Here is a 230,686-nt window from a genome sequence, read left to right as displayed (position 1 = left end):
ATCCAGCCAGCGCAGGCAGGCGGAGCCCGCCTCTGGCATCGAACGGATGTGGTACCGGAGCCGGGCTTCCATCTCCACGAAACCGTCAGCCCGCCCCAGGCTCACCAGCTTGATTCCGGCTTCGTAACGATCGATCGGAATTTGCCGGAGGTGTCCCTGGGAGGCGGCCGTATCCAGCGACGGGTACTCGAAATTGCGCAGTGTGACGACGCTCAGATCCTGCAGGTCGCTCACGTCCAGAATGTGCTCGGGAATATTCTGGCGGCAGGTCAACATCACGTGATGGGTACGGAGGATCGGTTCCTCCACAAACAGCCCCCGATTGCCAAACGTCTTCCAGGGTACCGCGTCGTAGGCAATCCAGTTATGCACCTCATCATCCGCTACGACCTGGCGCAGGCGGTTTACCGGATAGACCATGGGATTGACGGTATAGTCCGAGCCGGCAAAGATCGCATCGACAATATCCGAGACAATGCCACCGTCACTCTCGCCATTCTCGACAATCTGGAATGGACGGGTCTTGTCCTCGACAACGAGGTAGTTGACGAGGGTTTGTGCCTGAATCTGCCCCGCGAGCAGCAAGCCTGAAGCAACCCAACCAGCGAGCCCTGCCCACCGACGTGCCCGGCAATCGGACATACCTATCACCTTGACCGTTACGGACTGAAGTGACGACCGGCCGGTGAGGGGGTGCCCTTCCTGCGCATCCGCGCCGACCTTATTCCTGTCAGTCTTGCACCGATTCCGGCGAATCGCTACTGAGCCCCGGGCATTTCCTGTCAGCCGTAATGCGGCTCGCAAAAAGGATTGTCCGACATTCCAATAGAAATTCTTGATTTGGTTTGCAAAGCGTAGCTTCACGTTAACTTTTGTATCGTGAAATGAGGGGTGCTGCACAAAACTCGATCGAGGAGTTTTCTAACCTTTCCACAGCAACAACAAAACAGATTCACCGCTCGCCCCGACATGTGAACAACAAGAGCCACCTGATTGGCCGGGACGACGGTTTCCCTCTGACTTGGACAGGCAGTGACGACAATGCGCGACAAGTATAAATACATCGGTCCCGTCTACGACTTCCTCAGTAACCTGTACAGCGGCAAAAGCATCCACCGTTGCAAGACCGCCATGCTCGACGTTGAAACCATCCAGCCGGGCACTCGCGTGCTTTTCGCCGGCGTTGGCCACGGCCGGGATGCGATTCGCGCCGCCGAGCTGGGCGCCGAGGTCACGGTGGTCGATCTGTCGGCCACCATGCTGCGCAAGTTTGCCGAAGCCCAGCAGAAAGAAGCACCGGGACTGAACATCAAAACCATACACAGTGACATCATGAAGATTGACGAGACCGGGCAGTACGACATGGTCGTCGCCAACTTCTTCCTCAACGTGTTCGACGAGGACATGATGGTGACGGTCCTCGAACACCTGATCAGCCTCGCCCGGGACGATGGCCGCGTCGTGGTCGGTGACTTCAGCTACCCCACCGGCAATCCCCTCGCCCGACTGTTCAAGAAGCTCTACTGGTATGGCGCGGTCTTTACCTTCTGGCTGCTGGCCAACAACGCGTTCCACAAGATCTACAACTATCCGGAACACATGCAGCGGCTGGGTCTGAAGATCACCGACAAGAAGCACTTCAAGCTGCTGAACATGAACTGCTACTGGTCGATCCTGGGCCAGAAGCAGGCCTGATAACAACAACACGGACACGCCGGCCCCCAACAACACAACAATCGGGCCGGTGAGAACAGTGGTTTTTCGGGAGACACTCAACATGACTGACCAGATCCTTTCCCTGGACCGGTTGGCCGGGCTGCAGGAAGACGGCCGCCTGACCTTCTCCCAGCGCGTGGATTACCTCAAGCAGCATGGCGCCCATTCCCAGTCGTTCTCCACGCTGCAACCCAACATGGATTACTTTGACCTGCCGGGCGTCGGCTACATCGCCTACATGCGCAAATGGGGCATGACGTTCGTGCTGTCGGATCCGGTGGCGGCGCCGGAGCACTTCGAGCTGATCATCGAGCAGTTCCACGCCCGGCACCCCAACGCCAGCTACATCCAGGTGTCCAAACCGGTGGTCGACATCCTGCACCGGCGCTATGGCCTCTACGGCACCCAGTTTGGCAGCGAGTCCCGAATTGACCTGCAGAAATGGTCGCTCTCGGGCAAGAAGAAGCAGATCATCCGGACCGCCGTGAACCAGGCCCAACGCAACGGCGTGACCGTCATGGAGCGTTTCAGCGATGATCACACGCGTGAGATTTCCGAGGCCTGGATTCGCACCCGCAAGGTGAGAAGCAACGAGATCCGGTTCCTGATCCGGCCGATGGAAATGGACTACCGGGAAAACGAGCGCCATTTCTACGCCTACGAGGACGGCAAGGCGGTGGGATTCATCTACTTCGACCCGATCTACCAGAACAACCGGATCATCAGCTACGTGCCGAATATTTCCCGGGCAAACGCCGAATTCCGCCAGGGGCTGTTCTACACCCTGATGGCCCATGCCATGGAGGTGTTCCAGAGCGAGGGCGTGCCCTATCTGGATCTCGGCCTGATTCCGCTGTCGCTGGACAAGACCGCCGAGCCCCAGGAAGCCAAACTGCTGAAGAAGATCCTCCACGGCCTCTACGCCAAAGGGAACTTCCTCTACAACTTCAAGGGACTGGAGTTCACCAAGTCGCGTTTCCGCGGGGAATCGTTCAAGACCTACTGCTGCCATCAGCGGGTCCTGCCCACGCTGGAATTCCTGGCAATGCTCAAGCTGACCCGGGTGGTGTAACCCGGCCTGTCAGGATGTTTCTGAATGGCCCGGCCACTGGTCCCAGACCGGGCCGGGCTGTAATCCAAGCCGGGGCAGGAAGGCATCGAGCGCCGCCGGCGCAGGCCCGGAAAACCGGGCAGCCAGCCCTACTTCGCCCTCATCAAGAACGCCGTCCGTATCCATGCTGGCTTCCTCCAGGAGGAACGCCACGCGCCGGGCAATAGCCTCTCCCGAATCCACCCAGTGATGCACGTTCGGCAGCACCTGTGCCAGCTCCTCGCGGATCAGCGGATAGTGCGTGCAGCCCAGCACCACCGTATCGACACCGGCATCGCCCAGCGGTTTGACCGCCTCGTGCAACGATTCCAGAGGCACCGGCTCTCCCGTCACCTTGTTTTCTGCCCAGCGCACCAGACCGGGATGCCCGACCCGGGTCACCTCGCAATGTGCGGCAAAGCGCAGGATCAGGTCGTCGGTGTAAGGCCGGCGCACCGTTGCCGGCGTCGCCAGCACGCCAAGACGCCCATTCTGCGTCAGCGCGGCCGCCGGCTTGATGGCCGGTACCACACCGACAACCGGTATCCCCAGGCGCCCCCGAAGGGCCGGTAGCACCACGGTACTGGCCGTGTTGCAGGCTACGACGATCAGGTCAACGGGCACATCGGTCATCAGTCGCTCGACCAGCTCGACACACCGACGAATGACGGTGGCTTCCGGCTGGTCGCCGTAAGGGAACCCGGCCGTATCGGCCAGATAGGACAGGCGTACACCGGGCAGGCGGGCGCGGAGGCAGGCAGCAATGCTCAGGCCGCCAACGCCCGAGTCGAACACCAGCACGTGGGGCGCACTCACGACGGGCGGCACCCCTCCGCGAGGGCCCGTTCGATCAGTCGACCGGCGATGGTATAGCCCGGCGGAACCGGTGGCAGTTGATCCGGTGCAAACCAGTCGGCGGTGGCCAGCTCATCGGCCTGCAACTGCAGATCGCCGCCGTCGTAATCGGCGAAGTAACCCAACATCAATTGATGCGGAAACGGCCAGGGTTGGGACGCCTGGTATCGAATGTTGGTCACCTTGAGGCCGGTTTCCTCCATCACTTCCCGCTGCACCGCTTCCTCGGCGCTCTCTCCGGGCTCGATGAAGCCGGCAATCAGGCTGTAGAAGCCATGGGTGTGCCGACTCGAACGCGCCAGGAACAGACGCTCACCGTCACGAATGAGCACGATCACGCAAGGAGCCAGGCGGGGATAGAAGGGAATGGCGCAGTGATCACACCATTTGGCCCGCTCCCGGTCGTGCATGCGGGTCGGATTGCCGCAACGACCGCAGAACCGGTGATCCCGCTGCCACTGCAAGACCTGGCTGGCGGTACTGAGCAGGGACGCCAGGTCCTCGTCGACGCTGAACAAAGCCTCACGCAAGCCACAGGTGCGGTCGTCGTCGGTTTTCTCCGCCAGCGCCACAAACACGCGCCGGCCATCCAGGTGGCCGAGGAACACCGGCGCTTCACCCGCCAGGGGCGCTTCCGGTGCGGTCGCCTCATGAAGCCAGCCATTCGCGGCACGGATCACGGACTGCCCGCGAGCCAGAACCAAGCCATCGCCCGCCCGGGGCGGTGTTTCCGACCAGCCGGGAATCCAGCCTGCCATACGCCACTCTCTCTCGCTGCACGATGAAACAATCCCGCAAAGGTACCACAGAGTCGGTCATGCCGGGACATTTTGCCGCCGTTTGAGGTCGGTGCTTTGCGCTGCAGGAACGAGCAAGTAAACTTAGCCCACTTAACGGTTGTACTGGAGTCTGCATGCGACTTTTCCCGGGTCTTAGCGACCTGTTCTTTACGCTTTTTCGAAAGATCCTGTTTTTATGGGTGCGCACCAACGTCATGGGTGCCAGCCGGGAACAGCTGGGTCTGGATCCGGATAAGCCGGTCTGTTACGTGCTGCAGTACAGCTCCCTGTCGAGCCGGCTGGTCCTGGAGCAGGAGATCCTGCGGGCCGAACTGCCCTCTTCCCAGGCCCCGTTCCCTGCCGAAAAAGGCCCGCGTCGCTCGTTCTTCTTTCTGTACCAGCGTGCTGGCGGACTGTTCCGGCGCCGGCACTCGCCGGCGTTGACGCCGCGCATCAAGCAGATCACCGCCATGGCGCTGCACGATCCCTCACTGGACATCCAGATCGTGCCGGTCACCCTGTTCTGGGGGCGCTCGCCGGATAAGGAAAAATCCCTGTTCAAACTGCTGCTGTCGGACACCTGGTCCGTTGCCGGTCGCCTGCAGAAATTCCTGATCATCCTGGTCCACGGCCGCAACACCTACGTCCAGTTCAACCGCCCGATTTCCATCCAGCAGGTGGTCAACGAGTTCCGCGATAATGAAGAGCGGGCCACCCGCAAGCTCGCACGCATCCTGCGTACCCATTTCCGCCGGGTCCGTCAGGCCGTGCTGGGCCCGGACCTGTCCCACCGCCGTACCCTGGTGGCGGAACTGGTCAAGACGCCGGCGGTGAAAGAAGCCATCCGCGAAACCGCCCGGGACAAGGACCTGCCACCGGAAAAAGTCCGCGCCAAAGCCCTGAAGTACGCCGACGAAATCGCCGCCAGCATGTCCATCGTGACCATCCGCTTCCTGGAGGTGGTACTGTCCTGGTTGTGGAACCGCATCTACAACGGGGTGGCCGTCAATAACATCGAAGTGGCTCAGGACGTGGCCAAGGATTACGCCGTGGTCTACGTGCCCTGCCACCGCTCGCACATCGACTACCTGCTGCTGTCCTACGTGCTTTACCGCAACGGCCTGATGCCCCCGCACATTGCGGCCGGGATCAACCTGAACATGCCCATCGTGGGTCCCATCCTGCGGCGCGGCGGCGCCTTTTTCATGCGCCGCAGCTTCAAGGATAACCCGCTCTACGCCACCGTGTTCAACGAGTACATGCACGTCATGTTCTCCCGCGGGTACTCGGTGGAATATTTCGTGGAGGGTGGCCGCAGCCGGACCGGTCGAATGCTGCAGCCACGCGCCGGCATGCTGTCGATGACGGTGCGCAGCTACCTGCGGGACCATCGCAAACCGATCGTCTTCGTGCCGGTCTACATCGGCTATGAAAAGGTCATGGAGGGTCGCAGCTACCTGGGCGAACTGCGTGGCAAGAAGAAGCAGAAAGAAAGCATCTTCTCGCTGGCCAAGACCGCCCGCAAACTGACCAACTCTTTCGGCAAGGTCGCGGTGAACTTCGGCGATCCGATCCGCCTCAGCCAGGTGCTGGATGACGTGCATCCGGCGTGGCAGGAAGAAGCCTACGACGCCGACTACCGCCCCCGCTGGCTGAACCAGGCCGTGGATGTCCTGTCTGATCGCGTGGCCGAGCACATCAACGCCGCCGTGGCCGTGAACCCGATCGGCATGTTGGCGACGGTGCTGCTTTCCGCGCAGCGCCTGGCGATGGACGAGCGACTGCTGGTTCGACTGATGGACGAGTTCTGTGATCTGATCCGTTCAGCCCCCTACTCGCCGCACGTGACCTACCCGGAAGGCACCGGTACAGACTGGATTGCCTACGGCGAAAACATGGGCCTGATCACCCGCTACAACCAGGACCTGGGCGACATCATCGCCCTGGAAGGCAACAACGCCATCCTGATGACCTATTACCGCAACAACATCCAGCACCTGTTCGCGCTGCCGGCCCTGATCGCCAGCCTGTTCGAGAACTTCTCCACGCTCAAGCGCGAGCGCGTGGTGTTCCTGGCCAGCTCGGTCTATCCCTACATCAAGTCCGAGCTGTTCCTGCAGTACTCGGACGAGGCGGTCGATCCGGTCATCGAACACTGGATCGACGTGCTGGTCGAGCGCCAGCTGCTGACCCTGGACGGCGATCGCGTCTGCCGGCCGGCGGATGGTACCGAGGCAGCACTGCGGTTGCGTGCCCTGTCCCGCTTCATCATCCAGACGCTGGAGCGCTACCACATCTCCATCGCGATCCTGCGCAAGTACGGCTCCGGCCGGATCTCGGCCAGTGAGCTGGAGGAACAGAGCACCCTGATGGCCCAGCGCATGTCGATCCTGTTTGGCGTGAACGCACCGGAGTTCTTCGACAAGATGCTGTTCCGCAACTTCATCAACAACCTGCAGACCAACGAGATTCTCACCACCGACGAGAACGACTTGCTTTGCTATACCGAAGGGCTGGATGAAGTGGCGGAAGACGCCCGGCTGGTGCTGAACCTGGAGAAGCGCCAGGCGATCCAGCAAGTCACGATGCTGGGCGCCTGACGCACGGCCGCAGCCGCTATGGCAGCGCTTTCAGGGCGTATATGTCGTAGCGGCTGCTCTTGCCTTCCAGTTGCGTGGTCGGTGGCGGTCCGTCAATCGTCGGCGCCTTGCGCGGCCGCTTGACCACCACCCGATAGCGCGCCTTGTCCAGCGCCGCAGCCAATAAGTCCGGTGCATCGTCGTCATCGCCGACAATGGGCCGGAACAGCGCCATTTCCTTTTTGACCAGGGCCGACTTGTCGCGGTGTGGGAACATGGGGTCCAGGTAGATCACATCCGCCAGCGGACCCGGCCGGGTCTGTATCCAGTCAATGCTGTTGCCCGCTTCCAGGCGCATCCGGGCCACCAGCGGCGCCGCGTGCTCATCGCCCGCCCCCCGCGTCAGCCCATCCGCCAGCAGCGCATGAATGACCGGTGAGCGCTCCAGCAGGGTCAGCTCGCAACCCAGCCCCGCCAGTACATAGGCGTCCTGACCGAGTCCGGCGGTGGCGTCCAGCACATGCAACGGTTCACTGGCTCGCTTCAGGCCAACCGCTTTGGCCACCAGTTGCCCCGCGCCACCCCCGTGTTCACGGCGGTAGCCGGCCTTGCCGGAGACAAATTCGGCACGCACCGGGCCCGGCACCTTGCGCCCCGTCATCTGCAGCGCCAAACCGGCTTCGTCCAGCCAAAGCAGGACCGGTACGTCACTCACACGGCGTGGGTCGATACACTCAAGACAGGGTAATGAAAGCTCATGCGCCAGTTGGTGAGCGCGCTCAAGGAAGGCGCTGTCGCCGCAGGCGACGGCCAGGGAGGAAGAGGTCATCGCAATGGCTTATACGTGAATATCAATGCCCGCCAGCTCGACATCGCCGTCATCTCGCTGGCTGGCGACGCCGTTGAACACGTCGAGTGCACGGGCATTACGCGCGGGAATGTCGTCGGCACGAAACTGCTCCAGCTTGGCGTCCTCGGACGCCTGCCGAGCCTGGACTCGTCGTTCCAGCCGCTCCGGATCCACCGTATCGCGTCGGGGCGACTGCTCCGAGACGACACTGTTCCGGTTGTTGTCACGCGCCTGAACCTCCAAATCCCGCTGGGCAGCGCGATCGGACGGTAAAGGCGTGTAGACGTTGGAGTTGATCCCGCCAATCATGGACTGATAGTACCTGAGAATCTCATCGAGTCAGATTCGATCACAATACCACCAAAAGCAAGACAGCGCCCAGTAACAAACGGTAAATCACATAGGGCAGGAAACCGAGTTTCTCGAGGAAGCGCAGGAACAGATGGATACACAGCAAGGCGCTGACAAACGACACGCCCGCCCCGATCAGGACATCCGCCCATTGGGACTCGGTTCCGGTCTGCGCCAGTTCGATGGACTTGAGCAGGCCCGCGGCAATGATCAGGGGAATCGACAGCAAAAAGGAGAAGCGCGCAGCGGCATCACGCTGGTATCCCAGGAACAATGCCGCCGTCATCGTGATGCCCGAACGCGACGTTCCCGGGATCAGCGCCAGCGCCTGGGCCAGACCGATCAGCACCGCATCCCGCCAGCCCAGGCTGGGCAATCCCTTCTCGCGTTTCCCGGCGATATCCGCCCACCAGAGCACCACACCGAACCCGATGGTCGCGATGGCGATCACCAGCGCAGAACGTAACTGGGTCTCAATGACGTGCTCAAACGCAATCCCGGCCAGACCGGCGGGGATCGTCGCGACAATAATCGCCCAGGCCAGGCGACTGTCTTCGGTCAGTCGACGGTGGGCGGTATCACTGAACCAGGCGCCGGTGAGCCGCATAACGTCCTGGCGAAAATACCAGACCACGGCGAGGAGCGTCCCCACATGGACAGCCACATCGAAACCCAGGCCCTGGTCGCTCCAGCCGAGCACTTGCGAGGGAAGGATCAAATGGGCAGAGCTGCTGATGGGGAGAAATTCGGTCAGGCCTTGGATGATGGCCAGGGCAAACGTATGCCAGAGTTCCATGAAAACGGCTTCCTGCTTGAGATGGACAGCACCGGGCTCAGCTACGGATCAGACGCGCAAAGACCTTCGGATACTGGCCAGCAGCACCTTGGGTGGCCCGACGTTTTGAGGGCGCGCTATCGTCCCGGCAGTTTCTTCCAGGTTATTTCGTCCCGAACGTAGACCGGGGCCGCCTGCTCGGCAGGCACGGTCGGACCGTCGGGCCAGTCAGCCACCGCCAGGGTGGCGATGTCCGCGGCCAGAGGATACCAGTCCGGATGGGTCGCCAACATTGCGGCTCTGACAGGTTCGGGCATCTGATCCACGAGATTCCAGCCGGAACCGGCACCCAGCCAACGGCTGACGTCACCGGATAGCGCCACTTGATCCGGTGGGCAGACCCGCTCCTGAGCGGTGGATTGTACCCGACCTTCATGGATGCAATAACAGTTCCAGTAGACCTCGCTCATGCGCGCATCGAAAGCGACGGCGATGCCATCACCCTCTCCAGCAGCTCCGGTTCGCAGGGCCCGGGAGGCCACAGCGGCAAGGGAGGAAACGGGGACGACCGGCAGGTCGAGCCCAAAGGCAAGGCCCTGCACCACACCAGTGGCGATGCGCAGCCCGGTAAAGGAACCCGGACCACGGCCAAAAGCCAGGGCGTCCAGCGCTGCGAGGGCCACACCACTTTCATCCACCAACTCCCGGATCATCGGCAGCAGGTGCTGGGTATGGCCCCGTGGCGACCGGATGGCACGCTCGAACAGCGTGCCGTCTGTCCAGAGGGCTGCGGAACAGCCCTCGGCGGTGGTATCCAGTGCCAGTAGTTTCATGCGAACGCCGGTTTTAACAGCCGATCGGGTCGGCCGCCTTACTGCAGTTTGTTGAGGATCTGATCGCGGATTTCGGGCATGGTGCCAATGCCGTCCACGCGAACGTAGGTCGGTGCTGCGTCCGCGTCCTGCTTGGCCCAGTCCTGGTAATAGCCGATCAGGGGCGCGGTTTGCTCGTGGTAGATCCGCAGGCGATTGCGCACGGTTTCCTCGGAATCGTCGTTGCGCTGGATCAGCGGTTCGCCCGTCTCGTCGTCCTTGCCCTCAACCTTGGGCGGATCGTATTTGACGTGATAGATGCGGCCGCTGGCTTCGTGCACGCGACGGCCAGACAGTCGGCTGACGATTTCCTCGTCGTCGACGGCAATTTCCACCACGTAGTCGATGACCACACCTTCCTGCTTCAGCGCTTCAGCCTGAGGGATCGTGCGCGGGAAGCCGTCCAGCAGGAAGCCGTTCTTGCAGTCATCTTCCTGGATCCGGTCCTTGATGAGCGCGATGATGGTCTCGTCCGGCACCAGACCGCCCGTGGCCATGATTTCCTTCACTTCCAGGCCCAGCGGGGATTCCGCCTTCACGGCAGCCCGCAGCATGTCGCCGGTGGAAATCTGGGGGATACCAAACTTCTCGGTAATGAACTGGGCCTGGGTACCCTTACCTGCGCCTGGCGCGCCCAACAGAATGATTCTCATAGTGGAATTGCTCCCGTTTATCGATGAAATCGTCGTGCGGAATCGGGAGGATGAACCTGCAACCGATCAAACATCGCACACCGCGCCTGCCCCCATTCGGGTGTCTGACAGACGGGCACTTTTATTCTTTATCGCCGGCCGCTCATGGCGAACCGATCCGGAATCTGAGATGGGTCGTGACGACGGTGTCCCGTTCTTGCAGGCCGCCGCAGCCTCAACCCGAGCCCCTGGCCATCTGCTGCCACCACGGGAACCATTGTGCGCGAACCGAGAGCAAACCGGGCATGAATCGCCAGCCGCAAGCGTCAGCTCGTCCACCCGCGCAGTAAAAGGATCGGGCATTATACGAACTCGGGCCGGCTATAGAAAGGGTACTAAGGTACGAACATTACCCAGGTAAACCAGGGACGTCTGATGCGCGCCTGAGCGGTCGTCGGGTTGCCCTAAGCCGCCAGCGTGCGGGCAAGCTCATCCAGCTCCTGGGCCACATCGTCCGTCGCGGACAGGAACATCGCCACATCGGCGTCGGTGAAACCCAGGGAATCGGCCAGCGCGACGGTGTCGTCGGGATTGAACTCGTCGCCGATCTCTTTCCCCTTGAGCAAGCCGTTAGCGAGCTGGACCATGTGAACATGGTCCGCGTGATCCCCTTCGTACTCCAGGTGCTGGTGCATGCCGGCGGTCTTGACCACCGCGTCCGGCAGTTGCCAGAGACGGTGCAGGATGCCGCCAATGGCCCCGTGACCCACGGTGAGGAATTCCTGGTCGCCGCCGAACACCTGCATTTCCAGGGTGCGCATGCTCTGTTCCGGGTTGGCCTCGCGCAGGCGATTGAGCTGGTCGAATTCCGCCGGAAACAGATGCCCCACCAGCAGCAGCCCGAAGTTGTGCAGCAGGCCGCACAAATAGGCCAGCCCCTTATCGACGCCCTTGAAGGCGGCCATCTGCTGGCACAGGTGAGCGCAGTAGAGGGAATGGCGCCAGAAGGCGTCCGTGCCCAACATCCCGTCACGCGGCACGTCGAAGGCACGCACCGAAGCGATCCCCATGGCGACGTGCGCCACCCGGTCGAAGCCCAGCACGCGGGTGACCGCTTCCTGCACGGAATTGATCTGGCCCGGGTAGTTGAACAGCGCCGAACGGGCGTAGCGCATGATCTGGGCCGAGAGGCTGGGGTCGTACTCGATCAGATCCGACAGCTCCTTGGCGGTGGCCTCGGGATTGGCGGTCAGGCGCAGGATCTTCAGAGCCAGGGCCGGCATCGGTGGCAGGCGATAGAGCTTCTGCAGACGCCGGGCGACTTCGTCCAGCGTAATGTCCGAATTGCGCCCCTCGCCCAGGTCGTGGGCCTCGTCAACGATACTGACGCGGGCTTTGCGGGCCCCGGCCAGAACCAGGCGCAGTGCCCGGCCATCCAGCCGCAGCAGGCTATTATTGGAGCCGGACGTCAGGTAGGCATGCGTCATCTCAAGCACCGGCGCATCCACAACCACCGGCACGTCATAGGCAGCCCCCACCGGTGGGTGGAACCCGGGCTCGCAGTCCGCGAAAAGCCGGTCAGCCTGACGGGCGGTGAGCAGTTGCAGGCGGCGGCCGGTCACTTGTGACACGGCGTCGACGTCGATCGCGGTCTGGTAGCTGTGAACCGCCATGACCACGCCATTGAGATCGATCAGCAGGGTGGCCCGCAGCACCTCGTGCTGAGGCAGGCCCGCGCTGGAGACGGCCACATCGAAACTCGGCATTTCGTCGTGGTTGACCGTCTCGTAATCGATACCCTTGCGATTGAGGAACATTTCCAGCTTGGCTGATGCCGGCACGCCCACTACCCCTGTCATACAAACCTACATAACCCAAGCGTAACCGAAACCGATGGGTTCGGGATACGGCCCGGCTCGTCTTTGCAACCGGTCAGCCGGTGTTCCGCATCCCCGCGGCGATCCCCGCCATGGTGACCTTGAGCGCCCTCTCGACCTGTTCGGGCACTTTGCCCTGTCCCTCACCTTCCCGGTCACGGCGCAACAGCTCGGCCTGCAGGTAGTGCAGCGGGTCGGTATAGGGATTGCGCACCCGCAGGGAGTGGGCAAACACCGGCTCGTCGAGCAGCAGCTCATCCTGCTGCTTGAGTGCCTTCACATGGCGGATACAGCCGGCAAGGCGCTCCCGCAGATCCTGACCCAGCGGCTTGTAGGCCGGCTCCACCAGCGTTTCTTCATAATAGCTGGCGATACGTAGATCGGCCTTGGCCAACACCATTTCCAGCATATCGACATAGGTCTTGAAGAACGGCCAGCGAGCCATCATGTCGCGCAGGATCGGCTCATGCCCGGCTTCGGCCGCCTCTTTCAGGGCCACATCGCTGCCCAGCCAGCTGGGCAGCATCATGCGCATCTGGGTCCAGGCGAAGATCCAGGGAATGGCCCGCAGGCTTTCCACACCGCCAGTCGGCTTACGACGCGCCGGTCGACTGCCCAGTGCCAGTTTACCCAGCGCCTGCTCCGGTGTTGCCTGGCGGAAGTACGGCACAAAATCCGGATTCTCGCGCACCACTTCACGGTAGGCCTGGAGCGATCGTTCGGTCAGCCAGTCCATCATGTCCCGCCAGGGCTTTTCCGGGGCGGGTGGCGGCGCCAGGGTGGCTTCGATCACGGCGGTGCCGTATAGGGTCAGGCTCTGTTCCGCCAACTTGGGCAGGCCGAACTTGAAGCGGATCATCTCGCCCTGCTCGGTGATCCGGAAACTGCCGTTCACCGAGCCCGGTGGCTGCGACAGGATCGCCCGGTTGGCCGGACCGCCGCCCCGACCGACGGTGCCGCCACGGCCGTGGAACAGGGTCAGGTGTACACCGTATTCGGCGGCGACATCCGTCAGGGCTTCCTGGGCCTGGTACTGGGCCCAGGCGGCCATCATCTGGCCGGCATCCTTGGCGGAGTCGGAGTAGCCGATCATGACTTCCTGGCGATCAGCACAATACCGGCGATACCAGTCGACGCTGAACAGCGCGGTCATGGTCGCCGGCGCGCCGCGCAGGTCGTCCAGGGTTTCGAACAACGGCACCACGCGCATCGGGTGCTGCATGCCGGACTCCCGCAGCAGCAGGATAACGCTGAGCACATCCGAGGGCTGGCTGGCCATCGAAATCACGTAGGAGCCAAGGGATTCCGGTGTCTGTTTGGCCACCACGGCGCAGGTGTCGAGCACCTCCCGGACGTTGTCCGAGGGATTCCAGTGGCGCGGCACCAGCGGCCGGCGGCTCTGCAGCTCCCGAACCAGGAATTCCTGACGCTGGGTCTCGTCCCAGCTGCTGTAGTCGCCCAGTCCCAACTCGCTGACGATCTCGGCCACCGCCTCGGCATGGCGGCCGGCCTCCTGGCGGATGTCCAGCTTCACCAGCGGCAAGCCGAAGGTGTGTACGCGACGCAGTGTATCCAGCAGCAGACCATCGGCGATTTCGTCCAGGCCGGAGGCCACTAGCGAGTCGTAGCACAGCTGCAGCGGTCGGATCAGTTCCTCATTTCCGAACAGGATATCGCTATCGTCCGCCGGCTCGCCGTTGACGCAGGCTTCGGCCCAGTCCCGGGTCTTCAGCAGACGCTCACGCAGTTGGCCCAGGATCGCCCGGTAGGGTTCGCGGGTCTCGCCGGCCTGGGCGCGCAGCTCATCCGTCGCTTCCCACATGGACAGCTCGGCGCGCAGGGTCTGGATGTCCCTCAGGTAGAGATCAGCGGCCATCCAGCGGCCCAGCCAGAACACTTCGCGGGTCACTTCGTGGGTCACGTTGGGATTGCCGTCCCGGTCGCCGCCCATCCAGGAGGCGATTCGGATCGGTGCGGCATCGATGGGCAGGCCCTTACCGGTTGCCTCGCGCAGGGAGCGGTCCAGGCTGCGCAGGAAGCGCGGCAGAGCCTCCCACAGGCTGTTCTCGATGACGGCAAAGCCCCATTTGGCCTCGTCTACGGCGGTCGGGCGCTGGTAGCGGATTTCGTCGGTATTCCAGGCTTCGGAGATCAGCTGTCGCAGTCGGGTGGTGATTTCATTGCGTTCGACCGGCAGCAGGTCGTCGTGATCGAGCTGCCCCAGGCAGTTGGAGATTTCATCGTACTTGAGGATCAGTGTGCGACGGGTGACTTCGGTCGGGTGCGCCGTGAGTACAAATTCGATGCTGAGCTCCGTGACCCGGCGATGCAGTTCGTCCGGATCGACGCCCTGTTCCAGCAAACGCTGGAACACATCGCCAAGGGACTCCACCATCATATCGGCGTGGTGACCCTGCTTGCGGCGGATACCGTGGTACTGCTCGGCGATGTTCGCCAGGTTGAGAAACTGACTGAAGGCGCGGGTGACCGGTAGCATCTGATCGTCGCTGAGATCGCTGAGCAGCTTTTCCAGCCGCTGGCCGGAACCGCTTTCCTGGCGCCGGTCGGCCTTGGCAGCGGCGCGAATTTCCTCAATCAGGTCAAAGCAGTCCTGGCCCGGAAATTTGCGAATACTGTCGCCCAGCAGCTCGCCCAGCATGCGGACATTTTCCCTCAGATCTGGATGCAGTTCGGTCATGGTGCGCTATCGTCCCTCTCTCGTGTTTCCGGGCTACCCCATCACCGGCCAGCCCTCTGTGAAGCAAATCGCATTTCAATATAACAGCCTGTTACCGCCACATCATCACAGGCTGCTAAAATACATCCATGATTCATTCGATTGAAATCACAGCCTCAAAGGTGTTTATTGGAGGCGTACTATCGCCGCGAAAAACGTGAGGACAACCCATGAAAGTGACTGACCTGCCCGCACATTGGGAAGGCAAGAAAGAAGAAGACGAACGGCCCCAGAGCTATACCCTGCGCCTTCCGCTGGAAGACGCCGCCCGTATCGCGGCCCTGGCGGAGCTGTACCCGGACCGGACCGAAACCGACATCCTGAACGACATGATCGGCGCCGCCCTGGATGACCTGACCCGGCAAACGCCGCTGAAAGGCAAGCTGGAATCCGTGAAGAAATAAGAGACAGGACCGCTTTTACCCCGGGGCGCGTGCCAGCACCCCGGTCGCCCCTTTCCACACCCGGTATATGACGACGCATCGAGACGAGCCCGCTGTGTCTGGGCGTCCATCGTTCGGAGACTTATTCGAGAGAGTCGAGTGCTTCTCAGGGCCGCCGGCCGGCGACCCCGAAGGGAGAGAGCCAGCCGCCGGGCTGGCTTGTTACTGGTCTTTCAGGCCTTCAGGCGGCGGTTTCGAGCTGCCGCGCCTTCAGATCCTGCATGTGCTTCTGACTCAGGCTGACAAATCTTGGCGTGAGGCCCTCGTCCTCATAGATTTCAAAGCCATCCTCGTCAAAGGCGACAACCCGGGTGCCCTGGACATAGGGGAAGCTGGTTTCCAGCTCGTCCAGCGCAGCAGAGACCAGGTCACGGATCAGGTCTTGTGGCGACTTCATCGGGTAAAGCTCGGCCAGCTTTTCCAGGCGTGCCTGATGCTGCTCAGACAGTGCAGCCTCAAACGTGTCCCGGCTCAGGCGACCACGTGCATGCTTATCCCAATACTTCACCAGATCCTTGATCTTCATGGTTCAACGCTCCCGCTTCAGTGCTCGATCAAGACCGCGCAGGAACCTTTTGAGTGCCCTTGCGGTGTACTTCTTATTTGAGCGTTGCGTCAGGACAAAGCCTCTCTGACGTAACGGATGTCGCAATCCCGGCGGATAACCGATGACGCGTACTGAAAGTGTAGCTGAACGATGTGCGGCTTACTGCGTGATATCGTTACGGATTGTACCTAGTCAGCTTCCGAATCAACGCCCTGCGTAAAGGTATTCAGCAGTGAGACCGGGTGGCATGTCAGCTGTCGTTCGCGGCCTTCTCGACACCCTTCACGGATTGCCAGATGGCATCCAGTTGCTCGAGTGTCTGGTCATCGAATTCGCGCCCTTGTGAGGCAAGCTCCCGCTCGATGGCCCGAAAGCGTGCATCGAATTTCCGATTGGTGCGTCTCAGTGCCTGTTCCGGATTGACCTTCAGGAAGCGTGCCAGATTCACGCACACGAATAAAAGGTCCCCCAGCTCGTCTTCCAGCGCATCACGATCTTCAGGGTGCTGCCGCGTATGAGCCCAGGCTTCCTTCAGCTCGTCGATTTCCTCGTGCAGTTTGTCGAAGACCGGCTCAATGTCGGGCCAGTCAAAACCATGGCTGGCCGCCCGGCGCTGCAACTTCTCGGCGCGCACCATCGCCGGCAACGACCCGGCAATGCCGTCCAGCCGGCTGGTTTCAGAGACCGGCTCGGGCTTGGCCGCCCGCTCTTCCGCCTTAATGCGCTCCCAGCTGGCCTTGATCTGCTCGTCGGTGGGCCGGTTGGCCGGATCCACCCGGCTTTCCAGCGTGCCTTCGGGAAAGACGTGTGGGTGACGGCGAATCAGCTTGCGCACCAGGTGATCGACAACGGCATCGAAATCGAAGTGGTCCGCTTCCGCCCCCAACTGGCCATAGAAGATTACCTGGAACAGCAGGTCACCCAGCTCGTCCTTCAGGTGGGGATAGTCTTCCCGCTCGATGGCGTCGGCCACTTCGTGGGCTTCTTCCAGCGTGTGAGGCACGATGCTGCGGAAGTCCTGCTTGCAGTCCCACGGGCAGCCGATCTCCGGATCGCGCAGGCGCGCCATCAGTGTTTTGAGGTCGTCGATGTCATAGGTTCGGGACATGCTTCACTCCATGATTACTGGCTGCGCTTGCGTCGAACGCCCATGATGTTGGGCAGGTTGCGGATCTGGGCCAGCAGCTTGGCCAGCTGCTCCAGGCTCTCGATCTCGACGGTGACGGTCATGGTGGCGGAATTGTCGTCCTTGTTGGACAGGGTATTCAGCGCCAGCACGTTGGTCCGGGACGAGGCCAGGATGGTGGTGATGTCCCGCAACAGGCCGGACCGGTCGTACGCCTCGATCTCGATGTCCACCGGATAGACCGCCTCCTGGCGGCCGCCCCAGTTCACCTCGATGATACGGTTCGGTTCGTACTCGCGCAGGTGCAGGAAGGTCAGGCAATCCTGCCGGTGCACGGTCACGCCCCGCCCCACGGTGATGTAGCCGCCGATGGGGTCGCCGGGCAGCGGCTTGCAGCACTTGGCCACCTGGGTCTTGAGCTTGCCCACCCCCTGGATCTGGATGTCCGAATCGGCATCGTAGGTCTGGTGGCGGGTGCCCTGGAGCTTGAGGTCCAGTTGCTGACGTCGTGGCTCCACCAGTTGCTGGGCGATGTTGGCCACGTGCGTCGGGCGCAGGTCGCCGGCACCCACGGCGGCAAACATGTCGTCGGCCGTCTGGTAATTCACCTTCTGCGCCAGCTGGGTCAGGTCCACTTCGTAGATCGACAGGCGTTTGAACTCGTCCTCGAGAATGGCCCGGCCATCGACCACGTTACGGTCACGATCCTGTTCCTTGAACCAGTGGGTCACCTTGGCCCGCGCCCGCGAGGTCTGGATGTAGCCCAGGCTGGAATTGAGCCAGTCGCGGCTGGGTGCCGGGTTGTTGGAGGTCAGGATGAACACCTGGTCGCCGGTCTTCAGCGGATAGGTCAACGGCACGATGCGCCCGTTCACCTTGGCTCCGCGGCACGCATGCCCCACCTCGGTATGCACCCGGTAGGCGAAGTCCACCGGCGTCGCGCCCTGGGGCAGATCCACCACATGACCCTCGGGCGTGAAGACGTAGACCCGGTCCGGCGTGACGTCGGTCTTGAGCTGATCCACCAGACCCGACAGGTCGCCCAGATCCTCCTGCCATTCCAGCACCTGGCGCAGCCAATTGATCTTGGCCTCGTAGCCGGTGGACTTGTTGCCGGTGTCCATGCCCTTGTAAAGCCAGTGGGCACACACGCCCAACTCCGCCTCCTCGTGCATGGCACGGGTCCGGATCTGGACCTCCATCACCTTGCCCTCGGGGCCGATCACCGCGGTGTGCAGGGACTGGTAACCGTTTTCCTTGGGGCTGGCGATGTAGTCGTCGAACTCGTTGGGAATGTGCCGCCAGAGACTGTGCACGATGCCGAGGGCGGAATAACAGTCGCGCACCGTGGGCACCAGGATCCGGAAGGCGCGCACGTCGTAGACCTGACTGAAATCGATGCCCTTGCGTCGCATTTTCCGCCAGATGCTGTAGATGTGCTTGGCCCGGCCCGACAGCTCCCCCTGGATACCGGCGAGATCCAGCTCGTGCTTGATGTCCGCCAGGACCCGCTTGACGTACTGGTCCCGGTCAAGCCGCTTTTCGTCCAGCAGCTTGGCGATTTTCTTGTAGGCGGATTCGTGCAGGTAGCGGAACGAGAGGTCTTCCAGTTCCCACTTGATGTGGCCGATCCCCAGGCGGTGAGCCAACGGCGCATAGATGTCGAACACTTCGCGGGCGACGCGCATGCGCTTTTCCGGGGGCGCACTCTTGACCGCCCGGATGGCACAGGTCCGTTCCGCCAGCTTGATCAGGGCCACACGGACATCGTCGATCATGGTCACGAGCATCTTGCGGACGTTGTCCAGCTGCCCCTGGCTCTGGCCCAGCACGTTGCCCTTGAGCGGATGGTGCAGGGACGAGATGGCGGCCATCTGCTGGACACCATCGATCAGACGGGCGACATCGTCGCCGAATTCCTCGCGGATCTCCTCGAGGGTCGCCCGCTCTTCACGAACCGCCCGATACAGGATGGCGGCGACCAGGGCCGTCTGGTCCAGGTGCAGTTCCGCCAGCACCTGGGCCATCTCGACGCCGGTGCGAAAACTGCTGGCACCCGGCGCCCACAGCCGGTCTTCACGAACGGCCTGCAGATCGATGAGCGCGGCCTTCTCGCAGGCGCGACGAAACTGATCCACATCCTCAAGGGTGGTCTGGGCCTGGATGTGCCGGACCCAACCTTCGATGTCCACCTGACCATCCGTGGTCACGGCGTAATCTTCTCGAACCTTCACCATAGCGGTCCACTTTCCCTTTATGACTGTCGCGAACAGGAAGACTGGTTACCTGGCGGCGCCTGTACCGCCAGCGGCAGCCTCCCAGGGCATTCGCAACACCGGCCCCGTGTTGTTGTATTTGGCGTCGAGGCCGCGTTAAACGCGCTCGAACAGGGCCATTGATTCAACATGCGTGGTGTGCGGGAACATATCCATCACCCCGGCCTTGACCAGACGATAGCCCTTGTCCACCAACACGCCGGCATCCCGGGCGAGTGTCGCCGGGTTGCAAGATACATACACAATGCGGCGGGCCCCGAAAGCCGTGAGGTATTCACAGACTTCCTGGGCACCGGACCGGGGCGGGTCGATGAGGATCTTGTCAAACCCCTCGGCGGCCCAGGCCTCACCGGTAAAATCGCCCTGCAGGTTGGCGCCGTGAAAACGGATGTTGTCCAGACCGTTCAGCTCGGCGTTTTCCCGGCCGCGCACTACCATGGCATCGTCACCTTCCACACCGACGACCTGGCCCGCCTTGCGGGCCAATGGCAGCGTAAAGTTACCCAGACCGCAAAACAGGTCCAGGACCCGCTCGTCGTCCTGCGGGGCCAGCCAGTCCAGCGCCTGGCGCACCATGCTGCGGTTGATCTCGGCATTCACCTGCGTGAAGTCCATCGGGTGGAACTGCAGGGTGACGTCAAAATCATCCAGTCGATAGGACAGACGCTCGTCATCCCGCCCCGCGCTCTCCGGCCAGATCCGGTGAACCGTATCGGGCCCTTTCGGCTGCAAATAGATATGCAATTCATGCGCCTTTCCGAAAGCGATCAGTTTGTCCGTGTCGCTTTCAGACAGGGTCTCCATGTTACGAAAAACCATGGCGGCCACATCGTCACCGCAGGCCACTTCCACCTGAGCGATGGTACGATAGGCCTCCATGCCGTAAAAAAGTTCACGCAGGTCGCTGATCCGCTCGCCGATGCGGGGATCCATCACCACGCAGCGGTCGATATCGGTCAGGAAGCTGTTGCGCTTCTCCCGAAAACCCACCAGAACAGCGTCGCGCTTGGGCACGAAGCGCACGCCCAGGCGAGCCTTGCGGCGATAACCCAGTCCTTGCGAGCGCATCGGCGCTATCCACTCTTCCGGCTCAATGCCCCCAAAATGGGCAAAGTGTTCCTTGAGCGTCTGTTCCTTGAACGCAATCTGGGCATCCGGCGCCATATGCTGGAGACTGCAGCCGCCGCACAGATCGGCGAACTTGCACGGCGGCGTCTCACGTTCCGGCGATGCCTCGAGCACCTCCAGCGCCCGCAGTTCATCGAAGCTGCGGCGCGTGCTCACGTATTTGGCCATCACCGACTCGCCCGGCAGGGCGGCATCCACGAACTGGGTCTTGCCGTCGAGGTGGCAAATCCCCCGGCCATCGTGACTCAGCTTTTCAATCTGGCAGTGGATCGGTTCGGCAGGCAGGACTTTTCTTCTACGTCGTTTACTCATCAGGTATTCCGGTCAGGCTTGGCGGGCCGGTTTTGGCCCGCCTCTTTCAACTTCAGGCGCCGGGAAAAACGCCGGTGGACAGATACCGGTCGCCCCGGTCACAGATAATGGCGACGATGACGGCATTCTCAACCTGCTCCGAGAGGCGCAGCGCGGCGGCAATGGCCCCGCCGGAAGAGACACCGCAGAAGATCCCCTCTTCACGGGCCAGCGCCCGCATGGTGTCTTCAGCGTCTTTCTGGTCGACATCCAGCACCTGATCGACCCGGGCGGCATCGTAGATTTTAGGCAGGTATTCCTGGGGCCAGCGGCGGATGCCCGGAATGGAGGAACCATCCGAAGGTTGCAACCCGACGATCTGGATATCCGGATTGCGTTCCTTGAGGTAGCGGGACACGCCCATAATAGTGCCGGTGGTTCCCATCGAGCTGACAAAATGGGTGATCCGCCCCTGGGTCTGCTCCCAGATCTCCGGCCCGGTGGTGCGGTAGTGGGCCAGCGGATTGTCCTGGTTGGCGAACTGGTCGAGCACACGCCCCTTGCCTTCCTGCTGCATCCGGGCCGCCAGGTCGCGGGCCCCTTCCATGCCTTCTTCCTTGCTGACGGTGACGATCTCCGCCCCGTAAGCCCGCATGGATGCCCGGCGTTCCTCACTCATGTTCGCCGGCATGATCAGCACCATGCGGTAACCCTTGATGGCCGCTGCCATGGCCAGCGCAATGCCGGTGTTACCACTGGTCGCCTCGATCAGGGTATCGCCCGGTTTGATGTCACCGCGGCGCTCGGCTTCCTGGATCATGCTGATGGCCGGCCGGTCCTTGACCGAGCCGGCAGGATTGTTGCCTTCCAGCTTGGCCAGAATCACATTGGACGTGTCACCCGGCAGGCGCTGCAGGCGCACCAGGGGCGTATGACCGACGTAGTCTTCAATGGTGGGAAAATGCATGGATTTTCGAACTCCTGACAGCAATGACTTGTGGGAAAAACTGTCGGTTCGGTCCACCGGCAGCCGCCGCAAGCTGTGATACACTCTGACGACGCATCATACGCGCATCGCAGCCGGTATCCCAATACAGCTTGTCGCTACTAAAATGACCGCAGGTTCTAAGCGGGTCTGGCGAAATGGCTTTCTGTTACCTGGCCGGGTGACCGGTGGTGCGATTCCCGATTCTGTCGGGGTTCACGATCAAGAGAGTATGGCTTGCCGGTGGTCGAATCGCCCGACGCCGAAGTGCCAATAAGAATCAGGGACGACGCTTTGTACTTCCGGAAGGCTCATGGACGAACCGGTACAAGGCCTGCTGACGGAATCAGGAAGCGCACGATGCGACGCTGGGGTATTCGCAAGAAAGTCATTTTTGTCACGCTGGTGCCGACCATCCTCACCACGCTGATTCTGGGGATCTTCTTCACCCAGAGCTGGGTCGGCAACATCGAGCACCTACTGCGGGACCGCGGCGAATCCCTGTCCCGGCAACTGGCCGCCGCCTCTGAATACGGCATGTTCACCGGCAACCGCAGCCTGCTGAACAACCTCTCCAATGCGCTGCTCGAAGAGCAGGATGTTCGCTCCATTACCTTTTTCAACGCCAAGGGCAAACGCCTGCTGCACACCGGTCCGAGCCTGTCCGACGAAATTGGTGATGAGAAGCTGACCGACAAGAAAACCGTGACGCTGCCCGGCGAGAACAGCTCTGTCTTTATCGCCCCGGTGTTCCTGCAGGACCTGATGATCGACAGCATGCTCGACATGGAGTCTCGCAAGACCGCCCCCAGCGCCGTCGAGCCGATTGGCTGGGCCGCCGTGGAAATGTCCCACACCCGCACCGACGCCGAGCGTTACAAGGCCCTGCTGATCAGTCTGCTGCTCATCCTTGGCGGGATCGCGCTGAACGTCCTGATTGCCCTGCGCATGAGTCGCAACGTGACTGACCCTATTTTCGAGTTGAACTCGGCGGTCGCCAAACTTAAGGGAGGCGACCTCAAGACCCGCGTCCACACCCGGGCCGGACCGGAGTTCGAGCAGTTGGAGTCCGGCCTCAACGCCATGGCCCAGGAGCTGAGCGAAGCCCAGGCGGAAATGCAGCAGAACATCGACCAGGCCACTGAGGACCTGCGGGAAACCCTGGAGACCATCGAGATCCAGAATATCGAACTGGACCTGGCCCGTAAGGAAGCGCTGGAGGCCAGCCGCATCAAGTCCGAATTCCTGGCCAACATGTCCCACGAGATCCGCACCCCGCTAAACGGAATCATCGGCTTCACCGAACTGCTGCTGAAAACGCCAGCGGCCCAGCAGCAGCGGGACCACCTCAACACCATCCGCAAGTCCTCGGAAATCCTGCTGACCATCATCAACGACATCCTCGACTTCTCCAAGATCGAGGCGGGCAAACTGGTGCTGGACCGCATACCCTTCGGCCTGCGCGATACCATCGAGGAAGTCATGGTGATGCTGGCCCCCGCCGCCCACGCCAAGAACCTCGACCTGGTGCCGCTAATATACAGCGACGTGCCGGACACGGTGATGGGTGACCCGTTACGGGTGAAACAGGTCATTACCAACCTGGTCAACAACGCCATCAAGTTTACCCAGACCGGCGAAGTGGTCCTGCGCGCCAGCCTGGAGGAAGAGGATGCCGAAGGCTTCAGCGTGGTTCTGCGGTTCAGCGTCACCGATTCCGGTGTGGGGCTGTCCCGGGCACAGCAGCAATCCCTGTTCAATGCCTTCAGCCAGGCGGATGCGTCGACCGCGCGCCAGTATGGCGGCACAGGCCTGGGGCTGGTAATTTCCAAGCGCCTGGTCGAAGAGATGGGCGGCGACATCGGCCTGGACAGCGAACTTGGCCGCGGCTCCACGTTCTGGTTCACCCTGGCCACCGAAGTGGCCCGCAATGCCGAGCCGCCCGCACCGCGGGATGGCCTGCAACGCGAGCGGGTGATCTATCTCGAACAGCAGAAAACCACCGCCCTGGCGGTGACTCACCTGCTGCGGGACTGGGGCATCAGTGTGGACGAAGCCACCTCACCCGGCGATTTGCTGGAGAAGGTGGAACAGGCCCAGTACGAAAACCGCGGCTACGCCGTGGCCATGATCGGCGTCACCCGCCACCTCCTGCACTCCAGCCAGTACCGGGAAATGTTCCATACGCTGGAAGTGGAGCGGGACTGCCGCACCCTGCTGCTGACCCCCACCCTGGACGATCAGGACGGCCATCTCGCCGGCGTTTCCAGCGGGCATGTGTCCAAACCGGTGTGCCGTGACCGCCTGTACGACGAGCTGTTCATGCTGATTCACGGCACCCACGCCCCGGATCAGGCGTTGCCCGACACCCAGCCGGCCGAGCTGCCGACGCCCGCGTCGGACCAGACGCCCCGCGTCCTGGCCGTGGACGACAACGACGCCAACCTGAAGCTGGTGCTGACGCTGTTGGCGGATTGCAAGGTGCATGCGGAAGGCGCCACCAGCGGCTTCGAGGCGCTGAGCAAGGCGCGCCAGACCCGCTTCGATCTGATTTTCATGGACCTGCAGATGCCGGGCATGGACGGGCTGGAAACCACCGGCCGCATCCGCCAACTGGACGACCGGCAGCCGCCGGTGCCCATCATTGCCCTGACCGCTCACGCGCTGTCGGAAGAGAAGGATCGGTTACTGCGCCAGGGCTTCGATGGCTACCTGGCCAAGCCGGTGAGCAACCAGCAATTGCTGGACACCCTGTACCGGCACACCGGCTACCGCGGTCCAGGCATCGTTGACGAGCGGCCCACGACCTCGCGACACGAGACCCAGCAGCGCAGCATCCGCCCGTCCAGCCGGGAGAAACAGCTGCCCTGCGTAGACATTGAAGAGAGTATTCGACTCGCCGCCGGCAAGGCGGATCTGGCCGAGGAGTTGTTCAGCATGCTGTTGGAGCAGGTGACGTTCGACCAGAGCAGCATTCGGGAACTGCTTGAGAAAGGCGACAACGCCGAATTGCTGGAGCGGGTACACAAGCTGCACGGCGCCACCCGCTACTGCGGGGTACCGGAACTGCGCAGTATCGCGGAGACGCTGGAAACGGCCATCAAACGGGACAGCGACGAGCGCGAACCCTTGACCCGTTCGCTGATGGCGGCCATCGACCGCCTGTTGATCTGGTCCGAGGAGACGGACTGGCAGGGCATGTTCCGCGGCCAGGTCGGCGCTACCGCCGACCCGACCTGACCGGGCGGGCGTCCTTTCGGTTAACGCGACTCGACGGCCTTGTCGAGGATGGCCCGCATGTCCCGTACGGCCTCTTTCATCCCGGTGAACAGGGCCCGGGCAATAATACTGTGGCCAATGTTCAACTCATTGATGCCCGGGATCGCCGCCACCCGCTCGGTGTTGTGATAGTGCAGGCCGTGGCCGGCATTGACGATCAGCCCCAGTGAACGGGCATAGGCAACGCCATTGGCCACCTGTTTGAAGGCCGCTTCCACGGCCTCGGGCGTTTCCGCGTCGGCGTAGTGGCCAGTGTGGATCTCGATGACCGGGGCGCCACAACGCGCGGCGGCGTCGATCTGGTCCTGGTCGGCGTCGATAAACAGGGACACTTCAGCGCCGATGCGCGCGAGCCGCTCGCAGGCCCGGGCCACCCGCTCTTCCTGACCGGCCACGTCCAGGCCGCCCTCGGTGGTCAGCTCCTCCCGCTTCTCCGGCACCAGGCACACGCACGGCGGACGCACCTGCTCGGCAAACGCAAGCATGGCATCGGTGACCGCCATCTCCAGGTTCATCTTGCTGTTGAGCATGTCCCGCATCAGCATCACGTCCCGATCCTGGATGTGGCGCCGATCCTCCCGCGGATGAATGGTAATTCCGTCGGCACCGGCTTCTTCCGCCAACAGGGCAGCCTGGACCGGATCCGGGTAGCGGGTTCCACGGGCCTGGCGCAGCGTCGCCACGTGGTCCACGTTGACGCCCAGCAACACTCTAGGATTCATGCTTGTCTCCTCGCGATTGAGTGAACAGGGATCGGCTGTGCAACGGTCGCCCCTGCAAGAGATGATCGATCAGCACCCGCATCACGCGTTTGGCCGTGCGCCGGGCTTCCACAGACTCCAGCCGGTGATCCGCCAGTTCCAGCAGCACCTCACCACGCAAGCCCCGCAGCAGGCTGCCGGGGCCGGGTTCGCGTTGCAATCCCTGCTCCGGATCATAGTAGTAGTCACCGCCGGCCGTCACGGGCGTGCCGGCATCCATGGTCATCGCCCAGTCGAAGGCGTAGCCCATCGCCTCGATCAGGTGCCACTCGAAGCGCCGCAGGGTGGGCTCGAAATCGTCCGTTTCGGCCAGGGCATCCAGGGTTTCGATGTAGTGGGCGAACAGGGTCTGGAAGGGCTCTGCCGGGGGCAGCAGGCGCTGCAGCAATTCGTTCAGATAGAGGCCACAGTACAGCCGCTCGGTCCGGCGCAGGTCCGGACCCATGCGGCTTTCGGCCGAGGTCAGCGTTTTCAGATCAGAGCGCCCCTGCCAGGCCAGCAGCATGGGCTGGAACGGTTGCAGCTGCGCTTTGAGGGGGCTTTTGGGACTGTTGGCACCGCGCGCCACCACCGTCAGGCGACCGTGGTTGAGGGAAAACAGGTCCACCATCAGGCTGGTTTCACGGTAGTTCCGGCGATGCAGGACATAGCCGGGTTCCTGGTCGACCCTGTCAGTCATGCCTCAGGTCGTCTCCTGGTGTCATCCGGATGGTTGCCCAACGGCCGCCTCAGAAGTCGTCCATACCCAGGCTCTTGAGCGCCCGGTCGCTGTCGGCCCAACCTTTCTTCACCTTGACCCAGAGCCGCAGCATGACCTTGCTGTCGAACAGCTTTTCCATATCGATGCGGGCTTCCTGGCCAATACGACGGATGCGCTCGCCCTTGTCGCCGATGAGGATTTTCTTCTGGCCGTCACGCTCCACCAGGATCAGCGCGGCGATGTGCAGCACCTTGCCATCCTGCTTGAATTCCTCGATCTCCACGGCCACGGAATACGGCAGCTCGGCCCCCAGTTGGCGGGTGATCTTCTCGCGCACGATCTCCGACGCCAGGAAACGCTGACTGCGGTCGGTCAACTGGTCGTCCGGGTAGAAATGAATGCTGACTGGCAAGAGGCGGTCGACGGCCTTTTCCAGTGGTTCCAGATTCTGTTCACGCAGAGCCGACAGCGGAATGATCTCGGCAAAGTCGTATTTCTTGGCCAGCTCCGCCAGATGCGGCAGCAGGACGTCACGCTTCTCGATCTTGTCCACCTTGTTGACGGCCAGGATCACCGGTGCCTTCACGTTTTCCAGCTTCTTGAGGACCATGTCGTCCGCCGTGGTCCAGTGGGTCTGGTCGACCACGAACACCACGACGTCCACATCCTTCAATGCCGAGGACGCTGCGCGGTTCATGTAGCGATTCAGGGCCCGCGGTTCTTCCTCGTGCATGCCCGGCGTATCGACGTAGATGGCCTGCACGTCACCCCGGGTCTGGATGCCCAGCACCTGGTGGCGTGTGGTCTGGGGCTTGCGCGAGGTGATGCTCAGCTTCTGGCCCAGGATATGGTTGAGCAACGTGGACTTGCCCACATTGGGGCGGCCGACGATGGCGACAAAACCACAGCGGCTGTCGGGGTTGTCCGGTTGGGTGGGGTCGATCATCAATTATTCTCCACACCCAGTGATTTCAGGGCGTTGCGCGCGGCTTGCTGTTCGGCGACGCGACGACTGCCGCCGACGCCGGTGGTCTTGCGGTCCAGGGACGGTAAGGCGCACTCCACGTGGAATGTCTGGGCGTGCGCCTCGCCTTCGATGGAAATGACGTCGTAGCGTGGCAGCGGATACTGGCGGGACTGCAGGTATTCCTGCAGACGCGTCTTGGGATCCTTTTGGGTATCCTGCAGGTCGAGCCGCTCCAGCCGCTCGTTGAACCAGTCCAGCACCCGCGCCCGGCAGGTGTGAAAATCGCTGTCCAGATACATGGCCCCGATCACCGATTCCACGGCATCCGCCAGGATCGAGTCACGCCGGAAACCGCCACTCTTGAGCTCCCCGGAGCCCATACGCAGGTAGTCACCAAGGCTGAATTCCCGGCCGATTTCCGCCAGCGTCACGCCTTTCACCATGCGCGCGCGCAGACGGCTGAGTTGACCTTCCCGGGCATTCTCGAAATGCCGGTACAGATGCTCGGCGATGACCATATTCACGATCGAGTCACCCAGGAATTCCAGGCGCTCGTTATTCTGGTTGCCATGGCTCCGGTGGGTCAGCGCCAGCGTCAACAGCTCCGGATCCCGGAACTGGTAACCCAGACGCTTCTGGAGGCGGCCCAATTCGATTTCGCTTACCCTCACTGACCTGTCATCTCGTAGGCGTGATTGAAGTGGACAACGGCGTCCACATTCTGGAACAGATCCGTGCGCACCTCGTACTCAAGGTCGATGTGCACCTTGCCATCTTCCTTGTGGACCTTGATGAGCTTCTCGTCAAACCCGTCGACGTTGTTGACGCTCAGGCGCTTGCGGATCAGGGTCTGGACATCGCGGACGCTCAGATTGTCCAGGTTGTCGGTGTCATTCAGGCTCTCGATGGCCTCCTGAATGGTAATGTCGTCCAGGTAGATCGGCCCCAGTTTGATCACCAGGGTGATCAGGCTGCCGAAAAAAAGGACGGCGATGAGGATCCCCAGGGTGGAAGCGCCACGTTGAGTCTTCATTGATTTCTCTCTTTTTATTCCATGATTCCGGAATGGCCGAACATGGGCATTCCGACTACTTGATCAGGCCGACGCGATCAAAGCTCGGGATCCAGGACTCCAGGTGCATCCAGATGGCGAAGGCCTTGCCCACCACCAGATCTTCCGGAACGAAGCCCCAGTACCGGCTGTCGTTACTGTTGTCGCGGTTGTCCCCCATCATGAAGTAGTGCCCCTGGGGAACGACCCAGTCCCCTTCCCCATCCAGCCCGCGTCGGGTGTGGTTGAGAAGAATGTTGTGATGCACGCCTTCCAGGTTCTCTTCACGCAACTCCACCGGCGGCAGGTTGGCGACGAAATCGGATTCGATCACCTTGCCGTTAATCGCCAGGGTCTTGTCGTGATAGCTGATCTTGTCCCCCGGCAGGCCGATCACCCGTTTAATATAGTTGGTCTCGCCATCCTTGGGGTATTTGAAGACCATGACGTCCCCGCGCTCCGGCTCACCGATCGGTACTATCTTGGTTCTCAGTACTGGCAGTCGCAAGCCGTAGGCAAATTTGTTGACCAGAATGAAGTCACCCACCTGCAGGGTCGGCAACATGGAACCGGAGGGAATCTGGAACGGCTCCACCAGGAAGGAGCGCAGCACCAGGACGATCGCCAGGACCGGGAAAAAGGACCGGCTGAGTTCGACCAGGTAGGGCTCGCTGGCCTCCTCCTGCTCCTCGCCGGTGCGTTCTCCGGGCGGGACACTGCCGGTGCCGCCGCTGGAGGATTCTGACAGACGGGCCTCCCGACGTGACCGCAGGAACAGCCGGTCTGCCAACCAGATCAGGCCAGTGGCGAACGTCAGGGTGACGAGGATCAGGGGAAAATCGATATCCATGCTTGGGTCCTAGTTGTCGACGCGCAGTACGGCAAGAAACGCTTCCTGGGGCACCTCGACATTACCAAGCTGCTTCATGCGCTTTTTACCTTCTTTCTGTTTCTGCAACAGCTTCTTCTTCCGGCTGACGTCACCGCCGTAGCACTTCGCCGTCACGTTTTTGCGCAGTGCCTTGACGGTCTGACGCGCGATGACGTGATTGCCGATTGCGGCCTGCAGGGCAATATCGAACATCTGCCGCGGAATAAGTTCCTTCATCTTTTCCAGGACCGCCCGGCCACGGTGATGGGACTGATTGCGATGGACGATCAGCGCCAGCGCATCCACCCGGTCGCCGTTGATCAGGATATCCAGGCGCACCAGGTCCGCGGTCTGGAATCGTTTGAAATGATAATCCAGTGAGGCAAAACCGCGACTGGCGGACTTGATCCGATCGAAGAAATCGAGAACCACTTCACCCATCGGCAGTTCATAGGTCAACTGCACCTGGCTGGCGAGGAACAGCATGTTCTTCTGCACACCGCGCTTTTCTTCGCACAGGGCGATGACGTTACCCAGGTGCTCCTGCGGCACCAGAATGTTCGCCTCGACAATCGGCTCGCGCATTTCCTCGATGCTGCCGATGTCCGGCAGGCGCGACGGGTTGTCGACGTACAGCGTTTCGTTCTGCTTGGTGAGGACCTCGAACACCACCGTCGGCGCGGTGGTAATCAGGTCCAGGTCGTACTCCCGTTCCAGCCGCTCCTGGATGATCTCCATGTGCAGCATGCCCAGGAAACCACAACGGAAACCGAAACCGAGGGCGTCGGAGCTTTCCGGCTCGAAGAAGAGGGACGCGTCGTTCAGGGTCAGCTTGTCCAGCGCTTCCCGGAAGTCGTCGTAGTCGTCGGAACTGACCGGGAACAGGCCGGCATAGACCTGCGGTTTGACCTTCTGGAAGCCCGGCACCATGGCCGTATCCGGCGTATTCTGGTGCGTGATGGTATCGCCCACGGGGGCGCCCTTGATGTCCTTGATGCCGGCGATCACGAAGCCGACCTCACCGGTACCCAGCACACCGGTATCGGTGGGCTTGGGCGTAAAAATTCCCACCTTGTCCACCTGCCAGGCGCGGCCGGTGGATTTGATCAGGATCTTGTCGCCTTTGCGCAATGAGCCCTGGCGCACCCGAACCAGTGAGACGACACCCAGGTAGTTGTCGAACCAGGAATCGATGATCAGCGCCTGCAACGGGCCTTCCGTATCCCCCTGGGGCGGCGGCACCAGACGGATCAGCTCTTCCAGCACGTCCTCGACGCCCAGGCCGGTCTTGGCGCTGCAACGCACCGCCTCGGTGGCCTCGATGCCGATGATGTCCTCGATTTCCTGGGCGACGCGATCCGGCTCGGCCTGGGGCAGGTCCATCTTGTTGAGAACCGGCACCACTTCCAGCCCCTGCTCGATGGCGGTGTAGCAGTTGGCCACGGACTGGGCCTCGACACCCTGCCCGGCATCCACCACCAGCAAGGCGCCTTCGCAGGCAAACAGCGAGCGGGACACCTCGTAGGAAAAGTCCACGTGGCCCGGGGTATCGATCATGTTGAGTTCGTATTCAATGCCGTCCCGGGCCTTGTAGCGCAGGGTCACACTCTGCGCCTTGATGGTGATCCCCCGTTCACGCTCCAGGTCCATGGAGTCCAGGACCTGTTCGGCCATTTCCCGGTCGGTCAGGCCGCCGCAGACCTGGATAAAGCGGTCAGCGAGCGTGGATTTTCCGTGATCGATATGGGCGATGATGGAAAAGTTACGGATGTGGCTCAGGTCAGTCACAGAATCGGGTGTCTCACGTCAGAAAAATGTCCGGCGCGCCGGCGCTGGACCGGCGGCAGATTTGGGAAGGCTGATTTTACCGGTTAAGCGGCGCTATTGCCATGTAAGCCGATCAGGATTTATGCAGACCCGACAAGAGCCCGTGAAAACGACGGCGCCGGACTTGGCGCCGTCGTCACAGGATCTCATGACGCTCCCATCAATAGCTGTTTCTTTCCTGCTGTCGCACCAGGAATCCGATCAGGGCGTCTTCATCCAGCGGGTAGCTGAACAGGTTGCCCTGCCCCTGGGCGCAGCCGTTGGCGCGCAGGAAGGCGAGCTGCTGCGGCGTTTCCACGCCCTCGGCAATGACCGCCAGGTGCAGCTTGTGAGCCAGCGCAATCACGGCCGAGGTGACGTCGGTGGCGGTGGCGTTGTAGGGAATGTCGCGAATGAAGACCTGATCGATCTTCACCGCATGCAACGGCAGGCGTTGCATCGCCGCCAGCGAGCAGTTGCCGGCTCCGAAGTTGTCGAGAATCAGGTAGACGCCGATATCGTGCAGTGCCGTCATCAGCGGATGCACCACGTCCGGCTCTTCGTTGAGCAGGTCCGCCGGCAATTCGAGTTCCAGCTGCTCCGGTTTGACGCCGGTCTCGGTGATGACCCGCCGGAACATATCGAGGAAGTTGGGATCGGTCACCTGCCGCGACGACAGGTTCACGGAAATCTTCAGCTCACCGAATCCGGCCCGCTCCAGCGCCTGGATCTGGATACAGGCCTGGCGCAGCGCCATTTCACCGAGACGGACAATCAGGCCCGACTCTTCCGCCAGATTGATGAACTGCTGCGCCGGCACCAGCCCCCGATCCGGATGTTGCCAGCGCAGGAAAGCTTCGACGCCGAGGATGTGATCCTTCTCCAGGTCGAACTTGGGCTGGTAGTGGAGCACAAAGCGGTCCGCATCCAGGGCGTTGCTCAGCTCCTCCTGCTGCAGCAGGCGACGGGCCGCCTGGATATTCAGCGCCGAGGTGAAGAACTGGACGTTGTTGCGCCCCAGCTCCTTGGCCCGGTACATGGCCAGATCCGCGTACTTCATCAGCGAGGTGGCGTCTTCGCTGTCACCGGGGATCATGGCCAGACCGATACTCACGGTCACGCCAACCTCATGCTCACCCAGACGCACCCGCTGGCACAGCCGGCGCAGGATACTTTCTGCCACCGCCAGGGCCGCATCCGAACCGCTTACCTCCGACAGCAATACGACAAACTCGTCGCCGCCCAACCGGGCCACCGAGTCTTCCTCGCGCACACAGCCGCTGAGCCATCCGGCCACCGTTTGCAGCAGGTGATCGCCCACATCGTGGCCCAGGGTGTCGTTGATCCGTTTGAAGCCGTCCAGGTCCAGGAACATCAGGGCGGCGGCATTGCCACTGCGCTTACAGCGGCGAATCACGTGTTCCAGACGGTCACGGAACAACTGGCGGTTGGCCAGCCCGGTCAGCGGATCGTAGAACGCGAGGCGATGCAGTTCTGTCTGGGCGGCCTTGAGTTCAGTCAGGTCGCGCAGACTGACCACCACACCGTTGACCCCGGGTACGTCGGTCATCGCGGTGTAGGTGCCTTCCATGTCACGCCATTCACCCTGGGCATCGCGGATGCGGGCATGCACCACCGGCAGCCCTTTGCCCGGCTCGGTGAGCGCCTGATCGAAACAGTGCTGCAGCTGAGGCCAGTCGTCCGGATGCACCTGGTCTTCGAGCTGCAGGTTGGGAACGCTGCCCGGATCGTAGCCGAGAATCGTCTCGGACGATGGGCTGACGTACTGGGTCTGCCCTTTCTGGTCGAGAATCAGGGTGATGTTGCTGGCGCCCTCGGTGATGGCCCGATAACGACCGGCGTTGATCTGGGCCAATAGTCGCGAACGGATCATCGCCAGAGAGAACGCGAACAGCAGCAAACTGATGATGACGCCGGCTACCAGCACGATCAGCGGCCGCGGATCCGATGAGCGAAAATCAAACGCCGGCGTGGTGTGCGTCTGCAGCAGCCACGTGCGCCCGCCGTGCTCGACCTTCTGGGTCATCTCAAAGGTGTAGTCGTCGTCCAGCGAACCCAGGTTGGAGGCGTACATCAGATCCTCCTTCACCGGCACGTCGCTGTCGTAGATGCGCACGTCGAGGAACGGCGCAATCAGGCCGACGATCCCGTCCATCAGGTTGTTCATGCGGAAGGCGCTGAACACGAAGCCACGCAATCGCATGCGCCGCTCTTCCAGGATATTGGGCACCTTGTCGCCCTGGTAGACCGGGAAATACATCAGGAAGCCGGCCTGTTCGTCGTCCACCTGCTCCTGCACCAGGACCACCTTGCCGGTCATGGTGGCCTTACCGGTATCGCGGGCTTCTTCCATGGCAATGCGGTGGGTGGGATCACCGAACGCGTCGTAGCCGTAGGCGCGTTTGTTGCGCTGGGTACTGGGTTCCAGGAACACGATCGGGTGATACTCGGCGCGCACACCGGCGGGATTGATCAGGTAATCCGGCAGCCCCTGGTCCCGGATCCTGCGCACGAAGTCCTTGATTTCATCCCCTTCCACCCGGGCGGTGTAGCCAATCCCCTGGATACCCGGATAGTAGCGGTTGATGTCCAGCTTGTTGACGTACAGGCGCCAGTCGTCACGCCCAACCAGGTCGGCGACGGCAAACAGGCCGGCACTGCCGGCCAGCACCTGTTCATAGTTGAGCAGCCGCTCCTCGATGGCCGTCTTCAACTGCATGGACTGGTTTTCAAAACGCGCCTGGGTCCGGTCCTGGACCAGGCGGATGGAAAACTGCCAGGCACCGGCGGTCAGTAGCAGGGAGATCAGCAAGACCAACCAGGCTATGCGAGAAGAGGAGCGTCGGGCCAGTTGTCCCAGGGTTACTTCCTTCGCCATTACTTCAATCCATTGAATCGGGGCAAGACGCCCACGGTCAGAAATGCACCCGCAGCCCCCGGATCGGGGGGCTGCGGGCCCTGATCAATTTTAAACCGGGGAGTATAGCAAAACCCGTCGCGGATCGTGCCACGACGGGGTCAAATGACAGGAAGGAAGTAAGCGCCGACGGGACGCCGGCGCCGACAGGGTTACTTCTCGGTCTTGATGACGAGGAACGTCGACTGCCCCTCGCGCATGACCAGAACCGGAATCGCCTTGCCCTTGGGCAGGTCACCGGCAATGCGGCGGAAGTCGTCCACGGAGCTCACGGTCTCGTTGTTGAGCTTGCGGATCACGTCGTCGGGACGGATCCCCGCATCCAGGGCCGGTCCCGTTCCAACGTTCTGCACCAGGACACCATCCTTGATACCCAGCTGCTGGCGCTGGTCGGCGGTCAGGTCAGCGACGGACAGTCCCAGCGGGCCATTACTCACGGAGGGAGACGGCTCCTCACCAGTGCTCGCCTGACGGTCCTCGGGCAGCTTGCCGATGGTCACATCCAGCTCCTTTTCCTCACCGTTGCGCAGCACCGTCAGCTCGGCCGACTCGTTGATCTTGGTGCGCCCCACCATCGGTGGCAGATCGGAGGACAGATTGATCGGCTCACCGTTGTATTCCAGGATGATGTCGCCCGGCTGCAGTCCGGCGGCCTCCGCCGGCGAGTCTGGCAGCACTTCAGCCACCAGCGCACCACGTGGACGCTTCAGGCCGAATGACTCGGCCAGGTCCCGGTTGACCTCCTGGATCAGCACGCCCAGCCAGCCACGGGAAACGAAGCCCTGGTCCTTGATCTGATGGAATACGTTCATGGCCACGTCGATGGGAATCGAGAAAGACACACCCATGAAGCCACCAGAGCGGGTATAAATCTGGGAGTTGATGCCGACCACTTCACCGTCGAGGTTGAACAGCGGGCCGCCGGAGTTACCCGGATTGATGGCCACGTCCGTCTGGATGAACGGGACATAGTTCTCGGAAGGCAGTGAACGGCCGATGGCGCTGACGATGCCCGCGGTCACGGTGTAATCGAAGCCGAACGGCGACCCGATCGCGAAAACCCACTCACCCTGCTGCAGGTCGCTGGAGTGGCCCATCTTGACCACCGGCAGGTGGTCGGCCTTGATCTTCAGCACGGCGATGTCCGAGCGCGGGTCCGTGCCGATCACCTTGGCATTGAGTTCACGACGATCGCTCAGGCGCACGATGATTTCGTCGGCCCCTTCCACCACGTGGTTGTTGGTCAGGATGTAGCCATCCTCGGAGACAATGAAACCGGACCCCATGGAATGCAGCGGCTGCTGTTGGCCGGGCTGTTGCGGGCCATTGGGCCCTTCGAAGAAGCGGCGGAAGAATTCGGGCATCTGATCCAGCTGACGCTGGTCAAATGGCATCCCTGCCTGAGATTTGGGGTTCTGCGTCGTGCTGATATTGACCACAGCCGACGAGTTCTCCTTCACCAGCCCGGTAAAATCAGGCAACTCGGCATGGGCGCGGCTTGCCAGCAGCATCATGAACGCCAGAATGGGCGCAAACCAGACTCTCAGGTTCTTTTGGGGCATACCTCACTCCAGAATTTGGTTGGGTTTTACAGAATGGACACGTCTATTTTCTAGGCAGACTCTGCCGTTTCAAATTAAGGAAATGTTATGCGGAGCCCGGTCCCGGTCAGGGCGCTCCCAACGGGCCCGAATCCCGCACAGTGACTGGCTCGACCGCCACATGATGCAGATCAACACGCAACAGGACCGGTTCAAACCCAGGGTTCTTGCGTCGATCACGGGAACTTATCCGAAGCGCTCCAAAACCGACGGCCAACCCCAGGGCGCCCCCCAGAATGGCCGGCCCGTCCTGGCCGGGCCAGAGAGTCGCCGCAACCATGGCGCCCAGCAGCAGGGCCAGCAGGGGCCAGGCATATACCAGCAGCGACGCCTTCAGCAATTGCGATTCCTCGATACCGAGCGTGACCTGGTCACCCACGCGGGCGCCGAGTGGGTTGTGCACCCGAACCTGATTGGCTCGGCCATCGGTCATACTGGCCAGCGCCCCCTGACCGCAGCCTTTACGGGCGCTGCAGCTGCCGCAGGTACTCTGGCGAATGGTCTGCACCCAGACGGCGTCGTCAATCTCGGCAACGACGGTCCCGCTTTCCTCAATCATGATCGTCTCCGGGCACCACAGCGGTGTCCGCTTTGGCGGCCGACTTTTCGGCCGCCTGCGGTGCCGGTTCCTTTTCAATCCGAATCGATTGAGCCACTTTGACAGCCGTTTCCGGCGGAATTTCCCCAACCACCGTCACCAGATGACGTTGATCACCTGCTATCAGCTTGCTCATGAAGATCGTGGTGGCGCCGATCCGTGAAATACCGGTCGGCATATCCATGTTCCCCACGGGTGCAACGAACACCGAGAAGGAAGCCAGTCCGTCGGAGAACGCGATTGCCTGCCCTCCTGGCGGATGCGGGGCCGGCGTTGCCTGGAACCCTTCCGGATGCCAGCTGAGTTTCCAGGTCACGTTTGGCATGGGCGGTGGCGGAGAGGGAGGCGGTGCCGGATGCGCCCCGCCGACAGCCAGCTTGCGGGTCGACTCCTGCGAGGGGATACGGAATTCACTGTCCGGAATGTCCTTGGTCAGCTCGAGCATGGTGAACTGGAAACGCTCCAGCACCTTGTCGTCGTTGCTCAGTACCTGGCTTTTGACCAACAGTCCTGAGGTTTTCTCGAGCCACAGCCGATAGCGGTAGCGATGAATGTCCTTGGGATTAAGGGCGACGACCACCGCCTTGTGTCCGGCCACCCGATCGTCGTCAAGCAGCCTGGCCGCGTACCAGCGCCGCACAGGCGCCATCTTGTCGGAAAAGACTTCGGAGAAGGGACCGGACGGCAGCATGGCATCCAGTTGAATACGGCCATGGGAAGGCAGTATGCAGAACACGCGGCCACCCCGGCGGATAATCTCGCCCTGGTCGCCATCCTGGATCACCAGGCGCTCCTGCACCTCTCCATCCTTGAATCGGTGGGCGATGCGCATGGAGCTGACCTGATCCCCCCGACTATAGACGAACACCCCTTTGTAGCTGGTGGTGTTCAGCGCCGGTCCCATCTGTTCAAGCCAGCCTTCGGCGGTGGTGGGCATATCCCCGGCCCAGACCGAAGCCGAAAGCACCCAGGCGCTTACACCACAGGCCAGCCGGGTGAGGAAGGTGTGACGTCTGTTGATTCCTGAATGGGCCATTGGATCAGCGCAGGCCGGTCGACACGCTGGCCACCCGGGCATACCCCATCGAGCCGTACCCCATGCCCACACTGTTATGCTGGGCGTGTTCAAGCAGATAGCGGCTCATTTGCTCCCGCTGTTCGTCATCCAGCCCCTGCAGGGCAATTTCAGGCACGCGGGGCGTATCCTGGGCGTCATCGTCGTCATTGCCGTCCAGACCCAGACCCGCTGTCAGGGCACCGGCACCGGTCTCATCGGAAATGCCCCAGTGGGCCCCCGCGCCAAAGCCGACCAGCAGGGCCATGGACACCGCGGCCACCGCCGACCAGCGCAGGGAGCGCCGTGACGGGTTGGTCGCCTTCGCATCGGCGTCTCGTTCAGGCAATTCGGCATTGGCATCGATAGCGTCGCGAACTGCGCTGCTGACATCCACCGTGGCCAGGTCACGACGCTCGTCATGCATCAGATTGCGCAGTTGCTGCCATCTCTGCCACTGCTCCCGGATTTCCGGTTCACCGGCACGAGACAACAGACGATGCACAGCCAGTTCGTCGGCCTGATCATCCATCATGGCTGACAGCGTCTCTCTCAGACGATCATCCATTGCGCATGCACCTCAAAATCAACAACACCGTTTTAAATTCTGTAGACACTCAGTCTGCACTCAACATCGGGGCCAGCTCGCGGTCCACGGCATCCCGTGCTCTGAATATCCGCGAGCGTACCGTTCCGATCGGGCATTCCAGGATCCGGGCGATGTCTTCATAGCTCAGACCCTCGTATTCCCGCAACAACAGGGCCGAACGCAACTCTTCCGGTAAACCGCTGATCGCGCGCTGCATGGCTTCATACATTTCCTCGCGCTGCATCAGCTTCTCCGGGGTGGCCACATCGCGCAACCAATCACCGGAATCGAGCCGTTCGGCTTCCTCGGCCTCCATGCTGCCACGCGGGCGCCGCCCGCGGGATTCCAGGAAATTCTTGGCGGTATTCACCGCAATCCGGTAAAGCCAGGTATAAAAGGCGCTGTCACCGCGGAAGCGTTCCACCGCGCGGTAGGCCTTGACGAATGTTTCCTGCGTGAGATCCAGAATGTCCTGGGAGTCGTTGGTATAGCGGCTGATAATGGATGCCACGCGGGACTGGTACTTCAGCACCAGAAGATCGAACGCAGACCGGTCACCCCGCTTGACGCGCTGGATGAGCTGCTTGTCGGTCTGACTTTCAGAGGGAGACTGTGGCGTGCTCTCTGTCACCGGTTTCTTCGCCGTTTGGCCGCCTGCATTCGGGCGCTCTGGCAGGGAGGTTACCGTGGCTTTCTCCGGGGTGCCCTCCCCCGAACTCGTACGGCAGTCCCGCAGGGCCGAAGTTGGCAATCTGGATAACGTCATGCTGCAGTCCCATTCGCACTTGACTTGAAGGCTCTCTGCCAACCCTGACTTGTGGCAGGTAAGCCCGTGTGGCCAAATAGACAGCAGCCGTAAAGTTTAGTTCAATAGCGCCCTCATTATGGCCCGCGATACCGAACAGATGCCACAGTCCCACCAATATGATGTGCTGATTATCGGCAGTGGTGCCGCCGGCTTGAGTGTCGCACTCAACCTGCCCGCCCATATGAAAGCCGCCGTCATCAGCAAAGGCGAACTGACCAGTGGCTCCACGCTGTGGGCCCAGGGCGGTATCGCCGCCGTCCTGGATTCAGAGGACAGCGTCGAGGCACACATCCGGGACACGCTGAACGCCGGCGCCGGCCTGTGCCATGAAGACGCCGTGCGCTTCACGGTTGAACACAGCCGCGAAAGCATCGAGTGGCTGATCGACAAGGGTGTTGATTTTACACGGGATGACGACCAGAAGTACCACCTCACCCGTGAAGGCGGTCACAGTCATCGCCGTATTATCCATGCCGCCGATGCCACCGGTCAGGCCGTTTCCCACACGCTCAGCGACCGGGTTCGCCAGTGTGCCAACGTGGAAATCCTGGAGAATCGGGTCGCCGTCGACCTGATCACCCATCGCAAGCTGTCCCTGCCCGGTAACCGCTGTGTGGGCGCCTACGTGCTCAATCTTGACGACAGTCATGTCGAGTTGTTCCGCGCACGCTTTGTGGTGATCGCTACCGGCGGCGCCAGCAAGGCCTACCGTTATACCAGCAATCCCGACGGGGCCTCCGGCGACGGCATCGCCATGGCCTGGCGAGCCGGCTGCCGCACGGCCAACATGGAATTCAACCAGTTCCACCCGACCTGCCTGTACCACCCGCACGCCAAGTCGTTCCTGATTACCGAGGCGGTGCGTGGCGAGGGCGGCCGCCTGCTGCTGCCCGATGGATCCAGCTTCATGGAACATTTCGACGAGCGCGGCGAACTGGCCCCGCGGGACATCGTGGCCCGGGCGATCGACCATGAAATGAAGCGGATCGGTGCCGATCATCTCTACCTGGACATCAGCCATAAGCCGGCTGATTTCGTGAAGACCCACTTCCCTACCATCTACGAACGCTGTCTGGCGTTCGGGATCGACATGACCCGGGAGCCGATACCGGTGGTACCGGCGGCCCACTACACGTGTGGCGGCGTGATGACCGACCACCGGGCACGCACCGACGTCAACCAGCTCTACGTGGTCGGCGAAGCCGCCTTTACCGGCCTGCACGGCGCCAATCGCATGGCCAGCAACTCGCTGCTGGAATGCTTGGTGTACGGCCGTTCTGCCGCCGAAGACATCGCCCGGCTGGACAACGACATTCCCGATCCGCCGCAGGCACCGGCCTGGGATGAGTCCCAGGTCCGCGACTCGGATGAAGACGTCGTGATCTCGCACAACTGGGATGAGCTGCGTCATTTCATGTGGGACTACGTCGGCATCGTGCGCACCACCAAGCGCCTGCAGCGGGCCAAGCACCGGGTCGATTTGCTGTCGCGGGAGATCGGCGAGTTCTACAACAACTACCGGGTCTCCAACGACCTGCTGGAACTGCGCAACCTGGTTACCGTGTCCGACCTGATCATCTGTTCGGCCATGCAACGCCGGGAAAGTCGCGGCCTGCATTACACTCTCGATTTTCCCGGAGTGCTGCACGAAGCGCGGGACACTATCCTGACGCCCACCACTTTTCGTTCCCGGGCGCCCTAGTACCCGGAATCTGTTTTCACCCTGAGGTCGTTTTGTATGGATCGTGATGTCGAATTCAAGCGTCTTTACTGGCACAGCCGACGCGGCATGCTGGAGCTGGATGTTCTGCTGATCCCTTTCCTGGAACAGGTCTACCCAGACCTCCCGCAAGCCGATAAGGCGCGCTACCAGAAGCTGATCGACTGCGAGGATACCCAGATCTACCAGTGGTTCATGCAGCGCGAACGCCCGGAAGACCCGGATCTGCAGGTTATCGTGGATATGATCCTGGATCGTGTACAGCCGGATTAACTTGCCGCTGCAACGCTCCCTGCCGCTGGCAGCCCTGCTGGCACTGTGCTGGGCATTACCCGCCGGTCTTGCCCTGACGCTGACCACCGGCCTGCCGGCCGGCCAATTGATGGCATCGGTGGTGTTCGCAGGGATTGGCTGGCGCAGTGTGCGGCATCTTGCCCTTCTGGAAAGCCAACAGGCGGTTACGGGATTGAGCCTGAGACGGCAGCAGTTGTCGGTCCGCACGGCCGAAGGTAGCGATATCCCTGTCAAGGTGGCTGCCAACAGCCGACTAACAAGCCGCGTTGCACTCTTGAAACTGCAGCCCGAGGCCTCCACCTTGAAGGAACACACAGTCCTGCTGGTGAATCTGCCGTTCTGCACGAACGTCGATCCGGACGCCTTTCGGCGTTTGCGAGTGTGGCTTCGTTTTGCCGGCAGTCCATCGCCCTCTTCGAATCAACCGGTCTGACAGGAGTAGCGCATGTCCGATTCCGCCGCGCCGCAAGTCGCTTCCGCCCAACGCCCGAGTCATGCGTTTGCCAACCTGGACAATGTCCAGCTCTATCGGGTGGGCGGCAAGGATCCCCGCAAATTCCTGCACGGCCAACTCAGCCAGCATATGGATGAGGTGACCGAAACCCGCGCACGCCGAGCGGCCGCCTGCACCCCGAAAGGCCGGGCCTATGCCGTATCACTGCTGGTCGGCGAGCAAGACGCCATCCTGTTGCGTCTGCCCAAAGCCATCGAAGAGCGCATCACCAGCCAACTGAAAAAATTCCTCATGTTGTTCCGCGGCACGGAGATGACCAGCCTCGACAGCGCCCGGGTATTTGGCCTGTGGGGCCTCGAGGCGGCGCGTAGCCTGTCGGCCGATGCCGATACCCTCGACACGACCGGTGACGCGCTGACACTGGAAGACGGCAAACTGATCCGGGTTCAGGACACCACCGAAGGCGTCCCCCGTTACGAATTCTGGCGCCTCAGTGGCGACCGCCTGCCGGAGGCCCCGACCGCCACCCCGGCGGATTGGGCGGCTGCCGAGATCAGTGCTGGCCTGGCCGAACTCGACAGCGACAGCAGTGAGGCCTATGTCCCCCAGATGCTGAACTTGCAACACGTCGATGGCATTCACTTCAAGAAAGGCTGCTACACCGGCCAGGAAGTCATTGCGCGCATGCACTACCTGGGGCAGCTCAAGAAGAGCCTGTTCCGCCTGGCGGTCTCTGCCGACCAAACCTTGCACCCGGGCATGTCGGTGATCGCCGGTGACAAGGCCGTCGGCGAACTGGTCAACGTGGTCAGCTTCGACGACGGTCGGCAGGAAGCGCTCGCCGTGATCAAGCACGCCGCTCTGGACGCGCAGCCCTGGAGGATTGACGGGGCGGAAGGCACGGTTGAACGCCTGGATCTACCCTACCCGGTGCCAGAACAGGAAAAGGCCTGACGCGAGCCCGAGAACCAACAACCGGCCGTTGCGTCGCCCTTGCAGATACGTTTTGTGACGGCTGCGGCTGGATTTATTTGCTATAACTGCACACTAACGGCGTTGCGCCCTGCTTTTCATGCCAGTCACCGATGGATGGAACATCTCACTATGGCGACGATTTCGGAAACCCTTAAAGACGATCTGACCGCTGCGATCGAGAGCGACAAGCTGGTCCTGCCGACCCTGCCCGAAGTGGCCCTCCAGGTCCGGGAAATCGCAGAGGCAGAGGACTCTTCCATACAGGACCTGGTCAAGGTCATCAGTAACGACACCGCCCTCTCGGCCCGCCTGATCCGGGTCTGCAACAGCCCGCTGTTCCGGGGTTCCCGGCAGATCGAAAACCTGACCATGGCGGTCAGCCGTCTGGGCATGGCCTACACCAGCAACCTGGCCATGGGTCTGGCGATGGAACAGATGTTCCAGGCCACTTCCGACATGATCGACAAGCGCCTGCGGGCCACCTGGCAAACCAGTACCGAAGTGGCCGGCATCTGCCATGTCCTGGCCCAGCACTACACGCGCCTCAAGCCGGACCAGGCGACTCTGGCCGGCCTGGTACACCTGATCGGCGTGCTGCCGATCCTGCGTTATGTGGAAGACAACGAAGTTCAGATCAGCAGCATCATGCTGGACAAGGTCATCGAAGAATTGCACGCCGATATCGGCCAGCGCATTCTCAAGAAGTGGGATTTCCCGACGGAACTCCAGACCGTCCCGGGCGATTTCACGGACTTCCAGCGTGTCGTCCCCAAGGCCGATTACGCCGATCTGGTGATGATCGCCAACCTGCAGCTGGTCGCCGGCACCGAGCACCCGTTCACGGAGCTGGACTGGAACACCATCCCCGCGTTCGAGCGGCTGGGCCTGGACCCGAACATCGATATGAGCCAGGAAGAAGACCTGAACGCCGAAATGGAAGCGGCGATGGCGCTGCTCCAGTAAACGGGTACAGACGCCAAACGCAAAAAAGGCCGGTGATTCACCGGCCTTTTTTGTATCGCGCGATCAGCTCTTCCTGATTGGGCAAGCCCCAGTCGATGGGCGCCCGCCCCTTTTCCACCAGCCACTCGTTGGTCTGACGGAAATGACCGCAACCAAAGAAGCCCCGATGCGCGCTCAGTGGAGACGGATGCGGCCCCTGCAGGACGAGGTGCCGGTTCCGATCGATGATCCGCCCCTTCTTCTGGGCATAGCTGCCCCAAAGCAGAAACACCACGCCTTCGCGCTCGGCATTGATGTGCTCGATCACGCGGTCGGTGAAGTGCTCCCAGCCCTTGCCCTGATGGGCGCCCGCCTGGCCCTGCACCACGGTCAGTACGGCATTGAGCAACAACACCCCCTGATCGGCCCAGGGCTGCAAACAGCCGTGATCCGGTGGATCAATGCCCAGTTCCGCCTGGATTTCCTTGAAAATATTGACCAGTGACGGCGGCGTTTTGACGCCCGGTCGCACACTGAAGCACAGACCATGGGCCTGCCCCGGACCGTGATAGGGATCCTGCCCGAGAATGACCACCGACACCTTGTCGAAAGGGGTCGAATTCAGTGCGTTGAAACAATGCTGACGGGCTGGAAACAGCGTCTTGCCCGCCTGCTCTTCCTGGGCCAGGAAATCAGCCAGCGTTTGCAGGTACGGCTGCTCGAACTCGTTACCGAGACGTTCGAGCCAGCCGCGATCGGGCTTGAGCTGCTGTCGCAGGGCTTCGGCCGCCGGATGCATGGACTCAGGCCTTTTCCGGACGCATCGCCGGGAACAGGATCACGTCCCGAATGGACGGCGAATCGGTCAGCAGCATGGTCAGCCGGTCGATGCCAATCCCTTCGCCCGCCGTCGGCGGCAGGCCGTATTCCAGGGCGGCGACGTAATCCTCGTCGTAGAACATGGCTTCGTCGTCGCCAGCCTCTTTTTCCGCCACCTGTTCACGGAAACGCTCGGCCTGGTCCTCGGCGTCGTTCAACTCCGAGAAGCCGTTGGCGATCTCGCGACCACCGACGAAGAACTCGAAACGCTCGGTGACGAACGGGTTGGCATCCTTGCGGCGGGCCAGTGGAGACACTTCCGTCGGGTACTCGGTGATGAACGTGGGCTGCATCAGGCGATGCTCGACGGTCTTCTCGAAGATCTCGATCTGGACCTTGCCCAGCCCCCAACCTTCCTTCAGTGGAATACCCATGTCCGACGCGATGCGCCGGGCCGCGTCGGCATCCGCCAGGTCTTCGGCCTTGATGTCCGGATTAAACCGCAGGATGGAATCGAACACCGTCAGGCGCTCGAAAGGCTTGCCGAAATCGTATTCCACGGTTTCGGTCTCGCCGTCGGCCAGCAGCCGGGTGTTGGTGACGGTCGTGGTCTGGAGGACTTTCTCGGTCGCTTGCCGCAGCATGGCCTCGGTGTGATCCATCAGGTCGTTATAGTCCGCGTACGCCTGGTAGAACTCCAGCATGGTGAACTCGGGGTTGTGCCGGGTCGAGAGCCCCTCGTTACGGAAGTTGCGATTGATCTCGAACACCCGCTCGAAACCGCCCACCACCAGGCGCTTGAGATAGAGTTCAGGTGCAATGCGCAGGTACATATCCATGCCCAGCGCATTGTGATGGGTAATGAACGGACGCGCGGTGGCACCACCGGGAATGGCCTGCAGCATCGGCGTTTCCACCTCGATGAAGTCACGCTCGGCGAAGTAGTTGCGGATGCTGTTGATGATCTTCGAGCGGGCCTCGAACACGCGGCGCGAATCCTCGTTGACCATCAGGTCGACGTAGCGCTGGCGATAGCGCATCTCGGTGTCGGTCAGGCCCTTGTGCTTTTCTGGCAGCGGGCGCAGGGACTTGGTGAGCAGCTTGTACTCATCCATCATCACGTACAGATCGCCCTTGCCGGATTTGCACAGTTTGCCGCGAACCCCGATGACATCGCCCAGATCCCAGTGTTTGGTGTCCTTCTGCACGTCCTTGGAGGCGTATACCTGAATCCGGCCACTCACGTCCTGGACCACCTTGAACGCCTTGCGATCAAGCATCAGGCGGCCTGCGATGGCCACTTCCAGACCCAGCTCTTCCAGCTCTTCCTTCGATTTATCGCCGTAGGCCTTCTGCAATTCCGCCGCCGTGCTGTCACGTCGGAAATCGTTGGGGAAGGCGTTGCCCTGCTCGCGCAATTCGGCCAGCTTGGCACGACGCTCGGCAATGAGCTTGTTGTCGTCCTGCGTTACGGCGTTGGGGGTCTGGTCGGTCATGATCTCTCGCTAGCGTGTTCAGGCCCGGCGGATGACGCCGCCGGGACCGCGGTTGGTTTGCAGATTAAAGGGCCATTTTCAGGCTGGCTTCGATGAACTTGTCGATGTCACCGTCCAGCACGGCCTGGGTGTTGCTGGTTTCCACCTTGGTGCGCAGGTCCTTGACCCGGCTGTCGTCGAGGACGTAGGAGCGAATCTGGCTGCCCCAGCCGATGTCGGACTTGGCGTCTTCCTGCTTCTGCTTCTCGGCGTTGCGCTTCTGCATTTCCAGCTCGAACAGTTTGGCCTTGAGCTGTTTCATGGCCTGGTCTTTGTTCTGGTGCTGGGAACGGCCGGCCTGACAGGCCACCACCGTATTGGTCGGCAAGTGCGTCAGACGAACCGCGGACTCGGTCCGGTTAACATGCTGACCACCGGCCCCGGAGGCGCGGTAGACGTCAACCCGCAGATCCGCCGGATTGATCTCGATCTCGAAGCTGTCGTCCACTTCCGGCGATACGAAGACCGAGGAAAACGACGTGTGACGGCGATTGCCGGAGTCGAACGGGGACTTGCGCACCAGGCGATGCACGCCGGTTTCCGTCCGCAGCCAGCCGTACGCGTACTCGCCCTGGATGTGGATGGTGGCACTCTTGATACCGGCCACTTCCCCTTCCTGCAGCTCGACGATGTCCGCCTTGAACCCCCGGCGCTCGGCCCAGCGCAGGAACATGCGCAGCAGCATGTTGGCCCAGTCCTGGGCTTCCGTACCGCCGGAGCCGGCCTGGATGTCCAGGTAGGCGTTGTTCTCGTCCATCTCGCCGGAAAACATGCGGCGGAATTCGAGCTTTTCCAGGTCTTTGTCCAGCTCCGCCAGATCCGCCTGGACATCGGCACCCGCCTGCTCGTCCTCTTCCTCGGCGGCCATCTGGATCAGATCCTCGGCATCGGCCAGCCCGGTGGTGAGCTTGTCGATCGTCGTGACGATCAGCTCCAGGTTGGCGCGCTCCTTGCCCAGGTTCTGGGCCCGTTCCGGATCCTCCCACACAGCGGGGTTCTCCAGTTCGCGCTCTACTTCGACCAGTCGTTCACTCCGCTGATCGTAGTCAAAGATACCCCCTAAGCGCTTCAGTGCGCTCCCGGAGATCCTTGATGGTATTCAGTATCGGATTGATTTCCATGTAGCATCCATTTGACGAAAAGAATAAATCGGATACATGGCCGGAGGCTCCGGCCAGCCGGGCATTTTACCGGACTTCCGCCGCGAAATCAGCCGGCTCGATGTAGTCCACCAGCAGCTGCAGCTGTGTGCGCCCGCGGAAGGTGTTGGCGTCCGGCTTGTAGACGATGCGGGCGCCGGTTCGGGTGAAGTCGGGCACGTCGGCGCCGGTATTGAACGCAATGCCGTCGATCACATCGCCACCGCCCTGGGGACGCAGCACCATCTTGAGATGCTTCTCACCCACAATCCGCTGGTTGATGACTTCAAACTCACCATCGAATGCCGGCTCCGGGAAATGCTGCCCCCACGGCCCCGAGCGTTTCAGCGTGTAGGCCGTATCCAGGTTCAGCTCATGCGGCGCCAGCGTGCCGTCGGTGGTGATCGACGCCTCCAGCGCGTCGGCCGTGATGGCTTCGCGAACCACCCCGTCAAACGCCGCCGAGAAAGCATCCAACTGGTCGGCGCCAATCGACATACCGGCCGCCATGGCATGGCCACCAAACTTTTTCAGCAGGCCCGGATGGCGGGCATCCACCGCCGCCAGCACATCGCGGATGTGCAAGCCTGGGATCGAGCGCGCCGATCCTTTCAGCAGCTCACCGCCGTCATCCGGGGCAAAGGCGATGACCGGACGATGGGTCTGCTCGCGGATGCGCGCGGCCAGGATCCCGATCACGCCCTGGTGCCAGTCCGGATCGTACAGCGCCAGCCCCCAGGGCAGACCGTCGATGTCCAGCGAGAGCGATGCCAGCAGCTCCTGGGCCTGCTCTTTCATGCCGGACTCGATAGTGCGGCGCTCACGGTTCATCTGGTCGAGTTCGTTGGCCAGGCGGCGCGCTTCGTCCCGGGAATCCGCCAGCAGGCAGGCGATGCCCAGGCTCATGTCATCCAGCCGGCCTGCCGCATTCAGGCGAGGGCCCACCACGAAGCCCAGATCCGTCGCGCTGATCTGGGTATGATCCCGGCCCGCCACGTCCAGCAACGCCAGGATACCGGGCCGTGCTTCGCCCTGGCGGATCCGGCGCAGTCCCTGCTCGACGAAAATACGGTTGTTGTGGTCCAGCGGCACCACGTCAGCGACCGTGCCAAGGGCGACCAGATCCAGCAGACACCCCAGGTTCGGCCCCTTGCCTTCAAGCATGCCCTGTTCCGCCAGATGACGCCGCAAGGCGGTCAGCACATAGAACATGACGCCGACGCCGGCGGCGTTCTTGCTCAGGAAAGGACAGCCCTTCTGGTTAGGGTTGACGATGGCATCCGCGTTCGGCAGTTCGTCGCCGGGCAAGTGGTGATCGGTGACCACCACGCGGATGCCCCGCTGCACCGCCGCCGCCACGCCATCGACCGCCGCGATACCGTTGTCTACGGTAATCAACAGATCCGGCAGTGCGCCCTCCTCTTCCAGGCGCTCGATAATGCCCGGCGTCAGGCCATACCCGTCGGAAAACCGGCTGGGCACGCGAAAATCCAGGGAAGCGGCGCCCATCATCTGGAGTCCCAGCATGGCAACGGTGGTGCTGGTAGCGCCATCCGCGTCGAAATCCCCCAGGATCAGGATGCGCTGCTTTTCCCGAATGGCCTCGGCAATCAGCGTGACTGCACGACCAATGCCGCGCAGGTCAAACGGCGACGCCAGCTCCCGCAGGGTGTAGCTCAACTCGGCTTCGGACCGGACTCCGCGCGCCATATAGAGTCGCTTGAGCAGGGGTGGCAGGGCATGGCCCCAGTCGGCTGGCTGGTCCGGCAGGGGACGCCGGACGATTTTGCGTGGCGTCATAATGTTTTTTCAGACAGTTGAATGCAATGCGGCCCCGACGGGGCCGCACAACGATCAGGCGTGTTTCCAGTGGGAAGCGATGAAGCCCTGGACGGCGCCCAGGTCATCCTCCAGTACGGTGTAACGCTCCTCCCGATCGAACAGATCCGCGAGATGCTGGGGCAACTCAGGTGTCACCCCCACGCCCGATTGTTTGACCGCGTCCGGGAATTTGGCCGGATGCGCAGTTCCCAGCGTGATCATCGGCACGGCAGGATCGCGCCGACAGGTCCGGGCGGCCTTCACGCCGATCGCTGTGTGCGGATCCAGCAGGTATTCGTTGGTCTCGAAGACATCGCGAATGGTATCGCAGGTGCCGGTATCGTCCACGGCAGCGCTGTCGAACAGCTTGCGCGCGTTCTTCCAGCGGTAATCCTCGATGCTGACCGGCCCTTGCTGGGCCCGCTCCAGCAGGTCACGCACCGCATCCCCGTCACGACCGTGCAGATCGAACAGCAGTCGCTCGAAGTTGCTGGAGACCATGATGTCCATGCTGGGCGACAGGGTATGTTCCAGCTGCTGCTGCTCGTAGCGGTTGCCACTCATGAAACGGTGCAGGATGTCGTTCTGGTTGGTCGCGATCACCAGCTGGCTGATCGGCAGCCCCATCTCACGCGCCAGATAACCGGCAAAGATATCGCCGAAGTTACCGGTGGGCACCGAGAAGGCCATGCTGCGATCCGGACCGCCCAGCGCCAGCGACGCCTGAAAGTAATAGACGATCTGGGCCATGATCCGCGCCCAGTTGATCGAGTTGACTGCCACCAACTGGGTCTTGCCTTTGAGGAAAGACTGGTCGCCAAAGCTGGCCTTGACCATGCGCTGGCAGTCGTCGAAGTTGCCCTTCACCGCGAGGTTGTGAATATTGTCGCCCTGCACGGTCGTCATCTGGCGACGCTGCACCTCCGACACCCGCTGATAAGGGTGAAGGATGAAGATGTCCACGTGCTCGCAACGGCGACAGCCCTCAATGGCCGCAGAACCGGTATCGCCGGATGTAGCGCCCATAATGACCACGTGCTGCTTGCGCTTTTCCAGCACATAATCCAGCAAGCGGCCCAGCAGCTGCAGGGCAAAATCCTTGAACGCCAGGGTCGGACCGCGGAACAGCTCCATCACCCATTCATTGCTGTCCAGTTGCACCAGCGGCGCGACCGCCTTGTGGGCGAACTGGCTGTAGGTGTCGTCGAGCATCGCCCGGAAATCGTCTGCGGGAATGGCCTCCTCAACGAACGGGAACATCACCTTGAAGGCCAGATCGCTGTACGACAGCCCCCGCCAACTGCGGATTTCTTCCAGGCTGAACTTGGGCAGGGACTCCGGCACGTAGAGGCCACCATCGGTGGCCAGACCGGTCAGCAGAACATCTTCAAACCCCAGGGAAGGCGCGCTACCGCGCGTACTGATATATCTCACGATCAAATCCTGTCTGGGGTGGCGGCGCCCGGCCGGCCACCCGGATTACCAATGGACAGCAGCGCTGTCTCAGTTGAAGTTTTCAGCCCGGATACGAACCACTTTTTCCTGGATGTCGGACAGGGCTTCCAGCTCTTCAATGGCGCGGTTGATCTGCCGCTCCTGCACCGTGTGGGTGAGGATAATCACCGGAATCTTGCCCTCTTCCAGCTCGGATTCCTTCTGCATGATCGACTCGATGTTGATGCCATGCTCGCTGAGAACGGAAGCGACTTTCGCCAGCACACCCGGGCGGTCGAGCGCCTGGATCCGCAGGTAGTAGGCGGACTGGATATCTTCCATCGGCAGCACGTCGAGGTTTTCCAGGGCGCTGGGCTCGAAGCCCAGGTAAGGCACACGCTGCTGGCTTTCGGCGGCAACGCTGCGGGCCACGTCGACGATATCGGCAATCACCGCCGAGGCGGTGGCTTCATCGCCGGCACCCGGACCGTAGTACATGGTCTGGCCAACGGCATCGCCGTCGACCAGCACGGCATTCAGAACGCCGTCGACCTGGGCAATCAGGTGGCTCTGGGGCACCAGTGTCGGGTGAACCCGTAATTCGATGCCATTCTCGCGGCGACGGGCGATGCCCAGGTGCTTGATGCGGTAACCCAGCAATTCGGCGTGGGCGATGTCATACGGGGTGATACGGGAAATCCCTTCGGTGTAGGCGCGCTCAAACTGCAGCGGCACACCGAATCCGGCCGAGGCCAGGATGGTAAGCTTGTGCGCCGCGTCGATGCCTTCCACATCGAAGGTAGGGTCGGCTTCGGCGTAGCCTTTGTCCTGAGCTTCGCGCAGGACTTCGTCGAACGCTCGTCCGGCCCGCATCTCGGTCAGGATGTAGTTGCCGGTACCGTTGATGATGCCGGCAATCCAGTCGATGCGGTTCCCGGCCATACCTTCACGCACCGCCTTGATGACCGGAATACCGCCGGCGACACCGGCTTCATAGGCGACGATCACGCCACGCTTGGCCGCGGCCTCAAAAATTTCGTTGCCGTGGACGGCGATCAGCGCCTTGTTGGCTGTCACCACATGCTTGCCGTTTTCAATGGCGGCGAGAACCAGTTCCCGAGCCACGTCGTAGCCGCCAATCAGCTCAACCACGATGTCGACATCATCCGCTTTGGTGATCTCGAAGATGTCGTTGCTGAAAGGAATGTCGCCCAGGTCAATGTCGTCACGGCGCCTGCGGGACGCCACGCGACTAATTCGAATCGGACTCCCTGCCCGACCGGCAATCAGCTCCGCATTGCGCGTCAGCACGTTGTAAGTACCGCCACCGACGGTTCCCAGTCCGCAGATTCCGACTCTGACCTCTTTCAAGCTTACACCCCTGATCCAGATGAATTGCACAGGGGACCACGACACAAACGCGGTCCCAGCGCGGCAGTTTATAACGATTGGCGCCTGAAAAAAACGCTCGCGGCTTTATCCTGTGATTCCGTCGGGATGGGGCCGGGGTCAGAGAATGCCCAGACCCTTCGCCAGCTGATCGGGCGGAACGTAGCCACGCACCATGCGGCCGTCTTCCAGTACGATGGCAGGGGTTCCGGTCACGCCGACTTCGCCGCCCAGCCGATACTGTTCGAGGACCGGGTTGTCGCAGGTTTTCGAGGGCACGGCATTGCCCGCCTTGGCATCATCCATGGCGGCCTTGGGGTTGTCCGAGCACCAGACCGAAACGTACTTGCGGAACGACGGCGTGTTGGGCCCGGTCCGCGGATACCCCAGGTAATGCACGGCTATCCCCAATTCGTTGAGGCGGGGAACGTCTTTATGCAGCTTGCGGCAGTAAGGGCAGTCGATATCCGTGAACACATAGATATTGGCCTTGGCCTGCCCCTTGGGCGAGAAGTTGATCATCTCGTCCGGATCCACATCGGCGATAAGCTTGGCACGGCTCTGAGCCCGGGACTTCTCCGTTACGTTGTCGAGGCCGCCCTGCTGACTCACGTGATAGAGATCGCCCACGAAGAAATACTGACCGTCTGCGGTCGAGTAGATCATGTCCGGATTGTTGGTGGACACCGCGTAGAAGCCATCAATGTCCGATGGCGCCACACCCTGGATCTGAAGCCCCGGGATAGCGGTTTCAAGACGCTGGGTAATCGCCGCTTCCACATCGCCGGAGGCGGTCTTGTCTGCCGCCAGGGCAACGGGAGCAGTGGCCAGGCCGGCCAGTGCAAACAAGCAGGCCGCCAGAATACGGCCCTGAATAAACTGTCTCATGAAGCCTCTTTAAAGGTCATTGGCACATCGAAGTCGTGGACAACAATACCCGCTGAAAGTTCGGGGCACCAGTCTCGTTTAGACGATCAACCGCGGGGATGATGTTCGCCGTGCAGCTCCTGCAGTCGTTGACGGGCCACGTGGGTATAGATTTGGGTGGTGGAAAGGTCGGCATGCCCCAGCAGCATCTGCACTACCCGCAGATCGGCACCGTGGTTCAGCAAGTGAGTCGCAAACGCATGGCGCAGGGTATGGGGCGAGAGCTTCTTATTAATACCGGCGCGACGGGCATACAGTTTGATCCGGTGCCAGAAGGTCTGGCGGGTCATGGCCTGGGCGCGATTTCCGGGAAACAGGGCATCGGCCGGCCGCTGCCGCAAGAGCTCGCCCCGCGCTTCCCGCATATAACGGGAGAGCCAGTCGAGCGCCTCCTCCCCCATCGGCACCAGCCGCTCCTTATCCCCCTTACCGGTGATCCGGACCACGCCCTGACGCAGATTCACCTGGTCCACCGCGAGATTAACCAGTTCGGACACGCGCAATCCGCAACCGTAGAGAATTTCCAGCATCGCACGGTCACGCAGCTCGATCGGTACGGTCGGGTCGGGCTCGGCCAACAGCTGCTCCACATCCTGCTCCGACAGGGTATCCGGCAGGCGCTTGGGCTGGTTCGGGCTGTCGATACGGAGGGTGGGATCTTCAGCGATGATCCCTTCTCGCAACAGGAACCGATAGAAGCGGCGCAGTCCGGACAGGCGACGGGCCGCCGTCGAGGCCCGCGTTCCCGCAGCCATGCCCTCCGAGATCCAGGCCAGAAGATTGATCCGGCTGGCGTCCCGCAACAAGGGCTGGTCCGGCTGCTGATCCAGCCACAGCGACAACCGGGTCAGATCGCCCAGGTAGGCCTCCCGGGTCCGCTCCCCCAGCCCAAACTCAAGCCAGAGCGCATCATTGAAACGTCGCATCAACGCCTGATTTTCTTCACGACACGTCGTCATGGACAGCCACCCCGAAACGCAAAAAGGCAGCCCCGCAAGGCTGCCTTTTCATTGCTCACAACAATCACGCCAAAAGGGCAGTGACTCTTAGTTGAGCTTTTCCTTGATGCGTGCTGCCTTGCCAGACAGTTCGCGCAGGTAGTACAGCTTGGCCTGACGCACGTCACCGCGACGCTTCACGGAAACGCTGTCGATCAGCTTACTGAACGTCTGGAAAGTACGCTCAACACCGACGCCGTAAGACACCTTACGTACGGTGAAGGACGAGTTGAGGCCGCGATTGCGCTTGCCGATAACCACGCCTTCGAAAGCCTGCAGACGCTCACGGTTACCTTCGGTCACACGGACCTGAACCACGACGGTGTCGCCTGGACCAAACTCCGGGATTTCCCGGGTCATCTGCTCCGTTTCAATCTGACTGATGATGTTGTTCTTGCCGCTCATCGTTAACTCCTGAATACCCAATCTATCAATGCCCTGATGACCCAGAGGCACCCGGTTCGTTCAAAGCCTGCTCCAGCAGCTCTCGCTCTTCATCGGAAAGCTGCCGATTTTCCAGCAAATCGGGGCGCCTCTCCCAGGTCCGCTTCAGCGACTGTTTCAGCCGCCAGCGCCGGATCTGCTCGTGATGCCCGCCAAGGAGGACCTCCGGCACCCGCTGCCCCTCATAAACCTCGGGACGGGTGTAATGCGGACAGTCCAACAATCCATCGGCAAACGAGTCCTGTTCTGCCGACTGCGCATGGCCCAGTGCACCTGGAATGAAGCGGGTTACCGCATCAATCACGGCCATTGCAGCCAGCTCTCCCCCGGACAGGACAAAATCCCCCAGGGACACTTCGCGATCGACCTCTTCCGAGATCAAACGCTCGTCGACCCCTTCGTAGCGCCCGGCGACAAGAACCAGTCGCTCGGCGCCCGCAAGCTCTTCAACCAACGCCTGGTTGAGCGGCTCGCCCTGGGGCGACAAGTAAACCACCGTTGCATCACCGCCCGCCGCCGCTTTTGCAGCGTGGATGGCGTCCCGCAAGGGCTGGATTTTCATCAACATGCCCGGGCCGCCACCGTAGGGGCGATCATCAACCGTCCGGTGACGGTCGTGCGTGAAATCCCGTGGATTCCAGCGCTCCACCGTCAGCAGCCCATCACGAACCGCGCGGCCGGTCACACCGTATTCCAGCACGGCATCGAACATGTCCGGAAACAGACTGACTGCGCCGATCCACACCGATCAGAACTCCGGGTCCCAATCCGCAACCAGCAATCCCGAGTCCAGATCGATCCGCTGGACGACCTGGTCAGGCAGATACGGTATCAACCGTTCCCGGTTGTCGATCGAATCTTTGGTCGGCCGCACGACGATCACGTCGTTGGCGCCGGTTTCCATCAGATTCTTGACCGCACCCAGGCACTCGCCACCGGGCGTCTCGACGCGCAGCCCTTCCAACTGATGCCAGTAGTATTCACCGGCCGGAAGGTCCGGCAACTCGTCCAGCGGGACGGTGATATCGAGACCACAGTACGACCGGGCAACTTCCCGATCGTCGACACCCTTGAGCCGGACAACAATGCCGGGCCCATGGCGTTTGCCTTCGGCTACTTCAAGGCTGATCCGTTTTCCCGCCTGGATTGCATGCCAGTGACGGTAATTGAGAATGCCTTCCATGGGATCCGTGTAGGAATAGACTTTCACCCATCCCTTGACCCCGAAAACCGAGGTAATGCGACCGATCACAGTTTCCTGCGATTGTTCTGCCATACATAAGCCCCGGTTCGTAAAACGTAATGCCAGCGAATTACTGTGCTGCCGCTTCCTTCAGAAGCTTGGCAACGCGATCGCTGGTTTGCGCGCCTTGGCCAACCCAGTGCTGAACGCGCTCCTGGTTAACACGCAGACGCTCTTCGCCACCGCGGGCAACCGGGTTAAAGAAACCGACACGCTCAATGAAACGACCGTTACGTGCGTTACGGCTGTCAGTGACTGTCAGATGGTAGAACGGGCGCTTCTTGGAGCCACCACGAGCCAAACGGATAGTTACCATTTCGACCAATATCCTGTTCTGTTGATACGAACGTTGTCCTGTTCGCGCCGGCAATATCAGCCCATGGCGCGAAGACCCATACTCGAAAGGGGCGCTATTCTATGCTAATTCCCGGCCAATGAAAACAGCTAAACGCTGCCTTTTTCGCCGGATCGGATCGTGGTTTTCACGGAGGCGCGATCCGGCTCGTCGGCAAAGCGATATCAGCGACCGAATGGCGGCATCCCGCCGCCACCGCCACCCGGCGGCATCATGCCCTGCATGCCGCGCATCATGTTGGCCATGCCGCCTTTCTTGCCGAGCTTCTTCATCATCTTGGACATCTGCTTGTGCTGCTTGAGCAGTCGATTGACGTCCTGAATCTGCGTACCGGAACCCGTCGCGATGCGGCGCTTGCGGGAGTTATTGATAACATCGGGGTTGCGCCGTTCTTTCGACGTCATGGAGCAGATAATGGCTTCCAGCTGCCCCATGCTCTTGTCGTTCACCTGCTGCTCTGCCATCTGGGCCATGTTGCCCATGCCAGGCAGCTTGTCGAGCAGACCACCGACGCCGCCCATGCTCTTCATCTGCTGCAGCTGATCGCGGAAATCTTCCAAGTCGAAGCTCTTACCCTTCTTGATCTTGCGGGTGAGCTTGTCCGCCTTCGCCTTGTCGATCTTGCGCTCCGCTTCCTCGATCAGCGACAGCACGTCCCCCATACCCAGGATGCGTGACGCCACCCGATCCGGATGGAACGATTCCAGCGCCTCGGTCTTTTCGCCGACACCCAGGAACTTCACCGGCTTGCCGGTAATGTGACGCACGGACAGCGCAGCACCGCCACGGGCATCGCCATCGGTCTTGGTCAGCACGACACCGGTCAGCTCCAACGCGTCGTTGAACGCCTTGGCCGTGTTGGCCGCATCCTGACCGGTCATGGCATCGACCACGAACAGGGTTTCGACTGGCTTGACCGCTTTCTGCAGACGACCGATCTCACCCATCATCTGCTCATCCACGTGCAGACGACCGGCGGTATCCAGAATCACGACATCAATGTGTTTTTTGCGGGCCGCATCGATCGCGCCCTCGGCAATGGCAACCGGATCCTGGTCGGTGGAACTGGGGAAGAATTCAGCCTCCACTTCCCCGGCCAGCGTTTCCAGCTGCTGGATGGCGGCCGGGCGATAGATATCGGCGCTGACCACCATCACCGACTTCTTGCGACGCTCCTGAAGATGGCGCGCCAGCTTGGCCACAGTCGTGGTTTTACCGGCACCCTGCAGGCCCGCCATCATGACCACGGCCGGCGGCTGGGTGGCGAGATTGAGGTCTTCGTTGGCCGAGCCCATGACCCGGACCAGCTCGTCCTGGACCACTTTGATGAACACCTGGCCCGGTGTCAGGCTTCGCTTGACCTCGGTCCCCACGGCACGGCGACGCACGTCCGCAATGAAGTCCTTCACCACCGGCAGGGCCACGTCGGCTTCCAGCAGCGCTTTGCGCACTTCGCGCAGGGTGTCCTTTATATTGTCATCAGTCAGCTTCGCCTTGCCCTGAATTTTGCGCAGGCTACCTGACAGGCGATCGGTAAGATTCTCAAACATGGTGACTCGGCATTCTCTGTGAATAGCGCATGAATACGAAACAGGCCCGATTTACAGCATGTTGCGGGCCGTCAAAGATTGATTCCAGTTGCACAATCGGCACATTATAACCAGACTGTCGCTCTCAGACGAACCAGCCAACGATAAACGGACTAACCAGAACACGCCATGGGCACCCTCATCCTCGCGGTCACGACACTCTTCCTTTATAGCGTGGGCACTGCCATGCAGACCCTCGTCTTCCGCGGAAGGATCAAGCCCAATCGCGGCCTGACGTCATTGATCGGCGTTCTGGCCCTGGTCAGCCACGGCGCCCTGATCTGGGATCGCATCCCGGAAACCAGCACCATTAATATGGGTCTGTTTCCGGCCTCCCTGCTCATATCCTGGTTCGTGGTACTGCTGTTGCTGATTCTCAACAGCCGCAAGCCGATGCAGATCCTGTTCCTGGCCGCCTACCCCCTGGCCGCGCTGACCGTCGTCTTCATGTTGCTGTTCCACTCGCCTCCGCATTACGTGTCACAAAGCAACTGGGGCATGCTGGCGCATATCGCACTGGCGATCACCGCCTACAGCCTGTTCACCCTGGCAGCCATCCAGGCCTTTCTGGTCAACTTGCAGAACCGTCAACTCAAGCGGAACTATAACAGCCTGCTGATCCGTAACCTACCGCCGCTACTGACCATGGAATCGCTGCTGTTCGAACTGCTCTGGGCCGGCGTCATTGTGTTGACCCTCGCCATCATTACCGGGGCCCTGTTCATTCACAACATGTTCGACCAGAACCTGGCCCATAAAAGCCTGTTCTCGATCATGTCCTGGTTTGTCTTCACCGGACTACTGATCGGCCACTACACCCAGGGCTGGCGCGGTCAGACAGCCAGTCGCTGGACCCTGGCCGGCTGCGCGCTGCTGATGATCAGCTACTACGGCAGCAAATTCGCCCTGGCGTTCATCTTCCACCAGCAATGATCGGCACGAGCGGCGTAATGACGCAGCACAACGCTTGACACTCCGCGCCGCAACTTCCTATCTTCACCTTTCTTATCGTCAGCAATAAAAGGATCCCCCTGCTTGAACGAGGCACCGCTTTCGGCGCTCTTCACCATCCTTGTCGCTCTCATTGCCATGTCCGCATTTTTCTCCAGCTCGGAAACCGGCATGATGACGCTCAACCGCTACCGATTGAAGCACCTCGCCAAAACCGGACATCGCGGCGCCAAACTCGCCGACAAGTTGCTGCAGCGGACCGACCGTCTGATCGGAGTTATTCTGATCGGCAACAATTTCGTAAATATTTCCGCATCCTCAATCGCCACCATAATCGGCGTCCGACTATGGGGTGACGCAGGAATAATGATTGCGACCTTCCTTTTAACGGTCGCGATCCTGATTTTCGCCGAGGTCACACCAAAAACCCTGGCCGCCCTCTTTCCCGAACGAATTGCATTTCCCGCGAGCTACGCCCTCCGGCCAATGCTATTTATCCTCTACCCTTTTGTCTGGCTGGTTAACCTGTTCACCGGTGCCATCCTGAGACTTCTTCGAATCTCTGCCAAAGACGCTTCCAGCGACCACCTCAGCCGTGAAGAACTGCGCACCCTGGTCAACGAAGCCGGCGCGCTGATTCCGCGCAAGCACAAAGACATGCTGGTCAGCATCCTGGACCTGGAGAAGGTCACGGTGAACGACATCATGGTGCCGCGCAACGAAGTGGTGGGGATCGACCTGGACGACGACCTGGAAACCATCCTGCGCCAGATGCGCAGCAGCCAGCACACACGCCTGCCAGTATTCAAGGGCGACATCAACAACATCCAGGGCATGCTGCACCTGCGCAACCTGTCCAAGCTGCTGATGCAGGACGACATCAACAAGGCCATGCTGATGCAACTGTGCCGGGAGCCCTACTTCATTCCCGAAAGCACCCCACTGCACCTGCAGCTGATCAACTTCCAGAAGGCCAAGCGGCGCATTGGCGTGGTGGTGGACGAGTACGGCGACGTGTTGGGCATCGCCACGCTGGAAGACATCCTTGAGGAAATCGTCGGTGACTTCACCACCGACTACGCCGCCACCAGCCCCGACCTGATTCCGCAGGACGATGGCACCTACATCATTGATGGCTCGGCCCACATCCGCACCATCAACAAGACCCTTGGCTGGAAATTGCCGACCGATGGCCCCAAAACCCTGAACGGCCTGATCACGGAAACCCTGGAAACCATCCCGGAGAACAACGTCTGCCTCACGGTCAAAGGCATTCGCATCGAGGTCCTGCAGATCAAGGATAACGTGGTCAAGGCGGCGACGGTCCACCCACCCTTGCGCCGACAGAAGCAACGCACCTGATCATCCAGGCCCCATTAGCTCGCTAACGCATAAGAAAGACCGTTTTTGAACGATTAAAATTTAAGCGTTTGCTTGACCGCTCGAACGCCCACTCGGACACTGAACCCATGCTGTGTCGCCGGACAGCCTTCCAAGCCGGCAACATGGCGCACCGGGCATGGAAGAGCACCGGATTTGAGCGACGAAAGGCATCCACAATGGCCCGGACTGCCCCTGCTTCAGGGCGGTCTGATCGTCGTTGTGATGTTATATTTTGTTAATGTCTCAGCACGTCCATACACTTTGAGAGGGTTTGTGTTTATTCTCAAGGAACGTGCATGAAGTGATAGCGATTCCGAATAACACCGTACAGGCACCCAGTGCCAGAATAACGATAACGATAAGGAAAGTTCCGCTCGGTCATGTATCCGGTTGAGGCGTAGCAAGGAGTTGGCCATGAACAAGCAGTCCGGCATACATTATCTCCACGAGCACAAGGGCCCGGGGAACACTGCTGGCTTGCCCAAGGAAATCAGCAAGATACGGGATACCGTCGTGGCCGGGCTGGGCGACCTGCTGCAGGGCGCCTTCGACGCCGTGGACGACTCCCTGTTCGAGCTGGCCAACAACGCGCGCAGCAACAACGAGCAAAATCGCTACTTCGAAGCGATGCGGGAAATCCGCATCAAGCGCAAAGGCGTCGAGAAACATTTCCAGTCCGCCGTCGGCCAACTGTTTGTGACACCGCCGCGGAGCGCCGCGCCGGAAGTGGTCGATCACAGCGCCACGACCGCCGATACCCTGTCCCTGGTCCAGAACGACGAACTGGAAGAACAGGTGGCGATGAACGCCATGATTTCCAAGGCGCGCGCTTACTTTCAGGGCCCCCTGCTCCAGCTTCAGACCCGTTTCAGCTCGGTCTATCCCAACGCCACGGACGATGACCCCGTCAATCCGATGGCGCCCGAGCACCTGTGCAGCGCCTTTGTTGAGGCGGCCCAGGCGCTGGAGATCCAGATTCGTGAGCGCCTGATCGTCCTCAAGCAGTTCGATCGCTACGTCGTCTCCAACCTCGGTATGCTGCTGGACGAAGCCAACCGGATCCTGATCCAGGCCGGCGTGATCCCCAATTTCCGTTATCACGGCAAGGCCAGCCAGACGGCCCAGAAGCCGGCTGACAGCAGTACCGAGAAATCAGCGCCGGCGCCGTCGGTCGAGGCGGAAAGCGAGGGCGTCGATCGCGGCGCGGCGATCTTCGAGCAGATCCGCGATCTGCTGGCCCAACAACGCAGCCATGGCGGGCAACCGCGCGCAGCCAACCCGAACGTCCATGTGCTCGGCGGCGCCGAGCTCTATCAGATACTGACACAGCTGCCCCAATCCGCGGATGTCCAGGCCAGCGACAACCTGAGCCGCGGTGAGCCGGTCGTCGTTGACCTGCACTCCATCGTCGAAAACCTGCTACAGCAACAAAAAACCAGCGACGGCAAACCGGCAGCCCTCAACGAAAGTGACGAGGATCTGATCAACCTCGTCTCGATGCTGTTTGAATTTATCCTGGATGACTACAACCTGTCGGCGCCGATACAGGTGCTCATCAGTCGCCTGCAAATCCCGATTCTCAAGGTGGTCATCAAGGATAAGAGCTTCTTCAGCCGAGCCACGCATCCGGCCCGCAAGCTGCTCAACTCCCTCGCTCGTGCCGGTATCGGCTGGAGCGAAAGCGACGAGAAGACCCGGGACAAACTTTACGAACAGATTCATAACATCGTGCTGCGCATCCTGAACGAATTTGACGGAGACATCAGCCTGTTCGAACAGCTGAATGAAGAGTTCGACCAGTTCCTGGCCAAGGAAAACCGCAAAGCGACGCTGGTGGAACAGCGTACCCGAGAGTCCGAGCGGGGTCGCATCAAGTCACAGAAGGCCCAGGAGACCGTGGACAACCTGCTTCAGGAGCGCCTGAACAAACATCAGGTTCCTGATACGATCCACAACATCCTGACCAACGGCTGGAGCCGCGTCATGTTCCTGGCCTATCTCCGCGACGATGTGGAGCATCGCTGGAACCAGTCGGTACGCGTGGTGGATGACCTGATCTGGTGCCTGCATCCACATCTCGAAGATGACGAGCGGGATCAGTGGGTGCGCGTCGTGCCCGGGCTGCTCAAATCATTGCGCGCCGGACTGGAGGAAGTGTCCTACAATTCCGCGGGCCTCGACACCATGATGCGGGACCTCAAGCACGAACTGACCGAAGCCTTCCGGGCCCACGCCCTTGCCGAGGCCCAGGAAAGCAGCGCCCGCAGCGTGCCGCCAACCCCGGCCAGAGCAGAAGAGCCGGAGACCGATGCCGACGGTGCGCCGACGGCGATCCAGCGTCAGCAGGAAATCGAAGACGCCGCCACGGCCGAGTACGTCAACAAGATCGATGCGATCGACATCGGTCACTGGGTGGAATTCAATCTGGTCAACGGAGCCCGGTTCCGCTGCAAACTCTCGGCGATCATCGAAGAGGCAGACTGCTTTGTCTTCGTGAATCGGATGGGCCTGAAAGTCATCGAGAAAACCCGCATCGACCTGGCCCATGAAATGCGCCGCGGACGGTTAACCGTGCTCGAACAGGGCGCATTGATTGACCGGGCTCTCGATGCGGTGGTCGGCAGCTTGCGGCGCAATACCGGATAGGATAGTGTCCCCTGCAGTTGTTCGTTGATGCAGGAGCGCCATGCCGTTGCGCGGTCAATCCAATGCCCAGCCGGTGTCTGTCCGACTGGCCCTGACGCTGTCACTGGCTCTCCTGCTCCATACCCTGATTCTGGCCGCGGTGGTCCATTGGCTACGCCAGCAACCCGACAAACCGCCCGCGGCGATTCACTTTACCCTGCTTGACCCCGGCGACACGCCCAGCACAGCCAGCCAGGCCAGCACCCCCAGCGCTTCGGCGGCGCCGTCTGCGTCAACGTCCACCGACCAGCCACCGAAACCGCCCCGGGAAGCCAAAGACCCCATTGTCACCCGGCAAGGCAAGCAGCCACGTGCTGAGACGCAACCCGAATCGACAGCCAACCGCCAGCCGACACACACGGTAGCGCCAGCATCGACTCAACAGACACAAAGTAGCACCCGCAACGCACGCGCGAGCGCCGCCAGCCCGGCGTCAGTGGCCAGCCAGGAAAGCGGCGCCGGCGCGCCCGAGACCGCCCGGCAGCCGGTCACACCGGATAAGCACACCCAAATGACACAGCGAAGGGCGGAACAGGATCCCTACGTGGCCCTGCTCTGGCAGCATATCAGCGAGGAACTGGACCACCGGCCCGTCCGCTCCATTCACGAGCTCAAACGGATACGCACGGTGCGACTGGAACTGGTCCTGATGGACAACGGGACACTCAGGCAGGTTGAAACCATCGAAAGTTCCGGGAAGCGGGAGTTGGACAGAGCCGCGGTGCAAAGCGCTCTCTCGGCGAGCCCCTACCCCGAACCGCCGGAATCGGCTCGGGATCAGGGTTTTCGATTTCAGGTGGAACTGCGCTTCTCGCCACGCAGCCCCTGATCAGCCTTCGGCGTCTTCCTGCTTGGCAGAGGCCGCCTTCACCATTTCGGCCAGCTCGCCGTTCTCGGACATTTCCAGCACGATATCACAGCCGCCAACCAGCTCACCGTTGATGTAAAGCTGTGGGTAAGTCGGCCAGTTGGAGTAGACCTTCAGCGCCTCGCGCAACTCCTGGTTGTCGAGGATATTCACGTACGCAAACCGTTCGCCACAGGCCATCAGCGCCTGCACCGTGCGCGCCGAGAAGCCGCACTGCGGTTGCTGGGGAGAGCCCTTCATGTACAGGATAATCGGGTTGTCCTGGAGCTGGCTCTTGATGGTTTCGTTAATATCCATAGTCAGAATCTACCTCGTGGTCTTGCCGGCGTTCGCCGGGAATCACCGTTCATTGGATTAGCGCCATTGTACACGGCTGCAAAAACCCTGGCCATGCGGGCCGCCGTCCCATGAAATCGGGCTGCAGGCTTGCATTGTCAACATCCGGAATTACCGATACTATGTCTTGCCTGCTTTATAGCAGGCTCTCTGATCACAGTTCCTGTACGCTCAGCTTACCGGCGCGGACCAACCGCTTGCCGGCGTTTCCTATTTCTTTGAGCCCAGGAATTCCCTGAATCATCCCCGTCGATGCCCTTCCCGGGCTGCTGTCGCGGGCATTCAGCGGTTACCCGGTTCATCCTGTGTCAGCGGGCCTTTATCCAGAACACCCTTGATGGGGAGAGGCTATGGCGGATCAGCCGCTGCTTAACACCTACGGGCGACTGCCAATCGTCTTCGATCACGGCCAGGGGCCGTGGCTCTACGACGAGGATGGCAACCGGTACCTGGATACCTTTTGCGGTATTGCAGTGACCGGACTTGGCCACGCGCACCCAGCGGTCACCCAGGCCATCCAGGAGCAGGCCGCGCGCCTGATGCACTGTTCCAACCTGTTCCACAGTACCACTCAACAAACACTCGCCCGCAAGCTGTGCGACATCTCCGGCATGGACGGCGTTTTCTTCGCCAATTCCGGCGCCGAGGCCAACGAGTGCGCCATCAAACTGGCCCGGCTGTACGGCCACAACCGCGGCATTCATTCGCCGGCGATCATCGTCATGGATCGCTCCTTCCACGGACGCACTCTCGCCACCCTGACAGCCACCGGCAACCGCAGGGTCCAGGCCGGCTTCGAGCCGCTGGTCAGCGGTTTCGTACGGGCGCCGTTCAACGATCTCGACGCCTTTGACGCCATCGCCCGCTCCAACCCGAACGTGGTGGCGGTGCTGGTGGAGCCGGTCCAGGGCGAAGGGGGCGTCAACGTGGCCGATCCGATCTGGCTGCAAGGCATTCGCGAAGTCTGCGACCATCATGGCTGGCTGATGATGCTGGACGAGATCCAGACCGGCAACGGGCGCAGCGGCCACCATTTCGCCTACCAGGCCTATGGCGTCACGCCGGATGTGGTCACGCTCGCCAAGGGACTGGGTAACGGCTTCCCGATCGGCGCCTGCCTGGCACGGGGAGACGCCGCCCGGACCTTCCAACCCGGCCACCATGGCTCCACCTTCGGCGGTAACCCACTGGCCTGTGCAGCGGCCATGGCAGTGATCGAAACCCTCGAAAAAGACAATCTGCTGGCTCGGGCCCGGTCACTGGCCGAGCGCATGCGCTCGCGGCTGGAAGCCGCCTTCGATGGTGCGGACTATGTCCGTGACATTCGCGGCCTGGGCTTGATGATCGGCATCGAACTGACGTCCCCCTGTGCCGAACTGGTCCCGCTGGCCAAGACCCAGGGACTGCTGCTGAACGTCACTGCCGATCGGGTCATTCGCCTGCTGCCGCCGCTGACCCTGACTGACGACGAAGCCGATACGATGATCGATCAGGTTATCCGTATCCTGCGCCTGTATGCTGGCGATGACCGTGACTTGCCGCGCCACGGGCAACCCCAGCCTCCGAAAACCCCCTGATTTTCCCAAGTATGGATGACACGCATGGCCGTTAGACATTTTCTGACCCTATTGGATTTTTCTCCCGCTGAACTGGACCAGCTCATCGACAATGCCATTGCCCTGAAGAAGAGCTGGCGTGCCGGTGACGTGCGCGACTCCCTGAAGAACCGCGTGCTGGCGATGATTTTCGAGAAATCCTCCACCCGCACCCGCGTTTCCTTCGAAGCCGGCATGGTGCAGCTGGGCGGCTCGGCCCTGTTCCTGTCCCCGCGCGACACCCAACTGGGTCGTGGCGAACCCATCGAGGACACCGCCCGGGTGATTTCCAGCATGTCGGATGCCGTCATGATCCGGACCTTCGAACACGATAAAATCGAGCGCTTTGCCAGCGTGTCCGCCAAACCGGTCATCAACGCCCTGACCGACGACTTTCACCCCTGCCAGTTACTGGCCGACATGCAGGCGTATCGCGAACACCGGGGCAGCATCAAGGGCGCCACGGTCGCCTGGATCGGTGACGGCAACAACATGTGCGCCTCCTACATCAACGCCGCACAACAGTTCGATTTCCACCTGAACATCGCCTGTCCCGAGGGCTACGAGCCCGACCGCACCCTGCTTGAAGAGAACGCCGACCGCGTCAGTATCGTTCGCGAGCCCGAGGAAGCGGTACGCGATGCCCACCTGATCGTCACCGACGTCTGGGCCTCCATGGGCCAGGAAGAAGAACAGGCGGCCCGGGCCCGGGCGTTTGCCCCCTACCAGGTCAGCCCGGCCCTGATGGCACAAGCCGACCGGGAAGCGGTGTTCATGCATTGCCTGCCAGCCCATCGGGGCGAGGAAGTATCCGAAGACATGCTCGACCATTCCAGCGCCATCGTCTGGGATGAGGCCGAAAACCGGTTGCACGCCCAGAAGGCGCTGCTCGAGTTCCTGATACTGGGTGCCTGAGTTGAGCGCACAGTCAGCGCCCCGCCCGGAAGAGGGCTGGCTGCTCGAGGTTGACGACCTGACCTGCGGCTACAGCGGCAATCCGGTGGTGAGCCAGATCAGCCTGTCCCTGGGCCAGGGCGATATCGGCTGCCTGCTGGGTCCGAGCGGTTGCGGCAAGAGCACCATCCTGCGCGCTATTGCCGGCTTTCTGCCCCTGCAGTCGGGGCGCATCAGCCTGGCCGGACAGATCATCAGCGTGCCGGGCAAAGCGGTCCCGCCGGAGAAACGGCGCATCGGCATGGTGTTCCAGGATTACGCATTGTTTCCGCACCTGACCGTCGCCGACAACATTGCCTTCGGCCTCAAGGGCCTGGATCGCGCGGAACGCCAGCAGAAAGTCCGGGAGCTGCTCGACCTGGTGCACCTACAGGACCTGGCCGACGACCACCCTCATGCCCTGTCAGGTGGCCAGCAGCAGCGAGTCGCCCTGGCCCGGGCACTGGCACCGGAACCCACCCTGATCCTTCTGGACGAACCCTTTTCCAACCTGGACGCCGACCTGCGTCGACGCCTCAGCCTGGATGTGCGGGATATTCTGAAAACCCTCGGCATCAGCGCCATCCTGGTCACTCACGACCAGCAGGAAGCCTTTGCCATGTGCGATCAGGTGGCGGTGCTGAAAGACGGCCACATCCAGCAGTGGGACGTGCCCTACAACCTGTATCACGAGCCGGCCAACCGTTTTGTGGCCGGTTTTGTGGGACAAGGCGGGTTCATCAAGGGAAAGTCACTGGGGCCGGACAGCATAGAGTCGGAACTGGGCGTGATCCGGGGTAATCGGGCCTACACCTGGCCGCCGGGGACGCTGGTGGATGTCCTGATTCGCCCGGACGATATCGTCTACGACCCCGACTCGCCTTTGAAGCCTAAAGTGATCGAGAAGACATTTGCCGGCACCTCGACTCTCTACCGCTTTCGGCTGTCCGCCGAGACGGAGTTTGAAGCGCTGTTCCGCAGCCATCTGGATTTTCGGCTGGGCGAACCGGTTCCCGTGCGAGTAGCGGCGGACCATTTGATCGCCTTCGAACGCACCTGAAAAACCCGGTTAGGCCGAGAAAATGCGGAGCCGTAACGGCCAGACATAAAAAAAGGGGCCAAAAAATGGCCCCTCTAAAAATGACGAATGAAACAAGGAAAGTTCGTAAGAACTACAACCTCAAGTAGTCATCCCTTACGCTTTTCATCCTAGGCCGGCCGGAACAAGGCGTCAGTGGTGCTTGTGTAGCGGTTTGTTACAACACGTGTGCCGGTGCGACACGGTTCACATCGCCACTGATCAATGGCTGTTTTCGCCCTGTCGGCGCGGCCATACCAGACTGAACGCAGCGCCGCCCATATCCGCACTGCGGGTCACAAAAGCCTGGCCGCCGTGCCAGTAGAGAATACGCCGTACGATGGACAGCCCCAGTCCATAGCCACCGGAGGTGCGAGTACGGCTGTCGTCAAGACGGGCAAAGGCCGTGAAGACCTTTTCCCAATCGCTCTCCGGGATACCGGGACCGTCATCCTCCACGTCAATGCGGCAGTTCTGTTCATCGAACTGGCAACGAACCCGCACCTTGCCCGCAGCATAGCGCCCGGCATTGCCCACCAGATTCTGCAGGGCCCGATGGATGTAACGCGGCTCCACGTCCGACAGGGCCCAGGATTCGCTGTCACCCACGAACTCCGCACTGAACTGCATGGCCGGTCGCAGTCGCTGCTGCTCGTCCACCACCTGCCGCGCGATGTCCGCCACGTTGGCTTCCTGCAGGTTCATGATGGGCCCGCCCTGCTCCAGCCGGGCGTAGGTGAGGATTTCGTCGATCAGCTCGTCCAGCTCCTGGATATCGCTGTCGATGCCGGTCAACTGCTTTTCCCGGGACGCTTCGTCCGGGCAGTCTTCAATCATCTGCACGCCGAACCGGATTCGCGCTACCGGCGTGCGCAGTTCGTGGGACACGGCGTGAATCATTTCCCGCTGGACTTCCACCAGACGCTGGATGTGTTCGGCCATGCTGTTGAAGGTTCGACCCAGGCGGCGTACCAGCAGGCCGCGTCGCGGGTCGACCCGGGCGTTGAGCTCACCCCGGGCGATGCGCACGGCGACGGACTCCACCGCCCGCAGGTTCTGGTCTACGTCCCGCAGCAGCAGGTACAGGAAGATGCCGGCGATAGTCGCCGCCACACAGAACACCAGCAGGATGACCGACCAGGCCAGGGCGTGAAACGGCTCAGGCATATCCATGCGCACCACGGCCCCATCGTTCAACCGCAGGTAGACCCGCGCCGCGTCCGATTTATCCAACTGGACGAAGGCCAGTCCCCGTTCCACCAGTCGCTCCAGCGTCGGTCCGCCGGGAATATCCGAGGCTCCGGTGACCGGCTCGATGGCCACATTCAGTTCATCAGACAGGCTGTCCATGCCCGCTGAGCGATCCCGGGGCAGCAGGCCATTGAGATGCGTCAGGACCAACAGGGCCGTCGCTTCACTGACGTCCCGATAGAGGTCGCGAAAGGTCACGTCGATGATGTCGCCGGAGTTGGCCAGGCGCCGCACTCGCACCCCCAGCCCTTCGGTCGACGTCACGACCTGGCCGTAGGACAAACGCTCTTCGTCCACGGGATCGAGCGTCATCTGTCCGACCGGTTCCAGGCGCAGACCGTACAGCGCATCCAGCCACGGATAACTCATCTGGGGGTGTGGGGAAACGGCGAGCCAGTCCATCAGCGGGGTGGCGAAGCGCTCCTGCCAATCGCGCTCACGGACCGAATTCACTCCGGAGTACAGCCCGGCAGACAGGGCCAGGATGACGAGCGCCACCAGCAGGAGGCGGCCGAACATATTCAGGAAGGGTACTAGGGGCATAGGGCCTTTCCGATGAACGCAACGTCGGACCGGATCAGGCCGGACAGCTTCCGCCGTTGCGATGGATCAGACAGAGATGGTCCCGTCAGGCTTCCTTGACGAACAGATAGCCCTTGCTGCGTACCGTCTTGATGCGACGCGGGTGTACCGGGTCGTCACCGATTTTCGGTCGAATACGGGAAACGCGCACGTCGATGGACCGGTCCTGGCCATCGTATTCAATGCCGCGCAGCGCGGTAAAGATTTCTTCCCGGCTCAGGACGCGGCCGGCGCTGGATGCCAGCAGCCACAGCAGATCGAATTCAGCGCTGGTGAGGTCGATGCTCTCGTTGTTGAGCCAGGCCTCGCGCATGGAACGATCGACCACCAGGTCGTTGAACTCCAGTCGCACCGGTTCTTCGGTGGACTTGGGTTCGGCTTCGCTCTCGCTCTTGTCGTTGACCCGGCGCAGCAGCGCCCGGATACGCGCCAGCAACACCCGGGGTCGCACCGGTTTGGAGATGTAGTCGTCGGCGCCCATCTCCAGCCCCAGAACCTGGTCCAGATCGTCGGTACGCGCCGTCAACATGAGGATCGGTCCGGTGTAGAACGGGCGCACCCGCCTGCAGATCGAGAGGCCATCCTCTCCCGGAAGCATCAGGTCAAGGACGATAATGTCCGGCTCTTCCCGGCGGATACGCTCGACGGCATTGGCTCCGTTTTCCTCAACAGACACCGTCAGACCGTTGCTTTCCAAATATTCCCGCGTTAGATCCGCCAGGCGCTTGTCATCCTCAACAATGAGAACTCTACAACTCTCGTTAGCTCGTTCCACGCCATCCATCTCTGATTTTGTTTTTCCGTTTACCGTCGATTGCCGCCGTCGGGTTCCGGCCCGTTCCGGGGTGCGTTGCACCGGCCCTGCCGAGGAGGCCGGAAACCACTGAGGTTGTCACCGCGGCAATCACGCTGCCTGAAGCTACGCCATGTAACAGCAATTATACATGCTGTTCAGAAAAATACATGGAATAGACCCACAGTAACAAGTCGTGACATGGCCCGAAATCACGATTCCTGTCACGGGGACGTCACACACCGTTCATTCAACTGCAATCCGCGCTTCATAGGCTCGACGGGAAACGGTCATAAAGAGAAACCTGTCATGTCAGCAGAACAAGCCCGTTCCGTCAGCAGCGCCCGCCGTCTGCAGGCCACCATCACACGCGATCCTGCACAGGTGGAGGCGGCCCAACGTTTGCGTTACCGCGTTTTCTCGGAGGAGTACGGCTCTGACCTCGGCGCCACAACACCCGGCATCGACCAGGACACCTACGATGCCTTTTGCGATCACCTGATCGTTACCGACAGCCAGACCGGCGAACTGGTGGCCACATCCCGCGTGCTGCACCAGCGCGACGCCGAACACGCCGGCGGCTTCTACTCGGAAGGCGAGTTCGAACTGGACAGCCTGCGCCGACTTCCGGGACAGCTCGCCGAACTGGGACGCACCTGCGTCCACCCGGATTACCGCAACGGCGCCACCATCAGCCTGCTGTGGTCCTCCCTGGCCGAGTACCTGATTCGCGAACAGGTCGACTACCTGATCGGCTGTGCCAGCATCGGGATGGCGGACGGCGGCCTGAAAGCCTGGCGCATCACCCAGCAACTGCAGAAGCGCTACCTGACCGACACCAGCCAGCGGGTCAAGCCCAAGCGCGACCTGCCCCACCTGACGCATGTGTCCGCCGCCAGTCAGACCAGCGTCGCCATTCCGCCACTGATTCGCGCTTACATGCGGCTGGGCGCCCGGGTTTGCGGCGAGCCCTGCTGGGATCCGGAGTTCCGCTGCGCCGACCTGCTGGTGCTGCTGGAAGTCAGCCAACTGGCCGGCCGCTACAGTCGCCACTTCATGCGTCCTGCGGAGGCGTCTGCCGCATGTTGATGCGACCGCTGCGCCTCACCTCACGGCTGACCCTGTTCGGCGTGGCGCTGCTGTTTTGCGCCGCACTGGCGTCGGTGATCACCGTGTTCGAGACCCTTACCCGACGATCCGTCGGGCGGGCCCCGTTTGCCCGCTTATGCTTCGCGCTGGCCTCCCGCTGCCTCGGCTTTCGGGTCACCATCCGGGGGCAGCGTCCCGACACCACGGCGTTGATTGTCAGCAATCACATTTCCTGGTCGGACATACCGATCCTGGGCGGCGTGGTGCCCCTGCGGTTCCTGTCCAAGATCGAAGTGCGGCGCTGGCCGGTGATTGGCTGGCTGGCCGAGCAGGCGGGCACGCTGTTTATCCGCCGCGGCGGCGGACAGGCCCATGCCACCCGGGATCAGATCACGGAGACGCTGAGGCATGGGGAATCGGTGCTGGTTTTTCCGGAAGGCACGACGACGGTGGGCATCACGGTCTTGCCGTTCCACAGTCGGCTATTGGCGGCAGCGGTGTCGGCCGGCGTGCCGGTCCAGCCTATCAGCATCGGCTACCGACGCGATCAGCATCCCGACCCTCTGGCCCCGTTTGTGGGGGACGACCAGTTCGAGAAGCACCTGGTGCGCATGCTGCGGGAACCGGCCGTCCAGGTGGACATCATCCTGCATGCCCCGGTTTACCTGACGGCGGACGACGACCTCCCGGCTAAAGTCCAGGAGCTGCACGCCACTGTCCGACAGGGTCTGGCGGACATCCATCGTGGCGCCGGCCAGCCGGGCACCCAGCCCGACGGCCAACCGCCGCGTCCGCATCTGGGCACCTGAAGCGGAATCAGGGCTCCAGCGGCTGGCCGGCGGCCATTTCGTCGTCGGTGGCCGCGCGCTTGTTGATGATTTCCAGTTCGAAGTAGAGCGTAAAACCCGCCAGCGGGTGATTGGCGTCCACCTTCACCAGGTTACCGTCGATCGCCACCACCTGCACGATTTGCGCGTCTTCACCGCTGTTGGTTTGGAACTTCATGCCCGGCTTGAGATCCTCCACACCGGCGAACGCCGACCGCGGCACCTTGCGGATAAGCTCGGGATTGATCTCGCCGTAAGCCATTTCCGGAGGAATGGTCACTTCCAGGCAGTCACCAATACCGCGATCCTTGACCGCTTCCTCGAGGCCCCGGATGACGTTGCCCGCACCCAGCATGAACTGCAGCGGTTCCGCGCCATCGGAGGTATCCACCACTTCGCCTTCCTGGTTTTTCAGGCGGTAGTGAACGGTGTAGATGGAAGAGCGTTGCATAACTCCGGTCCTGTCTTGCGGCCGCACGCCCTCAGGCGCACGGCAGAATTAAATGTGTCGCAGTGCGTGAATCAACAACCGCTGATCCAGCTTGGCCCGCCACCCCGAAGGTGATTCGAGATCCATGCGGCGTAAATACGGTGCCAGGGCGTCATCCGCCGGCTCCGTCCGCATCGCCTGCCACAACAGCTTGAATTTTCCGCTCCGTGACTTGGAGGCGCCCTGCAGCCGTTTCAATGCCCGCATCAGGGTCAGCTCATCATCGGTGAACTCACAGCCGAAAGGAAACTCGGGAAATCCGTTATCTCCCGCCGCCCGCAATGCCTGCCGAACGGAGTCGGGGGTATTGCGCTGCCAGGCGTCCGGCAGCTTGAACGAGGCGCGCACCTTACCGGCTTTCTGCGCCTGTTTCAGCAATTGCGGCTGGAAACGGGCATCGGCGATACGGATCAAAGCCAGGTAGACGTCTTCGTCGGAACGACCGCGCAGATCCGCAATGCCGTATTCGGTGATCACGATGTCCCGCAGGTGGCGCGGAATCGTGCAGTGGCCGTAGCTGAAGACGATATTGGACTGCGTCTTGTCGCCACTGCCCCGGGTACTGCGCAGGGTCAGGATCGAGCGGCCCCGCGGCAGTTCGTGGGCCATGGCGACGAAGTTGTACTGACCACCGACGCCACTGACCACCCGGCCATCGTCCAGACCGTCCGAGACCACGCTGCCATCGAGGGTCGCCATCATCGCCGAATTGATGAAGCGGCTTTCCTGCCGCTGGGCGACCTTGAGACGCTGATCCCCAAACCGGTGATCGTAGAGATGGTTGATAAAATTCACGCTGGTCATGCAGATCTGTGACGCCTCGTGGGGCGGCAGGTGACGCAACTGCTCATAGAAGTCCGCAGGACCCAGGTAGAAGCCACCGTGCAGCACCGTGCCACCGGTCAGCCGGGTGCCCAGAATCGCCGCAATGAGCGCGCGGGCTTCCTCGTCGTCCAGGTCCGGATCGAAGCTGATGTCACTGACCTGCAAACGCCCTCCGCGGAACGCCACGTCGTCACGCACAATACCGAATTGCTGCAGCCACTGGACATCCCGTGCCCGTAGCGGTGAATCGATCAACTCCTCCGCTCGCAGGGTGTCGAGCGTGGCCAGGGACACATCGTGTCCCAGTTTGCCGGCGTTTATCAGTTCCTGCAGGGCCGTGTCCGGGTAGACCGCCCGGGTCAGGATGCCGGCCTTGAGCAGATGCAGGAAGCCGTCGACCATCATCTCGCTGCAGCCGTATAGCCCTTCATCGAACGGTTCGACGCCGCCCCACTCGGTTGCGACCGGGAAACGACCGGCCACATCCAGATGCTCATACACGCGCCGATAGGCCTCGTTGTCCCGGTGGCGCAGGATGGCTGAATGCACCACCGCGGCGCCCAGCGAGCCGATGCCCACCTGCAGCGTGCCACCATCCCGCAGCAGCGTACTGGCGTAGAACCCGATCAGATGATCGGCGGGCTTGATGGGCTGTTGGGGCACAGGAAACAGCGGATAGTCATCGGCCGGCGCGTCCACCATCAAATCGAACACGTGAGCCGGCATTTCCGCGTCATTGGCCAGGTAAGGCAGCGCCCGGTTCACCTCGCCGACGATCGCCACCGCGCGCCCTTCACTGGCCTGTTCGCGCAGCCGCGGAATCAGATCCAGCGTCAGGTCCGGGTTGCAACTGAGACTGTAGGACTCGTTACCGCCGTCCGGTTGCGGCGCCACCATCTGCGCCACCACATTGACGCCCAACGCCATCAGATCGCGCACTGCATGGGTGTAGTTGGTACAGATGTAGTTCTGCTGCTGCTGGCGATTGTTCAGGAAAGAGCCGGCCTTGAAGAAAAACTCGGAGACCGTGACGTTGTCGGGCAGCCGGCCATTGACCACATCCCGCGCGTAGGCCAGCTCGGGAATGTGCCCGAACAGCCGTTCCGCGAAAGGCTGGATGAAGCGCTTTTCCAGGGACGACTTGCCGGCGGGCGCGAGCGGCGAGATCGCGGTCACGATATGCAGTTTCAGCCCGGGGTCGGCCTTGGCCCGGGCGTAGAGGGCATTGGCCAGATGAATGGGTTTCCCCAGTCCCAGGGGTAATCCCAGGATAATGTCACGCCCCACCCGTTCGATAATGGCATCGACACAAGCATCGGGCCGGGGAAACACAATCGGTGCAACCGCCATAAATCTCTCCTTGACCAGAGCGGGACGTCATCCGGTGAATCGACCGGAAGGCCCATCGTTCAGTGCCAAAAGATCATCACATGAGGGCGGCGGCGGGACAACGTTTTCAGGGGAAAATCGGTAGGCGAATCAGGCCGGTTGGCTCAGAAATCCCACTTCAGGTTCAGGCAGGCGCCGTCACCCTGATCGATCAGTGCCAGGCCGTGATCGGCCTGAAAGCTCTCGGATGCGTAGCGTTTGCCGTCATCGTCGGTGCGTGAGAAACGCCACTGCAGCAGCCGTGAGCCCAGTTCGACCGCGGCATCCACATCGTCCTGCTGCAGATCGTCCGGCATGGTGTCCTGCGAGGCATAGCGGTTGTCGAAAGCATCCTGACGGTATTCGGCACGTTCGGCCGCATCCGCCTTGACCATGAAGGCCAGCGAGTTGAGAACCAGCAGTAGGAGGAAGATGCGAATGACCATGGAGACGCCCGAAAATGCCCGATATCTATTCAAATTGGTTAGACATTAGTCTATCAATGAACGATCTGTAAAATGTGATTTAACGCAAACTTTGACGGCAATCCGGCGTCCGGCGGCCACTTTTTTGTCAATAAACGGTCACGCCATGTAACGTTATTTTTCAAGCCTGCCCAAGTGCGGCTAATCGGACCGTTTTGACAGCCAATCCGCACTGATCCGCCAGGTGTTTTCCGGCGCACTGGCACCGGCAAAAACGCCGGCGTGACCGCCTGGAACCACGCAGAATTCCCGGTCCTCTGACGCGACGATATCCATCACCTTGTGGGCAGCCGGCACCCTCACCAGCTTGTCGGTTTCTCCGGCAAACGCCAGCAACGCGCAATCAATGCGATCAAACGTGGCCTTTTCTCCACCCAGCCGGATGCTGCCCCGGGCCATGCGGTTGTTGAGCGCCATGTGGACCACCATGCCCTTGATGGTCTCGCCCGGATAATCAACCATGTCGTTGAACCACTTCTGCATGGTGCTGTGCACCTTCACGTAATCCCGGTCCCACAGATTGACGGCCAGCTCCAGGGAACTGACCAGGCTTCCGACCGGATTGGTCAGTTTGAACGCCAGGGCATTCATCCAGCCCGGAATGTGGAAATAGCGCGCCGGCAGGTCCAGAAGGGACACGTTAAGTACGCCGGAAACGATCTGGGCCGGCCGATAAACCGCAGACAGGAAGCCGCCGGCGATTCCCATCTGATGCATATCCACCGGGCTGGCCACCGTCACCATATTGCGGATGTGACGATCGCCGGAGGCCGCCGCATACATCAGCGACAGCAGTCCGCCCATGCAGTAGGCGAAGATGGACACATCGGCCTGACCGCTGTCCTCCCGAACCGCTTCAAGAGCAGCCGGCATCCAGTCGAGCACGTAGGTTTCCAGGGAGAGATCGCTGTGATCGGCCGTCACCTCGCCCCAATCCACCAGATAGACGTCAAAGCCCCTGGCCAGCAGGTAGCGCACCAGCGACCTCTGCGGCAACAGATCGAAAATCATGGAGGTAGCGGCCAGCGGCGGCACCAGCAGGACCGGCACCCGGAAACGGTGCGGCGATACCGACAGCGGTTCGTTGCCAACCTGGACTTCGTCAACGCCGAGAGGCTGGTAATGACGAACGCTCATGATGCCGTCACGATGAATCGTGCGGTACGGCGTCTGGTTGGAAATGTTGAAGTTGTCCGAAAACAGGCGCCGTTCCACCGAATGGATGGCAGCCGAGAGCAGTTTGCCGGTAAGACTGTCTTTGCGACGCGGGCGCATCAGGTATTCCGTTATTGTTATCAGCCGTGTTGCGATGATGCGTCAGCCGCCCCGGGCGCGCAATGGCACCGGGCACGGCTGGATCGTGCGGTTCCGGCCAATCGCTGGCCGAACAGCCCGCTACGGGCAGGGGTAGGTGAATTCAGCGTGCAGGTCTTCAATCGCCTGCAACACGTCGTCCGAGAGCGTCACCTCCGCCGACGCCACGTTTTCCTGCAACTGCGCCATGGTGGTGGCGCCGATAATGTTGCTGGTCAGGAAGCTTCGGCTGTTCACGTAGGCCAGCGCCAGCTGCGTCAGGCTCAGACCGTGCTGCGCCGCCAGTTCAGCGTAGGCCCGGGTGGCCGCATCGGCCCGCTCACCGTTGTAGCGCTGGAAACGCTCGAACAGGGTCAGGCGGGCGCCGTCCGGCTTCTGGCCGCCCAGGTATTTGCCGGACAGCACGCCGAACGCCAGCGGCGAATAGGCCAGCAATCCCACATCCTCTCGATGGGCGATTTCCGCACCGCCCACCTCGAACGAGCGGTTCAGCAGGTTGTATGGATTCTGGATGCTCACGGGCCGTGGCCAACCGTGCTGCTCCGCCAACTGCAGGTAGCGCATGGTACCCCAGGGTGTTTCATTGGACAGGCCGATATGGCGGATCTTGCCTTCCTGCACCAGCTCAGCCAGGGCTTCCAGCGTCTCCTCGATCGGGGTCGCCTGCTCGTCGGCGTTATGCTGATAGCCCAGCTTGCCGAAAAAATTGGTGTTCCGATCCGGCCAGTGCACCTGGTACAGGTCGATGTAGTCGGTTTTCAGCCGCTGCAGGCTCGATTCCACCGCCGCGCGAATATGAGGCCGTGTCAGGCGCGGCCCGTCACGCAGATAGTCCAGACCGTTGCCCGGACCGGCGACCTTGGAGGCGATGATCAGGTCGTCCCGGCGACCACGCTGGTGCAACCAGTTGCCCAGGCAGCTCTCGGTCGCGCCCTGGGTCTCTTTACGCGGCGGCACCGGGTACATTTCGGCGGCATCGATAAAGTTGATGCCATTGGTCGTCGCGTAGTCCAGCTGTTCGAACGCCTCGGCTTCGTTATTCTGCTGGCCCCAGGTCATGGTCCCCAGGCAGATCAGGCTGACCTCGAGGTCGGTACGTCCCAACTTGCGCATTTGCATATCTACATCTCCAAAGCCGGTGCATTGTTCAACGGAATGTCACGGGGCTGTCGTCTAACTGTCATCTGGCCTTTCCATAGTGGAATGAGCGGCAACGGCGCACCCTGAGCGCGCGTTGCTCCAGAGATTCACCCGGACTCGCTGGCAGGAAAGCGTACTGACTATACCCCAAACCATCCAGCCGGCCCGAGTCGCCGTCATGACGGAGCGCACTTGATCGAGCGTCAGCGACACATCGCCATCGTCACCGAGACCTTCCCGCCGGAAATCAACGGCGTGGCCCACACCCTGGGCAAACTCTGCGAGGGCCTGCGCAGCCGCGGCCATCGGTTGTCGGTGATCCGCCCACACCAAAAGGGCGAGAGCAAATCAGCCGCATCGCCCGGCATCGATCAGACCCTCACCCTGTTTGGCCTGCCCCTGCCCGGCTACCCAGAGCTGCAGTTCGGACTGACCCGGGCCGGACGACTGGTTCGTCACTGGCAGAAGTCGCGACCCGATGTCGTCTATGTCGCCACCGAAGGCCCCCTGGGCCTCGCGGCATTGAATGCAGCCCGCCGTCTGCAGATTCCGGTCTGCTCCGGCTTCCACACCAATTTCCATCAGTACAGCCAGCACTACCGGGCTGGCTGGCTGAAGAAAGCGATCGAAGGCTACCTGCGCTGGTTCCACAACCGGACACAACTCACCCTGGTGCCGACACGCTGCATGCAGTCGAGGCTGCATCGCATGGGTGTCGATCCGGTGGCGGTCTGGAGCCGCGGCGTGGATTGTGAGCGCTTTGCACCGGCCCGTCGGGACAAAGCCCTGCGGGAAAGCTGGCACCTCGGCGATCGCGACCTCGGGGTCATTTACGTAGGCCGCCTGGCGGCGGAGAAGAACCTGACGCTGGTGGTGTCCACCTTCGAGCGTCTGCGTCACATCCACCCACGCGCCAAACTGATCCTGGTCGGCGACGGGCCGCTGCACCGACGCCTGCAGGAACGCCATCCCGACTACATCTTCTGCGGCATGCAGCGAGGCGATGCACTGGCCCGCCACTACGCATCGGCCGATCTGTTCCTGTTTCCCAGTAAGACAGAAACTTTCGGCAACGTGGTCACTGAAGCCATGGCCAGCGGCCTGGCCCTGGTAGCCTTCGACGACGCGGCCGCCAGCGAGCACCTGCGCCATGAGGAAAACGGCATGAAAGTGCCCCTCGACGACGCCGCCGGCTTTGTCGAAGCGGCCCTGCGGCTGGCGGATCAGCCGTCGCTGGTCAGCCGACTGCGTAGCCAGGCCCGCCTGGATGCCCTGGATATCCACTGGCCCGGACTGGTCGAACAGTTCGAAAACATCGTGTTCAATCTCCGTTACCGGGAGAAACGTCATGCCGGCAAGCAAAGCGTCTCGCTTCTTTGAACGGGTCGACCAGCGGGAATTCCTGCTGTGTCAGAGCATCAACGGTTGCCTGCGCTACCGTTTCGTCCTGCCCTACTTCCGGGTGGTGAGCCGACTGGGTGACGGCTGGTTCTGGTACGCCCTGATCCTCGCCCTGCCCATCCTGCATCCACAGGCCGGCCTTGCGCTCGCACTGCTGATGGCAGCGACTGGCGGCGTCTGTACCCTGACCTACAAGGGGTTGAAGAAAACCCTGATCCGCGAGCGACCGTTTATTTCGTTCCCGGCGATCCATTGCGGCACACCGCCTCTGGACCGCTACAGCTTCCCGTCCGGCCACACGCTGCATGCGGTCTGCTTCAATACGCTGCTGGCCATGACGCTGCCGGACCTGGCCCTGCTGATCCTGCCCTTCACGCTGAGTGTGGCGGCGTCCCGCGTGGTCCTGGGCCTGCACTATCCCAGCGACGTGCTGGCCGGTGCCGTAATTGGAGGGAGCATGGGAACCATGGCGTCTTATGCCCTGCCGACGTTTATGCTGCTCGCCTGATCAGCCGGTTTACTCAAACAGACGTAACTGGCGCGTTGGCGCCGCGTCATCGCGGAAGCGCACCCCCAGCCCCAGCAGACGTACCGGCCGGTCGGCCTGCTTGTAAAGCTCTTCCAGCAACGGCTGGAAATCCTCCGCGGCCGGGACCTCGATACGATCCCGCACCCGCTCCAGTGTGTGGGTGGAAAAGTCGCTGTAGCGCAATTTGACGAACAGTTTGTGGATCGGCCGGTCGGACTTGCGGCTCAGGCGGCGCTCCAGATCCTGCACCAGCGACGCCATCACGCGATAGCAGGCCTCGCGATTGGGCAAATCCTGGGAAAACGTCCGTTCCACCGACACCGACTTGGCGATCCGGGTCACCGTCACCGGTCGGTTATCCTCACCTCTGGCCATGTGATAGAGACGGGCGCCGTGGCGGCCGAAGCGCTCCACCAGATCCTCCCGGCTGAATTGCTGCAGTTGGCCGCAGGTGGTCGCGCCCATCTCGTGCAGTTTGCCGGCGGTGACTTTGCCGACACCGAACAGTTTTTCCACCGGCAGGTTGACCACGAACGCGTCCACATCCTCGGGCCGGATCACGAACAAGCCATCGGGCTTTTCCCAGTCACTGGCGATCTTGGCGAGAAATTTGTTGGGCGCCACACCGGCCGACACCGTAATGCCCACCTTTTCCCGCACCTGCTCACGCAGGTAGCGCGCCATCAGCGTGGCACTGCCTTTATGATCCTCGACGTCGCTTACATCCAGGAAGGCCTCGTCCAGGGACAATGGCTCGATGAGATCGGTCAGTTCCCGAAAAATGGCCATTACCTGCTGCGACACCGCCCGGTAGCGCGCCATATCCACCGGCACAGTGACCAGATCCGGACAGCGCCGACGCGCCTCGGCACCCGGCATGGCCGAGTGGATGCCGTATTCCCGGGCCAGATAGTTGCAGGTGGACACGACGCCACGCGCCCCACCGCCACCCACGGCCAGCGGCACAGTCCGCAGCGACGGATCGTCCCGCATTTCCACCGCCGCATAAAAGCAGTCGCAGTCCAGATGAATGATTTTGCGTTGTGCCATAACCCCGGGCTAACCTGCCAGATCGAATGGCTGTATATTTATACAGACTTGTATCTTACCGCTGTATGCCGAGAATGTCAGGATTCATAAACAGGAGGTGCCTAGTGTCTGACCGGACCCCAAACCAAACCGAAATCGAAGCGGCGGTGTTTCGTCGGCTGGTTGAGCATCTACGCACCCACACCGACGTCCAAAACATCGATCTGATGAACCTGGCCGGATTCTGCCGTAACTGCCTGTCCAAATGGTACCGCGCCGAAGCCGAATCCCGCGGCCAGGAGCTGTCTGACCCGGAAGCCCGGGAACGCATCTACGGTATGCCCTACGAGGAGTGGAAGGCCCGCTACCAGACCGGTAGCAAGCAGCCCACCGGCAAGTCGGACCAATGATGGATTTCCAGAACGCCCTGCGCATCCATCTTGCGGCCCTGGACGCAGGTCGTTCCGATTTCGAGGACACCCTGGCGCTGGTGGACCGTTTCTTCGAGTTCACCCCGACCGCGTTTCGCAACGGACTTCTGGAAAATCGCCCCGACGAAAACGGCGGCTCCTGCCGCATCTTCGCCCTGGGCCAACTGGCTGGTCTGGCCGAACAGCAAACTTTGGCGTGTTTCGGGCGCCATTACCGCACCGTAATGGATGATCCGTCCGGAAGCAGCCACGCTAACATCAGACAATTCATGAGCACCGGCTGGTCGGGCATTGCGTTCGACGGGCGGGCGCTGGTCTTCCGGGCGTCGCCGCTCGACTCCCCGGATTCCGAATCCACCGACGATAACACCAACCACGGAGAAGGACGCTGATGCCGGAAGCGGACGCCACTCAAACCAGTCAATGCTTCCAGCTCAAGGGCGCGAACGTCTCGCTGACCGCCCTGGAACTGCATTTCTTTGAGGAAGACGCCTTCGAGGAAACCCTGCGCGACAAGATCCGCCAGGCGCCGGGCTTTTTCCGGGACATTCCGCTGGTCGTGAGCCTGGAAAAATACGAAGGCCCGACGGCCGAGTTGGACTTCTTCAAACTGATTGGCATCTGCCGCCGCCACAACATCCATGTGGTTGCGGTTCGCGGGGGCGACGACGACCAGCGACGGTTGGCCCGAAATGCCGCCTTGGCGCTGCTGCCGGCCACCGCACAGCGCGAACCCCGGGCGCCGGAACCGGCCGAACCCGCGGTTGAGGAAGCGGCGCCGACCACGCCCGATCCAGCGCCAACCGCCGCCGGTCCTGCTCCGGCGGCGGCTCGGCTGGTCACCCAGCCAGTCCGCTCCGGCCAGCAGGTCTATGCACCTGAAGGCGACCTGATTATCCTGGCGCCGGTTCAGGCCGGTGCCGAAGTTCTGGCCGCCGGCAACATCCATGTCTACGGCCCGTTGCGCGGTCGCGCCCTGGCGGGTGTGCACGGCCTCTCAGAAGCGCGGGTTTTCTGCCAATCACTGGAAGCAGAGCTTGTCTCCATTGCCGGACACTATAAAATCTCGGAAGATCTGCAGGAACACGGCTGGAAGCAGGCTGTACAGCTCCAGCTCAAGGATGATTTGCTGGTGGTCACGCCACTCGACAAATAGGACACCCGACAACGGGCTCCGAATAATAAGCCTCCGGCTCGATACCAGAGAGGCCGGAAACAGGGAATCGCCCTACCGGGCCATTGAATTGATAGAACGCTTCACTTTCAGCTAACAGGACTGCAACCTTGGCTAAGATAATCGTCGTTACCTCAGGTAAAGGTGGCGTGGGCAAGACCACAACCAGCGCCTCGATCAGCACCGGCCTGGCGCGTCGCGGCTTCAAGACCGTAGTCATCGACTTCGATGTGGGCCTGCGCAACCTCGATCTCATCATGAACTGCGAGCGTCGTGTGGTGTACGACTTCGTCAACGTGATTCAGGGCGAAGCCTCCCTCAACCAGGCGCTGATCAAGGATAAGCGGGTTGAAACCCTCTACATCCTGCCCGCCTCCCAGACGCGTGAGAAAGAAGCGCTGACCCAGGAAGGCGTCGAGAAGGTTTTGAACGAGTTGGCCGAAACCTTCGACTACATCGTCTGCGACTCCCCGGCCGGAATCGAGCACGGCGCGCAGATGGCGCTTTATTACGCCGACGAGGCGATCGTTGTCACCAACCCGGAAGTTTCCTCGGTGCGCGATTCGGATCGCATCCTGGGCATTCTGCAGAGCAAGTCCCGGCGTTCGGAGATGGGGCTGGATCCCGTCAAGGAACACCTGCTGCTGACCCGCTACAACCCGGACCGCGTCGATCGGGGCGAGATGCTGTCGGTCGGCGACGTGGAAGAGATCCTCGCCATTCCGCTGCTGGGTGTCATTCCGGAGTCCCAGATCGTTCTGAACGCGTCGAACCAGGGGCTCCCGGTCATCCTGGAAGACGACAGCGATGCCGGCCAGGCCTACGAGGATGCGGTGGGCCGACTGCTGGGAGAAGAGCGCGAGCACCGCTTCCTGACTGCGGCCAAAAAGGGATTTTTCTCACGCATGTTCAAGGGGTGACGCCGAATGAGTTTTTTCGACTACTTCAAGAGTAAGAAGAAGAACACGGCAAATGTCGCCAAGGAGCGATTGCAGATCATCGTCGCCCATGAACGTGGCATGCGGGATCAGCCGGACTACCTGCCGCAGTTGCAGCAGGAACTGATTGCCGTGATTCGCAAGTACGTGCAGATCGATGACGACATGGTGCAGGTCGAGCTGGATCGCAATGACGATTGCTCGGTACTGGAACTGAACGTCACCCTGCCCGAACACCAACAGTAGACCATCCGGACCGGCGCGCCTCGTGTCGGTCCGTGATTCGCCTACCAGCGGGCAAAATGATCCTCCATCAGCCCGCGCATGCCTGACACCGCCACCCGTTGCCCGTCGTTGCCCACAACATGGCCGTTGAACGTCCCCGCGTATTGGCGGAAATTGGACGCCAGCAGCCCCACATTCAGTTTCTCTCGCCGCACGCCGGCCGGTTCAAACGTGAGGTCGACGCGCCCGTCGGACGTGGTGACCCGCCAGGCGGAATCCGGCGCATAACGATCGAACTCGAACCGGGCCAGATCCAGCTTGATGAGTGTCCCATCCAGCCACAGGGCGTTTTCGGTCACGCCGGTCTCGTTGACGCCCGCGGCCAGGTTCAGACCGACAACCGTGCCGTCATCCGCCGTTCCGGCCAGACAGGCCCAGTTCCAGGCCGTTTCCCGGCGCATGAAACCCGCACTCCAGTCGATGGTGCCGCGCATGCGCTCATCCATCGCATACACCCGTTCGCCCCAGCGAGCCCCACCGCTCACCGCCAGACCGGCCGATTTACGGGTGAAGACCCAGCCGTCATAGCCGGCGCGACTGCAGACCCGCAGAGGAGCCGAGTCACCGCTCAGCGTCAGGTTCAAAGACACATCGCCCGCTGACAGCTCAACATGTCGCTGGTGCCCGTCACCCTGGATATCGATGCGCGTCCTGCCCCGATGAAAGCGGCCATGGCCATGCTCCGGATACTGATCGCAATCGGTGCCCAGCGCCAGCGGACTGAGCCAGCTCTGCTCGCGCATCTCGCCAGTACGGAAATCAAAGATATAGAAGAAGGCGTTGCTGACCAGCCTCAGGTCCACCACCGCCAGCCCCATCAGCCAGTCTGGTCCCATCGCGCTGATGAACTGGAACTGATTGAATCGCCAATACCGGGCCACCCGTGAACGCGGTCGGTCCATCATCGAGCGCAGGTCAAAATCGCAATAGTTAACGTGGTCAATCGGTGTATCGAGAACACCGGTAAGGGGCTGTCCGGAGGGCTGGATCAGGTCCATGAGTCGTTGTTGTCCTTATTCTGACAGCGCCCGATCAGGCCGATGGGGACAGCGCTCGGCGGATCCCCAAAACTGCCGGTCAGGTATCATTCTGGCGTTTAAAGCGCGTGTTATCGTACCGCCCACTATCGCCGAAAAGAAGGATCCCCCGTTGAGACTGACGACACGCACACGCTTTTCCCTGCTGCTGACCGCCCTGCTCACACCGGCTTTGGGCCATGCCGGCGCCCTGCCGCCACTGGACGCGGACTGGCAGCTGCAGAAGGAGGACGACAACATCCGCATCTACACCACGGAGGTCAAGGACTCGGATTTCGAGGCCTTCAAGGCGGTGGCGGACCTGGACGTGTCCATGGCGGAGCTGATGGCGGTGATGATCAATCCCGAATCCTGCCTGGAATGGGTCCACAACTGCGCGGCGTCGGAAGCCTTCGGGGATGGCAACTTCCATGACCGCTACGCTTACTCCGTCAACGACATGCCCTGGCCAGTGCAGGATCGCGACTACGTCCTGCGCATTCGCACCCATGGCGACCGGCAAAGTGGCGTGGTGGAAATGGATCTGAATGCCGTCCCCGGGGCGCGGGCGGAAGATGACGACTACGTGCGCGTGGATAAATCGGACACCCTGTATCGCTTTGAGCCCCTTGGACCGCAACGCACCCGCATGACCTGGGTCCAGCACACCGAACCCAACGGCGCCATCCCCAGCTGGCTGGTGAACTCACTGGTGATCGACATCCCCGTCAAATCCATGCGCAGCCTGGAAAAGGTCGCGCACAAGCCCCGCTATGCGGGCTACCGGCTCGTCTACAACGACCAGGGCGAACTGGTGAATGTGGTCAAATCGGGTCACGCGGAGGGTGACGACGATTAGAAGAGCGTATAAGCTTCCAGTTAGAATCCTGAATAGGATGCAGGTGAAAGGCACCGGAAGAGCGCCGCACCTGTTGGTACACCAGGGGCCTGAAGCAGTCCAGCTGGACGGGACGCCAACACCGGTTTAAAGGCCCCACGCGTCAGAGCAGGATAGCGATAATGACGGTTCTCGCACGCGAGATCATGACACCCAGTGTAAAAGCAGTCCCCCAGTCCTGGACGATGGACCAGTTCACCCGGTTCCTTACCGACCACGAAATCACCGGCAGCCCCGTCACCGATGATGAGGGCCGTATCATCGGCATTGCCACCCTCAAGGACGTGGCCGAATTCCGCTGGTCGTCTTCCCGCCCCTCCGATGCCGAACAACAGTTGACGCCGGAAGAGCAGAAGGAAGCCCGCCGCCTGCGCATGTTCATCTTCGAGGAAATGGGCAAACTGCCGGTGGAAGTCCGGGACATCATGACCCCGATTGTCGTCTCGGTCGCCGAGGACACCCCCGTGCGGGAAATTGCCGACCTGATGATGGAAGAACACCTGCACCGCATCTTTGTTACTCACGAAGGAGAAGTCACCGGCATCATAACCACCTACGACATGCTGAAACTGATCTCCGACAACTCGCTGACACAGCGCTGCCTGCTATGACAGAAACGGCAACGCGTGCCCACGCGTCTGCGGAGAACGATCAAAACGTCCATTGCGAGGTATCGAGCCCTATGCCCTCAGCACCGCAAGAGCGGAAAAAGATGTACGTCCTCGACACCAACGTCCTGATCCACGACCCCAACGCCCTGCTCAATTTCGAAGAACACGATGTGATCATTCCCATGACCGTTCTGGAGGAGCTGGACAGTCTGAAGTCCGGTAAACAGGCGGTTGCGGCGGATTGCCGCCAGGCCATCCGCAATATCGACAAACTCCTGGGCGACGCCACCCCGAAGGATATCGAACGCGGCGTGCCCATTGTCCGGGCCCGCAAGGCGGACCCGCTGGGCACGCTGTCGATCCTGATGAGCACCGAACACTCGAGCAATCACGCCCTGCCCGAGCACCTCAACGACAACAAGATCATCAACACTTTAGCGGCACTGCAGGCCCGCAACACCGACCGGGACATCATCCTGGTCAGCAAGGACATCAACATGCGCCTGAAGGCGCGCGGCTTCGGCGTGGAGGCACAGGACTACCACAACGATCAGCTGCTGGACGATATCGACCTGCTCCCGAAGGGCTACCGGGAATTCAGCGGGTCGTTCTGGGACACCATCAACAAGGTGGAAACCGTACAGCGCGAAGGGGTCACCGAGCACATCCTGCGGCGCGAAGAGGAACTGGCCAAACTCAACATCAACGAGTTCGTGCTCGACGAGCAGGGCTTCGTCGGCAAGGTCGTGGATATCGAAGAGGATCGTCTGGTCCTGCAGGACCTGCACCAGCAGGATCTGCTGAACCGGGAGGTCTGGGGCCTGGTGCCGCGGGACATCTACCAGGCGGTGGCCCTGAACCTGCTGATGGATCCGGATGTCCACCTGGTCAACCTGACCGGTTCTGCCGGCTCCGGTAAAACCATCCTGGCCCTAGCCGCCTGCATCGAGCTGACCGTCGCCAGCAAGACCTACAAGCGCATCATCGCCACGCGAAGCACCCAGGGGCTGGACGAGGACATCGGCTTCCTGCCGGGCACCGAAGCGGAGAAGATGGAGCCCTGGCTGGGCGCGATCGTCGATAACCTGGAGGCGCTGCACGAAGACGACGAGAACATGACCGCCAGCGTGGACTACATCCTGTCCAAGGTGCCGCTGCACTTCAAATCGCTGAACTACATTCGCGGGCGCAGCTTCCAGCACAGCCTGATCATCATCGATGAGTCCCAGAACCTGACACCGCACCAGATCAAGACCATCATCACCCGGGCCGGCAACGGCTCCAAGGTGATCTGCCTGGGCAACCTGGCGCAGATCGATACGCCTTACCTGAGCGGCCTGAGCTCCGGTCTGACCTACATGACCGAACGCTTCAAGGGCTTCCGCCATGGTGGGCACATCCACCTGCAAGGAGTACCGAGATCGGCTTTGGCGGAGTTTGCGGAAGCGAATCTGTAGAGAGGCACCAAGGGACAGGCTGGGTTCCGAGCCCAGCCTGTCCCCCGGCCAATGTAGCCGATGCTTTAGCTTCGGAGGCGCCATAGGCGCCCGGGCAGGAGGAATATCAACGTCGGGTCGGAAAAGACGGGGCCCTAGCGGGCCCTCCGAAGCTAAAGCGTCGGCTACATTTCGAATGCAACCCGCCTCGCGAAATCTCTACTTCTCCCGATCGTCCCAAGGATGCACCGGCAACACCGCCTCGGTCACCTCCGAATCGAACTTGGAGCGGAAATAGTCCATCGCCTTCTCCGCTTCCGCCAGTTCCTCAAAGCGGGCGATGTGATAGATCGCCTCACCTTCGTTCACCAGCGGCAGGTTGTTCATGCCGATGACGATGCCGGACACCGATGCCAGCAGTGCGGTTTCCGTCTCGCCGAAGGGATCGGCAATCACCGCCAGCTTCTGCCCTTTTCGCACCCGCTGCCCCAGGCGCACGATCGGCCGCATGATCCCGTCGATGTCGGCCCGCACCCAGGTGGAACTTTCCGCCAGCTCGGACCGTTTCCGGACCTTGATGCGTGAAGCCTTCTGGGGAAGCATCTCCAGCGCCCGCATCACCCGGATAATGCCCCGCACGCCGCTGGAGATGATCACATCGTCGAAACGAAGCGCCTCGCCGCCTTCGAACGTGATAACCGGAATATCCAGTGAATCCGCATACTCACGCAAGGTGCCTTCGCGAAGGCTGGCATTCAGGATCACCGGTGCCCCAAAAGCCTCCGCGATACGGATCGTTTCCGGGTTTTTCAACTCCGCGCGAACCTGCGGCAGGTTGAAGCGGTGGATCGCGCCCGTGTGCAAATCGATGATGTGAGTGACGCTCTCCATAATCTGGGTGCGGAACAGGTAGGCGATCCGACCGCCCAGGGAGCCGGTCTCCGACCCCGGAAAACACCGGTTCAGATCACGCCGGTCCGGCAGGTAGCGAGTGCGCTGCACAAAGCCGAACACGTTGACGATGGGCACCGCGATCAGCGTGCCGCGCAGGTGGCGTAACGCCCCGTAACGCAGGACCCGGCGGATGATTTCCACACCGTTGATCTCGTCGCCGTGGATGGCCGCGCAGACCAGCATCACCGGGCCATCGCGCCGGCCGTGAACCACTTCCACGGGAATATGCAGCGGCGTATGGGTGTAGAGCTTGGCCACCGGCACTTCAACGGTCTGTCGTGACCCGGCGGGGATTTCGTGTCCCGCGATCTTGAATGGGGCGCGCGCCATCGTCAGCCTCTCCCTTTGGTCCGTGTCTTCCACGGCTTCTGGTTCTTTTCCGTCCAGTCGACGATCATGCCCGCCACGTTCTTGCCGGTGGCGGTCTCAATACCTTCCAGGCCCGGTGACGAATTCACTTCCATCACCAGCGGCCCACGGCTGGAGCGCAGCAGATCCACCCCGGCCACGTTCAGGCCCATGGCCTTGGCGGCCGCAATCGCCGTACGGCGTTCTTCGGGAGAGATACGGACCAGGGAGGCCGTGCCGCCGCGATGCAGGTTGGAGCGGAATTCGCCCTCGCCCGCCTGGCGCTTCATGGCCGCAATCACCTTGTCCCCAATCACGAAACAGCGGATGTCGGCCCCGCCGGCTTCCTTGATGAACTCCTGCACCAGGATATCCGCCTTCAGGCCCATAAAGGCCTCAATCACACTTTCCGCCGCCTTGCGGGTTTCCGCCAGCACCACGCCGATGCCCTGGGTGCCCTGCAGCAGCTTGATGACCACCGGCGAGCCGCCCACCATGCGGATCAGCTCGGGCACGTCATCCGGCTTGTTGGCGAATCCGGTCACCGGCATGCCCACGCCCTTGCGTGCCAGCAGCTGCAGCGAACGCAGCTTGTCCCGGGAGCGGCTGATGGCCACGGACTCGTTGACCGGGAACACCCCCATCATCTCGAACTGGCGCAGCACGGCGGTGCCGTAAAACGTCACTGACGCACCAATGCGCGGGATCACCACATCGAAATCGTCCAGGATTTCCTTTCGGTAGTGGATCTCCGGATTGGCGGAGGTGATGTTCATGTAGCAGTGCAGGCAGTCGATTACCCGCACATCATGCCCGCGGTTAATCCCCTCTTCGACCAGTCGGCGGGTGGAGTACAGGGACTTGTTGCGAGAAAGCACGGCAATCTTCATTTAGAGCTCCCAGGGGCCGGATCACCGGCCAGATAAGAGTGTTCGGGAACGACCAGCGCACGGCCGGACATGGCGGTGCGCCCCAACAGCATGCGGAAGCGCATGGTATCGCGGTTGGTCAGGGTCATTTCAATGGGCCAGTGGGCTTCGCCCACCACCACGTTCGTGCTGATCACCAGACGTTGCTCGCGGTGGCCGCCGGAATCCGAGACCATCCGTTCGTCCAGCACCAGGGCATCGCATTCCACCACCGAGTGCAGGTTGTTCTGTTCCGGGTGGACCCAGAATCGGACACGGCGCTCTCCCTTCTCCGTGTAGGGTTCCATTCGAAACGTGTGCAAACAGGAGGTGCGTGCTCCGGTGTCGATCTTTGCCTTGATGCGATCGATACCCAGATCGGGCAGGCCCAACCATTCGCGCCAGCCGAGTGGCGTCAGCGCCAGGGGATCAACGTTCTTCTTGCTTGTCGTCATCGGTTCCTTCCTGTCGGTTCTTCTCCGGAATCAACTGCACCTGGAAAGGCGCTGAGGCGCTGCCCGCGTGAACGCTCGTCTGCGGAAAAGGAATCTCAATGCCTTCCCGGTCAAACAGGGCCTTGATGGCCTCCATCATGGAACTGCGGCCTTCAAGCACCTTGTCGGCCGGGACCCAATACGAAAACTGCAGGTCTACCGAGGATGGGCCGAAACCGGTGGTCAGGACAAACGGCTTCGGTTCCTCCAGGCAAGCCGGATTGTCGCCAGCCAGCCCCAGCAGCAAGGTCTGAACGCGCTTCAAATCCTCCCGATAGGCCACGCCAACGTTCAGGTCGAGGCGGCGAATCGGGAAGCGCGAGCGGTTAATGACCCGCGTCTTGATCAGCGTTTCGTTGGGAATCCTGACGTACAGGTTGTCCGCCGTTCGCAATTTAACGCTGAGCATGTCGATCCCGATCACCTCGCCGATGGTCCCATCCACTTCGATGAAGTTACCAATCTCGAACGGCTTCTCCACCAGCAGGAACAGTCCGCTGATCATATTCGAGGCGGAAGTCTGGGAGGCGAAGCCAATGGCAACGGTAAGAATGCCGGCCGCCCCCAGCAGGACGTCCGGCGCGAAACCGGCTTCCCGCAGTGCCGCAATGATAAAGATGACAAAGACAGCATAGAACACCAGCCGTCCGAACATCGCCGTCACATGCCTCGAGGAGCGGCTGCTCAACAAACCACCCATTCCTCTCGAAGCCAGGCTCGCCAACACAAACCCCAGCGCCAGCAGGATGGCCACCCGGATCCAGGCAAACCAGTCGATACCGCCCAACTCCGTGGTCAGCGCTTGTCCAATTCCGTCCAACAATCGTCTCCTATCCGAAAATCCGGTCCAGCGCCTTGGTCAGCACGCCCCGGTCATAGCGCATGCGACCGGCCGCGAGCATCTCGCAGGCGCCGGCTTCCGACGGCAAACGCCGAGAAATCCGCATGGCCGCATGCTCCATATCGGTGTCGCAGGTTACGGTCACCCGGGGCGTCCAGAGCTGGCCGCGATCGTTCATGTGCAGCGACAGATATTGTGTCGGCAGACTGAAGCGCTCCAGCAGCAGGGGCTCCGGCCGCCGGTTGCAGATCCGCACCGGGCTGATGGCGCGCCACGGCCGCTTGGGCACCGCATCCAGCACCAGCCGGGCGTAGGTGGGCGCTGTGTAGCACAGTTCGCCGTCCATCGTGGATCGGCCGACCCAGGTCAGCGACGGCTCTGCCAGCGGCAGCTCGATCAACTGGGTTCGTGTATTGCCCACCAGGATGCGCAACCACACCAGGGTCGCCACGTAGATGGTGCACTCACGGCCGGCCGGCAGGGTCAGCGGCTGATAGGGGCGGATCATGGTCGGCCGGTCCGCCAGCGCCGGCATGAACAGCACGTCGCCCCCCTCATCCGGGCGGATAAAGCGGTGCTGCTTGACTTCGCTGCCGGGCAGGACGTGGCTGACCAACTGGCGCCAATCGGTCCGGTCCGTTTCACCGGCATCCCGCTCCCAGCGGACCTGCCATTCATTGTCGAGCAGCGTCACCCAGAGCCGGGTTTCACTGAGTTCGTGTTTCTGGGTCTGGCCGGACTGCAGCGCAAAAGCGTGATTCCAGCGGCCGGGGGCATCCTGTGCCTGCTCCATGGTCTGTCGTGTGTCTCGCTTGAAATGGGGATGGGCGGTTCCTGGCGCACTATTTAGACCGGAACGCGGACTCGCTCAAGTAAGCATTAATCCCCATGGGGAGTTGCCCATAAAATCCAATAATTTCATTTAACTATAATCCAAACATCCGGGGGCCGCGAATACATGGGGTAGCATTGGCTCACGGCAACTCAGTGAAAGGACATGACATGACGCAGCTCGCCTGGTTCCGCAACGATCTCCGGGTCGCCGACAACCCCGCCCTGGTGGCCGCCTGTGCTGGTGACGGGCCGGTGGAAGCCTGCTTCCTGATGACGCCGGGCCAATGGACCGAGCACGACTGGTCGCCGGCGCGTGTGGCACTCGTACTCGACCATCTGGAAGATCTTGGCAGGCAACTGGCTGGCCTCGGTATTCCGTTGCACATTCTGGAAGCGGACCGGTTTGACGACAGCCTCGACGCACTGGAAGCCCTCGTACGCGAACGCAACGTGACCACGATCCATATCAACGAGGAGTACGGCGTCAACGAACGGCGCCGGGACAAGGCCGCTCACCAGCGGTTGGCCGACCAGGGTATCGCCTTGCACAAATACCGGGATCAGACCGTTGCGCCGGTCGGCAGCGTGCTGACCCAGCAGGGCGATCCCTACTCGGTGTTCACCCCCTTCTCCCGCCGCTGGTGGGACTGGGTGGAGACCACGCAACCGGAATGCCTGGCCATTCCCGCGCCCCAGGGCCCGAAAATCAAGGCACCGCCACGCCCGACCACACCCGAAGCCTTCCGGAATCCACCGCCGTCATTGGTCGCCGTGGGTGAAGACGCCGCACACCGGGCTCTGATCGAATTCCTGGAAGAACGGGCGGGCCGCTACAAGGAGGATCGGGACTTTCCGTCGATCGACGGCACCAGCCTGGTCTCGCCCTACCTGGCCAGCGGCATCCTGTCCGGCCGCCAGTGCCTGCAGGCTGCGCAGGAAGCCATGCGCCACCAGAAGGACGCGACCGGAATCCGGGGCTGGATCAACGAGATCTGCTGGCGCGACTTCTACGTCCACATCCTCTATCACTACCCGCGAGTGAGCATGCACCGGGCCTTCAAACCGGAAACCGAGGCGCTGGTCTGGAACACCTCCGAGGACCATCTGAAAGCCTGGCAAAATGGCGAGACCGGCATCCCGCTGGTGGACGCCGCGATGCGGCAACTGAAGGAAACCGGCTGGATGCACAATCGTCTGAGGATGGTGACGGCGATGTTCCTGTCCAAGAACCTGTTCCTCGACTGGCGCCAGGGTGAGGCCTGGTTCATGAGCCACCTGGCGGACGGCTTCCTGGCCTCCAACAACGGCGGCTGGCAGTGGAGCGCCTCGACGGGGACCGACGCCGCGCCCTACTTCCGGGTCTTCAATCCGGCGACCCAAAGCGAACGCTTCGATCCGGATGGTGCCTTTATTCGCCGCTTTGTGCCGGAGTTGCGGGATCTGGACAACAAGCGCATCCACAACCCCGCAGCCGGTGGCACGGTGCCCAAGGGGTATATCCGGCCGATTGTGGATTTAAAGGAAACGCGGAAAGAGGCGATCGCCCGGTTCCAGGCGTTAAAGGATCAGTGACGCTCGCGACAGACCGGGCAGTCCGGATCGCGGGCGAGTTTCATTTCACGCCACTCCATGCGCCAGGCATCGAGTAGCAGAAGCCGTCCGGCCAGGGAAACGCCCACACCGGCCAACACCTTGATGGCTTCCATCGCCTGGCAGGCGCCAATCATGCCCACCAGCGGTCCGATCACACCGGCTTCGGAGCAGCGCAAATCCTCATCGCCGGTGTCCGGATACAGGCACTGATAGCAGGGCTGCTTCGTATCCCGGGTGTCAAACACGCTGACCTGCCCTTCCCCGCGAATGGCGGCGCCGGACACCAGCGGTACGCCGGCGTTGACGCAGGCGCGGTTGATGGCAAAGCGGGTGGCGAAGTTGTCGGTGCAATCCACCACCAGAGATGCGGCGGCGACTTCCGTACGCAGAGCATCGCCTTCGAGGCGCGATTCGACGGCGTCCACGGTGATCTCCGGGTTCATCGACCGTACGGCTTCCGCCAGACGCCCCGCCTTGGGCTGATCCAGGTCGGCCTGACGAAAAGCCACCTGGCGCTGCAGGTTCGCAACGTCGACCCGATCGTCGTCGGCGATCACCAGATGGCCCACTCCAGCCCCGCCCAGGTAGAGCGCTACCGGGCAGCCCAGGCCGCCGGCGCCCACAATCAGCACGCGCGCCTGCTTGAGACGCAGCTGCCCCTGCACATCCAGCTGCGGCAACAGCAACTGGCGGCTGTAGCGCATCAGCTCGTTATCCGTCAGCATCGTTTTCTCCCTTCTCGATTCTTCCCAGGGTATACCGGTCATTGCTGCCATAATCCCGACCGGTCTCGACCTTACTGAACCCCGCCGCCATAAACAGATCGCGCACGGCCGGGCCCTGATCGAACCCGTGCTCGACCAGCAACCAGCCGCCCGGTCGCAACCAGTCTGGTGCGGTGGCGGCAATTTCGCGGATATCGTCAAGCCCGTCGGCACCCGCCACCAGAGCCGACGCCGGCTCGAAGCGGACATCCCCCTGGTCCAGGTGATGGTCTCTCTCGGCGATGTAAGGCGGGTTGCTGACGATCAGGTCAAAACGGGCCGACGCCAGATCCCGGAACCAGTGGCTGCGACTCACCTGGACCGGCAGGCCCAGCCGCTCCGCATTGCGACGGGCTAATGCGACCGCATCGTCCACCGCATCGGTGGCCTGGACCGACCAGTCCGGCTTCTCACTGGCCAGCGCCAGGGCGATCGCGCCCGTGCCGGTGCCCAGATCCAGGACGCGCGCCTGTTCGGGCAACGGCAGATCCAGGGCGGCTTCCACCAGGCACTCGGTATCGGGGCGGGGAATCAGTGTGCGGTCACTGACCTCCAGCGTCAGTGACCAGAAGCCCTGATGGCCCAGCAGGTGGGCCACGGGATGGCCGGTCATCCGGCGTTCGACGAGGGTATTGAAACGGGCGATATCCGTTGGCGCGACTTCATGTTCTGGCCAGGTGCGGAACCAGGTGGGATTGCGGTCGAGCACCGCTTCCAGCAGCAGCTCGGCATCCAGCCGGGGCGAGTCACCGCCAATACGGGCGGCGGCATCGGCGAGCAGACGGGCGACGGTGTCGGGCGCGTTACTCATCCGCCTGACTGGCCAGCAACTCGGCCTGGCGCTCCTGCTGCAACGGGCCGATCACCGGGGACAGATCGCCGGCAATGATTTCGTCAAGCTTGTACAGGGTCAGGTTGATGCGGTGATCGGTCACCCGGCCCTGGGGGAAATTGTAGGTACGGATCCGCTCCGACCGATCGCCACTGCCCACCAGGCTCTTGCGCTGGGCCGCTTCGGACTGCTGCTGGCGCTCGGTTTCGGCGTCCTGCAGCCGGGCCGACAGCAGACTCATGGCCTTGGCGCGGTTCTTGTGCTGGGACCGCTCGTCCTGGCACTCCACCACAATGCCCGTCGGCAGGTGGGTAATGCGGATCGCGGAATCCGTCTTGTTAACGTGCTGCCCACCGGCGCCGGACGCGCGGAAGGTATCCACCCGCAGGTCCGCTTTGCTGATTTCAATGGCATCCGCCTCGTCGGCTTCCGGCATCACCGCCACCGTGCAGGCGGACGTGTGGATACGGCCCTGGGATTCGGTTTCCGGCACCCGCTGTACCCGATGGGCGCCGGACTCAAACTTGAGGGCACCATAGACCTGGTCGCCGGTCACCCGGGTGATGATTTCCTTGTAGCCACCGTGCTCGCCCGGGCTGTCGCTGATGACTTCCACTTTCCAGCCGCGGTTTTCGGCAAAGCGGCTGTACATGCGGAACAGGTCGCCCGCGAACAGGGCCGCTTCGTCACCGCCGGTACCGGCACGGATTTCCAGGAAGGCGTTCTTACCGTCGTCCGGATCCTTCGGCATCATCAGACGCTGCAGTTCTTCGTCGAGCGCTTCGACTTTCTGGCGGGCGGACGCCAGTTCTTCCTCCGCCATTTCCCGCATGTCGGCATCGCCATCGCGGAGCAGTTCCCGGGCTTCGGCCACATCGTCGTTAGCCCGCTGATAGGCCTGGTAGCACTGGACGACCGGCTCGATGTCCGCGTATTCCTTTGAAAGATCCCGGAAGCGATCCTGATTGGCAATGATGGACGGGTCGCTGAGCAACGCGCTCACTTCCTCGAATCGGTCATTGAGCCGATCAAGTTTGGTCTGAATCGAAGATTTCATGCAGTGTCCAGGTCAGCGGACCCGGGCGGGTCCCGAAAAAACGTGGTCAGATCTTATCATTGAATTGGGGTTGGCGCGCAGGGTCGGACTCATCGGTCGAGTCCGCTGCTGACGGGGGTGCCAGCAGATCATCCTGGGCCCGGCCCAGCTGGTGCAGTTCACGCAGCCAGTAGGTCACTTCGGTGCGGCCTTCCGCGGTGGCCTTGCGCACCTGGACGGACGGTTCGTGCAGCAGCTTGTTGGTGATCCCCCGCGCCAGACTGCGCAGCAGGGTTTCCGGATCGCCGCCGTTACGCAACTGCTTGAGTGCGCGTTCGACTTCCAGGTCGCGCAGGTCCTCGGCATGGTTGCGGTACTGCTTGAGGGTCGATACCGCATCCAGCGCCCGCAGCTGATACAGAAAGTCTTCGGTGCCGGACTCGATCAGCCGCTCGGCTTCCCGCGCTGCCCCTTCCCGGGAGCGGAGGTTGTCCTCGATCACCTGACGCAGGTCATCGACCGCATAGAGATAGACGTCGTCCATCTGCGCCACTTCCGGCTCGATGTCCCGCGGGACCGCCAGATCCACCATGAAATACGGCCGGTGCTTGCGGATTTTCAGGGCGCGCTCAACGGCGCCCTTGCCCAGTACCGGCAGTTGGCTGGCGGTGGAGGCAATCACGATGTCCACGCCGGGCAGATGTTCGGGGATTTCCGACAGCAGGATGCCATGACCGCCGTGTTGCCGGGCCACTTCCTGGGCCCGTTCCAGCGTCCGGTTGGCCACGATCAGGGACGGCACGCCGGCTTCGCGCAGATGGCTGGCCACCAGATCGATGGTGCGGCCGGCGCCGATCAACAGGGCCTTGTTGCGGCGCAGGTCGGAAAAGATATTACGCGCCATGCTCACCGCGGCGTAGGCCACGGACACCGGGTTTTCACCAATGGTGGTTTCCGTGCGGACCCGCTTGGCCACGGAGAAACTCTGCTCAAACAGACGGGACAATAACGAGCCACTGGCCCCGTGGGACCGGGACAGCGCGTAGGCTTCCTTCAATTGGCCCAGAATCTGGGGTTCGCCCAGCACCATGGAATCCAGCCCGGAAGCCACCCGCATCATGTGACGCACGGCTTCGGCGTTGGTGTAGATATAGAAGGACTCGGACAGCTCGTCGACATCCATATCATGGAAACCGGCGATCCAGCGCAGCACAGCGTTCGCGCAATCGTCCTCGGCGGCAAGGAAGAGCTCGGTGCGATTACAGGTGGACAGGATGGCGGCTTCGCTGACGCCAGCCACGACTTTCAGGGCGGAGAAAGCCTCCCCCATGCGCTCCGGGGTGAACGCCACCCGCTCCCTCAGTTCAAGGGGAGCCGTACGGTGATTGATACCCAGAGTCAGTAATGCCATCGAACAGCGCAAACCTGTATAAAAAGCGGGATGTAGGATGCTTCTTAACACGTCATTCTAGCGACGCCATCCCGATGGCGCTACCCGCGGGTTACCGCTACACCACCTACTTTGGTACCGAATCCGCCTTGAAGCGCATGAGAAAACAGTCATTGGGCAAGCGTTTAGCCTTGTGCCATTATAAGCCAGCAATAAGGGAGCCTCTGAGTCACTCCAGAGCATCTCTGGCTTTCGGGGCACTTCACGCTCTGGACTGCGTTTCCAGGTCATGGCGATCCACAACGACCAGCCCCGACCGGAATGCCGCGTCGATTTGCCGCACCAGATCGAGCCGTATTCCCAGCGTGGAGAACCGTCAGGAGTGATTCAGCGGCGCCGGACTCAGGAACTTTTTCCAACGGTTCCGCGAACTTTTACAGGGACGAACTGACAGACGTGACGACACGCGAATGGATTAATCAGAGGTCCCTCAAGCCAATGGCCATCGGACGTACCATGAAACCTGTTTTTTCTGTTGTAACCGTCCTTCTGGGACTCGGGCTCGCAGGCTGCGCCAACCTCTCCGGAACAGACGATCAGACCGATACCGGAAAATCGACCGAACAGCAGGCCGTCACGCCGCCCCCCGAAGACAAGATCAATTACGCCGACTTCGATCAGGACACCCTCTATAGCCTGCTGGCAGCCGAAGTCGCCGCCCAGCGCGGCCGCTATGACGTGACCCTGGTCAATTATGTGGAAGCGGCCAAATCCTCCCGGGACCTTGGCGTGATCAAACGCGCCATGCGGATCGCCCAGTCACTGAACGCCGACAACGCCCAGCTGCAACTGGCCAACCTGTGGCTGGAAGTCGAACCGGACAGTCTTGAAGCCCATCGGGTCGCCGCGATCCAGTATGTGCGCCAGAAGGACTTCGATCTGGCGCTCTATCACATGGAACAGATCCTGGCCCAGGGTGAGGACGCGGATTTTGACGATCTCGCGGCGCTCTCGGCTCGCTTGCCCAAGGAAGATCAGGCGCAATTGCTGGCGCTCTACCAGGATCTGGAAAAACGCCACCCGGACAATCGTGAGATCCAGTACGGCATCGCCCTGCTGCTCAAGTCCCAGGGCGAAACCCAGGCCGCTATGGACAAGCTGGAACCGCTGCTGGACGAATCCGAGCAACCGGCCTTCCAGCCGGCCATCATCCTGCGCGGCGACCTGCTCTACCAGATGGGCCAGAAGAAGGAAGCGCTGGACTACCTGCGCCACCAGTCCCGCCGCTACCCGGACAATCGCAAACTGGGCACCCTGTATGGCCGCATGCTGATCGAAGAACAGCAGATGCAGGCCGCCGAAGACCAGTTCGAGGATCTGATGACGCGTTTCCCGGACGTGCCCGAGTTGCGCCTGTCCTACGCCCTGGTCGCCCTGGAAAACGGCAACACCGATGACGCCAAGGAGTCGCTGCAGATCCTGATCGACAAGGAGCAGCACGTCAGCGAGGCCCACTATTACTTGGGCCGCATTGCCGACGAAGCGGGCGACACGGAGGAAGCCATAGCCCAGTACAGCCAGGTTGGTGAAGGCAACCACTTCCTCCCGGCGGTGTCCCGGGCCACGCACCTGCGAGGCAGCAGCGGCGATCTGGACAACGCCCTGCGGGACCTGCGCGCGCTGCGCCAGCAGATGCCGGACCTGGCCGAGAACCTGTGGCTGGTCGAGGTCAACACCCTGCTCGACCTGGACCAGAATGACGACGCCCTTGGCGCCGCCACCGAGGCCCTGCAAACGTTCCCGGACAACGCCCGTATCCGCTACGCCCGGGCCATGCTGTTCGACCAGATGGGCCGCACCGAAGAAGCGGAAGCCGACCTGCGTCAGATCATCGATACCCATCCGGACAACGCCGTGGCGCTGAACGCCCTCGGCTACATCCTCACCGAGAAAACCGACCGCCTGAAGGAGGCGCGCGAGTTGCTGGAGAAAGCCCTCAAGCTGGATCCGGACAACCCCGCCATCCTCGACAGCGTCGGCTGGGTTCACTTCAAGCTCGGCCACATGGCCCAGGCCCTGGACTTCCTGCGTCGCGCCTACGACGCCTTCCCCGATCCGGAAGTGGCCGCCCACTACGGTGAAGCCCTCTACGTCAGCGGCGACGAGGATCAGGCCCGCGTGATCTGGCGCCGCGCCCTGGACGAACACCCGGACGACACCCAGATCCCCGCCACCATGAAACGGCTGGGTGAGGAGCAGGATCTTTGAGTCGGTACCCGATGACTGTCCTGCGTTACGGCTTTGCCCTGATCCTGACCCTCACATTAGCCGCCTGCGCCAGCGTTCCCAAGGCGCCGCTGCCGGACGGCCTGACCAACCAGCCGCCGGCGGACTGGGCCCAGCGCAGTGCCCAACTGACGCAACTGACCCGCTGGGAGCTGCAGGGCAAGCTGGCCGTCAAGCAGCCCGACGACAGCGGCTCGGCCATCATCAACCAGTGGCAACAGGTGGACGAGCAGTACCATCTGCTGCTTTCGTCGGCGTTCCTCGGCGTTGGACGCACCGAACTGGAAGGCATGCCCGGCTACCTCAGCCTGACCATGCCGGATGGCAAGAACTACCGATCCAACGACCCACAGCAGCTGATCCAGGCGGCCACCGGCTGGCATTTCCCGCTGGAAAGTCTGACCTGGTGGATCCGCGGCCTGCCCGCCCCGGGCGACGACTTCGAGCTGCTGTTCGACAAGACCGGCGAGCTGGCCGCCATTCGCCAGCAGGGCTGGGATATCCGTATCGATCGCCGGCAGTCGTTCATTGACGGTTACCCGGCGCTTCCGGCACGCATCACGGCCCTGAAAGGCGAGCGCCGCATACGGCTGGTCATCACCCAATGGCAGGCGCTCGGCACCTCGTCATGACGTTTACGTTGCCGGCGCCGGCCAAACTCAACCTGTTCCTGCACATCATCGGCCGCCGCCCGGACGGCTACCATGAACTTCAGACGCTGTTCCAGTTCCTGGAGTACGGCGACGAGCTGACCTTCTCCCCCGCTGCCGGCTCTGAGGTCATCCTGGAACCGGCCATCGAAGGCGTGCCTGAGGACAGCAACCTGATCATGCGGGCCGCGCGCCTGCTGCAAGCCGAAGCAGCACGTGAACTGCCGGGCGTCCACATCCACCTAACCAAACGTCTGCCCATGGGCGGTGGTATCGGAGGCGGCAGTTCCGACGCCGCCACCACCCTGCTCGGCCTCAACCATTTCTGGCAGCTGGCTATCCCGATCGATCGACTGGCCGAACTCGGCCTGCAACTGGGCGCCGATGTGCCGGTGTTCGTACGTGGTCACGCCGCGTTTGCCGAGGGCGTCGGTGAGCGCCTAACCCCCTGTTATCCCCCGGAAGACTGGTTCGTTGTGATCAAACCTGACTGCGAAATAAACACTGGAATGATTTTTTCCGAGGAAGGGTTGACAAGGAATACGCCGCCGATCACAATAGCGCCCGCTTTTGAGGGAGACGCCTCAAGGTACCGAAACGACTGTGAGGATATAGTCTGTAAGCTGTATCCTGAGGTTGAAAAAAGCCGGGACTGGCTTTCAAAATTCGGACCTGCAAGATTAACCGGAACCGGGGCTTGCATATTTGGACGTTTCCCAACAGAATCCAAGGCCCGCGAGGTTTGGGATTCTAAGCCCTCCGGCATCACCGGGTTCGTCACAAGAGGGGTGAATCGCTCACCGCTTCACGCAAAGCTGACAGAGCTAGACTGATGCCGAAAAAGCACGATACTGGGGTGTCGCCAAGTGGTAAGGCAACGGGTTTTGATCCCGTCATGCGCAGGTTCGAATCCTGCCACCCCAGCCACCTTTCTCCCGCTTCTTCTGAACTCAACGCTGAAACTGAGAAGGACTCCGTCGTGTCCAAGTTAATGATTTTCGCCGGCAACGCCCACCCGGAACTCGCCCGTAGTATCGCCCAGAAACTGCACATTCCATTGGGTGAAGCGACCGTCGGTAAATTCAGCGATGGCGAAACCACCGTTGAAATCAATGAGAATGTCCGTGGCCACGATGTCTTCATCATCCAGCCAACCTGCTACCCGACCAACGACAACCTGATGGAACTGATCGTGATGGCTGACGCCCTGCGTCGCGCATCCGCCACACGCATCACCGCCGTCGTGCCCTACTACGGCTACGCCCGTCAGGACCGTCGCGTTCGCTCCACCCGGGTTTCCATCAGCGCCAAGGTCGTCGCGGACATGATTACCAGCATCGGCATCGACCGGGTATTAACCGTCGACCTGCACGCCGATCAGATCCAGGGCTTCTTCGACATTCCGGTGGACAACATCTACGCCACCCCGGTCCTGCTCGACGACATCGAACGCCAGCGTTTTGACAACTTCATCGTCGTGTCTCCGGACGTCGGCGGCGTGGTTCGTGCCCGTGCCGTGGCCAAGCGCCTGAACGATGCCGACCTGGCCATCATCGACAAGCGTCGTCCGAAAGCCAATGTCTCCCAGGTGATGCACATCATCGGTGACGTGCAGGACAAAACCTGCATCCTGGTGGACGACATCGTCGATACCGCCGGCACCCTGTGCAAGGCAGCCAACGCGCTGAAAGAGCATGGCGCCGCCCGGGTTGTGGCCTACATCACCCATCCGGTTCTGTCCGGTCCGGCGATTGAGAACATCAACGCCTCGCAACTGGATGAACTCGTGGTTTGTGACACCATTCCACTGGGTGACAAAGCGCGCAATTGTGATAGAATCCGCCCCCTCGCAATGGCTGAACTGCTCGCCGAATCGATCCGTCGCGTCAGCAACGAAGAATCGATCAGCGCAATGTTCGAATAAGCCCGCGATTTTATTGAGTTAATGAACAGGGAGCCCTCATTCGGGCTCCTTGTTTGTTTGAGCCCCGGAAAATGGTTACGGCTGACTTCCGGGATATTGGAACCACCCTGCAATCACTTGGTCGCGAGTCTGCACGGGTGTTTATTGAGGTAATGATCATGGCCCAAGAATTTGTTCTCGAAGCATTCCTTCGTGACGACCAGGGGAAAGGTGCGAGCCGCCGCCTGCGTCGCGAAGAGCGTAAAATCCCTGCTGTCATCTACGGCGGCGGAAAAGATGCGCAAGCCATCTCCATGTGGCACAACGACCTGAAAAAGGCCCTGGAAAACGAAGCCTTCTTCTCTCACATCCTGACTCTGGATGTTGCGGGCAAGAAAGAAAGCGTGATCCTGAAGGACCTGCAGCGTCACCCGTACAAACCGACACTGTTCCACGCTGACTTCCTGCGCGTCGACAAGGACCACGAGATCCACGTCAACGTACCGCTGCACTTCCTCAACGAGGAAAATGCACCGGCCATCAAACTGCAGGGCGGCGCGGTCAACCACCAGCTGAACGAAGTGGAAGTCATCTGTCTGCCGCAGGATCTGCCTGAGTTCATCGAAGTCGACATGATGGACATCGAAATGGACCAGACCCTGCACCTGAGCGACCTGAAACTGCCGAAAGGCGTCAAGGTTGCGGCTCTGCTGCAAGGCGAAGACTACGACCAGGCGGTCGTCTCCGTTCACCTGCCGAAGGGCACCAAGGCTGACGAAGCCGAAGATGCCGAAGCAGAAGGTGAAGAAGGCGAAGACAAGGAGTAATCGCTCCAGGGGCGCAGTCGCATGGCACAGGCAGTACGCATGGTGGTGGGTCTCGGTAATCCCGGAGCGGATTACGAGAACACCCGTCATAACGCCGGCGCCCTCTTCGTGGAAGCTCTGGCCCGCGCCGCGGGCCAGAGTCTTCGTCCCGAAAAGAAGTACCACGGGCTCTACGCCCGCATTCAGTGGCAGGGTCACGACCTGCACCTGCTGAATCCCACCACGTTCATGAACCGCAGCGGCCTGTCCGTCAAAGCCCTTGCGGACTTCTTCAAGATCCAGCCCGAAGAGATCCTCGTCGCCCACGACGAACTCGACCTGCCACCCGGCACGGCCCGCTTCAAGAAAGGCGGCGGCCACGGCGGTCACAACGGTCTGCGGGACATCATCGCCCATCTGGGCACCAGGGAATTCCAGCGCCTGCGCCTTGGCATCGGCCATCCCGGCGACAGCCGCAAAGTCACCGGCTACGTTCTCAGCCGCCTGACCAAAGCCGACACCGCGCACCTGGACAACATCAGCGACGACATCATGCGCGTGCTGCCAGACGTTCTCAACGGCGACCTGGCCAAGGCCATGAACGCCCTGCACAGCGTTCGCCCCAGCGCCTGACCTTCTTCCGGCGCCATCGGACCGGCCCAATCCGTCTTCGGCCTTTCCATATTCGCACCGGTCGGGCCACATCGGTATAATCCAGCATCAAATTTTCGCATCCAGCAGAGGCTTTTCATGGGTTTTAACTGCGGCATCGTCGGCCTTCCCAACGTCGGCAAATCCACCCTGTTCAACGCGCTGACCAAAGCGGGTATCGGGGCGGAAAACTTCCCCTTCTGCACCATTGAGCCGAACGCCGGCGTCGTTGGCATGCCCGACCCGCGCCTCAACAAGCTCGCGGAAATCGTCAAGCCGCAGAAGGTCATCCCGACCACCATGGAATTCGTCGACATTGCCGGCCTGGTGGCCGGGGCGTCCAAGGGCGAAGGCCTGGGTAACCAGTTCCTGGCCAATATCCGCCAGACCGATGCCATCGCCCAGGTGGTGCGCTGCTTCGAGGACGACAACGTCATCCACGTGTCCAACAAGGTCGACCCGGCCGCTGACATCGAAGTGATCAACACCGAACTGGCCCTGGCCGATCTGGAAACCGTCGAGAAAGGCATCAAGCGGGTCGAGCGCGTTGCCAAGAGCGGCGACAAGACCGCCAAGGCCCAGCTGGAGGTCTTCCAGACCCTGCTGCCGGTGCTGAACGAAGGCAAACCGGTGCGCAGCATGGAACTGGATGAGGACAGGATGGCCCTGATCCGCGAGCTGTGCCTGCTGACGGTCAAGCCGACCATGTACATCGCCAACGTCAACGAAGACGGCTTCGAGAACAACCCGCACCTGGACAAAGTGCGTGCCATTGCCGCCGAAGAAAACGCCGTAGTCGTGCCCATCTGCAACAAACTGGAAGCGGAAATCGCCGAACTGGAAGACGACGAGAAGTCCATCTTCCTGGAAGAGATGGGCATGGAAGAGCCGGGCCTGGACCGCGTCATCCGTGCCGGCTACAAGCTGCTGGGCCTGCAGACCTACTTTACCGCTGGAGTGAAGGAAGTCCGCGCCTGGACCGTCCGCATCGGCGCCTCGGCCCCACAGGCGGCCGGCGTGATCCACACCGACTTCGAGAAAGGCTTTATCCGCGCCGAAGTGGTGAGCTATGACGACTTCGTCGAGAACAACGGCGAACAGGGCGCCAAGGAAGCCGGCAAATGGCGCCTGGAAGGCAAGGACTACATTGTCCAGGACGGTGATGTCATTCACTTCCGCTTTAACGTATAAGCCTGCGCGGGACGTCGGCCATGACCTCCCTGCCCCTCTGCTGCAGCAATCTGGATGACGGCTGGCCCTGGCGCCAGCCGTTGCCCGGCTTGCAACTGATCTCCCTCGATTTCGATCCAGACCAGCTCCGCCCCGGCGATTTCCGCGACTGCGAGATCCTGCCCCCAGCCGCCGTCCAGCGTGCCCGGGGTAAGCGCCAGACCGAATACCTGGCCGGTCGCCTCTGCGCCCGTGAAGCCCTGCAACGCCTGACCGGAGAGGGAGTCGTCCCGGAAACCGGCCATGACCGCGCTCCGCGCTGGCCAGCTGACTGCGTCGGCTCCATCACCCACAGCCAGGGTAAGGCTGCGGCGATTGTCGGCGCCCGCCAGCACTACGCCGGCGTGGGCCTGGACCTGGAAGTCACCATGACCGATGCCCGGGCCCGCAAGCTCGCCGGGCAGATCCTGACCGCCGACGAGCACACCCGCTTTGCCGACGCCATGGCTGCCACCCCCGGTCTCTGCCTGACCCGCATCTTTTCGCTCAAGGAGAGCCTGTTCAAGGCGCTCTACCCCATTACCGGCCAGCGATTCTATTTCGAACACGCCGAAGTGCTGGAGACCCACTCAGAGGGCCAAAGCCGCCTGCGCTTGCTAAAATCTTTGTCGGACGACTGGCCCGCAGGGGCCGTGATTGGCGCCCAATATACCGAGCACGACGACCACATCCTGAGCCTGATCGCCATCCCCGCCGGCCCCGCTCCGACGCTCTGACAGCCCCTTTTCGCGCATTTTTCAACCAATCCGGGCGCACGCAATCGACGGCATCCACGGATCCCCCAAAAGGGGTTGACAGCCTCGCCCAAAATCCCGAGAATACGCGCCTCGTTTGGAGCGCTTCTGGCCTCAAAACGAGATGGCAAGGTAGCTCAGCTGGTTAGAGCACGGCACTCATAATGCCGGGGTCGGCGGTTCGACTCCGCCCCTTGCTACCAGTATTCAAAAAAGGCCCCTCGCGAACGCGTGGGGCCTTTTTTAATGCTCGATAGAAAGCGTGTTGAACCGCCAAATGGGGATTCACCCGGAGTACGCCTGCCCTTCAACCAGCCACCTCGTCCCCAACCGCCAGACAGATCCGGTCCCGGCCTCCGGTCTTGGCTCGATACATCGCCTCATCCGCCCGATTCACCAATGTGTCCCGATCATCGTCGCTGTGGGCGAGGGCCAGGCCGATACTCATGGTCAGCTCGACCGGCTTGCCCGTCGGGGCAAAGTCGGCCGCGCGCAGGTTATCCGCCAGGCGCTCGAGAAAATTCTGGGCGCCTTCGAGGTCGGTTTCGGGCAGCAACATCAGGAACTCCTCGCCGCCCCAGCGGGCCGTGATGTCGGTGGTCCGGGTGAGTTCGCGAACCGTATCGGCAAACAGTTCCAGCGCGGCATCGCCGGCGGCGTGGCCGTGCTTGTCGTTGATGGCCTTGAAGTGGTCGAAGTCGAGCAACGCGACGGCCAGGGCGTTACCGTAACGCCTGGAACGATCCAGTTCGGCGTTCAGGCGTTCTTCCATATAACGTCGATTGAACAGGCCAGTGAGGGAGTCGGTACGCGCGAGCACTTCCAGTTCCATCCGGGCCTGTTCGAGCTTTTGCATGTCCTCCCGCCGGGCCAGTTCATGTCCCACCCACTGGGCAAACAGGCGAACCAGCTCAATATCCTGGTTTGAGAAGGGGCTGGTTGGCTCGGGGCTGGAAAAGTTCAGGGTGCCGTACCGTTCGCCATCCACGAAGATGGTAGCGCCCAGATAGGCCTCCAGTTGGAAGTTGATGTAGCAGGGGTGCGTGCGGATGTCGCTCTTGCTGGCATGGTAGAAACCGCGGACATCCCCGACATTGAACACCTGGCTGCAATAGGTTTCGGCAAAGCGGAACGTCATGCCCGGATGCAGGGCATTGTCCGGGTCGATAGCCCGCACGATGGTGTAGGTGTCGCCTTCGATATGACTAAAAATGCCGATCGGCAGCCCGAAATGTTCGGTACCCAGCCGGAGGATCGCGTCGACTCGCTCGTCAAAATTCAGTTCGCGAGATGTGGTGATGGCGTGCAGCTGACTCAAGGTCTGCTCCGTCACCAGGCGATGAGTGACGTCCCGGATAAACGTCAGGAACACAAGATGCTCCTGCTCCGGGCTGTCGATGGGGCTAATCAGGGTCTCGCCGTCGAAAGCATGACCGCTTTTGCGCCGATAGTGAACCACCACGGTCTCATCTCCCGGATCGGCCTCCGTGTCGATCGAGCCGGCACTCGGGAAGTCGGTGGCCTCGTCGGGATCGGCGTGAAGCATTCGGGTCTTCTGTCCGACCAGCTCGGCTTCGTCGTAACCGAAGATCTCACAGGCCTTGCGATTGACCATGACAATCCGCTGCTCGGAATCCGCCGCAATTACGGCCACGTCCATATTGGCAAAGACGAATGGCAGCACACCACCCAGTGCGGACAACGAGGTGCCCTGGAATACGGAGGTCAGTGGCATAGACAACACTCCCGCCCACACGCCATCCTCACTGGCCACTCGGAGCGGTATCCATACTGCTGCCCGGTTATTATTTGATGATCGGTCAAAACCGACAACACGTGATGCATTAATGACCCTGTCAGTATATCGCATATAAACCTATCGGCTTGCATTTGGCGCTTCTGCAAGCATCCGGCCACGCCATATACGCGTGGTCCGGGTTTGCGATCGCGGTAAAACTACGCATTCAACTCTTCCGTGCGAATCGCTAAAAAGGCAACATTCAACGCTTTTGAGGACGACCTCACCCAGTTTGGGACTCGAATGCGGGACGACCCGCTTTGTCTGGAGCCCTGCCATGCGCACCCCCAAAGACCGGATTCGTCAAGCCGTCAGTTTTGAAGTGATTGGCTTGGTCCTGGTCATTCCACTGGCCTCCTGGGCCTTCGACCTGCCGGTCAGCGACACTGGCGTTCTCGGCCTGATCGGCGCCTCCCTGGCGACCGGCTGGAACTATGCCTTCAACCTGTTGTTTGATCATGGACTAAAGCGCTGGAGAGGTACGACCCGTAAGACGTTCCGGATGCGTTTGGTGCATGCGATCAGTTTCGAGACGGGGCTGATGCTGGCGTTTCTGCCCATTGTTGCCTGGTGGCTGGAGGTGGGACTGGCCGAGGCCCTGGTGATGGATCTGTCGTTCGTCCTGTTCTATCTGGTTTATGCCTTCGTGTTCACCTGGGCGTACGACACGATCTTCCCGGATCCGGATGCTTCGCCCTCACAAGCTCACCGTGACAGCACCGCCTCCCTGTCGTCCTCACGTTAGACGGCCGGGGGCCATCGCCCCCGGCGTCACTCGTCAGCTTCCTTCGGGAAAGACGCGGCTCCAGTCCTGCTTCATATCGATCACCACCCAGCCTCGTTCGGGCGCCTCGTCCAGCGCCTTGTCGAGTTGGCCGATGTGGGACTGGCGGTCGTAGGCCCACTCGCGGTCGGCGTCGGTGTGATGCAGCAACACCCCCATACGCGGCATCTGATCCTCTTTGCTGCGCGGGATGGTGGTGTACTGCAGCATCTGCAGATCGCCATCGGAGTTGCCGACGGCCATGATCGGGCGACGGCCGATCTGGCGATAGATGCCAACGGGTTTGCCTTCCTTGTCATCCACCAGAATGATGTTTCCGGTCTTGACGATCTCCGGCACGCCATCGCGCATCTCAAACTTGGCATCGCTGGTGGTGCCCATCACCTGTTCCGGTGGAATGCCGTAGGTGTCTTCGGCAAACACGCGAATGAAGTCGACACCGCCGCCGGAGACGATGTAAGTCTTGAAGCCATTGGCGCGCAGGTAAACCAGCAATTCCAGCATCGGTTGGTACACCATCTGGGTGAACGCCCTGTTTTTGGTGGGGTGTTTGGCGGTGGCGAACCAGTCGGTCACCGAATCCCGGAAGGCTTCTGCGGTCACGTCGGCATGGGCCGTCAGCAGCACTTTCATCACGCCCTCCATACCACTGGCCATCAGCCCTTTCACGTCACCGTTGATGGCGCTCTTGAAGGGTTCGGTGGTTTTCCAGTCGGGATGATCCGGCGCCATCTGGCGAATCCGGTCCAGGGCGTACAGGGCCTGGAAGTACACCGGCTGCTCGGCCCAGAGCGTGCCGTCGTTATCGAAGGTGGCCACACGCTCGGCCGGCGGCACGAAATTCTTCGAGCCCTTGTCGGTCACTTTCTGGACGAAGCCAACAATGGCCGATTTGGTCTGGCCATCGTTCCAGGATGCCAGCGGGTCACTGTCGGTCGCTTGAGCGACGCTGCAACAGGACAAGAGAAAGAACACAAAGACAATACGGAACCATGGGGTCTGCATAAGGCTCAGCCTCCAGAAATGTGAAGACTGCCGACAATCCTGATACGTCATCTGGCGATGAAAGCAACCCACCGCCGCCTTCACTGGCAGCACAAGTCTTCAGTGTAGTCCCTGCTGATGGGGCTGCCGATGAGATGAGTTGGCTCAGCCACGCCTCATATGCAAAGTTTTGCGTCATATTGACCCAAGTCAATGCACCGGACAGTCGAGTGAGTATTAATCCCGCCTTTACTGAATCGCATCAGCAACCATATGAAAAACTAACGACAAACGGTTGCATTTATTCGCTTTCCAAACCTATTGGGTATTACTAGAGTGTCGATAAAGAAGGCACCATCGTGCGCCAGCGTATCTGGCATTGCGCGAACCCGGTAAAGACGGCCCTGGTGGGCCAAGCGCTGCTGTCTGGAGAACCATCCGTGAATGCTTTTCTGAACCAGTTTTCCCTGAAAACCAAAATTGTCGGGATTGCCGTCACCATCCTGATCATCTTTCTGGCCAGTTCCGGTTACGCCCTCTATGCCATTTCCGGCATCGGTAAGGAACTGGCGCTGGTGTCGGATAAGGACATCCCCCTGGCCGGCTCACTCTCCCGCATCACCGAGCACCAGCTGCGCCAGACCATTGCCTACGAGACGGGCTATCGCGCGGCGCTTTCCGGTAACGGCAGCGAGGAGGCCCTGGCCACAGCCCGGGATCACTTCGATGCCCTGTCCCGGCAAATCGATGAAGAGATTCGCCAGGCCCGGACCATGGCGGCGGATCCGGGTGCAGACGCAGACACCCGGTTGCGGCAGGAACTCGGCATCGTGCGCCAACAACTCAAGGATATTGCGTCGGCCCATGGTCGATTTGAGCAGCATGTGGATGAGGCGTTCGCGGCTTTTGCAGCGGGTGACCTGGAAACTGCCGGCAACCTGACCGACGACATCGACCAGGCCGCCAGCCAGCTGGACGACGGACTGGGAGCGCTGCACGAGGACGTGGCCGGCTTCACCCAGCGCAGCGCCCAGGAAGCGGAAGCGCACGAGCAGGCGGCGCTGGTCACCCTGACCACGCTGATTGTCATCAGCACCCTCGTGGGGTTACTGATGAGCTGGGTGGTGGCCAACGCCATTGTGCGCGGTATCCGCCGGGCCATCGTCACGGCGTCCGGCGACCTGACCCAGGAAATCGATGTGGACAGCAAGGACGAAGTCGGTGAGCTGTTGCACGCCATGAACGGCCTGCGCCAGAAACTGCTGGACATGATCAGCCAGATCTCGGCCATCACCGCGCAACTGGCGGCCGCTTCCGAGGAAATGGCGGTGATCACCGAACAGACCAGCCGGACCATCGACGAGCAGTCCTCGGAAACCGAACAACTCGCCACCGCCATGAACGAACTGGCCAGCACCGCCCAGGACATCGCCCGGAACATCAGCGACACGGCCCAGTCGGTCAACGAGGCCAGCGATCACGCTAACGGCGGCCGGGCCACGGTGGAAAAAAGCATCCAGGAAATCTCGAAACTGGCGGACGACATCGAGACGTCGGCCCAGGCCATTCGCCAGCTGGAGGAAACCAGCGCCACCATCGGCAACGTGCTGCAAGTGATCCAGGCGATCGCCGAACAGACCAACCTGTTGGCCCTGAATGCCGCCATCGAGGCAGCCCGGGCGGGCGATCAGGGGCGCGGCTTCGCCGTGGTGGCGGATGAGGTGCGGGCGCTGGCCAGCCGGACCCACGAGTCCACCAAGGAAATCGACGACATGATCAACCAACTGCAGTCGGTGTCCCAGAAGGCGGTCGCCTCCATGGACAGCAACCGCCAGCAGGTCAGCCGCACGGTGGACTACGCGTCCGAGGCCGGCGCCCAGCTCACCACCATCACCCAAGTGACGGCACGCATCCAGGACATGACGCGCCAGATTGCCAGCGCATCGGAGGAACAGGTGGGCGTGACCGAAGAGATCAACAAGAACATCGTGCAGCTCAATACCATGTCGGAGCAGACGGCCCAGGGCGCGGAGGAAACCGCAACCGCCGGTCAGGATCTGACGCGGATGGCCAATGAGCTGCAGTCGATCGTCTCGCAGTTCCAGGTCTGAGCATCATCCACCCTTGAACAGAAAAAGCCCGGGGCCATTCGACTCCCGGGCTTTTGCTTGCGCGTTGATGGTCCTGTCGACGTTGGGTCCCCGCCTCAGGGCGCGGCCAGATCATCCAGCCCCGTCACGGTGAAGGCGCCGCTGGAGCCGTAATCCGCCGCCTCCCGGGCCACCGCCGTATAGACGCCCCCGTTTTCCAGCGTCACGGACACGGGGCCGATCGCGACGGTGCCGGTACCGGCGGCCGTCACATAGACGTCGTAGTCACCCGCCGCCACCGGCAGATAGCCAGAACTTTCCCCGAAGGCGACATCGCTCAACACCGGGTCGGCGTTGCCAATGCCACCCGCTCCCTGCGCCGTCAGGTAGACGTCCACGTTCGGGGCCTGGCCGGCACCGTGGATAACCCGCAACTTGGCTTCCGTGGCCACGGCGCGACGATCATCATCCGAGAAAGCCAGCAGCTCGATCTGGGCCAGCGCATTGGCCGCCAGCACGGTGTAGGCACTGCCATTGGCCAGGTCGTAGGTGTCACTGACGACCGCGGTGGTATCCCCGGTGGCGGTGACTGAAACCTCCGTACTCTCGGCCGCCACCCCGGCGTAATTGCCGAAGTCCGCGCCGGGAGCCGCATCGGGGAACGCCAGGTTGGAAATGGCCGGTGTGCCGCCGATCGCGCCGAGGTAAATGTCGACATTGGGCGCGTTGTAGGAGTTGTGCACGGCCCGCAGTCCGGCGCCCGCATCCGCATCCACCAGTTCGGAAACGTCGCCATCCTCCTCAACAATCAGGCTGATGGGCGAATCGCCGTAGTTGGTGTTGTTCACCGCGCCGACCAGCAGGTCCGAACCACCGGCGAGGCTGACGGTGCCGCTGTCGTAAACCACAGTACTGCGGCCAGCCGCAGTGACTCTCACCTGGTAATCCCCGGCCGGTACGTTCAGCGGGCCGGTAACGTCTTTGTAGGCGACGGTGGCCACGGGGGACAAGCTGGACAAATCAGCACCCGGCGCGGTCACATAGACATCCACTTCCGGCGCATCGGAGGCCAGGTGAGCTATCCGAACCCGCACGGAGTCCGATGGGGTCGCCTCCGGTTCATCGGTCACGACCAGGGACTCCAGGGTACTGTCGGCCACTTTGCCGATGACAAAGACATCGTAGACCTTTCCGGAGCTGTCGGCCTTGATTGACTGCGGGCCGATCACTTCCGTGGTACTGCCATCCGGCAGGATCGCGTCGACGGCCAGCTCACCGGTGCCTCTCACGCGGACCTGACCCGCTGCCTTGTAGTCCGCATCACTGATCACCACCTTGCTGCCCAGTCGCACGTCGACGGCGGGCGCATCGGATGAGGCATGGAAAACCGTGACAGACGTGGTTTTCGTATCGTTATCACTGCCGCAACCCGCCATTGAGAACGCCATGGCGAACAGAAGTATCGCTCTTCCTAACCCTTTCATTGGTGTTGCCCTCACAGGTTATTGGGGTTGTTCTACAACATGACTGCTCGACACAATGGGCTACGACAACGATTTCAATTTGGACGTCATTAACCGACAATCGGTCAGTCTCAAGCCCGCGTAAACGCCAGCACCGCGTCACCATGTCTTTGATTCAGAAGCTGAAAAAAAGCGCCTCACGCCTGAAATCCGACACCCTTGCGCTGTATCTGGCAGCCCGGGATCCACGCACCCCATGGCTGGCGAAGGCCGTCGTCGCGATCGTGGTGGCCTACGCGCTGAGCCCCATCGACCTGATCCCGGACTTCATCCCGGTGCTGGGCTATCTGGATGACATCATCCTGCTGCCACTGGGGGTTGCGCTGGCGATCCGGCTGGTGCCGGAAGCGGTGATGTCGGACTGCCGCGCCCGCGCCCTCGATGCCTTCAAAAACGGAAGGCCGGTCAGTCGCTGGGCAGGGGTGGCGGTTGTCGCAATCTGGATGGCGGCGATCGTCGTACTTGGCGTGGTGGGATACCGGATGTGGCTTGAGGCAGGCCAAGGCGCCCGTCACTGACTCCCGCGGCGTCGGCCGACTTCCGTTACACTGCAGGCACTGTCCGTATCCCTGCTTCCCATTCACTGTTCAGGAAGGCGTTATGTCCGATTCGATGTATTTCTATGAACCCGCCAACGGCCATGGGCTGCCCCACGATCCGTTCAACGCGCTGGTGGCGCCGCGCCCGATTGGCTGGGTGTCCACACGCGGCGCCGACGGCATCCTGAACCTGGCGCCCTACAGTTTCTTCAACGCGTTCAACTACCACCCGCCGATCGTTGGCTTCTCCAGCATCGGCTACAAGGATTCCGTACGGAATGCCCAGGCCACCGGCGAGTTCTGCTGGAACCTGGCCACGCGCCCCCTGGCCGAGGCGATGAATGCGTCCTGCGCCGCGGTCGCGCCGGAGGTGGATGAGTTTGAACTGGCGGGCCTGACGCCGGAGCCGTCCCGGGCGGTGAACGTACCCCGTGTCGCGGAAAGCCCGGTGTCGCTGGAGTGCAAGGTCAGTCAGGTCCTGCAACTGGCGGGTGCCGACGGCCAACTGGCCGACACCTGGGTGGTGTTCGGTGAAGTCGTCGGGGTCCATATTGCCGAGCACCTGCTGAAAGACGGCATTTACGACACAGCCGCGGCCCAGCCGATCCTGCGCGGCGGCGGTCCAGCGGACTATTTCCAGGTGGAAGAGGCCCAGCGCTTCCAGATGTACCGCCCCGGATAACCCCCTCTCCCTACACCGGCTGGCGTCCATCATGAGCCGGCCGGTGCCGCTTTCAGTCTTTTCCATGTCGCCTCTGTCCACGCTGGCCGATGCAATAACGCTCACATTGAAACCATCGAAAACCGCACAAACCCTGAGGAGGCGGCGATGGCGATCAAGTTCGAGCAGGCCCTGTTGGATTATCCACAGCAACGTGCCGGCGCGGCGCGACACCCACAGAGTGTCGACCAGTCCGACCGCCGGGTTCCCATCAATCTGCGCCAGTCCGGCCCCACGCCGGTGGAAATGCTGATTTCCACCCGGGTGCGCAAATCACCCTACTGGCACCTGTCGGTGGAATCCGGCTGCTGGCGTGCCACCGTGTATAACCGTATGTACCACCCACGCGGCTACGTGCATCCGGAAGAGGGCGGCGCCATGGTGGAGTACGACTCCCTGATCCATGACGTCACCCTCTGGAACGTGGCGGTGGAACGGCAAATCCAGGTGAAAGGCCTGGAGGCCGAGGCGTTCGTGAACTACGTCATCACCCGCGATGCCACGAAGATCAAGCCCATGCGCGGCAAGTACGTCATCCTCTGTAACGAAGAAGGCGGCATTCTCAATGACCCCGTTTTGCTGAGGATTGCCGAAGACGAATTCTGGTTCTCCCTGTCCGACAGCGACCTGGAACTCTGGCTGCGCGGGGTCAATACCGGCAAACGTTTCGACGTCAGCATTGCCGAGATCGACGTCGCCCCGGTGCAGATCCAGGGCCCCAAATCCGAAGCCCTGATGGTGGATCTGTTCGGCGACGCCGTCAGCGAGCTGCCCTACTATGGCCTGATGGCCGGTCAGGTGGCCGGACACGACGTGATCGTCTCCCAGACCGGCTTTACCGGCGAGAAGGGTTATGAGATCTATCTGCGCGACGCCACTCTGCACGCCGAGGATCTTTGGTACACGGTCCTGCGCACCGGCGAGAAACACAACCTGCGGGTGATCGCGCCGGCTCACCATCGCCGCATCGCGGCCGGCATCCTGTCCTGGGGACAGGATGTGGACCAGGAAACCATGCCCTTCCAATGCAACCTGGCTTACCAGGTCCCCCGCAACAAGGATGCGGACTACATCGGCAAGCAGCGACTCGAAGAGGTCCGCGCCCAGATGGAAGCCGGCAACCCGCCTTTCCGCCAGATCATGGTGGGGCTGCGCTTTGACGGCGCGCCGGTGACCGACTACGCCAACGATTTCTGGCTGATCAGCCAGGCGGCCGGCGAAGAGCCGGTGGGCTATGTCACCTCGCCCTGGTACTCGCCGGAGCTGGAAACCAACATCGCCCTCGGCTACGTGCCCTACGAACTGCGCGACATCGGCACCCGCCTGACGGTGAAGTTGCCGCCAGAATATGTCGGGGCGGACGGCAACCTGGAAGTCGACGCGGAAGTCGTCAACGTGCCCTTCCGACCGTCGGTCAACCCTAACGCGCGGGAGCGGGCCAAAGCCAAGGGCATCGACTTTGCGGATTAAACAGACCCACAGACAGGTGGTGAGCGTGCCATGCAACTTGTCCATGAACAGATGACCGATCCCGACGCCGATACAGCCTGCGGCGAGGAACTGGATTTCCTCGCCCGGTCGGCGTCCATAGAGCTGACGCCCCGGCAGATCCTGACCACGGATGATCTGAGCCGCTGGCTTGCACCGGGCACCGCCGTCTACGTCCCCTTCCTGCCCAAGGCCCGCTACGACGACACTGTCGAAGCCTGCTGCCAGCTTCGAGCCGCGGGGTTGGACCCGGTCCCCCACTTTCCGGCGCGGGCGGTTGCCAGTGCCGGACAGGGTCAGGAGTGGCTGGAACGTCTGGGTGCGGCAGGCGTCGACAAACTGATGGTGATCGCCGGCGACAACGGCGATCCGCTCGGCCCCTTCAAGGACACCCTGGCTTTGCTGGAGAGCGGTCTGCTGACCCGCTACCCCTTCGCCCTGGGCGTGGCCGGCCATCCTGAGGGCCATCCGTCGGCGGACCATCCCAGCCTGATGCAGGCCCTGCAAATCAAGCGGGACTATGCCGCAACCACCCGGACACGCATGTGGGTCACCACCCAGTTCGCGTTCGAGGCCGACAGCTTTACCGACTGGCTGCAGACGGCAGGCGACCACCTGGCGCCGCTGCCGGTCTACTTTGGCATCGCCGGCCCCACCAAGTTGCGCACGCTGATGGCCTACGCCGCCCAATGCGGTGTCGGGGTCTCAGCCCGGGCGCTGATGCGCCATCCGGAGACCGCCCGACTGCTGCGCTCGTGGACACCGGACGGATTGGTGGAAGCCTTGGCGCAGTACCGGGTTGCGCATCCGCTCACGCTGTTCAAGGGGATTCACCTGTTCCCGTTCGGTGGTCTGAAACGGGCTTCCCGGTGGCTCGAGGACCTGCCCAGCGAAACGCCCGACTGCGCGGCCTCCCCGGGCAGAGCCTGACGGCAAGGAGGACACCCCATGTCCGTTCAATACCACGAATCGGCCTCTGTTACTCCGGCCGAGCCGGAACTGCCACCGCCCGGCACGCCGGACATCGAGATCGCCCGCGCGGTCCAGCCCCAGTCGATCCTGTTGCTGGCGCAGCAGCGGTTTGGCCTGCCCGCGGACAGTCTGATTCCCTTTGGCCATTACAAGGCCAAGCTCAACCTGAAGCATCTGGGACTGCCGGATCCCGCCACCTACGGCAAGCTGGTACTGGTCACGGCCGTGACACCGACGCCGGCAGGCGAAGGCAAGACGACCACGAGCGTGGGCCTGAACGACGGCTTGAACCGATTGGGCGTAAAATCCTCGGTGTGCCTGCGCGAACCCTCGCTGGGCCCGTGCTTCGGCATGAAAGGCGGTGCCGCCGGTGGCGGACGGGCGCAGGTGATTCCGATGGAGGACATCAACCTCCACTTCAACGGCGACTTCCACGCCATCACCGCCGCCCACAACCTGCTGGCGTCGATCATCGACAACCATATCCACTGGGGCAGCGAATCCGGACTGGATCCCCGTTACATCAGTTGGCGCCGGGTGATGGACTTGAACGACCGGGCCCTGCGCAACACGATCATCGGTCTGGGTGGTGCGGCACACGGGCTGCCCCGGGAAACCGGCTTCGACATCACCGTGGCGTCAGAAATCATGGCCATTCTCTGCATGGCGGACAGCCTGGCGGACCTGCGCCAGCGACTGGCGCGGATCATCGTCGGCCGTCGCCGCGACCTGTCGCCGGTCACCGTGGGCGACCTGGGCACCGAGGGCGCCATGACCATCCTGCTGCGGGATGCCCTGCAACCCAACCTGGTCCAGAGTCTGGAACACAACCCGGTGTTCATCCACGGCGGTCCGTTTGCCAACATCGCCCACGGCTGCAATTCGGTCATGGCCACCCGCTATGCCCTGAGCCTGAACGATGTCGTGGTCACCGAAGCCGGCTTCGGCGCTGATCTGGGGGCGGAGAAGTTTATCGACATCAAGTGCCGCCAGAGTGGGCTCCGGCCGGATGCAGCGGTGCTGGTCTGTACGGTCCGGGCGCTCAAAATGCAGGCGGGCACGCCCCGCAACAAACTGGCCAAGCCGGATGTGCAGGCGGTCTATGCGGGCTCTGATAACCTGCAGCGGCATATCCGCAACCTGCGCCAGTTCGGACTGACGCCCGTGGTTTCCATCAACTGCTTCCCCTCTGACAGCGACGATGAAATCGCCGCCATCCAGGCCGTCTGCAACGACTGGGGCGTGCAGGCCATCCCGGCCCGGCATTGGGCTGAAGGCAGCGCGGGGGCCAGCGATCTGGCCCAGGCGGTGCTGGATCAGATGGACAGCGGCACGCCCGACATCCAACTGCTCTACCCCGATGAACTGCCATTGACGGAAAAAATCGAAACCATTGCCACCCGACTCTATGACGCGGCCCGTGTCGACTTCTCGCCGGACGCGGCACGCCAGTTGGACGAATACGAACAGCTCGGCTTCGGCCACTTGCCGGTCTGTATCGCCAAGACCCAGTACAGCTTTTCCGCCAACCCCAAGCTGCGAGGCGCTCCGAGCGGGCATGTATTGCCGGTACGGGAAGTCCGGTTATGTGCGGGCGCCGGGTTCGTGGTGGCCGTCTGCGGTGACATTATGACCATGCCCGGCCTGCCACGGCATCCGGCGGCGCTTGATATGGGGCTGAATGCGGAAGGCGACGTTTACGGGCTGGTATAGGAAGTGTTCAGAGAGTGCCGCTGCCGGACTTCCAATCGTCCGGCAGCGGCGTATAGGTGAAAACCCCGAACGTGGGTTCCGCCCGGGCGCGCTGGAGCGCTTCCGATGCGGGCGAGCGAAGTTCGAAGGCTTGCGTCGGTGCGGGCTGATCCATGGCGTGGATCGGGCGCACGTTGGCCCGCGCCGATCGCGGCGGCGTTCCCATGTACTTGCGGTAGCAGCGGCTGAAATGAGTGGCCGAGACGAAGCCACACATGGATGCGATTTCGACGATGGAACAGGAGGTTTGCTTGAGCAACCGCCGCGCCCGGTCGAGTCGCAGCTTGAGATAGTAGCGCGAGGGCGTACAGCCCAGGTGTTTGAGGAACAGCCGTTCGAGCTGACGCCGTGAAATCCCCGCCAGCTGAGCCAGCTCCCTGAGTTCGATCGGTTCCTCGATATTGGCTTCCATGAGCTGGGCGACTTCCGCCAGCTTGGGCTGGGCCACTGCCAGCTGGTGGCGCAGGGGGACCGGCTGCTGCTCACTGTCCTCACGCATCCGGTCGCACACGAACATATCGGAAATGGCATCGGCGAGGGACTGCCCGTGGCGGCGGCACAGCAGGTTCAGCATCAGGTGCAGCGGCACTTCGCCGCCGGTGCAGGTCATGCGGTCACGATCGACGGTGAACAGGCGATTGTTGCAGTGCACCCGGGGAAAACCTTCCTGCAGGGCGGCGAGGCACTCCCAGTGGGCGCTGCACCCATAACCATCCAGCAGCCCGGCACTGGCGAGCACATAGGCCCCGGTACACAGGGCCCCCAAAGTCACCTGTTTACGGGCGAGACTGCGCAGCCAGGAAACTTCGCGACTGGAAAAGCTCTGGGTGACGTCGATTCCCGCCACCACCAGCACCAGATCGAAATCCCGGGAGGTACCCGTCGCGGCGTCGGGAACCAGGGTAACGCCATCACTGGCGTGGACGGGCTGGCCGTCAACGGAGAGCAGCTGCCAGGTGTAAAGTTCTGAACCGGTGAGCTGATTGGCCATGCGCAGGGGTTCAATGGCGCTGGCCAGGGCCATGAGGGTGTAGTTCTCGATCAGCAGGAAGCCCACCCGATATGGCCGGGTCTCGCGGCTAACTGCATCGCCGTTGGTCGAGCCAGTCATGCCCTTACCCCTGAGGACGCTGTGGTCCTTGCTAGACCTCTTTCTCGACAATAAGCCTCACACGAACCAGGCGCAATGACTTATCGACGAGCGGCTTTCCGGTAGGCTCCGGGGCCAGTTTATGACGGCACCGTTTTGGGGCATGATCCAGATGCGACAGAATTCAGGCCACATCTGTTCGTCTGCGACACTCCAGGAAGTGATTGTCGTCAGCCTTGGGGGGAGCGGGAGCCGGCACGCCTTGACCGGGACACGCTGTAAATACGTCCCTGTACGCTCGACTGAGGCCATCCATGGCCTCAGACGGTCCCGGTCAAGGCGTGCCAGCTCCCTTCCGAAGTCGTTCAGGACCGCATCCTTTCATTGTCCGGATCATAAAGCGCCCGATAACCCACCGACTCAATCCGGATCCGGTACTTTTCACCGAAGTATTCCAATAGAAGCTCCCGACCTTCCTGGGCGTATGCGTGGGGAATGTAGCCCAGCAGGATGACCTTGCCGACCGATGGGCCGAAAGCAGCACTAGTGTTGTAGGAACGTCGGCCCTCACTGTCCACCAGCACTTCGCCGGTCTCCGGATCGAGGATCGGCCACTGCCCCACCGGATAGCGAGCCACGCCTTTGGCGTCCCGGTTCTCCAGCATGGTAAGGGTACACAGATAAGCGGGTTGGGCCGGTCGCTCGCGTTGCTCCAGGTAGGCCGCCTTGCCGTGGAAATCCGCTTCCTTGACCTTCTTGCGGGCCAGGTCCGCTTCATACAGGTTGTACTCGGTTTCCAGATCCACGTTCTGCAGGCGCAGGCTGTTTTCCAGGCGCCGGGTGTTGGCGTACGTCTCGATGCCCACCGGTGTGACGCCGGCTTCGAACAGCAGATCCCAGAGCCCCAGGCCGTAGCTGAACGGCACATAAAGCTCCCAGCCCTGTTCGCCCACATAGGAAATGCGGAACGCCCAGACCGGAATACCCTGCACCCAGATTTCCCTGGCCGTGGCGAAGGGGAACCGTTCGTTGGACAGCTCGTCCGGATCATCCAGGAACTGGGCCAGCGTCTCCCGCGCCTTCGGCCCCCAAAGACCCAGGGTGGCCAGGGAATCGGTGCGGTCGTCCAGCCGGTAGCGGGTCAGACCCCGCTCTTGCGCCATGCGTCGGATCCAGACCAGGTCCCGGTGGCCGGTATCGCCGCCGCAAACCACCCGGTAGGCGTCTTCGGCCAGTCGGATAATGGTCAGGTCGGAATGAATACCCCCTTGGCCATCCAGGAAGTGGGTATAAACGCCCTTGCCGACCGGCGTGGTGCCGCCCACCCTGGCGACCGACAAGTATTCCATCAGCGCCTCGGCGTCCTGGCCGGAGATGTCGTAGATGGCAAAATGGGACAGGTTGATCATGCCCACGTTCTCGCTCATCTCCAGTTGCTCGGCGTTGGACACGTCCCAGAAATGCCGGCCGTCCCACTCGTTCTCCCGCACTGGAATCCTATCGCGGTACCTGGCCAGCAATGTGGCCTCGTTGGACTGGTAGCCGTGAGCCCGCTCCCAGCCGGCCGCTTCCATGAAGTAGCCGCCCAGCGCGACTTCCCGTAGATAGAACGGACTCGTACGCAACTGCCGGCCACTTTCGTAGGGTTCGCGTGGGTGGACGGCTGGCGTGTAGATTTTCTTGGCCACTTCATAGCAGCGGCCGTAAACGTAGCGGGAGGTCTTCTGGGCCGGATAGAAGCGGGCGATGTCGACGCTGTGCGGATCCATTTCCGGGCGGCCGGTGGTCATCCAGTCCGCCAGCAGCTTACCGGCCCCGGGACCATCCTTGACCCAGATGGCCTCGCAGAACCAGAGATCCCGCACTTCCGGCGTTTCGCCGATCATCGAGCCGCCATCCGGCGTCACCGACAACAGGCCATTGAACGAGCGTTTCTCTTCCCAGCCCAGCTCACCGAGGATCGGCGTCATCTCGATGGCTTTCTCGTAGGCATGCATGACTTGCTCCAGCGACAGGTCGCGCATGGAGGGCGACAGCCGCGCCTCGCCTGGCTCGGCGATGTCCCGGGCGTAGACCAGCCGCGGGTTTTCATGCTCGTAGTAGCCCCACTCCATGTGCCCGCCCTCAGTGGTGGACGGGTCGCCGGTGTCCCGCACGTAGGCGGAGTTGCCCTGATCGCGGAACAGCGGCCAGACCAACTCCTCGCCGGTGCCCTTGAGCGCCCCATAGGGTCCGAAGAACAGCAGGGGATGCTCCACCGGCATCAACGGCAGGGGGGCCCCGGCCGTGCGGGCCATCAACGGGCCCCAGATCCCGATGGTCAGCACGACGTATTTCGTCTTGATGTACCCCCGGTCGGTTTCCACACCCTGGACAACGCCGTCCTTGACGTCGATGCGCCGCGCCGGGGTGTTGGCAAACGCCTGAAGGTGGCCGCTGGCCACCGCCTCATCCACCAGGTCCCCCGCCACAGTCTGTGAGCGTGGCACCACCAACCCCGCATCCGGGTCCCACAGGGCGCCCTGGATTTTGGTCTCGTCCACCAGGGGGAACAACTCCTTGGCCTGGGCCGGCGTGATCATGCTGACGTTGGTGCCAAAGGCCCGACCCGAGCCCACCTTGCGGATCAGCTCCGCCATGCGCTCGTCGTCATCAATATGCGCGACTTCCATACCGCCCTTTTTCAGGTAATTACCGCGCTTGGCGTAAAACGCCTGACTGTATTTCGTGGTGTAGACGTTGAGCTTGTCGTGAGAGGTGGTGAAGCAGAAATCGGAAGCGTGGGAGGTGGACCCGATGTCCGTCGGGATGGCGGATTTCTCGAGGCCGACGATGTTGGTCCAGCCCTGCTCGATCAGGTGATGGGCCACCGAGGCGCCGACGATGCCACCCTGCCCGATGATAACGACATCTGCACTTTCCGGAAGTTTTGCCATGCTCTTCCCCCGCTGCTGGGGCCTGACGGCCACTGAAGGATGAATCAGGCTGCATTCCGGGCTACCCTGAGAAACCAGCCTGCATTCAATCTGAATCCGAATCCCTATGGCTGCCTAATCGGATACGACACACAGTTGTCCAAAAGCGGCATTGGCGCCAGAAGGACCACTTTTCCGGTCGCCGCCGGCCAACGAGTTATCAGCGGCAAGTGGCTGGGCGTTGCGGCCAACGGCCACGATCAGAGGGTACAAGCGATGAGAGACAACACGGAGCGTTACGGGCAGGTCAGCCGTTTTTTGCACTGGGGGATGGCGCTGCTGATTTTATGGCAGTTCCTGAGTGCGATCGCCCACACCCTGATCAAGGACACCCCGTTGGAGTCGTTCCTGTGGGGAACCCATAAACCGATGGGACTGCTACTGCTGGTATTGGTGGTGATCCGGGCCCTTTGGGCGCTGTCCAATTTGGCCAACAGGCCGGCAGCCATCAACAAGTTGGCGAAACTCGGTCACCTGGGGATCTACCTGCTACTGCTGATCATTCCTTCCCTCGCGCTGTTGCGCCAGTATGGCTCCGGCAAGCCATTCGAGCCTTTTGGCGTGCCTTTATTTGCCGGTTTTGAGGGTGAGGAAATCAACTGGATGACCGCGCCGGCCAATCTGCTTCACAGCTGGCTGGGCTGGCTGTTGCTGCTGACCATCATTGGCCATATTGCATTTGTTATCCATCACCGGCGCCGAGCGGACAAAACCGATGTCCTGCCTCGCATGTGGGGCTGATCGCTTTCTGACTTATTGCCGGTAAAGCCATCCGGGATCGCGAAGGGCTGCGATCCCGAACAGGGTACGGCGCGCCGGGAGGCCCGGTCGGCGACGTCTCAGACGCGGCGGCTGCGTCCGTTCTTCAGGCGGGAGTAGGTGGCGGTGGCCACACCCAGCCAGGCGGCCAACTGGTAATCCGGCACCCGCTCGACCAGTTCCGGATAGTCGCGCACCATGATCTGGTAGCGCTCTTCGGCACTGAGCGTCTGACGCTCGAACTCGCGCATCGTGGACCGCTCGGCCAGCTCTTCCATCAGGGCCAGGGCGAACTGGGCCCAGGCGCCCTCGCCGTCCTGCTTGATGCACTCACGGAACGGCAGGAAATCCGCCTCCCAGAGCGTGCATGGGGTGACGGTGGTCAGGCACAGGGTGTTGCGCTCGGAGCGGGTCCGGGCAAATACCGGCCAGATGGCGCTGCCTTCGTCAAAGAAATGGTGGATGCTGACACGACCGTCCTCGTTCTTGCGATAGAGACGGGCGATGCCGTACTCGACGAGGTAGATCTTTTTCCAGGTGTTATGGCGTTTCTCGAGATTCACTTCCGCCCCGTAGGTGCGGTGCTCGAAAAGAGCGGCCATGTCTTCCAGTAACTGCCGACGCTGACGGGAAAGCCGGTCCGGAATCCCCCAGCCCAGAACCCGTGCCAAACTGTTACGCAATGCCCGCAAACGCCCTTCGCCAGGATCCTTGGTGGACCAGCCGTAGGCTTCGGGAAATTCATTGGCAAGGCACGGTGCAGAGGACGGTTGGTTCAGGACGTGCGTGGCAGATGAAGCAAGTACATCATCGTGTTTACCCATTACATAACTCCACCCGAACGTGCGAAATCGTTAGCGCGCTATTATTGCATCGACTTTCACTCACAAAAACTGATTTATATTGCTATTATTGAGCAATATTTCTGATTGAATGCAGGATGTATGGACACCGAACTCGCACGCACGTTCCTGGTCGTGGCTGAAACCGGCAGCTTCGTGAAAGCTGCGGACCGGCTGAACATATCCCAGACCACCGTCACCGCCCGCATCCGCTCGCTGGAAACCCAGTTGGGGCAGGCCCTGTTCGAGCGCGGCCGACACGGCGCCAGTCTCACGCCCCAGGGGGATCGGTTCATGCCGTCGGCGATGTCGATCCTGCAGGTGTGGGAGCGCGCCCGGCACGACGTCAACGTCTCCACCGAACACGAACATGTGCTCTCCGTCGGCGGCGAGCTGAGCCTGTGGAATCCGCTGCTCTTGAACTGGCTGGTGTGGATGCGCAAGAACTGCCCGGAGATTGCCGTGCGGGCCGAAGTCGGAGACTCGGCCAGCCTGATCGGCAAGGTGGAACGCGGGATCCTTGATATCGCCGTCGTGTACTCGCCGCTGTACCACCCCGGCCTGGTGGTGGAGATGCTCGAGGAAGAGCGCCTGATCATGGTGACCACCGATCCGTCGGGCTCGACGGCGGAGAACGAACATTACGTCTACGTGGACTGGGGGCCGGAATTCTCCTCCCACCACGATAAGGCCTTTCCCTCCCTGAAACGCTCCGGCATTTTCGTGGGCATGGGTCCCATGGGGCTGAGCTACATTCTCTCCGCCGGCGGCGCGGGCTACTTCCGGGAGCGGGCCATCCGCGGCTTGCTGGACGAGGGCCGGCTGTTCCGGGTGCCCAATGCGCCGGCATTCCCCTACCCGTCGTATATGGTGACCACCGAGACAGAACACCCCCAGGCCGCCATTGACCGAGGCATGCTCGGCCTTCGCAGGGTCATCCGCGACGGTATGTCCCCATGGGTGATGCCGGTATAATAACGCCGGGTAGCACTGCACTGCCGTCCGGTGTTTTCGGTATTCACCTACCGATCCCATGGGACATTAGCCGTAGATGGCTTGTAAGGATCCCGTGCAATCTTTAACCTTTAACGAGCACGGGCCTCGATGCAATACGCCCCGGCGTTCCCGGCCCGTAAAGATGGATTCCCCCTTTTCCAACCGTAGTGAGCAGCATTCCCCATGACTGATGGCGCCAGCAATCGCATTACCAGTGGTTCAAAATACCGCAGCGAGCAAGGATTTTCGGCCATCAAGGACGGCATCAAACGGTCCGGCAACGCGGACACACCGGTCAGCCGCAAACCCAGTTGGCTGCGCGCCCGCATGCCCGGCGGTGAGCGCTTCGACGCCGTGCGCCGCAATGTGGCCGAGCACCGGCTGAGCACCGTCTGCCAGGAATCCCACTGCCCCAACATCGGTGAATGCTGGAATAACGGTACCGCCACCATCATGGTGATGGGGTCAGTCTGCACCCGCGCCTGTAAGTTCTGTGCGGTCGATACCGGCAACCCGAAAGGCTGGCTGGACCAGGAAGAGCCCGAAAACACCGCCAAATCCGTCGAACTGATGGGCCTGCGCTACATCGTGCTGACCTCCGTCGACCGGGACGACCTGGACGACGGCGGCGCTGCCCACTACGCTGCCTGCGTCAGCGCCATCAAGGCCCGCACGCCGGAAGTGGCCGTGGAAGCCCTGACCCCGGACTTCGACGGCGTGCATTCCGCCATCGAGGCGGTTGTGGATTCCGGCCTGGACGTGTTCGCCCAGAACGTCGAGACCGTCGAGCGCCTGACCCACTACGTGCGCGACCCGCGTGCCGGCTATGAGAAAACCCTCAAGGTACTGGAACACGCCAAGAAGCACCGCCCGGACGTCCTCACCAAGACCAGCATCATGCTGGGCCTGGGCGAGACCGACGAGGAAATCCTCCAGACCATGGATGACCTGCGTGCCGTGGGCGTCGATATCCTGACCTTGGGCCAGTATCTGCGCCCCACGCCGAACCACCTGCCGGTGGAACGCTACGTCACGCCGGAAGAGTTCAACCGCTACCGGGAAATTGGCCTGGAGAAAGGCTTTATGGAAGTTCCCTCCGGCCCCATGGTTCGCTCCAGCTATCGTGCGGACCGGGTGTTCGAGCAGAACAACCTGGGCCTGGCCATGCCCGCAGTGCCGACACCGGAGAAGGACGAGAACCTGATTCCGATGAAGGCTGTGGACTGACAGATCCCACAGCCCGGCAATCGAAGCCAGCATCACGATGCTGGCTTTTTTGTGCCCGCTCGATCAGCCGACAAATCTTGCCAGCACCGAACGCACAGACGACCGATAACCGCCGCAAAACAGGTTCATGTGATTGAGCAGGTGGTAGAGGTTGTACAGCGGAACCCGCTCTTCCCAATCCGGTGCCAGATCGGCGTTGGCGGCATAGGCCGCGTAGAAGTCAGCGGACTGGCTGCCAAACAATGTGGTCATGGCAAGATCCGCCTCAGCCCAACCGTAGTGGGCCGCCGGGTCAATCAGGACCGGTTCGCCGCCCGGACCGGCGTGGATGTTGCCGCTCCAGAGATCGCCGTGGATCAGGCTGGGCGGCTGCTCCGGAATCCAGTCGGCCAGACGGTGGGCGATGGTGTCCACCTGGCGCACCTCGGCCGCGGGCAGCAGTCCCTTGTCCCGGGCCAGACGGGCCTGAAACAACAGCCGGGCCTCGCCGAAAAAGGCAAAGCCGTCCGCCATGCGCGGATTCGGCTGTGGCGTCAGGCCACAGTAATTGTCGCAGGAAAAGCCAAAGGCGCTGTCCGTAGTACGGTGCATCTGCGCCAGTTGCTCGCCCAGCTCGCGGCCAAAATCCGGCCCGGGCGAGCCGGACACCCATTCCAGCAAGAGCCCCTGATCCGACACGGCCAGCACCTGGGGAACCCGGATCGCCCCGGTGGCCGAGAGGGCGCGCAGGCCCTCCGCCTCGGCCTCGAAGAAGCCGGCCGGAGGCGCCCGGTGCACCTTGAGAAAGACCGTCTCGCCGTTTTCGAGCACGACACGAAACGCGTCGTTGATACTGCCGCCCCCCATACCGGGGCGCTCACTTGCCGGCGGCAGACCGGCCTGGGTCAGCAGGGAGTTGAGGATCGAATCCGTCGACATGAGGCACTCCTTTCGGCGTGTCTGTGCGATGGTTACCGGTGCTTGCCCCGATACAGCCGGCAGCGATTGCGCCCTTCCCGCTTGGCTTCATACAGGGCCTGGTCGGCGTCCCGGATCATTTGTTGCGGGGACAACTGAACGTCGGCCGCGAAGATCGGTGCAATGCCAGCCGTCAGCGTGTGGGTGATGGTTTTCCCCTCATATTCGGTCGGGTGTTCCGCGAAGTCCAGCCGGATCCGGTCGGCGATGGACAGGGCTACATCTTCCGAGGGCACCTGCAACAGGAGAACAAACTCTTCCCCGCCATACCGGATACAAACGTCAGCCGGCCGGCAGGTGCGAGTCAGCATGTTCGCGAGATCCACCAGCACGTGGTCACCCGCTTCGTGGCCATGGGTGTCGTTGATGACCTTGAAGTGATCCAGGTCGATCAGGACCAGGAATACCGGCAGGCTGGTCTGCTCGAATCGTTCGCGGAAGGTCTCATAGGCAACGTTCAGTCCACGCCGGTTATTGAGGCCGGTCAGCGGATCCTGGTGCGCCATACGCAGGGCCAGGCGTCGATCGCGGTCCCAGCCCATCAGCCGTTCGCCCAGGGCCACCAGCAGCAGCAAGGCTTCCAGCACACCGGCGGCCTGGGCGAAGCCCAGCGACTCCATGCCCCAATGCAGCCAGGGCGTACCGGCACTGATCACGCTCAGGGCCAGACCAATGCCGTATATCACCCAGGCAATGGCGTACCAGCGCGCGTAGTGCTGACCCTGGCGATAGGCCCAGAACCCCAGCGGCGCCAGCAGGATCAACGAGATCAAGCTAATGAATGACAGTACCAGCACCGGTTCATAGAGGCCGGCAAATCGCATCAGAATGCCCAGCACCATGACCGCCTGGATGCCCCTGATCGTCCGGTCGATGCCCGGAAAGCGCTGCCGGGTCCGCAGGAAGGTGCGGGAAAACTGGAAAGCACTGGCCGCCATCAATAAATAGAGAATGTGGAAGCCTTCGTTGTGCCAGAACACCGATTGGGGCCAAAGGAACTGGAAGGCGAATCCGTTGAGCAGCGCCCACATCAGCGTACTGGCCACCAGGAACACGGCATACTGGAAAAACAGCCACTGGCGCAGCAACCAGGCCCCGATCAGCGAAATGAACACCAGCACCAGCATGGCGCCGTAATACATCCCGTAAATAGCATACGACTGCCGCGATTGCGCCGCGAACCGATCGGCGTCGTCGAGTTTGATGTTCAGGCTGACGCTGTCCGGCTTTTCATAGGCCAGTCGCAGATAAAGCGTGGTGGAGCCGCCCGGGGGCGTGACATGCTGGAACGCCAGCGTGCGGTAGTTCAGGGGGCGACTGTGGTAAGGCGCGCGGTCGGTGAGCGACAGCGTGTGCGGCGGCCCACCGTTATCGGCCCAGTAGACCGTCATCAGGTCGAGATAGGCGGTCTCGTGGCTCAATACCCAGCGCCGGGGCCGGTCGGCTTCGTTTCGCAGTTTGAGGCGCACCCAGAAAGCCTGGTTACTGATGCCCTGATTGACGTCCCGGTCGGTGAGCGGCCGGAACCGGTCCAGGGGCAACTGATCCAGCGTGGTGGTCTGTGGGGTGACCAGAAATTCCGCCGGAGAACGGAGGAGCTCGTCACCCAGATGCGAAATATCCAGTACGGGCGCCGGTGGAAGAGCTGCGGACGCAACACGGGCGACGCACAGTAAGCCTATAATAGTAATGAAAATAAATGATCTGACGACAGCGAACATGCCAGGGTCTGTTTCAATGAGTCGGTGCAAGTCTAGACGAAGTTGAAGCCCTCGTGTCCCGTCTGGTTAATTCGTTGATCTACTGAGCGCCTGACCGCTTTGAGAGCAAGGCGCGGTAGCGAAGGTTTGGTGGTTCCAAATCGAGCTGCCGCAACACCGCTATCAAAGCGTTCAGGCGCTCCCGAAGGGCGCACCGCTGACGCCTCTGGACCTGCGTTGCCAACCCTGGATGTGGAGCCACCACAGCGGCGGGCTGGCGCCTTGGCCAGAGACGTCAGCGGTACGCAGTAGTTCAACGAATTAACCAGACGGGACACTATTCAGTTTTTCCGGGAACACGGTCGCTCGACCAAGGTCACATTCCGTAGGCGGCCAGCCAGGCTCTAGAATGGTAGTCATCATTTTCGACCACGTCACGGATGGAGACTGCGATGAGACGTGTTGTGATCACGGGCATGGGTATCGTGTCGTGCCTGGGAAACAGTATCGAAGCGGTGAATGACAGCCTGAAGACAGGCCGCTCCGGCATTCGCTTCAACGAAACCTATCGGGACCAGGGCTTCCGCAGCCAGGTCTCCGGCTCGGTCGATGTCGACACGTCGGTGATCGACCGCAAGGTACGCCGCTTCATGGGCCAGTCCGCGATGTACAGTTATCTGGCCATGCAGGAGGCCATCGAATCCGCCAAGCTCGATGAGAGCCTGATCTCCAACGACCGAACCGGCCTGATCGCCGGTTCCGGCGGTGCGTCCTGCTCCAGTCAGGTGGAAGCCGTGGACATCATGCGCGAGCGTGGCGTCAAACGGATTGGGCCGTACATGGTGCCGCGCATCATGACCAGCACCGTATCCGCCTGTCTGGCCACGGCCTACAAGATCCGCGGTGTGAACTATTCCATGTCCTCGGCCTGCGCCACCAGTGCTCACTGCATCGGGCACGCCATGGAACAGATCCAGGCCGGCAAACAGGACATCGTTTTTGCCGGCGGCGGCGAAGAGGAAGACTGGACCCTGACCATGCTGTTCGACGCCATGGGTGCCCTCTCCACCAAGTACAACGACGCACCGGAGACCGCCTCCCGTCCGTTCGACAGTGGTCGTGACGGCTTTGTCATCGCCGGTGGTGGCGGCATGCTGGTGGTCGAGGAGCTGGAACACGCGAAACAGCGTGGCGCCAACATCATCGCCGAACTGGTCGGCTACGGCGCCACCAGCGACGGCTACGACATGGTCGCGCCGTCCGGCGAAGGGGCCCAGCGCTGCATGCACCAGGCTATGTCCACCGTCGACGGCAAGATCGACTACATCAACGCGCACGGCACCAGCACGCCGGTGGGCGATGTGGCCGAGATGGGCGCGGTTCGCAAGACGTTTGGCGAGCACATTCCGGCCATTTCCTCAACCAAGTCGCTGTCCGGCCATTCCCTGGGTGCGGCCGGTGTCCACGAGGCGATTTATTCGCTGCTGATGCTGCAGAACGGCTACATCGCCGGTACCAGGAACTACCACTCCCCGGATGCGGAAATTGCGCATATGCCGATCGTTGGCCCTGATGCAAAGTCCGCTCATCTGGACCGCGTCATGTCGAACAGCTTCGGTTTTGGTGGCACCAACGCCTCCCTGGTCTTCCAGCGTTTCAACGGCTGAACTGACAACCAGGTCGCCCTCCCTCGGTGAGGGCGGACCTTCCCCTGAACGACGCGCACCGGTAAAGTTGGCAAATAGGGCCTGTCGCCTTTAAGGTGGGTACAGTGGAAACGGAACGGGGAAAGGTCATTCAAATGGGCGAACGCATCTCCACTTTGCGCGCCTCCGCGCTGAAATCAAGCTGCCAGGAATGCAGTCTCAGCAATCTCTGTCTTCCCCTGGCCGTCAGCGAGAACGAGATCGAACGTCTCGAGGATGTGGTGCAGCAGGGACGGACCATTGATCGCGGGAAACATGTGTTCCGCCAGAAGGATCCGTTCAAGGCCTGTTACGCCGTTCGCAGTGGCGCGGTCAAGACTTACATCATCGCCGACTCCGGCGAAGAGCAGATTACCGGCTTTTACCTGCCTGGCGAGATCATCGGCTTGGACAGCATGGGGCCGGAGGGGTATTCCTGTTCTGCCAAGGCGCTGGAACGCAGCAGTTTCTGCGAGATCCCGTTCAACCGTCTGGAAGAGCTCGCCACCCGGATTCCCTCGCTACAGCACCACTTCTTCCAGCTGATGAGCCAGGAAATCAAGAACAGCCACAACCTGTCGCTGTTGCTGAGCAAGAATTCGGCCGAGGAACGGATTGCCACGCTGTTGCTGTCCCTGTCCTCCCGTTTCAGCCGTCGCCGACTGTCGGCGACGAAGTTGATCCTGCCCATGCCCCGACATGACATTGCCAATTATCTGGGGCTGGCGGTGGAAACGGTCAGTCGTGTCATGACCCGCTTCCAGCGTCAGGGTCTGATCGACTCGCACGGCCGGGAAGTCACGCTGCAGGATATTGACGGCCTTCAGGCAGTAGCGCATGGCGGTTGCCAGAAAGGCGACTGACACCGCCGCAACGTCGCCGGATCAGTGCGTTTCCGGCTGGGCCGTCCCGGCAATCAGGGCGGCCTCCTCCTTGAGACGGGTGCGCCAGGGCTGCTGCTTGACACCGAAGGTGTTGCGGATCTTGATGCAGCCCAGCGTGGTGTTTTCCGGCTCCAGCTTGGCCCAGGCCGGCACCTTGTCCACCACGTGCACTTCCGACAGTTCCGGCAGCGCATTGACGATCTCCAAGCCCAGTTCGTACTGGCTGATTTCCTCGGCGCCAGCGTACTGGTAGGTTCCCCACACTTCCGCCCCGCAATCGATCTGCAACACCAACGCCCGGATGACTCGCGCCAGATCCCTCAGGGCCACCGGTTGGCCTCGATGGCGGCTCGATAACTCCAGCTGCGTCGCCCCCTCGGCAGAAGCGGTGATCTTGCGGATGAAGCGATCCAGACTCCAGCCCGTGCGCAGGATCAGGTGCCGGGGCAACAGCGTGCGCAGCGCCTGTTCACACTCCCACTGCCAGTTGCCGAGCTGACTGAACGGCTGCCCCGGGTTGGAGGTGATGTAGGCACTCTGCTTACGCCCGTCGAACACATAGCAAGTGGACAGCTGGATCAGGGCGATGTCGTGGGCACGGGCGTGCTCGGCCAGCGCCATGGGAATGGAAAAAGTCCACTCGCGAATCGTCTCCGGATCGCGCTCAGCGGCCTCAGGATCGTTATGCCAGAGGGTATTGACGATCAGGTCCGTTTCCTCGGGAATCCAGTCTTCCAGCGCGGCGGGATCCACGCCGTCCGGACTGCGGATCAACAGTGGCCGGATCGCCAGCGAGGTGCCTCGCAGCGTCTCCAGCACCAGGCGTCCCAGGGGACCGTAATCGTGTACAACCAGAACATTCACGCGGGTCAATCAACTCCAGATCAGTCAGCAAGTGGACGGTTTTTGGCATTCCGAATGCGGCAGCATGCCACCGCAGTGCCGGCAGACTCAATCCCCGCTGGCACGAGTGACAGTGGGTGCCGAGGGCTCCAGCCAATGGCCCCGGATCAGACCCGAATAGAATAAGGCATCGGCGCTGATTCCGCATCCGTCTCGACATCGACAGAGTCGGCTATCGGATCCGCGCGGCTTTCGAATCCGATCCATCGACACAGGGAAACGCATGCTCAAACAACACAGCCACATCGTCGCCCCCATTCCCGACGCTCTCCGTAACAAGGCCCTGCTTACCGTCGAGGAGCTGCGTTCCCGCGGCAAGGCGGACAAGCAGGCCATTGACGAGCTCTACGGCCTGATTATCGAGCTGACCGAAGAGGGGCTGGATTTCTTCTTCCTGGAGCCGCTGCGCCGGCTGCGCGCCAGCAGCATGTTGATGGGCATGGCCAAAATGGGCATCGGCAGCATGCTCAAGGGCAGCAAGATGGTGATTCACAAGGTCCTGAAGAAGCTGGACGACAAGAGCCTGGCGTCCATCCTCGACTTTATCGAAGAGATCATCTGCGAGCCTGAAAACGCCGCCTGAGGCCATCCGGGGCGGTGGCTACTGCCCCGAAATCTCATCGTCATAGACACGCGGTACCCGTGCCGTAACGCCGGTCAGCAATTCGTAGCCAATGGTGTCGGCACAACGCGCCACCTCATCCACCGGCACATGGGCACCCCAGAGCTCCACGCTATCCCCCGGTCGGGCATGAGGCGCCGCCGTCAGGTCCACCGCCAGCATGTCCATCGACACCCGTCCCAGCGTACAGGCCCGGGCGCCGGCCACCCAGACGGGTGTGCCGGTCGGTGCATGACGCGGGTAACCGTCGCCATAACCGATGCTGACGATACCCATGGGCGTCGGCCGCTCCGCCCGCCAGGCGGCGCCGTAACCGACGCTTTCTCCCGGCTGCAGGGTACGAACGGCGGTGATCCGGGACTCCAGCGACATGACCGCCCTCAGCCCGAGCTCCGCGGCGGACTCGACAATCATCGGCGAGGCGCCGTAGAGCATGATACCCGGGCGCGTCCAGTGGAATCGGGGCGAGTCGACGCGAAAATGACCGGCTGAATTGGCCGCGCTGAATTCAAGATCGGGAAAGCGGGACGAGAGCTCGCTGAAAATACCGTTCTGATGATCCGTCATTGGATCATCGCGATCATCGGCACAGGCGTAGTGGGTCACCATGCCTTTGAGGGTGACCCCGGCGATCGCGCGCAATCGCTGCACGACGGCTTCCACAGCGGCGGGCGCAAAACCCAGCCGGTTCATGCCGGTGTTGACCTTGAGCCACACTGTGACAGCCTGACCGGCCGACTCCAACGCCGCGACTTGATGGTCGCTGTGAATCACGGGCTCCAGTTCCAGCTCCGCACAGGCGGTCACATCGGCGTCGTCATGGAATCCCTGGAGCAACACGATGGGCTGGCGGATACCCGCCTCACGTAAACGCTCGGCCTCTTCCAGGCAGGCCACTGCGAACCGTTCAGCCTGATCGGACAGCGCCCGGGCCACCGGTTCCAGACCGTGTCCGTATCCATCCGCCTTGACCACAGCCATGGCCTTGGCACTCCCCGACTGGCGCCGGGCCAGCGCATAATTATGCCGAAGAGCCGAAAGATCGATGCGCGCCCGGGTGTGCCGTGCCATCAATAATCTCCGCCGTAATCGCCGTGGGCCAGATCCTCGAACTTGGTGTACTTGCCAATGAAGGCCAGTCGGACGGTGCCGATCGGACCGTTCCGCTGCTTACCAATGATGATTTCAGCGATGCCCTTGTCGGGGCTGTCCTCGTGGTAGACCTCATCCCGGTAGATGAACATGATGACGTCGGCGTCCTGCTCGATCGCACCGGATTCCCGCAGGTCCGAGTTAACCGGTCGCTTGTTGGGGCGCTGCTCCAGACTCCGGTTAAGCTGCGACAGGGCCACCACAGGGCACTGCAGTTCCTTGGCCAGGGCCTTCAGGGAGCGCGAGATTTCGGAAATTTCCGCCGTCCGGCCCTCGGTATTGCCCGGCACCCGCATCAGCTGCAGGTAGTCGACCATGATCAGGCCGATCTCACCGTCATTCTCCCGCGCCACACGGCGCGCCCGGGAGCGCATTTCGGTCGGACTCAGACCAGGGGTGTCGTCGATGTAGAGCGGTTTGTCCTTCAGCAGACTGACCGCGGACGTCAGCCTCGGCCAGTCTTCCTCTTCCAGCTTGCCGCTCCGCATACGGGTCTGGTCGATGCGGCCGAGGGAGGACAGCATCCGCATGACGATGGAATCGGCCGGCATCTCCATACTGAACACCAGGGCCGGCTTGTTGCTGCCCAACAGGGCGTTTTCTACCACGTTCATGGAGAAGGTGGTCTTACCCATGGAGGGACGACCGGCGATGATGATCAGGTCCGACGGCTGCATCCCCGACGTCCACTCGTCCAGATCCTTGAACCCGGTGGTGATACCGGTGATCGCATCACCGGATTCAAAAAGCTCCTCGATGCGACCCAGCGCCTTGGTCAGGATCGGGTTAATGGCCTGGGGACCGGAACCCTCTTTGGTCCGGGATTCGGCAATCTGGAAGACGTTGCGCTCAGCCTCGTCCAGGAGTTCATCACTGGTGCGCCCCTGGGGATTGAACGCCGATTCCGCGATATTGCCGGACACTTCGATCATCTGACGCAACACCGAGCGTTCACGGACGATCTGGGCGTAGGCCTTGATATTGGACGCCCCCGGCGTCTTCTCAGCCATTTCCGCCAGGTAGGTCAGGCCGCCGGCATCCTCAAGATCCCCGGCCCGGTCGAGAAACTCGCTCAGCGTCACGACGTCCAGTGGTTCCCCTTCCCCGGCCAGACGCTCGATGGCGGCGTAAATCAGGCGATGATCCTGACGGTAGAAGTCGGCGGAGGCGATGACTTCGGAGACGGCATCCCACTTGCTGTTGTCCAGCATCAGACCGCCCAGGACCGCCTGCTCGGCCTCTATGGAATGCGGGGGAACCTTGATACGCGAGGTATCGGAGTCAGGGATGGTCTGCTTTGCAATGGGATTTGCCATGATACCGCTTACTGAATCCAGCAATAATGGAAGTGGAGCGATCTAAGATAACCGCCGATGGAAAGCGCGACAAGCGATCCGCGCTGGTTTTAATTTGCGCCCCAGAGACACAGAAAGGCCCGGCAGACGTGGAGGTCTGCCGGGCCTTTCGGCACGGCCGTATTCGGGCAATGCGCTCGCCGACCGACCTCCCACAGGGAAGGCCGGTCCGCTCAGCGATTACTCGGAAACGACAGTGATCTTGACGCTGACTTCGACGTCGGTGTGCAGCTGCAGCTCGATGTCGTATTCGCCGATCGCGCGCAGCGGGCCTTCCGGCATCCGTACTTCGCTCTTCTCGACTTCCGTACCACCGGCTGTCACCGCGTCAGCGATGTCACGCACACCGATAGAACCGAACAGCTTGCCTTCGTCACCCGCTTTGGAGGTGATGGTGAAGGCGGCACCTTCCAGCTTCTCGGCACGGGCCTGGGCAGCTGCCAGACGCTCGGCCGCGGCTTTTTCCAGCTCGGCACGACGTGCTTCGAATTCCTGAACGTTGGATTCAGTCGCCGGAACCGCCTTGCCAAACGGCAGCAGGAAGTTACGACCGTAACCCGCTTTTACTTTGACCTTGTCACCCAGGGAGCCCAGGTTTGCGACTTTCTCGAGCAGAATAACTTCCATCTCGTTAACCTCTTCGTACTTTATTCTGCCGGCTCAGAGGGCTTTAAGCGTCCCCTGAAATCCAGCCAGCTATCCACAAACGCCAATATAAGCAACAACAACATCAGACTCGGGCTTAACAGCACCAGGGCCAGGTAGAACAGCACCAGCCACTGGATGCTCATATTCCGGACGCCGACGATGCCGTGGATCATGGCCAGTCCCGCAAACATCAGCGGAACCGCGGCCGCCCAACTGACCAGGGCGGTGTTCACGCCCAGCAGTGGTGCGCCAAACATGATCGCCACACACAACACGGCGACGGGCCGGCTCAGTCGCAGGGCATGGAACTCGCTCCGGAAACCGCCCGGATTGTAGAGTGCGGCCTGCCAGCTGCGCGCGAGGATCAACACGGCAACCGCCAGCAATTGGTAGGTCCCTGCCATACTGGCACTCATGACCTGCCGGAACACACTCTCGAGTCGTCCACCCAGCTCACTGGCGACATCCGGGTTGTACTGCTGATAAAACGCAATCCCGGTATTCACCAGATCCTTGAGCAACTGGGGAAACAGCAGCGGCAGCAACACACCGGTTACCAGCGCCAGACCGCTTCCGGTCAGCAATGCCTTTTCCCAGGAGGTCGTGGTGCGTAACACCACCACCATCAAAAACACCTGGATCAAGACGAACAGAGCGGTCGGATCATTGCCCAACCAGCTCCAGCCCAGAGCCGGCAGCAGCGCCCAGAGTCCGACGTTGAGTCCCTGGGACAGACCCAGTCTCAATGTGACCAGGCCGACTACGGCCGCTCCAATCCAGAAAAGAAAGGGAAGCGCGGTGGCTACCGCCGCTACCCCACTCGCCTGCAGGGGACCGCGCATCGCAAATTGCGCTAATGCACGCATGGTCCCGAGTCCTGTTACCGCTTAATTGTCGTGGCTATCGGTATACGGCAGCAGGGCCAGGTAGCGCGCGCGCTTGATCGCGGTCGCCAGCTGACGCTGGTAGCGTGCCTTGGTACCGGTGATACGGCTGGGCACGATTTTGCCGGTTTCAGTGATATAACCTTTCAGGGTGTCCAGATCCTTGTAATCGATCTCTTTGACACCTTCTGCCGTGAAGCGGCAGAACTTACGACGTCTGAAAAAACGAGCCATGCTTTAACTCCTCAACAACCGGTGATGGATTACTCTTCTTCCTGCGTGCTGGCCGCCGGGCGACGCTCGCTGGACTCCTGGGAACGACGCGGACGGTCGTCGCCTGAACGACGCTCTTCACGGTTCTCGGAAGCCTTCATCGGGGACGCATCGGTATCCGCGTCGTCGCGACGAATCACCAGATCACGGATGATTGCATCATTGAAACGGAAGTTGTGAGTCAGCTCGTCGAGCACGTCCTGTGAACATTCAACGTTGAACAGAACGTAGTGAGCCTTGTGGATCTTGTTGATCGGGTATGCCAGGTGACGACGACCCCAGTCTTCAAGACGGTGTACAGCACCACCGGCTTCGGTGATGGTGTTGGTATAACGCTCGATCATCGCGGGCACCTGCTCGCTCTGATCCGGGTGTACCATGATAACGATTTCGTAGTGACGCATGAGTTCTCCCTACGGATTAAACAGCCTCAGCCAGGATGCCCTGGTAGAAGCAAGGAGCTGGTATCAAATACCAGATTTCAGTCCGGTTTCCCGGTTTCTCTGCCGCTGTCGGCAGACAATAGAAAACCACCCCCAATTTAGGGGGTGGCGTATTTTAGGCAAGCATGGAGTTGATTGCAAGGTAATCAGCTGCTGCGCTGACGCACTGCCTCATAAAGACAGACACCCGTCGCCACGGAGACGTTCAGACTCTCCACCGTGCCGTTCATCGGGATATTGATAAGGGCATCGCAGTGCTCACGGGTCAGGCGCCGCATCCCCTTGCCTTCGGCCCCCATCACCAGGGCCACCGGGCCCTTGAAATCGGCTTGATAGAGCGTGGCATCCGCTTCGCCGGCGGTGCCGACGATCCAGACGCCGGCATCCTGAATCGAGCGCATGAAGCGGGCCAGATTGGTCACCCGGACCAGCGGCACGGATTCGGCCGCCCCACAGGCCACTTTACGCACCGTCGGGTTGAGCGAGGCGGACTTGTCCTTGGGCACCACCACCGCCTGCACGCCGGCGGCATCGGCGCTGCGCAAACAGGCCCCGAGGTTGTGCGGATCGGTCACCCCGTCGAGAATCAGCAGGAAAGGCGCCGACCAGCCCGATAAGGCGGCCAGCAAATCATCTTCCTGCCATTCGCGGCTGGGCGCGACCGCCGCCACGATGCCCTGGTGGACGCCATCGACCCGACTATCCAGCTCTCGGCGATGGACAATGTCCCAACGCACACCTTGAGCATCGAGCGCGCCGGTGATGGCCTGTGCCCGTTTGTCCTGACGTCCGGTCTGAATCCAGACCTGCTGCAACCGTGCGGGATCGCGCTTGAGAACGGCGTCCACGGCGTGCCAGCCAAAGATAAACTCCTGCGCCACTTATTGACCCTTACCTGACTTCTTCTTTTTGGCGCCACCCGCCGCGGGCCCCTGCTTGGGCTTACCGCTGGATGACGGCGCCTTGCCTTTCTTCCTGCCTGACGGTTTACCCGACGTCTTCTGGGCTTCGCGGGCCGCCTCCTGGGCGAGCATTTCCTTGGCACTCAGCGGCTTATTGCCCTTGCCGCCGGCGCTGCGCGACTTGCGGCTGCGCGAGCCCCGCTTGTCATCGAACTTTTTAGCGCCGCGCTCGCCCTTGGCCGGCAGCGCATCGCGGTCCGCCTTGCGGCGACGCGGCTCGCTGACCAGCTCCAGATCAATCTTGCGGTCTTCGAGCCCTACGCGCACCACCTGTACCCGGACGGCATCACCCAACCGGAAACTGATGGCGGTACGCTCACCGACCAGGCGGTGCTTGGCCGCATCGTGATGAAAATAGTCACCGCTAAGTGTGGACACGTGAACCAAACCCTCGATGTAGACCCCATCCAGCTCCACAAAGAACCCGAACGGCACCACTGAGGCAATCAGCCCGTCGTATTCTTCGCCGACGTGCTCCTTGAGGTACTCGCACTTCAGCCAGGCCATGACGTCGCGGGTGGCGTCGTCCGCACGGCGCTCGGTCATCGAACAGTGTTCGCCCAGTTGAACCATGCGGGCATGGTCGTAGGGGTAGTTCGCCAGCTCGTCGTCACGCTGATCCGGCTTAACGACGGTGTCATCGTTATTGTCGCCGTGGATGACCGACTTGATCGCACGATGCACGATCAGGTCCGGATAACGCCGGATGGGCGAGGTGAAGTGGGCGTAGCTGGCAAAGCCCAGCCCGAAGTGACCGCTTTCTTCCGGACTGTAGACCGCCTGACTCAGGCTGCGCAGCATGACCATCTGGATCACGCCGGCATCCGGACGGTCCCGCACCTGCTCCAGCAGGGCCTGATAATCCGCGGAGGTCGGCTTTTCGCCGCCGCCCAGTTGAAGACCGAGCTCGCCCAGGAACAGGCGCACCGCCGCCAGGCGCTCTTCCGCCGGTCCATCGTGGACCCGATAAAGCGCCGGCATCTTGTGCCGCTTCAGGAAGCGGGCCGTGGCCACGTTGGCGCACAGCATGCACTCCTCGACAATCTTGTGGGCGTCGTTGCGCTGGACCGGAACAATTTCCTCGATCTTACGGGAAGCGTCGAAAATGACGCGGGTCTCGGTGGTTTCGAAATCGATCGCGCCACGCTCAGTCCGGGCGGCCCTCAGCACCTTGTACAAGGCGTAGAGATCGTCCAGATGCGGCGCCACATGCGCATACTGGGAGCGCAATTTCCTGCCGATACCGGAACCGGGCCGCTCCAGCATGTCGCTGACTGACGTGTAGGTCAGGCGCGCCTTGGAGTGCATCACGCCCTGGTAAAACGTATAGCTGCTGATTCGGCCATTGGCGCTGATGGTCATATCACTGACCAGACACAGCCGATCCACCTCCGGGTTCAGGGAGCACAAGCCGTTGGAGAGCTTCTCCGGCAGCATGGGCACCACGTGATCTGGGAAATAGACCGAGTTGCCCCGCTCCAGGGCCTGCTCGTCCAGCGGCGAACCGGGACGCACATAATGGGAAACGTCGGCGATGGCCACCACCAGCCGGAACCCGCCCCGCGGACGACGCTCGCAGAAAATGGCGTCATCGAAGTCGCGCGCGTCCTCGCCATCGATCGTCACCAGCGGCAGGTCCCGCAGGTCCACCCGATGCGCCTTGTCCGGCTCACTGACCGTTTCCGAGATAGCGGCGGCCTGCTCGCCGACCGCCTGGGGCCAGGCGTGCGGAATGTCGTAGGAACGGATCGCGACGGCGATCTCCATACCCGGCGCCATATGATCACCGAGCACCTCGACAACGCGGCCCGTAGGCTTGGTGCGCACCGTAGGCTGGCGCATCACCTCGACCACCACGTACTGGCCGTGACGGGCATCGCCGCAATCGTCTTCGGCCACCATCACGTCCTGGTTGATCCGGGGATTTTCCGGAACTACAAAGGAAATGCCGCTTTCGCGGAAGAGACGCCCCACAATCTGCTGACTGCGACGCTCCAGAACTTCGACAATACGCCCTTCCCGGCGCCCCCGGTCATCGACCTGATCCACCCGCGCCGCGACACGGTCACCGTGAATCACCTGCCGCATTTCACGGGCACTGAGGAACAGATCGCTGCTGCCGTCGTCCGGCACGAGGAAACCAAAGCCCTCGCGATGCCCCTGGACGCGTCCGGAGATCAGGTCTGCCTCGTCGATCGGCAGATAGGCGCCCCGGCGGTTGCAGATCAACTGACCATCGCGACACATGGCGATCAGCCGGCGGCGCAATGCCTCGATACCTTCCGGTGAGGTCTGCTCGAGCTCGGTACACAGGGTTTCATGGGTGGCGGGCGCGCCGCGCTCGCGCAGATGAGCCAGGATGAACTCGCGGCTCTGGATAGGGTTTTCGTATTTTTTGGCCTCACGGTTCGCGTGAGGGTCATCACTATTCGCTTTTTTCTTGGATACCATTAAAAAGAATGCCTTAAGCCGGCAGCCCGATACAGGAAACAAAAACAGAGGCTGCGGTTGATTGTGGCTGAAGTATAACCCCGACGGTGCGGAGATACCTAAAAACAGGGGATCGACAACATGACGGGGAAGTAAAGATGCCACTTCTTGAGGGAAGAAGTGGTGCCGAGGAGAGGACTTGAACCTCCACGGGGTTGCCCCCACTAGCACCTGAAGCTAGCGCGTCTACCAATTTCGCCACCTCGGCAGATGACTTGCAGTCAGCGCTCGGTTAAACCCTTGCCGTTCCAGGCACATGATTTATCGGGCTTTCTGCTTCCAGTGAAAGGCTGTCCCTCACCAGATGGCGCGTACTTTAATCATTCGGATTTCAGCTGTCAAACATTTTTCCTGAATTTTTTTGTCTCTCTTTTCTTCCGCGCTCCTATCACACCAGCGCGCCGCTGGCCGAACACTAGAGCGTATCGGCCAGGTAATCGGACAGGCGGATATACTGGTAACGCACGATGCCATAGAGCTGACTGCTCACCAGCCGGGAATGCACCCCGCCACAGGTCCATTCGTCGTGGCCCGCCTGGTACTGGGCCAGGCGCGCCTGACGGATCAGGCCGTTCTGGTCCTCATCGACAAAGTCCTCATCCCTGACACCGTCGTAATCCCACTGCAGCAATGATCCGGTATCGATCGCCGCATCAAAGAACACCCGACGCAGGAGTTGTTGGCGTCCGTCGCGAACGTCCCAATCCAGCTTCAGACCGGTGACCTCGCCAGTGGATGCCACGACAGCGTCGTCCATGCCCGTCGCATCGCCGACATACCGGTAGCTCTGCTGGGCGGACACCACCCGCGCCGCATCCTGATTGTCGCCCGCAATCGCGTCCAGACAGGGAACCACATCGCCTTCCAGCGTCATGGCCTGACCGCCCAGGCCGGAGGTGGTGTAGGAGTAGGCCGGATCGACCGCATACCCATCGCCGACCGGCGTGACACTTTCACCGTCCAAGGTAACGGCCTGCAGAACGCCCTGCTCGTTGTAATTCAGCTGGTAGACCTGTTGGGGCGTGTCTCCCAGCTCACTGGAGGGCGCTGAGCCGTGACAACTGGTGGCGGAATAGAACGAGGCCGTGCCGCTGTCCCAATCGAACACCAAACGTTCATTGACGTCATCGTCGTCCCAATAAGGCCGGCTGGTGTTGTAATCCAGGTAGAAGCCATCCAATCCTTGGGCATTGAGTTCGGCAACCCGGCCATGCACCCGGGCCAGGCGCGTGATTTCCGTCAGCGATGGGGTCATGCAGCCGTCGGCATCGATTCGCTGCAGCACGCCGGCTTCGCTGTAATAGAACGTCAGTTCAGCGGCGATGCTGGCATTGCTCTCCAGGGCGCTGTCGCCGGTGGGCACGCCCTGGTCCGGCGCGCTGACGGTCAGGGACTGCAGCAGCACCGGGTTTTCAAGATCCAGTGGCACCTCCGGAATGGCCACGGACGATACATCCACGTTGCTGTATAGACCGCCGCTGCCGACCGCGTCGTCCACCGCCCGGACCACCTCATCGGCGTAGCCGTTGTAGCTCAGGCGCATGATGCGCAGCGCTTCCGTAGAGAACGGGGCCACTTTGCCATCGGAGCTGACCAGCGCCGATTCCATATCGTCGGGGAACTGGGCCGCCAGGAAGCGGGCCATGGCCTGGGCGTAGGCATGGGCACGATCGTCACCGGCCCGGACATAGTCGCCGGTCAGGTTGATGCCCGACAGGCGCTGGCCGAGATCGGTGGTGACATCCAGGTCCCCCGCCACCAGGAAACGACGCGCATCCACCAGTGTGGTCAACGGCGAGACAAAACGGACACCGGGTGGCGCCGACATCATATAGGCCGCCTGTTGCACCACATTGCCGGCGTCGGTTTCCTCTTCCGTGACGCCGGGAATAACGGTCACTACCAACGGGTAGTCGCGCCAGTCCAGATCCGCGGCCTGGGCGGCATCAAGCTGCAGTGCCGAGAGATCGAGGGTATAGACGCCTCCGGCACCGGTGATCGCGGTGGGCTCGCCGCCGGCGAGTGTGATGGTCCGTTCCGGGTTGGTGCCCACCGTCACGTCGACGCTGCCGCCGTCATACTGGTAGTCGCCATCCAGATCGAGCCAGACGCGTGCCTTGTCGAGGTAGCCGTCAATCACGCGCCCGCTGACGTCTTCCGACGCGGGTTCGTAGAGTCCGTCCGTATCGCGGCCGTCCACCGGTGAGTCCGGCAATTCGCCGTCACCACAGGCTGTGAGCAGGAGCAGGCAGGCACCGGTCAGGAGAAATCGTGAACGCGTCATGGCAGCAACCGTTGTCCTTGTTATAGCTGTCGGAGGCTCCACTGTAGGCGATGGCCGGGCGGCTATCCTTGATAGGCTTGGCAATTTGTAAATTTGGGTAACCGGCGGGCGCTATAAGAAAAGGAGAAGGCCCGGCAGGGGCAGCACCTGCCGGGCGCTGCAGGACATCAGATGGAACGGGCCACGATCTCCTTCATGATCTCGTTGGTGCCGGCATAGATCCGCTGCACCCGCGAATCCGCCCAGGCGCGGGCGATGGGGTATTCCCACATATAGCCGTAGCCGCCGTGCAGTTGCACGCATTCATCCATAATCCGGCACTGCAGGTCGGTGGTCCACTGCTTGAGCATGGCGGCGGTCGGAATGTCCAGCTTCTTCTCGAGGTGCAGTTCCAGGCAGCGATCCACGAAGACCCGGGCGGCGGTGATGTCCGCTTTCATTTCCGCCATCTTGAAGCGGGTGTTCTGAAAGCCAAGGATCGGCTTACCAAAAGCCTTGCGCTCTTTGACGTAGTCCCGGGTCCAGTCCCAGGCCGCTTCCGCCGCGGCCACCGCGGTCAGGGCAACTTGCAGACGTTCCGCCGGCAGCTCCTGCATCAGCTGCATGAAGCCCTGCCCTTCGTGACGGCCCAGCAGGTTGCCCACGGGCACTTTCACGTCCTGGAAGAACAGCTCCGAGGTGTCCTGAGCCTTCAACCCCACCTTCTCCAGGTTCTGGCCGCGCTCGAAACCTTCCCAGGCGGTTTCCACCAGCAGCAGGCTGGTTCCCTTGGCGCCTTCCTTGGGATCGGTCTTGGCAACGACGATCACCAGATCCGCCATCTGGCCGTTGGTGATGAAGGTCTTGGACCCGTTGAGGATGTAGTGATCGCCCTCCCGGACGGCGCTGGTTTTCACCCCCTGCAGATCCGACCCGGCGCCCGGCTCGGTCATGGCGATGGCGCCGATCATGTCGCCGCTGGCCAGCTTGGGCAGGTAGGCCTGCTTCTGTTCCTCAGTGCCGTAGTTGAGGATGTACGGCGCCACGATGTCCGAGTGCAACGCCCACCCCAGGCCGGAGGTGGAGGCCCGCACGATCTCCTCCATGATCACCGCGCTGTAACGGAAATCAGCGCCGACGCCGCCATATTCCTCGGGCAGGCACGGACACAGAAAACCCAGCTCACCGGCCTTGCGCCAGATGTCCCGGCTGACCTGACCGTCCTTTTCCCATTGGGCGTGGTGCGGCACAGCCTCCTGCTGGAGGAATTTGCGGACGGAATCCCGGAAGCCTTCGAGATCGGCGTCAAACAGCGTGCGTGGAATCATGATAAACCTCTGCGTTTTTGTTATGGGCGCCGCCTGGCTGAACGTCAGGGGCACCTCAAGCGTGTAGTGTCAGAGGTTTTCAGTCTCCGGCGGCGGGCCCGGAGCCACAATGGTGAAAAGCATCAATCCGCTTGGCTAAAACGACCGCGGCGCCCGAAGGCGCCGCAGCAAAGACAACAGGGTGAGCCGACCGGGTCAGCCGAAGTAATCCGAGTAGGCGTTGTAGAAATGCTGCGCGGCCCGGCCGCTGCGGCCGCCCTTGCCCAGCGCAAACCGGATCGCCAGCTTGTGCAGCTCGCCCCGGTCCTCCACCTGCGGGAAGAGCGCGTCCACCAGGTGCAAGTACGCGTCCTGGTTGAACGGGTAGAACGACAGCCAGAGACCGAACCGGTCGGACAGGGAAACCTGCTCCTCGATCGCTTCCCCCGGATGCAATTCGCCGTCGACCACCTGGGCCTGCTGGTTATCCGCCATGTATTCCGGCATCAGATGGCGGCGATTGGAGGTGGCGTAGACCTTGATGTTTTCCGGCGGACTCTCGATGGAACCCTCCATCACACTCTTCAGGGCCTTATAGGTGCCCTCGCCCCGCTCGAACGACAGGTCGTCGGAGAAAATGATGAAACGGTAATCCAGGTCGCGCAGGTCATCGACGATTTCCGGCAGGTACAGCAGGTCGTCCCGATCCACCTCCACGATCCGCAAACCCTGGTCGAAGTAAGTGTTGAGGATCGCCTTGATCAGCGACGACTTGCCGGTTCCGCGCGCGCCCCACAGCAAGGCGTTGTTGGACGGCTGCCCGCGCAGGAAGCGTTCGGTATTGGTAACCAGCTTCTGCTTTTGCGGTTCCACTTCCAGCAATTGGTCAAGGCGCACCGGATCGATCTGCTTCACGGGACGCAGCGCGTTACGATGACGACGCCAGATGGCGGCGGGGGTAGTCTGCCAGTCAATGCTCATGACATGTGGTTCCTGCTGATGACTCAATCCGTCTTTGGCTTCGATTGACCGGCGAGCTTCCGGGACACGCGCTCCGCGCCCCAGCGGGGCATCAGGTCCTGTGGCAGGCCCAGGTGATCGAGGATGCGCGCGACGATGAAGTCCACCATATCCGCCACGGATTCCGGATGATGGTAAAAGCCCGGGCTCGCCGGCATGATCACCGCGCCCATGCGCGTCAGCCGCAGCATGTTGTCCAGATGGACCTCGGAATACGGGGCTTCACGCGGTACCAGGATCAACGGACGCCGCTCCTTGAGCGCCACGTCGCCGGCCCGTTCGATCAGGTTGTTGCTGGCACCGGTGGCCAGAGCCGACAGGGTGCCGGTACTGCAGGGGCATATCACCAGCGGCGCACGGCTGCCGGAACCGGAGGCCGGCGGGGCGAACCAGTCCTCCCGGCCGAAGACCAGCAACTGGTCCGGCGCGGCACCGTAGTGCTCGGAGAGAAACGCCTGCATGGCGTCCGGACTGCCCGGCAGCGACAGGTCGGTCTCGGTCGCGACAACCACCTGGGCCGCCTTGCTGATCATGAAATGCACGCGACAGCCCGCCGCCAACAGGCACTGCAACAGGCGCAGGCCATAAGGCGCACCGGAAGCGCCAGTCAGGGCCAGATTAACAGTGGGTCGATCCACCGGGGAATGCGTGGGCTTGCCTTCAGTCAACAGTCTGCTCCAGTTTTGCAATCAACTTGCCGTGAATGCCACCAAAGCCGCCGTTGCTCATGACCACGATGTGACAGGGGACCGGCAGGTCGTCCAGCACCTGGCCAATCAGTCCTTCGACGGTGGTCGCCGTGCTGTGCCGGGGATCGTCCGCCGGCACCAGCGACTTCAGCCAGTCCATGTCACTGAGGTTAGCCCAGATCACCCGGTCTGCCTGCTCGCTGCTGGGCAACAGGGTATCCCGATGAACGCCCTGCTGCATGGTGTTCGAGCGCGGCTCGATCAACGCAATGATGGGCTCATTGCCGACTTTCTTGCGCAGGCCGTCGAGCGTGGTCGCAATCGCGGTGGGATGGTGGGCAAAATCGTCGTAAACCCGAACGCCCTTTACATCCGCCAGCAACTCCATACGCCGCTTGACGCCGGAAAAGCGGTTCAGCGCGGCAATGGCATGGTCTGGCGTGACGCCGACGTGGCGCGCCGCCGCGATGGCCGCCAGTGCGTTGCGGACATTGTGCATACCGGTCTGCTGCCAGCTTACGGTGGCCACCGGCTGTTCGTGATGGACCACCATGAATCGGCTGCCATCGTCCGCCAGCAGTTCGGCGCGCCAGTTGGCCTGCTCTACTTCGCCCGCCACGGAGGTTGTCTGAACGCTGCTCCAGCAGCCCAGATCCAGCGCCGCGTCCAGGTGTGTATCGCGCGCGGGCCGCACGATCAGCCCGTTGGACGGTACGGTGCGGACCAGGTGATGGAATTGGCGCTCGATGGCCTCGACGTTGTCGAAGATGTCCGCGTGATCAAATTCCAGATTGTTGAGAATCAGCGTGCGAGGGCGGTAATGAACGAACTTGGAACGCTTGTCGAAAAAGGCGCTGTCGTATTCGTCCGCCTCGATCACGAAGAAATCGCTGCTGCCCAGCCGGGCGGAGACGCTGAAGTCCTTGGGAACGCCGCCCACCAGGTAGCCGGGATCGAAGCCGGCCTGCTCCAGAATCCAGAGCAGCATGGATGTGGTTGTGGTCTTGCCATGGGTGCCCGCCACGGCCAGCACCCAGCGTTTGCGCAGGACTTCCCGGGTCAGCCACTCGGGGCCGGACATATAGTCGATGCCCCGATTGAGCACCGCTTCCACTTCCGGGTTGCCGCGGGACATGGCATTGCCGATCAGCACCAGATCCGGTGCGGGCTTGAGGTGGTCGGCAGAATAGCCCTCCATCAACCCGATGCCCTGGGCTTCGAGCTGGGTGCTCATGGGCGGATAAACGCCCTGGTCGGAGCCGGTCACCGTGTGCCCGGCCTCCCGGGCAAGCACCGCGAGACTGCCCATAAACGTCCCGCAGATGCCGAGGATGTGGATATGCATGGTTGTCCTGTTTCCGTTCAGCCGCAGGCGGCCATTGAATCAAAGACTGAAGCGTCCTGTATCGCTGCTGCGGCGTCAAGCCGGGGCGCACCGAAAATGAGTGACGCGGGCCGATTCGGGGTTGCCGGATCCTACAAGACCGTCATGAAATGTACCCGAGATTAACGTATCATTCGCGCGAAGTGACCAATCTGCAGGAGGCGCCAGCAACCATGGCCATCAAGAACGCGTTCTACGCCCAGTCTGGCGGTGTCACCGCCGTGATCAACGCCAGTGCCTGTGGTGTGATCGAGACTGCCCGCAAGCACCCGGAAGCGATCGGCACGGTCTACGCCGGCCGCAACGGGATCATCGGGGCGCTCAGGGAAGAACTGATCGATACCAACGAGGAAAGCGACGAAGCGATTGCGGCCCTGATGCACACGCCGGGCGGCGCCTTTGGTTCCTGTCGCTATAAGCTGAAGAACTTCACCGAGAACAAGCGCGAATACGAACGCCTGATCGAAGTGTTCCAGGCCCACAACATCGGTTACTTCTTCTACAACGGCGGCGGCGATTCCCAGGACACTGCGTTCAAGGTCTCCCAACTGGCCGAGCGCATGGGCTACCCGATTACCTGCATCGGTGTTCCCAAGACCGTCGATAACGACCTGCCGTTCACCGACTGCTGCCCGGGCTTTGGTTCGGTGGCCAAGTACATCGCCACCTCCACTCTCGAAGCCAGCCTGGACATCAAGTCCATGTGCGAATCGTCCACCAAGGTCTTTATCCTGGAAGTGATGGGCCGGCACGCAGGCTGGATTGCTGCCGCGGGCGGCCTTGCCGGCCAGGGTGAAGGCGATCCGCCCCACATCATCCTGTTCCCGGAAATCCCGTTCGACCGGGACGCCTTCCTCAAGCGCGTGGAATACAGCGTGGAGAACTACGGCTACTGCGTGGTCGTCGCGTCCGAAGGTGCCCAGTATGAAGACGGTCGCTTCCTTGCCGATGCGGGCAGCAAAGATGCCTTCGGCCACACTCAACTGGGTGGCGTTGCACCGGCACTGGCCAACATGACCAAGCAGGCTCTGGGCTACAAGTACCACTGGGCCGTGGCCGATTACCTGCAGCGCGCGGCACGCCACATCGCTTCGGCCACTGACGTCGAGCAGGCCTACGCCGTGGGCAAGGCTGCTGTGGAAATGGCCGTGGCCGGCAAGCAGGCCCTGATGCCGACCATCGTGCGTGAGCAGTCTTCCCCCTATCGCTGGCACATCGGCGAAGCGCCACTGAGCGAAGTAGCGAACCAGGAAAAGAAGATGCCGATCCACTTCATCACCGACGACGGCTTCGGCATCACCCAGGATTGCCGCGAGTACCTGTCGCCGCTGATCAACGGCGAGGCTTTCCCGCCGTTCGAAAACGGTCTGCCCAAGGTTGCCAAGTTGCAGAAGGTGCTGGCCGAAAAGAAACTGCGGACGGCTTTCGACATCTGACCGACGTTCCGGTACGCATAAAAAAGGCGCCCTCATCGGGCGCCTTTTTTGGTTCTGCCGGCTGACAACTCAGGCCAGTGAAGAGGCCTCCCGCTGCTGCACGTAGGTGGCAAATTCGGTGAAGCCACCGACGTGCTTGTCGCCGACAAAGATCTGCGGCACGGTATAGACCGGCTCGTTGATCATTTTTTCGATGTCCGCTTTGCTCATCCCTTCGGCAATCATATCCACAAACTGATAATCAAAACCTTTGATTTCACACAGTTGGCGGGCACGGACGCAAAAACCGCAACTCATGCGGCCATAGATGGTCACGCGATCCATCTTCGACCTCCTCGGATTCAATGGGGCTCAGCTTGCCAGACGGCCGCGTCTTTTCCCATTTGGTGCTTTGAATGATCGTCATAGGCTCTGCGTATGCGGCCAGGTGGCGGTATCAGAGCCGACAGCGCACTGTCGGCTTCTGGCACCGCCCTACCCGGTCCGGTTCAGGTCCGCAGGCGGTTAAGCTGTTCTTCCAGCGATATCACCTGCTCACCCAACTCTTCGCCGTTACCGCGAACCCGCTGAGACAGTTCGCGCAGGTCGCTGGCGGCATCGCCGATGTTGGTCAGGTTGCGGTTGATCTCCTCGCTGACCGAACTTTGCTCTTCGGCCGCCGTGGCCACCTGGGTGACGTGCTCGACGATGGTGGCGATACGCTGCACCACCTCGGCCAGTGACTGATCCGCCTCGCGGGTCCGTTCAACCGCGTTGGTGGCCCGGTCGACGCCGCCGCGGATGACCGTCACCGTCTGCTGGACCTCGCCCTGCAGCCCTTCAATCATCTCGCTGATCTCGTCGGTAGACTCCCGGGTCCGCGACGCCAGTGTGCGCACCTCATCGGCGACTACCGCAAAGCCCCGCCCCTGTTCGCCGGCCCGTGCCGCTTCAATCGCCGCGTTCAGAGCCAGCAGGTTAGTCTGCTCGGCAATGCCGCGGATGACTTCCAGGATGCGATTGATGTCGTCACTGCGGTTGGCGACCTGACCGATGGCCCCGCTGGCCTCTTCCATATCGGCGGCCAGTTCCTGCACGCCGTTGACGGCGGTGGTCAGGGTCGACTGGGTGCTCACGACCCCGTCGCTGGCTTCCCGGGCATTGCCCGCAGCGTCGCTGGCAAACGTGGCGACTTCACTGGCAGCGGCCGACATCTCGTTCATGGCGGTCACGACGCTGTCAATCTCGCTGTGCTGACGCGAGGTGTTTTCCTCGGTTTCCTGGGCAATGCGGCGAACGCTGTCCGACTGCTCGCTGACGCGGCCATTGATCGACTTGAGGTCGTTGATCATGTCCCGCAGTTTCGCCAGGAACGCGTTGAAGCCGTCCGCCAGTGCAATCAGCTCGGCGTGGGTATCGATCTCCAGCTCCTGGGTCAGGTCGCCTTCGGCGCTGGCCAGATTGGCCATGCGGTCACGGATGCGATCCAGTGGCCGGGTCACGCTGCGAACCAGTACCACCAGCAGCAACAGGGAAACGATCGACACGACGATGCCCGCCGTCAACTGGCGCCCTGCCGTGGCGTCGACTTCCTCGCCCAGGACATCCTCAACCTTGCTCAAGTCGGCCAGCGCGACATCCCGCGGCAGTTCGATGATCATCGACCAGGTCGTGTCGGAAGCCTTGATGTGGATCGGATACGCCACCGCGATGTCTTCGCCGTTATCAAAGACGTCGTTGTCACCGTCCTTGTCCAGCTTGCGATAAGCCGTCGCCCGATCCGGCAAGGCTTCCTTGAGCGGCCGCCCAAGGAACTTGTCGTAATGGCTGGTACCGGCAATCAGGCCCATCTCGCTGACCAGGGTCACGCGGCCGGCGCCGTCGTACAGGTTCTGACTGACCTGCTTGAGCGTCTTCTGGATGGTGGACAGATTGATGTCGGCACCGACGACCCCGCCGAACTTGCCATCCTTGAATATCGGCATCACCAGGCTGGTCATCAGCTCGGAATAACCGTCACTGATCTCGTAGTTGTAGGGCTCCATGGTGCAGGGCTTGAGGGTTTCCTTGGAGCACAGGTACCACTCGGCTTCGCGGATGCCGAATTCGTTCTTGGTGGTATCGTACTTGGTCGACGGATCCGCTGTGCGACTGAAGTGGATCTTGCCGTCCTGGTCCCGGTAGTAGTAGATCTCCAGCGTGCCTTCATCACTGCTGTGATCTTCCACACCCCCGGTGAAGTAGCGGTCCTGGCCGTCGTAGGCATTAGGCTCGAACTGCGCGTAGATGGAGCTGAGTTCCGGCTGGCCCTTGAGGATCGCGCCGGCGGTTTCCATCAGGTCACGGCGGCTCATGCGCGCGGAATCGGAGCCTTCGACGTTGCGGTGAATCACCTCGCGGAACGTTTCCGGGATCTTGTAGGCCCGATTGAAGATACTGGCCACCAGCTCACCGTACTGGCCGGCCGTGGCACGCAGGCGCTCGACGACAATGTTCTGCACCAGTTCGCCGGTGTCATCGGAAATGCGCGACTCCATGCTGGAGAGCGATACCTGGGCGGTTATGATCATGCTCAGGCCCATAATGAGCAGCAGCACAATGACCAGCGCGTAGAGTTTGACTTTCAGAGACAGCTTTTTCATGACACTCCCGGGTCACAGAGTGAGGCAGCGCCCCCCGGTCCGGTAGGGGCACCGCAGATCTTCGTATACGTCGTACGCCATCACGCCCAGCTCCCTTGTCTCAGACTTTGTGCGGCTGACAAGATAAGCTATCGGCCTGACGGACGATTTCTTGATAACGATAGTGATCGACCGGTAAACCCACCACTACACTGTGTAATCAGACGGGAGTCGATTTGGCATACCTGTCCCTGTTTTTTACGGCCTTTGCCGCAGCCACCCTGTTGCCGGCCTATTCCGAGGTTCTGCTCGGCGGGTTGGTAACGCAGGGCTACTCGCTGTGGGGCTTGTGGCTGTTCGCCACACTGGGCAACACCCTGGGGTCGGTGTTGAACGGCTGGATCGGACGGCAGGTGGAGCGTTTTCGCCACAAACGCTGGTTTCCGGTCAGTGAAAAACAACTGCAACAGGCCCAGAACCGGTTTAACCGGTTCGGCCAGTGGTCGCTGCTGATGGCGTGGCTGCCCATTGGCGGTGACGCGCTGACGCTGATCGGCGGCATCATGCGCGTCCCCTGGCTCAATTTCATCGTGCTGGTTGCCATCGGCAAGGGCCTTCGCTACGCCCTGGTGCTGTGGCTGGTGCTGGAAGCGACCTGACTTCCGGGATCAGTCGCCGACGTCCCGGGCGGCCGCCTCTTCGCTGTCGTACAGATAGTCCTGCAACAGATCCTCGCCGTTAAACTCCGACCGCAGCACCGCAATGAAGGTGTAGACACCGATCAGCTTGCGGTTGAGGAAGACGAATTCCTTGGGCGGAATCCGGAAATAGCGGCTGATGGCGGAACGCGCCGCTTGGCGGGCCACCCGCGACGGCAGGTCGCTCTGCTTCCAGCGGTACTGGCCCTGCTCGTTGACCGCGAATTCGGGCCACTCGCCGTTGGCCGGGGCCAGCGGTTCCAGCACCGACATGCAGACTTCGCCGAATCGCCGCAGCACGTCCTCGGGCCAGCTCTCGCTCATGAAATGAAGCTTGGTCCCGCCTTCGATGACCCGCTCCAGATCCTGCTCATAGGACGCCCGGATCATGTCCCGAACCGGCTCGAGGAAGCTGTCCGGGTATTGTTGCACGGCGCCAAAGTCCAGCAGCACGATCTGGTCGCTTTCGGTGCCGGCTTCCTCGGCAATGCGGATGCGGTAGTTGCCGAAGTTGGGGTCGGTCTGGATCTCGCCCCATTCAAACAGCTCACGGAAGAACAGTTCCAACGCGGCACGGCCCAGCGCACTCCGACGCTCGAGCGACAGCGAAGCCACCTTGTCCGAGCTGACCGGCCAGCCGGGCTCGAAAGTGGACGCCATCACATGGCGGGTGGAATACTCCGGCAGGACCCGGGGCACCACGAAACGGTCGTCGCCCTCCAGCATCTTGCGGAAATGCTCGGTGGTCCGGGCTTCCAGCGCGTAGTCCACTTCCCGGTGCATCATGGTGCGGACTTCTTCGAGCCATTCGTTGAATTCGGGGCCCATGGACACAAAGCGCCCGACTTTCAGAATCTGCGCGACCGCATTGAGGTCGCTGTCCACCGCCGTGTCGACGCCCGGATACTGGACCTTGAGCACAATCTCAAGACCGTCACTGCGGCGTACGGCGCGATGAACCTGCCCCAGCGAGGCCGATCCAATCGGTTCGGGATCCACGTCCAACTGGGCCAGGCGCTCACTGCCCAGCTCCTTGGCCAGCACCTTCTCGACAGAAGGCCAGGCCAGTGAGGTGGTCTGATCTTCCAGGGTGTGCAGCGCCTCGGTCACTTCGGCCGGCAGGAAATGCTCGCCGTAGAGCGCCATGACCTGACCGATCTTCACCACGCTGCCCTTGAGTTTGCCGAGTTCATCCACCAGGAACCGGGCCTGGCTTGAGAGCATCTGGCGGTGGCGTTCTTCACGCTTTTCGCGGCTGCTGAACAGGTTGGTGGCCATGTGCGTGGCCATGCGGGTACCGGCGAACAGACCGGCCCGGGTCAGACTGAGCCGGCGCTCGAAGCTGCCGGTCTTGATGCGGGAAACGGATTTGCGCGCTTTTTTGGAAGTCATCAAGGGATCCAGAAGCTGATGAATGCTGCAGCCCGACGGCCGAATGGTCGGCTTCCGGGCGCTCTTCGAAAGTGGGTCCTACCGATTATACGTGAGCCCAACCCGTCTCTGGTCACCGACCTGCCGCGCCAGCCCGGTTTCCGGAGCCAATGGATTCCCTGCAGCTTTGCCGTGTAGTGATCACTGATTAACCAGCACAGGCGACTATGCGACGCCGCAAACGTCATGTTTACGTTTTAAAACAGAGCGCTACTGCATTTGGCGCTATGCTCGTATCGATTAAACAATAAATATAACGCTAACAATGATGCCCGATTCATCCAAGTCTTATTGGCCGTCAGCCCCTGTGCCCGACCACACTCGGGGCGAAATACCGGTTCCCCGGCTGATCAACTGGCTCAGCGTGGGGGCCCTGCCGGTCCTGGTTTTCTTTGCCTACCGGGCTGCTGGCCGAGGCGACACCCTGGTGATGGCCACGCTGGCCACAGTGGGCGTGATGCTGATGCTTAATGCCCTGGTGTACCTGACGCTGCGGCATCAGACCCTGCACCGGCGGACGTTCATCGTCATCATTGCCGCCCTGTTCATTTATGTAGCGACCGCCGCCTTGGAAGACGGCTCCGCGATCATCTGGCTGTTCGCCTATCCGCCGATCATTTTCTACATCAGCACGCCCCGGGTCGGCGTCCTGACCTGCGCTTTTGGCCTGACGGCTCTGGTCGGCCTGTTTTCGCCGCTGGGAGACCTTCTTTTCAACACGCCATACAGCGACAGCTTCCGGCTGATGATGATCAACGTGCTCGCGTTCGAAATGGTCTCCTGCTACGTCCTCGACCTGAGCCGGCGGCGCAGCAAGGCCAGTCTCCTCACCCTGGCCGGCGAGTACGAGTACGCGGCCAAGCACGACACCATGACCGGCCTGACCAACCGTCGCGAAGGCCTGATCCGCCTGGAAGGCGAGTACCAGCGCTACCTTCGCAACCGCCAGTCGTTTTCGGTGATCCTGCTGGATATCGACCTGTTCAAGGGAGTTAACGATCACTACGGCCACCAGACGGGCGACGAGCTGATCATCAAGGTGGCGGACAAACTGAAGGAAGGGTGCCGCCGGATCGACATTGTGTCGCGCTGGGGCGGTGAGGAATTTCTGGCGATCCTGCCGGAGACCGGAGTGGAGGAAGCCATCCGGATTGCCGAGCGGATCCGCCAGTCAATTGCGGCGGCTCCTGCCACCTATGACGGCCGGATTGTTCGGACGACGATCAGCGCGGGCGTAGCCAGCATTCACGGCGCCGAATCCCCCAGCCGACTGTTACAGCGGGCGGACGAAGCCCTCTACACGGCCAAGGCGACGGGGCGCAATCGGGTTTGTAGCGGGGAAGTCCCCAATCAGGATACGGCCTGAACGACGGGCAATCCGGTCTCGAACCGGACCCGGCCCAGATCCAGTCGCTCAACCAGGCGAGCCACCAACGCGTCCTGGACACCATCAAACGTCGCCTGGGGGGCGTGATCGACCACCTGGGTCATGGCCATGCCCGTGAGGCCACAAGGATTGATGCGACCGAACGGCTCCAAGTCCATATCGACATTCAGCGCCAGGCCGTGGAAAGAGCAGCCGCGCCGAATGCGCAGGCCCAGTGAGGCGATCTTGGTGCCCTGGGTGTAGACACCCGGCGCATCGGCGCGCGGGGCCGCATCGACGCCCAGGTCCGCCAGGATCGCAACGATACTGTCTTCGATACCACTGACCAGTTCACGCACACCGAAATGGGCCCGGTGCAGGTCGATCATCAAGTACACCACCAGCTGGCCGGGACCGTGATAGGTCACCTGGCCGCCCCGGTCCACCTGGACCACCGGAATGTCTCCCGGCGCCAACACATGCTCGGCCTTGCCGGCCTGCCCCTGGGTGAAGACCTTGGGATGTTGCAGGCACCAGAGCTCGTCCGCGGTCTCGGGCGTGCGCGCGGCGGTGAAGCTCTTCATCGCCTCCCAGGTCTCCAGGTAGGGCTGGAGACCCAGGTGGCGAACGATGACGGAACGGTCAGATGTCTCGGACACGACAGGCCACCGGTTAGAGGACCATGTGAACGCGACCACTGGCTTTGAGCTCCTCGAACAGGGCTTTGAGCTGCGGTTCGCCGGTAGCCACGATCTTGATCTGCACGGAGCTGAAACGCCCCTGGCGGCTGTCGTTGATCGTGATGTCGGTTTCATCGATGCCCGGCGCGTGGCGCTCCACCACTTCCACGACAAAATCGCGAAAGTCCGGCGCGGCCGTGCCGATCACCTTGATGACGTAATCGCACGGAAATTCAATTTTGGGCGGCTGCGGTTCACTCATGCTGCTTTCCTCACTGTCGCCAATCAGCTGAACAACTGCACGAAGAACAGTTTGATCGCATCCCAGATGCGTTTAAAGAACCCGCCTTCGTCCACCGCTTCCAGTGCCACCACCGGGCGCTTGACCACTTCCTGGCCGTTCAGCGTCACCCGCACCTGACCCAGTTCCTGGCCGGCCTTCACCGGCGCCTTGATCACGCTGTCGATGTCCATGACCGACTCCAGCGAATCCTTGGTGCCACGCGGGATAGTGACAACGGCATCGTTGGCCAGTCCAACCTGGACCGATTCTTTCTTGCCACCCCAGACGGTGGCGTCCTTCAGCGGTTGGCCGGCTTTAAACAGGGAATGGGTCTCGTAATAGCGGAAACCGTAGCTCAGCAGTTTCTGCACTTCCTGGGCCCGGGCATTCTCGCTCTTGGTGCCCATGACCACACCGATCAGCCGCATATCGTCGCGCTTGGCCGACGCCACGAGACAGAAGCCGGCGGCATCCGTGTGACCGGTCTTCAGGCCATCCACGGACGGGTCGCGCCACAGCAACGAGTTGCGGTTGGGCTGACGGATATCGTTGTAGGTGAAGTATTTCTGGGAATAGATCGGGTAGTTGTCCGGGTAATCGTTGATGATCGCCCGCGCCAGAAGCGCCAGGTCGTGCGCCGTTGAATAGTGTTCCTCATGGGGAAGGCCGGTGGCATTCATGAAGTGGGTGTTCTTCATGCCCAGGATCTGCGCCTGCTGGTTCATGATGTCGGCAAACGCGCCCTCACTGCCGGCCACGTACTCGGCCAGCGCCACACTGGCGTCGTTACCGGACTGGATGATCATACCGTGCAGCAGATTCTCGACGGTCACGTTGGACCCTTCCTTGACGAACATCCGCGAACCACCGGTGCGCCAGGCGTGCACGCTGATGGGCACCTCGTCGGACATGGCAATACGGTCCTCGGACAGCTCACGCTCGACGATGTAGGCCGTCATCATCTTGGTCAGACTGGCTGGCGGCAGGCGTTCGTCGCTGTTGCCCTGCATGATGATGTGGCCACTGGCCGCGTCCATCAGCACGTAGGAGCTGGCCGCAATCTGCGGCGGCGACGGGATCAGGGACGGCTGGGACTGTGCAGCGGCCACCGAGACCCAGGTGAACAGGATGATCAGCGCGCGGAAAAATGTTTGGAATACCGTATTCTTAGCCATGGATTCATTCAGCAGTTACATCAGTTGACGATACCCGGTCGGGCATCACGGGATTCGGAAGTGCCATCCGCCTGTACAGCAACAACCGGCCTCAAACCGGTGAACCAGGCGTCTGCTTCCGGGCCATGCATCGCACTGACGGTGGCAATGCCACCTTCAGCCGCCGGCACGGGCCCACTATAGAGGATCGGTCACCACGATTGGGCGCCCCAGCCCCCCCTGTTCAATCAGTTTACTTTCCTGCTCGGCCTGTCCGCGCTGCGCGAACGGGCCAACCTGCACCCGGTGATAGCTGCCGGCTGCATACACACGCACCGGCGCGTTGGTCACGCTCCGCAGGCGCTGCGAGAGCTGTTCGGCCGACTCCACCTGCGTAAACGAGGCCACCTGGACGAAAATGCCCTCTTTCTCACTGGAGGTCGCCGGTGCCGACTCCCGCGACGGTGCGGCTTCTCCGGCAACGGACATACTACCATCCGGCGTTACCGTTATCGCGGCCACTTCCACATGGGCGGTGCCGCGTTTCTGGTAGCCCAGCTTCTTGGCCGCCGCGTAGGACAGGTCGATAATCCGCGTGCTGTGGAACGGCCCCCGGTCGTTCACCCGAACAATGACGCTGCGGCCGTTGTCCAAGTTGGTTACCCGGGCGTAGCTGGGCAACGGCAGACTCTTGTGGGCCGCCGTCATCTTGTACATGTCGAACGTCTCGCCGTTGGACGTCTTGTGGCCGTGGAACTTCTCGCCGTACCAGCTCGCCGTGCCCCGTTCCACGTAGTCGCTGGCGTCCGCCAGCACCGTGTATCGTTTGCCCCAGACCGTGTAGGGCGACTTATTGCCGTAGCGGCTGGGCTTCTCGTAGCGGGGCGTGGCGCTCTTCAGGTCACTGACGTCGTAGTCTTCCGACGGCGCCCGATCCTGACTGATACTGTACCGCGACGACGAGGAACCGGCTGACGACGACGTCTCGGGACTCGACGCACACCCGGCCAGCAGACCAGTGGCCACAGCCATCAGCAGGGCAAACCCTGACTTCACGTTTATCGAATTCATGCGCCGTTCCGCCATCGTCCAGAAAGACACCGCTAACCTCTCGCCTTGTCCGGGGTCTGTGCCAACGCCTGCGACAGGGCCAGAACGGCCATCGCATACAGCTGACTGTGATTGTAGCGGGTGATGACGTAAAAGTTGGGATACGTCAGCCAATCTTCTTGACCTTCCTCAGCCTGCAACCGCATCAGGCGTGCCCGGGTTTCCGCCGACACGCCGGCTTTTGGCACGATACCCGCGGCCTGATAGTCCGCCACCGTCAGTTTCGGGGCCAGCCCGTCAGTGAACAACGCCTGCGGATAATCCGCCCCTGCCACCTGTTCCGCCACCGGAGCGCCAGCCTGCCACCCGTGGCGGGCAAAATAGTTGGCCACACTGCCAATGGCGTCGACCGGATTATTGACGATGTCGGCGCGTCCATCGTGATCGAAATCGATGGCAAAATCCCGGTAGCTGCTGGGAATGAACTGGCCAAACCCCATGGCTCCGGCATACGAACCCTTTAGGACTGTCGGATCCAGTCCCTGTTCCCGGGCCATCAGAAAAAATTCACCCAGTTGCTTGCGGAAAAACGCCGAACGGGGCGGATAATCGAACGTCAGCGTTGAAAGCGCATCCAGCACCCGATAGTTGCCCGCGTACTCGCCGTATTGGGTTTCCACCCCGATGATGGCCGCCACGATGTAGCGTGACACCCCCAGCTGCTGTTCTGCTCGCGCAAACGTCTCCGCGTGGGCCTGCAGGAACGCCTTCCCTTTTTCGATCCGCGCCGGCTTGATGAAGATGCGCCGGTATTCGGCCCACTCCAGCGTGTGTTCCGCCGGGTGACTGATGGCCTCGATAATCGATGACTGGCGCTGGGCGCCGGACAACCAGATTTCCAGCTTACTCCGGTCGAAACCGTGCTGGCGCACCATCTCATCGACAAACGCCTGCCCGTCCGGGGTTTCCACATAGCCGGCGTTCGCCATCGGAGCCGCCAGGGCAGCCCACAGCACCAGTGCAATGCCAGAAATACGCAATGGCATGATCATCCCCGACTTCTTCTTGTGTAAACAGGCCCCTGCGCGGCTCCGCCGGGGCGGCCAAAGATTAGCATGATGCCCAAAACCGCAGCCACCGCCCGATCCCGTTATGACCAAAAGGTAACGTCGCTCACGCCGATATCATCCGCCGGTGCGTGTGGATCGACATCATCACGCCGAAGGCCGCCATCAGCGTCACGATGGACGTGCCTCCGTAGCTCACCATGGGCAGCGGCACACCGACGATCGGCAGGATGCCGCTGACCATGCCGATGTTAACGAACACATAGATGAAGAACGTCATGGTGAGCGCCCCCGCCACCAGACGGCCAAAGGAATCCTGGGCATTGACCGCAATATAGAGGCAGCGCGCGATGATCAGGAAATACAGGGTGATCAGCAGCGTAACCCCGATAAAGCCGAACTCTTCCGCCAGTACCGCAACGATAAAGTCGGTGTGGCTTTCCGGCAGGAAATCCAGGTGGGACTGCGTCCCCTGCAGCCAGCCCTTGCCCATCAGGCCGCCGGAGCCGATTGCTGTCTTCGACTGGATGATGTTCCAGCCCGCGCCCAGCGGATCACTCTCCGGGTCCAGCAAGGTCAGCACCCGCTGTTTCTGGTAGTCCCGCATCACGAAGAACCACATCACCGGCGCGGCCACGCCGGCCATGCCGAAGAAGGCACCCAGCAGCTTCCAGCTCATGCCGGCAAAGAACACCACAAACAGGCCCGCCAGGCCGACCAGCAGCGCGGTCCCGAGATCGGGCTGTTTGACGATCAGGATCATCGGCAGGAACACGATCACCAGTGCGATGGCCACCCGCGACAGACGAGGCGGCAGGAAATGCCGGGAGAGGTACCAGGCGGTCATGATCGGTACCGCCAGCTTCATGAACTCCGAGGGCTGGAATCGCGGCAGTCCCGGCAACGCCAGCCAGCGCTGTGCGCCCTTGGCCCCGATACCGACCAGCAGCACGGCAATCAGGGCGATCAGCCCCAGCCCATAGAGCCACGGCGCCCAGCGCCGGTAAACGGACGGGTCCAGTTGCGCAAACACGAACATCACCACCAGCGCCACGCCGATACGGGCAATCTGGGACTCGACAATGGCGATGCTGCTGTCACCGCCGCTGTACAGTACGAACAGACCTCCAACCAGCAGGATCAGCAGGAGGACGAGCAGAATCGGATCCAGGTGGATCTTGGCCAGGAAGCCCTGTGGCGCATGGAGGCTCGGGCCGGACATGTGCCGGACGAAATCGCGATCAGCCATCGTTGGTATCCCCTGCCTTGGCCTTGTCGGCGACTACGGGTTTTTCCGGTTCACCGGCGTTCATGTCCAGCAACCAGGCATCAATCATCTTGCGGGCCAGCGGCGCCGCCGTACTGCTGCCGCCACCGCCGTTCTCGACGATCACCGCAACCGCGATCTTGGGGTCCTTCAGCGGCGCAAAGGCGATAAACAGGGCGTGGTCGCGCAGGCGTTCACGGATCTCGTCGGCATCGTACTGTTCGTTTTCCGCCAGACTGAAGACCTGGGCGGTGCCGGTCTTGCCGGCAAAGTCATAGGGTGCCCCCCGGCCGGAACGCCGAGCCGTGCCGTGCGCCCCCTGCACCACCGAGTGCATCGCGTCGGCGACGTAGCCCCAGTCCGCATCGCGTTTGAGGACCAGGTCCGGGTGCGTGTCCTCGGGCATAACATGCTCAGTCGATTCGGCACCGATGGCTTCCTTGAGCATGCGCGGCGCATGCCAGCGACCATGGTTCGCCAGCACGGCCGTGGCCGTCGCCAGCTGCAGCGGTGTGGTCAGCAGGTAACCCTGGCCGATACTCATGTTGACCGAGTCACCGGGATACCACGGCTGGTTCTTGACGCCGCGCTTCCATTCCCGGGTCGGCAGCAGGCCTGGCTGGGCACCGCTGACATCCAATGCCGTTACCTTGCCGAAACCGAACTGGTCGAGGTACTTGCTCATTGTATCCACGCCCATGCGCTCGCCCAGGTCGTAGAAATAGGTGTCGCAGGACTGAGCGATCGCCTCATCGAGATTGACCCAGCCGTGACCGCCCCACTTCCAGTCCCGGTACCGGCGGCCCTTGCCGTCGATCTGGTAGTAGCCGGGATCCCAGATCGTGCGGTCGCGCGTGGTGTTGTCGCTGTCCAGTCCCGCCACGGCCATCATCGGCTTGATGGTGGAGCCCGGCGGGTACTGGCCGCGCAGGGCGCGGTTGAAGAGCGGCTTGTCCGGCGATTCACTGAGCGCCTTGTAGGCGTCGACACTGATGCCGGTCACAAAGAGGTTGGCGTCAAAGCCCGGGACGCTGGCCAGGGCCAGGATACCGCCGGTCTTCGGCTCGATGGCCACGATGGCCCCGCGCCGCCCCCGGAGGAGATCATACGCTTTCTGTTGCAGGCGGATATCCAGCTGCAGGCGCAGGTCATCACCCGGGACCGGGTTTTCTTTTTCCAGGACGCGCAGGGTACGACCACGGGCATTGGTTTCGACGTGCTGATAACCCACCTTGCCGTGCAGCGCCTTCTCGTAGAAACGCTCCACCCCGGACTTGCCGACGTAGTTGGTGCCCGCATATTCGATGGGATCCAGACGGCGCAGCTCGTCCTGGTTGATGCGCCCGACGTAACCCAGGGCGTGGGAGGTGATTTCACTGTAGGGATAGTAGCGAACCAGTTCGGCTTCAACTTCGACGCCCGGCAGTTCGTAGCGGTGTACGGCCATGCGGGCGATCTGCTTTTCATTCAGGTCCGAACTGAGGGATACCGGCGAATAGGGCCGACGATATTCCTCCAGCCGGCGTTGGAAGCGTTCCAGGTCTTCGTCGCTGATATCCAGGATCTGGCGCAGCTGGGCCAGCGTCTTGTCCATGTCCGGTACCCGTTCCGGAACCACGGTGACACTGAACACCGGCCGGTTTTCCGCCAGCAGGACGTCGTTACGGTCGTAGATCAGGCCCCGCGGCGGTGCGATGGGCTGCACCTGGACCCGGTTTTTTTCCGACAGCGTGGTGAAGTTCTCATGATTGAGAATCTGCAGGTAATACAACCGCGTCACCAGGATGCCGATCATGGTCAGCATGATCACCAGGGCAACCAGCACACGACGCTGGAACAGGCGACGTTCGGCTGCGGTATCCTTGAATTCGCCCCAGGGCATTAAACCGTCCTATGCGCGGTGATATGGATGATTACGGGTAATGGACCAGGCGCGATACAGCTGCTCGGCCACCAGGATGCGAACCAGCGGATGGGGCAGCGTCAGTGGCGACAGGGACCAGAGCTGGTCCGCCCGGGCCCGGCATTCCGGCGACAGGCCATCCGGCCCGCCGACCAGGAAGCTGACGTCCCGGCCGTCCATTTGCCAAGCTTCCAACTGACTCGCCAGCTTTTCCGTGGACCAGGCCTTGCCACCCACCTCCAGCGCAATGACCCGATCACTGCGGCCGATGGCCGCCAACTGGGCCTCGCCTTCCTTTTGCATCAACCGGGGGATATCGGGATTCTTGCCGCGCTGGGCGAGTGGCGTTTCCGCCAGCTCCAGGGGCAGGTCGGGCGGGAAGCGCCGCGCGTACTCCTGGTAGCCGTCCTCAACCCAGCCGGGCATCTTCTGGCCAACACAGACCAGTTTCAACCGCATGATTATTCGCTACCAGCCGCACCCAGGTTGGGCGCATCGCGCCAGAGGCGTTCCAGATCGTAGAATTCGCGGGTGGCCGGCATCATGACATGCACGACGACATCGCCCATGTCCACCAGCAGCCAGTCGCTGTTCTCACCACCTTCCACATTGGCCGAACGAACACCCTGGGACTTGACCTCGGTAATCACCGACTCGGCCAGCGAGCGGACATGCCGGCTGGACGTCCCCGATGCGATGACCATGTAATCCGTGACGCTGGTTCTGTCCCGGACATCAATCACACTGATGTCCTGCGCCTTAACCTCCTCAAGTGCGTTTACGACCGTATCTCTCAGTTGCTCAGCCTGCATAATTACCCTGTTCGACGGTGTCTCCACCTGGCGTGCCGGAGCCGGTCCGGCCCCAACGGTTGATGCGCTGCCCCGGGCAGCGACAATGAAGCGGGCATTGTACCACCAAAATCCCGGGACAGGTCACGATTCGACCAGTTCCGGTCAAGCCCGGAATGACGGCCCTGACTCATCACGATAAAGGCCGGATTCCGCGATGATGTCGCACACCGGATCCGGCGCCAGATAGCGGATCGAGCGCCCGTCCCGCACCGCCTGGCGCACGCCGGTGGCGGAAATGTCCAGCAGCGGCAGCGACACGGACCAGACCCGGCCCGATGGCGCCTGCTTCAGTGAGGTCACATCGGTGTCGGCGTTGTCCGCCAGCAGTTGCCCGGCCGCGCTTTCGGCCGGGATGGTATAGCCCGGCCGCTCCACCACGATGATGTGGGCCAGTTCCAGCAGGCGCTGCCAGCGGTCCCAGCGATCGATCGATGCGAAGCTGTCGGTACCAACGACCATCGCCAGAGGCTCTTGCGGCCCTCGCTCCTGGCGCAATTCTTCGAGAGTATCGACGGTGTAGGACGGCGTGTTACGGGTCAGTTCCCGCTCATCCACCGCCAGCCCCGCCTCACCGGCAATGGCGCTGTAGAGCATCCGCAGACGCAACTCGGGTGACGCACCCGGCTCATCCCGATGCGGCGGCAGATGGCACGGCACCAGCGTCACGGTGTCGATACCGAGGACCTCCCTCAGTTCGACGGCCGTGCGCAGGTGAGCGTGATGGATGGGGTCGAACGTTCCGCCAAGAATGACTTTCATAGACTGCTCAGGCCCCACCCGTTCAGGAACGGATGTGGCCGTCGCCGAACACCACGTATTTCTGCGAGGTCAGCCCTTCCAGACCGACCGGGCCGCGGGCGTGCAGCTTGTCGGTGGAGATTCCGATCTCTGCGCCCAGGCCGTACTCGAAGCCGTCGGCAAACCGCGTGGAGGCGTTCACCATCACCGAGCTGGAATCCACTTCGGTCAGGAAGCGGCGGGCACGGCTGTAGTTTTCGGTCACGATGGCGTCGGTGTGCTGGGAGCTGTAGCGATTGATGTGGGCAATCGCCGCGTCCAGCCCGTCCACCACGCGAATCGCCAGCACCGGCGCCAAGTATTCGGCGTGCCAGTCGTCTTCTGTGGCGCTGGTGACGTGGGCCAGGACGTCCCGGGTCCGCTCGCAGCCGCGCAGTTCCACGCCCTTCTCCTCAAAGGCGCTGGCCAGCAGCGGCAGGATGTCGGCCGCGATCTCCGCATCCACCAGCAGGGTTTCCATGGTGTTGCAGGTGCCATAGCGCTGGGTCTTGGCGTTGACGGCGATGGCCAGGGCCTTCTCCGGATCGGCATGACTGTCGATATAGACGTGGCAGACGCCGTCCAGGTGCTTGATCACCGGCACCCTGGCATCCCGGCTGATGCGTTCGATCAGCCCCTTGCCGCCCCGGGGGACGATCACGTCCACGTATTCAGGCATGGTAATCAGTTTGCCCACAGCCTCGCGATCCCGGGTCTTGATGACCTGGACAGCCTCTTCCGGCAGCCCGACCTGGCGCAGCCCCTCGGCGATGCAGGCGGCAATCGCCTGGTTGGAATGCAGCGATTCGGAGCCGCCGCGCAGAACCGTCGCGTTGCCGGACTTCAGGCACAGGCTGGCCGCTTCCACGGTCACATTGGGCCGGGATTCATAGATGATGCCGATCACACCCAGCGGCACCCGCATCTTGCCCACCTGGATGCCGGACGGCCGGTAGCTCATGCCGGTGATCTCCCCGATCGGATCCGGCAAGGACGCCACCTGACGCAGACCCTCGATCATGGTATCGATGCGTGCCGGCGTCAGCTCCAGGCGATCGAGCATGGCTGGCTCCAGTCCATTCTCACGGCCGGCGTCCAGGTCCTGACGGTTTGCGTCCGTCAGGGCGTCACGGGAGGCATCGAGTGCGTCCGCCATAGCCAGCAGCGCGTCATTACGTTCCGCTGTGCTGGAGCGCGCCACGGCGGTTGCCGCTTCACGCGCCTTCTGGCCAACGTCTGCCATGTAAGCCGAAATATCCATCAAGGGTCCTACCATCTGCTGAATTGCTTTCAGGCGTCTCAGATTCTGGCGTGAATCGGAGGCGCGTTTGCTAATTTATAAGGTATCGACACGACGATCTGCATTCGTGGGAGCCAATCGACGGCTCTCCGGATGTCAGGATACACGCATAGACGTTATTATACGCGGGCGATCGATTCGGTTTAAGTCACCGGTGGCCTTCCAGTCCCATGATGACAGGCCGGATCCAAGGAATTACGGTACATTTCCGCCTGTCTGCCGCAGTCAGGAATGCTCCCTGCGGGAAATGTCGTCATGGAGACCTCGAATGCCTAATGTGGCAGAGACTTTTTTGTTGAGCCGCTTTGCCCGGTTCGCCGCCGCTGCCTTGGTGCTGCTTGCCGCGTTCACCCTGTGGCAGGCCGCCTATGCGGCCGCCGTGACCAGCGCCATTTGCGCGGTCATGGTCTGGACCCGCTATCGCGCCGGCATCGCCAAAGACAGCACGCTGCCCCTGGCCATCGCCCGCGTCTCCAACCTGCTGTTCCTCACGGCACTGACGCCGGCCATTCTCGCCAACGCGCCCGGCCTGTCCCAGTGGAGTTATGTGTATCCACTGGCCACTTTTGCACTCTGGTCCCTCGGCTGGGCCGTTTTGCTGGTAATGCCCTATCTGGCGCTGGTGATCATAGCCGGCCTGGACCCGGCCCTTGGCCCCGACCGTCACCAGTTTGTTGCCTGCGCCCTGCTCGCCATCCTGTTGTCGGCCGTGTTCGTGTTCCTGCGGGAATACAAGAGCCGGCAGCTGGCGCCGCTTCGGCGTACCGATGAACTGACCCAGGCCGCCAGCCGCGACTACCTGTCCGCCGACCTGCACAAGGAAATCCAGCGCAGTGAACGGGAAGGGATCGAAATGGCCGTCCTGCTGATTGGCCTGGACATCCATCGGGGCGAGCCCCTGCCGGAAGACGACATTCGCGCCATCCTGCCGCGCATCGGTCGCTACCTGCATTCACAGCTGCGGGATTTCGACAGCTATTATCGGGTGGCGGACCTTCAGTTCCTGGCCATCCTGCCGGGCATCAACACCACCGAAGCCACCCGCCGCGCCGAAGTCATCCGCCAGGGGCTGGGCAGCCTGCTGGCGTCCCATGACCTGACCCTGACCGTCAGCGCCGGTGTCGCCGGACTCAACATCGGTGACGATGCTGACAGCCTGCAGCAAAGCGCAGGCCGGGCCCTGCAGCGGGCTCAGCAACAGGGCGGTAACCGCACCCAGTCGTTCAGCGCCTGGTCCGGTGCTGACGGTACGGGCGCATCCGGGACGGAGGCCACCTCCCATGACTGAGACCCGGCTGCGCACCCTCACCCACGGCCTGGCTTACAGCCTGACGCTGCTGTTCATGATCGCCCTGGCCGCACAGAATCTGCGCTACGGTTTCTACGATCTGTTCTACCTCGCCGTGGCACTGGGTCTTGGCGCTGCGGCCGGCGTCGCCTACACGTGGGTCATGCGGCGACGTCAGCTGATGGCGCCGGGCCATACCCTCCTGCTGGCCGTCATGAATCTGCTCGCGGTGCTGGCTGTCTTCGCCAGCTCACAGCCCGATGTGTCCCACTGGACCCTGGCGCTGGTTCTGCTCAACCTGCTGATCCTGCCGCTGCGCACGGCGCTGGCCATGACGCTGGCGCTGATTGCCTGCGTGGCCATCTGGCTGTTCATGGCGACCGACCCCACCCAGGCCATTGTGACGCTGGGCGGTCTGTTGCTGCTGTTCGGCACCGGCGTGTTCTACAGTTGGCATTATTCCAATATGGCCCAGTCGGCCGAGGATCTGGCCATTACCGACACACAGACCGGCGCGCACAACGCACGCTTCCTGGACGAAACCCTGCAGAAGGAAATCAGCCGGGCCCGGGCCACGGGTAATCCGCTGTCGGTGATCCGGCTGCACATGGATCATCTGGACGAGGTCAACGACCTGCACGGCCAGGACCGTATGGCCCTGCTCATGCGGGAAGTGACCCAGACCCTGTTCGGCGTCATCCGGGCCGGCGATACGCTGTACGCACTGGGCGATGGCGACTTCTTCCTGGTGTTGCCTTTCACGCCGGAAGAAGGCGTCCGGGTGATGGCGGAACGGGTTCGCCGTACATTGGGTGAGGCCGAATGGCCCGTGGTGGGACGCCTGACCGTCAGCCTGGGCTGCACCGCCTGGGCCGCCAGCGACACCACCAGCGACCACCTGCGGGATCGCGCCGGTGAAGCCCTGCAACAGGCCCAGCAACGGGGCACGGACCGGGCCTGGTTCCTGGCGGGGCACCCCAACGCCGCATGATGGACACCCTCCACCACCTGATTGCCTGGCTTGGTGAGCACCCGGGCTGGCTCTCCGGCGCCATCTTTGCCACCGCCTTCGTGGAATCACTGGCCATCGCCGGCGTCGTGGTACCCGGCGTGGCTATTCTGTTTGCGGTGTCCACCCTCGCCGGCCAGGTGAACATGCCGCTGATCGAGGCCCTGGCCTGGGCCGCCGCCGGTGCGGTGGCCGGCGATGGCGCCAGTTTCTGGCTGGGCCGGCAGTTCCAGGGTCGGCTGGACCGACTGTGGCCGTTTTCCCGTTATCCGAACATGATTGAGCGGGGTGCCCGCTTCTTTCATCAGCACGGCGGCAAAAGCATCGTGATCGGCCGTTTCGTCGGCCCTCTGCGACCGATCCTGCCGCTGATCGCCGGGGCCTTTCATATGCCCGCACAGCGTTTCGTGGCCTTCAATGTGGTGTCGGCACTGGGCTGGGCGCCGGTCTATGTCATTCCCGGCTACCTGGTGGGCAGCGCCATGGCCCTGGACCTCACGCTGCCGCCACACTTCTACCCGGTCATGGCCCTGAGCCTGGGGCTGCTGGCGCTCATCTATCTGTTCATCTTCCGCCTGCAGATAGGGCTGGGCAGCGACGGCTACCTGTACCGGCGTACGCAGACACTGGCCCGGAACCATCCCGTCGCCGACCGCATCTGGCAGGCACTCTCCAGCGACCGGCCTCAAGGCCCCGAGTTTCCGCTGGCCTCGATCATGCTGACCGTTGGCAGCCTTTCGCTGTTCGCCCTCTGGTCGCTGCTGTGCCTGGAAACCCACATGCTGTCGCCACTGGACCAGGCAACGGCGGCCTTTTTTGCGCCCTTGCGCAATCCGCTGTTCGATCCGGTGGCGGTGACGCTGACCCTGCTGGGGGATCCCGCGCTGCTCACCCTGCTGAGCCTGATCGCCATCACCTTCTTCCTGCTACGCGGCATGCCGGCCGCCGCCCTGCACCTGATTGCAGCCGGCGTCATGGTCACGCTGGCCACCACCTTGCTGAAAGCCGGCTTCGCCGTGCCCAGACCTGACGAAGTCAGCGTGCCACCGGCCTCCTTTGCCTACCCCAGTGGCCATGCGGCCGGCGTCGCCACCATGATCGGCCTGGCCGCCAGCTTTGTCGCCCACGAGTGGCCACGCCGGCAACGCTGGGTGGTGTACGGTGTCTTTGGTCTGCCAATGCTGTTGATCGCGGTCAGCCGCCTGTATCTCGGCGTGCACTGGTTTACGGATGTGGTGGGCGGTCTGTTGCTGGGACTCAGCATCTGCGGGCTGACGCGGGTGAGCTACAGCCGCTACGATCGCCACCGCCTGAGCCAGAATGCGCTGACGTTGGGCACCCTGGCGGCGATGGCCGTGACGGCCGCGTGTTATGTCTGGCTGGCGCTGCCGGCGGGGATCTGGCGTTACACGCCGATAAACTGAAGCGCCTCCGGCTACTCCATGGCCTGGAGCAGGCTGTAGAGGCGGTCGAGCCGGTCCAGCGGATCCTGCATCTCCAACAGGCGCTGCTTATCGCTCTTTTCGATGGGCAGCAGCTCGGCCAGGCGCCAGCCCACCTCGCGGGCACTGTCGAAGTCCACGGTCATGCCCAGGTCCCGCACCACGGGATGTCGCAACAGCGCCTTGAGCACCACCGCCAGCTCGGCCTGGTCGTCCGGCACGGCCAGATCGCTCTCTTCCTCCAGCAATTCCACCTGCCCCATATGCAGGCCATCCGGCGCCTGCCAGTGATCGAGCACGGCCACCTTGGCGTCGCCTTCCACGGTGATCCCCAGCAGACCGTTTTCCAGCTGCTGGAAATCGACAATCCGCACCCGGGTGCCGAAATCGTAGAACCTGGCCAGGGTGTCGGTTTCCTCGCCCTCCCGCAGCAGGACGATCACAAATCCGCCGTCGTCCTTCAGACAACGGGTCAGCATATCGATGTAACGCGGCTCGAACAGCTGCAGGGGGATCCGCCCCCCGGGCAGGATGATGGAATTAAGTGGAAACAGCGGGATGTGCATGAACCGGTCGGCCTCGGTTGGTCGTCGACAGTCAGTGAATCGACAGCAGCTTCTGCACTTCGTCGATGCGCGCCTGCGCCATATTGAGAATTTCCAGGCTGCGGGAGGCGCTCAACTTGAGCTCGCCGAGCCGCGTATAGGCAGGCACCGTCTCGAATCGGGGAAGCGTCTTGCCCTGACGTTCACGGATCATGGCATGGAGTTTAGCCAGTATCACCACATCGACAAGTTGAGGCTCTTCCTGCGCCGGCTGATAGGCCCAGTCTTCCGCATGGCGAGCGGCCGTAACAAAGCTCTCCGGAAATTCCCAGCGCTCCAGCACCGCGGCCCCGGTGTCGGCCTTGAGTTCGCCGACGACCTGCTCCAGTAGCTTGGGATCGGCGAACACATTGACGTGGTGCTCAGCGTGGACGATGACGGGAATTGCGCCGATGTCGTGCAGCAGTCCCGCCAGCAGGGCTTCTTCCGGATCCAGGCTGGTGACCGCATCCGCCAGCACCCAGCACAGCGCGGCGACCTCCCGGGAGTGCCGCCAAAGTTGCTCCATCGCTGTCTGCAGTTCTTTGCGCTGGGTTTTGAACACTTCCCGCATGGAGAACACCGTCACCAGTTGACGGGTAGTCCGGGTCCCCAGGCGAACCACTGCCTCGCGTACGGTGCGGACATCGTTGAAGCCCCGATACAGCGGGCTGTTGCAGGCGCGTACCAGTTTGGCGGAAATCGAGGGATCCACCGTAATCACGCGGGCGATGTCTTCGGCGGTGGACTCGTCCCGCTCCGTGGCGCGTCGAACCTTCCAGGCCACATCCGGCACGCTGGGCAATGTCAGCTTGTTGGCCCGGAGATCGGCGTAGAACTCCATCAATAGGTCATGCGCCTCATCGTCCCCGCTGTCATCGGCCATCTCGGAAACGCCGTCATCGCTGACCGGTGCTGCCCGCAGCAACTGGTTGAGCGTGTCCTGCTCCACCACCAGGAATTGGCTGGGCACCGAGGCCGTCACGGTGTACATGCGCGGCTGCAACCGGGCAATGGGATTTTTTCCGGTCGGGCTGCCGGCCGCGATGGCCGTCGTGCGGCCGTCCACAGCCTCCAATTCGACCTCGCCATCGATCAGGAAATACTCCTGACCGTCCCGGGAGCCCCGCTCCAGTAACCGCTGCCCCGGGCCGAGACGCCGGGTTTCAGCCCGGGTGGCCAACAGGATCAGTTGTTCATCGGTCAGTCGATCAAGCGGCTGGAACTCGCGCAGCCGGCGAATGGGTAAAGGTTCCCGAGCAGACATCCACTATCTCTCCCCAACATTTGGAGACTGCGCCACCGGTAAAGTGACGAGCCTGTCACAGGTCATTGTGACCAATTGTAACCAGATGGGCCAGCACGACCATCGTCAAGCATCATGCCCGTAGCGACCTAACTTCTGTTATTCTCTGTTTTTTCCGAAACAGAGGGTCCCTCCGCGACCGGATGCCCCTCCCGCCACAACGAGAGAAAACCATGCCCCAGTACCGCTCCAAGACCTCCACCGCAGGTCGCAACATGGCCGGTGCCCGCGCCCTCTGGCGTGCCACCGGGATGAAGAACGATGACTTCGGCAAGCCGATCATTGCGGTCGCCAACTCCTTCACCCAGTTCGTGCCCGGCCACGTCCACCTCAAGGACCTGGGGCAACTGGTCTGTCGCGAAATCGAGGCGGCCGGCGGCGTTGCCAAGGAATTCAATACGATTGCGGTGGACGACGGGATCGCCATGGGGCACGACGGCATGCTGTACTCCCTGCCGTCCCGGGAAATCATCGCCGATTCGGTGGAATACATGGTGAACGCCCACTGCGCCGACGCGCTGGTGTGCATCTCCAACTGCGACAAGATCACGCCGGGCATGCTGATGGCCGCCATGCGCCTGAACATCCCGACCATCTTCGTCTCCGGCGGCCCGATGGAGGCCGGCAAGACCAAGCTGTCCGAGCACAAGCTGGACCTGGTGGACGCCATGGTCATTGCCGCCGACCCCAACGCCACCGACGAGCAGGTCGAGGAATACGAGCGCAGCGCCTGCCCCACCTGTGGTTCCTGCTCCGGGATGTTCACCGCCAACTCCATGAACTGCCTGACCGAGGCCATTGGCCTGTCGCTGCCGGGGAACGGCTCCATGCTGGCCACCCACGCCGATCGGGAGCAGCTGTTCCTCAAGGCCGGCCGCCAGATCGTCGAGAACGCCCGTCGTTACTACGAGCAGGACGACGCCAGCGTGTTGCCGCTGAGCATCGCTTCCATGGACGCGTTCTACAACGCCATGACCCTGGACATCGCCATGGGCGGCTCCACCAACACCATCCTTCACCTGCTGGCCGCGGCCCAGGAAGGTCAGGTGCCGTTCACCCTGGCGGAAATCGACCAGCTGTCGCGCAAGGTGCCGCAGCTGTGCAAGGTCGCCCCGAACTCGCCCAAGTACCATATGGAAGACGTGCATCGGGCCGGCGGCATCATGGGCATCCTCGGTGAACTGGACCGGGCCGGCCTGATCAAGACGGACATCCCGACCGTCCACAGCCCGACGCTCGCCGATGCCCTGAACGACTGGGACATCATGCGCCAGCCCTCCGAGGCCGTGGTGGAATTCTTCAAGGCCGGACCGGCCGGCATTCCCACCCAGCAGGCCTTCAGCCAGAGCACCCGCTGGCCGTCACTGGACGGTGACCGGGAAAACGGCTGCATCCGCTCGCTGGACAACGCCTACTCCAGCGAAGGTGGCCTGGCCATCCTCTATGGCAACATCGCCCTGGACGGTTGCGTGGTGAAAACCGCCGGCGTGGACGAGAGCATCTACGTGTTCGAGGGCCGGGCCCGCGTCTTCGAAAGCCAGGACAGTGCCGTCGCCGGCATCCTCAACGACGAGGTCAAAGCGGGCGATGTGGTCATCATTCGCTACGAAGGCCCCAAGGGCGGCCCAGGCATGCAGGAAATGCTTTACCCGACCAGCTATCTGAAATCCAAGGGGCTGGGCAAAGAGTGCGCGCTGCTCACCGATGGCCGCTTCTCCGGTGGCACCTCCGGCCTGTCCATCGGCCACGCTTCGCCGGAAGCGGCGGCAGGTGGCGCCATCGGGCTGATCGAGAACGGCGATACCATCCTGATCAACATCCCCGAGCGCAGCATCAACGTGATGGTGGATCAGGCAGAACTGGACCAGCGACGGGCTGCCCGCGATGAGATGGGCTGGAAACCGGAAGCGCCGCGCACCCGCAAGGTGTCTGCAGCCCTGAAAGCCTATGCCCTGCTGGCCACCAGCGCTGATAAGGGTGGCGTCCGGGATCTGGAAAAACTGGACTGATCCATCAATGACCGGCCTGCGCGACTCAACCGAGCGAGCGCAGGTAGGTCTCTGCGTCCTCCAGCTCATGCTGGTTGAACACCGGAATACCGGCGGCCGTCAACGCTGCGGCCGCCGTTCCCTGCCCGGCTACAAGCCGACCCGAAAAGCTCCCGTCGTAGATGTCCCGGTTGCCGCAGCTGGGGCTTTTCGCCGCCAGTATGGCCATCACACAGTGCCGTTCCTGTGCGGTTTTCAAGGCCGCCTCGGCGCCCTCAACAAAGGCTGATGTGACATCGGTGCCGTCGCGGGCGATGACCCGGGCCTGACCGGCCAGCACGGCGCGACCATCACCGCCCCGGGTCTCGGCAGCAGGACGTGGCACCGGCAAACCGCCGGCCAGTTCCGGGCATACGGAAACCAGACGACCTTCAAGGCGCCATGTCTGGATCCGGGGATGATCGGTAAAGAGGTTGCCCCCGTCATAACGCACGTTTTCGCCCATCAGACAGGCGCTGACGAGAATGCGATGCGGGGGCCGGGAGATAGGATCAGAAGAAGAGCCAGCCACCATCATCATCTTCTTCGACGGCGTCTTCGGCCTCCTCGTCGGCGGCCGGTTTCGGCTCATCCGCCTGTTTGGCCTGCTTGGCCGGCGCCGGCTTGGACTGGGCCACGTCGGCTTCAGCAACCTGAACCGACACCATGCCCAGAGCTTCCTTGGTGGCCTGGTCCAGCTTGCCGGTGGCTTTCAGGCCGGCGTGATCTTTCTGGAAGGCTTCCAACGCGGACTTGGTCGACGGCCCCATCTGGCCATCCACACTATCAATACGGTAACCCGCCCCGTAGAGGGCATTCTGCAGGGCAAACACGTCGTCTGCGGCGTAGGCCGGCGCGCCCCCCAACGTCACCAGGGCTGCCAGAGCCCCTGTCGCCAGCCATTTTTTGCTCGGGATTGTTTTATTCATCTTATTCTCCTGAGAATTCGGATCCGGAGGGCCAAGCGCTTGCTCTGCCGCTCCAGGCGTCATGCTACCCCATTTTGCCGGCTCAGGTCAGCTCTTGTCCGGCCCCTCCGGACCGCCCCGCTCCGACTCGGTCATGGCGGTCGCCGGCTCATTGAATTCACGGATAAAAATGCCCCAGAAAGCCACAAAAAGCGCCGCCACCAGCGGCCCCATGACGAATCCGTTGATACCAAACATTACAATTCCGCCCAACGTTGATAACAACACCATGTAGTCCGGCAGCTTGGTGTCGCGCCCCACCAGGATCGGCCGCAGCAGGTTGTCCGCCAGCCCGATCACCAGGACCCCGAACGCCGTCAGGATGGCCGCGTGTACGTAGTCGCCGACGGCGGCCAGATACAGCGCGGCCGGCACCCAAACCAGCGCAGCGCCCACCGCCGGGATCAGTGACGCGATGGCCATCACCACCCCCCAGAGCAACGCACCGTTAATGCCCAGGGCCCAGAAGATGAAGCCCCCCAACGCCCCCTGGGCGGCCGCCACCAGGAGATTGCCCTTGACCGTGGCCCGGGTCACTTCGGCGAATTTCGCAAACAGCAGGCGCTCACGCTCATCGCCCAGCGGCAGTGCGCGGATCAGCAGTTCAATCAGCCGCGAGCCGTCGCGCAACAGGAAGAACGCCAGGTACACCATCAGCGAAAAGGACAGGAAAAACTGGAACGTATTCTGGCCAATGCCCAACGCCTGCTTGGCCAGAAGCTTGCTGCCACCGACAAAAGTGGACACCACACCCTCCCGCAGCTTGCTCAGATCCACGTCGAACCGGTCGAGAAAGGACTGGAAGGCCGGGAACGCCTGATTGATCTGGTCGATGTACTGGCCCGGATTCAGCTCGCCGGACTGGACGCGCTGGTACAGACCCACGCCCTCGGTCACCAGCGAGGAAATCAGCGCCAGACTGGGCAGAATGACGATCACCAGACACAGCATCAACGTCAGGAACGCCACCAGATTGTGGCGCCCGGGCAGTCGCCGGATCAGCCAGAGCTGGACCGGATTGAAAATCACCGCAATCGCCACCGCCCAGAATATCGGGCCGGTGAAGGGTTTGATCAGGAACAGGAACGCCAGCGACACCACCAGCAGCATGGCAAGAAATGAGCGTCGCTCGAGGACATCGTACATATCAGTCGGAACTCCCTGGTCACATCCCTTTTCCGGGAAACTATCGATGGTGGCGGCACGCCCGGCTTGCCGTAAGCACTCCTGCCCATGGCAAGTGGGTACCCGGTGAGGCTATAGTACATTATTGCCTGTTGCAGCCCGATTTTATGTCATCTTCAGCTGTAGCTGGCCGCGAATTTGACCGGGACAGACGCCCGTCTGACGGGAACAGCATTTTGGACAATATCGACTTTTCCATCGAAACCGCCATCGAAGCGGCCGAAGCCCTGCAGAAAACGCTGGCGCGCCGGACGCATCGCAAGAAAGTCATGGGCCAGGAAGTCATTCGCCCGGGTCAGTTGGGCGAGGCCCTGCGCTTGCCCACGATCCTTGCCAAGCTGCGTAGCAAACAGGCACGGCGTCGTGAAGAAGGTCTGGACGAGTTCCAGACCCTGTGGCCGACACTCTCGCCCACCACCCACGAAAAAGTTCTTGATGAAATGGAGTGGTACGATCCTCGCTCCCTGGACTGGGACGACCCCCGCTCCAACCGCCGCCCGGCACCACCCGAAAACTGATTCCCGACACCTATGACCGACCTGAACGACCTCACCCGGATCCGCCGGGAACTGCATCGCCATCCGGAACTCTCCGGCCAGGAGCAGGCCACGGCCGAACGCATCCGCTCCCTGCTCGAAGCCTGCACGCCAGACCGCCTTGTCACCAGGCTGGGCGGCGCCGGCCTGCTGGCCGTCTTCAATGGCGGGTCCGATGGGCCAACCACACTGATCCGCTGTGAGCTGGACGCCCTGCCCATCCACGAGCGGGGCGACCACGAACACCGTTCCGCCATCCCTGGTTGTGCCCATGCCTGCGGCCACGATGGCCACATGAGCATTATCCTGGGTCTGGCGCAAACACTGCGAGAGCAACGGCCACAACAGGGCCGGGTGGTCCTGCTGTTCCAGCCCGCCGAGGAAGACGGCCAGGGCGCCCGACGCGTGTTCCACGATCCACGCTTTGCACCCTACAAGCCGGACTTCGCCTTCGCGCTACACAACGTGCCCGGACTGCCGCTGGGAGAGGTGTTCACGCGTCCCGGCTCGTTCAACTGCGCATCAAAAGGGATGATTATCCGGCTCACCGGCAAGACCTCCCATGCCGCGCACCCTGAGGATGGCATCAGCCCGGCTCCGGCTCTGGCCCGACTGATGCAGACACTGCCCACGCTACCCCGGCAGTTCACGGAATCCGCCTGGGTTACGCTGGTGCATGCGCGCCTCGGCGAAAAAAGTTTTGGCACAGCGCCCGGTGAGGCCGTATTGATGGCCACCTTGCGCAGCGAAACCAACGAGGTGATGTCGGCACTGTCCGACAGGGCCTGCACACTGGCTCGGGAGGCGGCCGCGGAAGCTGGCCTGGACGTCACCTTTGAGTGGGAGGATGACTTCCTCGCCAGCGTGAATGGCCAAACCGGTTTCGACCATGTGGCCGAAGCCTGCCTGGAGATCGGGGTGCCTTTCCACCGTATGCCGGAAGGCTTCCGCTGGTCTGAAGATTTCGGCGTCTTTACCCAGCATGCCGAAGGCGCCATGTTCGGGCTGGGCGCGGGTAACGTCCACCCGCAGCTCCACAATCCGGATTACGACTTCCCGGACGCGCTGATACCGGTCGGCCTCGACGTTTTCCGGACAATTATCCGAAGAATCAATGGACTCAGCGCATCCGGCTGAGTCTGCTGATCCCCTGTCTCGTTTTCTACGTATCTCCACGCGTCAAATTTGTCTTGGAATTGCAACAAAAGGCCCTTAGGTTGGGCAGATGGGCTGTGGAATGGAGAACACATCCAGAACGCAACGAAGGAGAGACTATGAGTCAACATGAACATTACATTGCAAAACTGGCCGAAGGCAGCGTGATTCCGACGTTCCAGTGCGGTCACTGCGGATCGATCCTGCCGAAGGGGCGTATTTTTCCCAACGACGGTGACAACCGCCAGAACCTGGCCTGCCACACCATCGGCCTGTGCGCTGCAGACGATTGCGGTGCGGTGAACAGCATGGACGATGCCATTCGCCAACTTGAACAACAGAACCAAGATCAGCAGGCGGCCGGTTAAATCCGGAACCGCTCTGCCGGGGATGTGATCCCCGCACCCGCCCTTACGCCATTCTGCGCTATCCTTTCCTGACAACCGGCCTCGTAAGGCCAAACTCGTTGCTTTAAAAGGATATTGGACAGAATGCGTATTCTTCGTACCGAGGAACAGCGCTTCGCGCAGTTGCCCGATTTTCCCTTCGCACCGCGTTACCTCGACGTGGCGCCCAATCTGCGCATGCACTATGTGGATGAGGGCCCCCATGACGGCGAGACCGTCGTCATGCTGCACGGCGAGCCGTCCTGGAGCTACCTCTACCGCCATATGATTCCGCCGGTGGCCGAAGCCGGTCTGCGGGTGCTGGCGCCGGACCTGATTGGCTTCGGCCGCTCCGACAAACCGGCGGCGCTGGACGACTACAGTTACCAGACACACATGGACTGGCTGCTGGCCTGGTTTGACGCACTGGAACTCAATAACGTGACGCTGGTGTGCCAGGATTGGGGCTCGTTACTGGGCCTGCGTCTGGCGGGTGAGCATCCCGACCGATTCAGCCGCATCATCGTCGGTAACGGGATGCTGCCGACTGGCGACGGCAAGGTGCCCGCGGTGTTTCGTCTCTGGAAGGGATTTGCCTCATTCAGCCCCTGGTTTCCCATCAGCCGGATTATTCAGATGGGTACCGGGCGCTCGCTGAGCGATGCCGAACGGGCCGCCTATGATGCGCCCTTCCCGTCGTCGCGCTACAAGGCTGGCGCCCGAGCCTTTCCGCGCCTGGTCCCGATCACGCCGGACGATCCGGCCAGCGAGGCCAATCGTGCGGCCTGGAAGAGCCTGAGCAGCTGGAACAAGCCGTTCATCACCTGCTTCAGCAACGGCGATCCGATCACCCGGGGCGGTGACCGCTACATGCAACGCAAGATTCCGGGCGCACAAGGGCAACCCCACACGACGTTGCGGGGCGGCCATTTCCTGCAGGAAGACGCGCCGGAGGATTTCGCCCGAGTGATTGTCGACGCCTGCCGGCGCTAGTGCACTGTTTGGTTTATTCGTTGACCAAACGGGACACTAGCCAAAGACCGTCACGGTCTGGCGACTGAGCGCCACCAGCTCACCCTGACGATTCCAGATGGTGGCCTGGGTATGGCCGTAACCGCCGCCCGCCTGGTCGATCACCGCGCGATACAGTAACGGATCGTCCGCCCGCATTTCCGGGCGCGGGTGGACGATTTCCAGCGACCAGCTCATGGAACTGGCCGGAGCGGGCTTTTTCAGATGCTGCAGCACCGCCGGCGGCCAGGCATCGACCAGCGCGATCACGTGTGCGTCGCCCATGGCGTTGCCCGCTTCACGAAAACGCATCCAACCGCCCATTTCCCGGGCCGGTTTGCCGGCGAAGGGGAAGTGGCCAAAGGCCCAACGCATGTCAAGGTGCTGGGTGAATTCGGGCGTGACACCGGGGATGTGCCTCAGCTCCGGACAAGCGTCCGGCGCCGGCACCTCGGGCGCCGGGTCGGCGGCCACCGTCACGGAGGATTCGCGCTCGCTCCCGAAACTGGCCAGCGCCGCAAGACGGACCTCGCCACCTTGCCGCAGCCGCCCCTGAACCTGGCTGGCCGCGCGACCTTCCCGCAGCAGTTCGACCTCAAATGTGACCGGCTCGTCGACCGTGACCGGGCCGACAAACGCCACCTGCAAGGCACGCAACGGGCGCCCGGGCTGTACGGCACCCTGCATCTTCTGGAACGTCAGGGCCGCCACGAGGCCACCAAAGGTTGCCCGCCCCTGCCCCCAACTGGCGGGAATGACCAGATCGTCTTTTTCAACACCGGCCAGCAGCTCATCAAAATGCATTGTCCGTTACTCCACCGCATCGTTTGATCGAAAGGAAGCTAAGCATCCTGCCCTGACGGCTGCCGTTGCGCAATGGCTACCGGCGTACATTTACCTACCCGATGCCACACCCTGCACATATCTATAGCGGCTGAAAACGTCTATACTACGCACCATATGGCTCCCTCTGTCTCGTTTAGGACGCAGTTCCGGGAGCGTCGCTCACCTCCCCGAATTCCGAGTTTCCTGAATGCAAACAAAAACCTTTGCCGAGCTTGGCCTCCATCCGGCGGTCCTTGATGCGGTTTCGTCCGTGGGTTATGAAACCCCGTCGCCTATCCAGGCGCAATCCATCCCCATTCTGTTGGCCGGCCGCAATCTGCTGGGCATGGCCCAGACGGGTACCGGCAAGACAGCCGCGTTTGCACTGCCGCTGCTGAGCTCTATCGATCCGACGCTGCATGCGCCCCAGATCCTGGTGCTGGCGCCTACCCGCGAACTGGCCATCCAGGTCGCGGAGGCGTTCACCACCTATTCCGCGAGCATTAAGGGCCTGCAAGTCCTGCCGATTTACGGCGGTCAGGATTTCCGCCCCCAACTGAAAGCACTGCAGCGCGGTACCCAGGTCATCGTGGGTACACCAGGCCGCCTGCTGGACCACCTGCGTCGCGGTACGCTCAAGCTGGACCAGCTGCGCGCCGTCGTCCTCGACGAAGCGGACGAAATGCTGCGCATGGGCTTCATTGACGACATCGAAGCCATCCTGGCCAAGACGCCGGAAAACTGCCAGCGGGCCCTGTTCTCAGCGACCATGCCGGGACCGATCCGAAAGGTGGCCCAGACCTACCTGGCCAACGCCGAAGAGGTGAAGATCGAAAGCCAGACCCGGACCGTGTCACGCATCGCCCAGTTCGTGCTGCCGGTGTTTGCCGAGCGCAAGCTGGATGCCCTGACCCGCATCCTGGAAGTGGAGCCGGTGGACGCAACGATCATCTTCGTGCGCACCAAGGCAGAAACCACGCTGCTGGCCGACAAGCTTTCCGCCCGCGGGCACGCGGTGGCACCGCTGAATGGCGACATCAACCAGCGCCAGCGTGAGCAGGCGGTGGAAGACCTGCGCCGGGGCAAGCTGGACATCGTAGTGGCCACCGACGTGGCGGCCCGTGGTCTGGATGTGCCGCGCATCACCCACGTCATCAACTACGACGTGCCCTACGACAGCGAAGCCTATATCCACCGGGTGGGCCGTACCGGCCGGGCCGGCCGCGAGGGCAAGGCCATCCTACTGGTGACCCCGCGCGAACGCAGCTGGCTGCGGACCCTGGAACGGGCCACCAACTCACCGATGAGCGACTATCAGCTGCCGCCGCCGGCGGAGCTGCAGAAGCTGCGTGAGAAGCAGTTCGAGGAACAGTTGCTGGGCTTTGCCGAGGACGGCCGACTGGCCAAGGCAATGGGACTTCTGGATGGCATTGCCGAGCGCAATGACCTGGACCCGGCTATAGTCGCCGGCGCCCTGGCCTGCTGGCTGGAATCCGCCCAACCGGGCGCGATGCCGCTGGAAGCCCCGACGGATCTGCCGATTCCCCCGGCGCGCAGCAAACGGCCTTTCAAGGGTGGCGACCGCCGCGGCGGCAAACCCGGCCAGAAGCCGGGCTTCAAGAAAGGTCCACGCAACGGTAAACCGGGATCCGGCGGCAAACCCAAGGGCAAACCGCCTCGTCGTCAGTCGTCCGAGCGACGCTGATAGACGATAAAGCTGTAGTCGTACGGATTGTTCTCGGACGCGGAGAAATCCTCCCGTCCGAGTTCTTCCCACTGGTCCCAGTCCACTTCCGGGAACCAGGCATCGCCCTCCACATCCGCATGCACCCGCGTGACATACATGCGGTCGATCTCCGGCAAGGCCTCGGCATAGATCTGGCCACCACCGATGATCATGATCTCATCCCCGCCTTCCAGCTCAGCCTGGGCTTCCGCCCGGCGATAAGCGTCTGCCAGCGTGTGGTCAACCGCGACCCCGGCAGGGGCCTCCCAACGCTCATCCCGGGTAATCACCACGTTCAAACGCCCTGGCAAGGGACGCCCGATGGATTCGAAAGTCTTGCGCCCCATCAGGATCGGCTTGCCCATGGTGGCTTGCTTGAAATAACGCAGATCACCGGGCAGGTACCAGGGCAGTGCGTTATTCCGGCCGATCACCCGGTTCTGTGACATGGCGACAATCAGCGCCTTACGCATGCTATTCGCTCCTCAGATCGCGATGGGCGCCTTGATGACCGGCTGCGGGTCGTAGCCCTCGAATTCAAAGTCGTCCAGTTCGTACTCGAACAGGCAGGCCGGTTTGCGACGGATGTTCAGCGTCGGCAGCGGACGCGGCTCACGCTTGAGCTGCTCGAACACAATCTCGTCCGTGAGGTGGTTCTGGTAGAGGTGGCAATCGCCGAAGGTATGCACAAACTCGCCCACATCCAGATCGCACTGCTGGGCGATCATGTGGGTCAGCAGACTGTAGGACGCGATATTGAACGGCACCCCGAGGAACAGATCGGCGCTGCGCTGGTAGAGCTGGCAGGACAGCTTGCCTTCCGCCACATAGAACTGGAACAGGCAGTGGCACGGCGCCAGGGCCATACGGCCCTGCTCCACGTTTTCCTGCGGGCTGATGGACTCGTCAGGCAGCTCCGCCGGGTTCCAGGCCGAGACAATCAGGCGTCGTGACGTAGGCTTGGTCTGGATCTGACGCACCACATCGCTGATCTGATCGACCACATCGCCGTTCGGACACTGCCAGCTGCGCCACTGTTTGCCGTAGATCGGCCCCAGGTCACCGTTGTCCAACGCCCACTCGTTCCAGATGCTGACCTTGCGTTCGCGCAACCAGTTGTTGTCGGTGGACCCGTTCAGGAACCAGAGCAATTCGTAGATGATGCTGCGCAGGTGGACCTTCTTGGTGGTCAGCAGCGGAAAGCCCTCACCCAGGTCGAAGCGCATCTGACGACCAAATACCGAACGTGTCCCCACGCCGGTCCGGTCGCCCCGGTCGGTGCCGTTGTCGACCACATCACGCATCAGGTCCAGATAGGCTTTCATTGCGTTTTGCTCCTGTATGCCCAAACCATTAATACAATACCCGCCAGCAGCATCGGCAGGGACAGGATCTGCCCCATGGTCACCCAATCAAAGGCCAGGAAGCCCAGCTGGGCATCCGGTTGCCGGAAGAATTCCGCCAGGATGCGGAAGCAGGCGTAGCCGACCAGGAACAGCCCGGAAACGGCCATGCGCGGCCGCTGCTTGCTGGAGAAAACCCAGAGGATGATAAACAGCAGCACCCCTTCCATCGCAAATTCGTACAGCTGGGACGGATGACGCGGCAGCGCGTCCGGTGCGGTCGGGAAGACCATCGCCCAGGGCACGTCGGTGGGGCGGCCCCAGAGTTCACCATTGATGAAGTTGCCAATACGGCCCGCACCCAGGCCAATGGGGACCAGCGGCGCGACAAAATCGGCGATGGCAAAGAAACCGCAGTTCACCTTGCGGCCAAACCACCACATGGCCAGCATGACACCGATCAGCCCGCCGTGGAATGACATCCCGCCTTCCCAGACCCGGAACAGCCAGAGCGGGTCAGCCAGGAAGGTATCGAAATTGTAGAAGATGACATAGCCGAAGCGCCCGCCCAGGACGACCCCCAGCGCAATATAGAACAGCAGGTCCCCCATTTGCTCCTCGTTGATGGGCGACCAGGGTTTGCGGGTGCGGATGCGGCCCAGCCACCAGCCCATAACAAAGCCCACGAGGTAGGTCAGGCCATACCAGTGGATCTTGAGCGGGCCGATGGAGACAGCAATCGGGTCAATCTGTGGATAACGCAGCATGCAGTTTCTCTCGTTAATGGAAGCCGGTCAGATCAGGAAGCGGAGACCCACCACCAGCAGGACCATGGCAAAAATCCGTTTCAGTAACATGGCATCCAGCCGGTGAGCCAGCGCAGCCCCCACCCGGGCGAACAGGACGCTGGTCGCGACAATGCCTACCAGGGCCGGCAGATAGATAAAGCCCAGGCTGTATTCAGGCAATGACGGCACCTGCCAGCCGGTGGCGATATTGGTCAGCGCACCGGCGATGGCAATCGGCAGACCACAAGCGGACGACGTCCCCACGGCACGCTGCATGCGCACGTTGCACCAGCTCAGGAACGGCACGGTCAGCGTACCGCCCCCGATCCCGAAGATGGCCGATGCCCAGCCGATCCCGCCACCGGCGGCAACCAGGCCGGGCTTGCCCGGCACGTCCCGACCCGGCCTGGGCTTGACGTCGAACAGCATCTTCAGCCCGACCAGAATGACAAACACGCCGATGATCAGTTCCAGCGCGGCCCCGGATAACAGGGAGGCGGTCCAGGCACCGATCATGGCACCGATGACGATCCCCACAGCCATCGACCGGAACACCGGCCAGTCCACCGCACCACGGGCATGGTGGGAGCGTACCGAGCTGATTGACGTGAAGACGATGGTCGCCAGGGAGGTGCCCACGGCCAGATGGGCGGCAATCTCCGGATCAAAGCCCTGCAGCCCGAAGCTGAAGATCAGCACCGGCACAATCACCAGACCACCCCCGATGCCGAACAGGCCGGCCAACACACCTGCACAGGCACCCAGCACCAGGTAGATTGCAAACAGAATGGCCAGGCTCATAATGCCCTTGCTCCGATAGCCAGCATAAAGGCCCGTATGATACACAGGGGAGACTTCGGGTTCACTGCACCGACACCAGAAACCAACCGGAAATCGCGATGTGCCTCATCCTGTTCGCCATTGGCCAGCACCCTGACCTGCCGCTGGTAGTCGCCGCCAACCGCGACGAGTTCTACCAGCGCCCGACCCGCGCCATGCATTGGTGGTCGTCTCCGGAGATACTGGCCGGAAAGGACGAGCAGTCCGGCGGGACCTGGCTGGGGGTGACCCGGGACGGCCAGGTGGCCGCCGTCACCAATTTCCGCGACGGCCAGCCCGAGCGGGGGGATTGGTCCCGGGGGCAACTGCCGGTCCAGGCGCTGACGGAGAATTCAGACCAGCTTGATCAGCATCTGCGGGACACCACAGACCGGTTTGCGGGTTATAACCTGTTCCGCGTGGATGCTCGCCAGGGCTGGTATTTCAGCAACCGGGACAGCCATCCCGGACGCACCCTCCATCGCGGCGTCTACGGCCTGAGCAACCACCTGCTGCAGAGCCCCTGGCCCAAGTTGGTGCGGCTTCGCAAGACCCTGCACGACCGCCTGCACGATACCCCGCAGTCACAGCTGCACGACGTACTGATCGACGCGCTGATGGACACGACGCCAGCGCCGGATGCTTTCCTGCCCGATACCGGCATTGGCCTGGAACGTGAGCGCTTCCTGTCCTCGCCCTTTATCCGCAGCGACACTTATGGAACGCGGGCCACCACCATTGTTTCAGTGCATCGGGACGGCACCGTGTCGGTCACCGAACAGGGCTGGCTACGCGGGGGCGAACGGGGCGAGCGCCAGGTCTTTTCCTGGCAGCGGGAGGCCGCCAGTCATTCGGCCGGATCGGACTGAGGGGATTCATCCCGTTGGCGCAAGCGGGCACTTTGCAACCGCATGATGTGGCCCATGAGCAATTCCTGATCCGCCTCGGTGATGCGTTCGATATCCAGGCGCAGGTAGTGATCGGAGTCTTCACGGCCCGAAGCCACCACCCGGGCCAGGGCGCGAATGGTCCGTCGCTCCGGATGGAACAGCAGGTCCACCAACACCATTTCGCCCACCTCAATGACTTCATCGACCGGAAAGGCAAAGCCGCTCCCGGAGAGGCTGACATCCCGGGTGACCAGCGTTGCCGGGCGCTCACCGTCGAGTCCCAGACCGGCGCCCTCCAGCGCCAGATCCAGCTTGCGGTTGAGCAGATCCGCCACCTCCCGGACCTCCGGCGCTGCTACCGTCAGCTTGCTCAGCGCCTGATCCAGCATCAGCTCCAGATCCGCCAGCCGTGACCGCAGCGACAGGTCCGACAATTCGCCCGCCACCGACTCGCCGTCCGACAACCGGATATAGCGCAGCGCCACCCGGTCATCGACCCGGTAATACCGCCTGCGTTCCTCGCCCTGCCACATGATCTGCTCCACTGGGATATGGTTTATAGAGAATAGCTGCCTCCACCACTATAGAAAACGCAAACAGGTCCCGCTCTGATATACTCCGCCCCAAACAGACCTGCCGCGGAGAATCCCCGTCATGACTGACGAGACCGGCGTTACCATTGCCGACTTCGAAAAATCCCTCAACGAGCTCGAAGCCCTGGTCCGCGACCTCGAGCAGGGTGACCTGCCCCTGGAGAAATCGCTGGCGGCGTTCGAGCGCGGTGTCCGATTGACCCGCGAGTGCCAGCAGGCCCTGCGCCAGGCGGAGCAACGGGTGGAAAAACTGGTCAAGGCCGACGGCGAGAACTTCGAAACCCAACCGTTCCATGAGGACGAAGAGGGGCAATGAGCAGCCAACCGATGAGCGAACTGCAGGCCCAGTGGCGCACCGTCATCGAAGCCACCCTGGACCGCTGGCTGGATAACCCGGACGCCCCGGCTCCCCGGCTGCAGGACGCCATGCGCTACGCGGTCCTGGGCGGCGGCAAGCGGATCCGACCGATCCTGGCCATGGCCTCGGCGATGGCCGTCGGGCACCCCCCGGATACCGCCCTCGTTCCCGGCTGCGCGGTTGAACTGATCCACGCCTATTCGCTGATCCACGATGACTTGCCGGCTATGGACGACGACGCTCTGCGCCGCGGCAAGCCCACGGTTCACATTGCCTACGACGAAGCCACCGCGATTCTCGCCGGCGACGCCCTGCAAGCCCTGGCGTTCGAGGCGATCGGATCCGAAGGCGATTACAGTGCCCCCACCCGCGTGCGGATGCTGCAGATTCTGAGCCGGGCCAGCGGCCAGGCAGGCATGGTCGGCGGCCAGGCCATCGATCTGGGCTCGGTGGGCCGAACCCTGCCGCTGGAGGATCTGCAACGCATGCACCGCTGCAAGACCGGCGCTCTGATTGAAGCCAGCATCAGCCTGGGCGCCCTGGCTGCGGAAACCGCCGACGAGACACAGATCGACGCGTTGCGGACCTATGGCCGGGCGCTGGGCCTGGCGTTCCAGGTGCAGGATGACCTGCTGGACATCGAAGGCGCTACCGACACCATTGGCAAGCCCCAGGGATCGGATGCCGCGCGCAACAAGCCCACCTATCCGGCATGCCTGGGTATTGACGGCACCCGCGATCATCTTCGATCCTTGCAGGAACAAGCTGTCTCGGCGCTCGCAGTATTGGGTCGCAGCGCCGATCCGCTGCGCCAGATTGCCGATTTTGTAGTCACCCGGACCCATTAGAAAGCCTCGGGCTAACGCCCTGGCCCACATTTCCAAAGGGAAATGTGAAAGTCCGGTGACCGATCCCGTATAATCGCCCCATATCGATTCAGAAGATCTAAGCGGATGCAGGACACAACCATATTTAAGGAGATTCCGTCTCGCCAGCCCAACACGCCCCTGCTGGACCGGGTCAACACCCCGGATCAGCTGCGTGAGCTGAGTGAGGATCAGTTACCCCAACTGGCCCGGGAGCTCCGTGCGTTCCTGCTGTGGAGCGTCGGCCAGTCCGGAGGCCACTTTGGCGCCGGGCTGGGCGTGCTGGAACTGACGGTGGCCCTGCACTACGTCTTCAACACCCCGGACGATCGCCTGGTCTGGGATGTGGGCCACCAGGCCTATCCACACAAGATCCTCACCGGTCGCCGCGCCCGCATGGGCACCATTCGCAAGAAAGACGGCCTGGCCGGGTTCCCCAAGCGCGGTGAAAGCGACTACGACACCTTTGGTGTGGGCCACTCCAGCACCTCCATCAGTGCGGCACTGGGCATGGCAATCGCCGCCCGCATGCAGAACTCCCGGCGCAAGAGCATTGCCGTGATCGGTGACGGCGCCATGACCGCTGGCATGGCCTTCGAGGCCCTGACCCACGCCGGTCACCTGCGCACCAACATGCTGGTGATCCTGAACGACAACGACATGTCGATTTCCCAGAACGTGGGCGGTCTTTCCAGCTATTTTGCCAAGCTGCTGGCCAGTCGCACGTATAACCAGGTCCGCGACGGCAGCAAGAAATTTCTGCAGGGCGCCCCCAACCTGATGGCGTTCGCACGCAAGACGGAAGAACACTTCAAGGGCCTGATCGCCGGGGGCACTTTCTTTGAAGAGCTGGGATTCAACTATATTGGCCCGATCGACGGTCATGACCTGCCGCTGCTGATCGACACGCTGCAGAACATCCGCGAGCTGGACGGCCCGCAGTTTCTGCATGTGGTCACCAAGAAAGGCAAAGGCTTTGCACCGGCGGAAGCCGACCCCATCGGCTACCACGCCATCAACAAGATCGAGCCCAAGCCGCCGGTCAAACCGGCGGACAGCAAGCCGGCGCCCAAGCTGCCCAAGTACGCCAACGTCTTCGGTCAGTGGCTGTGCGACTCTGCGGAGCAGGACGAGCGCGTGGTGGGCATTACGCCGGCCATGCGCGAGGGCTCGGACCTGGTCAAGTTCAGCGAACGCTTCCCCGATCGCTATTACGATGTGGCCATCGCCGAGCAGCACGCCGTCACCCTCGCCGCCGGCCTGGCCTGCGACGGGGCCAAGCCCGTGGTGGCGATCTATTCCACCTTCCTGCAACGCGCCTATGACCAGCTGATCCACGATGTCGCCATCCAGAATCTGGATGTCCTGTTCGCCATCGACCGCGCCGGCCTGGTGGGCGAGGACGGCCCGACCCACGGTGGCGCTTTCGACATCAGCTACCTGCGCTGCATCCCCAATATGGTGGTGATGGCGCCGTCCGATGAAAACGAGACCCGACTGCTGCTGCAGACCGGTCTGGCCCACGAAGGCCCGGCTTCGGTGCGATACCCTCGTGGCACGGGTCCCGGCGCAGTGATCGATACCGCCCTGAAAACGGCCCCGATCGGCAAGGGCCGGATCATTCGCGAAGGCAAGCGCATTGCCCTGCTGAACTTCGGCACCCTGCTGTCCACGGCCCTGCCGGCTGCAGAAGCACTGGATGCCACCGTCGCCGACATGCGCTTCGTCAAACCACTGGACACCGACCTGATTCGAGATCTGGTGGAACAGCATGACCTGATCGTGACACTGGAGGAAAATGTCATCGCCGGCGGTGCCGGTAGCGCCGTGTCCGAATACCTCAACGGCGAAGGGATCGAAGCGTCACTGCTGCAAATTGGCCTGCCCGACCAGTTCATCGAACACGGTAAACACGGCGAGCAGCTTGAAGAGTGCGGCCTGACTGCCGAAGCCATTCGGACACGGATTGAGGATCGTTTGACCCAGATGAGCGATCTGAAGGCGTTGCGGGCGGTTAAATAGGCGGGGCACCTTGCCCCTTTAGGGCGTTCAGTAGCGTAGCTTGGGCTGACGCAGGAAGCTCGACAGGGGATTTCTCGGAGAAGCCTTCAAAACGGTGCTTCTCCGATCAGAGCATTAGCAGGCAGGGCGAAACAGGCTCGATGTCATAGCCTACTGAAGGCTTCGGTTGTTGGGCTTCCTGCGTCAGCCCAACCTACGTGGCAACTGTATACTCGAGTGTGCCTCGAAACGTAGCCGACGCTTCAGCTTCGGAGCAGCCCGCCAGGGCTGCCATTCCTTCCCAAAGCGAATCCGCCGGAATTCAGGCCTCGTCGTCCTGATGCGTCTCCAGCCAGTGGCCCAGCTTGCTCTGCTTTGTGGCGAGGTAGTTTTCGTTATGGGGATTGCGGCCCACGTGCAGCGGCACCCGTTCGACGATGTCGATACCCAGGCCGCGCAGGGCGTTAACCTTACGGGGGTTGTTGGTCATGAGCTTGAGGCGGGCGATGCCCAGGTGATCCAGCATGTCCTTGCACATGCTGTAATCCCGCAGATCCGCCGCAAACCCCAACTGCTCGTTGGCTTCGACGGTGTCCGCGCCCTGGTCCTGCAGGTGATACGCCCGGATTTTATTCAGCAGGCCAATGCCCCGGCCTTCCTGACGCAGGTACATGAGAATCCCCCGCCCTTCCCGGGCAATACTGCGTAACGCTTCTTCCAGCTGATAACCACAGTCACAGCGCATGCTGTAGAGCGCATCGCCGGTGAGGCACTCGGAGTGGGTACGGGCCAGCACGGGCGCATCCCCGTCGACCGACCCGAGGGTCAGTGCAACGTGCTCCTTGCCGGTGTCCGGTTCCTCGAACCCATGCATGTCGAAAACGCCGAAAGGCGTCGGGAGTCGGCAGCTCTGGACATAGCGAACGGCCACGGCGTTACCTCACTCAGATTAACAGGCGGCGCATTTTAGCAGAATGGACCGGGTCGGCGTACCCTGAAACCTACGTAGATGCGCCCGATCCGTATCAACCGCCCGTGGCGTTCATAAAGCGCAGAATCTGGGGTTCGGCATCGTGGGAGAAATAATGCCGCTCCGGTTTGAGCGTCATGGCCTCATGCAGCGCCTTCTGCACCGCCAGGTCGTCCCCCGGTCGCGAGCGGATCACCTCGCGCAGGTCCATGGAGTGTTCGTTGCCCAGGCACAACAGCAGACGCCCTTCCGTGGTCAAACGCACCCGGTTGCAGTCGCCGCAGAAGTTATGACTGTGCGGGGAAATAAAGCCAATCCGATTGGGATGGCCATCCACCTGCCAGTAACGGGACGGCCCGCCGGTGTCATCGCCAACCGGTTGCAGGTCAAAAACCGTGGCCAGCGTCTCGCGAATCTCGTCACTGGAGCAGAAGGCTTCGGCCCGGTCGTGCTCGGTGATAACCCCCAGGGGCATTTCTTCGATAAAGCTGATATCGAGTCCCTTTTCCACCGCAAAGCGAACCAGGGGAATCACTTCGTCTGCGTTACGCCCCTTTAGGACGACGGCATTGAGCTTGGTGTGCTGGAATCCGGCTCGCTGGGCGGCATCGATGCCGGCCAGTACCCGCTCCAGTTTGCCAATCCGGGTCAGTTCCCGGAATCGCTCGGGGTCCAGGCTGTCCAGGCTGATATTGAGCCGGTCCACGCCCGCCGCCTTGAGCGGCTCGGCGAATTCCTCCAGACGGCCGCCATTGGTGGTCATACACAGTTCGCGCAGCCCCGGCAGCGCTTTCAGTCGCTCGGCCAAGCCGACCACACCCGGCCGCACCAGCGGCTCTCCACCGGTCAGACGAATCTTGCGGACGCCACAGGCCACCAGGTTGCGGGCAATGACCTCAATTTCTTCCAGGGACAGGATCTCGGACTTCGGCAGGAAGGTCATGTCCTCGGACATGCAATACACACAACGAAAATCGCAGCGATCCGTGACGGAGATGCGGACGTACGTGACCTCCCGCCCAAAATTGTCCACCAGCGCTGCCGTCATGCTACCCCCTTTTCCAGTGACCAGACCGCCCGCCCTGCTTTTCGAGCAGACGCACATCCCGGATAACCATACCCCGGTCCACGGCTTTGCACATGTCGTAAAGCGTCAATGCGGCGATGTTAACCGCCGTCAGCGCTTCCATTTCGACCCCGGTCTGCCCCGTCAGTCGGCAGACCGCTTCCAGATGCACGCCGGTATCGCCGTCAAGTACGGGTGCCAGATGGACCTTCACCGAGGTCAGGTTCAGCGCATGGCACAGCGGAATCAGTTCATGGGTCTTCTTGGCCGCCATGATGCCGGCAATGCGCGCCGTGGCCAGCACATCGCCCTTGGGGTGCTCACCGTCGACGATCATCGCAACCGTCTCGGGCCGCATGGCGATAAACCCTTCGGCCCGCGCCTCACGGCTGGTGACGGCTTTTTCCGTCACATCGACCATGCGCGCGGCACCGGTTTCGTCCAGGTGGGTCAGTTCACTCAATCGTTTTTCTCCAGCATTCAATTCCGCCACCACATGCCAATGCCCGCAACGCCCTGTGCCCCGGCTTTACGGGCCTGATTCACGTGGTTCAACGCCAATCCGCCCAGTGCATACACCGGTACCGTGGCCGTGGCCACGAGGTCCGTAAACCGGGCCCATCCCATGGGCGCCGCATCCGGGTGGCTGGCCGTTCTGGCGACCGGGCCCAGGGTGGCAAAATCAGCGCCCAAACGAGCGGCATGCGCCAATTCATCAACCTGATGACAGGATACGCCCAACAACCCCGAACTGGCCAACGGTCGCGTATCGAGCTGCCCGGCCACTCGCCATGGCAGGTGTATACCGGCCGCAGGCACGGACTCCAGGAGCGTCGGGTCGCCGTGGAGCATCAGACGTATCGAGCGAGCCGAACACCAGTCGAGCAGTTGGCCGGCAGCGTCCAGATAGGCTTCGCGGGACAGCCAGGGCGCGCGGAACAGGCAGATTGAAGGTGACAGCTCCGCCAGGTGCCGGCACGTCTGCGCAACCAGCGCCCCACCATCCAGACCGGCGCCACCGGTGATCGGGTACTGATGAGGCAATCGCAACGCCCGGATAATCGGCCGGTTTGCAGCCGGAAAATCGTCATCGCTCAGGGCATCCAGCGCCAACCACTGCACCGGCTGCCCTTCCCGCCCGTGCGGTTCGCCCTCAAAGCGCACGGTCTCCCAGACATCGAGAAACACCCGCTTGTCGCCGTAGTCGTGGCGAATGCCGATCACCGGCTGAAGGTCACCCTCGGCGATGTGGATGCCGACTTCCTCATCCAGTTCGCGAACCAGCGCTTGCTGAACACGTTCACCGGGCTCGACTTTGCCACCGGGAAACTCCAGCAAACCGCCCTGATGCGCCTCATCTGGGCGCCGGGCAATCAGGATGCGATTCCCCTGGCGCACCACACCGACGGCGACATGGACTTCCTTCATATCAGGTCCGGTACTCGGCGTTGATGGTCACATAATCATGGGACAAGTCGCAGGTCCAGACCGTCTCGTTGACATCGCCACGGCCCAACGCAATACGGATGCTGATGTCGGACTGGTCCATCACGGCCTGGCCGCGCGCTTCGGTGTAATCCGCTGCCCGGCCACCGTTGCGCACCAGCGCCACATCACCCAGATCGATCTCGATGTCCGTCAGATTCAGGTCCGGCACGCCGGCGCGACCGACGGCCGCCAGGATGCGGCCCCAGTTCGGATCCGACGCAAACAGGGCGGTCTTGACCAGAGGCGAATGGGCGAGCGTGTAAGCCACATCCAGTGCCTCCTGCTGGTTGCCCGCCGTCTCCACGCGAATGGTGATGAACTTGGTGGCGCCCTCGCCGTCCCTCACAATCGCGTGGGCCAGGGTCATGAACAGTTCCCGCAGTGCTTCGCGGAAGACCGGCAGGTGCGGACTGTCGGCCGTCAGCTCCGGCGCGTCGCTCTTGCCAGTGGCCACCAGCATGCAACAGTCGTTGGTCGAGGTATCGCCATCGATGGTGATGCGGTTGAACGACTGCTCCCCCAGCTCCGAAACCAGCGTCTGGAGCAGCGACGGCTCGATGGCGATATCCGTGGCTATAAAGCCCAGCATGGTCGCCATGTTGGGGCGGATCATGCCGGCGCCCTTGCTGATGCCGGATATATGGACCGGCTGACCGTCGACTTCCAGCCGACGGGTGGCGCCCTTGGGCAGGGTGTCGGTGGTCATGATGCCTTCGGCGGCCTCGGCCCAGCGGGTTTCCGACAGGGTATCCAGCGCTTCCGGCAGGCCATTGCGGATCTTCTCCACCGGCAGCGGCTCGCCAATGACCCCGGTGGAGAACGGCAGCACCTGTTGGGCGGTGACACCGGACAGCTCCGCCAGCGCCGCACAACAGGCCTCTGCATCGGTGCGTCCCTGCTCGCCGTTTCCGGCGTTGGCGTTGCCCGTATTGATCATCAGGTAACGTGGCGCCGCCTGCCCCAAATGGTCTCGGGTCACCAGCACCGGTGCCGCACAGAACTGGTTGCGCGTAAATATGCCGGCCACTCGGGCGCCTTCATCCAGCGCCATCAGCACCAGATCGCGGCGCCCCGGCTTCTTGATGCCTGCGCGGGCCACGCCCAACCGCAGACCGGCAACGGGGTAGAAATCCGGCAAGGGGCCCAATCCAACCGCCATGCTTATTCTCCTGGTTCGGGGAACCTCCAATCGGCTCCTCAGATACGAAAAACGTCCGCTCTCCCGGCCCGCTCCAGCGGCCCCGATTCAGCGGACGTTGCGTGTTCCTGAGCACTGCCTGCCAAGGCCGACAGTGCCTTTTCAAGTCGTCTGTCAGGCCACCCGGCCGTGACACTGCTTGTATTTCTTACCGGAGCCGCACGGGCAAGGCTCGTTGCGCCCGACTTTGCGTTCACTGCGCACGTAGGTCTCCGGTTGGCCCTGGGCCTGTTGCTGCTCATCGTCGCCGTCACCGGCGGCTGATTGCGCGGTGGCGCTGGCCTGCTCATGCTTCAGGTTGGCAGCGGCCATCTGGCGCTCCAGCTCTTCACGGCGCCGACGCTCGATCTCTTCCATCTCAGTCTCACCCTGGACCCGCACGTGGCAGAGAATCCGGGTGACGTCTCGCTTCATGGCGTCCAGCATGGCTTCGAACAGGTTGAACGCCTCACGCTTGTATTCCTGTTTCGGGTTCTTCTGAGCGTAGCCGCGCAGATGGATACCGCGACGCAGGTGGTCCATGTTGGACAGGTGCTCTTTCCAGAGGGTATCCAGCACCTGCAGGAAGACCTGTTTCTCGAAGTTGCGCATGGCTTCGGCCCCGGCAACCTCTTCCTTCTCACGGTAGACCTTGATGATTTCCTCGAGAATGCGTTCCCGGAGGTTCTCTTCGTAGAGACTCTGGTCTTCATCCAGCCATTTCTGGACCGGCAGCTCCACCGCCAGTTCAGACTGCAACTGAGCCTCTAGACCGGCGACATCCCACTGTTCCGGCATGCTCTGCGGCGGGATGTACTCGCTGATCACGCTGTCGACCACATCGGCGCGCACGGTATCGACCAGTTCGCTGATGTCTTCGGAAGCCATGACCTCGTTACGCTGCTCGTAGATGACACTGCGCTGGTCGTTGGCGACGTCGTCGTACTCCAGCAACGTCTTCCGCATGTCGAAGTTACGGCCTTCAACCTTGCGCTGTGATTTTTCAATGGCGTTGGTGACCATGCGGTGTTCGATGGCCTCGCCCTTCTTCATGCCCATCGCCTGCATGATGTTCTTCACGCGATCCGGGGCGAAGATCCGCATCAGGTTGTCTTCCAGCGACAGGAAGAAACGGGAGGAACCCGGATCCCCCTGACGGCCGGCACGACCACGCAGCTGGTTGTCGATACGGCGGGATTCGTGACGTTCGGTACCCACAATGTGCAGGCCGCCCGCTTCCAATACCTTGTTGTGGGTCTCGGTCCACTCCGCCTTGACCCGGGCCACCTGCTCTTCGGTCGGATTTTCCAACTGGGCGACCTCTTCTTCCCAGTTACCGCCGAGCACGATGTCCGTACCCCGGCCCGCCATGTTGGTGGCGATGGTCACCGCCCCCGGACGACCGGCCTGGGCGATGACGTGGGCCTCTTTCTCGTGCTGCTTGGCGTTCAGGACCTGGTGGTCGATCTTGGCCTTGCGCAGCAGCATCGACAGCAGTTCGGAGGCTTCGATGGAGCCGGTGCCCACCAGCACCGGACGACCTTCACTGGTGACGTCCTTGATTTCGTCGATGATCGCCTGGTACTTCTCTTCCTGCGTCAGGTAGACCAGATCGTTGTAGTCAATACGCTGAATCGGACGGTTGGGCGGAATAACCACCACGTCCAGGCCGTAGATCTGGCGGAACTCGAAGGCTTCCGTGTCGGCGGTACCGGTCATGCCAGCCAGTTTGTTATACAGACGGAAGTAGTTCTGGAAGGTGGTGGAGGCCAGGGTCTGACTCTCGGCCTGGATATTGACGCCTTCTTTGGCCTCGATGGCCTGGTGCAGGCCCTCGCTCCAACGGCGGCCCGGCATGGTCCGACCGGTGTGTTCATCAACGATCACCACCTGACCGCCCTGGACGATGTAGTCCACGTCGCGCTGGAACAGGTGATGCGCCCGCAGCGCTGAATGCACATGGTGCAGAAGACTGAGGTTCGACGCGGAGTAGAGGCTTTCCTCTTCACCCAACAGCCCCTTCTCGATCAGCAGGTCTTCCACTTTCTCATGACCGGCTTCGGTCAGCTCCACCTGACGGCTCTTCTCATCGATGGTGAAATCACCGGAGGGCTCGCCCTCCTCCACCGGCTCGCCCTTATCCAGGCTCGGAACCAGCGTATTCACCGCCAGGTAGACCTTGGAGCTGTCTTCCGCCGCACCGGAGATGATCAGCGGGGTACGCGCTTCGTCGATCAGGATGGAGTCAACTTCGTCCACAATGGCGTAGTTCAGGCCGCGCTGCACCTTGTCGGCGGTGCTGAACGCCATGTTGTCACGCAGGTAATCAAACCCGAATTCGTTATTGGTGCCGTAGGTGATGTCGGCGGCATAAGCTTCACGCTTGGCTGCCGCATCCTGACCGGCAACGATGACGCCCACTTGCAGGCCGAGGAAGCGATAGAGCTTGCCCATCCACTCGGCATCCCGGGAGGCGAGGTAGTCGTTAACGGTCACCACGTGAACGCCATCCCCCGGGAGGGCATTGAGGTACACGGAAGCCGTTGCCACCAGGGTCTTACCCTCACCGGTCTTCATCTCGGCGATGCGGCCTTCGTGCAGGGTCATGGCACCGATCATCTGGACGTCGAAGTGCCGCATGCCCAGCACCCGCTTGCCCGCTTCCCGGGCCGTAGCGAAGGCTTCGGGCAGCAGTTGATCCAGGGTTTCACCCTCGTCCAGCCGACGCCGGAACTCGGCCGTCTTGCCCTGCAGCTCGGTGTCCGACAGCGCCCCGAAGGACTCTTCCAGCTCATTGATCCGGGAGACGGCCTTCCGCATCCGCTTAATTTCTCGGGCGTTTTTACTGCCGAACAACTTCGTTGCGACCTTCGTGAACATAGACCACTGCTTCTTTGATTAACGAAATGCACCCAGTGACCCGGTCGGCCACAGGCGCCTGCCAATTCAGGACCCCTTGCGGGGGAAGGCATCACAGAAGACACCGTACCGAGGCACGATGGGACAAGGGGACCCATCCCGGGTATGCCTTGAGAACGACTGAAAAAGTCCCGGAATCCGGAGGTTGGCCTGCGAGGCTGAGCTTTTCAGAAGTCCCCCTACAAAGACGGCATTCTAACCTTATTTCTTTTGCGGGCGAAAGGTACGGCCTTGTCCTCGGGTGACAGCTCACATTACAGGGTGTTAGTGCGCTATTGAAGAGCGGGCCGGCCACAAAAAAGCCACTGGAGGCGAACCCGCAGTGGCTTTTTACTGACGCTGACTCAGCGACTGGCCCGCTGGATGTAATCTTCCGGGTCGAGCGTCTTGCCGTTGCGCCGCACCTCGAAATGCACGTGGGGCCCGGTGGAACGACCGGTGCTGCCCATCTGGGCAACCACTTGTCCTTTCTCGACGACGTCGCCAACGGACACGTCCACCTTCTTGCAGTGGGCGTAGCGGGTGCGCAAGCCGTTGCCGTGGTCGATTTCGACCAGGTTGCCGTAGCCATAACGGTCACCAGCCCAGGTGACAACACCCGCAGCCACTGAAATGATATCGCTGCCTTCCTTGCCCGCCAGATCAACGCCGCTGTGCCAGGCGCGCTTGCCGGTAAACGGATCGGTGCGATAGCCATAGTGAGATGACAGCCAGCCCCATTTGATGGGACGACCGGCCACGAAACGCTCTTCCTCAATACGCTCGCGGGACAACAGCTGATCCAGCAGGCGCAGTTGCTGCTCGCGATTACTGATGCGGGCATCGAGCTGATCGATCATGGCGCTCAGCTCCGGGGTCTGGAAGGATTCGCCACCACCGGCTTCTTCCGGACCACCCACCGCTGGAGCCTGGTCAAAATCAAACTCACCGTTATCCAGATGAGCAGATTCCACCAGGCGCTGCCCCAGGGCATCGAGCCGCAGCAAACGCCCCTGCATCTGGCCCAGGCGCAGTGTCAACGCATCCACCTGCTGACCGGCGGTCTGACGCACATGCTGCAGCTGTGCCTGTTGCTCACCCAGGCGGGATTCCCAGCTTTTAACCAGAGGCGCCGACGCGCCATAAGCCACCGGCTCCGGCGCCTTGGACGCCAGCCTGTATCCGGCCCAACCAGCACCACCGATCACGGCGGCGCTCAGCACGAATGCGCAGGCGACAACGCCGATGCTCACGTGCAACGACCGGGACTGCCCGGGATTTTTACCAACGAAGATAATGTTCATAATAAGTCGATCACATTCCCCGAACGACGCCGGTCTTGTTACCGCCAGCTATCGCCCAACACAAACGCGCCTGTCTGGCCTACATGCCCCGGCGCCGCACAATGGGCCATTTCGGCATGGAGACGATCACGGCACCCCGACCTCCGCCTTGAAACAGCGCTGGACAGGGACCAATTCAAGAGGGTAAAAACAGTCTAATACAGGCCACATCCACAAACCGTGCCAAATAGTAACCAATCGTAACGGGTACCGTCGAGTCCCGGCGCCGTCCAGAGCATCGAATGCCGTGAGAAAACGATGAAGCGCAAGACCCAACTCACACTGGATCCCAGCGATTCCCGCCACGAACCTAACCTGCGCAGGTTGCTGGCCCATGCCGAGATCCACCGTCGGGCGGAACAGCTGGTGCTGGCCTCCATCCCGGCCAACCTGCGTGACCACTGCCGCTTTCTCAGTTATCACGATGGCGATCTGGCCGTGTCGGCCGACGGCAGCGTCGTGGCCAGCCAGGTGCGTCTGCGGCAGCGCGAGATTCTGGCGGAACTGAGAAAGGATCCGGATTTCCAGTACGCCTGGCGCTTGAAGGTCAAGGTGGCACCGCCGCGCCCGAAGGCAAAGGCCGTGTTCAAGAAGGAGCCGTTAAGTAACGAAAATGCCCGGCTCCTCAAAGAGGAAGCCGGGCATACGAAGGACGAAGGTTTACGCGAAGTTCTCGAAAAACTCTCCCGTCACGTCAAGGACGGGGAGGACTGAGTATCCTGCCTCAGGCCTGTGACGCGAGAACGGGCTTGAGATACGAAATCGGAGCCGTGGCCTCGTCTTCGAAGGTCACCACTTCCCACGCATCTTCTTCAGCCAGCAGCTTGCGCAGCAGCTTGTTGTTCAGGTCGTGACCTGACTTCACGCCGCGGAATTCGCCAATCAGGCTGTTGCCCAGCAGGTACAGGTCACCGATGGCGTCCAGTACCTTGTGCTTGACGAACTCATCTTCGTAACGCAAGCCGTCTTCGTTGAGGATTTTGTAGTCGTCAACGACGATGGCGTTGTCCACGCTGCCGCCCAGCGCCAGGTTCATGGAGCGCAACTTCTCGATGTCACGCATGAACCCGAAGGTGCGGGCCCGGCTGACTTCCTTCACGAACGACGTGCTGGAAAAGTCTACCGTGGCGTTCTGGGCACGGCCCTTGAAGACCGGATGGTCAAAGTCGATGCCGAAACTGACCTTGAAGCCTTCAAACGGCAGGAACGTCGCCTTTTTGTCGTCTTCTTCCAGCGTCACTTCCCGCTTGATGCGGATGAAGCGCTTGGCCGCGTCCTGCTCGGCAATGCCCGCCGATTGCAGGAGAAAGACGAAAGGCCCGGCACTGCCGTCCATGATGGGCACTTCGGCCGCACTCAGCTCCACGAAGCAGTTGTCGATGCCCAGCCCCGCCATAGCAGAGAGTAGGTGCTCGACGGTTGCCACGCGGACACCGTTCTTGACCAGTGTCGTGGACAGCATGGTTTCGCCGACGTTCTCAGCGCACGCCTTGATCTCGACAACCGGATCCAGATCCGTCCGCCGAAACACAATCCCTGTCTCGACCGGCGCAGGCTTGAGCGTCAGATAGACTTTCTCACCCGAGTGCAAACCGACACCGGTCGCACGGATGGTGTTTTTGAGCGTACGTTGTCTGATCATCGTACAAAAATCCGTCACAAATGTTAGATATTATTCGGGCAAAAACTGCGCGAAGCTTACCAGAAAGTCCTACTGAACACCATTTAACCAATCGGTAATGTCCGAAGGCTATGACTATGACCTTTCTAGCTTCTTTCTATTCTATCCCGAATCCCTATTGAGACAGCTTATCAATCCGCCTGACGGCGCAGGAATGCGGGAATATCGAGATAATCCACACTCTGCTCTTCGCCGTCACGCTCCTGATCGATCGCCACATTGCCATTGGCAACGGCGCGACGACGCAGGACCGCCGGACGATCCAGCTGGTGATAGTCTGTCTTGCCATCCAGGGTGCGGGTGTTGTCGACCACCTTGGTCGGCTTGTCGCGCTCGCCACCCAGGCCGGTTGCAACCACGGTCACCTTCAGCTCGTCGGTCATTTCCGGATCGATCACGGTGCCCACAACCACAGTGGCGGCGTCAGAGGCAAACTCGCGAACAATGTCGCCCACCTCGGAGAATTCGCCCAGGTTGAGGTCCATACCAGCGGTGATGTTGACCAGGATGCCTTTCGCGCCCTGCAGGTTGATGTCTTCCAGCAGCGGGCTGCGTACAGCGGCTTCGGCGGCTTCGCGGGCGCGATTCTCGCCCGTGGCGCGGGCCGTCCCCATCATCGCCATGCCCATCTCGGACATCACGGTTTTCACGTCGGCAAAGTCGACGTTGATCATGCCGTTGCGGGTAATCAGGTCGGCAATGCCCTGTACGGCGCCCAACAGCACGTCGTTGGCGGCCGCGAAGGCATCGAGCAGACTAGTCTTCTTACCCATAACTGCAAGCAGTTTTTCGTTAGGAATCGTAATCAGCGAGTCGACGCTGTCTTCCAGATCTTTCAGACCGGACTCGGCAACCGTCATCCGCTTGCCACCTTCGAAGGTGAACGGCTTGGTGACGACCGCGACGGTCAGGATGCCCAGCTCGCGGGCCACTTCGGCCACGATCGGCGCTGCACCGGTTCCGGTTCCGCCACCCATACCCGCGGTGATGAACACCATGTCTGCGCCTTGCAGCGCCTCGGCGATGCGGTCACGGTCTTCCAGGGCGGCCTGGCGACCGACTTCCGGGTTGGCACCGGCTCCCAGCCCCTTGGTGATGTTGCCACCCAGCTGGATGACCTGTTTTGCGCCCATATCGGCCAGGGCCTGGGCGTCTGTGTTGGCGCAGATGAATTCCACACCTTCGATGTCGCTGGTGAGCATGTGACGGACGGCATTACCGCCACCACCACCGACGCCAATGACTTTAATGACTGCGTTCTGTTGAACGTTATCGACCAGTTCGAACATTTCCCCTACTCCTTCGTTATCTTTCCGGCCTTCGGTGACCGATATTTTTTCGAGAGACCTTCGTTTTTACTGCTCCGGCAATGCCGGTCATGCCACGTTTCCCGGGTTCGTCAGAAATTCCCTGTGAACCAGGCTTTCATGCGCTCCAGCAGAGAGGGGGCATCCTCCTGCTTGAGCACCGGCCCCTTACCCAGATCCATCTGGCGGAACCCGTAGATCAACAACCCGACACCCGTGGCGTAGATCGGGTTATTGACTACATCGGTCATGCCGGACACGGCCTGCGGTGACGCCAAGCGCACCGGCATGTGGAAAATTTCTTCGGCCAGTTCCACGACACCTTCCATCGTGGACGAGCCGCCCGTGATGACGATCCCGGCCGGAATCATCTCTTCAAAGCCCGAGCGGCGCAGTTCCGCCTGCACCAGGGTGAACAGCTCCTCGTAGCGCGGCTCGACCACCTCGGCCAGCGCCTGGCGCGACAGATCCCGCGGCGCACGTTCGCCCACGCTCGGCACCTTGATGGTTTCATCGGCACCGGCCAGCTGAGTCAGCGCGCAGGCGTACTTGATCTTGATTTCCTCGGCGTTCTGCGTGGGGGTCCGCAGGGCCATGGCAATGTCGTTGGTGACCTGGTCACCGGCAATCGGAATGACCGCCGTGTGCCGGATCGCGCCGCCGGTGAAGACGGCGATATCGGTGGTGCCACCGCCGATGTCCACCACGCACACGCCCAGTTCCTTTTCGTCCTCGGTCAGCACGGCGTAGCTGGACGCCAGTTGCTCGAGGATGATGTCGTCCACATCCAGGCCACAGCGGCGCACGCATTTCTCGATGTTCTGCGACGCATTCACCGCGCAGGTCACCAGATGCACCTTGGCTTCCAGACGCACACCGGACATGCCCAGGGGCTCCTTGATGCCCTCCTGGTTATCGATCACGAATTCCTGGGGCAGGATGTGGAGCACTTTCTGGTCCGCCGGAATCGCGACGGCCTGGGCCGCATCGATGACCCGGTCGATATCGGCCTGGGTCACTTCCCGATCCCGGATCGCCACAATGCCGTGGGAGTTGAGGCTGCGGATATGACTGCCCGCAATACCGGCGTAGACCGAATGGATACGGCATCCGGCCATCAGCTCGGCTTCCTCGACCGCCCGCTGGATCGCGTGCACCGTGGTTTCGATGTTCACCACCACACCGCGCTTGAGACCGCGGGACGGATTGGATCCGATCCCGACGATCTCGATCGTGCCGTCGAGTTTGCGCTTGCCGACAATGGCCACCACCTTGGAGGTGCCAATATCCAGGCCGACAATCATGTTTTCCGTTTCATCCCCTGACATGTGCTCACCAATTGAATGGTCTATGAATTTTTCTCAGGCGCTTTCTCAAGCGTCTTCCAGCGCACCGCCACACCGTTGGTGTAGCGGGCATCAATGCGTTCCACTTCATCGGCGCGCGAGGCCAGTCGTTTCTGGTAGACCGTCATAAACCGGTCGAAGCGACTGTCCACCTGGTCACGCCCCAGCGCGACTTCAATGCCGTTGGACAGTTTCAACGTCCAGGCGCCCCGCTTTTCCAGGGTCAGGCCAGCGAAGCCGATGTCCTTGTCATGCAGCTTGTTGGCCATTTTCCGGGCCACTGACACCACTTCCTCGGCCCGCTCCTCCGGTCCCGCCAGATGCGGCAGGCTACCTGCCACTTGCGGGTTGGCCGGCCGGAACACGTGACCCGAGCGACCAATCAGCTCGCCGTCATTCCAGTAGGCCAGCGGGCGCTCCTCACGGATGTCGATCGCCAGTCGGTCGGGCCAGACCCGGCGCACCGCGGCGGATTCCACCCAGGGCTCACGCTCGACCTGGTGCTTTACATCCTCCAGGTCGGTGGCGAAGAAGCTGCGACCCACCCAGTTGCCCAGGTCCGCGCGCAGCTGCTGCTTGTCCAATCCCTTGAAATCACCTTTCACTTCGACATCCACAATGGGACGATCCAGCGCGTTCAGCGCCGAGCCGGTCGCCCAGGGAACCAGCCCGGCCAGGATCAGCACCGCCAGTCCCAGTGACACCTGCAGCCATGGCAGCGTCTGTAGCCAACCCCAGATCACACCCAGCGGATTGAACCGCTGACGATCCGGCTCCATCGACGTGGCCCCGCGCCGCCTCGGCGGTTCCGGGGGTTGACGCATACGCAGGCTCAGCAGGTCACGCATCGGCGTTCTCCAGGGTGTCCTCAAGGATCCGGACCACCAGCTCCTCGAAACTCATACCAGCGGCGCGAGCGGCCATGGGCACCAGACTGTGATCTGTCATGCCCGGTACGGTGTTGACTTCCAGCAGCCAGAATTCGCCATCGGCGTCCTGCATGATGTCGACCCGCCCCCAGGAGCGGCAGCCCACCACCCGGAAGGCCTCCAGCGCCAGCTGTTGCAGGCGCAACTCGTCGTCTGGCGCCAATCCGCACGGCACCTGATAACGGGTATCGTCGCTCAGGTACTTGGCGTCATAGTCGTAGAACACGTGATCGGTACTCAGGCCGATCGCCGGCAGCGCGTGGCCCTGTAGCACGCTGACCGTAAATTCCGGGCCCTCCACCCATTCCTCGATCAGCACGAGTGGATCGTGCCCGCTGGCCGCTTCATAGGCGTCCACCAGTTCCTCGCGACTGCTGACCTTGCGGATGCCGATGCTCGACCCTTCCCGGGCCGGCTTGACGCTCAGTGGCATACGCAGGGCCGCCACGATGCCGTCCGCATCCTCTACTGAGGTCATGGTGCGGAACTTCGGTGTTTTCAGACCGCAGCCTTCGAACACGTATTTGGTGCGCAATTTGTCCATGGCCAGGGCTGAGGCCAGCACGTCGCTCCCGGTATAGGGGATGCCGGACTCCGACAGGATCGCCTGAATGGTGCCGTCCTCACCGCCGCGACCGTGCAGGGCGATAAAAACCCGGTCGCAATCCTCCGGACTAACCGCGTTGAGCAGGCTGCCCTGAACGTCAATGCCAAACGCGTCCACGCCGGCGGCGATCAGGGCATTCAGCACGGCGTCGCCACTTTTCAGCGAGACCGCCCGCTCGGCGGAATTTCCCCCCATCAGGACCGCCACGCGGCCAAGCGCATTCACCAGATCCGGTTCGGCGCGATAGATCGGTGCCGTCATACGCCACCTCCCGCTTTGAGTCCAGAAGCGGCCAAACGCGCCGCCACACCGCCGATGTCGCCGGCGCCCTGGGTAAACAGCACATCGCCGTCCTTCAGGGTGCGTGACAGGAGTTTCTGGATGTCGTCGTCCTTCTCGACGAAGATCGGTTCGATGTTGCCGCGCTGCCGGATGCTGCGGCACAGGCTGCGCCCGTCTGCTCCGGGAATGGCCGGCTCGCCGGCGGCGTACACGTCCATCAATAACAGCGCATCCACGTCGGACAGCACTTTGACGAAGTCTTCATAGAGATCCCGCGTCCGGCTGTAACGATGCGGTTGATACAGCATCACCACACGACGGTCCGGCCAGGCTTCCCGGGCCGCTCGGATCACCGCGGCCACTTCAGTGGGGTGATGACCGTAGTCGTCCACCAGGGTGACCGTGCCGTCTTCGATCGGGTAATCGCCATAGACCTGGAAACGCCGCCCGACGCCGGCAAAGCCGGCGAGACCACGGACGATCGCATCATCATCGACGCCCTCGTCACTGGCGACGGCAATCGCCGCCAGCGCGTTGAGAACGTTGTGGCGACCAGGCATACGCAGGGAGACCTTGAGATCCGACCGACCGCCGGGCCGCTTGACCAAAAAGTGTGTCTGCAGACCGTCGGACTGGATGTCGGTTGCGCGGTAGTCCGCCTCCTCATCCTCGATGCCATAGGTGATGATGGCTCGTGAGATCCGAGGGGTAATTTCCCGCACGTAGGCGTCGTCACTGCACATCACCGCCACGCCGTAGAACGGGAGGTTGTGAAGGAAATCGACAAACGTCTGTTTAAGCTTCTCCAGATCGTTGCCGTAGGTGTGCATGTGATCCGCTTCGATGTTGGTCACCACCGAAATCACCGGCGTCAGGTGCAGGAACGACGCATCGCTTTCGTCCGCTTCCGCCACCAGATAGCGCGATCCGCCCAGTTGGGCATTGGTGCCGGCGCTGTTGAGCTTGCCACCGATCACAAAGGTCGGATCCAGGCCGGCCTCGCCCAGCACCGAAGCAATCAGGCTGGTGGTGGTGGTCTTGCCGTGGGTCCCGGCGACCGCAATGCCGTGGCGATAGCGCATGATCTCCGCCAGCATTTCCGCCCGCGGAACGATCGGCACACGACGATCCCGGGCCGCTTTCACTTCCGGGTTCTCCGCATTGACGGCCGTCGATACCACGACCACGTCAGCGTCCGCACTGTTTTCCTCGCGGTGGCCGATAAAGATCTGCACACCCAGGCTTTTCAGGCGTTCGGTCACGGCGCCGGATTTCAAATCGGAGCCGGACACCTCATACCCCTGGTTATGCAGGACTTCCGCAATACCACACATGCCCGCGCCGCCGATGCCGACGAAATGGATGCGGCGGATCCGGCGCATTTCCGGAACCTGATACACCAGCGGCGGATTGGTTGATTCAGCCATGGGCCGCCTCCAGACAATAATTCACAACTCGCTCCGTAGCGTCGGCCCGGGCCAGTGAGCGGGCCGCGTCCGCCAGCGCCGCCACCTTCTGGCGGTCGCTGCAGAGGGTGCTCAGGGTGTCGGCCAACACGTCATCTGTCAGTTTGCTCTGCGGGATCAGGATCGCTGCCCCCGCCTGTACCATTTGCTGCCCGTTCAGGGTCTGGTGATCGTCCACCGCGTGGGGGAACGGCACCAGAATGGCGCCCAGCCCCACCGCGCAGAGCTCGGCAATCGTCAACGCCCCGGCCCGGCACAACACGATGTCGGCCCAACCATAGGCCTCGGCCATGTCGCTGATAAACGGCTCCAACGTCGCCGTCACATCCGCCGCCTCATAGGCCGCCTCGGTGGTCTCCAGATTGCGCGTTCCGCACTGGTGACGCACGGTGGGGCGCTGGTCTTCCGGCATCAACGCCAGTGCACGCGGCAGCGTCGTATTGATCGCCTGGGCTCCGAGACTGCCGCCCAGTACCAGCAGACGAACCGGTCCATTCCGCTCGGCAAACCGGGCCTCCGGCGCCGCCATTTGGGCCAGGTCGCCCCGTACCGGGTTGCCGGTATAGCGAGTCACCACCTGCTTGCCAAAGCTGCCGGGAAACGCCTCCATCACCGTCTCGGCAAAGCGGGCCAGGATCCGGTTGGTCATGCCGGCGATCGCGTTCTGCTCGTGAACCAGCAGTGGCGTCCGGGTCAGCCAGGCCGCCACACCGCCAGGACCGGTTACAAAGCCGCCCATACCGATCACGCAATGCGGTTTGATTCGGCGCATGACACCCATCGCCTGGACCAGTGCCCGCCCCAGCTTGAACGGTGCCAGCAGCAGAGCCAGCCGGCCCTTACCGCGCAGTCCGGAGACGGTAATCGTTGCCATCGGGATATCCGTTTCGCCGATAAGCCGCTCTTCCATACCGCCGCGGGAGCCGAGCCAAAACACCTCATGGCCCTGTTCCTGCAGACGACGGGCTGTTGCCAGCGCCGGGAACACGTGCCCGCCGGTGCCACCGGCCATGATCAGGAAGCGCCTAGTCGTCATAACTGGCCCCTCCTTTGGTTTTCGCCTTGCCTTTACCGGCCTCGCTGGCCTGCTCCAGCTTGTCCAGACGCTCCATCTCGATGCGCGCCAGAACCCCGACACAGACACAGGTGGCCAGCAGACTGCTGCCGCCATAACTGACCAGCGGCAAGGTCAGCCCCTTGGTGGGCAACAGGCCCGTATTCACCGCGATGTTGATCGCCGCCTGCAGGCCGATCAGCAGCGTCAGGCCGTAGCCGAAACAGGACGCAAACGGCATCCCCGCCTGCTCGGCGCGGCGCGAAATCACCAGTCCCACCCACACCAGCAGCCCAAACAGCAACAGGATGCACAGCGAGCCGATCAGTCCGAATTCCTCGGCGATGATCGCGAAGATAAAGTCGGTGTGGGCCTCCGGCAGATAGAAGAGCTTCTGCACCGAATTGCCCAGTCCGACACCAAACCATTCGCCCCGGCCGAAGGCGATCAGCGACTGGGTCAACTGGTAGCCGGTGTCGAACTGGTCCTGCCAGGGATCGAGATACGACACCACCCGCTTCAGCCGGTAGGGCTGGAACACCACCAGCGCCACACCCAAAGCCAGGCACACGGCGATCAGCGGCAGGAAGCGGCTCAGGCGCACGCCGGACAGGAAGATCATGCCCAGCGCCGCGGTCATCAGCACGACCGTCGCACCGAAGTCCGGCTCGATGACCAACAGCATGGATGCAAAACCGAGCACCAGCACCGGCTTGAGGAAGCCGAACCAGGTATTCACCAGTTCGTCGCGGCGGCGCACCACATAACCGGCGAGGTAGGCGATCAGGCATATCTTGGCTACCTCGGACACCTGCACGTTGAACAGGCCCAGCGGAATCCAGCGGGTCGAGCCATTGACCGTCCGACCCAGCGGCGTCAACACCAGCGCCAGGGTCAACAAACCGATGCCCAGCAACAGCCAGCCGCTGCGCTCCCACCAGCTCAGGGGCACGTTGGCCACCACCAGGCAGAGTGCAGCGCCCATAAAGGCATACACGAACTGCCGGCTGATGTAGTAGTAGGCGTTATCCATGTTCTGCGCCGCGGTATCCATGGACGCAGAGCCAATCATCACCACGCCGATCAGCAACAGCGTCACAGCACTGAAAATCAACAGCGGCAGCGGTTGCAGGCCGCCGGTACGGGGGAGCTTCATGGCAAGCGTTGCGTTCATGACAGCGCCTCCACCTGCTCAATAAAGGCAGCACCGCGCGCCTCGTAATTGGTGAACATGTCCAGGCTGGCACAGGCCGGCGACAACAGGACGCGATCGCCCGGTTGAGCCAACTGGCTTGCTTCACGGACCGCGCCGGCCAGATCATCCACGCGGCGCACATCGGCCTCGCTGGACAGAGTCTCTTCCAGCAGGCCCGCGTCCTTGCCAAATACCATGACTGCCCGGCAGCTTTGGCGCACCGGCGCCTTCAGCGGTGTGAAATCGGCGCCTTTACCGTCACCGCCGGCAATCAGTACCAGCTTGCCCCGGGCCGGCCGCAGGCTTTCCAGAGCCGCCACGGTGGCTCCCACGTTGGTGCCCTTGGAGTCGTTGATGTACTCCACGCCATTCAACGTGCGGACAAACTGGCAACGGTGAGGCAGCCCCTCGAACTGGCGGGCGACGTTCAACATGGCCTCCATCGGGAGCCCCACACAGTCCCCCAATGCCAGCGCTGCCATCACATTCAGCAGATTGTGGCGACCGATCAACCGCAGCTCATCGGCGCGGATCAGGTTATCGAAGCCGTAGGTGATCCAGAGCTGACCGTCGTCCTCACGCAGGCTGAAGGTGTCCGGGTTGATGCGGTGTTCGCCATAACAACGGAACGTCAGGTTGTCCCGGGCCATGGGCTGGCTCAGGGCATCGTCCAGGTTGATCACCGCCTTCTCGCAGCCGTTGTAGATGCGCTGCTTGGCCTGGAAATACGCCATCTTGGTGGGATAGCGATCCATATGGTCGTCGGTCACGTTGAGGATGGTCGCCGCCGCGGCGTTCAGCTCTTCGGTGGTTTCCAACTGGAAGCTGGACAGTTCGAGCACGTACAGCTCGACGTCCTCCGCCAGCAGATCCAGCGCCGGCGTGCCGATGTTGCCACCGACCGCGACGTTCACTCCGGCACCGCGGGCCATTTCGCCCACCAGGGTGGTGACGGTCGTCTTGCCGTTGGAACCGGTGATCGCCACGATCGGGGCCCGGGCCGCCTCGCTGAACAGGTCGATATCCCCCCGAATGTGCGCGCCTTTCTCCTTGGCTTCCTTGATCGCCGGAGTCGCAATGCTGATACCGGGGCTGACCACCAGCTCGTTAAAGCCGGCAAACAACTCGGCATCGAATTCACCCAAATGAACCGGCACGTCCGGCCAGTTCTGGCGCAATTCGTCCAGGCCCGGCGGTTGCTGCCGGGAATCCGCCACGGCAACAGACCGCCCCTGTTCACACAGGTAGCGCACGCACGAGAGCCCGGTCTTACCAAGCCCTACGATCAATGTGCGACGATCTGAAACAATGACACTCATCGACGATCCAACCGCTTAACGAATCTTCAACGTGGCCAGTCCAACCAGGACCAGAACCACCGTCACGACCCAAAACCGCACGATGACGCGCGGCTCGGGCCAGCCCTTCAATTCAAAATGGTGATGCAACGGCGCCATCCGGAAGATGCGCCGCCCGGTCAGGCGGTAGGATGCCACCTGCAGGATCACCGAAACCGTTTCCATCACGAACACGCCGCCCATAATGAACAGCACCAACTCCTGGCGAACGATCACCGCCACGACACCCAGCGCGGCACCCAGCGCCAACGCGCCCACATCGCCCATAAAGACCTGGGCGGGATAGGTGTTGAACCAGAGGAAGCCCAACCCGGCGCCGACCAGAGAACCACAGAACACGATCAGCTCGCCGCTGCCCGGCAGGTGCGGGATCAGCAGATAAGAGGCGAATTGCGCGTGGCCGGACAGATAACAGAAGATGGCCAGGGCCGCGGCCACCATGACCGTCGGCATGATCGCCAGCCCATCCAGTCCGTCAGTCAGGTTGACGGCGTTGCTGCTGCCCACAATCACGAAATAGGTCAGCAGGATAAAGGCGGCGGGCCCCATCACAATGCTGACGTTCTTGAAGAACGGCAGGTACAGCGATGTTTCCTGCGGCAGGCTCGATGAATAGAACAGGGCAATAGCCGCACCAGCGCCAATCACGGACTGCCAGAGATACTTCCAGCGTGCCGGCAGGCCCCGCGGGTTCCGCTCGACCACCTTGCGATAGTCGTCCACCCAGCCGACGGCCCCGAACAGCAGCGTCACCAGCAGGGTGATCCAGACATAGCGGTTGGTCAGGTCGGCCCAGAGCAGGGTGCTGACCGCGATCGCCACGAGGATCAGCGAGCCCCCCATCGTGGGCGTACCGGCCTTGCTCAGGTGGGTTTGCGGGCCGTCGTCCCGCACCGCCTGACCAATCTGGTACTGACCCAGCTTGCGGATCATGTAGGGCCCGATAATCAATGCGATCAGCAGTGCCGTCAGCACGCCGAGAATGCCTCGCAGGGTGAGGTAACGGAAGACCGTCAGCTCGTCAAAATACTGCGCGAGGAAGTCTGCTAGCCAGAGCAACATCAGTCTTTCACCTTCTTGATCAATGCTCTGACCACGTTATCCATGGCAGAACTGCGAGAACCTTTTACGAGAATGGTCATGGGCGCCGCCTGGTGCGCGAGCAGCCAAGCCACCGCCTCGTCGTGGGTGGCAAACGCCTGGCCGCCTTCGCCAAAACCGGCGAGGTAACCGTCGGTATTGGGTCCGACCGCCAGCAGATGCGACACCCCCTGCTTACGGGCAAACGTGCCGATATCGGCATGCAGTTTATGGGCGTCGGGGCCAAGCTCGGCCATGCATCCGAGCACCGCCACGCCCGTGCCTGGCTGTCGGGACAGGTAATCCACGGCCGCCTTCATCGATGTGGGATTGGCGTTGTAGCTGTCATCGATGAGATTGACGCCGGACTGTAACTCAATCTGCTCCAGTCGACCTTTAACGGGTTTTAATTCATCCAGCCCGCGATAGATGGCGTCGTCGGTGGCGCCCAGCTCGCGGGTCGCCGCAATGGCCATCAATGCATTCAATAAGTTGTGGGTTCCCGGGAGGTTGAGTCGCACCGGCGCAATCCAGCCGCCCGGACCGACTGCCTCGAAGGTCACCTGGCCATTTTCTGAACGAACATTACGATAGTGATAGTCCGCGCCCTTATCGTCGGTCGTTGCCACCGTGAGCACCCGGCGCTGGCCGGCGCGCTTGCGCCAGATCGGACAGGCCGGGTCGTCGGCATTGAGAACGACGGCACCATCCAGGTCGACACCCTCCACGATTTCACCCTTGCCTTCGACGATGTTCTCATAGCTGCCAAAGCCCTCCAGGTGGGCTTCACCGGCATTGGTGATCATCGCCACTTCAGGTCGGGCCAGGTTGACGGTATAGGCGATCTCGCCGACCCCGCTAGCACCCAGTTCGATCACGGCGTACTGATGTTCCGGCGACAACCGGAACAGGGTCAGCGGCACCCCAATGTGGTTGTTCAGGTTGCCCTGGGTGGCCAGGGTTTCACCCTGGTGGCGCAGGATGCTGGCCAGCATTTCCTTGACGGTGGTCTTGCCGCTGCTACCGGTGACCGCCACACAGCGGGCCGAACTGGCCAGCCGGTTGCCCAGCGCCAGGCGACCCAGCGCCTTGAGGGTGTCGTCCACCACCAGTTGCGGGATCGCGACGCCGTCCACCGGCTGATCGACCACCGCCGCCACGGCACCCGCCTGGGCCGCATCCAGCACATAGAGATGGCCGTCGAATCGATCACCGCGCAGGGCGACGAAAAGATCCCCGGGATTGATCGTCCGGGTGTCGGTCGACACGCCGCTGAATTCAACGGTCGCCGATTGCGGGCTGGCACCGGCCATCTCGGCCGCATCCTGGAGGGTGAACCGCTGCATCATTGTTCTGCCTCCCTGTCGACCAACGCCTGACGCACGACGCCGGCATCGCTGAAATCGTGCCGCTCGCCCTGGATTTCCTGATAGGTTTCGTGCCCTTTTCCAGCCACCAGAACCACATCGCCCGGCAGGGCTTCGAAAACCGCCTGCCGGATCGCGGCTTCCCGATCGTGGATCACCTCGGCCCGGCCGGGGTTGGCGAATCCCGCCATGATCTGACTGACAATGGCCCCCGGGTCTTCGGTGCGGGGATTGTCATCGGTCACGATGATGCGATCCGCCAGTTTTTCCGCAACGGACGCCATTTCCGGACGCTTCCCGGTATCACGGTCCCCCCCGCAACCAAAGACGCACCACAAATCACCCTCCACATGCGGCTTGAGAGCCTGCAGGGCGTTCTGAAGCGCATCCGGGGTATGGGCGTAGTCCACCACCACGCGAATGCCGGCGGCACCGGCAAACACTTCAAGCCGGCCCGGCGGAGGCATCAATTTCTTGGCGGCCGAGACCACGTCATCCCGCGACAGCCCCAGCTGCAACGCGGTGGCGATCGCCGCCATCACATTACTGACGTTAAACGTTCCCAGCAGCGGCGCCGACAGCGAGAACTCACCCCAGGCGCCGTCGAAGGTGGCGTCGAAACCATCGGCATGGGCGGTCAGCGACTTCAGCCACAGCTCGGTCTGGGATTCGTGCAGGCTATAGCGGACCCGGTCGCATAGCCCGTCCAGCTGGCCGTAGAGCTGACGCCCGAACGGATCGTCAAAATTGATCACGGCGAACTCGAGCCCATCACGACGGAACAGGAGGCTCTTGGCCTCGGCATAGGCCTCCATACTGCCGTGATAGTCGAGGTGATCCCGGGTCAGGTTGGTGAAAATGGCGCCGCGAATGCGCACATCGTTCACCCGTCCCTGATCCAGCGCATGGGACGACACTTCCATCGCCACGGCCTTGCCACCGGAAACGCGGATCTTGCGCAACGCCTGGTTGATGGTGATCACATCGGGCGTGGTATGGGTCGCCGGCGCCATCTGACCGCCCACGCCGTAACCCAGCGTGCCGATGATGCCGCAACTGTGGCCGGCGGCGCTCAGCAGCTGGCTGACGAAATAGGTCACCGACGTCTTGCCGTTAGTCCCGGTCACGCCGATCACATCCAGTTCATTGGACGGTGATCCATAGAATCGATCGGCAATGACGCCCATCTGTTGTTTCAGCGACGGCACGGCCACGATCAGAGCCCCCGACTGCTCGTAACAGGCCGGCTCGGCGTCATCCACGTCGAGCAGGACGGCAACGGCGCCCGTCTCAATGGCATCGGCCACATAGTGATCCGCTGACGAAGTGGCGCCTGCGATCGCCACGAAGGCATCGCCGGATTGAACTTTGCGGCTATCCGCAGTCAGCCCATGAATCGTGACATCGAATACCGACGGAACGTCGACGATACCGGTCAGGAGATGGTTCAGGGATGTCATGCTCATGGCTTACCCCCTGCCCCCGGATGTGTCCCGTGGCTGGGATGCCACAGGATTATCATCGAGGTCCGGGCGCACGTTCAGCAAACGCAGCGCGTCACCCATGACCCGGGAAAAGACGGGAGCGGCAACTTCCCCTCCATAATACTCCCCACCCTTGGGCGCATCGACAGCGACAACACACACAATGCGGGGGTTATCCACAGGCGCCATGCCGGCGAAAATAGCCTTGTACTCACTGTCCTCGTAGCCGTGCTGACCGACCAGGTGGACGGTGCCGGTTTTGCCGCCCGCCTCGTAGAAACCGATCTGGGCGCGCTTGCCGGTACCGTCTTCAATCACCGCCTGGAGCATCTCCCGCACCTGGGCGGTAATGTGCTCCGGAATGACGCGTTGCCCCTGGGGTGGTTCATCCCGCTTGATCAGGCTCAGCGGATAGCGGATACCGCCATTGGCCAGGACCATATAGGCCTCTGCCAATTGCAGCGCATTGACGCTGAGTCCGTAGCCGTAGGACAGGGTCGCCACTTCCACCGGGTGCCACTGGGTAGGGGCCGGCAGCACGCCGACGGCCTCGCCCGGGAAACCGATACCGGTGGATTGCCCGAGCCCGACGCTAAGGAACATGTCACGGATCGGATCGCCCCCCATTTTCGCAGCAATCTTGCTCATTCCCACGTTGCTCGACTTGGCAATGATGCCCTTGAGATCAAGCACGCCGTGGTCGCTGGTGTCCCGGATGGTGTAGCGCCCAAAACGAAGATAACCCGGATTCGTATCGATCCGGGTTTTCGGGGTCACCACACCGGCCTCCAGGGCGGCCGCCATCGTGATGGGTTTTATCGTCGATCCGGGTTCGAACAGATCCGTAATGGCCTTGTTCCTGAGATTGGCCGGGTCCAGCTGACTCCTGTCGTTGGGGTTGTATGACCCCTGATTCACCATGGAGAGCACCTCGCCGGTGTCCACATCCAGCACCACCAGCGTTCCGCCCCGGGCATGATGGGCCTGTACGACCGCCTTGAGCTCCCGGTAAGCCAGATACTGCAGCCGCAGGTCCAGGCTGAGCTCCAGGTTGCGACCCGGCTTGGCGTCTTTGACCAGGCTCAGGTCCTTGATGACGTGGCCACGCCGATCCTTCAGCACCCGCTTGCTGCCGCGCTCACCGGACAGCCAGTCGTTGTAGGCCAGCTCCATGCCTTCCTGACCGTGCTCGTCGATATTGGTGAAGCCCACGACGTGAGCGGTCACTTCGCCGGTCGGATAGTAACGACGGTATTCCCGGCGGCTGTAGATCCCGGGAATATCCAGCGCCATGGCTTTGCGCGCCAGACCCGGCTGGATCTTGCGACTGACGTAGATGAATTCGCGACTGGCATAACGCTTCAGACGCGATCGCAGGTCGCCCTCACTGACGCCGAGCATCCGGGCCAGTGGCGCAATCCGGGGATCGTTGGGATCCATTTCGCTGGGGTTGGCCCAGATGGTCTGAACCGGGGTGCTGACCGCCAGCGGTTCACCGTGACGATCGGTGATCATGCCGCGATGGGCATCGATGGTCTCGGTGCGGACGGTGCGGACTTCGCCCTGGCGCCGCAGGAAATCCTGATCAACCACATGCAACTGCACCAGCCGCGCCGCCAGCGCCACCATGACAAGCACAAACGCGCCCAGCACGGTGGCATGACGCCAACCGGCCAGACGCGCTTTCAGCTTCTGCATGGTGCTGGGTGTCGACTGCGATGTGGACACGTTTCCCTACCCTGACGGCTCGATATAATCGTTGTTATGGCTGCGACTGCACCAAGACAATGTCCTGCTTGCCGGGCACAACCATGTCCATGCCCTGAGAAGCCCGCGCCTCGACGCGGCTATGGGCACTGAGTGCACTCTGCTCCAGCAGCAGCTGACTCCACTCCCGCTGGTATCCATCCCGCTGCGCCTGTAGCTGGGCCAGGTCGTTGAACAGCACCCGGTTCTCGTGGGCGCTGTAGACGACGCCGATCGCCGAGAACACCAGCACGCTGGCCAGGCCCGCAGAAATCAGCACATGACGCTGGCACAGTCCGGCAAAAATCCGGCGCGACAGGCGCATGGCCGTGTTGACGCCGGCCTTCATGGTTTCCGGATGCAGACGCTTGCGGGTCTGGACCTGGGGCCGTTCAATCGTTACCGCTGCCATTGCTATACCTCACTCTTCCCTGACCGACGCTCCAGGACACGCATGACGGCGCTCCGGGCCCGAACGTTGTCGGTCACTTCGTCTGTTTCTGCCTTGACGGCCTTACCGATCAGGCGGAAGTCCGATGCCGCCTGATCGGCCGTCACCGGCAACCCGCGGGGCAACTGAGGCCCTCGCGCCAGATCCCGCATGAACCGCTTGACGATGCGGTCTTCCAATGAGTGGAAGCTGATCACCACCAGACGGCCGCCCGGTTCGAGGTGATCGACCGCGGTTTGCAGGCCGGCTTCCAGGTCTTCCAGTTCCCGATTAATAAAAATGCGCACGGCCTGAAATGTCCGTGTCGCCGGATGTTTGTGCTTTTCCTTTTTGGGCACGGCGCCGGCAATCAGCTCGGCAAATTCGCGGGTGGTCGCCAGCGGCTCTTCCGCCCTCCGCGCCACGACGGCCCGCGCGATACGGCGGGAAAAACGCTCTTCGCCGTAGCGCCAGATGACATCCGCGATTTCGGCTTCCGGCGCGCTGTTGAGCCACTCCGCCGCACTGGGCGACTGCTGGGGATTCATCCGCATATCCAGCGGCCCTTCCCGCATGAAGCTGAAACCACGCGCGGCATCGTCCAGTTGTGGCGATGACACGCCGAGATCCATCAGCATGCCGCTGATGCTTTGCCAGCCGCTCTCCATCAGAAACCGTTCAAGCTCGGCAAAAGAGCCGTGACCAATATGAAAACGGGAGTCGGCTTGCGCCAACTCCCTGCCGACTGCGATGGCCTCGGGGTCCTTGTCCACCCCGAGCAGCCTCCCGCCGTCGGAAAGCCTCTCCAGGACCAGGCGACTGTGGCCGCCGCGCCCGAAGGTTCCGTCGACATAACGCCCGTCGGCACGGACCACCAATGCGTCGACCGCCTCACTCAAGAGCACCGAAAGATGCTTGGGTGAGGCGCCTTTTTGCGCGGTCATAGGGAAAGTGACTCCATCTCCGGCGGCATATCGTCGTCATCCTCGGACTCATCCAGCCATGCGAACCAGCGCTCTTCGCTCCACAGCTCCAGCTTTTTACCCTGACCGACCAGCATCAGTTTCTTTTCCAGCCGCGCGTAACTGCGCAGCGTCGGCGGCACCAGCACCCGGCCGGCACCGTCCAGTTCCAGCGGCGTGGCGTGGCCCAGCATCTTGCGCTGCAGCCGGCGCGCCGCCTTGTTCATGTTCGGCAACGCCTCAATCTGGGGGCGGATTTCGTCCCATTGCGGCTCGGGGTAAACCAGCAGGCAACGCTCCTCGTCGGCATTGGCCGTCAACACGATGCGGCCGCCGCACACTTCGGCGAGCTCCTCGCGCACGCGGGTCGGGATCGCAATGCGCCCCTTCGCGTCCATGTTGATGGCATGACTGCCGAGAAAGTTGCTCATAAATGCTGCCAGTTGCTGGCCTCAAACCGGCTGGATCGCCGGGGCCAAAATCAAGAGCGGGCAATTTTCCCACTCTCGCCCTCCAAAAACCACAAAAAACCACTTCTATCCACTTTTTCCCACTTCTGCACACTATAGAAACACGAAAAATACAATGCAAGCGCCGTCAGAGGCGGCCCACCTGTAAAACTTCCTGTTATGACAAGGGTTTAGAAGGAGAAGAGGAGAAGCTACTCGGAAATGGAGACAAGAACCTTCGATAAATCAAGTAGCTGAAGCACTATTTATACAAAAAACCTGAGGAGTAAGAATTTTTCGCTATATCAGGAGGGAAATTCGAACAACAGAGATCACACGGAAGAAAAGAAAAGCGAGCTCGCCTGTAAGCCGGGTTCTGTCGAGAACAGTCATTCATCTAGGGCTTGCGTCACCACAAGCCTCAAGCAACCTACCCGAGTCCAGCGCGGGCCACGCCATCGGACTCCTATTTGGTCTTGCTCCAGGTGGGGTTTACCATCGCCGTGAACTGTTGCCAGTCACGCGGTGCGCTCTTACCGCACCTTTTCAACCTTACCGGCGCCCGAAGGCGCTTAGGCGGTTTCCTTTCTGCTGCACTTTCCGTCGGCTCACGCCGCCCAGGCGTTACCTGGCACCTTGCCCTGTGGAGCCCGGACTTTCCTCCCCCGTCCGCCAATGGCGGCCGGCGGCGACTGCCCGGCGAGCTCAGGCGAGACAATACGCCGCCCGCCCCAGGCGTGCAAGCGAAAAAGACCGCAACATCACGCCTTCAGGGCGAGCGCCCTCTGGTAAAGCTCATTGCGGGACAAGCCGGTCAGCTCGGACGCCATCCGCGCCGCCACCTTGACCGGCACCTCGCGCAGCAGCACCGTCAGCAGCTCATCGGGATCGATTTCGGTGGCGGCATCCTCCGACGACACCGGCGCGCCCGCCACCATGACCACATACTCGCCCTTCTCGGCGTAATCGTCCTCGGCGAGCTGCTCGACCACATCCTCGGCCGTCCCGCTGTAAAACGTTTCGAACGCCTTGGTCAGCTCCCGGGCGAGCACCACAGAGCGCTCGGCACCGAAGGCTTCGGCCAGCGCCACCGCCGTTTCCCGAATGCGATGCGGCGCTTCATAGAAGACCAGGGTTCGGGATTCGTGCCGCAAGGCCTTGAGAGCGTCCAGCCGCGCCTTACGCTTGGTGGGCAGAAATCCTTCGAAAGTAAACCGGTCCGTTGGCAGACCGGCCGCACTGAGGGCCGTGGTGATGGCACAGGGACCGGGAATGGGCACCACCGTCAGCCCCTGCTCGCGCGCGGCACGGACCAGGATGAATCCCGGATCGGAAATCAGCGGTGTGCCGGCATCGGAAACCAGCGCCACTGACTCACCCTGTCGCAGGCGTTGCAGGACCGATTCATGACGCTCGCGCTCATTGTGCTCATGCAGGGCCACCAGAGGCCGGTGTAGGCCCAGCACCTGCAGGAGGCGTTGCGTGTGGCGCGTATCCTCTGCAGCAATACAATCCACCCTGGCCAGAATATCGGCCGCCCGCTGACTGATATCGCCCAGGTTGCCGATGGGGGTGGCCACAATATAAAGAAGGCCGCAGTCAGCAGCACTTTCGGGCATGGTGTCTTTCCTGAAGTTGCGCGATGCACGCCGGGTTTGCGAATGACAGCGACGTCATGAGAAATCCACGGCGAACTGGTAAACTCGCTTCTTGGCAAATTTCCGGCATGATGCCCATGTTCCGCCGGCACCACAAGCGGCGGCATGGCAGGACGTCCCGCGGGATCGGTTGCGGCCGCGGAATTCCGAACCATTCGCCCTACTGTGAGCATTGCATGACGATGAGAGAGTTACTTCGCCTTCGCCCTGCGTTTTTCCTGGCCCTGGCCGTCTTGATGGCCGGCTGCACCCCCATGGGCATCCAGCCCGACCAGGCTGACACTCCGGAGGGCGCGCTGGCGATTGCCGAATCCTCCGGCTATTCCGATACCGCCCTGCGTGGTCTTCTGAGCACCGCCGCCCGCTACCAGGACGCCGACCGTCATAAGGACGCCCGCACCATCCTGCGCAGCGAAGCCTTCGACAAGGCTCAGGGGGATACGCTCAACCAGTATCGTCTGCTGGCCATGGGCAGCATCATCGCGCTCGATGACCGGGGCTGGGCCGCGGACTTCGCCGACGTCCTGCCGGTGGATCAGTTCTCGAAGTATCCCGATAACCGCCAGACCCAGGCGGCACGCCTGCAAACCAGCACCTTCGAACTTGCGGGGCAATACCTGAAGGCGGCACAGACACTGATTGCCTCCAGCCCGATTCGTCCCAATGGCGGCACTCTGGCCGACAACGATCGGATCTGGCAGCTGCTCAAGCGGGCGCCGGACAGTCAACTGAACGCGGCGGCCCAGACCGCCATCGGCTACGAGCAGCAGGGCTGGCTGGAGCTGGCCCTGTCCCTGCGCCAGCCCGGTGTGACGCTGGACACCCAGGGCCGCACAATTCGCCAGTGGCAGAAAAACTGGCCGGATCATCCGGCAGCCAACCCGCTGCCCAGCGAACTGCGCCTGATTATCACGCTTTCGGAAGAGCGCCCCGGGCACATTGCATTGGCACTGCCCCTCAGCGGCCCGCTGGCCGAAGCAGGTCAAGCCATTCGCGATGGTTTTTTTGCCGCCTTCTATGAGGACGACAAGCGCAATGAGGGCACGAAAACCCGCATCCAGGTCTTCGACACCAACGATCAGGCGTTTGATGCGCTCTACGACCGCATCCAGCAAACCAAGCCGGACCTGATCGTCGGTCCGCTCGACAAATCCGCCCTGGCCAAGGTCGCCGACCGCGCCTCCCTGCCAACGCCGGTGCTGGCCCTGAACTATCTGGAAGACGGCCAGTCGCATCCGGATCAACTGTATCAGTACGGCCTGTCTGCAGAAGACGAAGCTCGTCAGATTGCGGATCGCCTGATGGCGGATGATCGCACGCAAGCCGTTGCCCTGATCCCTTGGGGCGACTGGGGAGACCGCGTGGAAAGTGCGCTGATCCAGCGCATGAACCAGGATGGCGGCAAAATCCTCAACGCCGTTCGTTACGACCCGAACGAAAATCTGCGCAAGACGGTGGCGGACCTGTTCGGCATCGACCAGAGCCGTCAGCGGGCCATCACCATCGAGCACACCATCGCCCAGAACGTGGAGTTCGAAGCCCGCCGCCGGCAGGACATCGACGCCATCGTGCTGGTGGCGTCCCCGACGATCGGCCGTCAGTTCAACCCGCTGTTTGCGTTCTATTTCGGTGGCGACCTGCCCGTTTACTCGCCCTCCACGATCTACACCGGCCAGCCGGACCCGAGTCGTGATGGCGACCTGGAACGGGTGCGTTTCACCGACATCCCGTGGATGCTGAATCCGGACAGCGAACGTCGCCAGCGGGCCAGCGCCGCGTTACCCGACGTCACCCAACGCTATGGACGCCTGTTCGCCATGGGCATGGACGCTTATGCCCTGTCCTCCAAGCTGCAGCTGCTGTCGCAGGTCCAGGGCAGCGACGTCGACGGGCTGACGGGGACACTGAGCATGACGCCGGACGGCCTGGTACGCCGGGAACAGGGCTGGGCGATTTTCCAGAAGGGCGTCCCGGCACCGCTGGACGAACCGGTCACTGACGAGCCAGCGCATGAAACGCGCCAGGACGCACCTTCACGCGACGCAGCCATTGACAGGACAACACCCGCGCCGGCGACCGGCGCGACGGCGCCAACCAGCGAGTAACCCCATGCGCGAGACCAGGGACGGTCGGCGCAAGCAGGGCGAGCAAGCCGAAGAGGCCGCTGCTCGCTACCTGGCACGCAAAGGCCTGCACATCGTTGGACGCAACTTTCATTGTCGGGGTGGCGAGCTGGACATCATCGCCCGGGATGGCGAGACACTGGTCTTCATCGAAGTCCGCTATCGCGGGACGACCAGTTACGAAAATCCCATGGAGTCGGTCACCCCACGCAAACAGCAACGCCTGATTCGAGCCGCCAATTACTACCTGCAGCGGCACCAACTATGGCAATATCCCTGTCGCTTCGATGTCATCGCCATCCAGCCGGGACGTTTACGCCGCTATCAGGCCCATTGGATCAAGAATGCTTTTGATGCCTCATCATGACTGAACAATCTGCCGATTCGCTGATCAACGCCATGTTCGCCGAGCACATGGAAAATGCCGCCCATGCCGCGGCCGAAGTGGGCCCTGCACTGGATGCGGTCGCCGATACGCTGGTGGCATCACTGCTGACCGATGCCAAGATCCTGATGTGCGCCAACGGCGGCGCCAACTGCCTGACGCAGTACTTCTGCACCAACCTGCTGAACCGCTTCGACCAGGATCGCCCCGCCTTACCGGCGATTAATCTGGGTGCGGACGCCACCACCTTCTCCGCCATCTGCCGGGACAATCGCTTCAATGAGACTTTCTCGCGGCAGGTGAGAGCCCTGGGCAAAGACGGCGATACGCTGTTCGTGGTGGTCGACGACGGTCATAAGGCCAACCTGATCCAGGCGATCCAGGCGGCCCACGACCGCGGCATGAGAGTGGTGGTTCTCAGCGCCCGGGAAAAGACCGACGTCACCTCGCTGCTCCATCCGGACGACCATGAGTTAGCCCTGCACAATCTGGGCAATGCCCAGGCCACCGGGGTATTTGTCGTGATCATGAACGCCCTCTCGGCCCTGATCGACCAGAAGATCTTCGGCGGCTGAGCCGATCGCGACAATCTTTCGCCCATAAAAAAGCCGACCCGAGGGTCGGCTTTTCAGCATCCATTCATCCTGCGCCATGGCTGGCGTTTATTTCACCACTTTGAGGCTGGGCTTGCCGGATGGGCGTTCGGGCTGACTCTGCCCGTCACCGGAATCCGTACCCGTTCCATCTGGATCCGGCGTGCCCGGCTCACTGCCAAACACCATGCCTTCGCCGTTCTCGCGGGCGTAGATGGCCAGCACCGCGACCATCGGTACCGACACCTGCATGGGAACGCCGCCAAAGCGCGCGTTGAACTCAAGGGCGCTGTTGCCAATCATCAATCCTTTCACCGCACTGGGGCTGATGTTGAGGACGATCTGACCGTTGGCCACGTGCTCCGCCGGCACCTGGACACCCTGCACGCCCGCATCCACCAGGATGTAGGGCGTGCAGTTGTTATCCAGAATCCACTCGTTGAAAGCGCGCACCAGGTAGGGCCGGCTTGCTGTCATTCTGAATGCCTTCTCAGACATAACGCCTCCCGCTCAGGCTCGAAAATACATGGGTTCGGCTTAGCTGCGAATGTCTTCTTCGAGATCAGACAGGCTCGCCTTGAACCCCTCACGCTGGAACAAACGCTCCATGTACTTGATCAGGGGCTTGGCCTGCTTCTCGGAAAGCTCGATTCCCAGGGCCGGCAGGCGCCACAGGATCGGACCGATACAGCAGTCAACGATGGTAAATTCCTCAGACAGGAAGTACGGCATCTCGCCAAACAGTGGTGCCGTGGCGAGCAGGCTTTCGCGCAACTCCTTGCGGGCGGCATCGGAGGCCTTGGCATTTGGCTGCGCCAGGATCTGGTCGACCAGGCCACACCAGTCTTTCTGGATGCGATGAATCATCAGACGGCTGTTGGCACGGGCAACCGGGTAGACCGGCAACAGCGGCGGATGTGGAAAACGCTCATCCAGGTATTCCATCATGATATTGGGCTCGTAGAGCACCAGATCACGATCAACCAGCGTGGGCAGCGCGTTGTAAGGATTCAGGTCGGAGAGTTCCTCCGGCGGGTTATCGGGATCCACGTCGACAACGTCCACCGTGACGCCCTTTTCAGCAAGTACGATACGCACCCGGTGGCTGTAATGGCTCGCCGGATCGGAAAAAAACGTCATTGATGACCGCTTGGTCACAACGCCCATAGAACTACTCCACGATTGCAGATACACAGAGATGAAATGGCTAAACGCAAAATTCCAGCGGGCTGACTTGCGCCCTACTGGAATTCTTGCAAAGCGGGATTATACCTGATTCTTTAGTGTACGTCTTTCCAGTACTCCCGATTGAGCAGGAAAGCAAACACGAAGAAGATGGCAATAAAGATCAGGACAAACATCCCCAGCCGCTCACGCTGGAGCTTGACCGGATCAGCCATGTAGGCCAGGAAGTTGGTCAGATCGTACATGGCGGCGTCGAAGTCGCCGGGATCCATGGTTCCCTCGATCGCCCACTCCGGGCAGGCGGTATCGTTCACCTCATTGCCGCTGAGCGGATCGATGCGCGACTGGTGGCCGATTTCCGGCTTCACGGCGCACAGCCCCTGCATATTCACCAGAACATGGGGCATGCCCACGTTTTCGAAAACCACATTGTTGACGCCCATGGGGCGGGAATCGTCCTTGTAGAAACCGCGCAGATAGGAGTAGATCCAGTCCGTCCCACGCAGGCGGGCCTCGAGTGTCAGATCCGGCGGCGGGTTGCCGAACCAGGCTTCGGCCTGGTCCTTGTCCATACTGTTCTTCATCAACTCACCGATCTTGGCATCGGTAAAGATCAGGTTGTCCTCGTAGAGCTCCTCCGGGATCCCCGTGTCATTCGCCACCCGCTTGTAACGGGCGTACTGCATGGAATGGCATCCCATGCAGTAATTCGTGAACAAGGCCGCCCCCCGCTGCAACGAGGCTTTGTTGGAGAGATCCGGCTCCATGTGATCGAGGGGCATGCTGCCTTCACCGGCCGCCATACCCAGGACCGGCAAACAGATCAGGAAGAGACCCGCAATTATGTTTCTCATCACCCTGTCACCCTCTCCGGAACCGGTTTCGTTTTTTCCATCCTTGTATAGAACGGCATGAGGATAAAGTAGAGGAAATACAGCGTCGTCAGCACCTGCGCCAGACCGGTGCGCAGGGCGCTCGGCGGCTTGATGCCCAGGTAGCCCAGCACGATGAAGCTAATGGCAAAGATGGCCAGGGCAACCTTGCTCATCCAGCCCTTGTAGCGCATCGAGCGCACCGGGCTGCGATCCAGCCAGGGCAGCACGAAAAGAATGGCAATCGCGGCGCCCATGACCACCACACCCCAGAACTTGGCCGGCAGGCCGAACAGGTCCACCGTCACCGAGCGCAACATGGCGTAGAACGGCGTGAAGTACCACACCGGCGCAATGTGCGCAGGGGTTTTCAGCTGGTTGGCGGGCTCGAAGTTCGGCTTCTCCAGGAACAGACCGCCCATTTCCGGGAAAAAGAACACAACGACGCAGAAGATGAACAGGAAGACCGCCACACCGACTATATCGTGAACGGTGTAATAGGGATGGAAAGGGATACCGTCTTTGGGGATGCCGTTCTCATCCTTGTTCTTCTTGATTTCGATGCCGTCCGGATTGTTCGACCCCACTTCGTGAAGCGCCAGGATATGCAAAACCACCAGACCCAACAGTACGATGGGCAGCGCGATCACATGCAGTGCAAAGAAGCGATTGAGCGTGATGCCGGAGATGAGGTAATCACCGCGAATCCACAGCGAGAGGTCGTCGCCGATGCCGGGAATGGCGCCAAACAGGTTGACGATCACCTGTGCGCCCCAGTAAGACATCTGCCCCCATGGCAGCAGGTAGCCCATGAAAGCTTCGGCCATCAGCACCAGGTAGATCAGCATACCGAAGATCCAGATCAGCTCTCGCGGCTTTTGGTAGGAGCCGTACATGAGGCCACGGAACATGTGCAGGTACACCACAATGAAGAAGGCAGAGGCCCCCGTGGAGTGCATGTAGCGCAACAACCAGCCCCACTTCACGTCCCGCATGATGTACTCGACCGAGGCGAACGCCCCTTCTGCGGTCGGGTTGTAGCTCATGGTCAGCCAGATGCCGGTCACCAACTGGTTCACCAGTACCAACATCGCCAGCGAGCCGAAGAAGTACCAGATGTTGAAGTTCTTGGGCGCGTAATACTGGGCCAGGTGCTTGTTGTATGCGTCGACAATGGGAAGCCGGGCATCAATCCATTGAATGAGTTTTTGCATCACGCAGCCTCCGGATCAAGACCAATGGTCAGGGTGGTCTCCGAGTCATAACGGTAAGGCGGAACTTCGAGATTCAGTGGCGCGGGCTGACTCTGATAGACGCGGCCGGCGAGGTCGTAGTGCGAGCCGTGACACGGACAGAAAAAGCCGCCCAGCCAGTCCGGCCCCAGATCAGGAGGCGCGACTTCCGGCCGATAGGTGGGCACGCATCCCAGATGGGTACAAATACCGACAAGCACGGCGATGTCCGGCTTCAAAGAACGGTAGATGCCCTCGATGTATTCAGGTTGCTGGGAGGCCTCTTTGGACTGCGGGTCTTTGACCGTGTCGTTGAGCTTCTTGATGTTGTCCAGCATTTCGTCGGTCCGTCGCACTATCCAGACCGGCTTGCCGCGCCACTCAACAGTCACCTGCTGTCCCGGCTCGATCTTGTCGATACTGACAGAGACCGGGGCTCCTGCCGCCTCGGCTTTGGCGCTGGGATTCCAGGACGCCACGAACGGCACAGCCGCCCCAACGACACCCACACCCCCAACGACAGACGTAGCACCAATCAGGAAGCGGCGCCGGCTTCGGCTCACGTCGCCATTATTCATTATGGTTATCTCCCACCAGGCGATGCGAAGCTGTCCCTACAGGCCGCACATCGTAAGACTTCACAACCCGAAATTTAGTTGTTGAAAATAGTAGTTAAATACCCTGACCCTTACAAGTTGGCAATCCGTGTCGCACGGCGACATCAGGCGCCTCGACGCTAACGGCCCCCTGAATTCCAGACAAAAAAAAGCCCGGCAACGCCGGGCTTCTCTTTGACACCAGAGTGCCAATTAACGCTTGGAGTACTGAGGACGCTTACGCGCTTTCCGCAGACCCACTTTTTTACGCTCGACGCTACGGGCATCACGAGTCACGTAACCCGCCTGACGCAGAGTCGGACGCAGCGTTTCGTCATAGTCCATCAGTGCACGGGTCAGACCGTGACGGATCGCGCCGGCCTGTCCACTGGTGCCACCGCCTTCGACGGTGATCTTGATGTCAAAACGCTCCAGAGATTCGGTCAGGGCCAGCGGCTGACGCACGATCATCTGCAGGGTCTTACGACCGAAGAACTGCTCGATGGTGCGATTGTTGATGGTGATGTTACCGCTACCCGGCTTGATAAATACGCGCGCCGTAGAAGTTTTGCGGCGACCAGTACCGTAATTTTGTGCTACAGACATATTCGCCTTCCGTTAGATGTCGAGTTCTTTGGGCTGCTGGGCTGCGTGCGGATGCTCAGCGCCGGCATAGATTTTCAGCTTCTTGAACATGGCGCGACCCAGCGGGCCCTTCGGCAGCATGCCCTTGACGGAATGCGCAATCACCTGTTCAGGCGCTTTGTCGATCAGCTTCTCGAAGTTGATCTCACGAATACCACCCGGGAATCCCGTGTGATGATAATACATTTTTGCACCGGCCTTCTTGCCTGTGACACGCACCTGCTCTGCGTTGATCACAACAATGTAGTCACCCGTGTCGACGTGGGGCGTGTATTCCGGCTTATGCTTGCCCCGCAGACGAAGGGCGATTTCGGTTGACAGACGACCCAGCGTCTTGCCGGCTGCGTCTACAACGTACCAGTCACGCTTAACGCTTTCTGGTTTCGCACTCAGAGTCTTCATTGATTCCGCCTTTGTAACGCGTATAACGAACGTTAAAGGCCACCGCTAACCAGCGCACATCACGCTCAACGGAGACCTTCGACCTAATAATATTGCCGGCGTTGCATCATTCGGGGCTGAGATGAATACATCGCCTTGAAAAGCCAGGGCGCGCAGTATATAGAAATCGACCTCCCGTGCCAAGCCCTTGTGGCTTTTTTGCTCACGACCAGGCCGTGGCGTAAAGCGTTTCCACGTTCGCCAGTAGCTGCTCACGTATCTGCGCTTCCGGCTCCGACCTCAACTCACATAATGCCTTGAATACAAAAGGCAGGTACGTTGGCCGATTGTCGCCCTTGCGCACGCCATCGGGGGGCATATCCGGCGCGTCGGTCTCCAGCACCAGCCGCTCCAGCGGCACTTCGGCCACCGCCCGCCGGGTTTTACGCGCCCGCGAGTAAGTAATTACCCCGCCAACCCCCAGGTAACAGCCCATATCCGTGAGCGCCCGGGCCTGCTCCGGACTGCCGGAAAAGCCATGCACCAGGACCGGGGCCACCAAACGGCGGCGCCGCAGGACGGCCGCCACCTCATCGTGAGTGCGCACCGAGTGAATCACCAGCGGCAGCGCCAACTCAACAGCCAGATCGACCTGCGCCTCAAACCAGGGCCTTTGCGTCGCCAGATCCCCATGCAGCCGGTCCAGCCCGCACTCTCCCAGCGCCACACAATCGGCCGGCCGGCTGGAGAGGATCGATTTCAACCGTTCCAGATCGGCGTCGGTGTGCCCGTCTACGAACCAGGGATGAATACCCAGGCAGTAGCGCGTGGACGCATCGCCGGCGGCCACCGCCTGGACCCGTGACCAGGTCGCCGCCTCCACGCCGGGGATCACCAGCCCGCCGCCCTGCTGGGCGTGAAAATCCTGCAGGATCTGCTCTCGCTCCCCGTCGAAACAGGGAAAGTCAAAGTGGCAATGGGCATCCACCAGCATGAGGCGTTCCTTCTGCGGGCGTCAGTGCTCCCGCGTCTTGTTGAAGCGGATATCCGGGTGACGCTCCTGCGCCAGCTGCAGGTTGACCATCGTTGGCGCGATATAGGCCAGACGGTCGCTGCCATCGAGCGCCAGGTTGTCGTACGCCTTGCGCTCGAACTCTTCCAGCTTGCGCTCGTCATCGCAGGTCACCCAGCGAGCGGTGGCGACATTGATGGGCTCGTAGACCGCTTCAACCTTGTACTCACTCTTGAGGCGAGCCACCACAACATCAAACTGCAGCACACCCACCGCACCGACGATCAGATCGTTGTTTTTCATCGGACGGAAGACCTGCACGGCCCCCTCTTCCGAGAGCTGGATCAGGCCTTTCTGCAGCTGCTTTGCCTTTAGTGGATCCTTCAGACGGATACGGCGGAACAGCTCCGGCGCGAAGTTGGGAATGCCGGTGAACTTCATGTCCTCGCCAGTGGTAAAGGTATCGCCCAACTGGATGGTGCCGTGGTTGTGCAAGCCAATGATGTCCCCGGCAAATGCCTCGTCGGCGTGCTCACGGTCGCCGGCCATGAAGGTCAGCGCATCAGCTACGCGTACGTCTTTGCCGATACGGACGTGGCGGGTTTTCATGCCCTGGCTGTAGCGACCGGATACAATGCGAAGAAAGGCCACGCGGTCCCGGTGCTGGGGATCCATGTTCGCCTGGATCTTGAACACGAAACCAGAGAACCCGTCTTCAGCGGGCTCCACGGTGCGGGTGTCGGTTGCACGCCCCTGCGGCGCCGGCGCCCATTCCACCAGACCGTCGAGCATGTGATCGACGCCGAAGTTGCCCAACGCTGTACCGAAGAAAACCGGCGTCAGTTCACCACGCAGGAACGCATCCTGATCGAACTCATGGGACGCCCCTTTCACCAGCTCGATTTCGTCCCGCAGATCCTGGGCGTAGGCGCCAATCGCCTCATCCAGTTCCGGATTGTCCAGACCGCTGATGATGCGGCGCTCCTGGATCATATGCCCCTGGCCGCTCTGGTAGAGGATGACTTCATCGCGCAACAGGTGGTAAACGCCCTTGAAGCTCTTGCCCATGCCGATTGGCCAGGTGATGGGCGCACACGCGATTTTCAGGACATCTTCCACCTCGTCCATCAACTCGATGGGATCACGGGTATCGCGGTCCAGCTTGTTCATGAAGGTCAGGATCGGGGTATCCCGCAGCCGTGTGACCTCCATCAGCTTGATGGTCCGTTCCTCAACACCCTTGGCGCTGTCGATCACCATCAGACACGCATCCACCGCCGTCAGGGTCCGATAGGTATCTTCGGAAAAATCTTCGTGGCCCGGCGTGTCCAGCAGGTTGACCAGCTTGTCCGCATAGGGAAACTGCATGACAGAGGTCGTCACGGAGATCCCCCGCTCCTTCTCCATCTCCATCCAGTCGGACTTGGCGTGCTGGCCGGATTTCTTGCCCTTGACGGTGCCGGCGGTCTGCAGGGCCTTGCCGAACAGCAGGACTTTCTCGGTGATGGTGGTCTTACCGGCGTCCGGATGCGAGATGATCGCAAACGTCCGCCGCTTGGCGATTTCCGCGGAAAGCGAAGTCATAGTGTAAATAGCCTGAATTGACGCAAATGGACTGGAAAGCCCGACATTATAAATTCTGAACAGCCCGGACGCGAACCCGGACTACTCCTTACAGATAGCGACTCTCTTCGAGCGTGACCAGGCGCTGGGGATGGAACACCATCAGGCTCGCCACCACCACACCGTTAACGAAGGCTTCCGGAATCACAAACAGCGGCATGTAGCGCAGGTACTCGGTGTAGAGGGTATGCCAGTCGTAGACTCCGGCGAGACCAAGAATGGCCACCATGACCGTACCGGAGACCGCAGCGGCGATCGCCGCTCCGAAGTAACCACAGAAAAACAGGTAGGCAAAAAACAGACGAAAACCGCATCGCCGCTCCCAGAGCACGATGCCGTAGGTCACGACAACCGGGAGGATGACGGTGACCACACCATCAAGCCCAATCGCGGACCAGGGTTCGCGACCGATCAAAGCCATGATAAGCAACGCGACAACGCCACCCAGCATCGCAAAAGCCCATCCCACGGCCAGTGTCACCGCCGTGAGCCCCAGTACATGAATGCTCAGACCCGGCGACAATCCCGCTCGCACGCACCAAAGCAGAACCAGCAGGATCACGCTCGCGAAGACGGTATGCTGATAGAGTCGCTCGACGGCCAGCTGCGCCCAATCGGCTGACCAGAGCGCAAACACCACCACGCCCAGCAGGATCCCATCCATCAGCCATAGCCAACCTGCGCCAAGCAGTTCCGGCGTCAGCCCCATTCAGCCGGCTCCCGGCCCTTCCAGAGCGAGAACCAGGGCATCTTCCCGGGCAGGCGATGCCGGATAGTACCCCGGCCGCTCACCAATCTGGACGAATCCCTCCGTTTTGTAGAGGCCAATAGCAACGTCATTGGAACGCCGGACTTCCAGCAACACCCGGCACATTTTCTCTCGAAAGGACTCGCCAATCAGGTGTCGAAGTAACAGGCGTCCGGCTCCTGAGCCCCGCCACTGAGAGCCGACACACAGGTTGAGGAGATGGGCTTCGTCAAAGAGATAGGCAACAACAGCATAGCCCTGCAGGGTGTCCTCATCGGCCAAACCCCAAAGCCGATAGTCCGGCCGGAAACAATCGCGAAAGAGCGCCTCACTCCAGGGATGGGAGTAGCCGGTCAACTCGATCGAAAGGATATCGGGAATGTCTGCGGGATCGAGCGGCCTGACCCGGCGAGTGGCGGAAGCCACATCCTGATAGGATTGCCGCGGCCCCATTAGCGCGCCCCAATCACACGGTCCTGCAGCCGATGCCATAGGCTACGCTTCTTCTCGTGGTCTCCAGCCAATGCCGCAAGCGTATCGGGCGCCTCCACTACGGCTTCAGACAAGGCCGCCATAAGAGCCTGGTGCTGCTCTGGCTGCCCGCTCAGCGAGCCCAAACAAACGACTTTCCGCTGCCCGACCTGCTCTGCCAGGGAGTGCAGGATCATTCGCAGATCCCGGTCGGCGCTCTTCAAAACGCGCGGGTTGTTGAAGACAGGCCAAACCAGTCGCTTTTGCTGTATCTGGGTATCACCGATCGCACGCAGGATATTGGCCGCCAGTTTGGCCTGGAGCTCTTCGCTGACGTCTGCCGACACGGGGCTGACGAGAGCAAACTGATCGCCCCACCAGATCCCCATATCCACACTGACACCCGCGAGGGTCCGTGAGGCCTCATCCACCTCGAGCTCAGACGCCAGGCTATTCTCGGCGACAGATTCATGGGTGGATGCGTCCGGCTCGGGCCCTGCCTTGCTCGTTGCCTCGTCGGTTGCGGGCTTCGCTGGCGGGGTCGCCGAATCACCGCTTTTTGCCCCCCCGTCGATGCTCTGAAGCAGCTCCTTGACGCTTTTACCAGGTGGAAGCGGCGCGTCCTTTGGGTGATCACGAGTGGGGACGGAAAGACCGCCCTGAGCGTCGGAAGCACTCTTGCCCTCCGCCGTTTCCGGTTCGGTAAAGTCGAAGTCCGGACTGGGTGCGGCTCCTGGCAACGGGACACGCGCATACCAGAGCTGAACGCCCATGCGGGAGAGGTAGTACTGGCGCTCGGCTTCAGTGGTGGTCATGGGGCGTTACGGCGTTTTCCGGCTGCAGATTTCAGAGGCACGGGTGTGTGCTGGATCTGGAGAGTATACGTGATTCGGGGCGATGTGTTGATGGTTGGGTTTGAGTGGACCGGGCCTGTGGTGGCCGTGAGTGGCCGCCCGCAGGTCGGCGCCGCAGGTCACTTTTGTATGGCCAATAAAAAACCCCAACACGTTACCGTGCTGGGGTTTCGGATTTAGGAGCCTGACGATGACCTACTTTGCTCACGCCTGACGGCGTTCGGCCCTTCGGGCCCGTCGTCGCTCAGCTCCGACGTCCTGCACTCGCCTGCGGCTCGCTGGTCGCATGGGGCCGTGGTAGTGACAGAGACCCACGTATCCAAAATAAAAAAGCCCCGGCAGCTTACGCTGTCGGGGCTGTTTTATTTAGGAGCCTGACGATGACCTACTCTCGCATGGGCAGATGCCACACTACCATCGGCGCTGGTTCGTTTCACGGCTGAGTTCGGGATGGGATCAGGTGGTTCCGAACCGCTATAGTCGTC

Annotated in this window: 215 protein-coding genes, 3 tRNA genes, 1 rRNA gene and 1 other RNA gene (1 of these 220 cut by a window edge); 73 read left to right on the top strand and 147 right to left on the bottom strand. The window is 61.8% G+C overall.

The window, feature by feature from the left end; genetic code table 11:
* A protein-coding gene (locus JL474_RS14055) for a substrate-binding periplasmic protein (RefSeq protein ID WP_203142539.1) crosses the window boundary here: on the bottom strand, nt 1-585 show its 5' portion. The gene continues 183 nt to the left of window position 1, outside the view; the window shows 585 of its 768 coding nt (coding positions 1-585); it begins with the start codon at nt 583-585; the stop codon falls past the left edge of the window.
* Between the two features lie 456 nt (nt 586-1,041).
* On the opposite strand from JL474_RS14055, the gene JL474_RS14050 reads away from it, so the two are divergent.
* Nucleotides 1,042-1,695, top strand: coding sequence for a class I SAM-dependent methyltransferase (locus JL474_RS14050; protein WP_203142538.1), 654 nt, complete (start codon nt 1,042-1,044; stop codon nt 1,693-1,695).
* 82 nt (nt 1,696-1,777) lie between these two features.
* Nucleotides 1,778-2,788 (top strand): DUF2156 domain-containing protein, encoded by a 1,011-nt coding sequence (locus tag JL474_RS14045; RefSeq protein ID WP_203142537.1) that lies wholly within the window; start codon nt 1,778-1,780, stop codon nt 2,786-2,788.
* A 9-nt stretch (nt 2,789-2,797) separates the two neighbouring features.
* On the opposite strand, the gene murI is transcribed toward JL474_RS14045, so the two are convergent.
* A complete protein-coding gene (murI, locus tag JL474_RS14040) occupies nt 2,798-3,622 on the bottom strand; it encodes a glutamate racemase (protein ID WP_203142536.1) in 825 nt (274 codons plus the stop codon).
* A complete protein-coding gene (gene nudC, locus JL474_RS14035; RefSeq protein WP_203142535.1) occupies nt 3,619-4,419 on the bottom strand; it encodes an NAD(+) diphosphatase in 801 nt (266 codons plus the stop codon). Before nudC ends, murI begins: the two co-directional genes overlap by 4 nt.
* 155 nt (nt 4,420-4,574) lie before the next feature.
* On the opposite strand from nudC, the gene plsB reads away from it, so the two are divergent.
* Nucleotides 4,575-7,040: a glycerol-3-phosphate 1-O-acyltransferase PlsB gene (plsB, locus tag JL474_RS14030; protein ID WP_203142534.1), complete on the top strand. Its 2,466-nt coding sequence runs from the start codon at nt 4,575-4,577 to the stop codon at nt 7,038-7,040.
* A 16-nt stretch (nt 7,041-7,056) separates the two neighbouring features.
* Here the strand turns inward: plsB and JL474_RS14025 are convergent, their stop codons facing one another.
* From JL474_RS14025 to ppc, 7 genes are all read right to left on the bottom strand, one after another.
* The gene (locus JL474_RS14025; RefSeq protein WP_203142533.1) at nt 7,057-7,848 is read right to left on the bottom strand and encodes a class I SAM-dependent methyltransferase; all 792 of its coding nucleotides are present in this window, start codon (nt 7,846-7,848) and stop codon (nt 7,057-7,059) included.
* Nucleotides 7,849-7,857: 9 nt separating this feature from the next.
* A complete protein-coding gene (locus JL474_RS14020; RefSeq protein ID WP_203142532.1) occupies nt 7,858-8,178 on the bottom strand; it encodes a UDP pyrophosphate phosphatase in 321 nt (106 codons plus the stop codon).
* Between the two features lie 40 nt (nt 8,179-8,218).
* Nucleotides 8,219-9,016 carry an undecaprenyl-diphosphate phosphatase gene (locus tag JL474_RS14015; protein WP_203142531.1) on the bottom strand — a complete coding sequence of 266 codons (798 nt, stop codon included), beginning with the start codon at nt 9,014-9,016 and terminating at the stop codon, nt 8,219-8,221.
* 116 nt (nt 9,017-9,132) lie between these two features.
* Complete coding sequence (gene tsaB, locus JL474_RS14010) at nt 9,133-9,828, bottom strand: tRNA (adenosine(37)-N6)-threonylcarbamoyltransferase complex dimerization subunit type 1 TsaB (protein WP_203142530.1); 696 nt, start codon at nt 9,826-9,828, stop codon at nt 9,133-9,135.
* 38 nt (nt 9,829-9,866) lie between these two features.
* Nucleotides 9,867-10,520, bottom strand: a complete 654-nt coding sequence (adk, locus tag JL474_RS14005; RefSeq protein ID WP_203142529.1) for an adenylate kinase — start codon at nt 10,518-10,520, stop codon at nt 9,867-9,869.
* A gap of 443 nt (nt 10,521-10,963) precedes the next feature.
* Nucleotides 10,964-12,340, bottom strand: a complete 1,377-nt coding sequence (locus tag JL474_RS14000) for an aminoacyl-tRNA deacylase and HDOD domain-containing protein (protein WP_123635857.1) — start codon at nt 12,338-12,340, stop codon at nt 10,964-10,966.
* Nucleotides 12,341-12,431: 91 nt separating this feature from the next.
* Nucleotides 12,432-15,074: a phosphoenolpyruvate carboxylase gene (ppc, locus tag JL474_RS13995; RefSeq protein WP_203142528.1), complete on the bottom strand. Its 2,643-nt coding sequence runs from the start codon at nt 15,072-15,074 to the stop codon at nt 12,432-12,434.
* Nucleotides 15,075-15,283: 209 nt separating this feature from the next.
* Between ppc and JL474_RS13990 the strand changes: the two genes are divergently transcribed.
* Complete coding sequence (locus tag JL474_RS13990) at nt 15,284-15,517, top strand: hypothetical protein (protein WP_123635812.1); 234 nt, start codon at nt 15,284-15,286, stop codon at nt 15,515-15,517.
* A gap of 220 nt (nt 15,518-15,737) precedes the next feature.
* On the opposite strand, the gene JL474_RS13985 is transcribed toward JL474_RS13990, so the two are convergent.
* The 5 genes from JL474_RS13985 to cysM all read right to left on the bottom strand — a co-directional run bounded on the left by JL474_RS13985 (nt 15,738) and on the right by cysM (nt 21,891).
* Complete coding sequence (locus JL474_RS13985; protein WP_123635813.1) at nt 15,738-16,082, bottom strand: pilin assembly protein; 345 nt, start codon at nt 16,080-16,082, stop codon at nt 15,738-15,740.
* Between the two features lie 271 nt (nt 16,083-16,353).
* A complete protein-coding gene (mazG, locus tag JL474_RS13980; protein WP_203142527.1) occupies nt 16,354-17,211 on the bottom strand; it encodes a nucleoside triphosphate pyrophosphohydrolase in 858 nt (285 codons plus the stop codon).
* 14 nt (nt 17,212-17,225) lie between these two features.
* Nucleotides 17,226-19,466 (bottom strand): GTP diphosphokinase, encoded by a 2,241-nt coding sequence (gene relA / locus JL474_RS13975; RefSeq protein ID WP_123635815.1) that lies wholly within the window; start codon nt 19,464-19,466, stop codon nt 17,226-17,228.
* A 135-nt stretch (nt 19,467-19,601) separates the two neighbouring features.
* Nucleotides 19,602-20,945, bottom strand: coding sequence for a 23S rRNA (uracil(1939)-C(5))-methyltransferase RlmD (gene rlmD / locus JL474_RS13970; protein WP_203142526.1), 1,344 nt, complete (start codon nt 20,943-20,945; stop codon nt 19,602-19,604).
* Between the two features lie 52 nt (nt 20,946-20,997).
* Nucleotides 20,998-21,891: a cysteine synthase CysM gene (gene cysM, locus JL474_RS13965; RefSeq protein ID WP_203142525.1), complete on the bottom strand. Its 894-nt coding sequence runs from the start codon at nt 21,889-21,891 to the stop codon at nt 20,998-21,000.
* A gap of 378 nt (nt 21,892-22,269) precedes the next feature.
* Here cysM and JL474_RS13960 point away from each other — a divergent pair, with 378 nt between their 5' ends.
* Nucleotides 22,270-25,149: a response regulator gene (locus JL474_RS13960; protein ID WP_203142524.1), complete on the top strand. Its 2,880-nt coding sequence runs from the start codon at nt 22,270-22,272 to the stop codon at nt 25,147-25,149.
* 20 nt (nt 25,150-25,169) lie between these two features.
* Here JL474_RS13960 and pdxJ read toward each other — a convergent pair whose 3' ends face one another.
* From pdxJ to rpoE, 13 genes are all read right to left on the bottom strand, one after another.
* The gene (gene pdxJ, locus JL474_RS13955) at nt 25,170-25,910 is read right to left on the bottom strand and encodes a pyridoxine 5'-phosphate synthase (RefSeq protein ID WP_123635819.1); all 741 of its coding nucleotides are present in this window, start codon (nt 25,908-25,910) and stop codon (nt 25,170-25,172) included.
* Nucleotides 25,900-26,628: a DNA repair protein RecO gene (gene recO, locus JL474_RS13950; RefSeq protein ID WP_203142523.1), complete on the bottom strand. Its 729-nt coding sequence runs from the start codon at nt 26,626-26,628 to the stop codon at nt 25,900-25,902. The genes pdxJ and recO overlap by 11 nt, the downstream gene beginning before the upstream one ends.
* Nucleotides 26,629-26,677: 49 nt before the next feature.
* Nucleotides 26,678-27,595, bottom strand: coding sequence for a GTPase Era (era, locus tag JL474_RS13945; protein ID WP_123635821.1), 918 nt, complete (start codon nt 27,593-27,595; stop codon nt 26,678-26,680).
* Nucleotides 27,595-28,287, bottom strand: coding sequence for a ribonuclease III (gene rnc, locus JL474_RS13940; RefSeq protein WP_123635822.1), 693 nt, complete (start codon nt 28,285-28,287; stop codon nt 27,595-27,597). Before rnc ends, era begins: the two co-directional genes overlap by 1 nt.
* The gene (locus JL474_RS13935; RefSeq protein WP_123635823.1) at nt 28,284-28,649 is read right to left on the bottom strand and encodes a DUF4845 domain-containing protein; all 366 of its coding nucleotides are present in this window, start codon (nt 28,647-28,649) and stop codon (nt 28,284-28,286) included. Before JL474_RS13935 ends, rnc begins: the two co-directional genes overlap by 4 nt.
* A 55-nt stretch (nt 28,650-28,704) precedes the next feature.
* Complete coding sequence (lepB, locus tag JL474_RS13930) at nt 28,705-29,517, bottom strand: signal peptidase I (protein ID WP_123635824.1); 813 nt, start codon at nt 29,515-29,517, stop codon at nt 28,705-28,707.
* A 9-nt stretch (nt 29,518-29,526) separates the two neighbouring features.
* Nucleotides 29,527-31,326 carry a translation elongation factor 4 gene (gene lepA, locus JL474_RS13925; protein WP_123635825.1) on the bottom strand — a complete coding sequence of 600 codons (1,800 nt, stop codon included), beginning with the start codon at nt 31,324-31,326 and terminating at the stop codon, nt 29,527-29,529.
* 199 nt (nt 31,327-31,525) lie between these two features.
* Nucleotides 31,526-34,243 carry a bifunctional diguanylate cyclase/phosphodiesterase gene (locus JL474_RS13920; RefSeq protein ID WP_203142522.1) on the bottom strand — a complete coding sequence of 906 codons (2,718 nt, stop codon included), beginning with the start codon at nt 34,241-34,243 and terminating at the stop codon, nt 31,526-31,528.
* Nucleotides 34,244-34,434: 191 nt separating this feature from the next.
* Nucleotides 34,435-35,844 carry a DegQ family serine endoprotease gene (locus JL474_RS13915; RefSeq protein ID WP_203142521.1) on the bottom strand — a complete coding sequence of 470 codons (1,410 nt, stop codon included), beginning with the start codon at nt 35,842-35,844 and terminating at the stop codon, nt 34,435-34,437.
* 106 nt (nt 35,845-35,950) lie between these two features.
* Nucleotides 35,951-36,442, bottom strand: coding sequence for a SoxR reducing system RseC family protein (locus JL474_RS13910; protein ID WP_203142520.1), 492 nt, complete (start codon nt 36,440-36,442; stop codon nt 35,951-35,953).
* Entirely contained in the window at nt 36,435-37,517 is a 1,083-nt protein-coding gene (locus JL474_RS13905; RefSeq protein ID WP_236012262.1) for a MucB/RseB C-terminal domain-containing protein, read from the bottom strand. Before JL474_RS13905 ends, JL474_RS13910 begins: the two co-directional genes overlap by 8 nt.
* Before the next feature lie 4 nt (nt 37,518-37,521).
* The gene (locus JL474_RS13900; protein ID WP_123635829.1) at nt 37,522-38,103 is read right to left on the bottom strand and encodes a sigma-E factor negative regulatory protein; all 582 of its coding nucleotides are present in this window, start codon (nt 38,101-38,103) and stop codon (nt 37,522-37,524) included.
* Nucleotides 38,104-38,152: 49 nt separating this feature from the next.
* Nucleotides 38,153-38,890, bottom strand: coding sequence for an RNA polymerase sigma factor RpoE (rpoE, locus tag JL474_RS13895; protein ID WP_223808001.1), 738 nt, complete (start codon nt 38,888-38,890; stop codon nt 38,153-38,155).
* 139 nt (nt 38,891-39,029) lie between these two features.
* Here rpoE and nadB point away from each other — a divergent pair, with 139 nt between their 5' ends.
* From nadB to JL474_RS13870, 5 genes are all read left to right on the top strand, one after another.
* A complete protein-coding gene (gene nadB / locus JL474_RS13890; protein ID WP_190294933.1) occupies nt 39,030-40,634 on the top strand; it encodes an L-aspartate oxidase in 1,605 nt (534 codons plus the stop codon).
* 36 nt (nt 40,635-40,670) lie between these two features.
* Nucleotides 40,671-40,925 (top strand): FAD assembly factor SdhE, encoded by a 255-nt coding sequence (locus JL474_RS13885; protein ID WP_203142519.1) that lies wholly within the window; start codon nt 40,671-40,673, stop codon nt 40,923-40,925.
* A gap of 1 nt (nt 40,926) precedes the next feature.
* Entirely contained in the window at nt 40,927-41,379 is a 453-nt protein-coding gene (locus JL474_RS13880; RefSeq protein WP_203142518.1) for a hypothetical protein, read from the top strand.
* 12 nt (nt 41,380-41,391) lie between these two features.
* On the top strand, nt 41,392-42,354 hold the full coding sequence (ygfZ, locus tag JL474_RS13875; RefSeq protein ID WP_203142517.1) for a CAF17-like 4Fe-4S cluster assembly/insertion protein YgfZ: 963 nt from the start codon (nt 41,392-41,394) through the stop codon (nt 42,352-42,354).
* A gap of 150 nt (nt 42,355-42,504) precedes the next feature.
* The gene (locus JL474_RS13870; protein ID WP_203142516.1) at nt 42,505-43,338 is read left to right on the top strand and encodes an HDOD domain-containing protein; all 834 of its coding nucleotides are present in this window, start codon (nt 42,505-42,507) and stop codon (nt 43,336-43,338) included.
* Between the two features lie 37 nt (nt 43,339-43,375).
* On the opposite strand, the gene ung is transcribed toward JL474_RS13870, so the two are convergent.
* The 13 genes from ung to ffh all read right to left on the bottom strand — a co-directional run bounded on the left by ung (nt 43,376) and on the right by ffh (nt 56,971).
* Entirely contained in the window at nt 43,376-44,116 is a 741-nt protein-coding gene (gene ung, locus JL474_RS13865; protein ID WP_203142515.1) for a uracil-DNA glycosylase, read from the bottom strand.
* Nucleotides 44,117-44,120: 4 nt separating this feature from the next.
* Nucleotides 44,121-45,632, bottom strand: a complete 1,512-nt coding sequence (lysS, locus tag JL474_RS13860) for a lysine--tRNA ligase (RefSeq protein WP_123635836.1) — start codon at nt 45,630-45,632, stop codon at nt 44,121-44,123.
* Between the two features lie 64 nt (nt 45,633-45,696).
* A protein-coding gene (prfB, locus tag JL474_RS13855; RefSeq protein ID WP_123635837.1) for a peptide chain release factor 2 occupies nt 45,697-46,792 on the bottom strand; the annotation gives its coding sequence in 2 pieces (ribosomal slippage) (nt 45,697-46,728 and nt 46,730-46,792; 1,095 coding nt in all).
* A 66-nt stretch (nt 46,793-46,858) separates the two neighbouring features.
* Nucleotides 46,859-48,610, bottom strand: a complete 1,752-nt coding sequence (gene recJ / locus JL474_RS13850) for a single-stranded-DNA-specific exonuclease RecJ (protein WP_203142513.1) — start codon at nt 48,608-48,610, stop codon at nt 46,859-46,861.
* A gap of 54 nt (nt 48,611-48,664) precedes the next feature.
* A complete protein-coding gene (gene thrC, locus JL474_RS13845; protein ID WP_203142512.1) occupies nt 48,665-50,065 on the bottom strand; it encodes a threonine synthase in 1,401 nt (466 codons plus the stop codon).
* A gap of 69 nt (nt 50,066-50,134) precedes the next feature.
* A complete protein-coding gene (locus JL474_RS13840; protein WP_203142511.1) occupies nt 50,135-51,436 on the bottom strand; it encodes a homoserine dehydrogenase in 1,302 nt (433 codons plus the stop codon).
* 138 nt (nt 51,437-51,574) lie between these two features.
* Nucleotides 51,575-52,342, bottom strand: coding sequence for a DsbC family protein (locus JL474_RS13835; protein ID WP_203142510.1), 768 nt, complete (start codon nt 52,340-52,342; stop codon nt 51,575-51,577).
* Between the two features lie 86 nt (nt 52,343-52,428).
* Nucleotides 52,429-53,340 carry a site-specific tyrosine recombinase XerD gene (xerD, locus tag JL474_RS13830; protein WP_203142509.1) on the bottom strand — a complete coding sequence of 304 codons (912 nt, stop codon included), beginning with the start codon at nt 53,338-53,340 and terminating at the stop codon, nt 52,429-52,431.
* 87 nt (nt 53,341-53,427) lie between these two features.
* Nucleotides 53,428-53,784, bottom strand: a complete 357-nt coding sequence (rplS, locus tag JL474_RS13825; protein WP_123635843.1) for a 50S ribosomal protein L19 — start codon at nt 53,782-53,784, stop codon at nt 53,428-53,430.
* 25 nt (nt 53,785-53,809) lie between these two features.
* Nucleotides 53,810-54,568 carry a tRNA (guanosine(37)-N1)-methyltransferase TrmD gene (gene trmD, locus JL474_RS13820; RefSeq protein ID WP_203142508.1) on the bottom strand — a complete coding sequence of 253 codons (759 nt, stop codon included), beginning with the start codon at nt 54,566-54,568 and terminating at the stop codon, nt 53,810-53,812.
* Nucleotides 54,569-54,571: 3 nt separating this feature from the next.
* Nucleotides 54,572-55,099, bottom strand: coding sequence for a ribosome maturation factor RimM (gene rimM / locus JL474_RS13815; RefSeq protein WP_123635845.1), 528 nt, complete (start codon nt 55,097-55,099; stop codon nt 54,572-54,574).
* Nucleotides 55,100-55,136: 37 nt separating this feature from the next.
* Nucleotides 55,137-55,382: a 30S ribosomal protein S16 gene (rpsP, locus tag JL474_RS13810; protein WP_123635846.1), complete on the bottom strand. Its 246-nt coding sequence runs from the start codon at nt 55,380-55,382 to the stop codon at nt 55,137-55,139.
* Between the two features lie 203 nt (nt 55,383-55,585).
* On the bottom strand, nt 55,586-56,971 hold the full coding sequence (gene ffh / locus JL474_RS13805; protein ID WP_123635847.1) for a signal recognition particle protein: 1,386 nt from the start codon (nt 56,969-56,971) through the stop codon (nt 55,586-55,588).
* A gap of 168 nt (nt 56,972-57,139) precedes the next feature.
* Between ffh and JL474_RS13800 the strand changes: the two genes are divergently transcribed.
* The 4 genes from JL474_RS13800 (at nt 57,140) to JL474_RS13785 (ending at nt 62,858) form a co-directional block, all read left to right on the top strand.
* Nucleotides 57,140-57,943: a cytochrome C assembly family protein gene (locus JL474_RS13800; RefSeq protein ID WP_123635848.1), complete on the top strand. Its 804-nt coding sequence runs from the start codon at nt 57,140-57,142 to the stop codon at nt 57,941-57,943.
* 102 nt (nt 57,944-58,045) lie between these two features.
* Entirely contained in the window at nt 58,046-59,323 is a 1,278-nt protein-coding gene (locus JL474_RS13795; RefSeq protein WP_203142507.1) for an HlyC/CorC family transporter, read from the top strand.
* Nucleotides 59,324-59,758: 435 nt separating this feature from the next.
* On the top strand, nt 59,759-61,990 hold the full coding sequence (locus tag JL474_RS13790; RefSeq protein WP_203142506.1) for a DUF1631 domain-containing protein: 2,232 nt from the start codon (nt 59,759-59,761) through the stop codon (nt 61,988-61,990).
* Nucleotides 61,991-62,030: 40 nt separating this feature from the next.
* Complete coding sequence (locus tag JL474_RS13785) at nt 62,031-62,858, top strand: energy transducer TonB family protein (RefSeq protein WP_203142505.1); 828 nt, start codon at nt 62,031-62,033, stop codon at nt 62,856-62,858.
* Here JL474_RS13785 and grxD read toward each other — a convergent pair whose 3' ends face one another.
* Nucleotides 62,859-63,194, bottom strand: a complete 336-nt coding sequence (gene grxD / locus JL474_RS13780; protein ID WP_123635852.1) for a Grx4 family monothiol glutaredoxin — start codon at nt 63,192-63,194, stop codon at nt 62,859-62,861.
* Between the two features lie 389 nt (nt 63,195-63,583).
* Here grxD and JL474_RS13775 point away from each other — a divergent pair, with 389 nt between their 5' ends.
* Genes JL474_RS13775 through JL474_RS13765 form a run of 3 tightly spaced genes read left to right on the top strand, consistent with a single transcriptional unit; the run spans nt 63,584 to nt 66,821 of the window.
* Nucleotides 63,584-64,810, top strand: a complete 1,227-nt coding sequence (locus tag JL474_RS13775; RefSeq protein ID WP_203142504.1) for an aspartate aminotransferase family protein — start codon at nt 63,584-63,586, stop codon at nt 64,808-64,810.
* Between the two features lie 24 nt (nt 64,811-64,834).
* Nucleotides 64,835-65,743 (top strand): ornithine carbamoyltransferase, encoded by a 909-nt coding sequence (argF, locus tag JL474_RS13770; RefSeq protein WP_203142503.1) that lies wholly within the window; start codon nt 64,835-64,837, stop codon nt 65,741-65,743.
* A gap of 1 nt (nt 65,744) precedes the next feature.
* A complete protein-coding gene (locus tag JL474_RS13765) occupies nt 65,745-66,821 on the top strand; it encodes an ABC transporter ATP-binding protein (RefSeq protein ID WP_203142502.1) in 1,077 nt (358 codons plus the stop codon).
* Between the two features lie 240 nt (nt 66,822-67,061).
* On the opposite strand, the gene JL474_RS13760 is transcribed toward JL474_RS13765, so the two are convergent.
* Nucleotides 67,062-68,633, bottom strand: coding sequence for an ATP-binding protein (locus JL474_RS13760; protein ID WP_203142501.1), 1,572 nt, complete (start codon nt 68,631-68,633; stop codon nt 67,062-67,064).
* 85 nt (nt 68,634-68,718) lie between these two features.
* Nucleotides 68,719-69,456: a response regulator gene (locus JL474_RS13755; protein WP_203142500.1), complete on the bottom strand. Its 738-nt coding sequence runs from the start codon at nt 69,454-69,456 to the stop codon at nt 68,719-68,721.
* 318 nt (nt 69,457-69,774) lie between these two features.
* On the opposite strand from JL474_RS13755, the gene JL474_RS13750 reads away from it, so the two are divergent.
* Both JL474_RS13750 and JL474_RS13745 read left to right on the top strand, forming a co-directional pair.
* Entirely contained in the window at nt 69,775-70,554 is a 780-nt protein-coding gene (locus JL474_RS13750; RefSeq protein ID WP_203142499.1) for a GNAT family N-acetyltransferase, read from the top strand.
* A complete protein-coding gene (locus JL474_RS13745) occupies nt 70,548-71,363 on the top strand; it encodes a lysophospholipid acyltransferase family protein (RefSeq protein ID WP_203142498.1) in 816 nt (271 codons plus the stop codon). Before JL474_RS13750 ends, JL474_RS13745 begins: the two co-directional genes overlap by 7 nt.
* A gap of 7 nt (nt 71,364-71,370) precedes the next feature.
* Here the strand turns inward: JL474_RS13745 and JL474_RS13740 are convergent, their stop codons facing one another.
* The 5 genes from JL474_RS13740 to JL474_RS13720 all read right to left on the bottom strand — a co-directional run bounded on the left by JL474_RS13740 (nt 71,371) and on the right by JL474_RS13720 (nt 76,982).
* Nucleotides 71,371-71,832 carry an FKBP-type peptidyl-prolyl cis-trans isomerase gene (locus JL474_RS13740; protein WP_123635724.1) on the bottom strand — a complete coding sequence of 154 codons (462 nt, stop codon included), beginning with the start codon at nt 71,830-71,832 and terminating at the stop codon, nt 71,371-71,373.
* A gap of 48 nt (nt 71,833-71,880) precedes the next feature.
* On the bottom strand, nt 71,881-74,046 hold the full coding sequence (locus JL474_RS13735) for an acetyl-CoA hydrolase/transferase C-terminal domain-containing protein (protein ID WP_203142497.1): 2,166 nt from the start codon (nt 74,044-74,046) through the stop codon (nt 71,881-71,883).
* A 143-nt stretch (nt 74,047-74,189) separates the two neighbouring features.
* Nucleotides 74,190-74,510 carry a hypothetical protein gene (locus JL474_RS13730; protein ID WP_203142496.1) on the bottom strand — a complete coding sequence of 107 codons (321 nt, stop codon included), beginning with the start codon at nt 74,508-74,510 and terminating at the stop codon, nt 74,190-74,192.
* Nucleotides 74,511-74,690: 180 nt separating this feature from the next.
* Entirely contained in the window at nt 74,691-75,824 is a 1,134-nt protein-coding gene (locus tag JL474_RS13725) for an alpha/beta fold hydrolase (protein ID WP_123635727.1), read from the bottom strand.
* A 120-nt stretch (nt 75,825-75,944) separates the two neighbouring features.
* Complete coding sequence (locus JL474_RS13720; protein ID WP_203142495.1) at nt 75,945-76,982, bottom strand: NADP(H)-dependent aldo-keto reductase; 1,038 nt, start codon at nt 76,980-76,982, stop codon at nt 75,945-75,947.
* A 213-nt stretch (nt 76,983-77,195) separates the two neighbouring features.
* On the opposite strand from JL474_RS13720, the gene JL474_RS13715 reads away from it, so the two are divergent.
* Nucleotides 77,196-78,383, top strand: a complete 1,188-nt coding sequence (locus JL474_RS13715; protein WP_203142494.1) for a glycosyltransferase family 4 protein — start codon at nt 77,196-77,198, stop codon at nt 78,381-78,383.
* Nucleotides 78,352-78,912, top strand: coding sequence for a phosphatase PAP2 family protein (locus tag JL474_RS13710; protein WP_203142493.1), 561 nt, complete (start codon nt 78,352-78,354; stop codon nt 78,910-78,912). The genes JL474_RS13715 and JL474_RS13710 overlap by 32 nt, the downstream gene beginning before the upstream one ends.
* Before the next feature lie 9 nt (nt 78,913-78,921).
* On the opposite strand, the gene dinB is transcribed toward JL474_RS13710, so the two are convergent.
* Nucleotides 78,922-79,983, bottom strand: coding sequence for a DNA polymerase IV (gene dinB / locus JL474_RS13705; protein ID WP_203142492.1), 1,062 nt, complete (start codon nt 79,981-79,983; stop codon nt 78,922-78,924).
* A gap of 104 nt (nt 79,984-80,087) precedes the next feature.
* Here dinB and JL474_RS13700 point away from each other — a divergent pair, with 104 nt between their 5' ends.
* The 5 genes from JL474_RS13700 to minE all read left to right on the top strand — a co-directional run bounded on the left by JL474_RS13700 (nt 80,088) and on the right by minE (nt 82,751).
* Nucleotides 80,088-80,372 carry a DUF1244 domain-containing protein gene (locus JL474_RS13700; protein ID WP_328797824.1) on the top strand — a complete coding sequence of 95 codons (285 nt, stop codon included), beginning with the start codon at nt 80,088-80,090 and terminating at the stop codon, nt 80,370-80,372.
* On the top strand, nt 80,372-80,785 hold the full coding sequence (locus JL474_RS13695) for a HopJ type III effector protein (protein WP_203142490.1): 414 nt from the start codon (nt 80,372-80,374) through the stop codon (nt 80,783-80,785). Before JL474_RS13700 ends, JL474_RS13695 begins: the two co-directional genes overlap by 1 nt.
* Nucleotides 80,785-81,549 carry a septum site-determining protein MinC gene (gene minC, locus JL474_RS13690; protein ID WP_203142489.1) on the top strand — a complete coding sequence of 255 codons (765 nt, stop codon included), beginning with the start codon at nt 80,785-80,787 and terminating at the stop codon, nt 81,547-81,549. The genes JL474_RS13695 and minC overlap by 1 nt, the downstream gene beginning before the upstream one ends.
* 128 nt (nt 81,550-81,677) lie before the next feature.
* Nucleotides 81,678-82,487 carry a septum site-determining protein MinD gene (minD, locus tag JL474_RS13685; protein ID WP_123635734.1) on the top strand — a complete coding sequence of 270 codons (810 nt, stop codon included), beginning with the start codon at nt 81,678-81,680 and terminating at the stop codon, nt 82,485-82,487.
* A gap of 6 nt (nt 82,488-82,493) precedes the next feature.
* Complete coding sequence (gene minE / locus JL474_RS13680) at nt 82,494-82,751, top strand: cell division topological specificity factor MinE (protein WP_123635735.1); 258 nt, start codon at nt 82,494-82,496, stop codon at nt 82,749-82,751.
* A gap of 41 nt (nt 82,752-82,792) precedes the next feature.
* Here the strand turns inward: minE and JL474_RS13675 are convergent, their stop codons facing one another.
* On the bottom strand, nt 82,793-83,788 hold the full coding sequence (locus tag JL474_RS13675; RefSeq protein ID WP_203142488.1) for a DUF2804 domain-containing protein: 996 nt from the start codon (nt 83,786-83,788) through the stop codon (nt 82,793-82,795).
* Between the two features lie 151 nt (nt 83,789-83,939).
* On the opposite strand from JL474_RS13675, the gene JL474_RS13670 reads away from it, so the two are divergent.
* The 3 genes from JL474_RS13670 (at nt 83,940) to JL474_RS13660 (ending at nt 86,772) form a co-directional block, all read left to right on the top strand.
* Nucleotides 83,940-84,665, top strand: coding sequence for an START domain-containing protein (locus JL474_RS13670; protein WP_236012259.1), 726 nt, complete (start codon nt 83,940-83,942; stop codon nt 84,663-84,665).
* A 161-nt stretch (nt 84,666-84,826) separates the two neighbouring features.
* A complete protein-coding gene (locus tag JL474_RS13665) occupies nt 84,827-85,315 on the top strand; it encodes a CBS domain-containing protein (RefSeq protein ID WP_123635738.1) in 489 nt (162 codons plus the stop codon).
* Nucleotides 85,316-85,416: 101 nt separating this feature from the next.
* The gene (locus JL474_RS13660) at nt 85,417-86,772 is read left to right on the top strand and encodes a PhoH family protein (RefSeq protein ID WP_123635739.1); all 1,356 of its coding nucleotides are present in this window, start codon (nt 85,417-85,419) and stop codon (nt 86,770-86,772) included.
* Between the two features lie 198 nt (nt 86,773-86,970).
* Here JL474_RS13660 and JL474_RS13655 read toward each other — a convergent pair whose 3' ends face one another.
* Genes JL474_RS13655 through JL474_RS13635 form a run of 5 tightly spaced genes read right to left on the bottom strand, consistent with a single transcriptional unit; the run spans nt 86,971 to nt 91,089 of the window.
* Nucleotides 86,971-88,035: a succinylglutamate desuccinylase/aspartoacylase family protein gene (locus tag JL474_RS13655; RefSeq protein ID WP_123635740.1), complete on the bottom strand. Its 1,065-nt coding sequence runs from the start codon at nt 88,033-88,035 to the stop codon at nt 86,971-86,973.
* A 2-nt stretch (nt 88,036-88,037) separates the two neighbouring features.
* Entirely contained in the window at nt 88,038-88,943 is a 906-nt protein-coding gene (rimK, locus tag JL474_RS13650; protein WP_123635741.1) for a 30S ribosomal protein S6--L-glutamate ligase, read from the bottom strand.
* Entirely contained in the window at nt 88,940-89,416 is a 477-nt protein-coding gene (locus JL474_RS13645; RefSeq protein WP_123635742.1) for an ATP-dependent zinc protease family protein, read from the bottom strand. Before JL474_RS13645 ends, rimK begins: the two co-directional genes overlap by 4 nt.
* Nucleotides 89,391-90,278, bottom strand: a complete 888-nt coding sequence (locus JL474_RS13640) for a mechanosensitive ion channel family protein (RefSeq protein ID WP_407944063.1) — start codon at nt 90,276-90,278, stop codon at nt 89,391-89,393. The genes JL474_RS13645 and JL474_RS13640 overlap by 26 nt, the downstream gene beginning before the upstream one ends.
* 7 nt (nt 90,279-90,285) lie before the next feature.
* Nucleotides 90,286-91,089 carry a hypothetical protein gene (locus JL474_RS13635; protein ID WP_203142485.1) on the bottom strand — a complete coding sequence of 268 codons (804 nt, stop codon included), beginning with the start codon at nt 91,087-91,089 and terminating at the stop codon, nt 90,286-90,288.
* Between the two features lie 209 nt (nt 91,090-91,298).
* Here JL474_RS13635 and phrB point away from each other — a divergent pair, with 209 nt between their 5' ends.
* Nucleotides 91,299-92,702 carry a deoxyribodipyrimidine photo-lyase gene (phrB, locus tag JL474_RS13630; RefSeq protein WP_203142484.1) on the top strand — a complete coding sequence of 468 codons (1,404 nt, stop codon included), beginning with the start codon at nt 91,299-91,301 and terminating at the stop codon, nt 92,700-92,702.
* Here phrB and JL474_RS13625 read toward each other — a convergent pair.
* The 4 genes from JL474_RS13625 to hemA are packed head-to-tail and all read right to left on the bottom strand — an operon-like array spanning nt 92,696 to nt 96,766.
* The gene (locus JL474_RS13625; RefSeq protein WP_203142483.1) at nt 92,696-93,448 is read right to left on the bottom strand and encodes a HesA/MoeB/ThiF family protein; all 753 of its coding nucleotides are present in this window, start codon (nt 93,446-93,448) and stop codon (nt 92,696-92,698) included. The genes phrB and JL474_RS13625 overlap by 7 nt on opposite strands.
* The gene (gene prmC, locus JL474_RS13620; RefSeq protein ID WP_203142482.1) at nt 93,435-94,298 is read right to left on the bottom strand and encodes a peptide chain release factor N(5)-glutamine methyltransferase; all 864 of its coding nucleotides are present in this window, start codon (nt 94,296-94,298) and stop codon (nt 93,435-93,437) included. The genes JL474_RS13625 and prmC overlap by 14 nt, the downstream gene beginning before the upstream one ends.
* Nucleotides 94,291-95,376: a peptide chain release factor 1 gene (gene prfA, locus JL474_RS13615; RefSeq protein ID WP_203142481.1), complete on the bottom strand. Its 1,086-nt coding sequence runs from the start codon at nt 95,374-95,376 to the stop codon at nt 94,291-94,293. The genes prmC and prfA overlap by 8 nt, the downstream gene beginning before the upstream one ends.
* A 46-nt stretch (nt 95,377-95,422) precedes the next feature.
* On the bottom strand, nt 95,423-96,766 hold the full coding sequence (hemA, locus tag JL474_RS13610; RefSeq protein ID WP_203142480.1) for a glutamyl-tRNA reductase: 1,344 nt from the start codon (nt 96,764-96,766) through the stop codon (nt 95,423-95,425).
* Between the two features lie 495 nt (nt 96,767-97,261).
* Between hemA and JL474_RS13605 the strand changes: the two genes are divergently transcribed.
* The 10 genes from JL474_RS13605 to JL474_RS13560 all read left to right on the top strand — a co-directional run bounded on the left by JL474_RS13605 (nt 97,262) and on the right by JL474_RS13560 (nt 105,208).
* Nucleotides 97,262-99,013 carry a tetratricopeptide repeat protein gene (locus JL474_RS13605; RefSeq protein ID WP_203142479.1) on the top strand — a complete coding sequence of 584 codons (1,752 nt, stop codon included), beginning with the start codon at nt 97,262-97,264 and terminating at the stop codon, nt 99,011-99,013.
* Nucleotides 99,014-99,024: 11 nt separating this feature from the next.
* Complete coding sequence (gene lolB, locus JL474_RS13600; RefSeq protein WP_203142671.1) at nt 99,025-99,663, top strand: lipoprotein insertase outer membrane protein LolB; 639 nt, start codon at nt 99,025-99,027, stop codon at nt 99,661-99,663.
* On the top strand, nt 99,660-100,514 hold the full coding sequence (gene ispE, locus JL474_RS13595; RefSeq protein ID WP_123635751.1) for a 4-(cytidine 5'-diphospho)-2-C-methyl-D-erythritol kinase: 855 nt from the start codon (nt 99,660-99,662) through the stop codon (nt 100,512-100,514). The genes lolB and ispE overlap by 4 nt, the downstream gene beginning before the upstream one ends.
* A 19-nt stretch (nt 100,515-100,533) precedes the next feature.
* Nucleotides 100,534-100,608 (top strand) — tRNA-Gln (locus tag JL474_RS13590).
* Between the two features lie 52 nt (nt 100,609-100,660).
* Nucleotides 100,661-101,605, top strand: coding sequence for a ribose-phosphate diphosphokinase (locus tag JL474_RS13585; RefSeq protein ID WP_123635752.1), 945 nt, complete (start codon nt 100,661-100,663; stop codon nt 101,603-101,605).
* Between the two features lie 158 nt (nt 101,606-101,763).
* Entirely contained in the window at nt 101,764-102,411 is a 648-nt protein-coding gene (locus tag JL474_RS13580) for a 50S ribosomal protein L25/general stress protein Ctc (RefSeq protein WP_203142478.1), read from the top strand.
* A 21-nt stretch (nt 102,412-102,432) separates the two neighbouring features.
* Nucleotides 102,433-103,023 (top strand): aminoacyl-tRNA hydrolase, encoded by a 591-nt coding sequence (gene pth / locus JL474_RS13575; protein ID WP_203142477.1) that lies wholly within the window; start codon nt 102,433-102,435, stop codon nt 103,021-103,023.
* A 117-nt stretch (nt 103,024-103,140) separates the two neighbouring features.
* Nucleotides 103,141-104,232 (top strand): redox-regulated ATPase YchF, encoded by a 1,092-nt coding sequence (gene ychF / locus JL474_RS13570; protein ID WP_123635755.1) that lies wholly within the window; start codon nt 103,141-103,143, stop codon nt 104,230-104,232.
* A gap of 20 nt (nt 104,233-104,252) precedes the next feature.
* A complete protein-coding gene (locus tag JL474_RS13565; protein ID WP_203142476.1) occupies nt 104,253-104,987 on the top strand; it encodes a 4'-phosphopantetheinyl transferase family protein in 735 nt (244 codons plus the stop codon).
* Between the two features lie 144 nt (nt 104,988-105,131).
* A tRNA-Met gene (locus tag JL474_RS13560) sits at nt 105,132-105,208 on the top strand.
* 104 nt (nt 105,209-105,312) lie between these two features.
* Here the strand turns inward: JL474_RS13560 and JL474_RS13555 are convergent.
* A complete protein-coding gene (locus tag JL474_RS13555; protein ID WP_203142475.1) occupies nt 105,313-106,740 on the bottom strand; it encodes a bifunctional diguanylate cyclase/phosphodiesterase in 1,428 nt (475 codons plus the stop codon).
* A 340-nt stretch (nt 106,741-107,080) separates the two neighbouring features.
* On the opposite strand from JL474_RS13555, the gene JL474_RS13550 reads away from it, so the two are divergent.
* Nucleotides 107,081-107,548 carry a PACE efflux transporter gene (locus JL474_RS13550; protein ID WP_123635758.1) on the top strand — a complete coding sequence of 156 codons (468 nt, stop codon included), beginning with the start codon at nt 107,081-107,083 and terminating at the stop codon, nt 107,546-107,548.
* Nucleotides 107,549-107,581: 33 nt separating this feature from the next.
* Here the strand turns inward: JL474_RS13550 and JL474_RS13545 are convergent, their stop codons facing one another.
* A complete protein-coding gene (locus tag JL474_RS13545) occupies nt 107,582-108,592 on the bottom strand; it encodes an HAD family hydrolase (protein WP_203142474.1) in 1,011 nt (336 codons plus the stop codon).
* A 419-nt stretch (nt 108,593-109,011) separates the two neighbouring features.
* Between JL474_RS13545 and JL474_RS13540 the strand changes: the two genes are divergently transcribed.
* Nucleotides 109,012-110,682, top strand: a complete 1,671-nt coding sequence (locus JL474_RS13540; protein WP_203142473.1) for a methyl-accepting chemotaxis protein — start codon at nt 109,012-109,014, stop codon at nt 110,680-110,682.
* 95 nt (nt 110,683-110,777) lie between these two features.
* Here the strand turns inward: JL474_RS13540 and JL474_RS13535 are convergent, their stop codons facing one another.
* Complete coding sequence (locus tag JL474_RS13535) at nt 110,778-112,109, bottom strand: DUF4397 domain-containing protein (protein ID WP_203142472.1); 1,332 nt, start codon at nt 112,107-112,109, stop codon at nt 110,778-110,780.
* A gap of 179 nt (nt 112,110-112,288) precedes the next feature.
* Between JL474_RS13535 and JL474_RS13530 the strand changes: the two genes are divergently transcribed.
* The 5 genes from JL474_RS13530 (at nt 112,289) to JL474_RS13510 (ending at nt 117,617) form a co-directional block, all read left to right on the top strand.
* Nucleotides 112,289-112,702 carry a YkvA family protein gene (locus tag JL474_RS13530; protein ID WP_203142471.1) on the top strand — a complete coding sequence of 138 codons (414 nt, stop codon included), beginning with the start codon at nt 112,289-112,291 and terminating at the stop codon, nt 112,700-112,702.
* Nucleotides 112,703-112,784: 82 nt separating this feature from the next.
* On the top strand, nt 112,785-113,405 hold the full coding sequence (locus JL474_RS13525) for a flavin reductase family protein (protein ID WP_123635762.1): 621 nt from the start codon (nt 112,785-112,787) through the stop codon (nt 113,403-113,405).
* 147 nt (nt 113,406-113,552) lie between these two features.
* On the top strand, nt 113,553-114,914 hold the full coding sequence (locus tag JL474_RS13520; RefSeq protein ID WP_203142470.1) for a glycine cleavage T C-terminal barrel domain-containing protein: 1,362 nt from the start codon (nt 113,553-113,555) through the stop codon (nt 114,912-114,914).
* Between the two features lie 30 nt (nt 114,915-114,944).
* Nucleotides 114,945-115,862 carry a methylenetetrahydrofolate reductase gene (locus JL474_RS13515; protein ID WP_203142469.1) on the top strand — a complete coding sequence of 306 codons (918 nt, stop codon included), beginning with the start codon at nt 114,945-114,947 and terminating at the stop codon, nt 115,860-115,862.
* A gap of 18 nt (nt 115,863-115,880) precedes the next feature.
* On the top strand, nt 115,881-117,617 hold the full coding sequence (locus tag JL474_RS13510; RefSeq protein ID WP_203142468.1) for a formate--tetrahydrofolate ligase: 1,737 nt from the start codon (nt 115,881-115,883) through the stop codon (nt 117,615-117,617).
* Nucleotides 117,618-117,624: 7 nt separating this feature from the next.
* On the opposite strand, the gene gbdR is transcribed toward JL474_RS13510, so the two are convergent.
* A complete protein-coding gene (gene gbdR / locus JL474_RS13505) occupies nt 117,625-118,767 on the bottom strand; it encodes a choline metabolism transcriptional regulator GbdR (protein WP_203142467.1) in 1,143 nt (380 codons plus the stop codon).
* A 344-nt stretch (nt 118,768-119,111) separates the two neighbouring features.
* Nucleotides 119,112-121,682 carry a GcvT family protein gene (locus JL474_RS13500; RefSeq protein WP_203142466.1) on the bottom strand — a complete coding sequence of 857 codons (2,571 nt, stop codon included), beginning with the start codon at nt 121,680-121,682 and terminating at the stop codon, nt 119,112-119,114.
* Between the two features lie 39 nt (nt 121,683-121,721).
* Here JL474_RS13500 and JL474_RS13495 point away from each other — a divergent pair, with 39 nt between their 5' ends.
* Complete coding sequence (locus JL474_RS13495) at nt 121,722-122,462, top strand: cytochrome b (RefSeq protein ID WP_236012258.1); 741 nt, start codon at nt 121,722-121,724, stop codon at nt 122,460-122,462.
* Nucleotides 122,463-122,560: 98 nt separating this feature from the next.
* Here the strand turns inward: JL474_RS13495 and JL474_RS13490 are convergent, their stop codons facing one another.
* Nucleotides 122,561-123,304: a Crp/Fnr family transcriptional regulator gene (locus tag JL474_RS13490; RefSeq protein WP_203142465.1), complete on the bottom strand. Its 744-nt coding sequence runs from the start codon at nt 123,302-123,304 to the stop codon at nt 122,561-122,563.
* Nucleotides 123,305-123,424: 120 nt separating this feature from the next.
* Between JL474_RS13490 and JL474_RS13485 the strand changes: the two genes are divergently transcribed.
* Nucleotides 123,425-124,297, top strand: a complete 873-nt coding sequence (locus JL474_RS13485; protein WP_203142464.1) for a LysR family transcriptional regulator — start codon at nt 123,425-123,427, stop codon at nt 124,295-124,297.
* Between the two features lie 204 nt (nt 124,298-124,501).
* Nucleotides 124,502-125,545: a lipoyl synthase gene (lipA, locus tag JL474_RS13480; RefSeq protein WP_203142463.1), complete on the top strand. Its 1,044-nt coding sequence runs from the start codon at nt 124,502-124,504 to the stop codon at nt 125,543-125,545.
* A gap of 63 nt (nt 125,546-125,608) precedes the next feature.
* Here lipA and JL474_RS13475 read toward each other — a convergent pair whose 3' ends face one another.
* The gene (locus JL474_RS13475) at nt 125,609-126,463 is read right to left on the bottom strand and encodes a fructosamine kinase family protein (protein WP_203142462.1); all 855 of its coding nucleotides are present in this window, start codon (nt 126,461-126,463) and stop codon (nt 125,609-125,611) included.
* 32 nt (nt 126,464-126,495) lie between these two features.
* A complete protein-coding gene (locus tag JL474_RS13470; RefSeq protein WP_203142461.1) occupies nt 126,496-128,223 on the bottom strand; it encodes a sensor domain-containing diguanylate cyclase in 1,728 nt (575 codons plus the stop codon).
* A gap of 431 nt (nt 128,224-128,654) precedes the next feature.
* On the opposite strand from JL474_RS13470, the gene fabB reads away from it, so the two are divergent.
* Both fabB and fnr read left to right on the top strand, forming a co-directional pair.
* Nucleotides 128,655-129,869, top strand: a complete 1,215-nt coding sequence (fabB, locus tag JL474_RS13465; RefSeq protein ID WP_123635773.1) for a beta-ketoacyl-ACP synthase I — start codon at nt 128,655-128,657, stop codon at nt 129,867-129,869.
* Nucleotides 129,870-130,003: 134 nt separating this feature from the next.
* Nucleotides 130,004-130,750, top strand: a complete 747-nt coding sequence (gene fnr, locus JL474_RS13460; RefSeq protein ID WP_123635774.1) for a fumarate/nitrate reduction transcriptional regulator Fnr — start codon at nt 130,004-130,006, stop codon at nt 130,748-130,750.
* Nucleotides 130,751-130,771: 21 nt separating this feature from the next.
* On the opposite strand, the gene JL474_RS13455 is transcribed toward fnr, so the two are convergent.
* Entirely contained in the window at nt 130,772-131,635 is an 864-nt protein-coding gene (locus JL474_RS13455; protein ID WP_203142669.1) for a sugar nucleotide-binding protein, read from the bottom strand.
* Nucleotides 131,636-131,897: 262 nt separating this feature from the next.
* Between JL474_RS13455 and JL474_RS13450 the strand changes: the two genes are divergently transcribed.
* Complete coding sequence (locus JL474_RS13450; protein ID WP_203142460.1) at nt 131,898-132,257, top strand: hypothetical protein; 360 nt, start codon at nt 131,898-131,900, stop codon at nt 132,255-132,257.
* Nucleotides 132,258-132,275: 18 nt separating this feature from the next.
* Here the strand turns inward: JL474_RS13450 and alr are convergent, their stop codons facing one another.
* The 14 genes from alr to mpl all read right to left on the bottom strand — a co-directional run bounded on the left by alr (nt 132,276) and on the right by mpl (nt 147,127).
* Nucleotides 132,276-133,367 carry an alanine racemase gene (gene alr / locus JL474_RS13445; protein ID WP_203142459.1) on the bottom strand — a complete coding sequence of 364 codons (1,092 nt, stop codon included), beginning with the start codon at nt 133,365-133,367 and terminating at the stop codon, nt 132,276-132,278.
* Entirely contained in the window at nt 133,367-134,764 is a 1,398-nt protein-coding gene (gene dnaB / locus JL474_RS13440) for a replicative DNA helicase (RefSeq protein WP_203142458.1), read from the bottom strand. Before dnaB ends, alr begins: the two co-directional genes overlap by 1 nt.
* A 219-nt stretch (nt 134,765-134,983) precedes the next feature.
* Nucleotides 134,984-135,430, bottom strand: coding sequence for a 50S ribosomal protein L9 (rplI, locus tag JL474_RS13435; RefSeq protein ID WP_203142457.1), 447 nt, complete (start codon nt 135,428-135,430; stop codon nt 134,984-134,986).
* 20 nt (nt 135,431-135,450) lie between these two features.
* Nucleotides 135,451-136,317, bottom strand: a complete 867-nt coding sequence (locus JL474_RS13430) for a hypothetical protein (RefSeq protein WP_123635780.1) — start codon at nt 136,315-136,317, stop codon at nt 135,451-135,453.
* A 21-nt stretch (nt 136,318-136,338) separates the two neighbouring features.
* Complete coding sequence (gene rpsR, locus JL474_RS13425; protein ID WP_123635781.1) at nt 136,339-136,569, bottom strand: 30S ribosomal protein S18; 231 nt, start codon at nt 136,567-136,569, stop codon at nt 136,339-136,341.
* Between the two features lie 29 nt (nt 136,570-136,598).
* Nucleotides 136,599-137,012 carry a 30S ribosomal protein S6 gene (gene rpsF, locus JL474_RS13420; RefSeq protein WP_123635782.1) on the bottom strand — a complete coding sequence of 138 codons (414 nt, stop codon included), beginning with the start codon at nt 137,010-137,012 and terminating at the stop codon, nt 136,599-136,601.
* Between the two features lie 185 nt (nt 137,013-137,197).
* Nucleotides 137,198-137,932 (bottom strand): 23S rRNA (guanosine(2251)-2'-O)-methyltransferase RlmB, encoded by a 735-nt coding sequence (rlmB, locus tag JL474_RS13415; RefSeq protein WP_123635783.1) that lies wholly within the window; start codon nt 137,930-137,932, stop codon nt 137,198-137,200.
* On the bottom strand, nt 137,933-140,464 hold the full coding sequence (gene rnr, locus JL474_RS13410; protein ID WP_203142456.1) for a ribonuclease R: 2,532 nt from the start codon (nt 140,462-140,464) through the stop codon (nt 137,933-137,935).
* A gap of 160 nt (nt 140,465-140,624) precedes the next feature.
* Nucleotides 140,625-140,711, bottom strand: a tRNA-Leu gene (locus tag JL474_RS13405).
* Nucleotides 140,712-140,918: 207 nt separating this feature from the next.
* Nucleotides 140,919-142,787, bottom strand: a complete 1,869-nt coding sequence (locus tag JL474_RS13400) for a hypothetical protein (RefSeq protein WP_203142455.1) — start codon at nt 142,785-142,787, stop codon at nt 140,919-140,921.
* A 167-nt stretch (nt 142,788-142,954) separates the two neighbouring features.
* Nucleotides 142,955-144,094 (bottom strand): acyl-CoA dehydrogenase family protein, encoded by a 1,140-nt coding sequence (locus JL474_RS13395; RefSeq protein ID WP_203142454.1) that lies wholly within the window; start codon nt 144,092-144,094, stop codon nt 142,955-142,957.
* A gap of 195 nt (nt 144,095-144,289) precedes the next feature.
* On the bottom strand, nt 144,290-145,054 hold the full coding sequence (locus JL474_RS13390) for an ATP-binding protein (RefSeq protein ID WP_123635787.1): 765 nt from the start codon (nt 145,052-145,054) through the stop codon (nt 144,290-144,292).
* Nucleotides 145,055-145,077: 23 nt separating this feature from the next.
* Complete coding sequence (locus JL474_RS13385; protein ID WP_236012256.1) at nt 145,078-145,761, bottom strand: flavin prenyltransferase UbiX; 684 nt, start codon at nt 145,759-145,761, stop codon at nt 145,078-145,080.
* Nucleotides 145,754-147,127, bottom strand: coding sequence for a UDP-N-acetylmuramate:L-alanyl-gamma-D-glutamyl-meso-diaminopimelate ligase (gene mpl, locus JL474_RS13380; RefSeq protein ID WP_203142453.1), 1,374 nt, complete (start codon nt 147,125-147,127; stop codon nt 145,754-145,756). The genes JL474_RS13385 and mpl overlap by 8 nt, the downstream gene beginning before the upstream one ends.
* Before the next feature lie 212 nt (nt 147,128-147,339).
* Here mpl and JL474_RS13375 point away from each other — a divergent pair, with 212 nt between their 5' ends.
* On the top strand, nt 147,340-148,602 hold the full coding sequence (locus JL474_RS13375; RefSeq protein ID WP_123635789.1) for a 6-phosphofructokinase: 1,263 nt from the start codon (nt 147,340-147,342) through the stop codon (nt 148,600-148,602).
* Between the two features lie 69 nt (nt 148,603-148,671).
* Here the strand turns inward: JL474_RS13375 and JL474_RS13370 are convergent, their stop codons facing one another.
* Nucleotides 148,672-148,926, bottom strand: a complete 255-nt coding sequence (locus JL474_RS13370) for a GrxA family glutaredoxin (protein ID WP_123636057.1) — start codon at nt 148,924-148,926, stop codon at nt 148,672-148,674.
* A gap of 164 nt (nt 148,927-149,090) precedes the next feature.
* The gene (locus JL474_RS13365) at nt 149,091-151,223 is read right to left on the bottom strand and encodes a methyl-accepting chemotaxis protein (protein ID WP_203142452.1); all 2,133 of its coding nucleotides are present in this window, start codon (nt 151,221-151,223) and stop codon (nt 149,091-149,093) included.
* A gap of 215 nt (nt 151,224-151,438) precedes the next feature.
* Between JL474_RS13365 and JL474_RS13360 the strand changes: the two genes are divergently transcribed.
* On the top strand, nt 151,439-151,861 hold the full coding sequence (locus JL474_RS13360; RefSeq protein WP_123636055.1) for a YqaA family protein: 423 nt from the start codon (nt 151,439-151,441) through the stop codon (nt 151,859-151,861).
* Nucleotides 151,862-151,870: 9 nt separating this feature from the next.
* Here the strand turns inward: JL474_RS13360 and JL474_RS13355 are convergent, their stop codons facing one another.
* Complete coding sequence (locus JL474_RS13355) at nt 151,871-153,292, bottom strand: ABC1 kinase family protein (RefSeq protein ID WP_203142451.1); 1,422 nt, start codon at nt 153,290-153,292, stop codon at nt 151,871-151,873.
* Nucleotides 153,293-153,638: 346 nt separating this feature from the next.
* Here JL474_RS13355 and JL474_RS13350 point away from each other — a divergent pair, with 346 nt between their 5' ends.
* A complete protein-coding gene (locus JL474_RS13350; protein WP_328797823.1) occupies nt 153,639-154,697 on the top strand; it encodes a GGDEF domain-containing protein in 1,059 nt (352 codons plus the stop codon).
* On the opposite strand, the gene lipB is transcribed toward JL474_RS13350, so the two are convergent.
* The 12 genes from lipB to JL474_RS13290 all read right to left on the bottom strand — a co-directional run bounded on the left by lipB (nt 154,682) and on the right by JL474_RS13290 (nt 164,993).
* Entirely contained in the window at nt 154,682-155,281 is a 600-nt protein-coding gene (lipB, locus tag JL474_RS13345) for a lipoyl(octanoyl) transferase LipB (RefSeq protein ID WP_236012273.1), read from the bottom strand. The genes JL474_RS13350 and lipB overlap by 16 nt on opposite strands.
* 88 nt (nt 155,282-155,369) lie before the next feature.
* The gene (locus JL474_RS13340; protein ID WP_203142448.1) at nt 155,370-155,639 is read right to left on the bottom strand and encodes an HP0495 family protein; all 270 of its coding nucleotides are present in this window, start codon (nt 155,637-155,639) and stop codon (nt 155,370-155,372) included.
* 23 nt (nt 155,640-155,662) lie between these two features.
* Entirely contained in the window at nt 155,663-156,835 is a 1,173-nt protein-coding gene (locus tag JL474_RS13335; RefSeq protein WP_203142447.1) for a D-alanyl-D-alanine carboxypeptidase family protein, read from the bottom strand.
* 20 nt (nt 156,836-156,855) lie between these two features.
* Complete coding sequence (locus JL474_RS13330; RefSeq protein WP_203142446.1) at nt 156,856-157,005, bottom strand: hypothetical protein; 150 nt, start codon at nt 157,003-157,005, stop codon at nt 156,856-156,858.
* A 7-nt stretch (nt 157,006-157,012) separates the two neighbouring features.
* Nucleotides 157,013-157,885: a septal ring lytic transglycosylase RlpA family protein gene (locus JL474_RS13325; protein ID WP_203142445.1), complete on the bottom strand. Its 873-nt coding sequence runs from the start codon at nt 157,883-157,885 to the stop codon at nt 157,013-157,015.
* A gap of 32 nt (nt 157,886-157,917) precedes the next feature.
* A complete protein-coding gene (gene mltB, locus JL474_RS13320) occupies nt 157,918-158,910 on the bottom strand; it encodes a lytic murein transglycosylase B (RefSeq protein ID WP_236012255.1) in 993 nt (330 codons plus the stop codon).
* Nucleotides 158,911-159,037: 127 nt separating this feature from the next.
* A complete protein-coding gene (gene rodA / locus JL474_RS13315; protein WP_203142443.1) occupies nt 159,038-160,180 on the bottom strand; it encodes a rod shape-determining protein RodA in 1,143 nt (380 codons plus the stop codon).
* Complete coding sequence (gene mrdA, locus JL474_RS13310) at nt 160,173-162,080, bottom strand: penicillin-binding protein 2 (RefSeq protein WP_203142442.1); 1,908 nt, start codon at nt 162,078-162,080, stop codon at nt 160,173-160,175. The genes rodA and mrdA overlap by 8 nt, the downstream gene beginning before the upstream one ends.
* Before the next feature lie 9 nt (nt 162,081-162,089).
* Complete coding sequence (rlmH, locus tag JL474_RS13305) at nt 162,090-162,560, bottom strand: 23S rRNA (pseudouridine(1915)-N(3))-methyltransferase RlmH (RefSeq protein WP_123636046.1); 471 nt, start codon at nt 162,558-162,560, stop codon at nt 162,090-162,092.
* A gap of 2 nt (nt 162,561-162,562) precedes the next feature.
* Nucleotides 162,563-162,913, bottom strand: coding sequence for a ribosome silencing factor (rsfS, locus tag JL474_RS13300; RefSeq protein ID WP_123636045.1), 351 nt, complete (start codon nt 162,911-162,913; stop codon nt 162,563-162,565).
* A gap of 144 nt (nt 162,914-163,057) precedes the next feature.
* Entirely contained in the window at nt 163,058-163,714 is a 657-nt protein-coding gene (gene nadD, locus JL474_RS13295) for a nicotinate-nucleotide adenylyltransferase (protein ID WP_123636044.1), read from the bottom strand.
* A gap of 22 nt (nt 163,715-163,736) precedes the next feature.
* Nucleotides 163,737-164,993, bottom strand: coding sequence for a glutamate-5-semialdehyde dehydrogenase (locus JL474_RS13290; protein WP_203142441.1), 1,257 nt, complete (start codon nt 164,991-164,993; stop codon nt 163,737-163,739).
* A 307-nt stretch (nt 164,994-165,300) separates the two neighbouring features.
* Between JL474_RS13290 and JL474_RS13285 the strand changes: the two genes are divergently transcribed.
* From JL474_RS13285 to JL474_RS13275, 3 genes are read left to right on the top strand one after another with little or no spacing between them, the layout of a single operon-like run.
* Complete coding sequence (locus JL474_RS13285) at nt 165,301-166,320, top strand: GGDEF domain-containing protein (RefSeq protein WP_203142440.1); 1,020 nt, start codon at nt 165,301-165,303, stop codon at nt 166,318-166,320.
* Complete coding sequence (locus tag JL474_RS13280; RefSeq protein ID WP_123636041.1) at nt 166,313-167,311, top strand: GGDEF domain-containing protein; 999 nt, start codon at nt 166,313-166,315, stop codon at nt 167,309-167,311. Before JL474_RS13285 ends, JL474_RS13280 begins: the two co-directional genes overlap by 8 nt.
* Nucleotides 167,308-168,753 carry a bifunctional DedA family/phosphatase PAP2 family protein gene (locus JL474_RS13275; RefSeq protein WP_203142439.1) on the top strand — a complete coding sequence of 482 codons (1,446 nt, stop codon included), beginning with the start codon at nt 167,308-167,310 and terminating at the stop codon, nt 168,751-168,753. The genes JL474_RS13280 and JL474_RS13275 overlap by 4 nt, the downstream gene beginning before the upstream one ends.
* Before the next feature lie 11 nt (nt 168,754-168,764).
* Here the strand turns inward: JL474_RS13275 and JL474_RS13270 are convergent, their stop codons facing one another.
* Together JL474_RS13270 and JL474_RS13265 are read right to left on the bottom strand one after the other, a co-directional pair.
* Nucleotides 168,765-169,337, bottom strand: a complete 573-nt coding sequence (locus JL474_RS13270) for an LON peptidase substrate-binding domain-containing protein (protein WP_203142438.1) — start codon at nt 169,335-169,337, stop codon at nt 168,765-168,767.
* Between the two features lie 31 nt (nt 169,338-169,368).
* Nucleotides 169,369-170,622, bottom strand: a complete 1,254-nt coding sequence (locus tag JL474_RS13265; protein WP_203142437.1) for an HDOD domain-containing protein — start codon at nt 170,620-170,622, stop codon at nt 169,369-169,371.
* Between the two features lie 212 nt (nt 170,623-170,834).
* On the opposite strand from JL474_RS13265, the gene ilvD reads away from it, so the two are divergent.
* A complete protein-coding gene (gene ilvD, locus JL474_RS13260) occupies nt 170,835-172,670 on the top strand; it encodes a dihydroxy-acid dehydratase (protein WP_203142436.1) in 1,836 nt (611 codons plus the stop codon).
* Between the two features lie 25 nt (nt 172,671-172,695).
* Here the strand turns inward: ilvD and JL474_RS13255 are convergent, their stop codons facing one another.
* The 3 genes from JL474_RS13255 to JL474_RS13245 all read right to left on the bottom strand — a co-directional run bounded on the left by JL474_RS13255 (nt 172,696) and on the right by JL474_RS13245 (nt 174,802).
* Nucleotides 172,696-173,223, bottom strand: a complete 528-nt coding sequence (locus tag JL474_RS13255; protein ID WP_203142667.1) for a DUF523 domain-containing protein — start codon at nt 173,221-173,223, stop codon at nt 172,696-172,698.
* Complete coding sequence (locus JL474_RS13250; protein WP_123636036.1) at nt 173,201-173,617, bottom strand: peptidoglycan-binding domain-containing protein; 417 nt, start codon at nt 173,615-173,617, stop codon at nt 173,201-173,203. Before JL474_RS13250 ends, JL474_RS13255 begins: the two co-directional genes overlap by 23 nt.
* A gap of 87 nt (nt 173,618-173,704) precedes the next feature.
* Complete coding sequence (locus tag JL474_RS13245; RefSeq protein ID WP_203142435.1) at nt 173,705-174,802, bottom strand: AI-2E family transporter; 1,098 nt, start codon at nt 174,800-174,802, stop codon at nt 173,705-173,707.
* Between the two features lie 215 nt (nt 174,803-175,017).
* On the opposite strand from JL474_RS13245, the gene JL474_RS13240 reads away from it, so the two are divergent.
* From JL474_RS13240 to JL474_RS13225, 4 genes are all read left to right on the top strand, one after another.
* Nucleotides 175,018-175,359, top strand: coding sequence for a hypothetical protein (locus JL474_RS13240; RefSeq protein WP_123636034.1), 342 nt, complete (start codon nt 175,018-175,020; stop codon nt 175,357-175,359).
* A 12-nt stretch (nt 175,360-175,371) separates the two neighbouring features.
* Nucleotides 175,372-176,514 (top strand): amidohydrolase, encoded by a 1,143-nt coding sequence (locus JL474_RS13235; RefSeq protein WP_203142434.1) that lies wholly within the window; start codon nt 175,372-175,374, stop codon nt 176,512-176,514.
* A 137-nt stretch (nt 176,515-176,651) separates the two neighbouring features.
* Nucleotides 176,652-176,900, top strand: coding sequence for a hypothetical protein (locus tag JL474_RS13230; RefSeq protein ID WP_123636032.1), 249 nt, complete (start codon nt 176,652-176,654; stop codon nt 176,898-176,900).
* Nucleotides 176,901-177,023: 123 nt separating this feature from the next.
* Nucleotides 177,024-177,911, top strand: a complete 888-nt coding sequence (locus JL474_RS13225) for a haloalkane dehalogenase (RefSeq protein WP_203142433.1) — start codon at nt 177,024-177,026, stop codon at nt 177,909-177,911.
* Nucleotides 177,912-177,947: 36 nt separating this feature from the next.
* On the opposite strand, the gene JL474_RS13220 is transcribed toward JL474_RS13225, so the two are convergent.
* Entirely contained in the window at nt 177,948-178,733 is a 786-nt protein-coding gene (locus JL474_RS13220) for an acyl-CoA thioesterase (RefSeq protein ID WP_203142432.1), read from the bottom strand.
* Nucleotides 178,734-178,962: 229 nt separating this feature from the next.
* Between JL474_RS13220 and JL474_RS13215 the strand changes: the two genes are divergently transcribed.
* Nucleotides 178,963-180,459 carry a DEAD/DEAH box helicase gene (locus tag JL474_RS13215; protein WP_203142431.1) on the top strand — a complete coding sequence of 499 codons (1,497 nt, stop codon included), beginning with the start codon at nt 178,963-178,965 and terminating at the stop codon, nt 180,457-180,459.
* On the opposite strand, the gene JL474_RS13210 is transcribed toward JL474_RS13215, so the two are convergent.
* From JL474_RS13210 to JL474_RS13195, 4 genes are read right to left on the bottom strand one after another with little or no spacing between them, the layout of a single operon-like run.
* Complete coding sequence (locus JL474_RS13210) at nt 180,438-180,953, bottom strand: dihydrofolate reductase (protein WP_123636028.1); 516 nt, start codon at nt 180,951-180,953, stop codon at nt 180,438-180,440. The genes JL474_RS13215 and JL474_RS13210 overlap by 22 nt on opposite strands.
* Nucleotides 180,954-180,965: 12 nt before the next feature.
* Nucleotides 180,966-181,805, bottom strand: coding sequence for a thymidylate synthase (locus tag JL474_RS13205; protein WP_203142430.1), 840 nt, complete (start codon nt 181,803-181,805; stop codon nt 180,966-180,968).
* Nucleotides 181,802-182,590 (bottom strand): prolipoprotein diacylglyceryl transferase, encoded by a 789-nt coding sequence (lgt, locus tag JL474_RS13200; RefSeq protein ID WP_123636026.1) that lies wholly within the window; start codon nt 182,588-182,590, stop codon nt 181,802-181,804. Before lgt ends, JL474_RS13205 begins: the two co-directional genes overlap by 4 nt.
* A gap of 27 nt (nt 182,591-182,617) precedes the next feature.
* A complete protein-coding gene (locus JL474_RS13195; protein ID WP_328797830.1) occupies nt 182,618-183,400 on the bottom strand; it encodes a sulfite exporter TauE/SafE family protein in 783 nt (260 codons plus the stop codon).
* A 110-nt stretch (nt 183,401-183,510) separates the two neighbouring features.
* Between JL474_RS13195 and JL474_RS13190 the strand changes: the two genes are divergently transcribed.
* On the top strand, nt 183,511-184,299 hold the full coding sequence (locus JL474_RS13190) for an NRDE family protein (protein ID WP_203142428.1): 789 nt from the start codon (nt 183,511-183,513) through the stop codon (nt 184,297-184,299).
* On the opposite strand, the gene JL474_RS13185 is transcribed toward JL474_RS13190, so the two are convergent.
* A complete protein-coding gene (locus JL474_RS13185; protein WP_123636023.1) occupies nt 184,278-184,853 on the bottom strand; it encodes a PilZ domain-containing protein in 576 nt (191 codons plus the stop codon). The two genes, JL474_RS13190 and JL474_RS13185, sit on opposite strands and share 22 nt — an antisense overlap.
* 121 nt (nt 184,854-184,974) lie before the next feature.
* On the opposite strand from JL474_RS13185, the gene JL474_RS13180 reads away from it, so the two are divergent.
* The 3 genes from JL474_RS13180 to dxs all read left to right on the top strand — a co-directional run bounded on the left by JL474_RS13180 (nt 184,975) and on the right by dxs (nt 188,159).
* A complete protein-coding gene (locus tag JL474_RS13180) occupies nt 184,975-185,229 on the top strand; it encodes an exodeoxyribonuclease VII small subunit (RefSeq protein ID WP_203142427.1) in 255 nt (84 codons plus the stop codon).
* The gene (locus JL474_RS13175) at nt 185,226-186,119 is read left to right on the top strand and encodes a polyprenyl synthetase family protein (RefSeq protein WP_123636021.1); all 894 of its coding nucleotides are present in this window, start codon (nt 185,226-185,228) and stop codon (nt 186,117-186,119) included. Before JL474_RS13180 ends, JL474_RS13175 begins: the two co-directional genes overlap by 4 nt.
* Nucleotides 186,120-186,224: 105 nt before the next feature.
* The gene (gene dxs, locus JL474_RS13170) at nt 186,225-188,159 is read left to right on the top strand and encodes a 1-deoxy-D-xylulose-5-phosphate synthase (protein ID WP_203142426.1); all 1,935 of its coding nucleotides are present in this window, start codon (nt 186,225-186,227) and stop codon (nt 188,157-188,159) included.
* 301 nt (nt 188,160-188,460) lie between these two features.
* Here the strand turns inward: dxs and ribA are convergent, their stop codons facing one another.
* From ribA to JL474_RS13135, 7 genes are all read right to left on the bottom strand, one after another.
* Nucleotides 188,461-189,069, bottom strand: coding sequence for a GTP cyclohydrolase II (gene ribA / locus JL474_RS13165; protein WP_123636019.1), 609 nt, complete (start codon nt 189,067-189,069; stop codon nt 188,461-188,463).
* 94 nt (nt 189,070-189,163) lie between these two features.
* Nucleotides 189,164-190,156 carry a GTP 3',8-cyclase MoaA gene (gene moaA, locus JL474_RS13160; protein ID WP_123636018.1) on the bottom strand — a complete coding sequence of 331 codons (993 nt, stop codon included), beginning with the start codon at nt 190,154-190,156 and terminating at the stop codon, nt 189,164-189,166.
* Nucleotide 190,157: 1 nt separating this feature from the next.
* Complete coding sequence (gene moaC / locus JL474_RS13155) at nt 190,158-190,637, bottom strand: cyclic pyranopterin monophosphate synthase MoaC (protein ID WP_123636017.1); 480 nt, start codon at nt 190,635-190,637, stop codon at nt 190,158-190,160.
* A gap of 17 nt (nt 190,638-190,654) precedes the next feature.
* On the bottom strand, nt 190,655-191,602 hold the full coding sequence (locus JL474_RS13150) for a Nudix family hydrolase (RefSeq protein WP_203142425.1): 948 nt from the start codon (nt 191,600-191,602) through the stop codon (nt 190,655-190,657).
* A 1-nt stretch (nt 191,603) separates the two neighbouring features.
* Complete coding sequence (argJ, locus tag JL474_RS13145) at nt 191,604-192,821, bottom strand: bifunctional glutamate N-acetyltransferase/amino-acid acetyltransferase ArgJ (protein WP_203142424.1); 1,218 nt, start codon at nt 192,819-192,821, stop codon at nt 191,604-191,606.
* A 153-nt stretch (nt 192,822-192,974) separates the two neighbouring features.
* Nucleotides 192,975-195,719, bottom strand: coding sequence for a preprotein translocase subunit SecA (gene secA / locus JL474_RS13140; protein ID WP_203142423.1), 2,745 nt, complete (start codon nt 195,717-195,719; stop codon nt 192,975-192,977).
* Nucleotides 195,720-196,102: 383 nt separating this feature from the next.
* Complete coding sequence (locus JL474_RS13135; RefSeq protein WP_123636013.1) at nt 196,103-197,041, bottom strand: M23 family metallopeptidase; 939 nt, start codon at nt 197,039-197,041, stop codon at nt 196,103-196,105.
* Nucleotides 197,042-197,338: 297 nt separating this feature from the next.
* Here JL474_RS13135 and JL474_RS13130 point away from each other — a divergent pair, with 297 nt between their 5' ends.
* The gene (locus JL474_RS13130; RefSeq protein WP_123636012.1) at nt 197,339-197,794 is read left to right on the top strand and encodes a DciA family protein; all 456 of its coding nucleotides are present in this window, start codon (nt 197,339-197,341) and stop codon (nt 197,792-197,794) included.
* 10 nt (nt 197,795-197,804) lie between these two features.
* Here the strand turns inward: JL474_RS13130 and lpxC are convergent, their stop codons facing one another.
* The 18 genes from lpxC to rsmI form a co-directional block, all read right to left on the bottom strand.
* Nucleotides 197,805-198,722: a UDP-3-O-acyl-N-acetylglucosamine deacetylase gene (lpxC, locus tag JL474_RS13125; protein ID WP_123636011.1), complete on the bottom strand. Its 918-nt coding sequence runs from the start codon at nt 198,720-198,722 to the stop codon at nt 197,805-197,807.
* A 170-nt stretch (nt 198,723-198,892) separates the two neighbouring features.
* Nucleotides 198,893-200,050 (bottom strand): cell division protein FtsZ, encoded by a 1,158-nt coding sequence (gene ftsZ / locus JL474_RS13120; RefSeq protein WP_203142422.1) that lies wholly within the window; start codon nt 200,048-200,050, stop codon nt 198,893-198,895.
* Nucleotides 200,051-200,160: 110 nt separating this feature from the next.
* Complete coding sequence (gene ftsA / locus JL474_RS13115; protein WP_123636009.1) at nt 200,161-201,396, bottom strand: cell division protein FtsA; 1,236 nt, start codon at nt 201,394-201,396, stop codon at nt 200,161-200,163.
* A 20-nt stretch (nt 201,397-201,416) separates the two neighbouring features.
* Nucleotides 201,417-202,262, bottom strand: coding sequence for a cell division protein FtsQ/DivIB (locus tag JL474_RS13110; RefSeq protein WP_203142421.1), 846 nt, complete (start codon nt 202,260-202,262; stop codon nt 201,417-201,419).
* Entirely contained in the window at nt 202,255-203,211 is a 957-nt protein-coding gene (locus tag JL474_RS13105) for a D-alanine--D-alanine ligase (protein ID WP_123636007.1), read from the bottom strand. Before JL474_RS13105 ends, JL474_RS13110 begins: the two co-directional genes overlap by 8 nt.
* On the bottom strand, nt 203,208-204,659 hold the full coding sequence (murC, locus tag JL474_RS13100) for a UDP-N-acetylmuramate--L-alanine ligase (protein WP_203142420.1): 1,452 nt from the start codon (nt 204,657-204,659) through the stop codon (nt 203,208-203,210). Before murC ends, JL474_RS13105 begins: the two co-directional genes overlap by 4 nt.
* Nucleotides 204,652-205,734, bottom strand: coding sequence for an undecaprenyldiphospho-muramoylpentapeptide beta-N-acetylglucosaminyltransferase (murG, locus tag JL474_RS13095; RefSeq protein ID WP_203142419.1), 1,083 nt, complete (start codon nt 205,732-205,734; stop codon nt 204,652-204,654). The genes murC and murG overlap by 8 nt, the downstream gene beginning before the upstream one ends.
* A complete protein-coding gene (gene ftsW / locus JL474_RS13090) occupies nt 205,724-206,926 on the bottom strand; it encodes a putative lipid II flippase FtsW (protein WP_203142418.1) in 1,203 nt (400 codons plus the stop codon). The genes murG and ftsW overlap by 11 nt, the downstream gene beginning before the upstream one ends.
* Nucleotides 206,923-208,266 carry a UDP-N-acetylmuramoyl-L-alanine--D-glutamate ligase gene (murD, locus tag JL474_RS13085; RefSeq protein WP_203142417.1) on the bottom strand — a complete coding sequence of 448 codons (1,344 nt, stop codon included), beginning with the start codon at nt 208,264-208,266 and terminating at the stop codon, nt 206,923-206,925. Before murD ends, ftsW begins: the two co-directional genes overlap by 4 nt.
* Before the next feature lie 15 nt (nt 208,267-208,281).
* On the bottom strand, nt 208,282-209,367 hold the full coding sequence (gene mraY / locus JL474_RS13080) for a phospho-N-acetylmuramoyl-pentapeptide-transferase (protein WP_123636002.1): 1,086 nt from the start codon (nt 209,365-209,367) through the stop codon (nt 208,282-208,284).
* Nucleotides 209,367-210,734 carry a UDP-N-acetylmuramoyl-tripeptide--D-alanyl-D-alanine ligase gene (locus JL474_RS13075; RefSeq protein ID WP_123636001.1) on the bottom strand — a complete coding sequence of 456 codons (1,368 nt, stop codon included), beginning with the start codon at nt 210,732-210,734 and terminating at the stop codon, nt 209,367-209,369. The genes mraY and JL474_RS13075 overlap by 1 nt, the downstream gene beginning before the upstream one ends.
* Nucleotides 210,731-212,218, bottom strand: coding sequence for a UDP-N-acetylmuramoyl-L-alanyl-D-glutamate--2,6-diaminopimelate ligase (locus tag JL474_RS13070; protein ID WP_203142416.1), 1,488 nt, complete (start codon nt 212,216-212,218; stop codon nt 210,731-210,733). Before JL474_RS13070 ends, JL474_RS13075 begins: the two co-directional genes overlap by 4 nt.
* Nucleotides 212,219-212,221: 3 nt before the next feature.
* On the bottom strand, nt 212,222-213,934 hold the full coding sequence (locus JL474_RS13065; protein ID WP_203142666.1) for a peptidoglycan D,D-transpeptidase FtsI family protein: 1,713 nt from the start codon (nt 213,932-213,934) through the stop codon (nt 212,222-212,224).
* Between the two features lie 64 nt (nt 213,935-213,998).
* The gene (gene ftsL / locus JL474_RS13060; protein ID WP_123635998.1) at nt 213,999-214,394 is read right to left on the bottom strand and encodes a cell division protein FtsL; all 396 of its coding nucleotides are present in this window, start codon (nt 214,392-214,394) and stop codon (nt 213,999-214,001) included.
* A 2-nt stretch (nt 214,395-214,396) separates the two neighbouring features.
* The gene (gene rsmH, locus JL474_RS13055) at nt 214,397-215,356 is read right to left on the bottom strand and encodes a 16S rRNA (cytosine(1402)-N(4))-methyltransferase RsmH (protein WP_203142415.1); all 960 of its coding nucleotides are present in this window, start codon (nt 215,354-215,356) and stop codon (nt 214,397-214,399) included.
* A complete protein-coding gene (gene mraZ, locus JL474_RS13050; protein WP_123635996.1) occupies nt 215,353-215,805 on the bottom strand; it encodes a division/cell wall cluster transcriptional repressor MraZ in 453 nt (150 codons plus the stop codon). The genes rsmH and mraZ overlap by 4 nt, the downstream gene beginning before the upstream one ends.
* 367 nt (nt 215,806-216,172) lie before the next feature.
* An RNA gene (gene rnpB, locus JL474_RS13045) (RNase P RNA component class A) lies at nt 216,173-216,531 on the bottom strand.
* Between the two features lie 53 nt (nt 216,532-216,584).
* A complete protein-coding gene (gene rsmI, locus JL474_RS13040) occupies nt 216,585-217,442 on the bottom strand; it encodes a 16S rRNA (cytidine(1402)-2'-O)-methyltransferase (protein ID WP_203142414.1) in 858 nt (285 codons plus the stop codon).
* A gap of 221 nt (nt 217,443-217,663) precedes the next feature.
* Between rsmI and JL474_RS13035 the strand changes: the two genes are divergently transcribed.
* The 3 genes from JL474_RS13035 to JL474_RS13025 are packed head-to-tail and all read left to right on the top strand — an operon-like array spanning nt 217,664 to nt 220,564.
* Nucleotides 217,664-219,586: a penicillin-binding protein activator gene (locus JL474_RS13035; RefSeq protein WP_236012252.1), complete on the top strand. Its 1,923-nt coding sequence runs from the start codon at nt 217,664-217,666 to the stop codon at nt 219,584-219,586.
* Nucleotides 219,587-219,590: 4 nt separating this feature from the next.
* On the top strand, nt 219,591-219,971 hold the full coding sequence (locus tag JL474_RS13030) for a YraN family protein (protein ID WP_123635993.1): 381 nt from the start codon (nt 219,591-219,593) through the stop codon (nt 219,969-219,971).
* On the top strand, nt 219,968-220,564 hold the full coding sequence (locus JL474_RS13025) for a D-sedoheptulose-7-phosphate isomerase (RefSeq protein ID WP_203142412.1): 597 nt from the start codon (nt 219,968-219,970) through the stop codon (nt 220,562-220,564). Before JL474_RS13030 ends, JL474_RS13025 begins: the two co-directional genes overlap by 4 nt.
* A gap of 87 nt (nt 220,565-220,651) precedes the next feature.
* Here the strand turns inward: JL474_RS13025 and JL474_RS13020 are convergent, their stop codons facing one another.
* From JL474_RS13020 to rrf, 13 genes are all read right to left on the bottom strand, one after another.
* Complete coding sequence (locus JL474_RS13020) at nt 220,652-221,059, bottom strand: ClpXP protease specificity-enhancing factor (protein ID WP_190294993.1); 408 nt, start codon at nt 221,057-221,059, stop codon at nt 220,652-220,654.
* Between the two features lie 60 nt (nt 221,060-221,119).
* Nucleotides 221,120-221,749 carry a glutathione S-transferase N-terminal domain-containing protein gene (locus JL474_RS13015; RefSeq protein ID WP_123636770.1) on the bottom strand — a complete coding sequence of 210 codons (630 nt, stop codon included), beginning with the start codon at nt 221,747-221,749 and terminating at the stop codon, nt 221,120-221,122.
* 113 nt (nt 221,750-221,862) lie between these two features.
* Nucleotides 221,863-222,621, bottom strand: a complete 759-nt coding sequence (locus tag JL474_RS13010) for a cytochrome c1 (protein ID WP_123636771.1) — start codon at nt 222,619-222,621, stop codon at nt 221,863-221,865.
* On the bottom strand, nt 222,621-223,853 hold the full coding sequence (locus tag JL474_RS13005) for a cytochrome b (protein ID WP_203142411.1): 1,233 nt from the start codon (nt 223,851-223,853) through the stop codon (nt 222,621-222,623). The genes JL474_RS13010 and JL474_RS13005 overlap by 1 nt, the downstream gene beginning before the upstream one ends.
* Nucleotides 223,853-224,449 (bottom strand): ubiquinol-cytochrome c reductase iron-sulfur subunit, encoded by a 597-nt coding sequence (gene petA / locus JL474_RS13000; RefSeq protein ID WP_123636773.1) that lies wholly within the window; start codon nt 224,447-224,449, stop codon nt 223,853-223,855. The genes JL474_RS13005 and petA overlap by 1 nt, the downstream gene beginning before the upstream one ends.
* 231 nt (nt 224,450-224,680) lie before the next feature.
* Nucleotides 224,681-225,073, bottom strand: a complete 393-nt coding sequence (gene rpsI / locus JL474_RS12995) for a 30S ribosomal protein S9 (protein WP_123636755.1) — start codon at nt 225,071-225,073, stop codon at nt 224,681-224,683.
* A gap of 12 nt (nt 225,074-225,085) precedes the next feature.
* Nucleotides 225,086-225,514, bottom strand: a complete 429-nt coding sequence (gene rplM / locus JL474_RS12990; protein ID WP_123636756.1) for a 50S ribosomal protein L13 — start codon at nt 225,512-225,514, stop codon at nt 225,086-225,088.
* Nucleotides 225,515-225,716: 202 nt separating this feature from the next.
* Complete coding sequence (locus JL474_RS12985) at nt 225,717-226,487, bottom strand: TatD family hydrolase (RefSeq protein ID WP_203142410.1); 771 nt, start codon at nt 226,485-226,487, stop codon at nt 225,717-225,719.
* 21 nt (nt 226,488-226,508) lie between these two features.
* Nucleotides 226,509-228,089 (bottom strand): peptide chain release factor 3, encoded by a 1,581-nt coding sequence (gene prfC, locus JL474_RS12980; RefSeq protein ID WP_123636758.1) that lies wholly within the window; start codon nt 228,087-228,089, stop codon nt 226,509-226,511.
* Nucleotides 228,090-228,177: 88 nt separating this feature from the next.
* The gene (locus JL474_RS12975) at nt 228,178-228,837 is read right to left on the bottom strand and encodes an energy-coupling factor ABC transporter permease (RefSeq protein ID WP_203142409.1); all 660 of its coding nucleotides are present in this window, start codon (nt 228,835-228,837) and stop codon (nt 228,178-228,180) included.
* Complete coding sequence (gene rimI / locus JL474_RS12970) at nt 228,838-229,329, bottom strand: ribosomal protein S18-alanine N-acetyltransferase (RefSeq protein ID WP_123636760.1); 492 nt, start codon at nt 229,327-229,329, stop codon at nt 228,838-228,840.
* A complete protein-coding gene (locus JL474_RS12965; protein ID WP_203142408.1) occupies nt 229,329-230,162 on the bottom strand; it encodes a hypothetical protein in 834 nt (277 codons plus the stop codon). Before JL474_RS12965 ends, rimI begins: the two co-directional genes overlap by 1 nt.
* A gap of 411 nt (nt 230,163-230,573) precedes the next feature.
* Nucleotides 230,574-230,686: ribosomal RNA gene (gene rrf / locus JL474_RS12960) — 5S ribosomal RNA — on the bottom strand; the annotation flags it as partial.

Source organism: Marinobacter mangrovi, assembly GCF_016798325.1.
Classification (GTDB): domain Bacteria; phylum Pseudomonadota; class Gammaproteobacteria; order Pseudomonadales; family Oleiphilaceae; genus Marinobacter_A; species Marinobacter_A mangrovi.
This window is presented reverse-complemented; position numbering and strand designations above follow the sequence as displayed.

Bases quoted from the DNA above. Each gene is read 5' to 3' on its own strand.
- JL474_RS13020 (WP_190294993.1), bottom strand. From the start codon at position 221,059: ATGACAGCAAGCCGGCCCTACCTGGTGCGCGCTTTCAACGAGTGGATT.
- JL474_RS13625 (WP_203142483.1), bottom strand. From the start codon at position 93,448: ATGCTGACGGATAACGAGCTGATGCGCTACAGCCGCCAGTTGCTGTTG.
- JL474_RS14050 (WP_203142538.1), top strand. From the start codon at position 1,042: ATGCGCGACAAGTATAAATACATCGGTCCCGTCTACGACTTCCTCAGT.
- JL474_RS13025 (WP_203142412.1), top strand. From the start codon at position 219,968: ATGACTGAACAATCTGCCGATTCGCTGATCAACGCCATGTTCGCCGAG.
- lepB (WP_123635824.1), bottom strand. From the start codon at position 29,517: ATGGATATCGATTTTCCCCTGATCCTCGTCACCCTGACGTTCGCCACT.
- JL474_RS13325 (WP_203142445.1), bottom strand. From the start codon at position 157,885: ATGAATTCGATAAACGTGAAGTCAGGGTTTGCCCTGCTGATGGCTGTG.
- JL474_RS13910 (WP_203142520.1), bottom strand. From the start codon at position 36,442: ATGATTGAGGAAAGCGGGACCGTCGTTGCCGAGATTGACGACGCCGTC.
- JL474_RS13230 (WP_123636032.1), top strand. From the start codon at position 176,652: ATGAGTCAACATGAACATTACATTGCAAAACTGGCCGAAGGCAGCGTG.
- ychF (WP_123635755.1), top strand. From the start codon at position 103,141: ATGGGTTTTAACTGCGGCATCGTCGGCCTTCCCAACGTCGGCAAATCC.
- JL474_RS13545 (WP_203142474.1), bottom strand. From the start codon at position 108,592: ATGCAGACCCCATGGTTCCGTATTGTCTTTGTGTTCTTTCTCTTGTCC.
- lpxC (WP_123636011.1), bottom strand. From the start codon at position 198,722: ATGATCAGACAACGTACGCTCAAAAACACCATCCGTGCGACCGGTGTC.
- JL474_RS13515 (WP_203142469.1), top strand. From the start codon at position 114,945: ATGCAACTTGTCCATGAACAGATGACCGATCCCGACGCCGATACAGCC.
- cysM (WP_203142525.1), bottom strand. From the start codon at position 21,891: ATGCATTTTCCCACCATTGAAGACTACGTCGGTCATACGCCCCTGGTG.
- ftsW (WP_203142418.1), bottom strand. From the start codon at position 206,926: ATGAACGCAACGCTTGCCATGAAGCTCCCCCGTACCGGCGGCCTGCAA.
- JL474_RS13635 (WP_203142485.1), bottom strand. From the start codon at position 91,089: ATGGAGCAGGCACAGGATGCCCCCGGCCGCTGGAATCACGCTTTTGCG.
- rpsP (WP_123635846.1), bottom strand. From the start codon at position 55,382: ATGGTAACTATCCGTTTGGCTCGTGGTGGCTCCAAGAAGCGCCCGTTC.
- relA (WP_123635815.1), bottom strand. From the start codon at position 19,466: ATGGTGAAGGTTCGAGAAGATTACGCCGTGACCACGGATGGTCAGGTG.
- JL474_RS13985 (WP_123635813.1), bottom strand. From the start codon at position 16,082: ATGAAGATCAAGGATCTGGTGAAGTATTGGGATAAGCATGCACGTGGT.
- lysS (WP_123635836.1), bottom strand. From the start codon at position 45,632: ATGACCGACCAGACCCCCAACGCCGTAACGCAGGACGACAACAAGCTC.
- moaA (WP_123636018.1), bottom strand. From the start codon at position 190,156: ATGACGGCAGCGCTGGTGGACAATTTTGGGCGGGAGGTCACGTACGTC.
- JL474_RS13270 (WP_203142438.1), bottom strand. From the start codon at position 169,337: ATGCACATCCCGCTGTTTCCACTTAATTCCATCATCCTGCCCGGGGGG.
- JL474_RS13745 (WP_203142498.1), top strand. From the start codon at position 70,548: ATGTTGATGCGACCGCTGCGCCTCACCTCACGGCTGACCCTGTTCGGC.
- JL474_RS13920 (WP_203142522.1), bottom strand. From the start codon at position 34,243: ATGGCGAAGGAAGTAACCCTGGGACAACTGGCCCGACGCTCCTCTTCT.
- lolB (WP_203142671.1), top strand. From the start codon at position 99,025: ATGACTGTCCTGCGTTACGGCTTTGCCCTGATCCTGACCCTCACATTA.
- rlmD (WP_203142526.1), bottom strand. From the start codon at position 20,945: ATGAGTAAACGACGTAGAAGAAAAGTCCTGCCTGCCGAACCGATCCAC.
- ftsA (WP_123636009.1), bottom strand. From the start codon at position 201,396: ATGTCAGGGGATGAAACGGAAAACATGATTGTCGGCCTGGATATTGGC.
- mrdA (WP_203142442.1), bottom strand. From the start codon at position 162,080: ATGCCCTGGGGCGAATTCAAGGATACCGCAGCCGAACGTCGCCTGTTC.
- dnaB (WP_203142458.1), bottom strand. From the start codon at position 134,764: ATGGCAAATCCCATTGCAAAGCAGACCATCCCTGACTCCGATACCTCG.
- JL474_RS13390 (WP_123635787.1), bottom strand. From the start codon at position 145,054: ATGAGCATTGACTGGCAGACTACCCCCGCCGCCATCTGGCGTCGTCAT.
- rimI (WP_123636760.1), bottom strand. From the start codon at position 229,329: ATGGGGCCGCGGCAATCCTATCAGGATGTGGCTTCCGCCACTCGCCGG.
- JL474_RS13695 (WP_203142490.1), top strand. From the start codon at position 80,372: ATGGATTTCCAGAACGCCCTGCGCATCCATCTTGCGGCCCTGGACGCA.
- JL474_RS13500 (WP_203142466.1), bottom strand. From the start codon at position 121,682: ATGGCAAAACTTCCGGAAAGTGCAGATGTCGTTATCATCGGGCAGGGT.
- JL474_RS13110 (WP_203142421.1), bottom strand. From the start codon at position 202,262: ATGCGTGACCTGCTGAGCCTGCGTATGCGTCAACCCCCGGAACCGCCG.
- JL474_RS13370 (WP_123636057.1), bottom strand. From the start codon at position 148,926: ATGGATCGCGTGACCATCTATGGCCGCATGAGTTGCGGTTTTTGCGTC.
- rimM (WP_123635845.1), bottom strand. From the start codon at position 55,099: ATGGCAGAACAATCGCAGGAAACTGTGATCGGTCGCATTACCTCGGTT.
- JL474_RS13075 (WP_123636001.1), bottom strand. From the start codon at position 210,734: ATGATGCAGCGGTTCACCCTCCAGGATGCGGCCGAGATGGCCGGTGCC.
- JL474_RS13665 (WP_123635738.1), top strand. From the start codon at position 84,827: ATGACGGTTCTCGCACGCGAGATCATGACACCCAGTGTAAAAGCAGTC.
- nudC (WP_203142535.1), bottom strand. From the start codon at position 4,419: ATGGCAGGCTGGATTCCCGGCTGGTCGGAAACACCGCCCCGGGCGGGC.
- JL474_RS13190 (WP_203142428.1), top strand. From the start codon at position 183,511: ATGTGCCTCATCCTGTTCGCCATTGGCCAGCACCCTGACCTGCCGCTG.
- JL474_RS13935 (WP_123635823.1), bottom strand. From the start codon at position 28,649: ATGAAGACTCAACGTGGCGCTTCCACCCTGGGGATCCTCATCGCCGTC.
- dinB (WP_203142492.1), bottom strand. From the start codon at position 79,983: ATGGCACAACGCAAAATCATTCATCTGGACTGCGACTGCTTTTATGCG.
- JL474_RS13565 (WP_203142476.1), top strand. From the start codon at position 104,253: ATGACCTCCCTGCCCCTCTGCTGCAGCAATCTGGATGACGGCTGGCCC.
- JL474_RS13255 (WP_203142667.1), bottom strand. From the start codon at position 173,223: ATGGTGGCTGGCTCTTCTTCTGATCCTATCTCCCGGCCCCCGCATCGC.
- JL474_RS13495 (WP_236012258.1), top strand. From the start codon at position 121,722: ATGAATCAGGCTGCATTCCGGGCTACCCTGAGAAACCAGCCTGCATTC.
- JL474_RS13180 (WP_203142427.1), top strand. From the start codon at position 184,975: ATGACTGACGAGACCGGCGTTACCATTGCCGACTTCGAAAAATCCCTC.
- grxD (WP_123635852.1), bottom strand. From the start codon at position 63,194: ATGGATATTAACGAAACCATCAAGAGCCAGCTCCAGGACAACCCGATT.
- JL474_RS13185 (WP_123636023.1), bottom strand. From the start codon at position 184,853: ATGTGGCAGGGCGAGGAACGCAGGCGGTATTACCGGGTCGATGACCGG.
- JL474_RS13535 (WP_203142472.1), bottom strand. From the start codon at position 112,109: ATGGCGTTCTCAATGGCGGGTTGCGGCAGTGATAACGATACGAAAACC.
- rsmH (WP_203142415.1), bottom strand. From the start codon at position 215,356: ATGACCGCGCAAAAAGGCGCCTCACCCAAGCATCTTTCGGTGCTCTTG.
- JL474_RS13335 (WP_203142447.1), bottom strand. From the start codon at position 156,835: ATGGCTAAGAATACGGTATTCCAAACATTTTTCCGCGCGCTGATCATC.
- rpoE (WP_223808001.1), bottom strand. From the start codon at position 38,890: ATGACGTTATCCAGATTGCCAACTTCGGCCCTGCGGGACTGCCGTACG.
- JL474_RS13245 (WP_203142435.1), bottom strand. From the start codon at position 174,802: ATGTACGATGTCCTCGAGCGACGCTCATTTCTTGCCATGCTGCTGGTG.
- JL474_RS13430 (WP_123635780.1), bottom strand. From the start codon at position 136,317: ATGCGTGCATTAGCGCAATTTGCGATGCGCGGTCCCCTGCAGGCGAGT.
- ffh (WP_123635847.1), bottom strand. From the start codon at position 56,971: ATGTTTGAGAATCTTACCGATCGCCTGTCAGGTAGCCTGCGCAAAATT.
- JL474_RS13555 (WP_203142475.1), bottom strand. From the start codon at position 106,740: ATGCCACTGACCTCCGTATTCCAGGGCACCTCGTTGTCCGCACTGGGT.
- argF (WP_203142503.1), top strand. From the start codon at position 64,835: ATGGCCGTTAGACATTTTCTGACCCTATTGGATTTTTCTCCCGCTGAA.
- JL474_RS13755 (WP_203142500.1), bottom strand. From the start codon at position 69,456: ATGGATGGCGTGGAACGAGCTAACGAGAGTTGTAGAGTTCTCATTGTT.
- JL474_RS13035 (WP_236012252.1), top strand. From the start codon at position 217,664: ATGAGAGAGTTACTTCGCCTTCGCCCTGCGTTTTTCCTGGCCCTGGCC.
- JL474_RS13520 (WP_203142470.1), top strand. From the start codon at position 113,553: ATGGCGATCAAGTTCGAGCAGGCCCTGTTGGATTATCCACAGCAACGT.
- JL474_RS13250 (WP_123636036.1), bottom strand. From the start codon at position 173,617: ATGAATAAAACAATCCCGAGCAAAAAATGGCTGGCGACAGGGGCTCTG.
- pth (WP_203142477.1), top strand. From the start codon at position 102,433: ATGGCACAGGCAGTACGCATGGTGGTGGGTCTCGGTAATCCCGGAGCG.
- JL474_RS13070 (WP_203142416.1), bottom strand. From the start codon at position 212,218: ATGAGCATGACATCCCTGAACCATCTCCTGACCGGTATCGTCGACGTT.
- minE (WP_123635735.1), top strand. From the start codon at position 82,494: ATGAGTTTTTTCGACTACTTCAAGAGTAAGAAGAAGAACACGGCAAAT.
- JL474_RS13135 (WP_123636013.1), bottom strand. From the start codon at position 197,041: ATGAACATTATCTTCGTTGGTAAAAATCCCGGGCAGTCCCGGTCGTTG.
- JL474_RS13885 (WP_203142519.1), top strand. From the start codon at position 40,671: ATGGATCGTGATGTCGAATTCAAGCGTCTTTACTGGCACAGCCGACGC.
- murC (WP_203142420.1), bottom strand. From the start codon at position 204,659: ATGGCTGAATCAACCAATCCGCCGCTGGTGTATCAGGTTCCGGAAATG.
- JL474_RS14020 (WP_203142532.1), bottom strand. From the start codon at position 8,178: ATGATTGGCGGGATCAACTCCAACGTCTACACGCCTTTACCGTCCGAT.
- JL474_RS13490 (WP_203142465.1), bottom strand. From the start codon at position 123,304: ATGGGTAAACACGATGATGTACTTGCTTCATCTGCCACGCACGTCCTG.
- JL474_RS13130 (WP_123636012.1), top strand. From the start codon at position 197,339: ATGAAGCGCAAGACCCAACTCACACTGGATCCCAGCGATTCCCGCCAC.
- JL474_RS13960 (WP_203142524.1), top strand. From the start codon at position 22,270: ATGCGACGCTGGGGTATTCGCAAGAAAGTCATTTTTGTCACGCTGGTG.
- mraZ (WP_123635996.1), bottom strand. From the start codon at position 215,805: ATGAGCAACTTTCTCGGCAGTCATGCCATCAACATGGACGCGAAGGGG.
- recO (WP_203142523.1), bottom strand. From the start codon at position 26,628: ATGACTGACAGGGTCGACCAGGAACCCGGCTATGTCCTGCATCGCCGG.
- JL474_RS12985 (WP_203142410.1), bottom strand. From the start codon at position 226,487: ATGCTGGTGGATGCCCATTGCCACTTTGACTTTCCCTGTTTCGACGGG.
- rnr (WP_203142456.1), bottom strand. From the start codon at position 140,464: ATGGTATCCAAGAAAAAAGCGAATAGTGATGACCCTCACGCGAACCGT.
- JL474_RS13710 (WP_203142493.1), top strand. From the start codon at position 78,352: ATGCCGGCAAGCAAAGCGTCTCGCTTCTTTGAACGGGTCGACCAGCGG.
- nadB (WP_190294933.1), top strand. From the start codon at position 39,030: ATGCCACAGTCCCACCAATATGATGTGCTGATTATCGGCAGTGGTGCC.
- JL474_RS13760 (WP_203142501.1), bottom strand. From the start codon at position 68,633: ATGCCCCTAGTACCCTTCCTGAATATGTTCGGCCGCCTCCTGCTGGTG.
- rplI (WP_203142457.1), bottom strand. From the start codon at position 135,430: ATGGAAGTTATTCTGCTCGAGAAAGTCGCAAACCTGGGCTCCCTGGGT.
- JL474_RS13015 (WP_123636770.1), bottom strand. From the start codon at position 221,749: ATGGGCGTTGTGACCAAGCGGTCATCAATGACGTTTTTTTCCGATCCG.
- JL474_RS14025 (WP_203142533.1), bottom strand. From the start codon at position 7,848: ATGACCTCTTCCTCCCTGGCCGTCGCCTGCGGCGACAGCGCCTTCCTT.
- JL474_RS13215 (WP_203142431.1), top strand. From the start codon at position 178,963: ATGCAAACAAAAACCTTTGCCGAGCTTGGCCTCCATCCGGCGGTCCTT.
- gbdR (WP_203142467.1), bottom strand. From the start codon at position 118,767: ATGACTGGCTCGACCAACGGCGATGCAGTTAGCCGCGAGACCCGGCCA.
- lgt (WP_123636026.1), bottom strand. From the start codon at position 182,590: ATGCTGCGTTATCCACAGATTGACCCGATTGCTGTCTCCATCGGCCCG.
- JL474_RS13365 (WP_203142452.1), bottom strand. From the start codon at position 151,223: ATGAAAAAGCTGTCTCTGAAAGTCAAACTCTACGCGCTGGTCATTGTG.
- fnr (WP_123635774.1), top strand. From the start codon at position 130,004: ATGGGCGAACGCATCTCCACTTTGCGCGCCTCCGCGCTGAAATCAAGC.
- JL474_RS13395 (WP_203142454.1), bottom strand. From the start codon at position 144,094: ATGATTCCACGCACGCTGTTTGACGCCGATCTCGAAGGCTTCCGGGAT.
- rpsI (WP_123636755.1), bottom strand. From the start codon at position 225,073: ATGTCTGTAGCACAAAATTACGGTACTGGTCGCCGCAAAACTTCTACG.
- secA (WP_203142423.1), bottom strand. From the start codon at position 195,719: ATGTTCACGAAGGTCGCAACGAAGTTGTTCGGCAGTAAAAACGCCCGA.
- JL474_RS13785 (WP_203142505.1), top strand. From the start codon at position 62,031: ATGCCGTTGCGCGGTCAATCCAATGCCCAGCCGGTGTCTGTCCGACTG.
- prfA (WP_203142481.1), bottom strand. From the start codon at position 95,376: ATGAAATCTTCGATTCAGACCAAACTTGATCGGCTCAATGACCGATTC.
- JL474_RS13210 (WP_123636028.1), bottom strand. From the start codon at position 180,953: ATGCGTAAGGCGCTGATTGTCGCCATGTCACAGAACCGGGTGATCGGC.
- rlmH (WP_123636046.1), bottom strand. From the start codon at position 162,560: ATGCGGTTGAAACTGGTCTGTGTTGGCCAGAAGATGCCCGGCTGGGTT.
- JL474_RS13550 (WP_123635758.1), top strand. From the start codon at position 107,081: ATGCGCACCCCCAAAGACCGGATTCGTCAAGCCGTCAGTTTTGAAGTG.
- JL474_RS13470 (WP_203142461.1), bottom strand. From the start codon at position 128,223: ATGTTCGCTGTCGTCAGATCATTTATTTTCATTACTATTATAGGCTTA.
- JL474_RS13150 (WP_203142425.1), bottom strand. From the start codon at position 191,602: ATGAAGGAAGTCCATGTCGCCGTCGGTGTGGTGCGCCAGGGGAATCGC.
- alr (WP_203142459.1), bottom strand. From the start codon at position 133,367: ATGGCACGGCACACCCGGGCGCGCATCGATCTTTCGGCTCTTCGGCAT.
- JL474_RS13205 (WP_203142430.1), bottom strand. From the start codon at position 181,805: ATGAAAGCCTATCTGGACCTGATGCGTGATGTGGTCGACAACGGCACC.
- pdxJ (WP_123635819.1), bottom strand. From the start codon at position 25,910: ATGAATCCTAGAGTGTTGCTGGGCGTCAACGTGGACCACGTGGCGACG.
- JL474_RS13510 (WP_203142468.1), top strand. From the start codon at position 115,881: ATGTCCGTTCAATACCACGAATCGGCCTCTGTTACTCCGGCCGAGCCG.
- fabB (WP_123635773.1), top strand. From the start codon at position 128,655: ATGAGACGTGTTGTGATCACGGGCATGGGTATCGTGTCGTGCCTGGGA.
- rplS (WP_123635843.1), bottom strand. From the start codon at position 53,784: ATGAGCGGCAAGAACAACATCATCAGTCAGATTGAAACGGAGCAGATG.
- plsB (WP_203142534.1), top strand. From the start codon at position 4,575: ATGCGACTTTTCCCGGGTCTTAGCGACCTGTTCTTTACGCTTTTTCGA.
- ppc (WP_203142528.1), bottom strand. From the start codon at position 15,074: ATGACCGAACTGCATCCAGATCTGAGGGAAAATGTCCGCATGCTGGGC.
- JL474_RS13990 (WP_123635812.1), top strand. From the start codon at position 15,284: ATGAAAGTGACTGACCTGCCCGCACATTGGGAAGGCAAGAAAGAAGAA.
- petA (WP_123636773.1), bottom strand. From the start codon at position 224,449: ATGAATAATGGCGACGTGAGCCGAAGCCGGCGCCGCTTCCTGATTGGT.
- JL474_RS13605 (WP_203142479.1), top strand. From the start codon at position 97,262: ATGAAACCTGTTTTTTCTGTTGTAACCGTCCTTCTGGGACTCGGGCTC.
- ftsZ (WP_203142422.1), bottom strand. From the start codon at position 200,050: ATGTTCGAACTGGTCGATAACGTTCAACAGAACGCAGTCATTAAAGTC.
- tsaB (WP_203142530.1), bottom strand. From the start codon at position 9,828: ATGAAACTACTGGCACTGGATACCACCGCCGAGGGCTGTTCCGCAGCC.
- JL474_RS13730 (WP_203142496.1), bottom strand. From the start codon at position 74,510: ATGGTCATTCGCATCTTCCTCCTACTGCTGGTTCTCAACTCGCTGGCC.
- JL474_RS13655 (WP_123635740.1), bottom strand. From the start codon at position 88,035: ATGGCGCGCGCCCCATTCAAGATCGCGGGACACGAAATCCCCGCCGGG.
- JL474_RS13645 (WP_123635742.1), bottom strand. From the start codon at position 89,416: ATGACGACAAGCAAGAAGAACGTTGATCCCCTGGCGCTGACGCCACTC.
- rimK (WP_123635741.1), bottom strand. From the start codon at position 88,943: ATGAAGATTGCCGTGCTTTCTCGCAACAAGTCCCTGTACTCCACCCGC.
- murD (WP_203142417.1), bottom strand. From the start codon at position 208,266: ATGAGTGTCATTGTTTCAGATCGTCGCACATTGATCGTAGGGCTTGGT.
- hemA (WP_203142480.1), bottom strand. From the start codon at position 96,766: ATGGCATTACTGACTCTGGGTATCAATCACCGTACGGCTCCCCTTGAA.
- rplM (WP_123636756.1), bottom strand. From the start codon at position 225,514: ATGAAGACTCTGAGTGCGAAACCAGAAAGCGTTAAGCGTGACTGGTAC.
- JL474_RS13740 (WP_123635724.1), bottom strand. From the start codon at position 71,832: ATGCAACGCTCTTCCATCTACACCGTTCACTACCGCCTGAAAAACCAG.
- adk (WP_203142529.1), bottom strand. From the start codon at position 10,520: ATGAGAATCATTCTGTTGGGCGCGCCAGGCGCAGGTAAGGGTACCCAG.
- mpl (WP_203142453.1), bottom strand. From the start codon at position 147,127: ATGCATATCCACATCCTCGGCATCTGCGGGACGTTTATGGGCAGTCTC.
- JL474_RS14045 (WP_203142537.1), top strand. From the start codon at position 1,778: ATGACTGACCAGATCCTTTCCCTGGACCGGTTGGCCGGGCTGCAGGAA.
- JL474_RS13580 (WP_203142478.1), top strand. From the start codon at position 101,764: ATGGCCCAAGAATTTGTTCTCGAAGCATTCCTTCGTGACGACCAGGGG.
- JL474_RS13375 (WP_123635789.1), top strand. From the start codon at position 147,340: ATGGCCATCAAGAACGCGTTCTACGCCCAGTCTGGCGGTGTCACCGCC.
- JL474_RS13530 (WP_203142471.1), top strand. From the start codon at position 112,289: ATGTCTTTGATTCAGAAGCTGAAAAAAAGCGCCTCACGCCTGAAATCC.
- JL474_RS13660 (WP_123635739.1), top strand. From the start codon at position 85,417: ATGTACGTCCTCGACACCAACGTCCTGATCCACGACCCCAACGCCCTG.
- prmC (WP_203142482.1), bottom strand. From the start codon at position 94,298: ATGAGTAACGCGCCCGACACCGTCGCCCGTCTGCTCGCCGATGCCGCC.
- JL474_RS12965 (WP_203142408.1), bottom strand. From the start codon at position 230,162: ATGACCACCACTGAAGCCGAGCGCCAGTACTACCTCTCCCGCATGGGC.
- JL474_RS13030 (WP_123635993.1), top strand. From the start codon at position 219,591: ATGCGCGAGACCAGGGACGGTCGGCGCAAGCAGGGCGAGCAAGCCGAA.
- mraY (WP_123636002.1), bottom strand. From the start codon at position 209,367: ATGTTGCTCTGGCTAGCAGACTTCCTCGCGCAGTATTTTGACGAGCTG.
- JL474_RS13290 (WP_203142441.1), bottom strand. From the start codon at position 164,993: ATGGATATTTCGGCTTACATGGCAGACGTTGGCCAGAAGGCGCGTGAA.
- JL474_RS13800 (WP_123635848.1), top strand. From the start codon at position 57,140: ATGGGCACCCTCATCCTCGCGGTCACGACACTCTTCCTTTATAGCGTG.
- argJ (WP_203142424.1), bottom strand. From the start codon at position 192,821: ATGGCGGTTGGATTGGGCCCCTTGCCGGATTTCTACCCCGTTGCCGGT.
- JL474_RS13525 (WP_123635762.1), top strand. From the start codon at position 112,785: ATGTCCGATTCGATGTATTTCTATGAACCCGCCAACGGCCATGGGCTG.
- JL474_RS13355 (WP_203142451.1), bottom strand. From the start codon at position 153,292: ATGACTTCCAAAAAAGCGCGCAAATCCGTTTCCCGCATCAAGACCGGC.
- ung (WP_203142515.1), bottom strand. From the start codon at position 44,116: ATGCATCCGGCGGCCGAAGCCCTGCGACAGCAGCTCAAGCCCGATCGC.
- rpsR (WP_123635781.1), bottom strand. From the start codon at position 136,569: ATGGCTCGTTTTTTCAGACGTCGTAAGTTCTGCCGCTTCACGGCAGAA.
- rsfS (WP_123636045.1), bottom strand. From the start codon at position 162,913: ATGCAGGCTGAGCAACTGAGAGATACGGTCGTAAACGCACTTGAGGAG.
- JL474_RS13725 (WP_123635727.1), bottom strand. From the start codon at position 75,824: ATGCGCCCGCGTCGCAAAGACAGTCTTACCGGCAAACTGCTCTCGGCT.
- JL474_RS13735 (WP_203142497.1), bottom strand. From the start codon at position 74,046: ATGGCGGTTGCACCGATTGTGTTTCCCCGGCCCGATGCTTGTGTCGAT.
- JL474_RS13175 (WP_123636021.1), top strand. From the start codon at position 185,226: ATGAGCAGCCAACCGATGAGCGAACTGCAGGCCCAGTGGCGCACCGTC.
- JL474_RS13900 (WP_123635829.1), bottom strand. From the start codon at position 38,103: ATGGATGATCGTCTGAGAGAGACGCTGTCAGCCATGATGGATGATCAG.
- minC (WP_203142489.1), top strand. From the start codon at position 80,785: ATGCCGGAAGCGGACGCCACTCAAACCAGTCAATGCTTCCAGCTCAAG.
- JL474_RS13220 (WP_203142432.1), bottom strand. From the start codon at position 178,733: ATGCATTTTGATGAGCTGCTGGCCGGTGTTGAAAAAGACGATCTGGTC.
- JL474_RS13065 (WP_203142666.1), bottom strand. From the start codon at position 213,934: ATGCAGAAGCTGAAAGCGCGTCTGGCCGGTTGGCGTCATGCCACCGTG.
- JL474_RS13275 (WP_203142439.1), top strand. From the start codon at position 167,308: ATGATGGACACCCTCCACCACCTGATTGCCTGGCTTGGTGAGCACCCG.
- ftsL (WP_123635998.1), bottom strand. From the start codon at position 214,394: ATGGCAGCGGTAACGATTGAACGGCCCCAGGTCCAGACCCGCAAGCGT.
- ilvD (WP_203142436.1), top strand. From the start codon at position 170,835: ATGCCCCAGTACCGCTCCAAGACCTCCACCGCAGGTCGCAACATGGCC.
- JL474_RS13870 (WP_203142516.1), top strand. From the start codon at position 42,505: ATGGCGACGATTTCGGAAACCCTTAAAGACGATCTGACCGCTGCGATC.
- JL474_RS13340 (WP_203142448.1), bottom strand. From the start codon at position 155,639: ATGAGTGAACCGCAGCCGCCCAAAATTGAATTTCCGTGCGATTACGTC.
- JL474_RS13915 (WP_203142521.1), bottom strand. From the start codon at position 35,844: ATGCCCCAAAAGAACCTGAGAGTCTGGTTTGCGCCCATTCTGGCGTTC.
- rodA (WP_203142443.1), bottom strand. From the start codon at position 160,180: ATGGCTGATCGCGATTTCGTCCGGCACATGTCCGGCCCGAGCCTCCAT.
- dxs (WP_203142426.1), top strand. From the start codon at position 186,225: ATGCAGGACACAACCATATTTAAGGAGATTCCGTCTCGCCAGCCCAAC.
- JL474_RS13010 (WP_123636771.1), bottom strand. From the start codon at position 222,621: ATGAGAAACATAATTGCGGGTCTCTTCCTGATCTGTTTGCCGGTCCTG.
- JL474_RS13265 (WP_203142437.1), bottom strand. From the start codon at position 170,622: ATGTCTGCTCGGGAACCTTTACCCATTCGCCGGCTGCGCGAGTTCCAG.
- JL474_RS13450 (WP_203142460.1), top strand. From the start codon at position 131,898: ATGCTCAAACAACACAGCCACATCGTCGCCCCCATTCCCGACGCTCTC.
- lipB (WP_236012273.1), bottom strand. From the start codon at position 155,281: ATGAAGAGCTTCACCGCCGCGCGCACGCCCGAGACCGCGGACGAGCTC.
- JL474_RS13105 (WP_123636007.1), bottom strand. From the start codon at position 203,211: ATGACGGCACCGATCTATCGCGCCGAACCGGATCTGGTGAATGCGCTT.
- JL474_RS13790 (WP_203142506.1), top strand. From the start codon at position 59,759: ATGAACAAGCAGTCCGGCATACATTATCTCCACGAGCACAAGGGCCCG.
- prfC (WP_123636758.1), bottom strand. From the start codon at position 228,089: ATGACTTCGCTTTCCGCGGAAATCGCCAAGCGGCGGACGTTTGCGATC.
- JL474_RS13225 (WP_203142433.1), top strand. From the start codon at position 177,024: ATGCGTATTCTTCGTACCGAGGAACAGCGCTTCGCGCAGTTGCCCGAT.
- JL474_RS13775 (WP_203142504.1), top strand. From the start codon at position 63,584: ATGGCGGATCAGCCGCTGCTTAACACCTACGGGCGACTGCCAATCGTC.
- rpsF (WP_123635782.1), bottom strand. From the start codon at position 137,012: ATGCGTCACTACGAAATCGTTATCATGGTACACCCGGATCAGAGCGAG.
- JL474_RS13400 (WP_203142455.1), bottom strand. From the start codon at position 142,787: ATGACGCGTTCACGATTTCTCCTGACCGGTGCCTGCCTGCTCCTGCTC.
- nadD (WP_123636044.1), bottom strand. From the start codon at position 163,714: ATGAAAGTCATTCTTGGCGGAACGTTCGACCCCATCCATCACGCTCAC.
- JL474_RS13720 (WP_203142495.1), bottom strand. From the start codon at position 76,982: ATGCAAATGCGCAAGTTGGGACGTACCGACCTCGAGGTCAGCCTGATC.
- lipA (WP_203142463.1), top strand. From the start codon at position 124,502: ATGACTGATGGCGCCAGCAATCGCATTACCAGTGGTTCAAAATACCGC.
- JL474_RS13750 (WP_203142499.1), top strand. From the start codon at position 69,775: ATGTCAGCAGAACAAGCCCGTTCCGTCAGCAGCGCCCGCCGTCTGCAG.
- era (WP_123635821.1), bottom strand. From the start codon at position 27,595: ATGATCGACCCCACCCAACCGGACAACCCCGACAGCCGCTGTGGTTTT.
- ispE (WP_123635751.1), top strand. From the start codon at position 99,660: ATGACGTTTACGTTGCCGGCGCCGGCCAAACTCAACCTGTTCCTGCAC.
- xerD (WP_203142509.1), bottom strand. From the start codon at position 53,340: ATGACGACGTGTCGTGAAGAAAATCAGGCGTTGATGCGACGTTTCAAT.
- mltB (WP_236012255.1), bottom strand. From the start codon at position 158,910: ATGCCATTGCGTATTTCTGGCATTGCACTGGTGCTGTGGGCTGCCCTG.
- JL474_RS13285 (WP_203142440.1), top strand. From the start codon at position 165,301: ATGCCTAATGTGGCAGAGACTTTTTTGTTGAGCCGCTTTGCCCGGTTC.
- ygfZ (WP_203142517.1), top strand. From the start codon at position 41,392: ATGTCCGATTCCGCCGCGCCGCAAGTCGCTTCCGCCCAACGCCCGAGT.
- JL474_RS13835 (WP_203142510.1), bottom strand. From the start codon at position 52,342: ATGAGACAGTTTATTCAGGGCCGTATTCTGGCGGCCTGCTTGTTTGCA.
- JL474_RS13475 (WP_203142462.1), bottom strand. From the start codon at position 126,463: ATGTCGACGGATTCGATCCTCAACTCCCTGCTGACCCAGGCCGGTCTG.
- JL474_RS13005 (WP_203142411.1), bottom strand. From the start codon at position 223,853: ATGCAAAAACTCATTCAATGGATTGATGCCCGGCTTCCCATTGTCGAC.
- rsmI (WP_203142414.1), bottom strand. From the start codon at position 217,442: ATGCCCGAAAGTGCTGCTGACTGCGGCCTTCTTTATATTGTGGCCACC.
- JL474_RS13235 (WP_203142434.1), top strand. From the start codon at position 175,372: ATGACCGACCTGAACGACCTCACCCGGATCCGCCGGGAACTGCATCGC.
- JL474_RS12975 (WP_203142409.1), bottom strand. From the start codon at position 228,837: ATGGGGCTGACGCCGGAACTGCTTGGCGCAGGTTGGCTATGGCTGATG.
- recJ (WP_203142513.1), bottom strand. From the start codon at position 48,610: ATGACGCCACGCAAAATCGTCCGGCGTCCCCTGCCGGACCAGCCAGCC.
- murG (WP_203142419.1), bottom strand. From the start codon at position 205,734: ATGACGACTAGGCGCTTCCTGATCATGGCCGGTGGCACCGGCGGGCAC.
- phrB (WP_203142484.1), top strand. From the start codon at position 91,299: ATGACGCAGCTCGCCTGGTTCCGCAACGATCTCCGGGTCGCCGACAAC.
- JL474_RS13675 (WP_203142488.1), bottom strand. From the start codon at position 83,788: ATGGACCTGATCCAGCCCTCCGGACAGCCCCTTACCGGTGTTCTCGAT.
- JL474_RS13280 (WP_123636041.1), top strand. From the start codon at position 166,313: ATGACTGAGACCCGGCTGCGCACCCTCACCCACGGCCTGGCTTACAGC.
- JL474_RS13905 (WP_236012262.1), bottom strand. From the start codon at position 37,517: ATGGCCCATTCAGGAATCAACAGACGTCACACCTTCCTCACCCGGCTG.
- mazG (WP_203142527.1), bottom strand. From the start codon at position 17,211: ATGTCCCGAACCTATGACATCGACGACCTCAAAACACTGATGGCGCGC.
- JL474_RS13485 (WP_203142464.1), top strand. From the start codon at position 123,425: ATGGACACCGAACTCGCACGCACGTTCCTGGTCGTGGCTGAAACCGGC.
- JL474_RS14015 (WP_203142531.1), bottom strand. From the start codon at position 9,016: ATGGAACTCTGGCATACGTTTGCCCTGGCCATCATCCAAGGCCTGACC.